The organism is Microbacterium limosum (assembly GCF_036324365.1).
GTDB classification, from domain to species: Bacteria; Actinomycetota; Actinomycetes; order Actinomycetales; family Microbacteriaceae; genus Microbacterium; species Microbacterium limosum.
Map to the genome: position 1 here is coordinate 1,242,367 of NZ_CP137080.1, position 230,686 is coordinate 1,473,052.

Annotated in this window: 214 protein-coding genes, 6 tRNA genes and 2 pseudogenes (2 of these 222 running past the window's edge); 135 read left to right on the forward strand and 87 right to left on the reverse strand. The window is 70.3% G+C overall.

The features are described from left to right. Positions 1–1,399, forward strand: a pseudogene (mobF, locus tag RYJ27_RS06025) (MobF family relaxase) (it extends 2,125 nt beyond the left edge of the window). Positions 1,400–1,549: 150 nt separating this feature from the next. Continuing rightward, positions 1,550–1,933 (forward strand): sulfate permease, encoded by a 384-nt coding sequence (locus tag RYJ27_RS06030; protein ID WP_330171813.1) that lies wholly within the window; start codon positions 1,550–1,552, stop codon positions 1,931–1,933. Between the two features lie 315 nt (positions 1,934–2,248). Here the strand turns inward: RYJ27_RS06030 and RYJ27_RS06035 are convergent, their stop codons facing one another. Further along, on the reverse strand, positions 2,249–2,713 hold the full coding sequence (locus RYJ27_RS06035; protein ID WP_330171814.1) for a MarR family winged helix-turn-helix transcriptional regulator: 465 nt from the start codon (positions 2,711–2,713) through the stop codon (positions 2,249–2,251). A gap of 134 nt (positions 2,714–2,847) precedes the next feature. Here RYJ27_RS06035 and RYJ27_RS06040 point away from each other — a divergent pair, with 134 nt between their 5' ends. Next, positions 2,848–6,018 (forward strand): efflux RND transporter permease subunit, encoded by a 3,171-nt coding sequence (locus RYJ27_RS06040; RefSeq protein WP_330171815.1) that lies wholly within the window; start codon positions 2,848–2,850, stop codon positions 6,016–6,018. A gap of 160 nt (positions 6,019–6,178) precedes the next feature. On the opposite strand, the gene RYJ27_RS06045 is transcribed toward RYJ27_RS06040, so the two are convergent. The 3 genes from RYJ27_RS06045 to RYJ27_RS06055 all read right to left on the reverse strand — a co-directional run bounded on the left by RYJ27_RS06045 (position 6,179) and on the right by RYJ27_RS06055 (position 8,173). Next, on the reverse strand, positions 6,179–6,790 hold the full coding sequence (locus RYJ27_RS06045; protein ID WP_330171816.1) for an NADPH-dependent FMN reductase: 612 nt from the start codon (positions 6,788–6,790) through the stop codon (positions 6,179–6,181). Then, a complete protein-coding gene (locus RYJ27_RS06050) occupies positions 6,787–7,158 on the reverse strand; it encodes a DoxX family protein (protein ID WP_330171817.1) in 372 nt (123 codons plus the stop codon). Before RYJ27_RS06050 ends, RYJ27_RS06045 begins: the two co-directional genes overlap by 4 nt. Before the next feature lie 82 nt (positions 7,159–7,240). Beyond that, complete coding sequence (locus RYJ27_RS06055; protein WP_330171818.1) at positions 7,241–8,173, reverse strand: NADP-dependent oxidoreductase; 933 nt, start codon at positions 8,171–8,173, stop codon at positions 7,241–7,243. Between the two features lie 105 nt (positions 8,174–8,278). Between RYJ27_RS06055 and RYJ27_RS06060 the strand changes: the two genes are divergently transcribed. From RYJ27_RS06060 to RYJ27_RS06070, 3 genes are all read left to right on the forward strand, one after another. Then, on the forward strand, positions 8,279–8,884 hold the full coding sequence (locus tag RYJ27_RS06060; protein ID WP_330171819.1) for a TetR/AcrR family transcriptional regulator: 606 nt from the start codon (positions 8,279–8,281) through the stop codon (positions 8,882–8,884). 102 nt (positions 8,885–8,986) lie between these two features. Next, positions 8,987–9,940 carry an LLM class flavin-dependent oxidoreductase gene (locus RYJ27_RS06065; protein ID WP_330172002.1) on the forward strand — a complete coding sequence of 318 codons (954 nt, stop codon included), beginning with the start codon at positions 8,987–8,989 and terminating at the stop codon, positions 9,938–9,940. A 40-nt stretch (positions 9,941–9,980) separates the two neighbouring features. Continuing rightward, the gene (locus RYJ27_RS06070; protein WP_330171820.1) at positions 9,981–10,301 is read left to right on the forward strand and encodes a hypothetical protein; all 321 of its coding nucleotides are present in this window, start codon (positions 9,981–9,983) and stop codon (positions 10,299–10,301) included. A 423-nt stretch (positions 10,302–10,724) separates the two neighbouring features. On the opposite strand, the gene glnA is transcribed toward RYJ27_RS06070, so the two are convergent. Beyond that, complete coding sequence (glnA, locus tag RYJ27_RS06075) at positions 10,725–12,149, reverse strand: type I glutamate--ammonia ligase (protein WP_330171821.1); 1,425 nt, start codon at positions 12,147–12,149, stop codon at positions 10,725–10,727. A 135-nt stretch (positions 12,150–12,284) separates the two neighbouring features. Here glnA and RYJ27_RS06080 point away from each other — a divergent pair, with 135 nt between their 5' ends. Continuing rightward, on the forward strand, positions 12,285–12,680 hold the full coding sequence (locus RYJ27_RS06080; protein WP_330171822.1) for an RDD family protein: 396 nt from the start codon (positions 12,285–12,287) through the stop codon (positions 12,678–12,680). A gap of 1 nt (position 12,681) precedes the next feature. On the opposite strand, the gene RYJ27_RS06085 is transcribed toward RYJ27_RS06080, so the two are convergent. Further along, a complete protein-coding gene (locus RYJ27_RS06085) occupies positions 12,682–13,392 on the reverse strand; it encodes a DUF4191 family protein (protein WP_330171823.1) in 711 nt (236 codons plus the stop codon). A gap of 133 nt (positions 13,393–13,525) precedes the next feature. Between RYJ27_RS06085 and RYJ27_RS06090 the strand changes: the two genes are divergently transcribed. Beyond that, positions 13,526–14,845, forward strand: a complete 1,320-nt coding sequence (locus RYJ27_RS06090; protein ID WP_330171824.1) for a hypothetical protein — start codon at positions 13,526–13,528, stop codon at positions 14,843–14,845. A 7-nt stretch (positions 14,846–14,852) separates the two neighbouring features. On the opposite strand, the gene sucB is transcribed toward RYJ27_RS06090, so the two are convergent. The 3 genes from sucB to RYJ27_RS06105 all read right to left on the reverse strand — a co-directional run bounded on the left by sucB (position 14,853) and on the right by RYJ27_RS06105 (position 19,486). Then, complete coding sequence (sucB, locus tag RYJ27_RS06095; RefSeq protein WP_330171825.1) at positions 14,853–16,595, reverse strand: 2-oxoglutarate dehydrogenase, E2 component, dihydrolipoamide succinyltransferase; 1,743 nt, start codon at positions 16,593–16,595, stop codon at positions 14,853–14,855. Between the two features lie 63 nt (positions 16,596–16,658). Further along, positions 16,659–18,032 (reverse strand): dihydrolipoyl dehydrogenase, encoded by a 1,374-nt coding sequence (gene lpdA / locus RYJ27_RS06100; RefSeq protein WP_330171826.1) that lies wholly within the window; start codon positions 18,030–18,032, stop codon positions 16,659–16,661. Continuing rightward, positions 18,029–19,486: a leucyl aminopeptidase gene (locus RYJ27_RS06105; protein ID WP_330171827.1), complete on the reverse strand. Its 1,458-nt coding sequence runs from the start codon at positions 19,484–19,486 to the stop codon at positions 18,029–18,031. Before RYJ27_RS06105 ends, lpdA begins: the two co-directional genes overlap by 4 nt. Positions 19,487–19,732: 246 nt before the next feature. Here RYJ27_RS06105 and RYJ27_RS06110 point away from each other — a divergent pair, with 246 nt between their 5' ends. The 5 genes from RYJ27_RS06110 to RYJ27_RS06130 all read left to right on the forward strand — a co-directional run bounded on the left by RYJ27_RS06110 (position 19,733) and on the right by RYJ27_RS06130 (position 25,529). After that, the gene (locus RYJ27_RS06110; protein WP_330171993.1) at positions 19,733–20,956 is read left to right on the forward strand and encodes an IS110 family RNA-guided transposase; all 1,224 of its coding nucleotides are present in this window, start codon (positions 19,733–19,735) and stop codon (positions 20,954–20,956) included. Positions 20,957–21,074: 118 nt separating this feature from the next. Then, on the forward strand, positions 21,075–22,007 hold the full coding sequence (locus tag RYJ27_RS06115) for a proteasome assembly chaperone family protein (protein ID WP_330171828.1): 933 nt from the start codon (positions 21,075–21,077) through the stop codon (positions 22,005–22,007). Between the two features lie 199 nt (positions 22,008–22,206). Beyond that, positions 22,207–23,508, forward strand: a complete 1,302-nt coding sequence (locus tag RYJ27_RS06120; RefSeq protein WP_330171829.1) for an RNA polymerase sigma factor — start codon at positions 22,207–22,209, stop codon at positions 23,506–23,508. Between the two features lie 3 nt (positions 23,509–23,511). After that, complete coding sequence (locus RYJ27_RS06125; RefSeq protein ID WP_330171830.1) at positions 23,512–24,786, forward strand: Mur ligase family protein; 1,275 nt, start codon at positions 23,512–23,514, stop codon at positions 24,784–24,786. Further along, the gene (locus RYJ27_RS06130) at positions 24,783–25,529 is read left to right on the forward strand and encodes a hypothetical protein (protein ID WP_330171831.1); all 747 of its coding nucleotides are present in this window, start codon (positions 24,783–24,785) and stop codon (positions 25,527–25,529) included. Before RYJ27_RS06125 ends, RYJ27_RS06130 begins: the two co-directional genes overlap by 4 nt. An 11-nt stretch (positions 25,530–25,540) precedes the next feature. Here the strand turns inward: RYJ27_RS06130 and RYJ27_RS06135 are convergent, their stop codons facing one another. Continuing rightward, positions 25,541–27,622, reverse strand: a complete 2,082-nt coding sequence (locus RYJ27_RS06135) for a DNA gyrase/topoisomerase IV subunit B (RefSeq protein ID WP_330172003.1) — start codon at positions 27,620–27,622, stop codon at positions 25,541–25,543. Positions 27,623–27,787: 165 nt separating this feature from the next. Between RYJ27_RS06135 and RYJ27_RS06140 the strand changes: the two genes are divergently transcribed. After that, entirely contained in the window at positions 27,788–28,006 is a 219-nt protein-coding gene (locus RYJ27_RS06140; RefSeq protein ID WP_330171832.1) for a DUF7455 domain-containing protein, read from the forward strand. A 77-nt stretch (positions 28,007–28,083) separates the two neighbouring features. Here RYJ27_RS06140 and RYJ27_RS06145 read toward each other — a convergent pair whose 3' ends face one another. Continuing rightward, on the reverse strand, positions 28,084–30,531 hold the full coding sequence (locus tag RYJ27_RS06145) for a DNA gyrase/topoisomerase IV subunit A (RefSeq protein ID WP_330171833.1): 2,448 nt from the start codon (positions 30,529–30,531) through the stop codon (positions 28,084–28,086). Between the two features lie 71 nt (positions 30,532–30,602). Between RYJ27_RS06145 and RYJ27_RS06150 the strand changes: the two genes are divergently transcribed. Further along, positions 30,603–31,733 carry an alkaline phosphatase family protein gene (locus tag RYJ27_RS06150; RefSeq protein ID WP_330171834.1) on the forward strand — a complete coding sequence of 377 codons (1,131 nt, stop codon included), beginning with the start codon at positions 30,603–30,605 and terminating at the stop codon, positions 31,731–31,733. Positions 31,734–31,768: 35 nt separating this feature from the next. Here the strand turns inward: RYJ27_RS06150 and sepH are convergent, their stop codons facing one another. Beyond that, a complete protein-coding gene (gene sepH / locus RYJ27_RS06155) occupies positions 31,769–32,785 on the reverse strand; it encodes a septation protein SepH (protein ID WP_330171835.1) in 1,017 nt (338 codons plus the stop codon). A gap of 211 nt (positions 32,786–32,996) precedes the next feature. Here sepH and RYJ27_RS06160 point away from each other — a divergent pair, with 211 nt between their 5' ends. Continuing rightward, positions 32,997–33,290, forward strand: coding sequence for a DUF4193 domain-containing protein (locus tag RYJ27_RS06160; protein WP_330171836.1), 294 nt, complete (start codon positions 32,997–32,999; stop codon positions 33,288–33,290). Here the strand turns inward: RYJ27_RS06160 and RYJ27_RS06165 are convergent. After that, positions 33,245–33,736 (reverse strand): DUF3093 domain-containing protein, encoded by a 492-nt coding sequence (locus RYJ27_RS06165; RefSeq protein WP_330171837.1) that lies wholly within the window; start codon positions 33,734–33,736, stop codon positions 33,245–33,247. The genes RYJ27_RS06160 and RYJ27_RS06165 overlap by 46 nt on opposite strands. Before the next feature lie 12 nt (positions 33,737–33,748). Here RYJ27_RS06165 and dut point away from each other — a divergent pair, with 12 nt between their 5' ends. The 5 genes from dut to dxs all read left to right on the forward strand — a co-directional run bounded on the left by dut (position 33,749) and on the right by dxs (position 40,645). Next, entirely contained in the window at positions 33,749–34,213 is a 465-nt protein-coding gene (gene dut, locus RYJ27_RS06170; protein WP_330171838.1) for a dUTP diphosphatase, read from the forward strand. After that, positions 34,210–34,821, forward strand: coding sequence for a DUF3710 domain-containing protein (locus tag RYJ27_RS06175; protein WP_330171839.1), 612 nt, complete (start codon positions 34,210–34,212; stop codon positions 34,819–34,821). Before dut ends, RYJ27_RS06175 begins: the two co-directional genes overlap by 4 nt. Beyond that, positions 34,818–35,543: a DUF3159 domain-containing protein gene (locus tag RYJ27_RS06180; RefSeq protein WP_330171840.1), complete on the forward strand. Its 726-nt coding sequence runs from the start codon at positions 34,818–34,820 to the stop codon at positions 35,541–35,543. Before RYJ27_RS06175 ends, RYJ27_RS06180 begins: the two co-directional genes overlap by 4 nt. A gap of 151 nt (positions 35,544–35,694) precedes the next feature. After that, positions 35,695–38,529 (forward strand): aconitate hydratase, encoded by a 2,835-nt coding sequence (locus RYJ27_RS06185; protein WP_330171841.1) that lies wholly within the window; start codon positions 35,695–35,697, stop codon positions 38,527–38,529. Positions 38,530–38,692: 163 nt separating this feature from the next. Next, on the forward strand, positions 38,693–40,645 hold the full coding sequence (gene dxs / locus RYJ27_RS06190; protein WP_330171842.1) for a 1-deoxy-D-xylulose-5-phosphate synthase: 1,953 nt from the start codon (positions 38,693–38,695) through the stop codon (positions 40,643–40,645). A gap of 18 nt (positions 40,646–40,663) precedes the next feature. Here the strand turns inward: dxs and RYJ27_RS06195 are convergent, their stop codons facing one another. The 4 genes from RYJ27_RS06195 to RYJ27_RS06210 all read right to left on the reverse strand — a co-directional run bounded on the left by RYJ27_RS06195 (position 40,664) and on the right by RYJ27_RS06210 (position 45,920). Continuing rightward, positions 40,664–42,823 carry a 3-hydroxyacyl-CoA dehydrogenase NAD-binding domain-containing protein gene (locus RYJ27_RS06195; RefSeq protein ID WP_422732869.1) on the reverse strand — a complete coding sequence of 720 codons (2,160 nt, stop codon included), beginning with the start codon at positions 42,821–42,823 and terminating at the stop codon, positions 40,664–40,666. A gap of 8 nt (positions 42,824–42,831) precedes the next feature. Then, the gene (locus RYJ27_RS06200) at positions 42,832–44,040 is read right to left on the reverse strand and encodes a thiolase family protein (RefSeq protein ID WP_330171843.1); all 1,209 of its coding nucleotides are present in this window, start codon (positions 44,038–44,040) and stop codon (positions 42,832–42,834) included. 73 nt (positions 44,041–44,113) lie between these two features. Then, positions 44,114–45,331 (reverse strand): ribonuclease D, encoded by a 1,218-nt coding sequence (locus tag RYJ27_RS06205; protein WP_422732870.1) that lies wholly within the window; start codon positions 45,329–45,331, stop codon positions 44,114–44,116. Then, the gene (locus RYJ27_RS06210) at positions 45,324–45,920 is read right to left on the reverse strand and encodes a DUF3000 domain-containing protein (RefSeq protein ID WP_330171844.1); all 597 of its coding nucleotides are present in this window, start codon (positions 45,918–45,920) and stop codon (positions 45,324–45,326) included. Before RYJ27_RS06210 ends, RYJ27_RS06205 begins: the two co-directional genes overlap by 8 nt. A 25-nt stretch (positions 45,921–45,945) precedes the next feature. On the opposite strand from RYJ27_RS06210, the gene RYJ27_RS06215 reads away from it, so the two are divergent. Beyond that, positions 45,946–47,160: an alpha/beta hydrolase family protein gene (locus RYJ27_RS06215; RefSeq protein ID WP_330171845.1), complete on the forward strand. Its 1,215-nt coding sequence runs from the start codon at positions 45,946–45,948 to the stop codon at positions 47,158–47,160. On the opposite strand, the gene RYJ27_RS06220 is transcribed toward RYJ27_RS06215, so the two are convergent. From RYJ27_RS06220 to RYJ27_RS06230, 3 genes are read right to left on the reverse strand one after another with little or no spacing between them, the layout of a single operon-like run. Then, positions 47,105–47,839, reverse strand: a complete 735-nt coding sequence (locus tag RYJ27_RS06220) for a dihydrofolate reductase family protein (protein WP_330171846.1) — start codon at positions 47,837–47,839, stop codon at positions 47,105–47,107. The two genes, RYJ27_RS06215 and RYJ27_RS06220, sit on opposite strands and share 56 nt — an antisense overlap. Before the next feature lie 3 nt (positions 47,840–47,842). Then, a complete protein-coding gene (locus RYJ27_RS06225) occupies positions 47,843–48,289 on the reverse strand; it encodes a SufE family protein (protein WP_330171847.1) in 447 nt (148 codons plus the stop codon). Positions 48,290–48,314: 25 nt separating this feature from the next. Continuing rightward, positions 48,315–49,217, reverse strand: coding sequence for a sulfurtransferase (locus tag RYJ27_RS06230; protein ID WP_330171848.1), 903 nt, complete (start codon positions 49,215–49,217; stop codon positions 48,315–48,317). 142 nt (positions 49,218–49,359) lie between these two features. Between RYJ27_RS06230 and zapE the strand changes: the two genes are divergently transcribed. The 3 genes from zapE to RYJ27_RS06245 all read left to right on the forward strand — a co-directional run bounded on the left by zapE (position 49,360) and on the right by RYJ27_RS06245 (position 52,440). Continuing rightward, positions 49,360–50,391 carry a cell division protein ZapE gene (gene zapE / locus RYJ27_RS06235; RefSeq protein WP_330171849.1) on the forward strand — a complete coding sequence of 344 codons (1,032 nt, stop codon included), beginning with the start codon at positions 49,360–49,362 and terminating at the stop codon, positions 50,389–50,391. Between the two features lie 204 nt (positions 50,392–50,595). Further along, on the forward strand, positions 50,596–51,822 hold the full coding sequence (locus RYJ27_RS06240; protein ID WP_330171850.1) for an ammonium transporter: 1,227 nt from the start codon (positions 50,596–50,598) through the stop codon (positions 51,820–51,822). A gap of 96 nt (positions 51,823–51,918) precedes the next feature. Next, positions 51,919–52,440, forward strand: a complete 522-nt coding sequence (locus RYJ27_RS06245) for a type II toxin-antitoxin system PemK/MazF family toxin (RefSeq protein WP_330171851.1) — start codon at positions 51,919–51,921, stop codon at positions 52,438–52,440. Here the strand turns inward: RYJ27_RS06245 and RYJ27_RS06250 are convergent. Both RYJ27_RS06250 and RYJ27_RS06255 read right to left on the reverse strand, forming a co-directional pair. Further along, positions 52,437–53,474 (reverse strand): methionine synthase, encoded by a 1,038-nt coding sequence (locus tag RYJ27_RS06250; RefSeq protein WP_330171852.1) that lies wholly within the window; start codon positions 53,472–53,474, stop codon positions 52,437–52,439. The two genes, RYJ27_RS06245 and RYJ27_RS06250, sit on opposite strands and share 4 nt — an antisense overlap. A gap of 20 nt (positions 53,475–53,494) precedes the next feature. Further along, positions 53,495–54,487 (reverse strand): DUF1852 domain-containing protein, encoded by a 993-nt coding sequence (locus RYJ27_RS06255; protein WP_330171853.1) that lies wholly within the window; start codon positions 54,485–54,487, stop codon positions 53,495–53,497. A 123-nt stretch (positions 54,488–54,610) separates the two neighbouring features. Here RYJ27_RS06255 and RYJ27_RS06260 point away from each other — a divergent pair, with 123 nt between their 5' ends. Then, entirely contained in the window at positions 54,611–55,558 is a 948-nt protein-coding gene (locus RYJ27_RS06260; RefSeq protein WP_330171854.1) for a LysR family transcriptional regulator, read from the forward strand. A gap of 50 nt (positions 55,559–55,608) precedes the next feature. Here RYJ27_RS06260 and RYJ27_RS06265 read toward each other — a convergent pair. Continuing rightward, positions 55,609–55,681 (reverse strand) — tRNA-Val (locus tag RYJ27_RS06265). A gap of 148 nt (positions 55,682–55,829) precedes the next feature. On the opposite strand from RYJ27_RS06265, the gene RYJ27_RS06270 reads away from it, so the two are divergent. From RYJ27_RS06270 to RYJ27_RS06295, 6 genes are all read left to right on the forward strand, one after another. Beyond that, a tRNA-Gly gene (locus RYJ27_RS06270) sits at positions 55,830–55,902 on the forward strand. Between the two features lie 55 nt (positions 55,903–55,957). After that, positions 55,958–56,031, forward strand: a tRNA-Cys gene (locus RYJ27_RS06275). Between the two features lie 23 nt (positions 56,032–56,054). Then, positions 56,055–56,126 (forward strand) — tRNA-Val (locus tag RYJ27_RS06280). A 472-nt stretch (positions 56,127–56,598) separates the two neighbouring features. Next, positions 56,599–57,216, forward strand: coding sequence for a hypothetical protein (locus RYJ27_RS06285; protein WP_330171855.1), 618 nt, complete (start codon positions 56,599–56,601; stop codon positions 57,214–57,216). Positions 57,217–57,682: 466 nt separating this feature from the next. Then, complete coding sequence (locus tag RYJ27_RS06290; protein WP_330171856.1) at positions 57,683–57,952, forward strand: hypothetical protein; 270 nt, start codon at positions 57,683–57,685, stop codon at positions 57,950–57,952. Positions 57,953–58,006: 54 nt separating this feature from the next. Beyond that, positions 58,007–58,525 (forward strand): cupin domain-containing protein, encoded by a 519-nt coding sequence (locus RYJ27_RS06295; RefSeq protein WP_330171857.1) that lies wholly within the window; start codon positions 58,007–58,009, stop codon positions 58,523–58,525. A gap of 69 nt (positions 58,526–58,594) precedes the next feature. Here the strand turns inward: RYJ27_RS06295 and RYJ27_RS06300 are convergent, their stop codons facing one another. After that, a complete protein-coding gene (locus RYJ27_RS06300) occupies positions 58,595–59,017 on the reverse strand; it encodes a hypothetical protein (RefSeq protein ID WP_330171858.1) in 423 nt (140 codons plus the stop codon). 53 nt (positions 59,018–59,070) lie between these two features. Here RYJ27_RS06300 and thrS point away from each other — a divergent pair, with 53 nt between their 5' ends. Then, a complete protein-coding gene (gene thrS / locus RYJ27_RS06305; protein ID WP_330171859.1) occupies positions 59,071–61,080 on the forward strand; it encodes a threonine--tRNA ligase in 2,010 nt (669 codons plus the stop codon). After that, positions 61,077–61,628 carry an HIT family protein gene (locus tag RYJ27_RS06310; RefSeq protein ID WP_330171860.1) on the forward strand — a complete coding sequence of 184 codons (552 nt, stop codon included), beginning with the start codon at positions 61,077–61,079 and terminating at the stop codon, positions 61,626–61,628. The genes thrS and RYJ27_RS06310 overlap by 4 nt, the downstream gene beginning before the upstream one ends. A 132-nt stretch (positions 61,629–61,760) precedes the next feature. On the opposite strand, the gene pdxY is transcribed toward RYJ27_RS06310, so the two are convergent. After that, on the reverse strand, positions 61,761–62,612 hold the full coding sequence (gene pdxY / locus RYJ27_RS06315; RefSeq protein WP_330171861.1) for a pyridoxal kinase PdxY: 852 nt from the start codon (positions 62,610–62,612) through the stop codon (positions 61,761–61,763). Between the two features lie 7 nt (positions 62,613–62,619). Beyond that, on the reverse strand, positions 62,620–63,963 hold the full coding sequence (locus tag RYJ27_RS06320; RefSeq protein WP_330171862.1) for an aminotransferase class I/II-fold pyridoxal phosphate-dependent enzyme: 1,344 nt from the start codon (positions 63,961–63,963) through the stop codon (positions 62,620–62,622). Between the two features lie 105 nt (positions 63,964–64,068). On the opposite strand from RYJ27_RS06320, the gene pdxS reads away from it, so the two are divergent. The 11 genes from pdxS to RYJ27_RS06375 all read left to right on the forward strand — a co-directional run bounded on the left by pdxS (position 64,069) and on the right by RYJ27_RS06375 (position 74,897). Further along, entirely contained in the window at positions 64,069–64,959 is an 891-nt protein-coding gene (pdxS, locus tag RYJ27_RS06325; RefSeq protein WP_330171863.1) for a pyridoxal 5'-phosphate synthase lyase subunit PdxS, read from the forward strand. Positions 64,960–64,962: 3 nt separating this feature from the next. Further along, on the forward strand, positions 64,963–65,559 hold the full coding sequence (gene pdxT / locus RYJ27_RS06330; RefSeq protein ID WP_330171864.1) for a pyridoxal 5'-phosphate synthase glutaminase subunit PdxT: 597 nt from the start codon (positions 64,963–64,965) through the stop codon (positions 65,557–65,559). A 16-nt stretch (positions 65,560–65,575) separates the two neighbouring features. Then, positions 65,576–66,100, forward strand: coding sequence for a DUF1697 domain-containing protein (locus tag RYJ27_RS06335; protein ID WP_330171865.1), 525 nt, complete (start codon positions 65,576–65,578; stop codon positions 66,098–66,100). Between the two features lie 140 nt (positions 66,101–66,240). Then, positions 66,241–67,008, forward strand: a complete 768-nt coding sequence (locus tag RYJ27_RS06340) for a YebC/PmpR family DNA-binding transcriptional regulator (protein ID WP_330171866.1) — start codon at positions 66,241–66,243, stop codon at positions 67,006–67,008. Positions 67,009–67,060: 52 nt separating this feature from the next. Continuing rightward, positions 67,061–67,633: a crossover junction endodeoxyribonuclease RuvC gene (gene ruvC, locus RYJ27_RS06345; protein WP_330171867.1), complete on the forward strand. Its 573-nt coding sequence runs from the start codon at positions 67,061–67,063 to the stop codon at positions 67,631–67,633. A gap of 46 nt (positions 67,634–67,679) precedes the next feature. Next, on the forward strand, positions 67,680–68,306 hold the full coding sequence (gene ruvA, locus RYJ27_RS06350; protein WP_330171868.1) for a Holliday junction branch migration protein RuvA: 627 nt from the start codon (positions 67,680–67,682) through the stop codon (positions 68,304–68,306). Beyond that, positions 68,299–69,330, forward strand: coding sequence for a Holliday junction branch migration DNA helicase RuvB (ruvB, locus tag RYJ27_RS06355; protein WP_330171869.1), 1,032 nt, complete (start codon positions 68,299–68,301; stop codon positions 69,328–69,330). Before ruvA ends, ruvB begins: the two co-directional genes overlap by 8 nt. A gap of 65 nt (positions 69,331–69,395) precedes the next feature. After that, positions 69,396–69,803 (forward strand): preprotein translocase subunit YajC, encoded by a 408-nt coding sequence (locus RYJ27_RS06360; protein WP_330171870.1) that lies wholly within the window; start codon positions 69,396–69,398, stop codon positions 69,801–69,803. 35 nt (positions 69,804–69,838) lie between these two features. Further along, positions 69,839–71,560: a protein translocase subunit SecD gene (gene secD / locus RYJ27_RS06365; RefSeq protein WP_330171871.1), complete on the forward strand. Its 1,722-nt coding sequence runs from the start codon at positions 69,839–69,841 to the stop codon at positions 71,558–71,560. Further along, a complete protein-coding gene (gene secF / locus RYJ27_RS06370) occupies positions 71,560–72,552 on the forward strand; it encodes a protein translocase subunit SecF (RefSeq protein WP_330171872.1) in 993 nt (330 codons plus the stop codon). Before secD ends, secF begins: the two co-directional genes overlap by 1 nt. Positions 72,553–72,644: 92 nt before the next feature. Then, on the forward strand, positions 72,645–74,897 hold the full coding sequence (locus RYJ27_RS06375; protein WP_330171873.1) for a RelA/SpoT family protein: 2,253 nt from the start codon (positions 72,645–72,647) through the stop codon (positions 74,895–74,897). Here the strand turns inward: RYJ27_RS06375 and RYJ27_RS06380 are convergent. The 3 genes from RYJ27_RS06380 to RYJ27_RS06390 all read right to left on the reverse strand — a co-directional run bounded on the left by RYJ27_RS06380 (position 74,876) and on the right by RYJ27_RS06390 (position 77,150). Then, positions 74,876–75,448, reverse strand: a complete 573-nt coding sequence (locus RYJ27_RS06380; RefSeq protein ID WP_330171874.1) for a hypothetical protein — start codon at positions 75,446–75,448, stop codon at positions 74,876–74,878. The genes RYJ27_RS06375 and RYJ27_RS06380 overlap by 22 nt on opposite strands. Positions 75,449–75,554: 106 nt before the next feature. Next, a complete protein-coding gene (locus RYJ27_RS06385; RefSeq protein ID WP_330171875.1) occupies positions 75,555–76,805 on the reverse strand; it encodes a DUF349 domain-containing protein in 1,251 nt (416 codons plus the stop codon). Between the two features lie 63 nt (positions 76,806–76,868). Then, complete coding sequence (locus RYJ27_RS06390) at positions 76,869–77,150, reverse strand: dioxygenase (protein WP_330171876.1); 282 nt, start codon at positions 77,148–77,150, stop codon at positions 76,869–76,871. 88 nt (positions 77,151–77,238) lie between these two features. Here RYJ27_RS06390 and RYJ27_RS06395 point away from each other — a divergent pair, with 88 nt between their 5' ends. The 34 genes from RYJ27_RS06395 (at position 77,239) to RYJ27_RS06560 (ending at position 116,834) form a co-directional block, all read left to right on the forward strand. Further along, positions 77,239–78,654 (forward strand): replication-associated recombination protein A, encoded by a 1,416-nt coding sequence (locus tag RYJ27_RS06395; RefSeq protein WP_330171877.1) that lies wholly within the window; start codon positions 77,239–77,241, stop codon positions 78,652–78,654. 180 nt (positions 78,655–78,834) lie between these two features. Beyond that, complete coding sequence (gene rpsD / locus RYJ27_RS06400) at positions 78,835–79,464, forward strand: 30S ribosomal protein S4 (RefSeq protein WP_330171878.1); 630 nt, start codon at positions 78,835–78,837, stop codon at positions 79,462–79,464. A gap of 127 nt (positions 79,465–79,591) precedes the next feature. After that, positions 79,592–79,840, forward strand: a complete 249-nt coding sequence (locus tag RYJ27_RS06405; protein WP_330171879.1) for an ATPase — start codon at positions 79,592–79,594, stop codon at positions 79,838–79,840. Between the two features lie 80 nt (positions 79,841–79,920). Continuing rightward, positions 79,921–82,587, forward strand: a complete 2,667-nt coding sequence (gene alaS / locus RYJ27_RS06410) for an alanine--tRNA ligase (RefSeq protein WP_330171880.1) — start codon at positions 79,921–79,923, stop codon at positions 82,585–82,587. Then, positions 82,584–83,060, forward strand: coding sequence for a Holliday junction resolvase RuvX (ruvX, locus tag RYJ27_RS06415; RefSeq protein ID WP_330171881.1), 477 nt, complete (start codon positions 82,584–82,586; stop codon positions 83,058–83,060). The genes alaS and ruvX overlap by 4 nt, the downstream gene beginning before the upstream one ends. Continuing rightward, positions 83,060–84,508 (forward strand): endolytic transglycosylase MltG, encoded by a 1,449-nt coding sequence (gene mltG, locus RYJ27_RS06420; protein ID WP_330171882.1) that lies wholly within the window; start codon positions 83,060–83,062, stop codon positions 84,506–84,508. The genes ruvX and mltG overlap by 1 nt, the downstream gene beginning before the upstream one ends. Position 84,509: 1 nt before the next feature. Then, entirely contained in the window at positions 84,510–85,355 is an 846-nt protein-coding gene (locus RYJ27_RS06425) for a shikimate dehydrogenase (protein ID WP_330171883.1), read from the forward strand. Between the two features lie 4 nt (positions 85,356–85,359). After that, entirely contained in the window at positions 85,360–86,586 is a 1,227-nt protein-coding gene (gene aroC, locus RYJ27_RS06430) for a chorismate synthase (RefSeq protein ID WP_330171884.1), read from the forward strand. Then, positions 86,573–87,130, forward strand: coding sequence for a shikimate kinase (locus RYJ27_RS06435; RefSeq protein WP_330171885.1), 558 nt, complete (start codon positions 86,573–86,575; stop codon positions 87,128–87,130). The genes aroC and RYJ27_RS06435 overlap by 14 nt, the downstream gene beginning before the upstream one ends. Then, positions 87,127–88,206 (forward strand): 3-dehydroquinate synthase, encoded by a 1,080-nt coding sequence (aroB, locus tag RYJ27_RS06440; RefSeq protein ID WP_330171886.1) that lies wholly within the window; start codon positions 87,127–87,129, stop codon positions 88,204–88,206. Before RYJ27_RS06435 ends, aroB begins: the two co-directional genes overlap by 4 nt. After that, the gene (gene aroQ, locus RYJ27_RS06445; RefSeq protein ID WP_330171887.1) at positions 88,203–88,658 is read left to right on the forward strand and encodes a type II 3-dehydroquinate dehydratase; all 456 of its coding nucleotides are present in this window, start codon (positions 88,203–88,205) and stop codon (positions 88,656–88,658) included. Before aroB ends, aroQ begins: the two co-directional genes overlap by 4 nt. Before the next feature lie 105 nt (positions 88,659–88,763). Further along, positions 88,764–89,324: an elongation factor P gene (gene efp / locus RYJ27_RS06450; protein WP_330171888.1), complete on the forward strand. Its 561-nt coding sequence runs from the start codon at positions 88,764–88,766 to the stop codon at positions 89,322–89,324. An 18-nt stretch (positions 89,325–89,342) separates the two neighbouring features. Next, complete coding sequence (nusB, locus tag RYJ27_RS06455; RefSeq protein ID WP_330171889.1) at positions 89,343–89,753, forward strand: transcription antitermination factor NusB; 411 nt, start codon at positions 89,343–89,345, stop codon at positions 89,751–89,753. 67 nt (positions 89,754–89,820) lie between these two features. Beyond that, complete coding sequence (locus RYJ27_RS06460) at positions 89,821–92,802, forward strand: DEAD/DEAH box helicase (RefSeq protein ID WP_330171890.1); 2,982 nt, start codon at positions 89,821–89,823, stop codon at positions 92,800–92,802. Between the two features lie 93 nt (positions 92,803–92,895). Next, on the forward strand, positions 92,896–94,467 hold the full coding sequence (locus RYJ27_RS06465; protein WP_330171891.1) for a Rieske 2Fe-2S domain-containing protein: 1,572 nt from the start codon (positions 92,896–92,898) through the stop codon (positions 94,465–94,467). A 91-nt stretch (positions 94,468–94,558) separates the two neighbouring features. After that, the gene (gene pyrR, locus RYJ27_RS06470; RefSeq protein ID WP_330171892.1) at positions 94,559–95,104 is read left to right on the forward strand and encodes a bifunctional pyr operon transcriptional regulator/uracil phosphoribosyltransferase PyrR; all 546 of its coding nucleotides are present in this window, start codon (positions 94,559–94,561) and stop codon (positions 95,102–95,104) included. Continuing rightward, entirely contained in the window at positions 95,101–96,087 is a 987-nt protein-coding gene (locus RYJ27_RS06475) for an aspartate carbamoyltransferase catalytic subunit (protein WP_330171893.1), read from the forward strand. Before pyrR ends, RYJ27_RS06475 begins: the two co-directional genes overlap by 4 nt. Next, a complete protein-coding gene (locus tag RYJ27_RS06480) occupies positions 96,084–97,400 on the forward strand; it encodes a dihydroorotase (protein ID WP_330171894.1) in 1,317 nt (438 codons plus the stop codon). Before RYJ27_RS06475 ends, RYJ27_RS06480 begins: the two co-directional genes overlap by 4 nt. Then, a complete protein-coding gene (locus tag RYJ27_RS06485) occupies positions 97,397–97,906 on the forward strand; it encodes a PH-like domain-containing protein (RefSeq protein WP_330171895.1) in 510 nt (169 codons plus the stop codon). The genes RYJ27_RS06480 and RYJ27_RS06485 overlap by 4 nt, the downstream gene beginning before the upstream one ends. Further along, entirely contained in the window at positions 97,903–99,060 is a 1,158-nt protein-coding gene (gene carA, locus RYJ27_RS06490) for a glutamine-hydrolyzing carbamoyl-phosphate synthase small subunit (protein WP_330171896.1), read from the forward strand. Before RYJ27_RS06485 ends, carA begins: the two co-directional genes overlap by 4 nt. Then, positions 99,060–102,347: a carbamoyl-phosphate synthase large subunit gene (carB, locus tag RYJ27_RS06495; protein WP_330171897.1), complete on the forward strand. Its 3,288-nt coding sequence runs from the start codon at positions 99,060–99,062 to the stop codon at positions 102,345–102,347. The genes carA and carB overlap by 1 nt, the downstream gene beginning before the upstream one ends. Next, a complete protein-coding gene (pyrF, locus tag RYJ27_RS06500; protein ID WP_330171898.1) occupies positions 102,344–103,204 on the forward strand; it encodes an orotidine-5'-phosphate decarboxylase in 861 nt (286 codons plus the stop codon). The genes carB and pyrF overlap by 4 nt, the downstream gene beginning before the upstream one ends. After that, entirely contained in the window at positions 103,197–104,129 is a 933-nt protein-coding gene (gene gmk / locus RYJ27_RS06505; protein WP_330171899.1) for a guanylate kinase, read from the forward strand. The genes pyrF and gmk overlap by 8 nt, the downstream gene beginning before the upstream one ends. A gap of 74 nt (positions 104,130–104,203) precedes the next feature. Beyond that, a complete protein-coding gene (locus RYJ27_RS06510; RefSeq protein WP_422732871.1) occupies positions 104,204–105,049 on the forward strand; it encodes an ABC transporter ATP-binding protein in 846 nt (281 codons plus the stop codon). Next, a complete protein-coding gene (locus RYJ27_RS06515; RefSeq protein ID WP_330171900.1) occupies positions 105,046–106,086 on the forward strand; it encodes an aliphatic sulfonate ABC transporter substrate-binding protein in 1,041 nt (346 codons plus the stop codon). The genes RYJ27_RS06510 and RYJ27_RS06515 overlap by 4 nt, the downstream gene beginning before the upstream one ends. Then, positions 106,083–106,913 (forward strand): ABC transporter permease, encoded by an 831-nt coding sequence (locus RYJ27_RS06520; protein WP_330171901.1) that lies wholly within the window; start codon positions 106,083–106,085, stop codon positions 106,911–106,913. The genes RYJ27_RS06515 and RYJ27_RS06520 overlap by 4 nt, the downstream gene beginning before the upstream one ends. Position 106,914: 1 nt before the next feature. Continuing rightward, positions 106,915–108,948 carry an acetate--CoA ligase gene (gene acs / locus RYJ27_RS06525; RefSeq protein ID WP_422732872.1) on the forward strand — a complete coding sequence of 678 codons (2,034 nt, stop codon included), beginning with the start codon at positions 106,915–106,917 and terminating at the stop codon, positions 108,946–108,948. 28 nt (positions 108,949–108,976) lie between these two features. Beyond that, positions 108,977–110,314 (forward strand): O-acetylhomoserine aminocarboxypropyltransferase/cysteine synthase family protein, encoded by a 1,338-nt coding sequence (locus tag RYJ27_RS06530; RefSeq protein WP_330171902.1) that lies wholly within the window; start codon positions 108,977–108,979, stop codon positions 110,312–110,314. After that, on the forward strand, positions 110,311–110,874 hold the full coding sequence (locus RYJ27_RS06535; RefSeq protein WP_330171903.1) for a CoA-binding protein: 564 nt from the start codon (positions 110,311–110,313) through the stop codon (positions 110,872–110,874). Before RYJ27_RS06530 ends, RYJ27_RS06535 begins: the two co-directional genes overlap by 4 nt. 134 nt (positions 110,875–111,008) lie before the next feature. Beyond that, a complete protein-coding gene (gene rpoZ / locus RYJ27_RS06540) occupies positions 111,009–111,278 on the forward strand; it encodes a DNA-directed RNA polymerase subunit omega (RefSeq protein ID WP_330171904.1) in 270 nt (89 codons plus the stop codon). A gap of 4 nt (positions 111,279–111,282) precedes the next feature. Next, the gene (metK, locus tag RYJ27_RS06545) at positions 111,283–112,476 is read left to right on the forward strand and encodes a methionine adenosyltransferase (protein ID WP_330171905.1); all 1,194 of its coding nucleotides are present in this window, start codon (positions 111,283–111,285) and stop codon (positions 112,474–112,476) included. Between the two features lie 2 nt (positions 112,477–112,478). Then, positions 112,479–114,536 (forward strand): primosomal protein N' family DNA-binding protein, encoded by a 2,058-nt coding sequence (locus RYJ27_RS06550; RefSeq protein ID WP_330171906.1) that lies wholly within the window; start codon positions 112,479–112,481, stop codon positions 114,534–114,536. Positions 114,537–114,546: 10 nt separating this feature from the next. Continuing rightward, positions 114,547–115,467 (forward strand): methionyl-tRNA formyltransferase, encoded by a 921-nt coding sequence (gene fmt, locus RYJ27_RS06555; protein ID WP_330171907.1) that lies wholly within the window; start codon positions 114,547–114,549, stop codon positions 115,465–115,467. Next, a complete protein-coding gene (locus tag RYJ27_RS06560; RefSeq protein ID WP_330171908.1) occupies positions 115,464–116,834 on the forward strand; it encodes an RsmB/NOP family class I SAM-dependent RNA methyltransferase in 1,371 nt (456 codons plus the stop codon). The genes fmt and RYJ27_RS06560 overlap by 4 nt, the downstream gene beginning before the upstream one ends. A 21-nt stretch (positions 116,835–116,855) precedes the next feature. Here RYJ27_RS06560 and glsA read toward each other — a convergent pair whose 3' ends face one another. After that, complete coding sequence (gene glsA / locus RYJ27_RS06565) at positions 116,856–118,022, reverse strand: glutaminase A (RefSeq protein ID WP_330171909.1); 1,167 nt, start codon at positions 118,020–118,022, stop codon at positions 116,856–116,858. Positions 118,023–118,056: 34 nt separating this feature from the next. Between glsA and rpe the strand changes: the two genes are divergently transcribed. The 15 genes from rpe (at position 118,057) to pyk (ending at position 134,049) form a co-directional block, all read left to right on the forward strand. Continuing rightward, complete coding sequence (rpe, locus tag RYJ27_RS06570; RefSeq protein WP_330171910.1) at positions 118,057–118,743, forward strand: ribulose-phosphate 3-epimerase; 687 nt, start codon at positions 118,057–118,059, stop codon at positions 118,741–118,743. A 16-nt stretch (positions 118,744–118,759) separates the two neighbouring features. After that, the gene (locus RYJ27_RS06575) at positions 118,760–119,311 is read left to right on the forward strand and encodes a hypothetical protein (RefSeq protein WP_330171911.1); all 552 of its coding nucleotides are present in this window, start codon (positions 118,760–118,762) and stop codon (positions 119,309–119,311) included. Between the two features lie 38 nt (positions 119,312–119,349). Then, positions 119,350–119,613, forward strand: a complete 264-nt coding sequence (locus tag RYJ27_RS06580; protein ID WP_330171912.1) for a phosphoribosyl-ATP diphosphatase — start codon at positions 119,350–119,352, stop codon at positions 119,611–119,613. A 45-nt stretch (positions 119,614–119,658) separates the two neighbouring features. Further along, positions 119,659–120,498 carry an ATP phosphoribosyltransferase gene (hisG, locus tag RYJ27_RS06585; RefSeq protein WP_330171913.1) on the forward strand — a complete coding sequence of 280 codons (840 nt, stop codon included), beginning with the start codon at positions 119,659–119,661 and terminating at the stop codon, positions 120,496–120,498. 7 nt (positions 120,499–120,505) lie between these two features. Beyond that, positions 120,506–121,270 (forward strand): imidazole glycerol phosphate synthase subunit HisF, encoded by a 765-nt coding sequence (hisF, locus tag RYJ27_RS06590; protein WP_330171914.1) that lies wholly within the window; start codon positions 120,506–120,508, stop codon positions 121,268–121,270. Continuing rightward, positions 121,267–121,641, forward strand: coding sequence for a phosphoribosyl-AMP cyclohydrolase (gene hisI, locus RYJ27_RS06595; protein ID WP_330171915.1), 375 nt, complete (start codon positions 121,267–121,269; stop codon positions 121,639–121,641). Before hisF ends, hisI begins: the two co-directional genes overlap by 4 nt. Then, complete coding sequence (locus RYJ27_RS06600; RefSeq protein ID WP_330171916.1) at positions 121,638–122,222, forward strand: Trp biosynthesis-associated membrane protein; 585 nt, start codon at positions 121,638–121,640, stop codon at positions 122,220–122,222. Before hisI ends, RYJ27_RS06600 begins: the two co-directional genes overlap by 4 nt. A gap of 63 nt (positions 122,223–122,285) precedes the next feature. Further along, positions 122,286–122,516 carry a DUF6704 family protein gene (locus tag RYJ27_RS06605; RefSeq protein ID WP_330171917.1) on the forward strand — a complete coding sequence of 77 codons (231 nt, stop codon included), beginning with the start codon at positions 122,286–122,288 and terminating at the stop codon, positions 122,514–122,516. Positions 122,517–122,518: 2 nt separating this feature from the next. Further along, the gene (trpC, locus tag RYJ27_RS06610; protein WP_330171918.1) at positions 122,519–123,295 is read left to right on the forward strand and encodes an indole-3-glycerol phosphate synthase TrpC; all 777 of its coding nucleotides are present in this window, start codon (positions 122,519–122,521) and stop codon (positions 123,293–123,295) included. Further along, the gene (gene trpB, locus RYJ27_RS06615; protein ID WP_330171919.1) at positions 123,292–124,596 is read left to right on the forward strand and encodes a tryptophan synthase subunit beta; all 1,305 of its coding nucleotides are present in this window, start codon (positions 123,292–123,294) and stop codon (positions 124,594–124,596) included. The genes trpC and trpB overlap by 4 nt, the downstream gene beginning before the upstream one ends. Next, on the forward strand, positions 124,593–125,393 hold the full coding sequence (trpA, locus tag RYJ27_RS06620; protein ID WP_330171920.1) for a tryptophan synthase subunit alpha: 801 nt from the start codon (positions 124,593–124,595) through the stop codon (positions 125,391–125,393). Before trpB ends, trpA begins: the two co-directional genes overlap by 4 nt. Positions 125,394–125,466: 73 nt before the next feature. Further along, the gene (lgt, locus tag RYJ27_RS06625; protein WP_330171921.1) at positions 125,467–126,444 is read left to right on the forward strand and encodes a prolipoprotein diacylglyceryl transferase; all 978 of its coding nucleotides are present in this window, start codon (positions 125,467–125,469) and stop codon (positions 126,442–126,444) included. Positions 126,445–126,495: 51 nt separating this feature from the next. Further along, a complete protein-coding gene (gene gltB / locus RYJ27_RS06630) occupies positions 126,496–131,070 on the forward strand; it encodes a glutamate synthase large subunit (protein WP_330171922.1) in 4,575 nt (1,524 codons plus the stop codon). Next, positions 131,063–132,529 (forward strand): glutamate synthase subunit beta, encoded by a 1,467-nt coding sequence (locus tag RYJ27_RS06635; RefSeq protein WP_330171923.1) that lies wholly within the window; start codon positions 131,063–131,065, stop codon positions 132,527–132,529. The genes gltB and RYJ27_RS06635 overlap by 8 nt, the downstream gene beginning before the upstream one ends. Positions 132,530–132,600: 71 nt before the next feature. Continuing rightward, the gene (pyk, locus tag RYJ27_RS06640) at positions 132,601–134,049 is read left to right on the forward strand and encodes a pyruvate kinase (protein ID WP_330171924.1); all 1,449 of its coding nucleotides are present in this window, start codon (positions 132,601–132,603) and stop codon (positions 134,047–134,049) included. Between the two features lie 101 nt (positions 134,050–134,150). Here the strand turns inward: pyk and RYJ27_RS06645 are convergent. Next, positions 134,151–134,233: transfer RNA gene (locus RYJ27_RS06645), tRNA-Leu, on the reverse strand. Positions 134,234–134,273: 40 nt separating this feature from the next. On the opposite strand from RYJ27_RS06645, the gene RYJ27_RS06650 reads away from it, so the two are divergent. Further along, complete coding sequence (locus RYJ27_RS06650; RefSeq protein ID WP_330171925.1) at positions 134,274–134,894, forward strand: ANTAR domain-containing response regulator; 621 nt, start codon at positions 134,274–134,276, stop codon at positions 134,892–134,894. 60 nt (positions 134,895–134,954) lie between these two features. Here the strand turns inward: RYJ27_RS06650 and RYJ27_RS06655 are convergent, their stop codons facing one another. After that, positions 134,955–135,383, reverse strand: coding sequence for a PaaI family thioesterase (locus tag RYJ27_RS06655; protein WP_330171926.1), 429 nt, complete (start codon positions 135,381–135,383; stop codon positions 134,955–134,957). Between the two features lie 78 nt (positions 135,384–135,461). On the opposite strand from RYJ27_RS06655, the gene polA reads away from it, so the two are divergent. The 4 genes from polA to RYJ27_RS06675 all read left to right on the forward strand — a co-directional run bounded on the left by polA (position 135,462) and on the right by RYJ27_RS06675 (position 141,891). Then, positions 135,462–138,110, forward strand: a complete 2,649-nt coding sequence (gene polA / locus RYJ27_RS06660) for a DNA polymerase I (RefSeq protein ID WP_330171927.1) — start codon at positions 135,462–135,464, stop codon at positions 138,108–138,110. Between the two features lie 55 nt (positions 138,111–138,165). Next, complete coding sequence (locus tag RYJ27_RS06665) at positions 138,166–139,842, forward strand: DUF885 domain-containing protein (protein ID WP_330171928.1); 1,677 nt, start codon at positions 138,166–138,168, stop codon at positions 139,840–139,842. A gap of 88 nt (positions 139,843–139,930) precedes the next feature. Further along, positions 139,931–140,983 (forward strand): LLM class flavin-dependent oxidoreductase, encoded by a 1,053-nt coding sequence (locus RYJ27_RS06670; protein ID WP_330171929.1) that lies wholly within the window; start codon positions 139,931–139,933, stop codon positions 140,981–140,983. Positions 140,984–141,120: 137 nt separating this feature from the next. Continuing rightward, positions 141,121–141,891, forward strand: coding sequence for an SGNH/GDSL hydrolase family protein (locus RYJ27_RS06675; protein WP_330171930.1), 771 nt, complete (start codon positions 141,121–141,123; stop codon positions 141,889–141,891). A 19-nt stretch (positions 141,892–141,910) separates the two neighbouring features. On the opposite strand, the gene RYJ27_RS06680 is transcribed toward RYJ27_RS06675, so the two are convergent. Both RYJ27_RS06680 and RYJ27_RS06685 read right to left on the reverse strand, forming a co-directional pair. Further along, complete coding sequence (locus RYJ27_RS06680) at positions 141,911–142,549, reverse strand: hypothetical protein (RefSeq protein WP_330171931.1); 639 nt, start codon at positions 142,547–142,549, stop codon at positions 141,911–141,913. Between the two features lie 131 nt (positions 142,550–142,680). Beyond that, positions 142,681–143,106: a hypothetical protein gene (locus RYJ27_RS06685; RefSeq protein ID WP_330171932.1), complete on the reverse strand. Its 426-nt coding sequence runs from the start codon at positions 143,104–143,106 to the stop codon at positions 142,681–142,683. Positions 143,107–143,283: 177 nt separating this feature from the next. On the opposite strand from RYJ27_RS06685, the gene RYJ27_RS06690 reads away from it, so the two are divergent. Continuing rightward, positions 143,284–143,877, forward strand: a complete 594-nt coding sequence (locus RYJ27_RS06690; RefSeq protein ID WP_330171933.1) for a dihydrofolate reductase family protein — start codon at positions 143,284–143,286, stop codon at positions 143,875–143,877. Between the two features lie 170 nt (positions 143,878–144,047). Here RYJ27_RS06690 and RYJ27_RS06695 read toward each other — a convergent pair whose 3' ends face one another. The 4 genes from RYJ27_RS06695 to RYJ27_RS06710 form a co-directional block, all read right to left on the reverse strand. After that, positions 144,048–144,287, reverse strand: a complete 240-nt coding sequence (locus RYJ27_RS06695) for a DUF6510 family protein (protein ID WP_330172008.1) — start codon at positions 144,285–144,287, stop codon at positions 144,048–144,050. Next, a complete protein-coding gene (locus RYJ27_RS06700; protein ID WP_330172009.1) occupies positions 144,287–144,997 on the reverse strand; it encodes an FAD-binding oxidoreductase in 711 nt (236 codons plus the stop codon). Before RYJ27_RS06700 ends, RYJ27_RS06695 begins: the two co-directional genes overlap by 1 nt. Before the next feature lie 4 nt (positions 144,998–145,001). Continuing rightward, positions 145,002–146,243 carry an IS3 family transposase gene (locus RYJ27_RS06705; protein WP_422732873.1) on the reverse strand — a complete coding sequence of 414 codons (1,242 nt, stop codon included), beginning with the start codon at positions 146,241–146,243 and terminating at the stop codon, positions 145,002–145,004. A 116-nt stretch (positions 146,244–146,359) separates the two neighbouring features. Beyond that, on the reverse strand, positions 146,360–146,638 hold the full coding sequence (locus RYJ27_RS06710; protein WP_479691274.1) for a molybdopterin-dependent oxidoreductase: 279 nt from the start codon (positions 146,636–146,638) through the stop codon (positions 146,360–146,362). A gap of 140 nt (positions 146,639–146,778) precedes the next feature. Between RYJ27_RS06710 and RYJ27_RS06715 the strand changes: the two genes are divergently transcribed. Beyond that, a complete protein-coding gene (locus RYJ27_RS06715; protein WP_330171934.1) occupies positions 146,779–147,699 on the forward strand; it encodes an AEC family transporter in 921 nt (306 codons plus the stop codon). Between the two features lie 96 nt (positions 147,700–147,795). After that, positions 147,796–148,350: an HdeD family acid-resistance protein gene (locus tag RYJ27_RS06720; protein WP_330171935.1), complete on the forward strand. Its 555-nt coding sequence runs from the start codon at positions 147,796–147,798 to the stop codon at positions 148,348–148,350. Between the two features lie 81 nt (positions 148,351–148,431). Here the strand turns inward: RYJ27_RS06720 and RYJ27_RS06725 are convergent, their stop codons facing one another. Continuing rightward, positions 148,432–149,205, reverse strand: a complete 774-nt coding sequence (locus tag RYJ27_RS06725; protein WP_330171936.1) for an SDR family oxidoreductase — start codon at positions 149,203–149,205, stop codon at positions 148,432–148,434. Positions 149,206–149,324: 119 nt separating this feature from the next. Between RYJ27_RS06725 and RYJ27_RS06730 the strand changes: the two genes are divergently transcribed. The 4 genes from RYJ27_RS06730 (at position 149,325) to RYJ27_RS06745 (ending at position 152,032) form a co-directional block, all read left to right on the forward strand. Continuing rightward, the gene (locus tag RYJ27_RS06730) at positions 149,325–149,798 is read left to right on the forward strand and encodes an NfeD family protein (RefSeq protein ID WP_330171937.1); all 474 of its coding nucleotides are present in this window, start codon (positions 149,325–149,327) and stop codon (positions 149,796–149,798) included. Next, positions 149,795–150,748 (forward strand): SPFH domain-containing protein, encoded by a 954-nt coding sequence (locus RYJ27_RS06735; protein ID WP_330171938.1) that lies wholly within the window; start codon positions 149,795–149,797, stop codon positions 150,746–150,748. Before RYJ27_RS06730 ends, RYJ27_RS06735 begins: the two co-directional genes overlap by 4 nt. After that, positions 150,745–151,530 carry a glycerophosphodiester phosphodiesterase family protein gene (locus RYJ27_RS06740; RefSeq protein WP_330171939.1) on the forward strand — a complete coding sequence of 262 codons (786 nt, stop codon included), beginning with the start codon at positions 150,745–150,747 and terminating at the stop codon, positions 151,528–151,530. The genes RYJ27_RS06735 and RYJ27_RS06740 overlap by 4 nt, the downstream gene beginning before the upstream one ends. Positions 151,531–151,648: 118 nt before the next feature. Then, positions 151,649–152,032: an RNA polymerase-binding protein RbpA gene (locus RYJ27_RS06745; RefSeq protein ID WP_330171940.1), complete on the forward strand. Its 384-nt coding sequence runs from the start codon at positions 151,649–151,651 to the stop codon at positions 152,030–152,032. A 61-nt stretch (positions 152,033–152,093) separates the two neighbouring features. Here RYJ27_RS06745 and lnt read toward each other — a convergent pair whose 3' ends face one another. The 9 genes from lnt to RYJ27_RS06790 form a co-directional block, all read right to left on the reverse strand. Next, the gene (lnt, locus tag RYJ27_RS06750) at positions 152,094–153,632 is read right to left on the reverse strand and encodes an apolipoprotein N-acyltransferase (protein ID WP_330171941.1); all 1,539 of its coding nucleotides are present in this window, start codon (positions 153,630–153,632) and stop codon (positions 152,094–152,096) included. Continuing rightward, the gene (locus RYJ27_RS06755) at positions 153,629–156,088 is read right to left on the reverse strand and encodes a DEAD/DEAH box helicase (protein ID WP_330171942.1); all 2,460 of its coding nucleotides are present in this window, start codon (positions 156,086–156,088) and stop codon (positions 153,629–153,631) included. Before RYJ27_RS06755 ends, lnt begins: the two co-directional genes overlap by 4 nt. After that, complete coding sequence (gene tatC / locus RYJ27_RS06760; protein WP_330172010.1) at positions 156,085–156,858, reverse strand: twin-arginine translocase subunit TatC; 774 nt, start codon at positions 156,856–156,858, stop codon at positions 156,085–156,087. The genes RYJ27_RS06755 and tatC overlap by 4 nt, the downstream gene beginning before the upstream one ends. A gap of 65 nt (positions 156,859–156,923) precedes the next feature. Then, a complete protein-coding gene (gene tatA, locus RYJ27_RS06765; RefSeq protein ID WP_330169609.1) occupies positions 156,924–157,184 on the reverse strand; it encodes a Sec-independent protein translocase subunit TatA in 261 nt (86 codons plus the stop codon). Between the two features lie 80 nt (positions 157,185–157,264). Then, on the reverse strand, positions 157,265–158,212 hold the full coding sequence (locus RYJ27_RS06770; protein WP_330169610.1) for a helix-turn-helix transcriptional regulator: 948 nt from the start codon (positions 158,210–158,212) through the stop codon (positions 157,265–157,267). Next, positions 158,209–159,192 (reverse strand): helix-turn-helix transcriptional regulator, encoded by a 984-nt coding sequence (locus tag RYJ27_RS06775; RefSeq protein ID WP_330169611.1) that lies wholly within the window; start codon positions 159,190–159,192, stop codon positions 158,209–158,211. The genes RYJ27_RS06770 and RYJ27_RS06775 overlap by 4 nt, the downstream gene beginning before the upstream one ends. A 25-nt stretch (positions 159,193–159,217) precedes the next feature. Then, positions 159,218–160,186, reverse strand: coding sequence for an FKBP-type peptidyl-prolyl cis-trans isomerase (locus tag RYJ27_RS06780; RefSeq protein WP_330169612.1), 969 nt, complete (start codon positions 160,184–160,186; stop codon positions 159,218–159,220). A gap of 5 nt (positions 160,187–160,191) precedes the next feature. Next, on the reverse strand, positions 160,192–161,235 hold the full coding sequence (locus tag RYJ27_RS06785) for a tRNA (adenine-N1)-methyltransferase (protein WP_330169613.1): 1,044 nt from the start codon (positions 161,233–161,235) through the stop codon (positions 160,192–160,194). Then, positions 161,232–161,891, reverse strand: a complete 660-nt coding sequence (locus RYJ27_RS06790; protein WP_422732887.1) for an HAD family hydrolase — start codon at positions 161,889–161,891, stop codon at positions 161,232–161,234. The genes RYJ27_RS06785 and RYJ27_RS06790 overlap by 4 nt, the downstream gene beginning before the upstream one ends. A 188-nt stretch (positions 161,892–162,079) precedes the next feature. Between RYJ27_RS06790 and RYJ27_RS06795 the strand changes: the two genes are divergently transcribed. Next, positions 162,080–162,946: a PAC2 family protein gene (locus tag RYJ27_RS06795; protein WP_330169615.1), complete on the forward strand. Its 867-nt coding sequence runs from the start codon at positions 162,080–162,082 to the stop codon at positions 162,944–162,946. A gap of 49 nt (positions 162,947–162,995) precedes the next feature. On the opposite strand, the gene RYJ27_RS06800 is transcribed toward RYJ27_RS06795, so the two are convergent. Both RYJ27_RS06800 and RYJ27_RS06805 read right to left on the reverse strand, forming a co-directional pair. Then, on the reverse strand, positions 162,996–163,826 hold the full coding sequence (locus RYJ27_RS06800; RefSeq protein WP_330169616.1) for an undecaprenyl-diphosphate phosphatase: 831 nt from the start codon (positions 163,824–163,826) through the stop codon (positions 162,996–162,998). 66 nt (positions 163,827–163,892) lie between these two features. Beyond that, positions 163,893–165,221 carry a M20/M25/M40 family metallo-hydrolase gene (locus RYJ27_RS06805; RefSeq protein ID WP_330169617.1) on the reverse strand — a complete coding sequence of 443 codons (1,329 nt, stop codon included), beginning with the start codon at positions 165,219–165,221 and terminating at the stop codon, positions 163,893–163,895. A gap of 80 nt (positions 165,222–165,301) precedes the next feature. Between RYJ27_RS06805 and RYJ27_RS06810 the strand changes: the two genes are divergently transcribed. Beyond that, positions 165,302–165,386 (forward strand) — tRNA-Leu (locus RYJ27_RS06810). Between the two features lie 47 nt (positions 165,387–165,433). Here RYJ27_RS06810 and RYJ27_RS06815 read toward each other — a convergent pair. Both RYJ27_RS06815 and RYJ27_RS06820 read right to left on the reverse strand, forming a co-directional pair. Continuing rightward, entirely contained in the window at positions 165,434–166,528 is a 1,095-nt protein-coding gene (locus RYJ27_RS06815) for a VIT1/CCC1 transporter family protein (RefSeq protein ID WP_330169618.1), read from the reverse strand. A 123-nt stretch (positions 166,529–166,651) separates the two neighbouring features. After that, positions 166,652–168,484, reverse strand: a complete 1,833-nt coding sequence (locus RYJ27_RS06820; protein ID WP_330169619.1) for a DEAD/DEAH box helicase — start codon at positions 168,482–168,484, stop codon at positions 166,652–166,654. A 184-nt stretch (positions 168,485–168,668) separates the two neighbouring features. Here RYJ27_RS06820 and RYJ27_RS06825 point away from each other — a divergent pair, with 184 nt between their 5' ends. Further along, positions 168,669–169,520 (forward strand): SGNH/GDSL hydrolase family protein, encoded by an 852-nt coding sequence (locus RYJ27_RS06825; RefSeq protein ID WP_330169620.1) that lies wholly within the window; start codon positions 168,669–168,671, stop codon positions 169,518–169,520. Positions 169,521–169,525: 5 nt separating this feature from the next. On the opposite strand, the gene RYJ27_RS06830 is transcribed toward RYJ27_RS06825, so the two are convergent. Further along, positions 169,526–170,356, reverse strand: coding sequence for a TrmH family RNA methyltransferase (locus RYJ27_RS06830; RefSeq protein WP_330169621.1), 831 nt, complete (start codon positions 170,354–170,356; stop codon positions 169,526–169,528). Positions 170,357–170,453: 97 nt separating this feature from the next. On the opposite strand from RYJ27_RS06830, the gene RYJ27_RS06835 reads away from it, so the two are divergent. The 4 genes from RYJ27_RS06835 to RYJ27_RS06850 all read left to right on the forward strand — a co-directional run bounded on the left by RYJ27_RS06835 (position 170,454) and on the right by RYJ27_RS06850 (position 174,443). Continuing rightward, entirely contained in the window at positions 170,454–171,305 is an 852-nt protein-coding gene (locus tag RYJ27_RS06835) for a Sir2 family NAD-dependent protein deacetylase (protein ID WP_330169622.1), read from the forward strand. Between the two features lie 30 nt (positions 171,306–171,335). Continuing rightward, the gene (locus RYJ27_RS06840; RefSeq protein WP_330169623.1) at positions 171,336–171,944 is read left to right on the forward strand and encodes a histidine phosphatase family protein; all 609 of its coding nucleotides are present in this window, start codon (positions 171,336–171,338) and stop codon (positions 171,942–171,944) included. Between the two features lie 64 nt (positions 171,945–172,008). After that, positions 172,009–173,847 carry an alkaline phosphatase family protein gene (locus tag RYJ27_RS06845; RefSeq protein WP_330169624.1) on the forward strand — a complete coding sequence of 613 codons (1,839 nt, stop codon included), beginning with the start codon at positions 172,009–172,011 and terminating at the stop codon, positions 173,845–173,847. 125 nt (positions 173,848–173,972) lie between these two features. Continuing rightward, on the forward strand, positions 173,973–174,443 hold the full coding sequence (locus RYJ27_RS06850; protein ID WP_330169625.1) for an Lrp/AsnC family transcriptional regulator: 471 nt from the start codon (positions 173,973–173,975) through the stop codon (positions 174,441–174,443). Here the strand turns inward: RYJ27_RS06850 and RYJ27_RS06855 are convergent. Continuing rightward, complete coding sequence (locus RYJ27_RS06855) at positions 174,418–175,395, reverse strand: DMT family transporter (protein ID WP_330169626.1); 978 nt, start codon at positions 175,393–175,395, stop codon at positions 174,418–174,420. The genes RYJ27_RS06850 and RYJ27_RS06855 overlap by 26 nt on opposite strands. Positions 175,396–175,410: 15 nt before the next feature. Between RYJ27_RS06855 and RYJ27_RS06860 the strand changes: the two are divergent. Next, positions 175,411–175,599, forward strand: a pseudogene (locus RYJ27_RS06860) (ABATE domain-containing protein); the annotation flags it as partial. A 33-nt stretch (positions 175,600–175,632) separates the two neighbouring features. Next, positions 175,633–175,824, forward strand: a complete 192-nt coding sequence (locus RYJ27_RS06865) for a CGNR zinc finger domain-containing protein (protein ID WP_330172011.1) — start codon at positions 175,633–175,635, stop codon at positions 175,822–175,824. Here the strand turns inward: RYJ27_RS06865 and RYJ27_RS06870 are convergent. Further along, positions 175,781–176,683 (reverse strand): alpha/beta fold hydrolase, encoded by a 903-nt coding sequence (locus tag RYJ27_RS06870; RefSeq protein WP_330169627.1) that lies wholly within the window; start codon positions 176,681–176,683, stop codon positions 175,781–175,783. The two genes, RYJ27_RS06865 and RYJ27_RS06870, sit on opposite strands and share 44 nt — an antisense overlap. 84 nt (positions 176,684–176,767) lie before the next feature. Between RYJ27_RS06870 and RYJ27_RS06875 the strand changes: the two genes are divergently transcribed. Then, complete coding sequence (locus RYJ27_RS06875) at positions 176,768–177,559, forward strand: exonuclease domain-containing protein (protein ID WP_330169628.1); 792 nt, start codon at positions 176,768–176,770, stop codon at positions 177,557–177,559. Positions 177,560–177,620: 61 nt separating this feature from the next. On the opposite strand, the gene RYJ27_RS06880 is transcribed toward RYJ27_RS06875, so the two are convergent. The 3 genes from RYJ27_RS06880 to glgA form a co-directional block, all read right to left on the reverse strand. Then, positions 177,621–177,869 (reverse strand): type B 50S ribosomal protein L31, encoded by a 249-nt coding sequence (locus RYJ27_RS06880; RefSeq protein ID WP_330169629.1) that lies wholly within the window; start codon positions 177,867–177,869, stop codon positions 177,621–177,623. A gap of 93 nt (positions 177,870–177,962) precedes the next feature. Next, entirely contained in the window at positions 177,963–178,745 is a 783-nt protein-coding gene (locus RYJ27_RS06885; RefSeq protein ID WP_330169630.1) for an ABC transporter ATP-binding protein, read from the reverse strand. A 29-nt stretch (positions 178,746–178,774) separates the two neighbouring features. Then, a complete protein-coding gene (gene glgA, locus RYJ27_RS06890; RefSeq protein ID WP_330169631.1) occupies positions 178,775–179,968 on the reverse strand; it encodes a glycogen synthase in 1,194 nt (397 codons plus the stop codon). Between the two features lie 47 nt (positions 179,969–180,015). On the opposite strand from glgA, the gene RYJ27_RS06895 reads away from it, so the two are divergent. From RYJ27_RS06895 to RYJ27_RS06925, 7 genes are all read left to right on the forward strand, one after another. Further along, positions 180,016–181,260, forward strand: coding sequence for a glucose-1-phosphate adenylyltransferase (locus RYJ27_RS06895; RefSeq protein ID WP_330169632.1), 1,245 nt, complete (start codon positions 180,016–180,018; stop codon positions 181,258–181,260). A 35-nt stretch (positions 181,261–181,295) separates the two neighbouring features. Next, complete coding sequence (serB, locus tag RYJ27_RS06900; protein WP_330169633.1) at positions 181,296–181,946, forward strand: phosphoserine phosphatase SerB; 651 nt, start codon at positions 181,296–181,298, stop codon at positions 181,944–181,946. 35 nt (positions 181,947–181,981) lie between these two features. Further along, positions 181,982–182,692 carry a beta-ketoacyl-ACP reductase gene (locus tag RYJ27_RS06905; RefSeq protein WP_330169634.1) on the forward strand — a complete coding sequence of 237 codons (711 nt, stop codon included), beginning with the start codon at positions 181,982–181,984 and terminating at the stop codon, positions 182,690–182,692. A 145-nt stretch (positions 182,693–182,837) separates the two neighbouring features. Beyond that, a complete protein-coding gene (locus tag RYJ27_RS06910; RefSeq protein WP_330169635.1) occupies positions 182,838–183,164 on the forward strand; it encodes a DUF4190 domain-containing protein in 327 nt (108 codons plus the stop codon). A 43-nt stretch (positions 183,165–183,207) separates the two neighbouring features. Next, positions 183,208–183,588: a DUF3099 domain-containing protein gene (locus RYJ27_RS06915; protein WP_330169636.1), complete on the forward strand. Its 381-nt coding sequence runs from the start codon at positions 183,208–183,210 to the stop codon at positions 183,586–183,588. Next, positions 183,585–183,791: a hypothetical protein gene (locus tag RYJ27_RS06920; RefSeq protein ID WP_330169637.1), complete on the forward strand. Its 207-nt coding sequence runs from the start codon at positions 183,585–183,587 to the stop codon at positions 183,789–183,791. Before RYJ27_RS06915 ends, RYJ27_RS06920 begins: the two co-directional genes overlap by 4 nt. Next, positions 183,788–184,639, forward strand: coding sequence for an SURF1 family cytochrome oxidase biogenesis protein (locus RYJ27_RS06925; RefSeq protein ID WP_330169638.1), 852 nt, complete (start codon positions 183,788–183,790; stop codon positions 184,637–184,639). Before RYJ27_RS06920 ends, RYJ27_RS06925 begins: the two co-directional genes overlap by 4 nt. Here RYJ27_RS06925 and RYJ27_RS06930 read toward each other — a convergent pair whose 3' ends face one another. Beyond that, complete coding sequence (locus RYJ27_RS06930) at positions 184,640–186,238, reverse strand: ABC-F family ATP-binding cassette domain-containing protein (protein ID WP_330169639.1); 1,599 nt, start codon at positions 186,236–186,238, stop codon at positions 184,640–184,642. A 124-nt stretch (positions 186,239–186,362) separates the two neighbouring features. Between RYJ27_RS06930 and RYJ27_RS06935 the strand changes: the two genes are divergently transcribed. Beyond that, a complete protein-coding gene (locus tag RYJ27_RS06935; protein WP_330169640.1) occupies positions 186,363–186,992 on the forward strand; it encodes a biotin transporter BioY in 630 nt (209 codons plus the stop codon). A gap of 7 nt (positions 186,993–186,999) precedes the next feature. Here the strand turns inward: RYJ27_RS06935 and RYJ27_RS06940 are convergent, their stop codons facing one another. Genes RYJ27_RS06940 through sufB form a run of 6 tightly spaced genes read right to left on the reverse strand, consistent with a single transcriptional unit; the run spans position 187,000 to position 192,284 of the window. Next, on the reverse strand, positions 187,000–188,160 hold the full coding sequence (locus RYJ27_RS06940; protein WP_330169641.1) for a MalY/PatB family protein: 1,161 nt from the start codon (positions 188,158–188,160) through the stop codon (positions 187,000–187,002). 45 nt (positions 188,161–188,205) lie between these two features. Then, positions 188,206–188,535, reverse strand: coding sequence for a metal-sulfur cluster assembly factor (locus tag RYJ27_RS06945; RefSeq protein WP_330169642.1), 330 nt, complete (start codon positions 188,533–188,535; stop codon positions 188,206–188,208). 10 nt (positions 188,536–188,545) lie between these two features. After that, entirely contained in the window at positions 188,546–189,316 is a 771-nt protein-coding gene (gene sufC, locus RYJ27_RS06950) for a Fe-S cluster assembly ATPase SufC (protein WP_330169643.1), read from the reverse strand. A 23-nt stretch (positions 189,317–189,339) separates the two neighbouring features. Then, positions 189,340–189,666 (reverse strand): non-heme iron oxygenase ferredoxin subunit, encoded by a 327-nt coding sequence (locus tag RYJ27_RS06955; protein WP_330169644.1) that lies wholly within the window; start codon positions 189,664–189,666, stop codon positions 189,340–189,342. Next, a complete protein-coding gene (gene sufD / locus RYJ27_RS06960) occupies positions 189,663–190,865 on the reverse strand; it encodes a Fe-S cluster assembly protein SufD (protein ID WP_330169645.1) in 1,203 nt (400 codons plus the stop codon). The genes RYJ27_RS06955 and sufD overlap by 4 nt, the downstream gene beginning before the upstream one ends. Continuing rightward, entirely contained in the window at positions 190,866–192,284 is a 1,419-nt protein-coding gene (gene sufB / locus RYJ27_RS06965; RefSeq protein WP_330169646.1) for a Fe-S cluster assembly protein SufB, read from the reverse strand. 250 nt (positions 192,285–192,534) lie between these two features. Here sufB and RYJ27_RS06970 point away from each other — a divergent pair, with 250 nt between their 5' ends. Continuing rightward, entirely contained in the window at positions 192,535–193,485 is a 951-nt protein-coding gene (locus RYJ27_RS06970; RefSeq protein ID WP_330169647.1) for a COX15/CtaA family protein, read from the forward strand. 79 nt (positions 193,486–193,564) lie between these two features. Beyond that, positions 193,565–193,954, forward strand: a complete 390-nt coding sequence (locus RYJ27_RS06975; protein WP_330169648.1) for a dinucleotide-utilizing enzyme — start codon at positions 193,565–193,567, stop codon at positions 193,952–193,954. Here RYJ27_RS06975 and RYJ27_RS06980 read toward each other — a convergent pair. Next, positions 193,951–194,877 (reverse strand): heme o synthase, encoded by a 927-nt coding sequence (locus RYJ27_RS06980; RefSeq protein ID WP_330172012.1) that lies wholly within the window; start codon positions 194,875–194,877, stop codon positions 193,951–193,953. The genes RYJ27_RS06975 and RYJ27_RS06980 overlap by 4 nt on opposite strands. Before the next feature lie 211 nt (positions 194,878–195,088). On the opposite strand from RYJ27_RS06980, the gene tkt reads away from it, so the two are divergent. From tkt to pgl, 6 genes are read left to right on the forward strand one after another with little or no spacing between them, the layout of a single operon-like run. After that, positions 195,089–197,185, forward strand: coding sequence for a transketolase (gene tkt, locus RYJ27_RS06985; protein WP_330169649.1), 2,097 nt, complete (start codon positions 195,089–195,091; stop codon positions 197,183–197,185). Then, a complete protein-coding gene (gene tal / locus RYJ27_RS06990) occupies positions 197,182–198,300 on the forward strand; it encodes a transaldolase (protein WP_330169650.1) in 1,119 nt (372 codons plus the stop codon). The genes tkt and tal overlap by 4 nt, the downstream gene beginning before the upstream one ends. Further along, a complete protein-coding gene (locus tag RYJ27_RS06995) occupies positions 198,297–199,928 on the forward strand; it encodes a glucose-6-phosphate isomerase (protein ID WP_330169651.1) in 1,632 nt (543 codons plus the stop codon). Before tal ends, RYJ27_RS06995 begins: the two co-directional genes overlap by 4 nt. A gap of 37 nt (positions 199,929–199,965) precedes the next feature. Next, positions 199,966–201,519, forward strand: coding sequence for a glucose-6-phosphate dehydrogenase (gene zwf, locus RYJ27_RS07000; RefSeq protein ID WP_330169652.1), 1,554 nt, complete (start codon positions 199,966–199,968; stop codon positions 201,517–201,519). Beyond that, positions 201,516–202,466 (forward strand): glucose-6-phosphate dehydrogenase assembly protein OpcA, encoded by a 951-nt coding sequence (locus tag RYJ27_RS07005; RefSeq protein WP_330169653.1) that lies wholly within the window; start codon positions 201,516–201,518, stop codon positions 202,464–202,466. Before zwf ends, RYJ27_RS07005 begins: the two co-directional genes overlap by 4 nt. Beyond that, a complete protein-coding gene (pgl, locus tag RYJ27_RS07010) occupies positions 202,456–203,241 on the forward strand; it encodes a 6-phosphogluconolactonase (RefSeq protein WP_330169654.1) in 786 nt (261 codons plus the stop codon). The genes RYJ27_RS07005 and pgl overlap by 11 nt, the downstream gene beginning before the upstream one ends. Before the next feature lie 57 nt (positions 203,242–203,298). On the opposite strand, the gene RYJ27_RS07015 is transcribed toward pgl, so the two are convergent. The 10 genes from RYJ27_RS07015 to uvrA all read right to left on the reverse strand — a co-directional run bounded on the left by RYJ27_RS07015 (position 203,299) and on the right by uvrA (position 214,661). After that, complete coding sequence (locus RYJ27_RS07015; RefSeq protein ID WP_330169655.1) at positions 203,299–203,652, reverse strand: RNA polymerase-binding protein RbpA; 354 nt, start codon at positions 203,650–203,652, stop codon at positions 203,299–203,301. Between the two features lie 2 nt (positions 203,653–203,654). Further along, the gene (gene secG / locus RYJ27_RS07020; protein ID WP_330169656.1) at positions 203,655–203,903 is read right to left on the reverse strand and encodes a preprotein translocase subunit SecG; all 249 of its coding nucleotides are present in this window, start codon (positions 203,901–203,903) and stop codon (positions 203,655–203,657) included. Between the two features lie 65 nt (positions 203,904–203,968). Next, positions 203,969–204,757, reverse strand: coding sequence for a triose-phosphate isomerase (tpiA, locus tag RYJ27_RS07025; RefSeq protein ID WP_330169657.1), 789 nt, complete (start codon positions 204,755–204,757; stop codon positions 203,969–203,971). After that, positions 204,748–205,962, reverse strand: a complete 1,215-nt coding sequence (locus tag RYJ27_RS07030; protein WP_330169658.1) for a phosphoglycerate kinase — start codon at positions 205,960–205,962, stop codon at positions 204,748–204,750. Before RYJ27_RS07030 ends, tpiA begins: the two co-directional genes overlap by 10 nt. Before the next feature lie 9 nt (positions 205,963–205,971). Further along, positions 205,972–206,982 (reverse strand): type I glyceraldehyde-3-phosphate dehydrogenase, encoded by a 1,011-nt coding sequence (gap, locus tag RYJ27_RS07035; protein ID WP_330169659.1) that lies wholly within the window; start codon positions 206,980–206,982, stop codon positions 205,972–205,974. 149 nt (positions 206,983–207,131) lie between these two features. Then, entirely contained in the window at positions 207,132–207,758 is a 627-nt protein-coding gene (locus RYJ27_RS07040; RefSeq protein ID WP_330169660.1) for a superoxide dismutase, read from the reverse strand. A gap of 110 nt (positions 207,759–207,868) precedes the next feature. Beyond that, a complete protein-coding gene (whiA, locus tag RYJ27_RS07045; protein ID WP_330169661.1) occupies positions 207,869–208,849 on the reverse strand; it encodes a DNA-binding protein WhiA in 981 nt (326 codons plus the stop codon). Between the two features lie 44 nt (positions 208,850–208,893). Beyond that, on the reverse strand, positions 208,894–209,772 hold the full coding sequence (gene rapZ, locus RYJ27_RS07050; RefSeq protein WP_330169662.1) for an RNase adapter RapZ: 879 nt from the start codon (positions 209,770–209,772) through the stop codon (positions 208,894–208,896). A gap of 27 nt (positions 209,773–209,799) precedes the next feature. Then, positions 209,800–211,758 (reverse strand): excinuclease ABC subunit UvrC, encoded by a 1,959-nt coding sequence (uvrC, locus tag RYJ27_RS07055; RefSeq protein ID WP_330169663.1) that lies wholly within the window; start codon positions 211,756–211,758, stop codon positions 209,800–209,802. A 2-nt stretch (positions 211,759–211,760) separates the two neighbouring features. Continuing rightward, a complete protein-coding gene (gene uvrA / locus RYJ27_RS07060) occupies positions 211,761–214,661 on the reverse strand; it encodes an excinuclease ABC subunit UvrA (RefSeq protein WP_330169664.1) in 2,901 nt (966 codons plus the stop codon). A gap of 119 nt (positions 214,662–214,780) precedes the next feature. Between uvrA and RYJ27_RS07065 the strand changes: the two genes are divergently transcribed. Further along, entirely contained in the window at positions 214,781–215,029 is a 249-nt protein-coding gene (locus RYJ27_RS07065; protein WP_330169665.1) for a hypothetical protein, read from the forward strand. 19 nt (positions 215,030–215,048) lie between these two features. On the opposite strand, the gene uvrB is transcribed toward RYJ27_RS07065, so the two are convergent. Then, positions 215,049–217,118 carry an excinuclease ABC subunit UvrB gene (gene uvrB / locus RYJ27_RS07070; RefSeq protein WP_330169666.1) on the reverse strand — a complete coding sequence of 690 codons (2,070 nt, stop codon included), beginning with the start codon at positions 217,116–217,118 and terminating at the stop codon, positions 215,049–215,051. Positions 217,119–217,178: 60 nt separating this feature from the next. Next, the gene (gene coaE, locus RYJ27_RS07075; protein WP_330169667.1) at positions 217,179–217,775 is read right to left on the reverse strand and encodes a dephospho-CoA kinase; all 597 of its coding nucleotides are present in this window, start codon (positions 217,773–217,775) and stop codon (positions 217,179–217,181) included. Between the two features lie 123 nt (positions 217,776–217,898). Here coaE and RYJ27_RS07080 point away from each other — a divergent pair, with 123 nt between their 5' ends. Further along, the gene (locus tag RYJ27_RS07080) at positions 217,899–218,288 is read left to right on the forward strand and encodes a response regulator transcription factor (RefSeq protein ID WP_330169668.1); all 390 of its coding nucleotides are present in this window, start codon (positions 217,899–217,901) and stop codon (positions 218,286–218,288) included. On the opposite strand, the gene RYJ27_RS07085 is transcribed toward RYJ27_RS07080, so the two are convergent. From RYJ27_RS07085 to RYJ27_RS07125, 9 genes are all read right to left on the reverse strand, one after another. Then, positions 218,289–219,464: a nucleotidyl cyclase domain-containing protein gene (locus RYJ27_RS07085; RefSeq protein ID WP_330169669.1), complete on the reverse strand. Its 1,176-nt coding sequence runs from the start codon at positions 219,462–219,464 to the stop codon at positions 218,289–218,291. Continuing rightward, on the reverse strand, positions 219,461–221,116 hold the full coding sequence (locus RYJ27_RS07090; protein WP_330169670.1) for a sensor histidine kinase: 1,656 nt from the start codon (positions 221,114–221,116) through the stop codon (positions 219,461–219,463). Before RYJ27_RS07090 ends, RYJ27_RS07085 begins: the two co-directional genes overlap by 4 nt. 117 nt (positions 221,117–221,233) lie before the next feature. After that, complete coding sequence (locus RYJ27_RS07095) at positions 221,234–222,820, reverse strand: MFS transporter (protein WP_330169671.1); 1,587 nt, start codon at positions 222,818–222,820, stop codon at positions 221,234–221,236. 27 nt (positions 222,821–222,847) lie between these two features. Next, on the reverse strand, positions 222,848–223,444 hold the full coding sequence (locus tag RYJ27_RS07100; protein ID WP_330169672.1) for an alkylhydroperoxidase domain protein: 597 nt from the start codon (positions 223,442–223,444) through the stop codon (positions 222,848–222,850). Beyond that, on the reverse strand, positions 223,441–224,067 hold the full coding sequence (locus RYJ27_RS07105; protein WP_330169673.1) for a CMD domain protein: 627 nt from the start codon (positions 224,065–224,067) through the stop codon (positions 223,441–223,443). Before RYJ27_RS07105 ends, RYJ27_RS07100 begins: the two co-directional genes overlap by 4 nt. Before the next feature lie 13 nt (positions 224,068–224,080). Then, positions 224,081–224,818 (reverse strand): ABC transporter ATP-binding protein, encoded by a 738-nt coding sequence (locus RYJ27_RS07110; protein WP_330169674.1) that lies wholly within the window; start codon positions 224,816–224,818, stop codon positions 224,081–224,083. Next, the gene (locus tag RYJ27_RS07115) at positions 224,815–225,738 is read right to left on the reverse strand and encodes an ABC transporter ATP-binding protein (RefSeq protein ID WP_330169675.1); all 924 of its coding nucleotides are present in this window, start codon (positions 225,736–225,738) and stop codon (positions 224,815–224,817) included. Before RYJ27_RS07115 ends, RYJ27_RS07110 begins: the two co-directional genes overlap by 4 nt. After that, positions 225,735–227,693, reverse strand: coding sequence for an ABC transporter permease (locus RYJ27_RS07120; RefSeq protein WP_330169676.1), 1,959 nt, complete (start codon positions 227,691–227,693; stop codon positions 225,735–225,737). The genes RYJ27_RS07115 and RYJ27_RS07120 overlap by 4 nt, the downstream gene beginning before the upstream one ends. A gap of 72 nt (positions 227,694–227,765) precedes the next feature. Further along, complete coding sequence (locus tag RYJ27_RS07125; RefSeq protein WP_330169677.1) at positions 227,766–228,926, reverse strand: ABC transporter substrate-binding protein; 1,161 nt, start codon at positions 228,924–228,926, stop codon at positions 227,766–227,768. A 184-nt stretch (positions 228,927–229,110) separates the two neighbouring features. Here RYJ27_RS07125 and RYJ27_RS07130 point away from each other — a divergent pair, with 184 nt between their 5' ends. Next, positions 229,111–230,686, forward strand: the 5' portion of a protein-coding gene (locus RYJ27_RS07130) for an FAD/NAD(P)-binding protein (RefSeq protein ID WP_330169678.1). Its footprint extends 422 nt past the window's final position; 1,576 of the gene's 1,998 nt are visible here — the first part of the coding sequence; the start codon lies at positions 229,111–229,113; its stop codon lies beyond the right edge, outside the window.

The window sequence follows — 230,686 nt, forward strand, 5'->3', positions numbered from 1 at the left end:
TGTGGGCGAAGCCGAGCGCATGGCTGATGCCGCCTACGCTGCGTGGCAGCGCGACCGCGCCGCAGGACTGGCGAGCATCCTCATCGCCGAGTCGAGCGCGATGGTCACTACCCTGAACCAGCGCGCCCGTGCCGACCTCATCCTCGCCGGGCAGGTCGACGCGCGCGCCGAGGTGCGGCTGCATGACGATACCGAGGCGGCACTGGGGGACGCGATCATCACCCGCCGCAACGACCGCGAGCTGCGCATCGGCCGCGGCTGGGTGCGCAACGGCAGTCGATGGACGATCACCGCCGTCGGCAGCGACGGGTCGCTGCGGGTGCGTCCCGCCGGACGGCGCTGGGGCGCGACCGTGCGGCTCCCCGCTGAGTACGTCGCCGAGCACGTCGAACTCGGCTACGCCGTGACCGCGTACCGGGCGCAGGGGGTCACTGTCGACACCGGGCACACGCTCGTCGAGCCCGGCGCGACGCGCGAGAACTTCTACGTCGCCATGACCCGCGGCAAGGAAGGTAACACCGCCTACGTCTCGATCAACCATCCCGACGAGGACCACATCCACCCGCCCACCCAGGACACCGCCGCAATCGCGGCGCGCAAGATGCTCGCCGGGGTGCTCCAGCACGTCGGCGCGGAACTCTCCGCCCGCCAGATGATCGCCGCCGAGCAGGACGCCTGGGGCTCAGTCGGCCAGCTCGCCGCCGAGTACGAGACCATCGCCGCGGCCGCACAGCAACCGAGGTGGGAAGCCCTCGTGCGCGCGACTCGGCTCACCGAGGCCGAAGCCGACGCCGCCATCGGATCGACGGCGTTCGGCGTGCTCGGTGCCGAACTGCGCCGCGCCGAGGCGGACGGGTACGACGCGGAGCGCCTGCTTCGCGCGATCGTCGCTTCGCGCCCGCTCGACAACGCGGGCGACGTGGCTGCGGTGCTCCACGAACGGGTGATCCGAGCCCTCGGCCGAGCGGACGGTGCCGGGCGCGTGCGCCAGGCCGCCATACCTATCGCCGGACTCATCACCCCGGCTCTCGGCACGATGGACGACGACATGCGCGCCGCGCTCCGCGAACGCGTCGTACTCATCGAGCAGCGCGCCGATGCACTCGTCGCCGAAGCGGTCGGGGCGTCCGAGGCATGGGCCGCGGAACTCGGCCCAGAGCCCGCCGATCCGCAGCTTGCCGCGATATGGCGACGCGAGGCGCGCACCGTCGCGGCCTACCGCGACACCTACGGCATCACCGAGACCAGCGCGCTCGGACTCATCGGCGACGACGCCCGGCAGCGTGCGGACGCGGCACGAGCACGCGCCGCGATCCTCCGCGCGAACCAGCTCGCGGCACGCGCAGCAGAACCGGAGTCCACGGTCAGTGCAGTCGGGGTATCCGCGCCGCGCCTGTAGCTGCCCTTCCGTGTGTCCGAGGTCAGGCGTACCCTGGGTGTCGAGGTAGTAGCCACGATTTCTAGGTCGCTTGCGACGGTCCCCTCGGGACGCTCACCACATGATCTACCTCCTCGGCGGAGCTACGCACCCTCTCAGGAGGCGGACATCATGTTCCGACTGCTCTGGAATCTCAGCATCCGGGTTCGGCTGTTCCTGCGGACGTACATGCCAACGAACATCCTGCTCGACGCGCTGCGGACGCGACGCGGCCTGAAGTGGGGCGTGCCCGCCATGCTCATCGCTGTGCCGTACCTGCTCGGCGCATGGCTTTTGACCGTCTGGATCGCCGACGGCGGGCCGGGCTGGCTGAACCTGCTGGTGCTGCTCTTCATCTGGAACGCGCTGAAGTTCCTCGTCAACGGGCCGATCACGATGATCGTCCTGATCCGGGCGCGCGTCGCCGAGCGGCGTGACCGTCGACTCGCCGAGCGTGAGTCGACGGGTTACGCAATCAGCGAGGACGCCCCGCTGCTCACCTCGTCGCGCGCCTGACGCGCTCGCGGTACCGGAACCAGCGCAGCATCTTTGCGTGCTGTCGGATCTCACGCCACTTGTCAGGTCGCGAGGATGCTGACCTGGGGTTTTCTCATCCGAGTTGCTGCATGGGCGGAGCGATCTGTCTCACGAGAGTTGTCATGAACGTAGCGAGCCCACCACCAGGGTTATCAGGGACACGATGCCCCGCGCGCGAGGGTTCACGCGCCGATCTGCCCGTGCGACTTCCGCGGCTCGCGACGTCATCGCGCTCTCGACCAGGTTCGAGTCAGCGCTCCTGGGGGATCGCCGAATCTCGGGCTCGCCGGGGACCTACCCGGCCGGATTTTCCTGCATCACTCGCAGCAGCGCGCGGATGCCTTGGGTGAGTGCGCGCAGATCCTCGATGGCGAGGCGGTTCAAAGGTGTACGGCTGAGCTCGGGTCGGACTGCCAGCAGCCGCTGCACGGTCTGACGGCCTGCGGGCGTGGCTCTCACTCGGCGGACGCGCTGATCCTTCGGGTCGGGGGTGCGCTCGATCATCCCGTGCGATTCGAGCCGATCGACGATTCCCGACATCGTCGCCAGCGCGACGCCGACGGTCTTCGCCAATGCCTGCACCGTGCTGCCGTCGGGCTCGGTCATGAGGATCGCGAGCACCTTGAACTGCTGCATCGTGAGGTTCAGGGAGAGCATTGGCTCGAGCATCTCGGGCACGAAGGAGTTCTCGAGTTCGTCCTGGACCCTGATCAGCTCGTCGAGCAGCGCTTCGCGCTCGGCCTGCTGATCGATGTCCACGTTCCGAGAGTAGTCTGCGCTTCTCAGTAAGAGCACAGAATCGAGTACGTAGCGTTGGGCTAAGCTTCGCGTGAGGCAAACCTTCTCGCGGTCTCCTGCTCCCTCTTCTTCCTTTGACTCATCGGTGGTGTCCTTTGTTCCGTCTTGCCCGATTCAGCCTGGCGAATCGCACTCTAGTCGCGCTCGTCACGCTTCTGATCGCCGCGTTCGGCGTCTTCTCGATGACCCAGCTCCGGCAGGAGCTGATTCCCTCGCTCGAGCTGCCGCAGACCACTGTCGTGACGGTCGTGCCCGGCGCGAGTCCCGAGGTGATGGATCAGCAGGTCAGTGTGCCCATTTCGGAGGCGATCGCCGACATGGACGATGTCGAGCAGGTCGTCGCCACGTCGTCGTCGAGCATGTCGATGGTCTCGATCGCGTACGCGTACGGGACGGGTGCCGACGAGTTCCGTGCCTCGGTGGAGCAGGCGCTGGCGTCGATCTCGGCGAATCTGCCGAGCGGCGCCGAGCCCAACCTCGTCTCGGGTAGCACTGCCGACATCCCTGTCATCTTCATGACGGCGTCCTCGTCGGACGAGGATCTCACTGAGCTGTCGGCGACGCTCTCGGACACCGTGGTGCCACGCCTGGAGGCCATCGAAGGTGTCCGCTCGGCTGCCGTGTCCGGCGGTGCCGTGGAGCGCGTGGTCATCACTCCCGACCAGGCCGCCCTCGCGGCGAACGGGCTGAGCGCGATGGCGATCTCGCAGACCCTCGAAGCAAACGGGATGACCCTCCCGCTCGGCTCGGTCACCGAGAACGGCGAACTGATGCCGGTGCAGGGCGGCACTCCCGTCGCGTCCACCGACGACATCAGCGCCCTGCCGATGGCGAGCCAGACCCAGCCGGGCACGGTCGTGACCATCGGCGATGTGGCCGATGTCGAGCTCGTCACCGAGGATCAGACCTCGATCACCCGCATGAACGGCGAAGAGGCGCTGTCGATCTCGATCACCGCGAACCAGGGTGGCGACGTCGTCGCGATCTCTCACGCCGTCGGCGACGCGATCACCGAGCTGACCGACGAGATCCCGGGGCTTGAGCTGACCATCGTGTTCGACCAGGCGCCGTTCATCGAGGAGTCGATCCAGCACCTGGCCATCGAGGGTCTTTTGGGCCTGCTGTTCGCGATCATCGTGATCCTCGTCTTCTTGCTCTCGGTGCGCGCGACCGTCGTCACCGCGATCTCGATCCCGCTCTCGGTGCTGGTCACCTTCATCGGGCTGAACCTGGGCGGCTACTCGCTGAACATGCTGACGTTGGGGGCGCTGACGATCGCGATCGGTCGCGTCGTGGACGACTCCATCGTCGTCATCGAGAACATCAAGAGACACCTCTCGTACGGCGAAGAGAAGGTGCCCGCGATCCTCGCCGGCGTGCGCGAGGTGGCCGGAGCGATCACATCGTCGACGCTCACCACGGTGGCCGTCTTCCTGCCGATCGCGCTGGTCGGTGGGATGGTCGGCGAGCTGTTCGCCCCGTTCGCCCTGACCGTCACGATCGCGATGCTCTCGTCGCTGCTCGTCGCGCTCACCATCATCCCGGTGCTGTCGTACTGGTTCCTGCGCCGCCCCAAGGGCATCGCAGACCCCGAGGCGGTGCGCGTCGCCGCCGAGGAGAAGGAGCACAAGAGCTGGCTGCAGCGCGGCTACAAGCCGATCCTGCGCGGCACGCAGAAGCATCCGATCATCACAATCGTCGCCTCGGCTCTCTTGCTGGTGATCACCGTGGGTCTCGTGCCCTTCATGAAGGTCGACTTCCTGGGCAGCACCGGCCAGAACATGATCATGGTCACCCAGACCTTCCCGGCCGGGTCCGACCTCGAGACCATCTCCGACGGCGCGCGCGACGTCGAGGACACCCTGCTCGAGATCGACGGCGTCGAGGACGTGATGCTCATGGCCGGCTCGAGCGGCGGCGGCGCAGGTGACTTCTCGGCGCTGCTAGGGGGCAGTGGCGGCACGGCTACCTTCATCGTCAACACCGACCCCGACGTGGACCAGTCCGCGCTGCAGGACGAGGTGCGCACCCAGCTCGCCGAGATCGATGGCCCGGGAGAGGTGAGTCTGTCGGATGCCGCAGCGATGAGCGGTGGCTTCGGCGGCTCGGTCGACGTCGTGGTCAGCGCCGAGAACGAGTCCGACTTGGCGGCGGCCGCCGATGAGGTGTATGCGGCACTGGAGGACACCCCGAACGCGACCGAGGTCTCGAGCGACCTCGCGCCGGCGCAGCCGATCGTGCAGATCACCGTCGACCGAACGGTCGCGCTGGAGAACGGGTTCACCGAGATCCAGTTGCTCGGCATGGTCGGCAGCGTCCTGTCGCCGCAGAGCGTGGGGAACGTGACGATCGACGATGAGGAATACAACATCTTCATCGACGCCGCCCCCGCCCCGCAGACCGTCGACGAACTGGCCGCGATGCCTATCCCGACCCCGGCCGGGCTCGTGCCGCTGAGCGATCTCGCCACCGTCGAGCAGGTCACGGTGCCTACCTCGCTCACCCGCCAGGACGGCGACCTCGTCGCCACCATCTCGGTGACCCCCGCCGAGGGCGAGCTGGGCGCGGTCACGACCGAGGTGCAGACCCGTATCGATGACCTCGACATGCCGTCCGGCACCACGGCAACGATCGGTGGTCTCGCCCAGACGCAGCAGGAGTCGTTCCAGCAGCTGGGACTCGCAATGCTCGTCGCGATCGCCATCGTGTTCCTCCTGCTGGTCGCGACGTTCCGCTCGCTCGCGCAGCCGCTGATCCTGCTGGTGTCGATCCCGTTCGCCGCCACCGGCGCGATCGCACTGCTGCTGATCACCGGACGCCCCCTCGGCATCTCGGCGCTCATCGGCATGCTCATGCTGATCGGCATCGTGGTCACGAACGCCATCGTGCTCATCGATCTGGTCAACCAGTATCGGAAGCAGGGTCAGAGCGTGTCCGACGCCGTGTTCAACGGTGCTCGCCAGCGACTGCGACCCATCTTGATGACGGCGCTGGCGACGATCTTCGCGCTCATCCCGATGGCGCTCGGCGTCACCGGCTCCAGCGGGTTCATCAGCCAGGACCTCGCGATCGTCGTGATCGGCGGGCTCATCTCCTCCACCGCACTCACGCTCGTCCTCGTGCCGGTGCTCTACCTTCTGTTCGAGGGCGGACGGGAACGCCGCGCGGCGAAGCGGGAGAGAGCGGCGTCCGGAACGCCGGCCGCGCTCACGGGAGGCGAGGCGGACGGTGGCTCGCCGTCGGATCCGCAGGTCGTCACGAGCTGATCCGAGTGTTGCCGTGTCAGGCGGGCCGGAGCCGTACGACGGCCCGGTCCGCCGACTGTGCGGCGGCGCTCACTGTTCGTGCCGGTGCAGGCGGCGGCGTGCCCGAGCTTGAAGACGGCCCCCGGACAGGGTCCTGAGGCTCGACGCGCCGTCGGACGTCTCAGCCGACCGGATTCGCGGGGTCGTCGCGAGCGGCCGCGAGCGCGCGTGCCCACCACAGCAGGTGATCGATCATCGCGGTCAGGCGCAGATGGAGGGTGTCGAAGACGGCTTGTGCGGTGGCGCCGCCCTCGCGGATGGCGGGGAATTGGATGCCGAGGATGTGCACGCTCTCGCGCACGGAGACCATGTTGAGTTCCGCGACGACCTGACGCAGCTGTTCGATGGCGCGGGAGCCGCCGACGTTGCCGTAGCCGATGAAGGCGACGGGCTTGTGCTCGAACTCGGCGAAGTAGTGATCGAGTACGTTCTTCAGGCCGGCGGAGTAGCCGTGGTTGTATTCGTTGGTGAGGATCACGAAGCCGTCGGCGGCGTCGAGTCGTTCCCCGAGTGCCCGCTCCGGTGCGCTCGTGTAGTGCCGTCTCGCCATGGCCGGTGCGGCGGGTAAGTCGTAGAACGGTAGGGCGGTGGTCTCCCGGATGTCGATGAGGTCGACCTCGAGATCCGGTCGCGCCTGGAGCTGGGCGTGCACCCACGGGGCGACGAGGTCGGCGAGACGGTTCGTGCGGGTGCTGGCGATGATGAGCGCGACGCGGGGTGCGGTGCGATTCATAGGGTCCCGGCCAGCTGCAGGAAGCGGGTGGCGGCGACGAAGAGCGCGAGCACGAGCAGGACGATGTTCGCGATCACCTGCTCGTGCCGTCGGATGTGGGTGCGGATCGCGAGGGCTTGCACGATGACGAGTCCGACGGCGGCGAGCGGGGTCAGGATCGGTGCGATGCCGGTGAGCCAGGGCACGATCAGTCCGATCGCACCAAGGAGCTCGGCAATGCCGATGAACCGGACGGTGCCGGCCGAGTAGTCCTCGGTCCACGGCAGGTTCTTCACAAGCTTCTCCTTCGCGATGAAGGTCTTCATCAGGCCGGCCGCGAGGTAGGCGACGGCGAGGAGTCCGGAGACGATCCAAACGGCGATGTCCATGTGCTTCCTTACTGTGATGCTGCGCTGAGTGAACGTGTGCGGGCTGGCCAGCGCCTCGTGTGAGCGCCGGTTCGCGCGTCGATCAGTCGATGGTGATGATGAGCTTGCCGAGGGTGCCTGCGGTGAAGTGGGCGAACGCTTCTGCGAGGTCCTCGAGGCGGTAGTTGTGCTGGATGGTGACGTGGATGCGCTGCTGCGCGTGATGGTCCGCGAGCCGCTGCAGGGTGTCTGTGGTCGGTGTGGCGAAGACACTGGTGAATGCGGCATGCGGGGAACCGGCCTGCTCCGCCGATTGCGCGATGGTGGACACGAATGCCCCGCCGGGCTTGACCGCAGCCGCCAGGGGCGCGGGGTCACCGGCGAAGTGCAGCACGACGTCAACACCGTCGGGGTGGACGGCATGCACCTGCTCGGGGATGTCGCCGGTGAAGTCGACGGTCCCCGTCGCGCCGATGCCGGTGACGTGCGCGCGTTCCTGGTCGGTGTGGGCGGTGGCGATCACCTGCGCGCCGGCGATCGTGGCCAGTTGCACGGCGAGCGTGCCGACGCCACCGGTCGCACCCGCGACGAGCACCACCATGCCCGGTTCGATCGCTGCGGCGTCGACCGAGTCGACGGCCGCTGCGCCGGCGAGTCCGAGCGCCGCGGCGTCCTCGAACGAGACGGACTCCGGGATGCGGGCAAGTCCCACTGTGGTCGGCACGGTCAGGTACTCGGCGAACGTGCCGTCGCCGAGATGGCTTCCGGTGATGACACCGAACACGCGGTCTCCGACCGCATACCCGTCGACGCCGTGGCCTACGGCGTCGACGACGCCGGCGAAGTCCCTGCCGAGCACGACCGGGAAGCGGTGCTCCATCGCCCCGTTGAGGTAGCCGTTCGCCACTGCGAGATCGAAACCGTTGACGGAGGCGGCGTGCACTCTCACCCGCACCTCGCCCTCGCCCGTTTCGGGGACCGGCAGCTCACGGATCTCGGGGGCCTGGTCGAAGGCGGGAAGCACGAAAGCGCGCACGGTCGGTCTCCATCGTCGCGGGTACGACGGGACGAATGCCCCGTCACGGATCACCTTACCAAGGATGTGGAGGTTAGCCTCCACTTGGTGCAGTAGCATGCGCATATGACCGGTACCGGAGTCGTCGAGGTAACGCCGGAGAGGACGCTGCGGGTGGATGCGGAGCGGCGGCGGCAGGCGCTGCTGTGCGCGGCGGCGTCGGTGTTTCTCGCCGAGGGGCTCGACGCGCCGCTGGAGAGCGTCGCGGCGGCGGCCGGTGTGGGCATCGCGACCCTGTACCGGCGGTTCCCGACCCGGGACGCGCTGGTGGAGGCCGTGTTCGAGGCGAAGATGGCCGCCCACGCCGACCGGATCGAAGCGGCGGCGCAGCGAGCGGCATCTCGGCCGTGGGCGGCGTTCTGCGAGTATGTCCGCGACCTCTGCGAGATGCAGGTGGCCGACCCGGCGTTCGGTCGGGTGCTGCTGCGCCCGATGCAGGGCTCGCCCCTCTTCGCCGACGCCCATGCCCGGGCAGTGCGGGCATCCCGGCGACTGGTCTCCCGCGCCCGCAAGGCGGGGGCGTTGCGGGCCGAGGTGCGCGAGCCGGACCTCTACCTGCTCACCGCGTCTATCGCGGCACTGATCGCCGACCCCGGTCCGATGTCGGCCGAGCGGGCCGCCTGCCGCCTGACCGAACTGTTCCTCGACGCCGTGAAAGGACCTGCCGCGTGAGCGAGAGCATGGAGTTCGGGATCTACAGCTTCGGGGACATGTACCTCGACCCCGCCACGGGCTTGGCGGTGAACGTCGGGAAGCGGCTGCGGGAGACGATCGATCAGATCGTGCTGGCCGACCAGGCGGGACTGCGGCCTCGGCGAGCGGCACGTCCCCGAATACGCGATCTCGTCACCCACCACGGTGCTGGCGGCCGCCGCGAGCCTGACCACGCAGATCCGGCTGTCCAGCGCGGTGACCGTGTTGAGCGCGGAAGACCCGGTGCGGGTCTACCAGCAGTTCGCGACCCTCGACCAGCTCAGCGGCGGCCGGGCCGAGATCATCGCCGGCCGCGGCTCCTTCACCGAGGCGTTCGCCCTGTTCGGTGCGCCACTGGGCGAGTACGACGACCTGTTCGATGAGAAGCTCGCCCTGCTGCTCGCAGTCGACACCAACGAGGTCGTGACATGGTCGGGCCGATACCACGCCCCGCTCGACGGGGTCCGGGTGCTTCCGCGTGCGCAGGGTACCGCCGGCCGGTCCGGGCGCCTGCCGACCTGGGTCGGCACCGGCGGCAACCCGGCCTCCTCGATCCGCACCGGCGCCCTGGGGTTGCCGATCGTCTACGGCATCATCGGCGGCGACACCGCCCGGTTCGCACCCCTGGTCCAGCTCTACCGGCAAGCCGCCGCGAGCCGCGGCCACGAAACCGCCGCCCTGCAGGTGGGGATCTCGGCGACCGGACTCATCCTCGACGACGGCGAGCGTGCCAAGCGCGAACTGTACCCGCACTTCATGTCCGTGATCGCCCAACGCTTCGGGGAACGCAGCCCGGCCGCGCAACGCGCGTTCTACGACGAAGCCGCCGCACCCGCCGGTGCCCTGTTCGTCGGCTCGCCGAACGAAGTCGTCGACAAGATCCTCCGCGTGCACGACACCTTCGCCAACACCCGGATCGGCATGCAACTCGACTTCGGCGGCATCGACCCCGCCCTGACCAACCGCTCGATCGAACTGCTCGCCACCGAGGTCGTGCCGCAGGTCAACGCCGCACTCACCCGACGCGCCAGCTGACCACGACTAATACCGGCAGCTCGCCGCCGAGAGGCGCCCGATGCTGCTGATCGGGATCGTGCAAGCCCGTTCCCCATCCGGGCGATTCGATGCGGTCGACGGTGCCCGTCATCGTTGCCAGCAGCGCCTCGCGTTCTATAACGAGGCATACGGCGTTAGCCTCAAGCTCTCCGACCTGTCCGGCAAGGACCGGATCGTCGCGCGGATCACGCGCAAGATCGGCAAGGAGTTCAACCACGGCCACGTCGCCGCGGTGTTCCTGCGCAACCTCGACCGGTCAATCCAGGGACTCTCCGTGGCGACGCTCGAACGATTCGAGCAGGTTATCGAGGCGCTCGTGAGGGCGCTGCCTGCCGAGTAGTCAGCTCAGCGCACACTTCCTTCAGTGATGTTCCACGCGGTGCCGTGCCTGCTCGGCGTGCGGCGAGCGAGCGCCTGGACAACCGAAGAGGAGAGACCGGGATGGCTGATGCTGCTCATGTTACTGCTCATCGAAGTGCGCTGAAGTCCTCGCGTCCGGGGCCGGGTGAGCTGCTCTGCTTGCCCGCGCGCGTCGTATGTGCCTTCGCGGCGTAGGCATCGAGTCACTCTATGGCGTCAATGTATAGCGAGGAACCAGTGTCGAAGCGGCCATCTGCGCTGTCCGAAAACCTGTCCGTTTACTGCCCGTAGCCGTCCGTAAACGTCCAGAGGTACACTGAGCCCCAGACGGCTACTGCCGCCTGGGGCTCAGTAAATTGCTGGGCTCAGAGACCGGAAGTGTGGCTCTGAGGGCCTCCCGGAATCAGACCCCGAAGTACAGCTCGTACTCGAAGGGGTGCGGGCGCTGCGCGATGGGCTGGATCTCGTTCTCGATCTTGTACTCGATCCAGGTCTCGATCAGCTCGGGCGTGAAGACGCCGCCCGCGAGCAGGAACTCGTGGTCGGCGCGGAGCGCCTCGAGCGAGTCGAGCAGCGAGTTCGGAACCTGCGGGATGTTCTTGGCCTCCTCGGGGGGAAGCTCGTACAGGTCCTTGTCGACCGGCTCGTGCGGCTCGATGCGGTTCTTGATGCCGTCGATGCCGGCCATCAGCTGAGCCGCGAACGCCAGGTACGGGTTGCCCGAGGCATCCGGCGCACGGAACTCGATGCGCTTCGCCTTGGGGTTGGTGCCCGTGATCGGGATGCGGATGGCCGCCGAGCGGTTGCCCGCCGAGTAGACCAGGTTGACCGGCGCCTCGAAGCCCTTGACCAGACGGTGGTAGCTGTTGAGCGTGGGGTTGGTGAACGCGAGCACCGCGGGAGCGTGGGCGAGGATGCCGCCGATGTACCAACGGGCGATGTCGGACAGTCCGCCGTAGCCCTTCTCGTCGTAGAACAGCGGCTTGCCGTCGTTCCAGAGCGACTGGTGGGTGTGCATGCCCGAGCCGTTGTCGCCGAAGAGCGGCTTGGGCATGAAGGTCGCGACCTTGCCCCATTCGAGCGCCGTGTTCTTGACGATGTACTTGAACTTCAGGATGGCGTCGGCCGCGTGGACCATCGTGTCGAAGCGGTAGTTGATCTCCGCCTGACCGCCGGTGCCCACCTCGTGGTGCGCGCGCTCGAGGACCAGGCCCGCCTCGATCAGCTTGGTGCTGATGTCGTCACGCAGGTCTGCCTGCTTGTCGACGGGGGAGACGGGGAAGTAACCGCCCTTGTAGGGGGTCTTGTTGGCGAGGTTCCCGCCCTCCTCGACGCGGCCGGTGTTCCAGGCGCCTTCCTCGGAGTCGACGGAGTAGAAGCTCGAGTTCTGCTTCACCTCGTAACGGACGTCGTCGAAGATGTAGAACTCGGCCTCGGGGGCGAAGAACGCGGTGTCGGCGATGCCGGTGGAGGCGAGGTACTTCTCGGCCTTCTTGGCGACCTGACGCGGGTCCTTGCCGTAGATCTCGCCGTTGCGCGGATTGTAGATGTCGAACACCATGATGAGCGTCTTGTGCTCACGGAAGGGGTCGAGGTACGCGGTCGAGACATCGGGGATCAGCTGCATGTCCGACTCGTGGATGTTCGCGAAGCCGCGGATCGAGGAGCCGTCGAACAGCTGACCGACCGTGAAGAACTCTTCATCGACGGTCGAGGCCGGGATGTTGAAGTGCTGCTGCACACCAGGGAGATCCGTGAAGCGGATGTCGAGGAACTTGACGTCCTCGTCCTTGATGAACTTCAGCACCTCGGAAGAATCGCGAAACATTCAGACTCCAGAGGTTGGGCTTCGGGTACTGCCGCCCTCGTGACAGAGGGTCCCTTGGAACCTACCGAGGGGGCGTTGCCCGAGGGTGACACGTATGTTTCCGGCATGTTACACGGGGCTGGATACGCTGAGCGAATGACGACCTCCGACGCCGACGACTATCCGGGCCGCCGCCTGGGTCTTCCCCGCGAGGGTGCGGGCTCCATCGCTCGCCTCGGCCGGCGGGTCGGCGCCCTCTTCATCGACTACGGCGCCTCGTACCTGATATCCGGATTCTTCGCGTACGACCCCCTGGCGATCTTCGCGATCTTCGCGATGACACAGATCCTCTTCATCCCGACGCTGCAGGGCAGCCCTGGTCACCGCATCTTCGGTCTCCGGGTGCAGCGCGTGGGCGGCGGATGGGCCGGTCTGTGGCGGCCGATCCTCCGCACCGCACTGCTCATCCTCGTCATCCCGGCCGTCGTGTGGGACTCCGACCAGCGCGGCCTGCACGACAAGGCCGCGGGAACCGTGCTTCTGCGCGGCTGATTCAGCGAGGGCGGGGCGCCCGCACCTTGGTGGGGTCGATCCCCTTGGGGATCGGAAGCGACGCGAGTCCCTGCGAGACCGAATCCAGGCGCTTCAGCACGGCACCGATGGTCGCCTTGTCGAGCTTCTTCGGCAGCGACTTGACGGTCTTCGCGAGGTCCTTGATCGGCACCTCGCCCTCTCCGTGGCCGACGTAGAAGACGTGGACGGGCACGCCGTGGGCGACGCGGGTGATCTTCGACTTCTCCTCGCCCACGAGCCGCGCGAGGCGTCCCCTCGCGCCCTCGCCGACGATCACGACGCCCCCGCGTCCGACAGCGCGGTACACGGCGTCCTGCGTCTTCGGGTTGATCCCGATGGGGGTGTCGGAAGCCGTCCAGCCACGTCCGAGGAACGTGGAGACCACGTGCCCGGTCGCCCCCGGCATCCCGTCGAGCTTCACATACATGGCCTTCGTGGACAGGCGGGTCATCGTCATCAACGACGCGAGGATCCCCGCCAGCAGGCCCGTGATGGCCCAGAGGAGGACGGTCCACCACTGCACGGGCTGGATGAGCAGGCCCAGCAGCACGCCCAGGCCGACGCCCACGACGAGGATTCCCACCAGGAGCCACGGAAGGAAGCGGAACTGCTGCTGGGTGAACGTGTAGAGACTGCGAATCTGCGAGAAGAACCCGGGACGCTTCTCGGGCGCGGTGCTGCGTGCTGCCATAGAGACAAGAATACGTGGCGGTGACTGCGGTGTCCGTCCCGCACCCTTCTGCGCAGCGCGGGCGTACGCCGGCTTTCCACCGGCCGGCCCGTCGGCCACCCGCGCCGCGGGTGCGATCGCGCACACTCGGCTCGTGGACTCCTCGCCGCCTGACACCGCCGATCTGCTGGACGCGGGGTGGCGCGCCGTGCGCCGGGTGGCTCCTCCCGAGGCGCCGTTCCCGGCGGTCCTCGCGCGGCTCGGCGACGAGTGCGCGCATCTGGTCGACGCGCGTGCGCTCGACGGTTGGCGCGGGTGGGACGCCCGGGGCGAGCACGTGCTCCGCCCGATCGACGTCGTGCGCCGACGCGACGGCCACGACGTCGTCCTCCCGTGGTGCGTGGAGACCGTCCACGGCTTCCTCGACCGACGGGAGCGGGCCGGCGTCCCGCTGACGGCCGGCGAGCAGGTCACGCTGGCAGTGGGCCTGCTCCGCGGTCATCGGGCGGCCGCCGCGCACGGCGGCCGCTGGTGGCTGACCATCGACGGCTGCCCGGTCGTCGTCCCAGTGCTGCCGTCGCAGGCGCCGGAAGAAGCCGAGACGCCCCGGCTGCTGGAGCGCATCGCCGACGGCGCCGGGACGGCGGCGGCGCTGTCGCTGCGAACCGTCGCGTCTGCGCTGGATTCGTCATCGCCGACCGAGCTGGAGGGGGTGCTGTTCGCCGTCGCCGACGGAGAGGCGCTGCGCCTGGATCCCGCCGTCCCCCGGCGGGTGCACGCGCTCGACGCCGTCATCGCCCGGCCGGAGCATCCCGCAGATGGGGCCGAGCCCTCGCCGGGGGTCGTGCGCGGCATCCTCCGTCGCTATGTGGACAGGGGCCTGGGCGATGCAGTGGGGTCGGCCTTCGACGACACGCGCACGGCGCTGACGCGCCTCGGACGGGCGCTGCGCCGCCCGTGGCTCGCGGCCGCGGCGGTGGCCGGTGTCATCGTCGTGGGAGGCCTCGCGTGGCCCGCCGCGGCCGGCCCCGAGCCGGGCACCGCGCATTCGGGGGACGACCCCACGGCCGCCGCCTCGGCGTCGGCGGCGCCGGATGTCGGGGCGGGCACAGGTGCCGACGCCGACGCGGATCGTGCGCCCGCGGATCCGGCGTCGCCCGGGGCGGGGGATGCCGGGGGCGAGGTCGTGCGGACGACATCCCACCTGCTCGATACGCGTCTGTCCTGCCTGCGGGGCGGCGCCTGTGCCGCCTACGCGGAGGCGCCCGCCCTGTTGCCGTCCGACGGGGGAGCCGCCGATCTCGCGGAGGACGACAGGGAGCTGACGCTGCTCGACGATCTGGGCGGCGTCGCCGTCCTGCGCGTCGATCCGTCGGACCGGGGGAGCGACCGTCCGGGCGCCCTGATCGTCGTCGTCAGAACAACTCAGGGGTGGCTCCTCCGCGACATCCGCGCGGTGGAGCCACCCCCGTGACGTGCCGTCAGGCGCCGAGCGACGCGGCGAAGTCCGCGGCCTCCAGACGGGCCTTGACGGCGCCGAGGAAGCGCGCGGCGTCCGCGCCGTCGATGATGCGGTGGTCGTACGACAGCGCGAGGTATACGTACGAGCGAACCGAGATCGCCTCGACGCCGTCGACCTTCACGATGCCCGGACGCTTCACGACGGTTCCGGTGCCGAGGATCGCCGACTGCGGCAGGAACACCACGGGGGTGTCGAAGAGCGCGCCGCGGGATCCGGTGTTGGTGAGGGTGAACGTGCCGCCCGCGAGCTCGTCGGGCTTCAGCTTGTTCTCGCGCGTGCGCGCGGCGAGGTCGGCGATCTCGTGCGCGATCTCGGCGAGGTTCTTGCTCGCGGCATCACGCAGCACCGGCGTCAGCAGGCCCCGCTCCGTGTCGACGGCGATCGAGAGGTTCTCGCTGGGCGGGTAGACGATCTTGTCGCCGTCGACCGTCGCGTTGATCACGGGGAAGGCCTGCAGGGCCTCCGCCGCGGCGAGCGCGAAGAACGGGAGGAACGAGAGCTTGTCGCCGGTCTTCTTCTGGAAGTCGGCCTTGACCTGGTCGCGGTAGGCCGCGAGCCGGGTGACGTCGACCTCGACCACGGTCGTGAGCTGGGCGGTCGCCTGCATCGAGGCCACGGCGCGCTCGGCCAGCACCTTGCGCAGACGCGACATCGGCTGCGTCGTGCCGCGAAGCGGAGAGACCTCGAGGGCGGGGGCGGAGGGCGCGGCCTGCTCGGGGGCGGATGCCGCGGGCGCGGACGCCGCGGCGGCAGCCTGCAGGACATCCTCCTTGCGGATGCGTCCTCCCACGCCGGTGCCCTTCACGGTGGCGAGGTCCACACCCTGCGACGCGGCCAGGCGGCGGACCAGCGGGGTCACGTACGTGGGGCCGTCCTCGTCGTTCGAGCTGTCGTTCGCGGGCGCGGCGGTGGCGGGGGTCTTTTCGGGCTCCGGCGCCTTCTCCTGCTCGGGGGCCCTCTGCGGGGCCTCGGACGCGGGAACGTCCTCGTCCACCGGCTTCTCGGTCGAGGGAGCCTCGGGCTCGGCCTCCGTCGGCGCCGATTCCTCGGGGGCGGCGGGGGCGGGGGAGCCGCTGCCGACGCGGGCGAGGACAGCGCCCACGGCGACCGTCTCGTCCTCCTGGGCGACGATCTCCTGGAGTGTGCCGGCAACGGGCGAGGGGATCTCGGTGTCGACCTTGTCGGTGGAGATCTCGAGGAGCGGTTCGTCCACCGCGACGTCATCGCCGACCTGCTTGAGCCAGCGCGTCACGGTTCCCTCGGTCACGCTCTCGCCGAGCTCGGGGAGCACGATGTCCTTGGCGTCCGAGGATGCGGCGGGAGATGACTGCGGGGCGGGTGCATCTTCCTCCGCCGGAGCCTCCGACTCGGCGGGGGCCTCCTGCGCCGGAGCCTCCTCCTGCGCCGGAGCCTCCTGGGCCGGGGCTTCCTCGGCGGGGGCGGGCGACTCGGACGGCGCGGAACTGCCGTCGCCGATCTTGGCGAGCAGTCCGCCGACCTCGACGGTCTCGTCCTCCTGAACGAGGATCTCCTCGAGGATGCCGCTGACCGGGGACGGGATCTCGGTGTCGACCTTGTCCGTGGAGATCTCGAGCAGGCCCTCATCGGCCGTCACCTCGTCACCGACCTGCTTGAGCCAGCGGGTGACCGTTCCCTCGGTGACGCTCTCTCCGAGCGCGGGGAGGACGACGGATGTGCTCATGACGATGTCTCCTTAGGCGATGCTGTCGTGTCTAGCTTAGTGACGGGTCTGGGGCGCGAGGGGTCAGAGCGCATGGAGGGGGCGGCCCGCCAGGGCGAGGAAGGCCTCCCCGAGCGCCTCGCTCTGGGTGGGGTGGGGGTGCAGGAACGGGGCGATGTCCTCGGGATGGGCCTCCCACCCGACCACGAGCTGCGCCTCCGCGATCAGCTCGCCGGCGCGGGAGCCGATCATGTGGACGCCGACGACGGGACCGTCGACGCGTCGCACGACCCGGACCGACCCGGACGTGCCGAGGATCTCGCTGCGCGCGTTGCCGGCGAGGTTGTAGTCGTAGGTCTGGACGGCGTCGGCGCCATAGGTCTCGGCGGCCTGCGCGGCGGACAGTCCGACGGACGCGATCTCCGGCTCGCTGTACGTGATGCGCGGGACCGTGCTGTCGGGCACGACCGGAGGGTGGTGGCCCGCGATGCGCTCCGCGACGGCGATGCCCTGGGCGAAGCCCCGGTGGGCGAGCTGAAGGCCGCGAACGATGTCACCGACGGCCCACACATGGGGTGCGCTCGTGCGCAGCGTGTCGTCGACCCGGACGAAGCCGTCCTCCAGCTCGACGCCGGCCTGCTCGAAACCCAGCCCGTCCGTGGCGGGCGCGCGCCCGACCGATACCAGGAGGTAGTCGGCGCTCAGGGACTCGCCGGTCGCCAGCGTGACGGTGACGGCGTCGGAGGACGCGGAGCACTCCGTCACCGCGGAACCGACCGACATCCGGATGCCGCGGCGGCGGAAGGCCCGCTCGAGCCCCTTGCTCATCGCCTCGTCCTCGCCGGCGACGAGGCGAGGCAGAGCCTCGACGATCGTGACGTCGGCACCGAGAGAGCGCCACAGCGACGCGAACTCGACGCCGATGACACCGCCGCCGAGGACGATGACGCTGCGCGGGATCTCGGGCAGCTCGAGCGCGTCCTCGCTCGCGAGGATCCGGCCGCCCCGCTCGATACCCGGCAGGGTGCGGCTGCGCGCGCCGGTCGCGAGCACCACGTCGCGGCCGCGGTAGACGTCGTCGCCGACGCGGACGGACCGGTCGCTCTCGAGAAATCCCTCGCCGGCGACGGTCGTGATGCCCCGGGCCGAGAGCAGACCCTGCAGGCCCTTGTACTTCTTCGCGACGATCCCCTCGCGGAAGGACCGCACGACCGCGGCGTCGATGTCCTCGAGGTGGGCGGTCACCCCGGTCTGCGAAGCGCTGCGGACCGTGTCGGCCACCTCCGCGACGTGGAGCAGAGCCTTCGTGGGCACGCAGCCCCGGTGCAGGCACGTGCCGCCGACGCGATCCTTCTCGACGATCGCGACGGACGCGCCCAGTTCCGCGGCGCGCAGCGCGGCGGCGTACCCGCCGCTGCCGCCCCCGAGGATCACGACGTCGAAGGAGTGCTCGCTCATGCCGGTGCCCCTTCGAGGAGGGCGATGAGCGAACGGACCGTCGCGCCCGTCGGTCCCTTGTCGGTGACGCCGTAGGGCGCGCCCTTGTTCATCCCGACGTTCGCGATGTCGAGGTGCACCCACGGGATGCGGGCCGCGTCGTCCTCGTCGGAGACGGTGCCGACGAAGTGCTGGAGGAAGAGCCCCGCGAACAGGGTGCCGCCGGCGGGGTCGCCGATCTTGGCGTTGGCCAGATCCGCGATCGGCGAGTCGAGGTCGTCGCGCATGTGCTCGGGAAGGGGAAGGGGCCACGCGAGCTCGCCGGCACGCGCGGCGGCGTCCAGATACTCGCGGACGCTGTCGTCGTCGCCCATGACCCCCGCGTGCCGCGTGCCCAGGGCGATCGTGATGGCGCCGGTGAGCGTGGCGACGTCGACGATCAGGTCCGGCCGATCGCGGGATGCCGCTACCAGGCCGTCGGCGAGCACGAGGCGACCCTCGGCATCCGTGTTCAGCACCTCAATCGTCGTGCCGTCCAGTGCGGTGAGCACGTCGCCCGGGCGGGTCGCGCGGCCGGAGGGCATGTTGTCGGCCACGCACAGGTAGGCGGTGACGCGGACCGGCAGGCGCCGCTGCGCCGCGGCCGCCAGCACGGCGAGCACGGTGGCCGCCCCGCACATGTCGTACTTCATGCCGACCATCGACGCGGCGGGCTTCAGCGACAGCCCGCCCGTGTCGAAGGTGATGCCCTTGCCGACGAGCGCCACGTGACGGGTCGCGCGCTCGGGCGCGTAATCGAGCGTGACGAAGCGCGGTGGCCGGTCGGAGCCGCGGCCCACCCCGAGGATGCCGCCGAAGCCGCGCTCGGCCATCTCGTTCTCATCGAGCACGGTGACCTCGACGGGCAGGTGCGCGACGGCCTCGCGAGCGCGCTCGGCGAGGTCGTGCGGGCCGAGCCGGTCGGCGGGGATGGAGACGAGATCGCGCACGAGGGCCACGGCCTCCACCGCGGCGCGGGCCGCGGTGACGTCGGATTCCGCGACCGTGTCGGGGGCTGCGATGCGGATCGATCGAGCGCGCCGCTTGGCGTCCTTCTTGTAGGTCTCGAACGTGTAGCCGCCGAGCCCGGCGCCTTCGGCGATCGGGCGCCACCGCGCCCCGTCGGCCCGTGGCGCGGCGAGCAGCACCTTCTCGACGGAGCCGAGGGCGCGGATGCCGGCGGCGGCGGCGTCCCGGAGCGCGCCGTCGCCGGGGTTCGCGCCCGTCCCGGCGCAGGCGATCGTGCCGGCCGACAGCGGCACGCGCACGAACGATCCGGGTGCACCGGAGAAGTCGAGCTGTCGAAGAGCCCCCGCCAGTCCCGGCCAGTCCGAGAAATCCTCTTCCGCCGACAGGGGCGGCAAGAGCAGGAGCAGGGTTTCCCCGGGTTCGGGGGAGACGGGCAGGCTCGCGGGCGAGAGGTCCGGCGTCGGCATCCCCCCAGCCTAATGGGGGTGCATCGCGTGGCCCGGGGGGCCAGTGTGGTGTCCGAGTCCACCAGCGAGTGAGCACTCCTCCAGCCTGACGCCGTCATGAGGTCTAGGCCTAGATCGTGCCCTCGCTGGTTGGTGAGGAGGCCGTGATGGCTGCTGGGATGACGTGCTTCGAGCACTGAACCATTAGGACGCTGCGAGCTTTCTCCGGGACGAGCAATGATCAGGTTCGCGAAGGGAGCGGGGACGATGTTGTTCCTCGGTGATGACTGGGCGGAAGCCCACCACGACATCGAACTGCAGGACGAGCAGGGCGCAGTGCTGGTTCGGCGTCGACTGCCGGAGGGGGTGACGGGGTTGGCGCGGTTGCACGCGCTGATCGCGGATCATCTCGACGACGCCGACGATCCGAGCGTGGTGTTCGTGGGGATCGAGACGGATCGGGGCGGGTGGGTGCAGGCTCTGATCGCGGCCGGGTACTCGGTGTATCCGATCAACCCGCAGCAGTCGGCCCGGTACCGTCAGCGGCACTCGACGTCGGGCGCGAAGAGCGACCCCGGGGATGCGCACGTGCTCGCGGAGATCGTCCGCACCGACCGTGATCATCACCGGCCCGCGACCGGCGACAGCGACCTCGCCGAGGCCGTGAAGGTGCTGGCGCGGACCCATCAGACGATGATCTGGTCGAAGCAGCGGCAGGCCAATCAGCTGCGGTCGATGCTGCGAGAGTTCTACCCTGCCGCGTTGACCGCGTTCAGCGACGACCTCGCCGGACGAGACGCCCTCGCCGTCCTCGCCGCCGCGCCGACCCCGGCCGCCGGACGGGCACTGACCCGGACCCGGCTGGTCTCAGTGCTGCGCCGGGCGGGACGGCGACGCAACCTCGAACACCGCGCGATCGAGATCCTCACCGCTCTCCGGTCCGAGCAGCTCGAACTGTCCGGACCAGTCGCGGCCGCCTACGGCGCCGGGGTCACCGCGATCGCGACAGTGCTGACCGCGATGACCGGTCAGATCGCTGCGCTGGAAGCCGAGGTCGAGTCGTGTTTTGGCCGGCACCCGGACGCTGAGATCATCACCAGCCAACCCGGCCTGGGGAAGGTCCTCGGCGCGAGGGTGCTCGCCGAGTTCGGAGACGACCCCGACCGCTTCGCCGACGCGAAAGCGCGCCGGAACTACGCCGGCACCAGCCCCATCACCCGCGCGTCCGGCACCCGACGGGTCGTGCTCGCCCGCTACGCCCGCAACAGACGCCTCGCAGACACCATGCACCAACAGGCGTTCTGCGCACTCAGCACGTCACCCGGCGCTCGAGCGTTCTACGACGCCCACCGCGCCGCGGGAAACACCCACCACGCTGCGCTACGAGCCCTCTCGAACCGGCTCGTCGGGATCCTCGACGGCTGCCTCCGCCACCACACCCGCTACGACGAAACCATCGCCTGGGCACACCGCCACACCCTCGCCGCTTGACAACCTACGACCCTGGGATATCTAGGCGCTGACCCGACGCCCCGACGCGGGGTGCCGGGCGTGTTCGCCTGGAGGGGAAGCCGCCTCGACGAGCGCCCCGCCCTCGTAGAGTGGACGCATGCCCTGGTCCGTAGATCTGCACGTCGACATCGGGGATCGACCCGAGATCCCCGCCGGTCTTCCGCTCGTCATCGCGCTGACCGGCTTCACCGATGCGGGTTCGGCGGTGTCGCAGGTCGTGGATGCGCTGCGCGAGAGCGTCGACACCCGTCCCGTCATCCGGTTCTCCAACGACGTCCTGCTCGACTACCGGGCCCGCCGGCCCGTCATCGCCTTCGATCAGGACCATCTCGAGGACTATCGGCCGCCGCGCCTGGAGCTGGCGCTGGCCCACGATCTCATCGGCCAGGAGTTCCTCACCCTCACCGGCTACGAGCCCGACTTCGCCTGGGATGCGTTCGTGGACGACGTTCTGGCTCTCGCGGCGGAGCTGCAGGTGGCCTCGGTCACCTGGGTGCACGCGATCGCGATGCCCGTGCCGCACACGCGTCCGATCGGAACGACCGTCAGCGGCAATCGCGCGGAGCTCATCGAGGCGCACTCGGTCTGGCGGCCGCGGACCGAGGTGCCGGCCACGGTCGGCCACCTGCTCGAGATGAGGTTCGTGGAGCGCGGGACGCCCACGGCCAGCTTCGTGCTGCTCGTGCCTCACTACCTCGCCGACGCCGAGTACCCCGCCGCGGCCATCCGAGCGCTTGAGAGCATCACCATCGCGAGCGGTATCGCGCTGCCGAGCGAGACCCTGCGGGAGCAGAACCTGGGGTTCCTCGCGAAGGTGGAGGAGCAGATCGCCGCGAACGACGAGCTCGGCACCATGCTCGAGAACCTGGAGACGCGCTACGACCAGTACGTGCAGGGCTCATCGCTGCGGGCGACCTCCGATGACATCGACGAGTTCGATCTGCCGAGCGCCGACGAACTCGCCGCGGAGCTGGAGCGCTACCTCGCCACGCGACCCGGAGACGACGACAAGCGGCCCGGTCGGGGCTGACGGGAATCCTCACGGGGCGCGCGACGTTGACAAGAGGGTGTGTCGGTCCCGCCGACGCAGTGTGTCATAATGGATGATCCGACCCGTTGTCAACCACGAATGCCTTGTGCAGGACTTGACAAGGGTCTTACCTGTGTCCGAAAACCAACCGATCGCGCCACCGGGGTGACCCCCGAAGCGCGACGGTGAAAGGCTAACCGTGACCCCTTCCCGGACGACCACCAAGGAAGCCGTCGAAGAGACCGACGAGGCGACCACGCCCGTGCCCGCCGTGACGAAGCGCAAGGCGGCCGCCAAGAAGCCCGCCGCCAAGAAGGCCGCTCCGGCCAAGAAGACGGCGCCGAAGGATTCCGAGGAGGACGTCGAGGACGACGTCGACGGCGAAGAGATCTCGGTCGAGGAGTCGGCGGACGACTCCGACGACTCCGACGACTCGCCGGCGACGCCCGCCGCCGACTCGGACGACGACGACGAAGAGGACGCCGCGCCCAAGAAGGAGGCGACCGAGTCGCTGCCGACGGGCGCCATCGTCATCTCCTCGAGCGACGAGGACGACGTCCCCGTGTACTCGACCACGATCACCGGCGCGACGGCCGACCCCGTCAAGGACTACCTGAAGCAGATCGGCAAGGTCCCGCTGCTGAACGCGGCGGAGGAGGTCGAGCTCGCGATGCGCATCGAGGCGGGCCTGTTCGCCGAGGAGAAGCTGTCTCAGCTGAGCGACGCCGAGAAGCGCACCCAGCTGGGCCGCGACCTCACCTGGGTCGCGAAGGACGGCCAGCGAGCCAAGTCGCACCTGCTGGGGGCGAACCTGCGCCTCGTCGTCTCCCTCGCCAAGCGCTACACCGGGCGCGGCATGCAGTTCCTGGATCTGATCCAGGAGGGCAACCTCGGTCTCATCCGAGCGGTCGAGAAGTTCGACTACACGAAGGGCTTCAAGTTCTCCACGTACGCCACGTGGTGGATCCGTCAGGCGATCACGCGCGCCATGGCCGACCAGGCCCGCACGATCCGCATCCCCGTCCACATGGTCGAGGTCATCAACAAGCTCGCTCGCGTGCAGCGTCAGATGCTGCAGGACCTGGGCCGCGAGCCCACGCCCGAAGAGCTCAGCCGCGAGCTGGACATGACGCCCGAGAAGGTCATCGAGGTGCAGAAGTACGGCCGCGAGCCGATCTCGCTGCACACCCCCCTCGGCGAAGACGGCGACAGCGAGTTCGGCGACCTCATCGAGGACACCGAGGCGGTCGTGCCGGCGGATGCCGTGGGCTTCACGATGCTGCAGCGCCAGCTCGAGTCGCTCCTGGACTCGCTCAGCGAGCGCGAGGCGGGCGTCATCCGCATGCGCTTCGGCCTCGGCGACGGTCAGCCGAAGACGCTCGACCAGATCGGTGACACGTTCGGCGTGACGCGCGAGCGCATCCGCCAGATCGAGTCAAAGACGATGGCCAAGCTGCGGCACCCGTCGCGCTCCCAGTCGCTGCGCGACTACCTGGAGTAAGCGGTGCTCGACGCCATCGGCGTGGCCGCGGGCCGCGCCGTGCAAGCGGTGCTGCGCGCGCGGGGCGGCAAGGGCAGCGGCGGGCCGGGGCTGGTGACGAACCGGATCGCCCCCGGCCTGCTGCCGCGCGTGCTGGCCTCGTTCCCGGGCGGCCTCGTCGTCGTCAGCGGGACGGCGGGAAAGTCGACCACGACCAAGATGGTCACGGCCGTCCTGCGCGCGCACGGGTTGCGTGTCTTCACGAACTCGTCCACCGCCAACCTCCCACAGGGCATCACGTCGGCCGTGCTCGACGAAGGCGACTGGCGCGGGCGCGTCGACGCCGACATCGCCGTGCTCGAGATGGACGAGGCGTTCGGAGCGAAGATCGCGGCCATGTACCGGGCCCGGGTCGTGACGCTCACGAACATCAATCTCGACGACATCGCGCGCTTCGAATCGTACGAGCGCGTCATCCGCCTGCTCACCACGATCGCGCAGCGGGCGGACGGGGCCGTCGTCCTCAACGCGGACGATGCGTCGCTGAGCAGGGTGGCCGCGAGCGTGCGCGATACGGGGCGGACGGTACGACGGTTCGGCGTGAGCACCCAGGTGATGTCGGACCAGCCGTACGGGCTCGGGTACGTTCGCACCGAGCCGGGGCGGATGGCCCCGGCTGACGGCACCGTCGTCGAGAGCATCGATGGCCGCTCGGCGGTCCTGGCGGATGCCGCGGGGTCGTTCCCGCTCACGCTTCCCGCGCGCGGAGCACACTTCGCCGTCGACGCCGCCGCGGCGGTCGAGACGGCACGAGAGGTGCTCGGCGCCCGGTTCGACCGCGATCTGGCCGCCCGCACGCTCAGTGAGCTGAAGCCGGTGTTCGGGCGCGGCGAGACGGTGGAGATCCAGGGCCAGCGGATCGAGTGCGTGCTCGTGCAGAACACGGCGAGCTTCCAGCTCAACATCGACGCGCTCGGCAGCGCGAGGGAGCGGCTCTTCGTCGGCATCGGCGATGAGGAGGAGGACACCTCCTGGCTCTGGACGGTGCACACCGGTTCGCTCGGCCGCGTAGACATCGTGGGCGGCCCGAAGGCGGATGCGATGGCCAACCGGCTGGCATACGACGGCGTCGTCTTCGACGCCGTCGACACCGACCTCATCCGCGCCTTCGAGGCGTTCCTCGCGCTTCCGGCCCCGGCGCACGGCGACAAGACGGTCGTCTTCACCTCGCGCAGCATGCGGAAGATCCGCGGACACTACGGACTGACGACGCAGGAAGTGAGGTCGGGGTCCCGATGAGCCCATTGACCGTCGTCTCGCTGTTCCCGGAGCGGCTGAACATCCACGGCGACGCCGAGAACGCTGCCGTCCTGGTGCGGCGCGCATCGTGGCGAGGCCTCGACGCATCGCTCAGGGTCATCGCCGACCCGGCGGACGCAGCGGATGTCGACGCCGACCTCGTGACGATCGGCGCGGGGTTCGATGCCGACGCGCCCGAGATCCTCGACGGGCTGCGCGGCATGGGTCCCGTGCTGCGACGGTGGCGCGATGCCGGAGTGCCGCTTCTCGCCGTCGGGCTCGGGTGGGACATGCTCTCCACCTCCGTGGAGCTGGAATCCGGCGCGGTACCCGGGATGGGACTCTTCCCGGGGCGGTCGGTCGCCTCGGCGCGACGGGTGGGAACCATCGCGGTCGACAGCGACCTCGGCCCCCTGACCGGCTACGAATACCACCTCCGCGACTACATCCTCGCGGGCGACGAGCGTCCGCTCGGAACCGTCCGCCGAGGCACGGGCAACCTCGCGGGCGCGGGTGAGAACGGTGCGGAGGGCAGCACGATCGGCTCGCTCGTGGGCACGGGTCTGCGCGGCCCCGTCCTCGCCCGCAATCCCGGGCTCGCGGACGACCTGCTCGACAAGGCCCTCGTCCGCCGAGGCGAGTCGGTGGCCGCGGCAGGCGCTGCCGTGGATGCCGCGCAGGCCCTGGCGGATCTCCACGCGCTCCGAGCGAACGAGATCGTCCGGCGCAACCTCGGCCTGTAGGGCCGACGCGGTCAGGCGTCGATCCGCTCGACCTCCAGCCGCGCGGACGAGTCCACGATGAACTCCCGCCGCGGGGCGACCTCGTTGCCCATGAGCAGCTCGAAGACGCGGCCTGCCGCCTCGGCGTCCTCCAACCGCACGCGGCGCAGCATGCGGCCGCTGCGGTCCATCGTCGTCGTCGCCAGCTGATCGGCATCCATCTCGCCCAGGCCCTTGTACCGCTGGATCGGCTCGTGCCAGCTGCGCCCGGCCTTCGTCAGCCGCGACAGTAGCCCCTGGAGCTCCTTCTCGCTGTACGTGTAGATCGCGTCGTTCGGCTTTGATCCCCGGTTGGGGGCGATGACCCGGTGCAGCGGGGGCACCGCGGCGAAGACGCGGCCGTCCTCGATGAGGGGACGCATGTAGCGGAAGAAGAGCGTCAGCAGGAGCGTGCGGATGTGCGCGCCGTCGACATCGGCGTCGCTCATCAGGATGACCTTGCCGTAGCGAGCCTGGGTCAGGTCGAAGCTACGGCCCGAGCCGGCGCCGATCACCTGGATGATCGACGCGCATTCGGCGTTGTTCAGCATGTCGCTGATGGATGCCTTCTGGACGTTGAGGATCTTCCCGCGGATCGGAAGCAGCGCCTGGTACTCGCTGTTGCGGGCGAGCTTCGCGGTCCCGAGGGCGGAATCTCCCTCGACGATGAAGAGCTCGGACTCCGCGACGTCGCTGGATCGGCAGTCCACCAGCTTGGCGGGCAGCGACGAGGACTCGAGGGCGTTCTTGCGGCGCTGGGTCTCCTTGTGCGCGCGCGCCGAGAGGCGCGCCTTCATCTCGGCGACGACTTTCTCGAGCAGCTGAGACGTCTGGTTCTTGTCGTCCCGCTTGGTGGAGGCGAAGCGCGCCGCGAGTTCCTTGCGCACGACCTGGGCCACGATCTGCCGCACGGCGGGCGTTCCCAGGACCTCCTTCGTCTGGCCCTCGAACTGCGGCTCCGGCACGCTGACGGTGAGGACGGCCGTGAGACCCGCCAGCACGTCGTCCTTCTCCAGCTTGTCGTTGCCGGCCTTCAGCCTCCGGGCGTTCTGCTCCACCTGGCCGCGCAGGAACCGCAGCAGCTCCTGCTCGAAGCCCTGCAGGTGGGTGCCGCCCTTGGGAGTGGCGATGATGTTGACGAACGACCGGGTGATCGTCTCGTAACCGGTTCCCCAGCGGACGGCGACATCCACCGTGCACTCGCGCTCCACCTCGGTCGCGGCCATCGACCCGTCGGGCTGGAGCACCGGCACGGTCTCGGTGAAGGTGCCCGCGCCCTGCAGGCGCCACGTGTCGGTGAGGGGGGCGTCCGCCGCGAGGTACTCGACGAACTCGGAGATGCCGCCGTCGTACCGGTAGGACGTCTCGACGGGTTCGTCCGCGCGCTCATCGCGCACGACGATCTCGAGCCCTGGGACGAGGAAAGCCGTCTGACGGGCGCGCGCCTCGAGCTCGGACAGTTGGAAGGCGGCATCCTTGGTGAAGATCTGCCGGTCGGCCCAATAGCGCACCCGCGAACCGGTGACACCGCGGGGCGCCTTGCCGACGACGCGCAGCTCGCTCTGCTCCTCGAACGGGCGGAAAGCGGCGGAGGGCGACGCCTCACCGCGATCGTCGAAGATGCCCGGCTCACCGCGGTGGAACGACATGGCCCACGTCTTGCCATCACGGTCGACCTCGACGTCGAGACGCTCGGAGAGCGCGTTCACGACGGACGCGCCGACGCCGTGAAGCCCGCCGGATGCCGCGTAGGAGCCGCCCCCGAACTTTCCGCCCGCGTGCAGCTTCGTGAAGACGACCTCGACGCCGGACAGTCCCGTGCGAGGCTCGACGTCGACGGGGATGCCGCGGCCCCGGTCGCGGACCTCCACGCTGCCATCGGCGTGCAGCACGACATCGATCCTCGAGCCGTTGCCCGCGAGGGCCTCGTCGACGGAGTTGTCGATGATCTCCCAGAGGCAGTGCATGAGGCCGGGGGAGCCGTTCGAGCCGATGTACATGCCCGGACGCTTGCGAACGGCCTCGAGGCCCTCGAGGACCTGCAGATGATGGGCGGAGTACTCGGAGGTCACAATCTCCCAGAGTACGCGCCGCCGGGGACACCGCCTGGGAGAAACGCACGGACCACCGCGAGAGCGTACGCGCTCAGCGAAATGTCAGGGGATCGCGGCATTCCTGGGCCATCCGCGTGGTTGTATGAGACGAATACCCCGCAGGAAACCACCCGAGGAGGCACTGAGATGACCACGCTTTCGACACCGACCGATGAAGCCGTCGTCTACCGCCTGACGGCGATGGACCGTTGCGATTCCTGCGGCGCGCAGGCCTATATCGCCGCCGAGATCAACGGCAGCGAGCTGCTGTTCTGCGCGCACCACGGCCGCAAGTACGAAGAGAAGCTCCGCTCGATCGCCACGTCGTGGCACGACGAGACGGCCCGTCTGATCGACGCGGTGTAACCCCGGACCACACACACGACGAAGCCGCCCCGGATCATCCGGGGCGGCTTCGTCGTGTGCAGGCGGTTCGTGGCTCATCAGCCGATGGGTGCCCCCAGCGCTCCCACCACGGCGTCGAGGGGTACGCCCGAGGCATCCCGCTTCGCACCCGGGTCGGGGAGCGGGCGCGCGGCGCCGTCGGGGCCGAGGGCCCGGGCGGGCCCCGCGCCCACCCACGCGAGCCTCAGCGAGTCCTCGCCGCGCAGCAGGCGCTGGGCGCGGACGCCGCCCGTCGCGCGTCCCTTGGCGGGGAACTCGGCGAGGGCGGTGACCTTCGCCGAACCCGTGTCGGCTCCCGCGATCGCCTCGCTGCTGCCCGCGATGGTGACGACGACCGCGTCGTCACCGGTGTCCGTGACGACGCCGAAGTGGATGACGGCGGCGCCGGGGGACAGGCGGATGCCGGCCATGCCGCCGGCCGCGCGGCCCTGCGGCCGCACCGCGATGGCGTCGAAACGCAGCAGCTGCGCGTCGGAGGTGACGAAGACGAGCTGCGCGTCGTCGGGAGCGGGGGCGGCGCCCACGACGGCGTCGCCGGGCTTGAGCGAGATGAGCTCGACGTCGTGCTTGTTGCCGAGCTCCGTCGTGCTGACCCGCTTCACGATGCCCGAGCGCGTCCCGAGCGCGAGCATCGGGGTCTCCACGAGCGGCGCGATCGCCACGACGTGCTCGTTCGCGGCCATCTGCAGGTACTGGTCCGCCCGGGTCCCCGCGCCCAGCTGAACGGAGTTCGCGGGAACGCTCGGTAGATCCACGGGGGAGAAGCGCACACCCCGGCCCGCCGAGGTGATCGCGACGAGATCGCCGCGCACCGTCGTGTCGACGACGGAGCGCACGGCGTCGTGCTTGGCGCGGCGAGTGGGGGCCACGACCCCGCCCGCGGGGTCGTTCTCGACCGTCTCGACCCGCACCATGCGGCCCGAGGCGCTGAGGATGACCCGGCACGCGGCGTCGGCGATCTCCAGCGCGGGAGCGTTGCGGGCGGTTCGGGCCGCGGACGGGGCGGCGTTGGTGAGCAGCGTGCGGCGGGGCGTGCCCAGCTCGTCCGCGACGGCCTCGAGCTCGGTCGCCACCTGCCGGCGCAGCAGCGCCGGCGATCCCAGCAGCTCCTCGAGCCGGGCGATCTCGGCGCGCAGCTCGTCCCGCTCCGCTTCGAGCTCGATGCGCGAGAACTTCGTCAGCCGGCGCAGGCGCAGCTCGAGGATGTAATCGGCCTGCACCTGGGTCAGCTCGAAGACGTCCATGAGGCGTGCGCGGGCCTGCTCGCCGTCGTCGGAGGAGCGGATGACCTGGATCACCTCGTCGATGTCGAGGATCGCGATGAGGAGGCCGTCGACGAGGTGCAGGCGTTCCTTCCGGCGGGCCAGCCGGTAGCGGCTGCGGCGCGTGACCACCTCGAGGCGGTGGTCGACGTAGACCCGCAGGAGGTCGCGCAGCCCGAGGGTGCGCGGCTGGCCGTCGACGAGCGTGACGTTGTTGATGCTGAACGAGTCTTCGAGCGGGGTCAGCCGGTACAGCTGCTCCAGCACCGCCTTCGGGTCGAAGCCGGTCTTCACGCCGATCACGAGGCGCGTGCCCTTCGTGCGGTCGGTCAGGTCGGCCACGTCGCTGATGCCCTGCAGCTTCTTCGACTGCACGGCATCCTTGATCTTCTCGATCACGCGCTCGGGCCCGACCAGATACGGCAGCTCGGTCACGACGATGCCCGTCTTGCGAGGGCCCAGGCTCTCGATGCCCGCCTTCGCGCGGGTCTTGAACGATCCGCGGCCGTTCGCGTACGCGTCGCGGACGCCGTCGAGCCCAACGATCACGCCGCCGGAGGGGAGGTCGGGGCCCGGTACGAACGCCATCAGGTCCTCGAGCGTCGCGTCCGGGTTCTCCAGGAGGTGGATGGCGGCCCCCACGACCTCGACGAGATTGTGGGGAGCCATGTTGGTGGCCATCCCGACGGCGATGCCGGAGGCGCCGTTGACGAGGAGGTTGGGGTAGGCAGCCGGGAGGACGGCGGGCTGCTGGAACTGATTGTCGTAGTTCGGGATGAAGTCGACGACGTCCTCGTCGAGGTCGGCCGCCATCGCCATCGCCGCGCGGGCGAGCCGCGCCTCGGTGTAGCGCGCCGCCGCAGGGCCGTCGTCGAGGGAGCCGAAGTTGCCGTGGCCGTCGACGAGGGGCACCCGCTGGGAGAACGGCTGAGCGAGCCGCACCAGCGCGTCGTAGATGGGGGCGTCGCCGTGCGGGTGCAGCTTCCCCATCACCTCCCCGACCACGCGGGCGCTCTTGACGTGGCCCCGGTCGGGACGCAGACCCATCTCGGCCATCTGATACACGATGCGCCGCTGCACCGGCTTGAGGCCGTCGCGGGCATCGGGGAGGGCACGAGAGTAGATCACCGAGTACGCGTACTCGAGGAACGAGCCTTGCATCTCGCTCGAGACGTCGACGTCTTCGATGCGCTCGGGAGGGGTCTCGGCGGGGGCGTGCGGCATGGGTTCCTTCGGGCGGAGCTGATCCGGATGCGAAACGGGGGCCGTCCGCACGCTGTGCGAGACTGACCCCGATGACCCTCATGCTACCGGCGGAGCCCGGCCACGCCCGGAGCCTCACCGCGCTGCTGCCGGGTCTCCGCGACGCCGTGACGCGCCCCGCGGGTCACGGCTGGCTCCCCGCCGCCCGCTCCGCCGTCATCGTGCTCGTCGACGGTCTCGGCAAGGCGACGCTCTCGTCGCGCGCGGGCCACGCGCGGTTCCTCACCTCGGCGATGTCCTCGAAGGACGTCGCGCGCTCGGTCTTCCCCACGACGACGGCGACGGCGCTGACGAGCCTCATGACCGGCGTGGATGCCGGCGTGCACGGCATCGTGGGATACCGCGTGCGGGTGCCGGGCACCTCTCACGCGGCCAACCAGCTCAGCGGATGGGAGAGGGACGGGCTCGATCCCGAGAGCTGGCAGCGCGCGCGCACCCTCTTCGAGGACGCCGTTGCGCCGGCATTCATCGTCAGCCGTGAGGAGTACCGGGGCAGCGGCTTCACCCGGGCGTCCTTCCGCGGGGCGACGTTCCTCTCGGCGGCGGATGTCGCCGAACGGCTTCTGCTCGCGGTCGACACCGCCGCACGGCACGACGGTGCGATCGTGTACGCCTATGCGCCCGAACTCGACGTGCTCGGGCATCGTCACGGCATCGAGTCGGGCGAGTGGACTGACGGCCTCGAGACGGTGGATGCCGCGGTGCGCGCGTTCGCCGCGGCGCTGCCGGAGGATGTCGGCGCGCTCGTCACGGCCGATCACGGCATGATCGACGTCCCGCGACGGGGTCACGTCCTGCTCGAGCAAGGGAACCCCCTGCTCGACGGCGTCGAGGTCGTCGCGGGCGAGCCGCGGATGCTCCACCTGCACGCGCACCCGGGGGATGCCGATCGTCTGCTGTCCGCGTGGCGGACCGCGGAGTCCGCCCGGGCGTGGGTGATGAGCCGGAGCGAGGCGATCGATGCGGGATTGTTCGGCGACGTGACCCCGGACGTCGCGCCCCGCATCGGCGATGTTCTCGTGGCCGCCCGCGCCCGCGTCGCGTACTACGACGACCGGACGCGCGACAACGCGGGGCAGTCCATGGTCGGGCAGCACGGCTCCCTGACCTCCGACGAGAGACTCGTCCCGCTCATCAGACTCGGAGCCTTCTCGCGGCGGTGACCACGTGTGACCGTGTCACCGGCCCGAGGAGTGCCTCAGTCCGCGTCACCCCGCGCGCCGAAGACGATCTCGTCCCACGACGGCAGCGAGGAGCGGGCGCCGCGCCGGCGGGTGGCCGGCTCCGCCGCGGTGTCGTCGCCGCTCGCTTCCTCCGGGGCCGAGCCGTAGCCGGGCTCGAGGGCGTCGAACAGCGCAACGGGGGCGTGCGCGACGGGGGGAGCGGTCGTCTCCGGCGGGCTCTCGGGGGCCGGCTCGCGCTGGCCGCGTCGCCGCCGGAGCGCCTCCAGGAGATCCGCGGTCTCCGCGCTCGTGGCGACCGGCTCGGTCGCGCGCTTGACGGCGGCATCCGACGCCCCGGCCGGACGGCCCGGATCGGTGGGGTCGATGTCTTTCCGCGGTCCGAAGGCGCCGCTGTCGAATCGCGTCTCGTCCTTGATGCCGGGGGCGGCGTCGAGGGCGCGAAGGCGGGGGATGAGGCCCTCGGGAAGCGAACCCTGACGGGAGAGCTGCGTGGCGTCGGAGTTCTGGGGCGACAGGGCTCCGCGGCGGTGGTCGAAGCTCCAGCGGGCGTCGTGATCGATGTCCGCGACGCGGAACTCGAGCTTGATGACCCAGCCGCCGGCTTCCTTCCAGCTGGTCCACCGCTCGCCGGTCGCCCCGACCTCCTCGAGCTTCGCGCGGATGGCGGCGCCGAAGGTGGGTTGCGCATCGGCGTCGTCGACGGCGCCGAGCAGGACCGGGACCGCCAGCGCCAGGCCGACGATGTGCTCCCGCTCGGCGAGGACGGGCGCCTCGTAGCGCTCGACATCCTCGAGGCTGGCCCCCAGGAGCTGGGCGACCTCGCGGGCCGAGAGACCCGAGCGGATGTGGGCCTGGACCTCCCGGGGGCTCGGCCGGGCCGCCCGCGGGTCGCCGCCCGCGTCGGCCGCGCTCCGCGCTCGACGAACCTCGGCGCGCAGCACCTCGTCGATCACGAGGGCGAACGTCTGTCCCGCCTCGGTCGCGACGATCAGCCGATCGTCCTCCGTGCGGATCACCTTGAGCTCTTGCATCGAACACGTCCTCTTCCACTGGTTCCGTGTGGAGTCATGGTGTCACGCTCGCCTCGCACCGCCGGGAATATCGCGGGCGCGCCGCCGGTTTGAGCCCATCGCGACACGGCGACAACGACGCATTTGCTTATTGACCGCCTCTCGTGCAAACTAGCGCCGCCCATTTCGGCGCGCACCACCTGCATCAGACGGAAGAAGTGACTCTCACCCCATGGCAACGGACTACGACGCCCCCCGCAAGACCGAGGACGACAGCGAGTCGATCGAGGCCCTGAAGGAGCGCGTGCCCGACAAGCTCTCGGGCTCTGTCGACGTCGAGGACTCCGACAACCCCACGAGCTTCGACCTGCCCGGTGCCGACCTCTCCGACCTCGAGCTCGACGTCGTCGTGCTGCCCCCGCAGGAGGACGAGTTCACCTGCGTCAGCTGCTTCCTCGTGAAGCACCGTTCGCAGGTCGATCACGAGGACTCGATCGGCTTCGTCTGCAAGGACTGCGCCGCGTAACGCGCGCGTTCGATCGCGGCGGCCAGCCGATCGGGGGTCCGGGACGAGACGACCCACGCGCTGACAGGGTCGTCGGGATCCTCGACCGGGACGATGACGAGCCCGTCGATCCCGCCGCGGATGAGGTTCCAGGCCCGGGCATCCTGGCCCGGTCCCCGCGCGTGGCGGGCATCGTCACCGGACAGGGGGCGGGGCGTCCCGAGCCAGCCGGCGTCGATGTGCGCTCGCCCGGCGCGCAGGGTCGTTCCGCGTACCTCGATGCGCGGGGAGAGCCAGATCGCCCCGCACACCGCCGCGACGCCGACGATGACACCGCCCGCCAGCGAGAGGGTGGGATCGAGCGGCACCAGGACGAGTGAGGCCATCGGCGCGAGCACCGCTGCGGAGACGAGCAACCACAGCGACGGGGCCAGGCGCTCGCGATAGGTCGGCTGTAGCTTCTGCATTACCCTCGATGAGTGACCGATTCCGTGGACGTATTCATTATCGCGCCCGAGACTCCGTCCTACGCCCACCCCGGTGACGCGGGCGCGGATCTGGTCGCGTCGGAAGCGGTGCGCCTCGAGCCCGGTCGCCGCGCGCTCGTCGGCACAGGCGTGCGGATCGCGCTCCCCGAGGGGTACGCCGCGTTCGTGGTCCCTCGCAGCGGCCTCGCCGCCAAGCACGGCATCACGGTCGTGAACTCCCCGGGCACCGTCGATGCGGGCTACCGCGGCGAGATCAAGGTCTCGCTCCTGAACACGGACGCCGAGCAGCCCTACGACATCGCCGTCGGGGACCGCATCGCGCAGCTGATCGTCATGCCCGTGGTGCGGGCGACCTTCGTCCCTGTCGAAGAGCTCCCCGAGAGCCTTCGCGGGGCAGGCGGATTCGGGTCGACGGGGTACCGTGCGGCCGATGAACGAGAGGACCTCCCGGCATGAGCGACGAGCAGACGACCGATCCTGGGAACGAGCAGGCCCCGAAGTCGGCGCCGGCCGACCGTGCGACCGCCGGGCCGTTCGACGAGGCCGAGGCCAATCCCGTGCGCCCCTACATCGACCTCGGCGGCATCAAGGTGCTTCCGCGGGAGGGGCTGAACCTCCGCCTCGAGATCGAGGAGCAGTCCAAGCGGATCGTCGCGGTCGGCCTCGACTACGCCGATTCCACGCTGCAGGTGCAGCCGTTCGCGGCTCCCCGCTCGGCGGGGCTCTGGCACGAGACACGCGCCCAGATCCGGGAGCAGGTGCGCACGCAGGGCGGCCGTGTGGAGGAGCGGGAAGGTCCGCTCGGTCCCGAGCTGCTGGCCGAGGTCCCCGTGATGGCGGGGGCCGAGGCGGCGTCGGGCAAGCGCCTCGCCCGCTTCGTGGGGGTGGACGGCCCTCGATGGTTCCTGCGCGGTGTCATCGGCGGTGCCGCCGCCTCAGACCTCGAGGCCGCCGCGAAGGTCGAGGACCTGTTCCGGTCGATCGTCGTCGTCCGCGGCGGATCGCCTATGCCGCCGCGCGAGTTCATCCCGCTGAAGATGCCCTCCACCCCCGGGGCGTCGTGAGCGCCGAGCCCGATCCTCCCCGCGATCCGCTGATCCCGCCCGAGCCGGCGCCGCATGACGTGATTGGCGGAGCCCTCGCCGGCGCGGCCCGTCGGGCAGGCCTCGATCCCGCGGATGCGACCACCACCAGGGACGTCGTCTGGCGCGGCATGGGCGGCTGGCGCGGCATCCTCGAGTCGGTCCTGCCGAGCCTCGTCTTCCTGCTCGTCTACACCGTGTGGCAGGACCTTCCGTGGGCCCTGGGTCTCTCGGTCGGTCTCGCCGTCGTGTTCACGGCGGCTCGTCTGATCGCACGCTCGCCGGTGCAGGCCGCGATCGGCGGGCTGGTCGCGACGGGTGCCGCGGCGGCGCTCGCGCTGTGGACGGGGCGCGCCGAGGACAACTTCGTCCCGGGCTTCATCACGAACGGGCTCTACGGATCGGCGCTGCTGATCTCCGCCCTCGTGGGCTGGTCTCTCATCGGGCTCGCCGCCGGCGCCCTCATGGGGGAGGGCACCGCGTGGCGCGCCGATCGCCGCAAGCGCCGGGTCTTCTTCTGGCTCACGATCGCGTGGGCCGCGTTGTTCGCCGCCCGGCTGGCCGTGCAGCTGCCCCTCTACTTCGCGGGTGACGTCACGGCGCTCGGCACGCTGAAGCTCATCATGGGCCTTCCGCTGTTCGCGCCCATGCTCGCGGTGACGTGGCTAGCCGTCCGCGCCCTCTACCCCGCACCGCGCACCTGATACATTTATCTCGACATCGAGATAAATCTGCGCTCGCTACCGCCCCGGGGCAGGCGCCCGACCGGTAAGGCTCGCCTTGCTAGCCGCGGCGCAGGGCCCCGACGAAGATGGTCAGCGGCGAGTGGTCGCAGCGACTGGAGGAGACGGCATCGTGGCATCGGTCAACAGCTTCGGAGCACAGGACACACTGAGGGTCGGGGACACCGACTACGAGATCTTCCGGGTGGACACCGTCCCGGGCTACGACAAGCTCCCGTTCAGCCTCAAGGTCCTCCTCGAGAACCTCCTCCGCACGGAGGACGGCGCCAACGTCACCAAGGCGCAGATCGAGGCACTCGGGTCGTGGGATCCGGACGCGGAGCCCGACACCGAGATCCAGTTCACGCCCGCGCGCGTCGTGATGCAGGACTTCACCGGCGTGCCCTGCATCGTCGACCTGGCCACGATGCGCGAGGCCGTCACGAAGCTCGGCGGCGACCCCGACAAGATCAACCCGCTCTCGCCCGCCGAGATGGTCATCGACCACTCCGTCATCGCCGACCTCTTCGGCACCGAGAACGCCCTCGAGCGCAACGTCGAGCTCGAATACGAGCGCAACGGCGAGCGCTATCAGTTCCTGCGCTGGGGCCAGACGGCGTTCGACGACTTCAAGGTCGTCCCCCCGGGCACCGGCATCGTGCACCAGGTCAACATCGAGCACCTCGCGAAGGTGATCTACGATCGCAACGTCGACGGCGTGCTCCGCGCCTACCCCGACACCTGCGTCGGCACCGACTCGCACACGACGATGGTGAACGGCCTCGGCGTGCTGGGCTGGGGCGTCGGCGGCATCGAGGCCGAGGCGGCCATGCTCGGCCAGCCCGTCTCCATGCTCATCCCGCGCGTCGTGGGCTTCAAGCTGACCGGGGAGATCCCGGCCGGCGTGACGGCGACGGATGTCGTGCTGACGATCACCGACATGCTCCGCAAGCACGGCGTGGTCGGGAAGTTCGTGGAGTTCTACGGCGAGGGCGTCGGCTCCGTGCCGCTGGCCAACCGCGCCACGATCGGCAACATGAGCCCGGAGTTCGGATCCACGGCGGCGATGTTCCCCATCGACGACGTCACCATCGACTACCTCCGGCTCACCGGGCGCGACGAGCAGACCGTCGCGCTCGTCGAGGCGTACGCCAAGGCTCAATCGCTCTGGCACGACGCGCGCCGTGAGCCCTCGTTCAGCGAGTACATGGAGCTCGACCTCAGCACGGTCGTCCCCTCGATCGCCGGTCCGAAGCGCCCGCAGGACCGCATCCTGCTGTCGGAGTCGAAGGCCCAGTTCGAGAAGGACATCCTGAACTACGCCTCGCCCACGACCTCCAAGTCGATCGTCGACCTCGAGTCGCAGGGCTCGTTCCCCGCGTCCGACCCGGGCGGGGCGCCCGGCGAGGAGGAGATCGAGACGCGCGAGGTGCACATCTCCAGCGGTGGTCCCGCCGCGGCGTCCAAGCCCGTCCGGATCACCCCGTCGGAGGGTGCGCCCTACACGATCGACAACGGCGCCGTCACCCTCGCCGCGATCACCTCGTGCACAAACACGTCCAACCCGTCGGTGATGATCGCCGCGGGGCTCCTGGCGAAGAAGGCCGTGGAGAAGGGTCTGCAGCGCAAGCCGTGGGTCAAGACGACGCTCGGCCCCGGGTCGAAGGTCGTCACCGACTACTACGAGAAATCGGGCCTGGACAAGTCGCTGGAGGCGATCGGCTTCTACACGGTCGGCTACGGCTGCACGATCTGCATCGGCAACTCGGGACCCCTGATCGAGGAGGTCTCGGCAGCGGTCAACGACCACGACCTCGCGGTGACCGCCGTGCTGTCGGGCAACCGCAACTTCGAGGGGCGCATCAGCCCCGACGTCAAGATGAACTACCTCGCCTCGCCGCCGCTGGTGGTGGCCTACGCACTCGCGGGGTCGATGCACTTCGACTTCGAGACCGACCCGCTGGGCAAGGACCCCGAAGGTCGCGACGTCTTCCTCAAGGACATCTGGCCCGCACCCGACGAGGTGCAGGAGGTCATCGACTCCTCGATCTCCCGCGAACAGTTCATCAAGCAGTACGCGACGGTCTTCGACGGGGACGAGCGCTGGAAGAACCTGCCGACGCCGACCGGCCCCGTGTTCGAGTGGAACCAGGACTCGACGTACGTGCGCAAGGCGCCCTACTTCGATGACATGACGATGGAGCTGACGCCCGTCACCGACATCCGTGGCGCCCGCGTCATGGCCACGCTCGGCGACTCGGTCACGACCGACCACATCAGCCCCGCCGGCAACATCAAGATCGGCACCCCGGCCGCGAAGTATCTCGAGGAGCACGGCGTCCGTCAGAAGGACTTCAACTCCTACGGCTCGCGCCGCGGCAACCACGAGGTCATGATCCGCGGCACGTTCGCGAACATCCGCCTGAAGAACGCGCTCGTGAGCGCGGTCAACGACGGCGCCGTGGTCGAGGGCGGGTACACGCGAGACTTCACGCAGCCCGGCGGCCCGCAGTCGTTCATCTACGACGCGAGCCAGAACTACCAGGAGCAGGGAATCCCGCTGGTCATCTTCGGGGGCAAGGAGTACGGGTCGGGCTCGTCTCGCGACTGGGCCGCGAAGGGCACGAGCCTGCTGGGGGTCAAGGCGGTCATCACCGAGAGCTTCGAGCGCATCCACCGCTCGAACCTCATCGGCATGGGCGTGGTGCCGCTGCAGTTCCCCGCCGGCAAGAGCTGGAAGTCCCTCGGGCTCGACGGCACCGAGGTCGTCTCGATCACGGGCCTGGAGAAGCTCAACGAGGGCGTCACGCCGAAGACGGTGACGGTGACGGCGGAGCCGAGCGAGTTCTCCCCCGAGGGCAAGGAGACCGTCACGTTCGAGGCGGTCGTGCGCATCGACACCCCCGGTGAGGCCGATTACTACCGCAACGGCGGCATCCTGCAGTACGTGCTGCGCAGCCTGGTCTGAGCGCAACGCGGGCCCCCGGCATCGCTTCGGCGATGGCGGGGGTTTCTGCGTTCCGGGGCGGGCGCTCCGGCTCGCCAGGGTGGCGCCCGGCGGCCCCGCTCGGGTCCCGCCCCGTAGACTGATCCGATCGCCGGCGTCATCGCCGGACGAAGGAGGGGCGCACATGGGCTTGCTGTCGTCGATCACCGGTCCTCGCGATCTGGACGCGCTGAGCGTCGACGAGCTGGGGGACCTGGCCACCGAGATCCGCTCGTTCCTCGTCGAGAACGTCGCGCGCACGGGGGGCCATCTGGGCCCGAATCTCGGGGTCGTCGAGCTGACGCTCGCGCTCCACCGGGTGTTCCAGTCGCCGGAGGATCCGATCATCTTCGACACGGGTCACCAGTCCTACGTCCACAAGCTGCTGACGGGGCGCCAGGACTTCAGCGCCCTCCGCTCGCGCGGTGGCCTCGCCGGCTACCCGCAGCGCAGCGAGAGCGAGCACGACATCGTCGAGTCGTCCCACGCATCGAGCTCGCTGAGCTGGGCCGACGGCGTCTCCCGCGCCCTCACGCGCACGGGGCGCCGCGACCGTCACGTCGTCGCCGTTGTCGGCGACGGCGCGCTGACGGGCGGGATGACGTGGGAGGCCCTCAACAACATCTCCGACGACAACGACCGCAACCTCGTGATCGTCGTCAACGACAACGGCCGCTCCTACGCGCCCACGATCGGCGGCATCGCCCGGCACCTCAACCGTGTGCGGACGACCGACACCTATCGCACGCTGCGCCGCAGCAGCGACTCGTTCTTCGAACGCTTCGGTCCGGTCGGACGCGCCGTCTACCGCGGGGTGCGCGGCGGTACTCACGGGTTCCTCTCCCGCTTCACGAACAACGCCGCGCTCTACTCCAACCTCGACATCAAGTATCTCGGGCCGATCGACGGCCACGACATGAAGACGCTGCTCGAGACGCTCACGCTCGCGAAGGACTACGGCGCTCCCGTCATCGTCCACACGATCACGGAGAAGGGGCGCGGCTATGAGCCCGCGCGCAACGACGAGGCGGACCAGTTCCACGCCGTGGGGCGCATCGACCCCACGACCGGTCGCACGCTCGGCTCCGGCGGTGCCGCCGCCTGGACGGACGTCTTCGCCGACGAGCTCGTCTCCATCGGCGAGGACCGCCCCGACGTCATCGCGATGACGGCCGCCATGCTGCGGCCGACCGGCCTGCTGCCCTTCGCGCAGCGCTTCCCCGACCGCGTGTACGACGTCGGCATCGCCGAGCAGCACGCCGCGGCATCAGCGGCGGGGCTCGCCTTCGGAGGACTGCATCCCGTCGTCGCCATCTACGCGACGTTCATGAACCGCGCATTCGACCAGGTGCTCATGGACGTGGGGCTGCACCGTGCCGGTGTGACCTTCGTGCTCGACCGCGCGGGGGTCACCGGGCCGGACGGCCCGAGCCACCACGGCATCTGGGATCTCGCGATGCTGCAGCTCGTGCCCGGAATCCGCATCGCGGCCCCCCGCGACGAGACCCGACTTCGCGAGAGCCTGCGGGAGGCCGTCGCGGTAGACGACGCGCCCACGGTCGTTCGGTACCCGAAGGGCTCCGTCGGAGCAGACATCCCCGCCCTCGAGCGGCTGGACGACGGCGTCGACGTCCTCGCGCGCCGCGACGCGGAGGACGTGCTCCTCGTCGCGATCGGTCCGTTCGCGGGCCTGGCGCTGGATGTCGCGGACCGGCTGTCCGCGCAGGGGATCGGGGCCACGGTCGTCGACCCCCGCTGGGTCGTGCCCGTCGCCGGGTCGATCGTCGACCTCGCCGCCCGCCACCGTCTCGTGATCACGATCGAGGACGGCATCCGAGTCGGGGGAGTGGGCACGCGCATCCGCCAGGTCCTCCGGGAGGCGGGGATCGACACCGCCGTGGACGAGCTCGGCCTGCCCGACGCCTTCATCGACCACGCGTCGCGGGAGCAGATCCTGGCGGACGCGGGTCTTTCCGCGGCCAACATCGCCCAGGACGTCGTGGCACAGGTGCTGGGCACCCGTGTGCCCGTCGCCCGTCAGAACGCGGGTGAGCCCGGGTGGCTCGCCGAGATCCACTCGGACGCCGCGGGATCGTAGGGCCCGCGGCGTCCGGGCTCAGCGCTCGACGCCGCGGATGGGCGGGTGGTGGAAGGTGTCGCCGAACGCGCGTTCCGAGGCGCCCTCGCGGTCGAGGTACGGCGATGCGCCCCCATCGATGAACGGCCACCCCGCGCCGAGGATGAGGCAGAGGTCGATGTCCTCGACCTCGGGCACGACGCCCTCGTCGAGCATGACGTGCATCTCTTCGGCGAGCCCGTCCTGCACGCGTGCGAGGATCGTGGCCGCCGACGCCGGGGAGCGACCGAGGTGCCCCTTCAGCGCCTTCTCCGCCGCCTTCGTGAAGCCCGTCACGCGGCCGCCCTTGTCCTTCTCGACGACCTCGGCGAGCTCGGCCAGCGCGTGGAAGTTCTCGTTGGCGTAGAAGCGCTCGGGGAAGGCGGATGCCATCGTGTCCTGAACGTGCGCGGCCACCTTCCAGCCGACGAGGTCGATGAGCTGGAACGGTCCCATCGGCAGGCCGAGCGGGGCGAAGGCCTTCTCGACCTCGCCGACCGGGGTGCCCTCGTAGACGGCGCGAGCGGCCTCACCCATCACCTTCGCGAGGAGCCTGTTGACGACGAAGCCCGGGGCGTCGGCGGTGAGGACGGCCTTCTTGCCCAGTGCTCGCGCGACGACGAACGCGGTCGACAGCGCGGCATCCGTCGTCTTCTCCGTGCGCACGACCTCGATGAGCGGCATGACGGCGACGGGGTTGAAGAAGTGGAAGCCGACGAGGCGCTCGGGATGGGCGAGTTTCGCGCCGATCTCGGCGACCGAGAGCGAGGAGGTATTGGTCGCGAGGATGGCGTCTTCGGAGACGACCGCCTCGATGCCGGCGAAAACCTGCTGCTTGACGCCGACCTCCTCGAAGACCGCCTCGATGACGAAGTCGCAGTCGGCGTACTCGGACGTGTCGGTCGTGCCCCGCACGAGCCCGCGGAGCCTGTTGGCGGTGTCGCCGTCCAGGCGGCCCTTGGCCTCGAGCGCGCCGATCTCGTCATGGATGTGCGCCACGCCCTTGTCGACGCGGGCCTGGTCGATGTCGGTGATGAGCACCGGCACCTGCAGCTTGCGCACGAAGAGGAGCGCGAACTGGCTGGCCATGAGTCCCGCACCGATGATGCCGACCTTGGTGACCTTCTTCGCCAGCGCCTTGTCGGGCGCGCCGACGGGTCGCTTCGCGCGCTTCTGGACCAGGTCGAACGCGTACATGGATGCCGCGAACTGGTCGCCCACGATGAGGTCTGCGAGGGCTTCGTCCTCGCGCGCGAATCCCTCGGCCTTCGTCCCCGACCGTGCCTGCTCGAGCAGGTCGAGGGCGACGTAGGGGGAGCGCGGCACGGATCCGATCCTGGACTCGAGCATCCCGCGTGCCACCTTGATCGCCACGGGCCACTTGACGGTGCGCTCGATCCGGCCGGGAGCGTTCCTGCGTTCGACCTTCTGTTCTCCGCCGAGCACGCGGTCGGCCCACCGCAGGGAGTCCTCGAGATAGGAAGCAGCGGGGAAGATCGCGTCCATGATGCCGAGATCGAAGGCCTGCTGCGGCTTCAGCATCCGGTTCTGCTTCAGGGGGTTCGAGATGACGACCTCGAGCGCGTTCTCGATCCCGATGAGGTTCGGCAGCAGGTACGCGCCGCCCCAACCGGGGATCAGACCGATGAAGACCTCCGGCAGCGCGATCGCGGCAGCGGACGCATCCACGGTTCGGTATGTCGAGTTCAGCGCGATCTCGAGCCCGCCGCCCAGCGCGAGCCCGTTGACGAACGCGAACGAGGGCACGCCCACCTCGCTCAGGGAGCCCAGGACCTTGTGGCCCAGCTGCGCGACCAGTCGTGCATCGTCCTTCGAACCGACCTTCGTGATGTCGGAGAGGTCGGCGCCCGCGGCGAGGATGTACTGCTTGCCGGTGATCCCGACCGCGTCGATCTCGCCCGCAGCGGCACGGGCAGCCAACCTCGAGAGCACCTCGCCGAGCTGCGTCAGCGTCGCAGGCCCGAGCGTGTTCGGTCGGGTGTGATCGCGGCCGTTGTCGAGAGTGATCAGGGCCAGCACGCGACCGGAGGAGAGCCTGACGTCCCGCACGCGCGAGTGCGTGACGACCTCGTCATCCGTCGCCTTCAGGATGGGCGAGAAGTCGATGTTCTCGTACTGTGCGATGGCGCTGTCGGTCATCGGCGTCCTCACTTCTTCCTCTTCTTGCCGTCGTAGTGCGGGTTCTCCCAGATGACGGAGCCGCCCTGCCCGAGGCCGACGCACATCGCGGTCAGCCCGTAGCGCACGTCGGGGCGTTCTGCGAACTGCGCGGCGAGCTGGATCATCAGGCGCACACCGGATGCCGCGAGCGGGTGTCCCATGGCGATGGCTCCGCCCCACTGGTTCACCCGGGGGTCGTCGTCGGCGATGCCGAAGTGGTCGAGCAGCGAGAGCACCTGGACGGCGAAGGCCTCGTTCAGCTCGAACAGACCGATGTCGTCGATCGTGAGCCCCGCCTTGCGCAGGGCCTTCTCCGTCGAGGGGACGGGCCCGATGCCCATGATCTCGGGCGCGACGCCCGCAAAGGCGTAGGAGACCAGGCGCATCTTCGGCGCGAGTCCCAGTTCCTTCGCCGCGGCTCCGCCGGCGAGCAGGCTCACGGTCGCGCCGTCCGTGAGAGGCGAGGAGGTCCCGGCCGTCACGCGCCCGTGGGGGCGGAAGGGAGTCTTGAGGGAGCGCAGGCCCTCCATCGTCGTCTCGGGGCGCCGGCCCTCGTCCTCGGTCGCGAGCCCCCAGGCGCCGTCGGCCGCCTTCACGGCGACCGGGACGAGGTCGGGCTGGATCTTGCCCGCGTCGTAGGCAGCCTGCGCCTTGTGCTGGCTCAGCATGCCGAACCGGTCGGCGCGCTCCTTGGTGAGGTGCGGGAAGCGGTCGTGGATGCGCTCGGCCGTGACACCCATGTTCAGCGCGTCGGCGCTGACCAGCTTCTCGGTGAGGAATCGGGGGTTGGGGTCGGCGTCGCCGCCCAGCGGGTGCCTGCCCATGTGCTCGACGCCGCCCGCGATGGCCAGGTCGTACATCCCGAGACCGATCGAGCCCGCCATGGTCGTCACGGACGTCATGGCGCCGGCGCACATGCGATCGATGGCGAAGCCGGGGACCGACTGGGGCAGTCCCGCCAGAATCGCGGCCGTGCGGCCGAGGGTGAGACCCTGGTCGCCTTGCTGCGTCGTCGCGGCGATGGCGACGTCGTCGATGCGGTCGGCCGGGACGCCGCCGTTGCGTTCCATCAGACCGATCATCGCCTTCACGACGAGGTCGTCGGCCCGGGTGTTCCAATACATGCCTTTTTCGCCGGCGCGCCCGAAGGGCGTGCGCACACCATCGACGAAGAAGACGTCCGAGATCTCGGCCACTCTGCCTCCAAACATAGGGGTGAAGTCAGCCTAGGAGCGGGGTCGGAGTCGCCCGGAATCGCTTGGGTCGAACCTACGAGGCCTCTTCGGGGGCGCTCGGAGGCTCTTGTGTGGAATCGACAAAGGCTTCGACGATCGTCTGTGCAGTCCGCTCAATCTGCCAGCGGCGCGCGCCGAGGGTCGCGAGTGCAGCCCCGACGGAGGCGGCGTCGAGCGGCTCGGGTGGGCTCCAGGAGAGGCGCCGGAGCGAGTCGGGAGTGAGCAGATTCTCCACCGGCATCCCGAGCTCGGCGGCCACGGCATCCACGGCCGGCTTGGCGGCCTTGAGCCTCGCGTCGGCGGCGGGATTGCGGTCGCGCCAGACCCGCGGCGGGGGCGGTCCGTCGCCGGAGACCCGCTCGATGGGAAGCTCCGAGCACGCGCGACCCCTCTCGATGGCCTGCCACCAGCGGTCGAGCTGGCTGCGGCTCGCCCTCCCCGTGAACTCCTTGACCGAGGCGAGCGCCTGCTTGGTGGCCGGATCTGCGAGCACCGCCGCGACGAGAGCGCGGTCGGGGACGAGACGGCCGGGGGACGTATCGACCTCGCGCGCATAGTCCTCGCGGGCCGTCCACAGCTCGCGGGCGACGGCGAGCGCTCGTCGTCCTCGCACCGTGTGGAGCCCGCTCAGCCGTCGCCACGGGTCCTCCCGGGGAGGCCGCGCGGGCCGTTCCAGCACGGCCCGGAACTCCTCCTCCGCGATCTCCGTCTTGCCCTGCTCTGCGAGCGCCGCGGCGAGCCGGTCGCGCACGTCGACCAGGTGGAGCACATCGAGCACGGCGTATTCGAGCCACGAGTCGGGCAGCGGGCGTGTGGACCAGTCGGCCGCCGAGTGCGCCTTGGCCAGGGCGATGCCGAGTTCCTCCTCGACGACCGCGCCCAGCCCGACGCGCTCCCGGCCGAGCAGCCGCGCCGCCAGCTCGGTGTCGAAGATGGCCGCCGGTTCCAGCCCCGCCTCGCGCAGCGAGGGCAGATCCTGGCTCGCTGCGTGCAGCACCCACTCCGCGTCGCCGATCGCCGCCTGCAGGGGGGCGAAGTCGCCGAGCGCCGGCGGGTCGAAGAGGAAGGCGCCCGCGCCCCGGCGGAAGACCTGGATGAGATAGGCCCGCTGCGAGTACCGGAAACCGGATGCTCGCTCGACGTCGACGGCGACGGGCCCGTGGCCGGCAGCCAGTGCGGTGCACGCGCGGGCGAATCCGGGGGCCTCGTCGATCACGGGATGCCGCGTCTCCACGGCGGGGGAATCAGTCACGTGGGCTCCTGAAAGGGGTGAGCAGAGTGATGCCCTCGGACCCCGGAGGGAGGCCGGCGAGCATGCAGAGCAGTTCGGACCAGGCCTCGACGTGAGTGTCGATCGGGCCCGGGCCGGGGGACCACGAGGCGCGCAGCTCTATCTGCGCTCCGTCTCCTTCCGCGGCGAGGCCGCCGAAGCCGGTGGAGATCGTCTTGGTCGCCGTGCCGGATGCCGAATGATACGACGCGCCGCGGGATTCCAGGGCGTCGATGAGCCAGGACCACGCCACATCGGCCAGGAGGGGGTCGGTGCCGATCTCCGGCTCCAAGGGGGCCTGCGCGAACGACACGATGCGCCACGGACCGTTCCAGGGCTCCGGCTGCGCGGGGTCGTGCAGGAGGACGATGCGCCCGGTGCCGTACGGGGAGTCCTCGTGGGCCTCGGGGGGACGGACGTCGCCGGCGAGCGCGAACGCCTCGGGCGCGAGCCCGGGGGGCGCCCCGATCTCCCGCACGACGAGATCGCCGCGGAAGGAGAGCTCGCGAACCGCGGACACCGCGAGCGCGAACTCCGCGGACGGGTGCGGGCCGGGGCGGTCTTCGGTCACGCCCACAGACTAAAGTGAGGCCACGATGATGGACCCCAGGCGCGCCGCGGGCAGCACTCCCGCCCTCGTCGGCGCACTCCGGCTGACGATCACCGCTCTCAGCGCCTCGCTCGCGATCCTCCTGACCGCGATGGCAGTCGTGGCGGGACGCCTCGCGCGCCGGGTGGTGACGCCCGCGGCGCGTGTGGCGGACACGACGGTGACGGCGCTCGACACGGCGGCGCAGACGATCACGCTGGTGCGCAGCGACGACACCCGCCTGCCCGGGCGGTACGGGCTATTCACGACGGGGACCGAGCCCTATCTCAAGCTCGGCACCGTGCTCTCCGAGGGCGAGCGCACGGTGACCCGCAAGCTGCTGACGCACATCCCGCACTCGGGTCGCGTCGGTGCGGACGCGGCCTTCAGCGGGTGGTACTACGACCGTCCGGAGCAGCTCCAGCTGCCCTTCACCCCGGAGCTCATCGGTGCTCCCCTCGGGCCGTCTCCGGCGTGGCTGTTCCCCGCGGCCGAGCCGAGCTCGCGGTGGGTCATCCAGATCCACGGGCGGGGGACGACGCGAGCGGAGGCGCTGCGGGCGGTGCCGGTCTTCCGCGACCTCGGCTACACGAGCCTCCTGGTGTCGTACCGCAACGACGGCGAGGCCCCCCGCAGCCGGCAGGGCACGTACACGCTCGGCGCGACCGAGTGGCGCGACATCGACGCGGCGATCTCCTTCGCCCGGCGACGCGGCGCGCGGCGCATCGTCCTGATGGGGTGGTCGATGGGCGGTGCGATCGCGCTCCAGGCCGCCCTCAGTTCCGCGCATCGCGAGCACATCGACGGCATCGTGCTGGATTCACCGGCCATCGACTGGGCCGACGTGCTCCGCCACCAGGCCGGCCTTCGGCGCCTTCCGCGCCCGCTCGTGGGACTCGCCCTCGGTGCGCTCGGCGCGTCCTGGGCCGGACCGATGCGCGGCGGCGGTGCGGCGATACCCTTCGATCGGCTCGACGTCGTGCGACGATCCGCCGAGCTGCGGCATCCGATGCTCATCCTGCACAGCGACGACGACGGATTCGTGCCCTCCGACGCGTCGCACGCGCTGGCCATGGCACGTCCCGACCTCGTCGAGCTCGAGGTCTTCACCGAGGCGAGACACACGAAACTGTGGAACTACGACCCCGAGCGGTGGACCCGGGCGATCAGGCGCTGGGTGACGGAGCGCGGCCTGGATTCCGACCCAGCCGAAGATAGCTGAAGCCCGCCTCGTCGACGAGCATCCCCGTCACGACCAACTCGGCGCGTTCGGAGAGGTCGACGAAGGGGCCGCTCGAGGGCGTCAGTGCGGGGGCGACGCTGACGCAGGCCTCATCGATCGCTCCCGCGCCGAGGAACGCCGAGGCGAGCGAGGTGCCGCCCTCGCACACGACCGAGCGCAGCCCGCGCTCCGCGAGGGCGCCGAGGATCTCGTCGGGCGTCAGGTGCGCGCCGGCGCTGTCGACGCCGACGACGGGGGCGCCGAGGGCGGCGGTGCGCCGCGCGACCTCGCTCTCGCGGCCCCGGGGGCACACGATGAGCGCGCGCCGCGAGGCATCCGGGCCCAGCCTGTGGCCGCTCAGGTCACCGGACGCCGTGACGATCGCGAGCGTCGCGGACCGCGGAAGGACGTAGCCCTCCGCCCGCACGGTCTGGGCGCCGACGACCACGGCATCCGCGGCGGATCGGATGGTCTTCAGGATGGCGCGGTCCGTGGGGCTGGTCAGGGTGTCGCTCGTGCCGTCCTCGCCCACGGCGGATCCCGTCAGGCCGGTCACCATGTTCATCCGGACGCGCACCCCGGCAGCGGGGCGGTAGATCTCGGCGATCGCCTCGAGCCCCTCGTCGGACTCGGGGTCCAGGGTGCGGAGGGTGCGGGGGAGCACCTCGGTGACGAGCATGTGTCAGGCCGCGGAGCGCTCGCGCACCTGGCGCTTGACCCGGCGCAGCATCCCCGACATGCCCGCGATGCGCAGGGGCGAGACGGCGCGGGTGAGGCCGATGCTCTGAGGGAAGTCGTCGGGGATCGCCAGCACCTCTGCGGCGCCGAGCCCGGAGATGCCCTGCACCAGGATGCTCGCGAAGCCGCGCGTGGTCGGTGCTTCGGCGGGCGCCGTCGCGTGCATGCGCACCACGCCCTCGGGAGTGACGTCGACGATGATGTACACCGGCGACTGACACTCGGCGACCCGCTCGCGCAGCTCGGGGCGATCGGCGTACTCGCCGGGCACCTCGGGCAGCTCGCCGGAGAACTCGAGCAGGAGCTGGAGCCGGTCGGGCTCGTCGATCTCGAGGAACTCGTCGCGGATCTGCGCCAGGGAGTCGGGAAGCGAGTCGGTCACCGTCCCCATCCTGCCACCGTGAGCGCGCCGCGGGTCAGCGCGATGCCGGGTCGCCCGGCTCCGTGCCCGTCGCGATCGGCACGCGCACCGCGCTGCCCCACTCGGTCCACGATCCGTCGTAGTTGCGGACGTCGTCGAAGCCGAGCAGGTGCGTCAGCACGAACCACGTGTGGCTCGAGCGCTCTCCGATCCGGCAGTACGCCACGACGGAGTCGCCGGGGGCGAGCCCCGCACCGTCGAGGTAAACGTCCTCGAGGGCCTCGCGGGAGGCGAACGTGCCGTCCTCCGCGACGGCCTTCGCCCACGGCACGCTCTGCGCGCCGGGGATGTGGCCGGCGCGCAGAGCGCCCTCCTCGGGGTACGCGGGCGCCGACGTGCGCTCGCCCGAGTACTCCTCGGGGGAACGGACGTCCACGAGGGGCTTGCCCAGGTGCGCGAGCACGTCGTCCTTGTAGGCGCGCAGCACCGAGTCGTCGCGTTCGACGACCGGGTAGTCGGTGGTCTCGACGGCGGAGCGCTCCGTCGTCATCGGGCGGCCCTCGGCGATCCAGAGGTCCCGTCCGCCGTCCAGCAGGCGCACGTCCTCGTGGCCGAAGAGCGAGAACACCCACAGCGCGTAGGCCGCCCACCAGTTGTTCTTGTCGCCGTAGATGACGATGGTGTCCTCGCGCGAGATGCCCTTGCGGGACATCAGCGCGGCGAAGCCCTCCCCGTCGACGTAGTCCCGGACGACGGGGTCGTTCAGCTCGGTGTGCCAGTCGACCTTGACGGCGCCGGGGATGTGTCCCGTCTCGTAGAGCAGCACGTCCTCGTCGGATTCGACCACCACGAGGCCCGGCGTGCCGAGGCGCTCCTGCAGCCACTCGCCCGTGACGAGGCGCTCCGGGTGGGCGTAGCCGGCGAACTTCGGGTCGGATGCGTCGGTGTCGACGGTCATGGATGCCTCCGAGGATCTCGCCCGATCGCCGTGCGCGGAGGGGCCTGAGTGGAACGGCGTAGGGTTGATGCCGTCGGAGAAACCCTAGATCGCGAGGCGGGCGCACGCACGTCCGCCATCGTCATGTGACGAGAAGGACGGCATGGCCCCCACCACATCCACCGGCACCGTCCACCTCGCCGATCTGCAGCCGCAGGTGACGGGGGCGGAGATGATCGCTCATCTTGTGCCGCCGCCGCAGTTCGCCGAGGCGACCTTCGACACGTATCGCGCCGACCCGGCCTATCCGTCCCAGCAGGAGGCGAAGGAGACGCTCCTGGCTTTCTCCGGCGCCGGCGCGCCCGCGAAGAAGGGCGGATTCTTCTCCCGCGCGAAGAAGGGTCCGGAGACCAAGCCGGGGATCTACCTCGACGGCGGCTTCGGCGTGGGCAAGACCCACCTGCTCGCCGCGATCTACCACGCGATGCCCGCGCGCAGGAAGTACTTCGGCTCGTTCATCGAATACACGGCGCTCGTCGGCGCGCTGGGGTACAAGAGCGCCGTCGAGCAGTTCCGCGGCGCCGACCTGCTCTGCATCGACGAGTTCGAGCTCGACGATCCCGGCGACACGATGGTGATGACGCGCCTGCTCGGCGAGCTGGTCGCGTCAGGAACGAAGCTCGCCGCCACGAGCAACACCCCGCCGAACGCGTTGGGGGAGGGGAGGTTCGCCGCGCAGGACTTCCTGCGCGAGATCCACGCCATGTCGGCCCACTTCCAGACCCTGCGGATCGACGGCGTGGACTACCGGCAGCGCTCCCTCGACGGACACGCCGAGGTGCTGGCCGACGACGCCTACGCGTCGGCGATCGAGGATGCCGCGGCATCCGGTGTCGCGTCCGACGACGCCTTCGACGATCTCATCGCCCACCTCGCCCGCGTGCACCCCTCGCGGTACGTCCGCATGATCGAGGGCGTGGACGTCGTGGGCCTGCGGGATGTCACCCAGCTCACCGATCAGTCGGCGGCCCTGCGATTCGTCGCATTCGTCGACCGCGTGTACGACGCGCAGGTGCCCATCCGCGCGACGGGGCTGTCGCTGGACCAGGTGTTCTCCGAGGAGATGCTCGCGGGGGGCTACCGGAAGAAGTATCTGCGCGCGACATCACGCCTGATCGCCTCCACCGCAGCCTGATTCGGCGATCGCAGGCGGATTTCCCGGCCCGTTCCGGGTGCGCCGAAACGCGATGTTTACCGCGCGGCACCTCGTGTAACACGAGCGAAACATGGCTCCCACACCGACCGTAACCAACCCTCGCCAGACTGGGACGCGTCGCGGGCCCTCACCTACCCGAATGCCCGCGCGTCTCGTAACACCAACACATGGATGAGGAACTTCATGGATAGCGGAAATCTCGCGTGGTCCGTCACGGCAACGGCGCTCGTGCTTCTCATGACGCCCGGCGTCGCTTTCTTCTACGGCGGTCTGGTGAAGGCCAAGAGCGTCGTCAGCATGATGATGATGAGCTTCGGCGCGCTCGGGCTCGTCAGCGTCCTGTGGATCCTCTACGGATTCAACATGAGCGCCGTCGAGAGCCCCTGGGCGTTCGCCGGCAACCCCTTCGTCGACTTCGGTCTTTCGTCGCTGGATGACAACGGCCTGATCGGCGCCGCGTTCGGCGCGACCTTCGCGATCATCACGGTCGCCCTGATCTCCGGCGCCATCGCCGACCGCGCCAAGTTCGGCGCGTGGATGATCTTCGCCGGCGTGTGGGTCACGCTCGTCTACTTCCCCGTCGCGGCGTGGGTCTGGGGCGGCGGCTGGGTCTACAGCCTCGGTGAGACCTTCGGCTTCGCCACCAACGTCATCGACTACGCCGGTGGCACCGCGGTGCACATCAACGCCGGTGCGGCGGCGCTCGCGCTCGCGCTCGTGCTCGGAAAGCGCGTCGGCTTCCAGAAGGGCATCCACAAGCCCCACAACGTGCCGCTCGTCCTTCTGGGCGCCGCGCTCCTGTGGTTCGGCTGGTTCGGCTTCAACGGCGGTGCGGAGGGCACCTTCGGCCTGCTGGGCACGGAGGACTCGCTGGTCGGCCTCATCACGATCAACACCCTCGGTTCGACCGCTGCGGCCGTCATCGGCTGGCTGATCGTCGAGAAGCTCAAGGACGGCAAGGCCACGTCTGTCGGCGCCGCGTCCGGTGCCGTCGCCGGTCTGGTCGCGATCACCCCCGCCTGTGCCAACCTCACGCCGGGCTGGGCCCTGCTGCTCGGTATCGTCACCGGTGCCGTCTGCGCCCTCGCGATCGAGCTGAAGTGGAAGCTCGGCTACGACGACTCGCTCGACGTCGTCGGCATCCACCTCGTCGGTGGTCTCATCGGAACGATCTACCTCGGCTTCTTCGCCACCGAGACCGGCCTCTTCCTGGGCGGCGGCGTGGAGCAGCTCGTGCTGCAGGTCATCGCCGCGGTCGGTGTCCTGGTCTACTCCTTCGTGCTGGCCTGGATCATCGGGTTCGCGATCGAGAAGACCATCGGCTTCCGGATCAAGAACGAGGACGAGCTAGCCGGCGTCGACACCGTCGTGCACGGCGAAGAGGGCTACGCCCTCGCCGAGCGCGAGTGATCTCGACTCACTGAACGCAAGGAGGGGCGTCGCGCATCGCGCGGCGCCCCTCCTTGCGTGTTCGGGGGCGAGACGGGGCACGGCTAGGGTGATCGCGTGAGAGGACCCCGCGGCATCCTGCGCTCGCTGCTCGGCGCGCTGACCCGTTCCGGTCGGATCGCCGACCCCGTCCGGCAACCCGATGCGGGTTCGCGCGCGGACGCGATGCAGACCCGCGAGATCGCGCCGCCGGCGGCGTCGGCGCTGAAGATCAGCTACGCGCCCGATCGCGATGGCGACCCCGACGGGGGAGAGATCGTCTGGACGTGGGTGCCCTACGTCGAGCAGGACGGCCGGGGGAAGGATCGCCCCGTGCTGGTGCTCGGTCCCGCCCCGGGCGGCCGTGTCTACGCGGTCAAGCTGACGAGCAAGCCGCGCGAGGGCGATGCCGACGCGGTCGCGCTCGGCGCCGGCCCCTGGGATGCGCGGGGACGGCCCTCGTGGGTCGATATCGATCAGGTCTACGTCGTGCACCCCGCGGGCATGCGTCGCGAGGCGGCGGCCCTGGACCGCGAGCGATTCGCGCGGGTGGCGGAGATCCTGCGTCGTCGTTACGGCTGGCGCAGCGACGTCTCCTAGGACGTCGCGCCCGCGAGCTCTTCCCGGACGATGGCCGCGCCCGCGCTGAGCGCACTCAGCTTGCCGAGGGCCACGTCCCGCGGCAGCGGGGCCATTCCGCAGTTCGTGCTCGGGACGAGCTTGTCCGCATCGACAAACCTCAGCGCGCTCCGGAGGGTGTCGGCGACGTCCTCCGGGCTCTCGATCGTCTCGCTCGCCACATCGATGGCCCCGAGCATGACCTTCTTGCCACGGACGAGTTCGACGAGCTCCATCGGGACGTGTGAGTGGTGGCACTCCAGGGAGACGATGTCGATCGTCGACCTCTGCAGGAGCGGGAACGTCTCCTCGTACTGCCGCCACTGCGCCCCGAGTGTCGCTTTCCAGTCGTTGTTCGCCTTGATCCCGTACCCGTAGCAGATGTGCACGGCGGTCTCCGCGCGCAATCCCTCGGTCGCCCTCTCCAGCGCAGCCACCCCCCAGTCCCGGACCTCGTCGAAGAACACGTTGAATGCGGGCTCGTCGAACTGGATGATGTCGACGCCGGCCGCCTCGAGTTCTCTCGCTTCCTGATTGAGGATCGTCGCGAACTCCCACGCCAGCTTCTCGCGGCTCTTGTAATGGCGGTCGTAGAGCGTGTCGATCATGGTCATCGGGCCCGGCAGCGCCCACTTGATCGGCTGGTCGGTCTGCTGACGGAGGAAGCGCGCATCGTCGACGAAGACGGGTCTCTCGCGGCTCACGGCGCCGACGACGGTCGGGACGCTCGCGTCGTATCGATTGCGGATTCGAACGGTCTCGCGCTGCTCGAAGTCGACCCCGGTGAGATGCTCGATGAACGTCGTGACGAAGTGCTGGCGGGTCTGCTCACCGTCGCTGACGATGTGGATGCCGCGCCGGCCCTGCTCTTGGACGGCGATTCGGAGAGCATCCTGCTTTCCCTCGGCCAGTTCGTCGCCGGCCAGCTTCCAGGGAGACCAGAGGGTTTCCGGCTGCGCGAGCCATGCCGGCTTCGGCAGGCTGCCGACGATCGAGGTGGGAAGAAGCGTGGTCATGGTCGATGATTCTCCGCTCGTCATCCGACCGGGGCGGGGTAGCCAGCGGCCCACTGCTGCAGCAGTTTCCTGTGGGGCTTCACGAAGTGCTCCTCCGTGTATTTGCCCTGCTTCGCCGCGAGCTGACTGCGCTCGACCCGGTCGTAGGCGATCTGCGTCCGGGAGTAGTCCTGCCGATCCAGGCTCGGCCGGTAGACGCCGGCAGCGGCCGAGTTCGCGTTGTAGATCTCGGGCCGATAGATCTTCTGGAACGTCTCCATCGTGCTGACCGTGCCGATCAGCTGCAGGCTGGAGTAGTGGTTGAGCAGGTCGTCGCGGGAGTAGAACGCGAGCGGCGCGACGCTCCCGGGCGGCATGAAGTACCGGACCGTGAGCCCCATCCTCGCGAAGTAGTCGTCGGTGAGGGACGGCTTGTCCTGCTCGTATTCGACTCCGAGGATCGGGTGGTGGTTCGCGGTCTGTCGATAGGTCCTGCTCGTCGAGACGCTGATGCAGATCACGGGCGGCGCCGGGAATCGTTCCCGGTATGCGGCGGAGGCGAGGAAGTGCTGGAAGAGCTTGCCGTGCAGATCGCCGAAGTCGTCGGGAACGGTGAACCCGGTCGCGCCCTCGTTGACCGCGGGCAGCAGCACGCTGAAGTCGAAATCGCGGACGTACGACGAGAAGTTGTTCCCCACGATCCCGGGGATGCGTTCGCCGGTCTTCAGGTCGACGATGCGGACGTCCAGCATCTCGAGCAGCGGGAAACTTCGGTCGTCGCCTTCTGGTGAGAGCTGCAGCTCGGCGGAGACGATCTCGAGTTCGACGGTGTAGCGGTCGCCGTCCGGGTTGTCCCAGTGCGCGAGGTCGTTGAATCGGCGGTCGATCATCGTCAGGGCGTTGCGGAGATTCTGCTGACGGTGCTCGCCTCGGGCGAGATTGGCGAAGTTCGTCGTGATCCGCGAGCCGCCCGACGGCGAGTAGTCCTCGTCGAAGCGGGTGGTGGTGATGCTGAAGGTGAAGTCGTTCGTCATGAGAGGCCAATCCGGTGGTGATCGGCCGGGCTCGGCCTTGCGGAAGTTGCTAGAGCCATGGTGCAGGCGCGGGGTATCCATCAACAAAGTTGAGGAAACTATGCACCCCTATAGGCTCTACCTATGGTTCGGGGATCGGGCTCCATCACGCTGCAGCAGCTCCATTACTTCATCGAGGTCGCCGCGGAGGGGTCGATCAGTGCCGCCGCCGACTTGCTCTACGTCTCCCAGCCGACGATGTCCGCGGCGATGAAGGACCTCGAGAGCCGCGTGGGCCGCTCCCTCCTCGTCCGCTCCGCCCGCGGCGTGACGCTCACCGCCGATGGTGCGGAGTTCCTGGGATACGCCAGGCAGGTCACCGAGCAGGTAGAGCTGCTCGAGCAGCGCTACCTGGGCCGGCCGCCGTCGCGTCGCCTGCTGGGGGTGTCGGCGCAGCACTATTCCTTCGTGGTCGACGCGTTCGTCCGGATGGTGAAGGGCAGCGACGCAGCCGAGTACGAGTTCTCGCTGCGGGAGACGCGCACGTGGGACATCATCGAGGACGTCCGGACGCTGCGCAGCGAGCTCGGCATCCTCTACCGCAACGACTTCAACCGGAACGTCATCGACAAGCTCCTCCGGGACTCCGGGCTCGCGTTCCACCCCCTCTTCTTCGCCGCGCCGCACATCTTCATCTCCCGCAAGAACCCCCTCGCCTCTCGGGATCGCGTGACCCTTGCCGATCTCGCCGACCTGCCGCGCCTCACCTTCGACCAGGGGGCGAACAACTCGTTCTACTTCGCCGAGGAGATCCTCTCCACCCTGTCGGGCAAGCAGGAGATCCGCGTCTCCGACCGCGCGACGATCTTCAACCTCATGATCGGTCTCGACGGCTACACGATCTCGACGGGCATCATCAGCGACGACCTCGACCCGGAGATCGCCGCCGTCCCGCTCGACGTCGACGAGCGCATCGAGATCGGCTGGATCGGCCACTCTGCGATCCCGCTCACAGAGCAGGCCCAGCGCTATCTCGGGGAGCTGCGGCTCGTCGCGGCCGAGTTCGGTGTGGCGCTGCTCGACGAGTCGTGAACCGCCGGCCCGGGAACGGAAAAACCCCCGGAATCCCGGGGGTTTCGCGGTGGGCGATACCAGACTCGAACTGATGACCTCTTCCGTGTGAAGGAAGCGCGCTACCAACTGCGCCAATCGCCCATGGCCCAAGGGCCGGATACAGATGTTACCGGATGCCGGAGCCCGCGATGAACCGCGAACGCTCGACACGCGCGGACCGATGCTGGTTTGGCGGGTGCCCCGGGATCGGCTAAAGTCTTCAAAGCGCCCCCGATGAAACGGGGAGCACGCGGATGTAGCGCAGTTGGTAGCGCATCACCTTGCCAAGGTGAGGGTCGCGAGTTCGAGTCTCGTCATCCGCTCGAGTGCGGGGATCCCTTCTTGGAGGGATCACGTCACGTGGGTCGAACCACACACGGTGGCGTGGCCGAGCGGCTAGGCACCGGCCTGCAAAGCCGTTTACACGGGTTCGAATCCCGTCGCCACCTCCACTTGTAACTGAACAGCCTTTTGGGCGCGATTGGCGCAGCGGTAGCGCGCTTCCCTGACACGGAAGAGGTCACTGGTTCGATCCCAGTATCGCGCACGAGAAAACCCCCGGTAAAGCGGGGGTTTTTGCGTTTCTGGCCGATCTCGTGCAACGTCCGGGCAATACGCGACTGCGTTACCGCCAGCGAACCGGGGGTTTGCGGCGGCGTGACCGCTTCGTCGGCGCGTAGAGGACCCTGGGGCTTCGAGGTGTGCGATCACCTCGGATGGGAAGAACCACCAGGTCCGGCCGATGCGAAACCCAGGCAGCTCTCTGTCCTTGGCCCGCCGTCGCACAGCCTCAGTCGAGATATTGCAGGGGGGCTGACCTGGGCGACGACGGATTGGATCTGCGTCGCGAGATGGTGCATGTCCGGGTTGGGTTTCGTGCGCGCCATGGTGCCAGCAGAGTAGCGGGGCCTTCCTGGGCGCATATAACGCGGCGCGGGTGGTCTTTGCGACGCCGGCTTCCTTCTAAACCTGGCGGCCCGCTAGTATGCGGACGCATTGAACTAGGGGGGAACCTTGTCATGAACACAGCGTCGCGCCTGACCACAGCTGGTCTCCTGATCGCAGCCGCGCTCAGCCTCTCCGCGTGTAGCGGATCTTCCGCGCCACTCGAAACACCGGAAGTAGAGGCGGCGGGGGCAACGTCCGAGCCCACGCCGGCGGAAACCCCCGAAGCCGCGGAAAGCGACTCTGAGGTGAGCCAGCGCGGCAACTTGATCAAGGGCGTTGGCGTCCCCTTCGGAGCCACCAACCTGGACAACGAAGACGTGGGAACGTTCGTCGTCACCGCCATCACGGTCGACCCAGAGTGCACGGGCGAATACGCAGAGCCGGCGGAGAACGGTCATCTCATCCGATTCGACGTTGAGGGTGAAACGACCGCTGTGTACGACGGTGAGATCATGCTCAACGAGGCGCTGTGGAAAGCGATCGCTGAGAACGGCACGACCTTCAACGGCAGCCTGTCTACGATGGCGGCGTACTCCTGCCTCCCTGACAACGAGATGTTGCCGGTGAACCTCGGCCCGGGCGAGCGCGTCAGGGGCAGCCTCATCTTCGACGTTCCCACCCCGACCGGTGTGCTCGTGCTCGACCCGTGGGGGAGTGGCGGTTGGGAGTGGACGTACCCCTCCTCCTGATCGAGGACGTGCTGGATGATCTCCACCCCGATCATGTGAAGGATCGTAGGGGTCTGCTCGAAGCTGGCCGATCCGATCGCTCCACCCTCCTGACGCACGGCGAGCCCCCCGCGGGCAACTGCCGGCGGGTGTAAAGGTCAGGTGTGATTGGTGAGCACGACCGCCAGGAGTTGACGACGACATACGGGCAGCCTTGCTGCGTTTCCGTTCGACATATGAGCGTTTCACACGGCTCACGGATCTGCCGGAACCGTTGCCTGGATCGGTGCTTCACGCGGAGCGGGTGCATACCCGCTATTCGCCGGCGGACGCCCTTGTCGGATCATTCCGGGCGCGTGCACCGACAACCTCGAGTTGCTGTTCTCGAGCGCGATCATTGAGACTGAGCGCGAAGTGAGCGTGGCTGCGCGGCCGTTTGCTCAGTGATTCGAGTCGGCGGCTGGGCGTGAAACGACATACTGAGGGAATGTCCTACACCGACCAACGCACCTCCAACCCGGCCGCCTGGGCCGCGTTCTGGATCGGCCTCGCCGGCCTCGTGCTCATGCCCATTCCGCTGTTCATCGGATTCTTCCTGGGGGGCGGTCTGTCGATCATCGCCGCCGTCTTCGCCGTCATCGGCCTTCTGAAGGGCCTCTCCCGCAGCGGGAAGGGCATAGGACCCGTCGTCTTCGCGGCGATCTTCATCGCGCTGACGTGGGGCGGGATATCGGTGGGCGGCGGAATCATCTGGTGACCCCGGGAGGCTGATCGTCCGTCAGCGGCGCGCCGCCGGCCCCTACGTTGGGTCATGACTTCACCGCACGTCGCCTCGCTCGCCGGGGCGGAACCCGTCTTCGCCAGCGAGCTCGGTCAGATCCGTGAGCTCACCGCTGCGTCGTTTACGATCCTGCGGCGCATGTCCATCCGGCAGACGGTGCTGGAGCCCGGCGCGATCCGCGAGCCGCAGTGGAACCTGAACGCGAACCAGCTGGCGTACGTCACCCGGGGCCGGGTGCTTGTGTCGCTGCTGGGCAACGCGGACGACTTCGCCAGCTCCGTCGTGGAGGCGGGGCAGATGTTCCATGTCGAGTCGGGCAGCGTCTTCCACATCGCGAACATCGCGGAGGAGGCCTCCGAGATCGTCGCCGCCCTGCGGTCGGGTGCGCCGGAGCACTTCTCCTTCGCCGCAGGCGTCAACGCCATGACGGATGCGGTACTGGGTACCGCGCGACGGCGTCGGCGTTCTCCCGCGAAGTGCTTGCCGTGGCGTTCTCGGTGCCCGAGCGCGAACTGCCTTTGCTGCCCTACACTCCGGTCGACCCCCTGATCGTGCAGCGCATCAACCCGCGCGACCCCCCGGTAGCCGGCAGCTAGAAGAGGGGCTTCGCGGCTCGGCTCAGCGCCACGCGAGGGGCACGACGGCGGCGGCGATCGTCAGCGGCGCCGCCACCGCGCCGAGCAGCGCGAACCGAGACCACGCGATGTGCACGCCGTCGGCCACCAACCGCTGATGCCAGAGCAGGGTCGCGAGCGACGCCCACGGCGTGATGAGCGGCCCCGCGTTCACCCCGAGCCCCCACAGGAGCCAGCCGTGGCCCCGCGAGAGGCGGGCGAGCCATGCGGCGCACACGCCGAAGAGCCCCGCCGCGGCCGCCAGCTCCGCCACGACCGTCATGGCGACGACGAACAGCAGGATCGGCCACGCCCGCTCCCCGATCGCGAGGGCGTCGCCGGGAGGGAGCACGCCGAACACGAGCGCCGCGGCGCCGGCGGCCCACAGCATCCCGCCGATGATCGCCAGACGCACGGCATCCATCATCGCCCCTCCGGGCCCGCGATAGCCTAGAACCCTGCCACCCCAGGAGAGTTCCCTTGACTGATCTGCGCCCCGCGGAGGACGTGTCGTTCCCCGCCGACGGTTTCGCCCTGTTCCCCGACCGCTCCGTCGTCGCCCTCCGCGTCAACGGCGAGCTGAAGGACCTGGCGACGACGGTGACCGCGGCCGACGAGGTGGAGGCCGTCACGATCGACAGCCCCGACGGCCTGTCGATCCTGCGCCACTCCACCGCCCACGTGCTCGCGCAGGCGGTGCAGCGCGTCAGCCCGCAGGCGAACCTCGGCATCGGCCCCCCGATCACCGATGGCTTCTACTACGACTTCGGCGTCGATGAGCCCTTCACCCCCGAGGATCTGAAGGCCATTAAGAAGGAGATGGAGCGCATCGTCCGCGAGGGGCAGCGCTTCGTCCGCCGCGTCGTCTCGGACGACGAGGCCCGCGCCGAACTCGCCGACGAGCCCTTCAAGCTCGAGCTCATCGGGCTCAAGGGCGGGTCGAAGGATGCCGCGGAGGGCGCCTCCGTCGAGGTCGGAGCCGGCGAGCTGACGATCTACGACAACGTCGATCGCGAGGGCACGACCGTCTGGAAGGACCTGTGCCGCGGTCCCCACGTTCCGAGCACGCGGATGGTCGGCAACGGCTGGGCGCTCACCCGCATCGCGGGTGCGTACTGGCGTGGCAGCGAGAAGAACCCGCAGCTGCAGCGCATCTACGGAACCGCGTGGCCCACGAAGGACGAGCTGCGCGCCTATCAGGAGCGCCTTGAGGAAGCTGCGAAGCGGGATCACCGCAAGCTCGGCAAGGAACTGGACCTCTTCTCTTTCCCCGACGAGATCGGCTCCGGGCTGTCGGTGTGGCACCCCAAGGGCGGGATCATCCGCGGCGAGATGGAGCAGCACGCGCGTCGCCGCCACGTCGAGGGCGGCTACACCTACGTGTACACGCCGCACATCTCAAAGGAGGACCTCTTCCTCCAGTCGAACCACCTCGTGACCTACCGCGAGGGCATGTTCCCGCCGATCCGGATGGACGAGGAGGTGGATGCCGAGGGCCGCGTCACCAAGAACGGCACGGACTACTACCTCAAGCCCATGAACTGCCCGATGCACATCCTGATCTACAAGGAGCGCGGTCGCAGCTATCGCGACCTGCCCATGCGGCTTGCGGAGAACGGCACCGTCTACCGCAACGAACTCTCGGGCGCGCTTCATGGGCTCACCCGCGTGCGCGGCTTCACGCAGGACGATTCGCACCTGTTCGTGACCCCTGAGCAGCTGGAGTCCGAGGCGACCCGCGTGCTGGAGTTCGTCATCTCGATGCTGCGCGACTTCGGCCTCGACGACTTCGAGCTCGAGCTGTCGATGCGCGACGACGAGAAGTCCAAGTGGATCGGCTCGGAGGAGTTCTGGGAGTACTCCACGAACGCGCTGCGCAACGTGGCGGTCGCGAGCGGACTCAAGCTCACCGAGGTGCCGGGCGAGGCGGCGTTCTACGGCCCCAAGATCGACCTGAAGACCAAGGACGCGATCGGGCGCACCTGGCAGCTGTCCACGGTGCAGGTCGACCCGAACCTCCCCGAGCGCTTCGGCCTCGAGTACACCGACCGCGATGGGCAGAAGAAGCGTCCCATCATGATCCACCGAGCCCTGTTCGGCTCCATCGAGCGGTTCTTCGCGATCCTGCTCGAGCACTACGCGGGGGCGTTCCCGCTGTGGCTGGCGCCCGTACAGGTGGTCGGCATCCCCGTGGCGGAGGAGTACGCCGACTACCTCGACGACGTGATCACGCGACTCCGTCAGGCGGGAGTGCGTGCCGAGCTCGACCGATCCGACGACCGGATGCAGAAGAAGATCCGCACCCACACGACGATGAAGGTCCCCGTGCAGCTCATCGCGGGGGAGGCCGACCGCTCGGCCGGCACCGTGTCGTTCCGCTTCCGCGACGGGTCGCAGACGAACGGCGTGCCGATCGACGAGGCGATCTCGACGATCGAGCGGGCGATCGCGTCCCACATCCAGGTGTCCACCGCCGAGGACCTCGTGTGATCGAGCCCGGCGACGGACTCGTGGATGCCGCGAACCTCGCGGGCGTGCCCGACGAGTTCCAGCGCCTGTGGACGCCCCACCGGATGGCCTACATCCAGGCCGGCCCCGATGCGTTGAACGACGACTGCCCCTTCTGCGCCGCGCCCGGCATGAGCGACGAGGACGCCCTCATCGTCGCCCGCGGGCGCACGGCGTACGTGCTGCTGAACCTCTTCCCGTACAACTCGGGGCACCTCCTGGTGTGCCCCTATCGCCACATCCCGATGTACGACGACGCGACGCCCGAAGAGGTCGCCGAGATCGGCGCCCTCACGCAGACCGGCATGCGTGTGCTGCGGGAGGTGTCGCGGTGCCACGGCTTCAACCTCGGCATGAATCAGGGCCAGGTGGCGGGCGCCGGCATCGCGGGCCACCTGCACCAGCACATCGTGCCCCGCTGGGCGACCGATGCGAACTTCTTCCCGATCATCGCGAAGACCAAGGCGCTGCCGCAGCTGCTCGGCGAGGTACGCAGCGCGGTCGCCGGGGCCTGGCCCGCGGCATCCTGACCCGCGGCGCGACGCCGGGGGCCGGCCGTCGCGGCGACGGCTCGCGCAGACGGGCGCAGGAGTTCGCCCCGGAACAGGAGAATGCGCGCAGGATCCTCCTGTCCTCGGGCGTTCGCCTGTTCCGGGGCGGGGTCAGCGCACCCGCGTGACGGCGAACTGCATCCGGGGGCTCGCGTACGACTCCTGCGACTCCACCAGCGCCAGCTCGCGGGCGCCGGAGTCGTGGGTGCGCTCGAGCAGGTCGAAGACGCTCGACGTCGTGCGGGCCAGCGCGTCCGCGGCATCCCCCGTGCGCGTCAGGTGAGCCGTGAACAGCGCCGCGGTGACATCGCCCGAGCCGTTCGCCTTCATGGGGATGCGCGGGGTCTGCGCGATCCACGCGCCGTCGTCGGTCACGGCGAGCATCTCGATCGTGCCCTCCGGGCGGTCGGGTCGTTCCACGCTGGTCACGAGCACCGTGCGGGGGCCCATGGCGCGCGCGGCGTCGACGGCCTCGAGGGTCGAGTCGAGGTCGGCGGGCTCCGTGCCCGTGAGGAACCCCAGCTCGAACTGGTTCGGCGTGATGATGTCGGCCGCCGGCACGACGCGATCGCGCAGGAGCACGGGGATGGCGGGGGCGACGAAGCAGCCGGAGACGGCGTTTCCCATGACGGGGTCGCACGCGTAGACGGCGTCGGGGTTGGCCTCCTTCACCCGCGCGACCGCGTCGAGGACGACATCCGCGATGCCCTCGCCGCCCTGGTATCCCGAGAGCACGACGTCGATCTGCGGCAGCACGCCGCGTTCCTCGATGCCCGTGATGACGTCGCGGACGTCGTCGGGGGAGATGAGCGGGCCGCGCCACTGGCCGTAGCCTGTGTGGTTGGAGAAGTTGACCGTGTACACCGGCAGCACCTCCACTCCGATGCGCTGGAGGGGGAACACGGCGGCGGAGTTGCCGACGTGGCCGTACGCCACGGCGGACTGGATAGAGAGCACCTTCACCGAACGATCATCCCACCCTCGTCGGGGCGCGCGCCGCGCCGAGGGCCTCGTCGCACGCGTCGGAGAGGTCGGCCGCGAGGCGGTCCGCGTCGGCGTCGGAGAGGCCGTGCACCGTCAGCCGGACATGGGATGCCGCGGCCCCGTCGGCGAGGACGAACTCGTCTCCCGTGCGCACGAGCCACCCGCGGCGGCGCAGGTGCGGCGACACCGCCGCGGCGTCGACGGGGAGGCGGACCCAGATGTTGAGGCCGTCGCCCAGGGTGGCGGTGATCCCGTGCCGCGCGAGCCGCCGCACGAACGATGCGTTGCGATCGGTGTAGTGCCGAGCGGCGGCGCGGATACGGGATCGAGCACCGTCGTCGGTGACGAGATGCCCGACGATCCGCTGCAGCAGGTGGCTCACCCACGTCGTTCCGGGGCTCAGGCGCAGCGCGAGCCTCTCCGCCGTGTGCGGGTCGGACGCGACGAGGGCCAGGCACATGTCGGGGCCGAGGAACTTCGACACCGAGCGCACCAGCGCCCACCGGCGGTGGTCGGGCCCGACGAGGGAGTGATAGGGCCGCTGCGAGAGGAGGGAGAAGTGATCGTCCTCGACCACGAGCACGTAGGGGTACTCGGCGAGCACGGCGCGCAGCTGCGCGGCCCGCTCGGCGGAGACGCTCGCTCCCGTCGGGTTCTGCGCCCGCGGGGTGCAGACGACGGCGCGCACGCCCTGGGCGAGAGCGGCGCGGAGTCCGTCGACCGTCATGCCCTCGGCATCCACCGGCACCGGCACGGCGCGGTACCCGCCGAGGCGCACGGTCTGAATGCTCGCGAGGAAGCACGGGTCCTCGAGGGCGACGGCGTCGTCGCGGGCCAGCGCCTGCGCGAGCAGACGTTCGACCGCGTCGACCGCGCCGCTGGTGACCGTCAGCCGTAGGGGGCGGTCGCCGACGTCCGCGCGCATCCAGTCGCCGGCCCAGCTCTCGAGGCCCTCGTCGATGACTGGCTCTCCGTAGAGCACGGGGCGCCCGGCCGCGGCGGCGAGCGCGATCGAGGGGTCGGGGATGAGCCGGGGATCCGGATTGCCGGTGCCGACGTCGTGCAGCGAGCTCGGTGCCGAGAAGCCCTCCTGGGCGACGGGGGAGCGGTCTGCGACCCGGGTGCCCGCACGGCCTCTCGTGACGATGAGTCCGGCGGCCGCGAGCTGTCGGTACGCGGCCACGACGGTGTTGCGGTTGACGCCCAGCTCGTCGGCGAGCGCGCGCACGGGCGGCAGGGGTTCGCCCGGGGCGAGTCGAGCGCGCTCCAGAAGGCCCCTCACGCTGTCGGCGATCTCGACCGCGGAGGTTCCGGTGATCCGTGACGTCATGTGCGCCCCCTCTCCCTCCGACGGTACCAAGCCCGTGCTACTTTTGGCCTATGCCAAACCGGGAAGCACCCCGAGCCCGGTGATTCAGCGAAAGGACCCCCGGCCATGACCTCCTCCACCACGGGCTCATCCCGCGTCAAGCGCGGCCTCGCCGAGATGCTCAAGGGCGGCGTCATCATGGACGTCGTCACGGCCGACCAGGCGAAGATCGCCGAGGATGCCGGGGCCGTCGCCGTCATGGCGCTGGAGCGCGTCCCCGCCGACATCCGCGCCCAGGGCGGCGTGTCGCGCATGAGCGATCCCGACATGATCGAGAGCATCATCGAGGCGGTGTCGATCCCCGTCATGGCGAAGGCGCGCATCGGCCACTTCGTCGAGGCGCAGGTGCTGCAGGAGCTGGGCGTGGACTACATCGACGAGTCCGAGGTGCTCTCGCCCGCCGACTACGTGAACCACATCGACAAGTGGGGCTTCACGGTCCCCTTCGTCTGCGGCGCCACGAATCTCGGGGAGGCGCTGCGGCGGATCACCGAGGGGGCCGCGATGATCCGCTCGAAGGGCGAGGCCGGCACGGGCGACGTCTCGGAGGCGACGAAGCACATCCGCACGATCACGGCGGAGATCAACCGCCTGCGATCCATGACCAAGGACGAGCTGTACGTCGCCGCGAAGGATCTGCAGGCGCCCTACGAGCTCGTCGCCGAGGTCGCCGAGACGGGCACGCTGCCCGTCGTGCTCTTCACCGCGGGCGGTGTCGCCACTCCCGCGGATGCCGCGATGATGATGCAGCTCGGCGCCGACGGTGTGTTCGTCGGCTCGGGGATCTTCAAGTCGGGCAACCCGGCGCAGCGCGCGGCCGCCGTCGTGAAGGCGACGACCTTCTTCGACGACCCGAAGGTCATCGCCGACGTCTCGCGCGGGCTCGGCGAGGCGATGGTCGGCATCAACGTGGCCGACCTGCCGGCGCCGCACCGGCTCGCCGAGCGCGGCTGGTAGGCCGTGGCGTCGTCCCCGCGCGTGGGGGTACTCGCCCTCCAGGGTGACGTGCGCGAGCACGCGCGTGTGCTCGCCGACCTCGGTGCGGACGTCGTGCTCGTGCGTCGGCCCGCGGAACTCGCGGGAGTGGACGGCCTCGTGCTCCCTGGCGGCGAGTCGAGCGTCATCGACAAACTGTCGCGGGCGTTCGGCATGCGGGATCCGATCCGCGACGCGATCGCCGGGGGGATGCCGGTGTTCGGCACCTGCGCGGGCCTGATCCTGCTCGCCGATCGCATTCTCGACGGCATCCCGGGCCAGGAGAGCTTCGGGGGACTCGACATCACCGTGCGGCGCAACGCCTTCGGCGGACAGGTGGAGTCGTTCGAGACCGACCTGGATGTCCCCGTGCTGGGGGCTCCCGCCGTGCGGGCCGCGTTCATCCGCGCCCCCGTCGTGGAGGAGAGCGGGCCGGATGTCGAGGTGCTCGCGGCCCTCGCCGACGACCGCATCGTCGCCGTGCGCCGCGGACCGGTCATGGGCACGAGCTTCCACCCCGAGACCGCCGGCGAGACCCGCTTCCACGCCCTGTTCCTGGAGTCGGTGCGCACGCGCGCGTGAGGGCTAGCCTGGCGGCATGACCGAGTGGGTGGTGCTGCTTCGCGGCGTGAACGTCGGCGGCGTCACGGTGCGCTCCGCCGAGCTGCGCGACCTGCTCGCCGGCCTCGGGTTCGCCGGGGCGAGAACGTACCTGGCCAGCGGCAACGCGAGGGTCGCGAGCGATCTCGACGCGGCCGCCCTCCGCAGCCTCCTCGAGTCGGCCCTCTCCGAGCGCTTCGGCTACGACGCGAAGGTGCTCGTCGCCCCGCTCGCGGACGTCGACCGCGTCGTGCGCGCGTTCCCGTTCGACGAGACCGACGGGACGCGTCAGCCCTGGGTGATCTTCTGCGCGGACGGAGAGACACGCGACGAGCTGACGGATGCCGCGGCATCCCTCGACCCGGATGTGGATCCCGTGCGTGCCGGGCCGGGCGTCGTGTACTGGCATCCCGAGAAGGGACGCTCCACCGACACGTCCTTCGCGAAGGTCGTCGCCCGCGCGACGTACCGCGCGCGCACGACGAACCGGAACCTCCGGACGCTCCGGCGCATCCTCGGCTGACCCGCCGCCCAGCGCGGTTCGGCGGGTGCGGCGCGGATGCCGCTCGCCGGGGGGAGAAGAAACGCCGCACGGTGCGGCGCGCGGCTGCGGGCCTAGAATCTACGGAGACTTTCCGGCCGAACGACACACACAGGAGTTACATGTCCGGGCATTCCAAGTGGGCGACGACGAAGCACAAGAAGGCCGTCATCGACGCGCGCCGCGCGAAGTCGTTCGCCAAGCTCATCAAGAACATCGAGGTCGCGGCCAAGCTGGGCGGCGCCGACCTGTCGGGCAACCCGACCCTGTACGACGCCGTGCAGAAGGCCAAGAAGACCTCGGTCCCCAACGACAACATCGATCGCGCCATCAAGCGCGGCGCGGGCATCTCCGGCGAGTCGGTCGAGTACCAGACGATCATGTACGAGGGCTACGGCCCGAACGGTGTCGCGCTGCTCATCGAGTGCCTCACCGACAACAAGAACCGCGCGGCGGCGGAGGTGCGCACGGCGCTCACGCGCAACGGCGGCACCCTCGCCGACCCCGGCTCGGTGTCCTACAACTTCTCTCGCAAGGGCGTCATCGTCGTCTCGGGCGAGGGCACCTCCGAGGACGACGTCATGCTCGCGGCGCTCGAGGCGGGAGCCGAGGAGGTCGAGCCCCACTCGCAGGGCTTCGAGGTCGTCACGGACGCGTCCCACCTCGTGGCGGTGCGCACCGCGCTGCAGGACGCGGGCCTCGACTACGAGTCCGCCGACGTCGAATTCGTGCCGAGCCTGAAGGTGGAGGTGGACGCCGACACCGCCCGCAAGGTGTTCCGCCTGATCGACGCGCTCGAGGACAGCGACGACGTGCAGAACGTGTTCAGCAACTTCGACCTCACCGCCGACGTGCAGGCGGAGCTCGAAAGCGACGGCGACGAGGACTGACCCCGGGCGCGCCGTTCGCGGACGCGGCCTCGGGGCGACGTAGCGTAGGGGAGTGGCCACCCCCCTGCGCGTCCTGGGCATCGACCCGGGCCTGACCCGGTGCGGCGTCGGCGTCGTGGATGTCGCGCCGAACCGCACGGCGACGCTCGTGCACGTCGGGGTGATCCGCTCGTCGCCGGATGCCCCGGCATCCGTTCGGCTCGCCGCGATCGCCGCGGGGCTGCGCGAAGTGCTCGACGAGCACCGGCCGCACGTCGTCGCGGTGGAGCGCGTGTTCGCGCAGCACAACACCCGCACGGTCATGGGCACGGCCCAGGTGAGCGGGGTGGCGCTGCTGCTGGCCGCAGAGCGCGGGCTGCCGGCCGAGACCCACACCCCGACCGAGGTGAAGGCGGCCATCACCGGCTACGGCGCGGCCGACAAGCGCCAGGTGCAGACGATGGTTGCGCGCGTCCTGCGGCTGGACGCGCTCCCGCGCCCCGCGGATGCCGCGGACGCCCTCGCGCTGGCGCTGTGCCACGCCTGGCGCGGCAGTGCCCCGTCGGCGGCGTCGCCGGCCGGTGCCGCGACGCCCGCGCAGAAGGCGTGGGCGGATGCCGAGCGCCTCGCCCGCAGCGGCCGCTGAGCGTGTCGCTCGAACATACCTACGATCGCTCCCGTAGGCTTCGGGGATGATCTCCTCCCTGCGCGGCACCGTGCTGCACGCCGCCGTCGATGCGGTCATCGTCGAGGTCGGCGGCGTCGGCTTCCACGTCGCCGTCCCCGTCGATCTCGCCCGCGGCGCCCGGTCCGGCGAGACCCTCGCGCTCCACACGCACCTCGTCGTGCGTGAAGACGCCCTCGCGTTGTTCGGCTTCGCCACGCGCGAGGAGCTCGAGGTGTTCGTGCAGCTGCTGCAGGTCACCGGCGTGGGTCCGAAGTCCGCGCTCGGGGTGCTGTCGCACCTGAGCGTCGACCAGATCGCGGCCGCCGTCGCCGACGACGACGACGCCCCCTTCCGCAAGGTGTCGGGGATCGGCCCCAAGACCGCCAAGCTCATCGTCGTGCAGCTCGCCGGAAAGCTCGCGCCGCCGGCCCGTGCCGCCGCGGCCGCCCCCACGAGGGATGCTGCCGCGGACGTCCTCGCTCAGGTCACGCAGGCCCTCGTCGGGCTCGGCTACCCGGAGAAGGTGGCGGCCGAGACCGTCACGATGACCGCAGAGTCCGCCGACGACGCGACACGCGCGCACACGCAGGCGCTCCTGCGGCTGACGCTCGCCGCGCTCGGCCCCGCGCGCCAAGGAGGCACTCGTGGCTGAGCACGACGACCGCCCCGAGGTCTCGCCCGACGCCCAGGAGTCCGAGCTCGCGATCGAGGGCGCGCTGCGACCGACATCGCTCGCGGACTTCGTCGGCCAGCCCAAGGTCCGCAGTCAGCTGCAGCTGTTGCTGGATGCCGCGGGGATGCAGCAGCGGCCCGCCGACCACATCCTGCTGTCGGGCCCGCCCGGGCTCGGCAAGACCACCCTGGCGATGATCGTGGCCCACGAGAGCGGGCGCCCCCTGCGCCTGTCGAGCGGCCCGGCCATCCAGCACGCGGGCGATCTCGCGGCGCTGCTGTCGAGCCTGACCCCGGGGGAGGTGCTCTTCATCGACGAGGTGCACCGGATGGCGCGCTCGGCGGAGGAGATGCTGTACCTCGCGATGGAGGACTTCCGCATCGACATCATGGTCGGCAAGGGTGCGGGGGCGACCAGCATCCCGCTCGACCTCGCTCCCTTCACCCTGGTGGGCGCGACGACCCGCGCGGGTCTGCTCCCGAACCCTCTTCGCGACCGATTCGGGTTCACGGGACACCTCGAGTACTACGATCCCGCCGACCTCGAGCGTGTCATCTCGCGCTCGGCCGATATGCTCGGCGTCGCCCTGCCGCCCGTGGCGCGGGGGGAGATCGCCCGTCGTTCGCGGGGGACCCCCCGCATCGCGAACCGGCTCCTGCGACGCGTGCGGGACTTCGTGCTCGTGCACGACCGCCCGGCCGACCTCGACGCCGTGAGCGCCGCTCTCGAGCTCTACGACGTGGACGAGATCGGCCTGGACCGCCTCGACCGTGCCGTGCTCGATGCTCTCGTCCGACGCTTCGGGGGAGGACCGGTCGGCCTGTCGACGCTCGCGGTGGCGGTCGGCGAGGAGGCGGAGACGGTGGAGAGCGTGGTCGAGCCCTACCTCGTGCGGATCGGCTTCCTCGGACGCACCCCCCGCGGCAGGATCGCCACGCCCGCTGCCTACGCGCACCTGGGAGCCCCCCATGCCGAGAATGCGCTCAGATTCGATGACCTATAATCGCTGAAGGCTTCTCGGCCCCGATCGCGCGCGTATCTCGCGTGCCTGGAAAGGCGTTCCCCCGCATGGACATCCTGCTCATCGTCGTCCTCGTCGCCCTCCTGGGCTTCATGTTCTGGAATTCGCGCAAGCGCATGCAGAAGATGAAGGCCGAGCAGGAGGCGAAGAACCGCCAGACCGTCCCCGGTGCTGAGGTGCTCCTGCAGGGCGGCCTCTACGGCACGATCCTCGAGTTCGACCCGGAGGATCTCGACAAGCCCGCTCTCATCGAGATCGCGCCCGGAACCGCCATCAGGGTGCACAGCCAGGCGATCATCCGGGTCGTGACCCCGATCGAGGGCGACGACGCCGACGCCGACGACGAGTTCGTCGACGCGGAGGAGCACGAGGACGCGGAGTTCGACCGCGCCGATGCCCCCGCGATCGAGTCCATCGATCCCGAGGTCGACGGCAAGCGCAAGCCCGAAGCCTGATCCGCCGCGCTCGTTTCATCGGAGAACACTGACCCGTGGCCACCTCCCCACCCGTCCGCCATGCCTGGCGTGCCCTGACGGGTCTTCTCGCCCTGATCGCCGTGCTGTTCGGCATCAACGCCCTCGGCGTGCATGTCTTCCAGCAGAGCACGTGGGCGCCCGAGCTCGCCCTGGATCTTCAGGGCGGCACGCAGATCATCCTCGAGGCGCAGAGCGAGGGCGGCGCCGCGCCGTCGACCGAACAGCTCGAGCAGGCGGTCTCGATCATCCGCCAGCGTGTCGACGCGTCGGGCGTCAGCGAGGCCGACGTCGCGACCGAGGGTGGACGCAACATCGTCGTCCAGATCCCGGGGCAGGCCGATGACGAGACGCGCCAGCGGATCCAGGCCAGTGCGCAGCTGCAGCTGCGTCCGGTGCTCTTCGTCGGCAGCCCCGCGACGGAGTTCGTGGGCGAGGACGGCAACTCCACGCCGTACCCGTCGCCCGACCCCTCGCTCGCCGCGACCCCCTCGGCGGAGCCCACGGGGCCCAGCGACCTGAACTGGATCACGCCGGCGCTCGAGGCGCAGTTCCTCGCATACGACTGCGCGGATCCCGCCAACGACGCCTCGCAGGCCCCGGCCGATCAGCCGGTCATCACGTGCGACGCCGACGGCACGACGAAGTTCATCCTCGGACCCGTCGAGATCGACGGGTCCGCGATCGACGACGCCACCTCGGGTCTGAACACGACGACGAATCAGTGGACGGTGAACATCACCTTCAACGGTGAGGGAACGGACATCTTCGGCGAGGTGTCGCAGCGCCTGTACGGCCAGACGGCGCCGCTGAACCAGTTCGCCTTCGTCCTCGACGGCGACGTGCTGTCGGCGCCGTCGATGAACGGTCTCATCCTCGACGGACGCCCGGAGATCTCGGGCTCCTTCACGCAGGAGAGCGCCCAGGTGCTCGCCGATCAGCTGAAGTACGGGGCGCTGCCGCTGAGTTTCGAGGTGGTCAGCTCCGACACGATCTCGGCGACACTCGGGTCGCAGCAGCTGCAGATCGGTCTCATCGCGGGCCTGATCGGGCTGGCGCTCGTGGCGATCTACTCGCTGGTCTCCTACCGCGCGCTCGGTTTCGTGATCATCGCCTCGCTGGCGGTGATGGCGGTCCTCACCTATATCGCCCTGTGCATCCTGTCGTGGCGGATGGGCTTCCGGCTCTCGCTCGCCGGCGTCGCGGGCCTCATCGTGACGATCGGGTTCACGGCCGACTCCTTCATCGTCTACTTCGAGCGGATCCGCGACGAGCTCCGAGACGGCAAGAGCATCACGGGCGCCGTCGAGGACGGCTGGGCGCGTGCGAAGCGCACGATCTACATCTCGAAGTCGATCAACATCCTCGCGGCGGTCGTGCTCTACATCCTCGCCGACGCGACCGTGAAGGGCTTCGCGTTCACGCTCGGCCTGACGACCGTCATCGACGTGCTGATCTTCATCATCTTCACCCACCCCGTCATGCAGCTGCTGGCCCGCACCCGGTTCTTCGGGCAGGGGCACCCGCTGTCCGGACTCGATCCGCACGCGCTGGGCGCGGTGTACCGCAGCCGGGCGGAGTTTCAGACGCCCGTGGCTGCGGCGTCGCGCGGACGCGCGGCCAGGACGGCCCGCTCCCGCGGTGAGGCGGAGCGCCGTCAGACGATCGCGGAGCGCAAGCAGGCCGAGTTGCAGGCGGCGTCGCGCGCCGGCGGTGCCGGAAAGGACGGCCAGGACTGATGCCCTCCATGAACCAGTTCGGCAACGATCTCTACACCGGGAAGGTGTCGGTGCCCTTCGTGCGCCGGCGTCGCGTGTGGTTCATCACCGCCATCGCGCTCGTCTTCGCGTCGGTGCTCATCCTCCTCGTGCGCCCCCCGCAGTTCTCCATCGAGTTCACGGGCGGGTCGCAGTTCACGGTCTCCGGGCTCGAGCAGCCCGACCAGCTCGTGGCCACGGACGCAGTGCGCGAGGTGGTCCCCGGGGCCACCACGAAGGTCACCACGGTCGGCGGCACCGCGATCCGCGTGCAGACCGATCAGATGTCGGAGGTGGAGACGCGAGAGGTCGCCTCATCGCTCGCCGACGCCTACGGAGTGGGCACCGAGGAGGTCACGACCTCGTTCATCGGGCCGACATGGGGCCAGGATGTCACGCGGCAATCCCTGTGGGGTTTGTCGATCTTCCTCGCGCTGACGTTCCTCATCATGGCGATCTACTTCCGTACGTGGAAGATGTCGGCTGCCGCCATCATCGGTCTCATCGACGTGCTGGTCGTCACGGTGGGCATCTACGCCCTCGCGGGGTTCGAGATCTCGCCGGCCGCGGTGATCGGCTTCCTCACGATCCTCGGGTACTCGCTTTACGACACCACGGTCGTGTTCGACAAGATCAGGGAGAACACCTCCGAGGACGGCCTGAGATCGGGGCGCACCTTCGGGGAGTCCGTCGAGCTCGCCGTGAACCAGACCCTCATCCGATCGATCAACACGTCGGTTGTGGCGGTCCTGCCGGTGGCGGCGATCCTGTTCATCGGCGCGTTCTGGCTGGGGGCGGAGACCCTCTCCGACATCTCCCTGTCGATCACCGTCGGCATCGTCGTCGCGGCGTACTCGACGCTGTTCGTCGCGGCCCCGCTGTACTCCCTGTTCCGCGAGGGCGAGACCGAGCTCAAGCGCCGGGACGACCGTCTCCGTGAGGCGCGCGCCCAGTCCGCCGACGTCTCGGTCTGACCGCGGCCGGTGGGTCCTCGTCGCGCGCGTAGGATGGGCACATCCGGCGGGATGACCAGGTTCCGCGTATCACCGGCGGAGGAGGAGAGCGGATGACGGAGACGGCTCCTCCCGCGGTACAGAGCTCGTCGCTGCGCCGGCTCGTGCCCCGCATCTTCTCCCGTGCCCCCCGTCGTGAGGGCCTCGAGGATCTCATCCGCACGGTCCGGACGAACCACCCGCGCGGGGACATCGCGGTCATCGAACGCGCGTACGCCGTCGCGGCACGGGCCCACGAGGGACAGAAGCGCCAGAGCGGCGAGCCGTACATCACCCACCCCGTCGCGGTCGCGCAGATCCTCGCCGACCTGGGGCTGGGGCCGAAGGCGATCGCCGCAGCCCTGCTGCACGACACCGTCGAGGACACCGCGTACAGCCTCGACCAGCTGTCGGCGGAGTTCGGCGACGAGGTCGCCATGCTCGTCGACGGCGTCACGAAGCTCGACAAGGTCAAGTACGGCGACGCCGCGCAGGCGGAGACCGTCCGCAAGATGATCGTCGCGATGTCCAAGGACATCCGGGTGCTCGTGATCAAGCTCGCGGACCGTCTTCACAACGCCCGCACATGGGGGTTCGTGCCGCCCGAGAAGGCGGCGAAGAAGGCGACCGAGACCCTCGAGATCTACGCGCCGCTGGCGCACCGTCTCGGCATCCAGACGATCAAGTCCGAACTCGAGGACCTCTCGTTCGCCGTCCTGCACCCCAAGCTCTACGCCGAGATCGACAGCCTCGTCAAGCAGCGCACGCCCCAGCGCGAACAGTACGTGCACAGCGTCATCTCCTCCGTCGAGGAGGATCTGCGCGAGCTGCGCATCCGGGGGCGCGTCATGGGCCGCCCCAAGCAGCTGTACTCCGTGTACCAGAAGATGGTGGTGCGCGGCCGCGAGTTCGACGACATCTACGACCTCATCGGCATCCGTGTGCTCGTCTCGAGCGTGCGTGACTGCTACGCCGTGCTGGGATCGATCCACGCCCGCTGGACGCCGTTGCCCGGTCGATTCAAGGACTACATCGCCACCCCCAAGTTCAACCTGTACCAGTCGCTGCACACGACCGTCATCGGTCCGGGAGGCCGCACGGTCGAGATCCAGATCCGCACCCACGAGATGCATCAGCAGGCGGAGTTCGGTGTCGCCGCGCACTGGAAGTACAAGGAGCGGGTCACGGGCGGCAAGACCGCGAAGGCCCTCGACACCGACATGGCGTGGCTCGCGCACATCTCGGACTGGCAGGCCGAGACGGCCGATCCCGGCGAGTTCCTCGACTCCCTCCGGTACGAGATCGGGGCGAAAGAGGTCTACGTCTTCACGCCCAAGGGGCGGGTCATCGGCCTGCCCGCCGGGGCGACCCCGGTCGATTTCGCCTATGCCGTGCACACCGAGGTCGGACACCGCACGATGGGCGCGAAGGTGGGCGGCCGGCTCGTGCCGCTCGACTCCCCGCTCGCCTCCGGCGATGTCGTCGAGGTCTTCACGTCGAAGAACCCGGATGCCGGACCCAGCCAGGACTGGCTCGGCTTCGTCAAGAGCACCCGCGCGCGCAACAAGATCCGCGCCTGGTTCACGAAGGAGCGGCGCGAGGAGGCGGTCGAGCAGGGCAAGGAGTCCATCGCCCGCGCCATGCGGCGCCAGAACCTGCCGCTGCAGCGACTGATGAGCCAGGACTCGTTCGCCGAGGTCGCCCATCAGCTGCGGTACGAGGACGTCACCGCCCTCTACGCCGCGGTCGGCGAGGGACACGTCTCGACGCAGTCGATCATCGAGAAGGTCACCGCGCTCGTCGGCACCGGCGAGGACACCTCCACCGGACCCATCGATCTGCCGAACGCCACGCGTGTGCGCGCGCCGCGCACGACCGATTCCGGCGTGCTCGTGCGCGGGGCCCCCGACATCCTCGTCAAGCTCGCCAAGTGCTGCACCCCGGTGCCCGGCGACGACATCGTGGGCTTCGTCACGCGCGGCAGCGGCGTATCGGTGCACCGCACCGACTGCCCGAACGTCGCCGCGCTCGAGAACGACCCCGAGCGGATGATCGACGTGTCGTGGGCGCCGACCCCGAAGGGCGTGTTCCTGGTGCAGATCCAGGTGGAGGCGCTGGATCGGTCGGGGCTGCTGTCGGACGTGACGCGCGTGCTGAGCGAGCACCACGTCAACATCCTGTCGGCGTCCGTGTCGACCACGGACGAGCGGCTCGCCCTCAGCAAGTTCGTCTTCGAGATGGGCGACACGGTGCACCTCGACCGCGTGCTGAACGCCGTGCGTCGCATCGACGCGGTGTACGACGTCTACCGTGTGACGTCGTCCTGACCGTACCGCTCGCCGATCCGCAGCAGCGCCGCGACGGCGTCGGCGCGACCCGGTAGGCGTTGCTGATCGCGCATCCACCGGATGCCCTCGGCGACGCCGAACGCCTCGGCCATCGCCTCGACCGCGGCGCGGGCGCGAACCGCGTCGACGGGATGCGCGAGCCGTCGTGCCAGGTCGGCCATCGTCTTGTCGCGCCGCACCACGAGCACCCCGCCGAGGCGGATCACCTGGTCGGCCCGCACCGGCCAGTCGTGGAAGATCGCGCGGCGCCCGATGACGTTGCCGACCCGGTGCTCGACGGCCCGTACGAGGCTGTGACGGGCGGGCGCGGTCGCGAGCGCGCCGTAGACCCAGGCCGCGCTCCACAGGCAGGCCGCGAACCGCCCGTCGCACAGCACGCTGAGGGACGCCGCCCGCATCTCCGCCGTCTCGACGGCGTCCGCCGGGATGTACCCCTCCCCGAGCTCCACGACGTGTCCGTCCAGACGCGCCGCAGAGAGCTCGGCGGGCGACAGGCGGTCGTGGGGGAAGTACAGGAACGGCCCGGTCATGGCGGCAGTCAACCCCACGACCCGGGCCGATCGGCGGTCCCGCGTCGATCCTGTGGAGAAGTCGGTGGGGGAGGGCGCCTTCGTGGCCCGCGGTGGGCGGAGGGTGTCAGCCGCCGACGACGTCGAGCCAGGCTCGGCGCGTGGACAGTTCGTCCTCGAGGCGCGTCGCGGCTTTGGCGTCGCCGCGCTGGTGCGCCTGCGCGATCTCCCGCTCCAGCTTCTCGATCGCGTCGGCCAGCTGCCGCGCCATGTCTCCCGCACGCGCCTTGGTCTCGGGGTTGTTGCGCTTCCAGTCCGCGTCCTCGCGCCCACGCAGCGCGGACTCCACCTTGCGGAGGGCGTCGTCGAGGGCGCGGTCACGCTCGCGAGGGGCGACGCGGCCGATCTCATCCCAGCGACGCTGGATGCCGGTGAGCAGCGAGCGCGCAGCGGAGAGATCCTTCTCGTCGGCCACGGCCTGCGCCTCGGCGATGAGGGCCTCCTTCGCCTCGATCTTCGGCCGTGACTCGGCGATCTCCGCGGCATCCCGTTCGGCGCGGGCGCCGTAGAGGGCGTCTCCGGCGGCCTTGAACCGGGCCCACAGCGCGTCGTCCGCCTTCTTGCCGGCGCGCCCGGAGGCCTTCCACTCGTCCAGCAGGGCTCGATAGGAGGGGATGCCGTCCTCGCCCTTGTCGCGCAGCGCCTCGGCGCGCTCCACGAGGCGGGTCTTGCGCTCGCGTGCGCCCTTGTGCGCCTCGTCGAGCTCGGCGAAGAACTCCCGGCGGTGCTTGTCGATGATCGCTCGCGCGTCGCGGAAGCGCTTCCACAGTTCCTGCGCGGTGCTCTTGGGCAGCCGCGGCCCCGTCTGCTGATGGGACTGCCAGGAAGCGAAGAGATCGCTCATCTCCTGCGTGGCCTGCTTCCATTGGACCGTCTTGGGGTCCCGGGCAGCGAGCGCCTCGGCGCGCTCGACGAGCGTCGTCCGCTCGACGACGGCCCGCGCGACGGCCTCCTTCGCGGCGGCGGTCTCCGCCGCCGACGCCTCGGAGAGCGCAGCGGAGAGCGCGTCGACGCGCGCGATCAGGCCGCCGAGGTCTCCGACGGCAGCGGCGCCCTCGATGTCGGCGCGCAGGTGGGCGGCCGCGGATGCGAGGTCGGCCGCCGAGGCGCCGCCTCCGCGGTGGCGCTGTTCCAGGAGCGTGACCTTGTCGGCCAGGTCGGTGAACTTGCGCTCGTAGTAGGCGAGGGCCTCGTCCGGCGTGCCGTCGGGGTACTGGCCGACTTCGCGCCAGTTGTCGCCCTCGCGGACGTAGACGGTGCCGTCGTCATCGACGCGGCCCCACGCCTGCTCGGGCGCGGAAGCAGTCTCGGAGGACACGGTTCTCCTTGTGCGGTGCCGGGGGAGTGGGTCCGGACCAGCCTAGTACGACCGGACCACGGCTCAAGGGGTCGTGCTCGGCTCGGGGGCCGGCGCACTGGACAGGGACGGGCTGGGGGAGCTGGTGTCATCCGGGGCGGGGGCGCCGGGTCCGATGGTGGCGAAGGCGACCTGCGAGGCGATCGCGGCGGCGATGACGAGACCGCCGGCGACCGCGGCCACGACGGTGTCGCGGCGACGGCGGGCCACGATGCCGTCGTGGAGGGTCCGTCGAGCCTCGTAGGCCCGTTCCCGGGCGCGCGCCTGTTCCTGGGCGCGCTGGCGTTCGCTCTTTCCTCGTGCCATGGCATTCTCCCTCGTGGCGGGCCGTGGACGGATCGGCCACGAGCCTAGCCGCGCCCGGGATGTCGGCCGCCCCGGTTAGCCTGAGGGGATGGCCGGCTCCAGTGCGCTCTTCGCGGGATCGACGCCGCTGGCCGTGCGCATGCGGCCCGCGGCTCTCGACGAGGTCGCGGGTCAGCAGCACTTGCTGCGACCGGGGTCGCCGCTGGTCGCCCTCGCCGATCCGGATCGCGCGTCGACGGGCGCTGTCTCCGTCATCCTGTGGGGGCCGCCCGGCACCGGGAAGACGACGCTGGCGCAGGCTATCGCCCGCTCCTCGGGGCGGCGCTTCGTCGAGCTCTCCGCCGTCACGGCGGGGGTCAAGGACGTGCGCGAGGTCATGCAGGACGCCCTCACGCAGCGCGACCTGTACGGCGCGCAGACGATCCTCTTCCTCGACGAGATCCACCGCTTCACGAAGGCGCAGCAGGATGCCCTGCTGCCCGGCGTCGAGAACGGGTGGGTGGTGCTCATCGCCGCGACGACCGAGAACCCCTCGTTCTCGGTGATCTCCCCGCTGCTCTCGCGTTCTCTGCTGCTGACCCTCAAACCGCTCTCCGACGCCGACCTCGCGCTGCTGATCGATCGCGCCGTGGACGACCCGCGGGGGCTCGCGGGGGCGGTCCGGCTGGATGACGAGGCGCGCTCGGCCCTCGTGCGGCTCGCGTCGGGCGATGCTCGCCGCGCGCTGACGGCTCTCGAGGCCGCCGCCGTCATGACCATCGGCGCCACGGAGGCCGACGGCGACCGCATCGACGCCGGGACGGACACCGACGACGAGACCGACACCGATGAGGATGCGGCGGCGGACGAGGATGCGTCGGCCGCGCCCGTCGTCGGTGCCGACGCCGTCGCGCGGGCGGTGGACCGGGCGCTGCTGCGGTACGACCGCCAGGGCGACGAGCACTACGACGTGATCAGCGCGTTCATCAAGTCCATCCGCGGCTCGGACGTCGATGCCTCGCTGCACTATCTCGCGCGGATGATCGAGGCGGGGGAGGACCCCCGCTTCATCGCGCGGCGACTGGTCATCTCCGCGTCCGAGGACATCGGGCTCGCCGACCCGCAGGCCCTGCAGATAGCGGTCGCCGCGGCGGACGCGGTCGCGTTCATCGGGATGCCGGAGGGGCGCATCCCGCTCGCGGAGGCCACGGCCTATCTGGCCACCGCCGCCAAGTCCAACGCGGCGTACGTCGCGATCGACCGGGCCCTCGCGGATGTGCGCGCGGGCAGGATCGGACAGGTCCCCGTGCACCTGCGCGACGCCCACTATGCGGGGGCGAAGCGTCTCGGGCACGGGAAGGGGTACGTGTATCCGCACGACAGCGAGGTCGGCGTCGCCGCGCAGAAGTATCTCCCCGAGCCGCTCGAGGGGACGCGCTACTACTCCCCGACATCGCACGGTGCCGAGCGCGACATCTCAGCGCGCCTGGAGAAGATCCGCCGCATCCTCGGCGACGCGCGATGACGGCTCCGTCGCGCGCCGGGCGGCTCTGGTAGTATAGGAGGGTTCGGAACCCACGTTTCCGGGCATCCCCCTCATCCTTTCACTCCACCGGCGCGCTGCGACGTGCGTGCCGGCCGGCGGATGGCGGGATACGTCCGTGAGCTGCGAAAGACGCGGCCACGTCACCGGAAGGACAGCTTCGTGACCACGAAGTCCCAGGACCGCCGCAAGGTGCGCCTCTCGCGCGCCCTCGGCGTCGCACTGACCCCCAAGGCCGCCCGCTACCTCGAGAAGCGTCCCTACGCTCCCGGCGAGCACGGCCGCACCAAGCGCAAGGCCGACAGCGACTACGCCGTCCGTCTGCGCGAGAAGCAGCGTCTGCGCGAGCAGTACGGCATCCGCGAGAAGCAGCTGCGTATCGCCTTCAATGAGGCTCGCCGCACCGAGGGCCTGACGGGTGAGAACCTCGTCGAGCTGCTCGAGATGCGTCTCGACGCGCTCGTCGTGCGCGCCGGCTTCGCCCGCACGACCGCGCAGGCCCGCCAGCTCGTCGTGCACCGTCACATCCTCGTCGACGGTCAGCTCGTGGATCGCCCCTCGTTCCGGGTCAAGCCGGGACAGCAGATCCACGTCAAGCCCAAGAGCGAGAGCCTCGAGCCGTTCCAGGTGGCGGCTGCCGGCGGTCACGCCGAAGTGCTGCCCCCGGTTCCCGGCTACCTCGAGGTCGACCTGTCGACCCTCCGGGCCACGCTCGTGCGTCGCCCGAAGCGCGCGGAGGTCCCCGTGACCTGTGACGTGCAGCTCGTCGTGGAGTACTACGCGGCGCGCTAAGCGACGTCCACCGCTGCGAAGCGCACGAAGGGCGCCGGGTCTCCACGGATCCGGCGCCCTTCGGCGTCGGTGGCTACGATGGGTCAGACGCCGCGTCCGCGACGTCTATCGGCGAGGAAGTGATGACATGAAGAACCTCCTGTGGTTCACGTTCGGCATCGTCGGCGGTTTCGTGATCGCGCACCTGGTGGACAAGAACCCGGCCGGTCACGACGCCCTCGCCGAGATCGACGCGCGGATCGGGGAGTTCACCGACCGCATCGGCGAGGCCTACCGGGACCAGGAATCGCGCCTGGGTCAGATCGTCGACGACGCCAAGGACGCGGTGGCACGCGCCGCCGACGCGGCGGCCGACTCGGCCCGCTCCGCCGAGTAGCAGCGCCCCGCTCGACACACCCACCTCTCTCACCGCCGCGGACCGGCGGTGATCACGCTGGCAAGGACACCCCACTCCGCATGAAGACCGCCGACATCGCGAAGCGCTACCTCGACTACTTCGAGAAGAACGACCACACCATCGTTCCGTCGGCGTCGCTCGTGACCGATGATCCCTCGCTGCTGTTCACGGTCGCCGGGATGGTCCCGTTCATCCCCTACCTCACGGGCGTCGTCCCCGCGCCCTTCTCGCGGGCGGCCGATGTGCAGAAGTGCATCCGCACGAACGACATCGAAGAGGTCGGTCACACGGCTCGCCACGGCACCTTCTTCCAGATGCTCGGGAACTGGTCGTTCGGCGACTACTTCAAGGAAGGCGCGATCGGCTACGCATGGGAGCTGCTGACGTCGTCGGAGTCCGACGGCGGGCTGGGGTTCGCAGAGCGCGACCTGTGGGTGACCGTCTACGAGGACGACGACGAGGCGGCGCTGCTGTGGCAGAAGGTCGCCGGTGTCCCCGCCGAGCGCATCCAGCGTCTGGGGAAGGACGACAACTACTGGTCCACGGGCCAGCCGGGCCCCGCGGGCCCCTGCTCGGAGATCTACTTCGACCGCGGTCCCGCCTACGGTCGCGATGGCGGACCCGCCGTCGACGACAACCGGTTCACCGAGATCTGGAACCTCGTGTTCATGCAGGATCTCATCACGAACGTGCGCAGCAAGGTCGACTTCGACATCGTCGGCGAGCTCCCGATGAAGAACATCGACACGGGCATGGGGCTCGAGCGCGTCGCCTTCATCAAGCAGGGCGTCGAGAACATGTACGAGATCGACCAGGTGCGTCCCGTGCTCGATCGCGCCGTCGAGCTCTCCGGCCGCCGCTACGGCGCGGAGCACGAGGACGACGTGCGCTTCCGCGTCATCGCCGACCACGTCCGTTCGTCGCTGATGCTGCTCTCCGACGGCGTCACCCCCTCCAACGAGGGTCGCGGTTACATCCTCCGCCGTCTGATGCGCCGGTCGGTGCGCGCCATGCGTCTGCTCGGGGTCGACGGCCCGACGTTCCCCGAACTGTTCTCCGCCTCGCGGGACGCGATGAAGTCCGCGTACCCCGAGCTCGAGACCGAGTACCCGCGCCTCTCCGCGTACGCGTACGCCGAGGAGGAGACGTTCCTGCGCACCCTCGCCTCGGGCTCGAGCATCCTCGATCTCGCGGTGACGCAGACGAAGGATGCCGGGGGCACACAGGTGTCGGGGACGGAGGCGTTCCTTCTCCACGACACGTACGGCTTCCCGATCGACCTCACGCTCGAGGTGGCCGCCGAGGCGGGCCTGAGCGTGGATCGTGCGGCGTTCGACGCGCTCATGCTGGAGCAGCGCACGCGCGCCAAGACCGACGCGAAGAGTCGTAAGCGCGCCCTCGCGGACCACAGCGTCTACCGCGACTTCCGCGCCCTGGGCGAGACCGTCTTCACGGGATACACCGACCTCGAGACCGAGTCCCGGGTGCTCGGCCTCCTCGTCGAGGGCGTCTCCGTTGACCGGGTGGGCGTCGGGCAGGTGGCCGAGGTCATCCTCGCGGAGACCGCGCTGTACGCCGAGTCCGGCGGGCAGGTCGCCGACAAGGGGATCATCGTGGGTCCGGGGTACGAGCTTGACGTGCTCGACGTCCAGAAGCCGGTGCCGGGCCTCGTCAGCCACACCGTCGAGGTCACCGCGGGCGAGGTGGCCGTGGGCGCCGCGGCGACATCGGTCGTCGACGCCGCGAACCGCCGTGCGGCGCGCCAGGCGCACTCCGCGACGCACCTCGTGCACGCCGCGCTGCGGGACACGCTCGGGTCGAGCGCGACGCAGGCCGGTTCGCTGAACCGGGCCGGCTATCTGCGGTTCGACTTCACGTGGGGCCAGGCGCTGTCGGCCCAGACGCGCTCCGAGATCGAGGAGATCGCGAACAACGCCATCCGCGACAACCTCGCGGTCGAGACGCGCGTGCTCTCGCTCGACGAGGCGAAGGCCGCCGGTGCCATGGCGCTGTTCGGCGAGAAGTACGGCGACGTCGTGCGGATGGTCGACATCGGCGGTCCGTGGTCGCGCGAGCTGTGCGCCGGCACCCACGTCGGATCCAGCGCCGAGATCGGGCTCATCTCGCTGGTCGGCGAGTCCTCGGTGGGCGCGTCGAACCGCCGCATCGAATCCCTCGTCGGTCTCGACGCGTTCCGTGAGCTCGCCGCCGAGCGCGCCATCGTGTCACAGCTGACGACATCGCTGAAGACGCCCCGCGACCAGCTCCCCGACAGGATCGCGGAGCTGTCGGCGAGCCTGAAGGCAGCCGAGAAGAAGATCGCGGCCTACGAATCGCGCGCCCTGCTGGAGCGGGTGCCCGCTCTCGCGGAGGCCGCCGAGAGCATCGGTGCGGTGCGGGTCGTCGCGGCGGACGTGTCGACCGTCGCATCGCAGGACGACCTGCGTCAGCTCGTCGTCGGCGTGCGCGACCGGCTGTCGGCGGCTACCGCCGTCGTGGCGCTGGGTGCCAGGGTCGGCGATCGTCCGGTCGTGATCGTCGCCACGAACGACGACGCGCGTGGGCGGGGCATCAAGGCCGGCGTCCTGGCGAAGGCCGCGGCCGCGGCTCTCGGCGGCGGCGGCGGCGGGCGGGACGACATCGCGCAGGGTGGCGGGGCGGATGCCGCGGCGCTCCCCGAGGCGCTCGAGGCGGTCCGCGCCGGCATCCGCGCCGCGATCGCGTGAGCGGATTCCGCCCCGGCGTGCGGCTCGGCGTCGACGTCGGGAGGGCGCGCGTGGGTGTGGCCCGCTGCGACCGCGACGGTCTGCTCGCGACTCCCGTGGAGACCGTGACGCGCACCGACCCCGGAGCCGTCGCGCGCATCGCCGCGCTGGCCGACGAGTACGGCGCCGTCGAGATCGTGGTCGGCCTGCCGGTGAGCCTGTCGGGAGGTGAGACGCCCTCGACGTCCGATGCGAGGGCGTTCGCGGCGGAGATCGTCGCGGCATCCGCCCTGCCCGTGCGCCTGGTCGACGAGCGGCTGAGCACCGTGACGGCGCACGACGCCCTCCGGCGCTCGGGCCGGTCCCAGCGCTCGTCGCGTAGCATTGTCGACCAGGTCGCCGCGGTCGTGCTCCTGCAGCACGCCCTCGATATCGAGAAGAGGACGGGACGCCCTGCCGGCGAGCCCGTCCATCCTGAGGAGCCCCCCTCCTGATGTCCCATAACACGCCCTCTGAAGGTCCTGACGAGGATCGGTTCGCCGAGCTCTTCGGGAAGCTCCCGGACCCGCGTCAGCGCGACGCCGGAGAGCGCCAACCCGAGCCCGAGCCGCCCCTGTCGCGTCGGGAGGCCAGGCAGCGCGCCGCCGCCTCGTCTCCGGGCCCGGGCGCGGGCGCAGACGAGGGCACTCCCGAGCCCGTCGCGGCCCCGCGCGCGGACGCTCCGCGCATCACGCGGGAGCCGGCACCCGCGCCGGCGGCGGCGGGGCATTCGGCGGCGGGCGGCGGCTCGACGATGACGCTCGACGCGCTGTTCGCCGACGAGACGCACGCGACGCCCACCCGCGCGGAGAAGAAGCGGAATCGCCGCGTGGGGGGCTGGATCGCTCTCGGCGTCGTGGTGCTGGTCGTCGGGGGGATCGTCGGTACGGGCGCATGGGCATGGGCCGCCTACGAGGACCAGATCCGCGCCGTCTTCGGATGGCAGGAGCCCATCGACTACGAGCCCGGGATGGCCACGGGCGAAGCGCTCGTGACCATCGTCGACGGCGACACGGGTGCGACGATCTCCGACACGCTCTACGAGGCCGGCGTGACGATGACGCCCGAGGCCTTCTACTCGCACATCCTCACGCTCGACGCGGTGCCCACCTTCTATCCGGGCGTGTTCCAGCTTCAGCAGCAGATGACCTCGGCCGCGGCGCTCGAGGCGCTGCAGAATCCGGACAACCGTATGGAGAACTCGGCGCAGCTGCGCGAGGGCCTCACGGTAGAGCAGACGCTTCCCCTCCTGGCCGACGGCATCGGCCTGCCGATCGAGGAGCTGCAGGCGGCCGTCTCCGACCCCGCGCTGTATGGCGTGCCCGCGGCCACCCTCGAGGGCTGGCTGTTCCCGGCGACGTATCAGTTCTCGCCGGGCGTGACCGCACCCGAGGTCATCCAGACGCTCGTGGACCGCACGATCCAGTCGCTCGACTCGGCGGGCGTGCCGGTGGAGGAGCGCGAGCGCATCCTCACGATCGCGTCGATCATCGAGCGCGAGGCGCGCTTCGAGGACGACTTCTATCGCGTCTCGCGCGTCATCTACAACAGGCTCTCGCCCGACAACCAGGAGACCAACGGGCTGCTGCAGATGGACTCGACGGCGCAGTACGGCTACGGCGAGATGCACGACGGCACCGTCTCCTCGACCGCCGAGGCGCTCGAGGACGACAACCCCTGGAACACGTACGTGAACACCGGGCTCCCGATCGGTCCCATCGCCAATCCCGGCGACACCGCGATCGATGCCGCGATGAATCCCGCCGACGGCCCGTGGCTGTATTTCGTCACGGTCAATCTCGACACCGGCGAGACGGTCTTCACCGAGACGAACGCGCAGCATCAGCAGGCCGTCACGCAGTGGCAGCAGTGGTGCCGCGACAATCCCGACTCCGGGTGCTGACGTGACGGTCACCGGACCCCGCACCCGCCTCGCGGTGTGGGGGAGCCCGATCGCGCACAGCAGGTCCCCGCAGCTGCACCTCGCAGCCTACGCCGCGCTCGGACTGGACTGGCGCTACGAGCGGCGTGAGGTCGGCGCGGAGCGCTTCGACGAGTCCGTCGCCTCGCTGGATGACACGTGGCGGGGCCTGTCGCTGACGATGCCGCTGAAGGAGGGCGCGTTCCGCATCGCGGTAGAGCGGGATCGCCGTGCCGAGCTCACCGGGGCCGTCAACACGCTCCTGCTCGGACCCGGGGGCCCGCGGGGCGTCAACACGGACGTGGGCGGTCTCGTGCGAGCTCTCGGCGACGCCGGGGTGCGGGCGGTGGAGACGGCGCGCGTCATCGGGGCCGGGGCCACGGCATCCTCCGCTCTGGTCGCGCTCAGCGAGCTGGGCGCGTCGCGCGTGGATGTGCTCGCCCGGCGTCCGGACGCGGCCCGGGGACTGGTCGTCCTCGGCTCCCGCCTCGGGATGGATGTGCGTGCGCGCCCGCTCGGCGAGGATCCGGCGACGCTTGCGGACGTGGTCATCGGCACGCTGCCGGGCGGCGCGGCGCTGGCGGAGAAGGACGCGGACGCCGCGCTGACGGATGCCCCGGTGCTGCTGGATGTCGCCTACAGCCCCTGGCCGTCCGCCCTCGCGGAGCGCCAGCGGCTCCGCGGCGGCGCGGCTGTCTCGGGCCTCGGGATGCTGCTGCACCAGGCCCTCTTGCAGGTGCGATTCTTCGCGAACGGCGACGTGGACGAGCCGCTCGCCGCGGAGGACGACGTCCTCGCCGCGATGCGTGCGGCGCTCATGGGAGACTAGACATATGCTTCGCGTGCTCACGGCCGGTGAATCCCACGGCCCCGAACTCGTCGCCGTCATGGAGGGACTGCCCGCGGGCGTCCCCGTGTCGCTCGACGCCATCCGCGCCGACCTCGCCCGCCGGAAGCTCGGCTACGGCCGCGGCTCCCGCATGAAGTTCGAGGAGGACGAGCTCACCATCTCCGGCGGCGTGCGTCACGGGCTGTCGCTCGGCAGCCCCATCGCGCTGCGCATCGGCAACACCGAGTGGCCGAAGTGGGTCGAGGTGATGAGCCCCGAGCCCGTCGAGCTGACCGAGCGCTCGCGCGGCCGCGGTGCCGCCCTCACCCGTCCGCGCCCGGGGCACGCCGATCTCGTCGGCATGCAGAAATACGGCTTCGACGAGGCACGCCCGATCCTCGAGCGCGCGAGCGCCCGCGAGACCGCCGCGCGCGTCGCCCTCGGCGCGCTGGCCCGGGGCTTCCTCGCGGAGCTCGGTATCCGGCTCGTGAGCCACACCCTGTCGATCGGTCCGGTTCGCGTCCCGGATGACGCGCGCCTGCCGACCCCGGACGACGTCGACGCCCTCGACGCCGACCCGCTGCGATGCTTCGACCCCGAGACGTCCTCGCGGATGGTCGCCGAGGTCGACGAGGCCCGCAAGGACGGCGACACCCTCGGCGGGATCGTCGAGGTGCTCGCCTACGGACTGCCGCCCGGGCTCGGCTCCCACGTGCACTGGGATCGTCGCCTCGACGGCAAGCTGGCGCAGGCGCTCATGAGCATCCAGGCGATCAAGGGCGTCGAGGTCGGCGACGGCTTCGAGACCACCCGCCGCCGCGGGTCGGTCGCCCACGACGAGCTCTTCGCGGCCGACGCCGGCATCACGCGCGGCTCCGACCGCGCCGGCGGCACCGAAGGCGGCATGTCCACGGGCACGGTGCTGCGCGTTCGCGCGGGCATGAAGCCGATCGCCACGGTCCCGCACGCACTGCGCACCGTCGACGTGGCATCCGGGGAGACGGCCTCCGCGCACCACCAGCGCTCCGATGTCTGCGCCGTGCCAGCGGCGGGCGTCGTGGCCGAGGCCATGGTGGCGATCGTGCTCGCCGACGCGGTGCTGGAGAAGTTCGGCGGCGACAGTGTCCGCGAGACCCGTCGCAACCTCGAGTCCTACCTCGCCGAGATGCCGGCGACGCTGCGGTCGGCGCCGGCATCAGAGGCCGACCTGCTCGCGCATGAGCTCTCCTGACGGCGGCGCCCTCGTCCTGGTCGGCCCGATGGGCTCGGGCAAGACGAGCGTCGGCAAGCGCGTCGCTCGGGCGCTGGGCTGGTCCTTCACCGACACCGACGCCCTGGTGGTGCGCGAGAACGGACCCCTGCCGCAGCTGTTCGCCACCCACGGGGAGGCACACTTCCGGGCGCTGGAGCGCGACGCGGTGAGCCGTGCGCTGGCGGGCGGCGGCGTCGTGTCCCTCGGCGGCGGCGCGGTGCTCGATGCGCGCACCCGGTCGGACCTCGCCGCGCACCGGGTGGCGCTGCTCACCGTCGACCCTCACGTCGTCGCATCGCGCCTCGGGGGAGCGGGCCGGCCGCTCCTGGACGGAGAGGACCCCCTGGCGCGATGGCAGCGCATCCTCGCCGAGCGGCGACCCCTGTACGAGGAGGTCGCGGACGCGACCTTCGACACGTCCTCCGGCCCGCTCTCGCGGGTCGTGGAGGCGATCGTGACCTGGGCCCAGGCGCCCCTTCCGCCCTCGTCCCCGGCCCAGTCCGGCATCCAGGAGACCCTGTGAGCATCACGACCATCACCGTGGCCGGCGACGACGGCTACGACATCCTCATCGGCCGCGGCACGCTCGCGCGGGTCGGCGATCTGCTTGCGGCGTCGACGCGGAAGGTCCTCATCGTCCACCCGCCGACCCTCGGCCGCAAGGCGTCCGCCCTGCGCGAGCAGCTCATGGCGGACGCGGGACGCGAGGTTCTGCTCGCCGAGGTGCCCGACGCGGAGGCGGGCAAGCGCGTCGAGGTCGCCGCGTTCTGCTGGCAGGTCATGGGTCAGGCGGACTTCACCCGCACCGACGCCGTCATCGGGTTCGGCGGGGGAGCCGTGACCGACCTGGCCGGATTCGTCGCGGCGACGTGGCTGCGCGGCGTGCAGATCGTGCAGGTCCCCACCACCGTGCTCGGGATGGTCGACGCGGCCGTCGGCGGCAAGACCGGCATCAACACCGCAGAGGGCAAGAACCTCGTCGGCGCCTTCTGGCCGCCGCGCGCCGTCGTCTGCGACCTCGACCTCCTCGAGACCCTTCCGCATAACGAGATCGTCGCCGGCTTCGCCGAGGTGATCAAGGCGGGCTTCATCGCGGAGCCCGAGATCCTCGAGATCGTCGAGTCGGATGCCGCGGCGGCGGTCGACCCGACGACGCCCGCCTTCCGGCGGTGCATCGAACTCGCGATCGGGATGAAGGCGCGGGTCGTGGCCGAGGACCTGCGCGAGGCGGGGCTGCGCGAGACGCTCAACTACGGGCACACGCTCGGGCATGCGATCGAGCACGCGGAACGCTATCGGTGGCGTCACGGCGCGGCCGTCTCCATCGGGATGGTCTACGCGGCCGAGCTGTCGCGCCTGGCCGGGCGGCTCTCGGATGCCGGCGCCGCGCGCCACCGCGACATCCTGGAGAGCCTGGGCCTTCCCACCGACTATCGCGCGGGGGCGTGGCCGCAGCTGCTGGCAACGATGCAGCGCGACAAGAAGAGCCGCGGCGGGATGCTGCGCTTCATCGTCCTCGACGACATCGGCCGCCCCACGGTCCTGCAGGCCCCCGACGAGTCGCTGCTGTTCGCCGCATACCAGGAGGTCGCGTCATGACCGACCGCCGGCTGCTGCTGGTCAACGGACCGAACCTGAACCTGCTCGGGACCCGGGAGCCGGCCGTCTACGGCTCCGACACGCTTGAGGACGCCGAGGAGCTCGCGATGCACGCGGCGCGCGCGCGGGGCTTCGACATCCGCGCCGTGCAGAGCAACCACGAGGGTGTGCTGATCGACGCGATCCACGCCGCGCGGCACGACTGCGCAGGCATCGTGATCAACCCTGGGGGGCTCACCCACACCTCGGTGGTGCTCCGCGACGCCCTCGCGGGCGTCGCTCTCCCGGTGGCCGAGGTCCACGTCTCGGATGTGAAGGCGCGCGAGAGCTTCCGGCATCATTCGTATGTCGAGGACATCGCGGTCGTCCACGTCATCGGTCTGGGGGTGGCCGGGTACGGCGTCGCGATCGAGCGCCTCATCGACGTCATCGAGTCCGACGGCGGGCACTGATACGCACCCGTCGGACGGTCATCACGTAGAATCGACCGTCGGGCCCGGCTGGGCCGCACTCCTCCCGGGCGCAGGCCCCGCCATCTCGAAGGACCTCACACACCCATGGCTTCCACCGCAGACATCAAGAACGGCGTCGTCCTCAACATCGACGGGCAGCTCTGGAGCGTCGTGGAGTTCCAGCACGTCAAGCCCGGCAAGGGCGGCGCCTTCGTGCGCACCAAGCTGAAGAACGTCATGACGGGCAAGGTCGTCGACAAGACCTTCAATGCCGGCTCCAAGGTGGAGATCGAGAACGTCGACCGCCGCGACTTCACGTACCTCTACAGCGACGGCGACGGCTTCGTCTTCATGGACACGGCCGACTTCGACCAGCTGACCGTCGCCGCGGCGACGGTGGGCGACGCGAAGAACTTCCTGCTGGAGAACCAGCAGGTCACGATCGCGCTCAACAACGGCAACCCGCTCTACATCGACCTGCCCGCCTCCGTCGTGCTGGAGGTGACGTACACCGAGCCGGGCCTGCAGGGCGACCGCTCCTCGGCCGGCACCAAGCCCGCGACGGTGGAGACGGGCTACGAGATCCAGGTCCCGCTCTTCCTCGAGACCGGCACGAAGATCAAGGTCGACACGCGCACCGGGGATTACCTCGGTCGTGTCAGCTGAGCCGGGGGCTTCCACGTCATGAGCGCTCGCACGAAGGCGCGCAAGCGCGCCCTCGACATCCTCTTCCAGGCCGATGTGCGCGGAGAGCAGGTCTCGATCATCCTCGCGGCCGAGGCCAAGCGCGCGGCCGGCGAGCCGGCGCGCGAGGCGTCGTGGCTGTACGCGCGTGAGATCGTCGACGGCGTCATCGATCACCGCGACGACATCGACGAGGTCATCGCCACCCACAGCCGGGACTGGAAGATCGAGCGGATGCCGGCGGTCGACCGGGCGGTGCTGCGGATAGGCGTCTGGGAGCTGCTCCACAACGACGACATCCCCGCAGCGGTGGCGATCGACGAGGCGGTCGAGCTCGCCAAGGAGTTCTCCACCGACGATTCGGGCTCGTTCGTGCACGGCGTGCTGGCCCGCGTCGCCCGGGCGGGATGAGCGCGCAGCCGACGCGAGCGCCGCACGGGCCCGTCGCGTGTCCGAGGCGTCTGAGAGCATGACCGGGATGGGTCACACTGCACGTTCGCCCTCGACGCCGCCGACGTGGCGCGATCTCATGACCCGTGCGCCGGCATCGCGCGGCGAGGTGCCCCTGGCGCTGGGCGTGGATCTGCGGCGGGCGATCCCGGGATCGTCGCCGTGGCTGCCCCGGCAGTCCGAGGCCGCCACGGCGCGCACACTGCGGCTCGCTCACGACGACCTGCGCCTGCGCGTGCACCCGATGCGGCGCAGCCCGCACACGGGAACATGGATCAAGGGCGAGGCGACGTGGGAGGCGGTGCGGCGCCCCGGCGGAGTGTTCGCCCCTGCGCAGGCCCGCTGGTTCGCGGAGCTGTACAGCATCGCCCGCGATGTCTTCGCGATCGGGGCGTTCGCCGCCGTGTCCGAGGGAATCGTGCTCGACGGCGTGGGATCGGGACTGCTGTGGCAGCACCTCCGGGCCGCATCGGCGCTCGAGATCCCCCTCGTCGGCCTGCACCGGAGCATCTCGGTCGCGCTGGCGGAGAGCGCGTCGTCGAGCATCGGGATCTCCCCGCGCAGCGACGGCGCGCTGGATGTGTCCGCGAGGGTCGTGATCGACGGGGCGGAGGTCGAGGCGCGGGGAGTGCGCCCGATCGGCGCGACGGGGGTCTACGCCGTCGCGACGAACGGAGCCCGCATCCACGTCGCCATCGCGGAGCTCCCCCTCGATGATCCGCTGCAGACGCTCCTGTCCGCGCACGGCGCCATCCGGGTGCCGGCGGCCGAGCGGGAGGACTTCCTCGCGCAGGCGGGTCCGCGGCTGGGTCGCCGCGGTGACGTCGAGTTCTCGGGCGGGATCACGCCGGTGCGGATGCCGGAGCCCGCCCCGGTTCTGGAGGTGGCGCACCGGCCGGAGGACCGCGTCGACGTGGCGCTGCTCTGGGACTACCCCGGGGCGGGTCGCGTGTCCGATGCGGAGGGCTCCGCCCGTCGGGACGCACCCGTCGAGCGCGACCGTGAGACGGAGACCCGTTGGGTGCGGCGGATCTCCGAGGAATGGCACCGCGCGCTCGGCGACGCCTTCGCCCCGACGCGCACCGCGCAGGGGGTGCGGGCCGCGGAGATGGTCACGCGCGCCATCCCGGCGCTCGAGAGGATCGGCGTCCGCATCGAGACCGCGGGGAGGCACCGCACCTACCGCGAGCTGGCGGGCGACCCTCACATCTCCGTCTCCACGGTCGAGAGCGCCGACCCCGACTGGTTCGACCTCGGCGTGATCGTCTCGATCGACGGTCGGCGCATCCCCTTCGCTCCGCTGTTCACCGCCCTCACACAGGGGCGCAGGAAGATGCTCCTCGCGGACGGCGGCTACTTCTCCCTCGCGCATCCGGCGCTCCAGCGCCTGAAGGACCTCATCGGCGAGGCCGCGGACGTGGCCGAGTGGGAGACGGGCCCACGTCTGCATCGCCACCAGAGCGCTCTCTGGGCGGAGTTCGAGGATCTCGCCGATGAGTCCGCGGCCGCGCTGACGTGGCGATCGGCCGTGGCGGGACTGCGCGACGTGAGCCGAATCCCGTCGACGCCGATTCCCCGCGCGCTGAATGCGACGCTCCGGCCGTATCAGCGATCGGGCTTCGACTGGCTCGCGTTCCTCTGGCGGCACCGCCTGGGAGGGATACTCGCTGACGACATGGGGCTTGGAAAGACCCTCCAGACGCTGGCTCTCGTCGCGCACGCGGTGGAGTCGGGGGAGCGGCGACCCTTCCTCGTGATCGCCCCCACGTCGGTCACCTCGGTGTGGCGCGACGAGGCGGCGAGGTTCGTCCCCGGTCTTCGGGTGCAGACGATCACCGAGACGCGCGGACGTCGCCCGCACACGGTCGAGCAGCTCGCCGGCGACGCCGATATCGTCGTGACCTCCTATGCGGTTCTCCGTCTCTCCGCCTCCGAATTCGCCCCGATCGGCTGGGCGGGCGTCATCGTCGACGAGGCGCAGTTCGTCAAGAACGCCCAGACGAAGGCGCACCGCACGGTGGGGGAGCTGCGGGCGGATGCCGTGTACGCCCTCACCGGCACGCCGCTCGAGAACTCGCTCGCCGATCTGTGGGCGCTGCTGTCGTTGACGGCCCCGGGCCTGTTCGCCTCGGCGCGCCGCTTCCGGGAGGACTACATCGGTCCCATCGAGCAGCGGAGGGTGCCGGAGAACTCCGAGGGCGGGGCGTTCCGCGCCGAGCGGCTGGCGCGGCTGCGCCGACGCATCCGCCCCCTCGTCATGAGGCGCACCAAAGAGCTCGTGGCGCCCGAGCTGCCTCCGTTGCAGGAGCAGGTCCAGCACGTCGAGCTCAGCGCCGAGCACCGCGAGATCTACGACGCCGTGCTGCAGCGCGAGAGGAAGAAGGTGCTCGGACTGCTCGATGACCTCGACCGCAACAGGTTCATCGTCTTCCGCTCGCTGACGCTGCTGCGAATGCTGAGCGTCGATGCGGGCCTCGTCGACGACGCCTACGCGAAGATCGGTTCCGCCAAGCTCAACGCGCTCGTCGAGCAGCTTGCGGAGATCGCGTCCGAGGGCCACCGCGCGCTCGTGTTCAGCCAGTTCACGAGCTTCCTCGCGCGCGTCTCCCGGCGCCTCGACGCGGCGGGCGTGGCGCACACCCAGCTCGACGGGTCCACGAGAGACCGCGACGAGGTCGTGCAGCGGTTCCGATCCGGCGCCGCGCCGGTCTTCCTCATCAGCCTCAAGGCGGGAGGCTTCGGTCTCACCCTGACCGAGGCCGAGTACGTGTTCGTCGCCGACCCGTGGTGGAACCCCGCGGCCGAGTCGCAGGCGATCGACCGGGCCCACCGGATCGGGCAGGATCGCTCCGTGATCGTGTACCGCATGATCGCCTCCGACACGATCGAGGAGAAGGTCGCGGCGCTGCAGGCGCGCAAGGCGCGCCTGTTCACCGCCGTCATGGACGACGAGGAACTCTTCGCCCGCGCGTTCTCGGCCGACGACATCCGCGCGCTGCTGGAATCGTGACGTCCGGGTGTTTTGCCCGGTCCGTCGCTCAGGGCGCTGCCGGGGGCCGCCCGTACAATCGAGGGGTTCACGAGACGACCCGACGGGAGCAGCATGAAGATCACGGGACTCGGACATGCCGGAATGTTCATCGAGACGGCGGGAGGATCAATCCTCTGCGACCCGGTGATCGGCCCCAGCTTCTTCGGCTCGTGGTTCCCCTTCCCCGACAACCGCGGACTCGACTGGGAGCGCTTCGGCGCGGCCGACTTCCTGTACATCTCGCACCGCCACCGTGATCATTTCGATCCCGCGCTGCTGCGGCGTTACGTCTCGACCGACATCCGCGTGTTGCTCCCGGACTACCCCACGGACGACCTCGAGACCGATCTGCGGCGCCTGGGGTACGACAACATCGTCTACACGCAGGCCGGGGTGCCCCTGACCTTCGGCGAGATGACCCTGATGGTGACGCCCCTGCGCGCGCCGAGCGACGGCCCGATCGGCGATTCCTCGCTGAGCGTCGACGACGGGACGGCGAGCATTCTGAACCAGAACGATTCGCATCCGCTCGATCTCGACAAGCTGCTGTCGTTCAGCAAGCCCGACGCGTACTTCACGCAGGTCTCTGGAGCCATCTGGTGGCCGATGGTCTACGACCTGCCGCAGGACGCGAAGCAGAACTTCGCGCGTCTCAAGCGCGACGCCCAGAACAAGCGGGCGATGTACTACATCGACAAGGTCGACGCACCTCATGTGTTCCCGATGGCGGGCCCGCCGATGTTCCTCCGCGAGGAGCTGTTCCGCTACAACGGGCTCGGCGAGCAGAACGACTCGATCTTCACCGACCAGCGCGAGTTTCTCGAGCACATGGCGATCGAGCGCCCCGAGCAGAAGGGGCATCTCTTCGTTCCGGGGACGGAGGTCGAGGTGATGAGCGGCGATGTCCGCGTCTCGCAGACCCTCTTCACCGACGAGGAGATCGCCCGCATCTTCGGCGACAAGTGGGCGTATCTCGCCGAGCAGGCCCGCTCGCGTCAGGACGAGATCCGTGCCGAGGAGGCATCGCGCGCCACGGTGATGCCGCCCGAGCAGATGCTCGCCGAGATCAAGGAGTGGTGGGAGCCGCTGCTTCGCAGGGCGCGGACCATCCGGAACGGGGTGGGCGGCAACGTCCGCTTCCGCATCGGCGACCTCGACATGGTCGTGGACTTCCCGAAGGCGAAGGTCCGGCACTACGCCGGCGAGGAGTGCGTGTACTGGTACACCATCCCGGCCGACCTCGTCTCGACGAACATCCGCGACCGAGAGATCGACTGGTCCAACTCGATCTTCCTGTCGATGCAGTTCGAGGTCGGGCGCAGCGGCAAGTTCAACGAGTTCCTCACGACGTTCCTGAAGTGCCTCTCGCGCGACCGCATCGAGTACGTCGAGAACTGGTACGCCGAGCAGTCCGACCAGACGGAGGACGCGAGGCTCGACGAGTGGGTCGTCCAGCGGCGGTGCCCGCACCTGCGCGCCGACCTGACCAAGACGGGCAAGATCGAGGACGGCGTGCTCACCTGCAGCCTGCACGACTGGAAGTGGGACCTCGCCAGCGGGCGCTGCCTCACGACGCAGGGACACCCGATCCGGGCTCGCGCCGTGGCCGACGCCGACCGTGCCGACACGGCCGCCGCGGTCTGATCGGGAGGGGCGTGCCCCGCGGATCCGCTAGAGTGAACCCGCACCTCAGCAACCTTTAACCCCGTCCCGTGAGGCGGAGAAGGGAGCGTCGATGAGCACGAGAACCGTGCTGCACGAGGCCGACATCACCCGGGCCCTGACTCGGATCTCCCACGAGATCCTCGAGTCCAATCGCGGCCCCGACGATCTGATCCTCCTGGGGATCCCCACCCGCGGCGTGACGCTCGCCCACCGCATCGGCGCCCTCGTGTCGCAGTTCTCGGGGGTGGATGTCCCCGTCGGGTCCCTCGACGTGACGATGTACCGCGACGACCTGTCTCAGCACCCCACGCGCGCGCCGCACCCCACCCAGATTCCCGAGGGCGGCGTGGACGGCAAGGTCGTGGTCCTCGTGGACGACGTGCTCTACTCGGGCCGCAGCATCCGGGCCGCCCTCGATGCGCTTCAGGACATCGGGCGTCCGGCGGTCGTGCGTCTGGCGACCCTCGTCGACCGCGGGCATCGAGAGCTGCCCATCCGCCCCGACTTCGTGGGCAAGAACCTGCCGAGCGCCCGCGACGAGCGCGTCAACGTGCGCCTGACCGAGGTCGACGGGGCGGAATCCGTGACGATCGAGGACGGAGGCGCCGTCGAATGAGGCACCTGCTCGACACGGCATCGCTGTCCCGCGAGGACGCCCTCGCGATCCTCGACGTCGCCGAGGACATGTCGGCCACCCAGAGCCGGCAGGTCAAGAAGCTCCCCACGCTTCGCGGCAAGACCGTCGTCAACCTCTTCTTCGAGGACTCCACCCGCACGCGCATCTCGTTCGAGGCGGCGGCCAAGCGGCTGAGCGCCGACGTGATCAACTTCGCCGCCAAGGGATCCAGCGTCTCGAAAGGCGAGAGCCTGCAGGACACGGCCCAGACCCTCCAGGCGATGGGGGCGGATGCCGTCGTCATCCGTCACGGCGCATCCGGCGCCCCGCGCACGCTCGCCACGAGCGGGTGGATCACCGCGGGTGTCGTCAACGCCGGGGACGGCACGCACGAGCACCCCACGCAGGCGCTCCTCGATGCGTTCACGATGCGACGTCGTCGCTACGGCGGCGAGAGCCGCGGCCGGGACCTGTCGGGATACCGCGTCGCGATCGTCGGCGACATCCTGCACTCCCGGGTGGCCCGCTCCAACGTCTGGCTCCTGCACACGCTGGGCGCGGACGTCACGCTCGTGGCCCCGCCCACCCTGGTGCCGCAGGATGTGTCGGGGTGGCCCGTGCGCGTCGTGTACGACCTCGACGAGGCGATCGCGAACCGACCCGACGCCGTCATGATGCTGCGCATCCAGCTCGAGCGCATGCGCGCGGCGTACTTCCCGACCGAGCGCGAGTACGCCCGCCGCTGGGGGCTCGGCAGCGACCGCCTGCGGGCGCTTCCCGCCGATAGCATTGTCATGCACCCCGGGCCCATGAACCGGGGTCTGGAGATCTCCGCCGATGCCGCCGATTCACCCCGTTCGACGGTGCTCGAGCAGGTGTCGAACGGCGTCTCGGTGCGGATGGCCGCGCTCTACCTGCTGCTGGCGGGCGAGCGGGAAGACGATATGCCGGGGCATCCCGCGCGAGCGGAGGAGGAGCGATGAGCCATACGAACACGGGACCCCTCCTGGTCGCGGGGGCTCGGCTGCCCGACGGATCCCGCGCGGACATCCTGATCGAGGACGGGCGCGTGAGCGAGGTGGGCACCGGGCTCAGCCGTGCGGGCTCCCGGCGCATCGACGCCGACGGGCTCGTCGCGCTCCCCGGGCTGGTGGACCTGCACACGCACCTGCGCGAGCCCGGCTACGAGGCCGGCGAGACGATCCTCACGGGGACCCGAGCCGCGGCCGCCGGAGGGTTCACGGCCGTCTTCGCGATGCCGAACACCTCGCCGGTCGCCGACACGGCGGGCGTCGTCGAGCAGGAGCTCGCGCTCGGCGAGGCCGCGGGCTACGCGACCGTTCAGCCGATCGGCGCCGTGACCGTCGGACAGAAGGGCGAGCGGCTCGCCGAGCTGGGCGCCATGGCGGATTCCCGCGCGCGGGTGCGGGTCTTCAGCGACGACGGCTTCTGCGTGCACGATCCGCTCATCATGCGGCGCGCCCTGGAGTATGTGAAGGCCTTCGACGGCGTCATCGCGCAGCACGCGCAGGATCCCCGCCTCACCGAGGGGGCGCAGATGAACGAGGGCGCGGTCTCGGCGGAGCTGGGGCTGGCCGGGTGGCCGGCGGTCGCCGAGGAGTCGATCATTGCGCGCGACGTCCTGCTGGCCGAGCACGTCGGCTCCCGCCTGCACGTGTGCCACCTCTCCACCGCGGGCTCCGTGGACATCATCCGGTGGGCCAAGAAGCGGGGCATCGCGGTCACCGCCGAGGTGACGCCGCATCATCTCCTGCTCACCGACGAACGGGTGCGCGGCTACGACGCTCGGTACAAGGTGAACCCGCCGCTGCGCCGCGCCGAGGACGTGCAGGCGGTGCGCGAGGGGCTCGCGGACGGCACGATCGACATCGTCGCCACCGACCACGCCCCGCACCCCGCCGAGCACAAGAGCTGCGAGTGGCAGGCCGCTGCGAACGGCATGGTGGGTCTGGAGAGCGCCCTGCGCGTCGTGCACTCGGCCATGGTCGAGACCGGCCTGCTCTCGTGGAGCGATGTCGCTCGCGTGATGTCGGAGACCCCCGCCCGCATCGGTCGCCTCGCCGGCCACGGGATGCCGATCGCTGCGGGTCAGCCGGCGGAGATCACCCTCTACGATCCGTCGGTGAGGGGAACCTTCACCGAGGGAGATCTGCGCGGTCGCAGCGAGAACTCGCCCTATCTGGGGACGGAGCTGCCCGGGCGCGTCCGGTGGAGCATCCACCGGGGCCGGCCGACACTGGCCGACGGCGTCATCGTGCCGGAGCCGGCCTCGTGACGCGCGAGGCCGCGGTCGCGATCCTCGTCGCGGTCGCCGTGCTGCTCCTGGGCCTCATGGCGTGGGGATGGTGGCGACGATCCCGGCGCGACCGAGCGCTCTCCGCTCCTACCGACGTTCCCGTCGATGCGGCGGCGACGGCATCCTTCTCGGGGCTGTACGTCGCGACCACGCGGCACGACGCGCCGCTGGACCGCCTCGCCATCCGTCACCTGGCCTACCGTGGTCGCGTACGGGTGGACGTGACCGCCACCGGCGTGATCCTGCGGATCGCGGGCGAGCCCGACGTCTTCCTCGGGGCGCCGCTGCTCCTCGAGGTGGGCCGCGCCACCTGGACCATCGACCGCGTCGTCGAGCGCGACGGCCTGGTCTACCTGGCCTGGCGCGTCGACGACACGACCGTCGCCGACAGCTACCTGCGCCTGCAGGGAACCGATTCCGATGCCCTCGTCGCCGCCGTGCAGGAGATCCTGCCGGCGCCCACAACGACTGGACCCGACGCATGACCCGTTTCACCACAGACCCCGCCGTCCTCGTCCTCGAGGACGGCACCCGCTACGCCGGACACGCCTACGGCGCCCGCGGCACGACCCTCGGCGAGGTCGTCTTCGCCACCGGCATGACCGGATACCAGGAGACCCTGACCGATCCCTCGTACGCGGGGCAGATCGTGCTGCAGACCGCGCCGCACATCGGCAACACCGGCATGAACGCCGAGGACCGGGAGTCCCGCCGGATCTGGGTCGCTGGCTACATCGTGCGCGACCCCTCGCGCGTGGTGTCCAACTGGCGCGCCGAGGAATCGCTCGACGATGCGCTCGAGACCGACGGCATCGTCGGCATCAGCGGCATCGACACGCGCGCCGTGACGCGTCACATCCGCTCGGCGGGCAGCATGCGCGGCGCGATCTTCTCCGGAGATGCCGCGGGCATCGACCCGGACGAGCAGGTGCGCCTCGTCCGCGAGGCGCCCGCGATGGCGGGTCGCAGCCTGTCGGCCGAGGTGTCGGTCGCCGCCGCCGAGGTGACCCCCGCGCGGGGCGAGCGGATCGGCGCCCTCGCCGTCCTCGACCTCGGCGTCAAGCAGGCGACGGTCGACAACCTCGCGAACCGCGGCTTCGAGGTGCACGTCCTGCCTCAGGACGTCACGATCGAGCAGCTGCGCGCGATCGACCCCGTGGCGGTGTTCTACTCCAACGGCCCGGGCGACCCCGCCGCCTCCGCCGACCACGTCGACCTGCTGCGCGCGGTGCTCGATGACCGGCTGCCGTTCTTCGGCATCTGCTTCGGCAACCAGCTGCTCGGCCGCGCCCTCGGCCTCGGCACGTACAAGCTGCCCTTCGGTCACCGCGGGATCAACCAGCCGGTGCTCGATCGGCAGACCGGACGCGTGGAGATCACGGCGCACAATCACGGTTTCGCCGTCGAGGCCCCCCTCGAAGGCCCCTTCGACAGCCCCCACGGCTACGGACGCGTCGAGGTGAGCCACGTCGGACTCAACGACCAGACCGTCGAGGGCCTCCGCGCCCTGGACCTGCCGGCGTTCAGCGTGCAGTACCACCCCGAGGCGGCCGCCGGCCCGCACGATGCGAACTACCTCTTCGACCGGTTCCGCGACATGGTCGTGGCCCACCTCGACAGCAAGAAGGACTCCCAGTAATGCCCAAGCGCGACGACATCAAGAGCGTCCTCGTCATCGGCTCCGGCCCGATCGTCATCGGCCAGGCCTGCGAATTCGACTACTCGGGGACCCAGGCCTGCCGCGTTCTGCGTGAGGAAGGCGTCCGCGTCATCCTCGTCAACTCGAACCCGGCGACGATCATGACCGACCCGGACTTCGCGGATGCGACGTACATCGAGCCGATCACCCCCGCCGTCATCGAGACGATCATCGCCAAGGAGCGACCCGACGCGATCCTGCCGACGCTTGGCGGGCAGACGGCCCTCAACGCCGCGATGGCGCTCGACGCGGCCGGGATCCTGGAGAAGTACGACGTCGAGCTGATCGGCGCGAAGGTCGAAGCCATCAACAAGGGCGAGGATCGGCAGATCTTCAAGCAGCTCGTCATCGACGCGGGTGCGGATGTCGCGGCGAGCCGCATCTGCCGCTCGATGGACGAGGTGCTGGCCGGCGCGGACGAGCTCGGATACCCCCTCGTGGTGCGCCCGAGCTTCACGATGGGCGGTCTCGGCTCGGGCTTCGCGTACGACGAGAAGGACCTGCGCCGCATCGCGGGCGCGGGACTGCACGACTCGCCCACCCACGAGGTGCTGCTCGAGGAGTCGATCCTGGGATGGAAGGAGTACGAGCTCGAGCTCATGCGCGACATGGCCGACAACACGGTCGTCGTCTGCTCGATCGAGAACGTCGATCCCGTCGGCGTGCACACGGGCGACTCGATCACGGTCGCCCCGGCCCTCACGCTCACCGACCGTGAGTACCAGAAGCTCCGCGATATCGGCATCGACATCATCCGCGCCGTCGGTGTGGACACCGGCGGCTGCAACATCCAGTTCGCGGTGGACCCGGCCTCGGGACGCATCATCGTGATCGAGATGAACCCCCGCGTCTCGCGCTCGTCGGCCCTGGCGTCGAAGGCCACGGGGTTCCCGATCGCCAAGATCGCCGCCAAGCTCGCGATCGGGTACCGCCTCGACGAGATCCCGAACGACATCACCAAGGTGACGCCGGCCAGCTTCGAGCCCACGCTCGACTACGTCGTGGTCAAGGTTCCCCGCTTCGCGTTCGAGAAGTTCCCGGCCGCCGACACGACGCTGACGACCACCATGAAGTCGGTCGGCGAGGCCATGGCGATCGGCCGCAACTACGCCACGGCTCTTCAGAAGGCGCTGCGTTCGCTCGAGAAGCGCGGGTCGAGCTTCCACTGGGGCGAGGAGCCCCGCTCGGTGGAGGAGCTGCTCGAGGTCTCCAAGACGCCCACGGATGGGCGGATCGTCGTGCTGCAGCAGGCGATGCGCAAGGGCGCGAGCATCGAGCAGGCGTTCGAGGCGACGGCGATCGACCCGTGGTTCCTCGACCAGATCGCGCTCATCAACGAGGTCGCCGAGCACGTGCGCACCGCCCCGGAGCTCGACGCCGCGACGCTTCGGCTGGCGAAGGAGCACGGCTTCTCGGACGCCCAGCTCGCGCAGCTGCGGGGGATGAGCGAGGAGCGGGTGCGCGAGCGGCGCTATGCCGCCGGCATCCGCCCCGTCTACAAGACGGTCGACACCTGCGCGGGGGAGTTCCCGGCGCTCACGCCCTACCACTACTCCAGCTACGACAGCGAGACCGAGGTCACCCCGTCGGAGCGCACGAAGGTCGTCATCATCGGGTCCGGGCCGAACCGCATCGGGCAGGGCGTCGAGTTCGACTACTCGTGCGTCCACGCGTCGTTCGCCCTCGCCGACGCGGGATACGAGACCGTCATGGTCAACTGCAACCCGGAGACCGTCTCGACGGACTACGACACCTCCGACCGCCTGTACTTCGAGCCGCTCACGCTCGAGGACGTGCTCGAGGTGCTGCACGCCGAGGCGGCGTCGGGCGAGATCCTCGGGGTCGTCTGCCAGCTGGGCGGCCAGACGCCGCTGGGCCTTGCCAAGGGCATCCAGGATGCCGGATACCGCATCCTCGGCACGAGCCCCGAGGCGATCGACCTGGCCGAGGAGCGCGAGCTGTTCTCGCGCCTGCTCGACCGCGCGGGTCTCGTCGCGCCCCGCAACGGAACGGCCACCGACGTCGAGGGCGCCGTTCGCATCGCCGAGGACATCGGCTACCCCGTCCTCGTCCGCCCCAGCTTCGTGCTGGGCGGCCGCGGGATGGAGATCGTCTACGACACCCCCAGCATCCGGGACTACTTCGTGCGGATCGCCGATCAGGCGATTATCGGGCCCGGACAGCCGTTGCTGGTGGACCGTTTCCTGGACGACGCGATCGAGATCGACGTCGATGCCCTCTACGACGGCTCCGAGCTGTACATCGGGGGCGTCATGGAGCACATCGAGGAGGCGGGCATCCACTCGGGTGACTCGAGCTGCACGCTTCCGCCCATCTCGCTCGGCCGCACCGAGATCGACCGCGTCCGCGAGGCGACGCTGGCGATCGCCGAGGGAGTCGGCGTGCGGGGCCTTCTGAACGTGCAGTTCGCCATCAGCGCGGGCGTGCTGTACGTCATCGAGGCCAACCCCCGCGCCAGCCGCACGGTGCCGTTCGTCTCGAAGGCGCTCGGCATCCCGCTCGCCAAGGCCGCGTCGCGCATCATGGCCGGCACGCGCATCGCCGAGTTGAAGGACGAGGGGCTGCTGCCCGCCGTCGACGGCTCGCGCGTGCCGCTGGACTCCCCGGTGTCGGTGAAGGAGGCCGTCCTGCCCTTCAAGCGCTTCCGCACGAAGGAGGGCCACATCGTCGACTCCGTGCTGGGCCCCGAGATGCGCTCGACGGGCGAGGTCATGGGGATAGACCGCGACTTCCCGACGGCGTTCGCCAAGAGCCAGGAGGCGGCGTACGGCGGCATGCCGACGTCGGGGACCGTGTTCATCTCGGTGGCCGACAGCGACAAGCGCGCCGTCATCCTGCCCGCCCACCGCCTGCGGCAGCTGGGCTTCGATCTGGTGGCGACGGAGGGCACGGCGGAGATCCTCGCCCGCAACGGCATCGACGTGCGCATCGTGGCCAAGTACAGCGAGACGGCCGGCTCGTCCGAGCCGAACATCGTCGACCTGATCAACGCGGGCGAGATCGACATCGTCGTGAACACCCCCTCGGGGCGGTCGGCGCGTGCCGACGGCTACGAGATCCGCGCCGCCGCGGTCGCCGCCGACAAGGCACTCTTCACCACGATCGCGGTGCTCGGCGCCGCCGTCAGCGCGATGGACGCGATCGGCGACGGGTTCAACGTGAGGAGCCTGCAGGAGTACGCCGCGGACCGGGCCGCACGAGCGTGAGCGCACCCACCTTCGGGGACCGGGTGCGCGGGGCGATCGCGGCGCACGGGCACCTGTGCGTCGGGATCGACCCGCACCTGCACCTGCTCGAGGCATGGGGCCTGCCCGTGAGCGCCGACGGCGTGCGGCGGTTCGGCGAGCGCGTCGTGGATGCCGCGGCCGGGCGGGCGGGGATCGTCAAGCCCCAGGTGTCCTTCTTCGAACGATTCGGGTCCGCCGGCTTCGCCGCCCTGGAGGCGGTGCTGTCGGCGGCACGGGAGCGGGGGCTGATCACGATCGCGGACGCCAAGCGCGGCGACATCGGCACGACGATGGACGCGTATGCGGCCGCGTGGCTGCTCCCGGGATCGCCGCTCGAGGCGGATGCGCTCACCGTCTCCCCGTACCTGGGGGCGGGAGCGCTCGAGGGCACCCTGGCGCTGGCCGCGGCCCACGGCAAGGGTGTCTTCGTGCTGGCCGCGACGAGCAATCCGGAGGGCGCCGCGGTGCAGGGCGCGGCGGTCTCCGGCCGTGATGGCGTGCGCGACACCGTCGCCGGCAGGATCGTGCGGGAGGTCACGGCGTTCAACGCGGCGCACACCCCGGCCGGGTCCTGGGCCGGAGCGGGATTCGTCGTCGGTGCAACCGTGGACAGGCGCGCCGCCGGGCTTCCCGATACGATCGACCCCGTCGCCCCGATCCTCGCACCCGGGTTCGGCCACCAGGGCGCCCGTCCGGAAGACCTCGAAGAGATCTTCGGGCCGTTGTCCCCGGCCGTCCTCGCGAGCGAGAGCAGAAGCATCCTCTCGGCCGGTCCGAAGGCACTGGAGGCAGCCATCGAGGCGACACGAGCACGCACGGGAGGCGCACGTGGCTGAGACGGTTGAGCCGAAGACGGGTTCGTCGCGCCCGCCCGAGGTCGATCGGGCCGCCGCCTCGCGCAAGGCGGTCGCCGCTCGCCGGGAGCGCGCCGCGCTCAAGCGGGACGTGGCGACCCGCGTCATCAGCCCCCAGGAGATGCTGCGGCGCGCGTGGCGCGACGCGGATTCGGCCGCGGCCGCGATGCGCGTGCCCGACTTCCTCACGTGCATCCCGGCGATCGGCGAGGGCAAGCGCGACCGGATCCTCGCCGACCTGCGCATCTCGCCGGTCAAACGGCTCGGAGGGCTGGGAGCGCGCCAGCGGGTGGACCTGCAGACGTTCCTCGACGACCGATTCCCCGAGCCCGCGGCGCGGCCCGGGCGCAGTCGCCTCGTCGTCCTCGCGGGGCCGACCGCCGTGGGCAAGGGCACGGTCGCCGCGCACATCCAGCAGCACCATCCCGAGATGCTCCTCTCCGTCTCCGCCACGACCCGGCCGCCGCGGCCGGGCGAGGAGCACGGCGTGCACTACTTCTTCGTCGACGACGCCGAGTTCGATCGGATGATCGCCGCCGGCGAGCTGCTCGAGCACGCGACGGTGCACAACCGTTTCCGCTACGGAACGCCCCGGGAGCCGATCGCGCGCGCGCTCGAGGAGGGCCGGAGCGTGCTGCTGGAGATCGACCTGCAGGGAGCGCGCCAGGTGCGGGCGGCCGATCCGTCGGCCATGCTCGTGTTCCTCCTCCCGCCCAGCTGGGACGAGCTGGTCACGCGGCTCATCGGCCGAGGCACGGAGGGGCCCGAGGAGCGAGCCCGCCGCCTGCGGACCGCGAAGCGCGAGCTCGCGGCGCAGAGCGAGTTCGACCACCGGGTCGTGAACGCGGATGTCGCGACGGCCGCTCGCGAGGTCGTCGCCCTCGTGCAGGCTCCCTCCACACCCTGACTAGGGGCCGCGCCTGGGTTTCGTAAAGTTACACACGAATTCGGGTTCGCGGCGCCGTCCGGAACGATGAGTCTGTGTCCGCAACCGTCATCGACAGCCGCCCGTCGCTCCGCGCTGCTCCCGCGCGACGTGACGGAGTGCTGCTGGATGCCGTCTCCCGCACGTTCGGCACGGCACAGGGCGCACGCGATGTGCTCCGCGGTGTCGACCTCGAGGTGCCCGCGGGCGAGATCCTCGCCGTCGTCGGGCCCTCGGGCTGCGGCAAGTCCACGCTGCTGCGACTGCTCGGCGGTCTCGACGTCCCCACGACCGGGACGATCCGCGTCTCCGGCGAGCCGGTGGCGGACACCGACGCCCGTACCGCCGTCGCCTTCCAGGAGCCGCGCCTCCTGCCGTGGCGCACGCTCGCGCAGAACATCGAGCTCGGCCTGCCGCGCGGTGCCCGGTCCGGCCGTTCCCGCGTCGCGGAGCTTCTCGACCTGGTCGGTCTGTCCCACGCCGCCGATCAGAAGCCGCGTGAGGTCTCCGGCGGCATGGCGCAGCGCGCCTCGCTCGCCCGAGCCCTCGCGCGCAATCCGGAGGTGCTGCTGCTCGACGAGCCGTTCGGCGCCCTGGACGCCCTGACGCGGCTGCGCATGCAGGATCTGCTGCTGGATGTCCACTCCGCGCAGCCGACGACCGTCATCCTCGTCACGCATGACGTCGAGGAGGCCCTCTTCCTGGCCGATCGGGTGCTCCTGCTGCGCTCGATCGGGGACGACACGGCGGAGGGCTCGATCGCGCGCACGATCGCCGTCCCCGGGCACCGCCCGCGCGACCGCGCCGACCGTGCCTTCACAGAGTTGCGCGCCGAGCTCCTGCAAGGGCTCGGCGTCGACACCCATCACCACACCCACGACAGCTCCGAGGAGACCCGATGAGCGCCATCATCCGCCGCACCGTACCTACGATCGCGATCGCGGGTGCGATGATGCTGATGGCGACGGGCTGCGTCGCGGGGGAGAACGCCACGGCATCCGACTCCGGTGCCGCCGACGGGGCCCAGGAGTGGTCCACCGACACCCTGTCGATCGACTTCGCCACGTACAACCCGCTGAGCCTCATCATCAAGGAGCAGGGCCTTCTGGAGGAGGCACTCGGCGAGGGCGTCACCGTCGAGTGGGTGCAGTCGGCCGGATCCAACAAGGCCAACGAGTTCCTCCGCGCCGGATCGATCGACGTCGGCTCCACCGCCGGCTCGGCGGCGCTGCTCGCTCGCGCGAACGGTTCGCCCATCCAGGTCATCGACATCTACTCGCAGCCGGAGTGGGCGGCGATCGTCGTTCCGGAGGGCAGCGACATCACATCGGTCGCCGACCTGGCCGGCAAGTCCGTCGCCGCCACCGCGGGCACCGACCCTTACTTCTTCCTGCTGCAGGCGCTCGAGACCGAGGGTCTGTCGGTCGATGACATCCAGGTGCAGAATCTGCAGCACGCCGACGGCCGGGCGGCCCTCGACGCCGGTTCGGTGGATGCGTGGTCGGGCCTCGACCCGATCATGGCGGCCGCCGAGGTCGAGTCGGGCGCGCAGCTGATCTACCGGAACGTCGACTTCAACTCCTACGGGTTCCTCAACGCGACCGAGGAGTTCATCACCGAGCACGCCGATGTCGCGCAGGTCGTCGTCGACGCCTACGAGGACGCCCGTGCCTGGGCGCTGGAGAACCCGGAGGAGACCGCGGCCCTGCTCGCCGAGGTCGCGGGCATCGACATCGAGGTGGCGAACACCGTCATCCAGGAGCGTTCCAACCTCGACGTGAGCGGCGTCCCCGGTGAGGCGCAGCTGGATGTGCTCCGCGTCATCGCGCCGGTGCTCGTCGCCTCCGACGCCGTCCAGGGCGGTCAGGCGGAGATCGATCGTGCGCTCGACACCATCGTGAACGCGACGTTCGCCGAGAAGGCGACAGAGGGCCGATGACCTCCGCCCCCACCCGCACGAGCACGAGCCCGGACGCCCCCGCGCGTCCGGGCTCGGCGCCGCGTCCGTTCTGGGAACGACGCGCCGTCAGGGTCGTCGGCGGACTCGTCCTGCCCCTGGCGATCCTCGGCGTCTGGCAGGTCGTCACGACGTCCGGACTCGTGCCGCCCTACCGACTGCCCCCGCCTGCCACCGTCCTCCAGGCGGCCGTCCAGCTCGCGGACAGCGGCGACCTCTGGATCCACATCGCGATCTCGGTGCAGCGCGTGCTGCTCGGCTTCGCGATCGGCTCGGTCGTCGGGCTCGCGGGTGCGGCCATCGTCGGGCTGACGAAGTCGGGCGACATCCTCCTCAGCCCGATCCTCGCGGCGTTCCGTGCGATCCCGTCGCTCGCGCTCGTGCCGCTGCTGCTGCTCTGGATGGGGATCGGCGAGGACTCGAAGGTCGCCCTCATCGCGATCGGGGCTTTCTTCCCCGTCTTCACGACTGTGAGCCTGGCGCTGCGCCAGGTCGATCCCCACTCGGTGGAGATGGCCCGCTCGTTCAGCCTGCGCGGGTTCTCCCTGTTCCGCACGGTGCAGCTGCCCTCCGTCGTGCCCGCCATCATGTCGGGGCTGCGGCTCGCGCTGGCGCAGTCCTGGCTCTTCCTCGTCGCCGCCGAGCTGATCGCGGCCTCCATGGGACTCGGCTGGCTCCTGACGGACTCGCAGTCCACGGGACGGGTGGACCGCATCCTTCTCGCGATCGTGCTGCTGGCGCTTCTCGGGACGCTGACCAACGGCATCCTGAGCGTCGTCCAGAAGTACCTGCTGCGCCGGTGGATCTGACGTGAGCGATGCCGTCACGGGGAGCGCGGCTCCCACGGAGGAAGCACGCCTGGTCGAGACGCGTGCCTACCCGCCTTCCGAGGGCTTCGCGGCGCAGGCGAACGTGGGCGCCGACGCGTACGCCGACGCCGCGGCCGACCCGATCGCCTTCTGGGAGGACGCTGCCCGCCGGCTCGACTGGGCGACGCCGTGGGATGCCCCGCACGAGTGGGAGCCGCCCGTGCGCGGCGACGACGGCGAGCTGTCCGTGCCCGCCGCACGCTGGTTCGTCGGCGGGCGCCTGAACGTCGCCTACAACTGCGTCGACCGGCACGTGGAGGCGGGGCGAGGGCAGAAGGTGGCGCTCCATTTCGAGGGCGAGCCGGGCGACCGGACGAGCGTGACCTACGCGGACCTGCAGCGCCGCGTCGCGCGGGCCGCGAACGGGTTGATCGCCCTCGGCATCCAGCCCGGCGACCGCGTCGTGGTCTACCTGCCGGTGCTCGTCGAGACCGTCGTCATCGCGCTGGCCTGCGCGCGCATCGGCGCCGTGCACTCGCTCGTCTTCGGGGGATTCTCCGCCGAGGCGCTGCGGTTCCGCGTCGAGGACACCGGCGCGAAGCTGCTGGTGACCACCGACGGCCAGTACCGCCGCGGTGCCGCCGTGGAGGTCAAGTCCGCCGCCGACGAGGCGGTCGAGGGGCTCGCTCACGTCGAGCACGTCCTCGTGGTGCGCCGCACCGGCCAGGACGTGCCCTGGCGGGGCGGGCGCGACGTGTGGTGGCACGACGTCGTAGACACGGCATCCGACGTGCACGAGCCGCAGGCCTTCGACGCCGAGCATCCCCTGTTCATCATCTACACCTCGGGCACGACCGGCAGGCCGAAGGGGCTCGTCCACACCGGTGGCGGGTACCTCGCCCATGCGAGCTGGGCCCACTGGGCGCACTTCGACGCCAAGCCGGACGACGTCCACTGGTGCACCGCCGACCTGGCGTGGGTCACGGCGCACACCTACGAGATCTACGGCCCGCTCTCCAACGGCCTGACGCAGGTCATCTACGAGGGCACCCCCGACACCCCGCACCGGGAGCGGCACCTCGAGATCATCGAGCGCTACGGCGTGACCGTGTACTACACGGCGCCGACCCTCATCCGCACCTTCATGACGTGGTTCGGCGACACCCTGCCGGCCGGCCACGACCTCTCGTCGCTGCGCCTTCTCGGCACGGTCGGCGAGGCGATCAACCCCGCCGCGTGGGTCTGGTTCCGGGATGCGTTCGGGCGTGGCGAGCTGCCCGTCGTGGACACCTGGTGGCAGTCCGAGACCGGTGCGGCGATGATCGCGCCGCTGCCCGGCGCGACGACCCTGAAGCCGGGCTCCGCCTCCGTGCCGCTCCCCGGCATCGACGCGGCCGTCGTCGACGAAGAGGGGCGGGAGGTCGCGCCGGGACGCTCGGGGACCCTCGTCGTGCGGCGGCCCTGGCCCGGGATGGCGCGCACCGTGTGGGGCGACCCGCGGCGGTATCGCGACTCGTACTGGGCCCAGTACGCCGGGCGCGGCGAGCACGGCGGCTTCTACGTCGCCGGCGATGGCGCGACGGTGGATGCCGACGGCTACGTCTGGATCCTCGGCCGACTCGACGACGTGCTGAACGTGTCGGGACACCGGATGTCGACGATCGAGATCGAATCCGCCCTCGTGGCGCATCCGTCGGTGGGGGAGGCCGGGGTGGCGGCGGTCGACGACCCCGTCACGGGTCACGCCGTGGCCGCCTTCGTGGTGGCCTCCGGCGCGGGCGACGTCGCTCCCGACGCGCTGCGCGCGCACGTCGCGCACGAGATCGGACCGATCGCGAAGCCCCGGCACCTCGTCGTCGTGCCCGAGCTGCCGAAGACCCGTTCGGGAAAGATCCTGCGCCGACTCCTCGCACAATTGTGGGAGGCTGAACGGGATCGCCGCGCCGGTCGCGACCCGCACCCTCTGGGCGACACCACCTCCCTCCAGAACCCCTGGGCGGTCGAGCAGATCGCCGCCGTCCTCGCCGACGCCTGAGCGACGCGCACCCCATCAGAGAGAAGACATGAGCGAAGACCACCGGTTCGGGTTCCGCACCCGCGCCCTGCACGCGGGCGGCACGCCCGACGCCGCCACGGGTGCCCGCGCGGTGCCGATCTATCAGACCTCGTCGTTCGTCTTCGACGACGCCGCGGATGCCGCGAACCTCTTCGCGCTGCAGAAGTACGGCAACATCTACTCGCGCATCGGCAATCCCACCGTCGCCGCGCTCGAGGAGCGTCTGGCCTCGCTCGAGGGCGGCATCGGAGCCGTCGCGACGGCATCCGGGATGAGCGCGGAGTTCATCACGTTCGCGGCCCTCACGGGCGCGGGCGACCACGTCGTGGCCTCGGCGCAGCTCTACGGCGGCACGGTGACGCAGCTGGACGTGACGCTGCGGCGCTTCGGCGTCGACACGACGTTCGTCGCATCGAGCGACCCGGCCGACTACGCCGCCGCGATCCGGCCGGAGACGAAGGTGCTCTACGTCGAGACGATCGGCAACCCCTCCGGCGAGATCGCCGATATCGAGGGGCTCGCCGAGGTGGCACACGCCGCCGGCATCCCGCTCGTGGTGGACTCGACGCTCGCGACGCCCTACCTGGCGCGTCCGCTCGAGCACGGCGCCGACATCGTCATCCACTCGGTGACGAAGTTCCTCGGCGGTCACGGGACGACCCTCGGCGGCGTCGTGGTGGAGAAGGGCACGTTCGACTGGGGCAACGGCAGGTTCCCCCAGATGACCGAGCCCGTCGCGTCGTACGGCGGCATCAGCTGGTGGGACAACTTCGGCGAGTACGGGTTCCTCACCAAGCTGCGCTCCGAGCAGCTGCGCGACATCGGGCCCGCCCTGGCCCCCCACTCCGCCTTCCTGCTGCTGCAGGGCGTGGAGACCCTTCCGCAGCGGATCGACGCGCACCTCGCGAACGCCCGCATCGTCGCCGAATGGCTGGACTCGGACCCCCGCGTCTCGTTCGTCACGTGGGCGGGCCTGCCCGCACACCCGCACCGCGCCCGCGCCGAGAAGTACCTGCCGCTCGGTCCCGGCTCCGTCTTCGCGTTCGGGGTGCGCCCGACGGGCGACTTCGACGCCGAGGAGCAGAGGCTCGCGGCCGCCCGGCGCACCGGCGAGGCGCTCATCGACTCGCTCCGCCTCGCCTCGCACCTCGCGAACATCGGGGACGCCCGCACCCTCGTCATCCACCCGGCCTCGACGACGCACCAGCAGCTGAGTGCGGCGCAGCTCGTGACCGCGGGGGTGCCGGCGGATCTCATCCGCATCTCGGTGGGCCTCGAGGACGCCGAGGACATCCTGTGGGACCTCGACCAGGCTCTCACCGCAGCGACAGGAGTGACGCGTTGAGCGCATCGTGCGAACTTCCCCCGCAGCCCGTCGTCGCGTGCGCCCTTCCGGGCGCGGCGGCCCCGGCTTCGTCGGAGCGGACCTGGCGGGCGCCCGGCGCCCAGGAGCGGTACGAGATCCTCCGGCGCGCGAAGTCCGTCGCGATCGTCGGCGCCTCCGAGAACGCCGCGCGCGCGAGCTTCTTCGTCGCGACGTACCTGCTCGGCTCGTCGCCGTACGACGTCTACTTCGTCAATCCGCGGGCGAAGAGCATCCTCGGCCGGCCCGTCTACGCGTCGCTCGCGGACCTCCCCGTCGTGCCCGACATCGTCGACGTCTTCCGTCGGCACGACGACCTGCCCGGGGTCGCCCGCGAGGCCGTCGATGCGGGCGCGAGCGCCCTCTGGCTGCAGCTCGGCTCCTGGAACGAGGATGCCGCGGCCGTCGCCGAAGAGGCGGGGCTCGCGGTCGTCATGGACCGGTGCATCAAGATCGAGCACGCGCGCTTCCACGGGGGTCTGCACCTCGCGGGGTTCGACACCGGCGTCATCAGCTCCCGGCGCCAGTTGCTGTCGCGCTGAGGAGCGTCGAGCGGCGGGTCCCGTGCCGCGTCGCGTAGACTGGTCGGATGCCGTGAGGGGCGCGCTTCGCGCCGCCGGGCACCCGAGATTTCCGGAGCACTCGCGTCCGGACCCCCGATCGAGAGGATTCCGCCATGGCCGGAACGAACCAGGGCATCATCGAGCCCCCCATCGAGTCCCTTCTCAACAAGGTCGACGCGAACGGCGAGCCGATCTCGAAGTATCAGCTGGTGATCTTCGCGGCGCGCCGCGCCCGGCAGATCAACGACTACTACTCCGACCTGCACGAGGGGAACCTCTTCGACAACGTCGGCCCGCTGGTCGACTCCTCCGTCGAGGACAAGCCCCTCACGATCGCGCTGCACGAGATCGCCGAGGACAAGCTGCGCCTGCGCTCCGCCTGATCCGGTGAGTGCTCTGCGGCTGTTCACGTCGGAGTCTGTCACCGAGGGGCATCCCGACAAGATCTGCGACCAGATCTCCGACAGCATCCTGGACGCGATCCTGACCGAGGATCCGCACGGTCGAGTGGCCGTCGAGACCCTCGTCACGACGGGTCTGGTGCACGTCGCGGGAGAGGTGTCGACCTCCGCCTATGTGGAGATCCCCGCGATCGTGCGCGATGTCGTGAACCGCATCGGTTACACCTCGAGCGAGACGGGCTTCGACGGCGACTCGTGCGGTGTCAGCGTCTCCATCGGCGCGCAGTCGTCCGACATCGCGGCGGGCGTCAACAAGGCGTTCGAGCAGCGCGAGCAGCGCTCGGTCGATCCGCACGACGAGCAGGGCGCGGGCGACCAGGGCATCATGTTCGGCTTCGCCACCGCCGAGACGCCCCAGTACATGCCGATGGCGAGCTGGATCGCGCACCGCATGGCGGAGCGGCTGGCCGACACGCGGCGCGACGGCAGGCTCCCCTTCCTCCGCCCCGACGGCAAGACCCAGGTGACGCTGGGCTTCGACGGCCACACTCCCAAGACCGTGGAGTCCGTCGTGCTCTCGACGCAGCACCACCCCGACATCAGCCAGGAAGACCTCCGCCGCGCCGTGCGCCGGGAGGTCATCGATCCGGTGCTCGCGGAAAGCGGGCTCGACCTGCCCGATGTCAGCTACTACATCAACCCCGCCGGCCCGTTCCTCGTCGGCGGTCCCAAGGGGGATGCGGGCCTGACCGGCCGCAAGATCATCATCGACACCTACGGGGGAGCGGCCCGCCACGGCGGCGGGGCCTTCAGCGGCAAGGACCCGTCGAAGGTCGACCGCTCCGCGGCCTACGCGATGCGGTGGGTCGCGAAGAACGCCGTAGCCGCGGGGCTCGCCGAGCGCCTCGAGGTGCAGGTGGCCTACGCGATCGGCAAGGCGCGCCCGGTCGGGATCTACGTGGAGACCTTCGGCACGGGCACGGTGTCGGACGAGGCCATCACCGCGGCCATCCGCGAGGTGTTCGACCTGCGCCCCGCCGCGATCATCGAGGACCTCGATCTGCTGCGGCCCATCTACGCGCGTACGGCCTCCTACGGTCACTTCGGCCGCGAGCTGGACGAGTTCACCTGGGAGCGGCTCGACCGCGTCGACGACCTGCGCGCCGCCGCCGGGATCTGAGCGTGGGCGGCCGCGCCGTCGCTCGCGTGCTGCTGGACTCGCCGCTGCCGCAGCTGGATCGCCTCTTCGATTACGCGATCCCCGATGCGATGGACGAGGAGATCGTCCCCGGCATCCGGGTCAGGGTTCCGCTGCGCACCGCCGGACGCATCGTCGATGCGTACGTCGTGGAGCGGGGCGAGGCGGTCGACCCCGACCGGCCGCTGTCGGAGATCGATACCGTCGTGTCCTCGGTCCGAGTCCTTCCCCCGTCGCTGTACGCGCTCGCCCGCCGGGTCGCCGACCGTGCCGCCGGATCAGCCTCCGACATCCTTCGACTGGTGATCCCGAAGCGCCAGGTGCGCGTCGAGAAGGCGTGGGTCGCCCGCCGGGATGCCGAGGCGCAGGCGGTGTCCGGCCCGCCCGCGGATGCCGAGGCCGCGGGCGACGCCGCACCCGTCACCGGATCGGCGTCCTCCGCGCCGGGCACCGAATGGGCCCGGGCCGTGCTCGAGACGTATCCCGCGCTGACCGCGGCGCTGGACGCCGACAAACGCGTCGCGCTCGACGCCCCCGCCAGGCCGGCGCGCACCCACGCCCAATCGGGGAGTGGCGCGTGGGCCGTGCTGCTCGCGGCCGCCGCGGCGCACACCCTCGCGGGGGGACGCAGCGCCGTCGTCGTCGTGCCCGACCACCGGGACCTCGACCAGATCGAGCGGGCGCTGGAGGGACTCGTTCCGCCGCAGGACCTGGTGCGGGACGACGCGGCCCGACCGGCCGCGGATCGCTACCGCGGGTATCTGAGGATCCTCGAGCGCCGGCCCGTCGTCGTGATCGGGAACCGCTCGAGCGTCTATTCGCCCGTGCACCGCCCGGGCCTCGTCGCGGTGTGGGACGACGGCGACCCCCTGCTCGACGAACCGCTCGCCCCCTACGTGCACGCCCGCGACGCGGCGCTCGTGCGCCAGGGCCTCGACGGGGGCGCGTTGCTGCTGGCGGGCCACACGCGCACGAGCGACGTCGAACGGCTCGTGCGGATCGGCTGGGTGGAGGAGGCCGCGCCGAAGCGCAAGTACGCCCCCCGCGTCATCCTGAGCGCGACGCGCGAGGGGGAGCGTCCCGGCGCCCGCATTCCCTCGGCGGCGTTCGCCGCGGCCCGAGAGGCCCTCGAGAGCGGGCCCGTGCTGGTGCAGGTGGCGAGGCCGGGCTACGCGCCGTCGCTGGTCTGCGGCGACTGCCGGCGACCCGCCCGGTGCGTCCACTGCGCCGGCCCGCTCCACGCGCCGCGCAAGGACGCCCCACCCGTCTGCCGGTGGTGCGGGCGCACCGCGATGGCCTGGCGATGCGCATCCTGCGACGGCACGACACTGCGGCTCGCCTCCTCCGGCAGCACCCGCACGGCCGACGAGCTCGGTCGCGCATTCCCCGGTACCCGCGTCATCGTCGCGGACGGGACCCACCCCATCCGCTCCGTCGCGGCGGCGCCCGCGCTCGTCATCGCGACGCGCGGCGCGGAACCCGAGGCGGAGGGCGGGTATCGAGCCGTGCTCCTGCTGGACGGCGAGCGGATGCTGATGGCCGAGTCGCTGCGCATCGCCGAGGACTGTCTGCGCTGGTGGTCGAACGCCGCGGCCCTCGCAGCCCCCGGCGCGCCCGTTCACCTGGTCGGCGTCGCGGGGCGGATCGCCCGGGCGCTCGCGACGTGGACGCAGCCCGCCTTCGCCGCCGCGGAGCTCGAGGAGCGAGCGCCCCTGCGGATGCCGCCGACGGCGCGTGTCGCAGCGGTCGAGGGAGAGCCCACGGCTGTGGAGAAGGCCCTGTCGGACCTGCGTGCTCACGTCCCGCTCGCCGCCGACGCCATCCTCGGCCCCGTCGACGTGCCGCCGGGGGAGCGTGAGCGGGGAGCCCCGCCGAGGGCCCGTGCGATCGTGCGGTTCGACTACGCGCACGGCGCGGACGTCGCCCGCGCGCTGCGCGCGTCCGTCGTCGCCGCCTCCGTCCGGGGTCGACGTTCGCCGCGAGGCGCGGCACCCCGCAATACACTCAGAGTGCGGGTCGACGTGCCCGATCCCGAACTGTAGGAAAGGAACGATGCGCATCGTCTTCGCGGGCACCCCCGCACCCGCCGTTCCCTCGCTGCGCGTCCTCGCGGCATCCGATCATGAGATCGCCGCCGTGGTGACGCGCCCCGACGCCCCTCTCGGCCGCAGGCGCACGCTCACCCCCTCGCCGATCGCCGTCGCAGCGGAGGAGCTGGGGCTGCCCGTCGTGCGGGCCGCCTCGCTCGATGCGGACGCGGGCCGGCGCATCACGGCGCTGCGGCCCGAGCTCGGCGTCATCGTCGCCTACGGCGGCCTCGTGCGCGAACCGCTGCTGAGCGCTCCCGAACACGGCTGGATCAACCTGCACTTCTCGCTCCTGCCGCGGTGGCGGGGGGCGGCTCCCGTGCAGCACTCCCTGATCGCCGGCGACTCCCTGACGGGCGTCAGCGTCTTCCGGCTCGTCGCCGAGCTCGACGCCGGCGAGGTGCTCGGCATGCGCGAGTACGCGGTGGGTCCCCGGGCCGTCGCGGGAGACGTCCTGGAGGACCTGTCGGGCCTCGGGGCGGAGCTGTTGCGGGATGTCGTCGCCGACATCGCCGACGGACGCGCGCAGGCCGTGCCGCAGGAGGGCACCCCCACCTACGCGCCGAAGCTGACGCTCGACGACGCGCGCGTGCGATGGGGCGAGGATGCCGCGGCCGTGCTGTCCCGCGTGCGGGGCACGACGCCCGAGCCGGGCGCGTTCACCACCGTCAACGGGCAGCGCCTGAAGATCCTGGGCGTGCGGGAGCACACTGCCGATGTGTCTCTGCCGCCGGGGGAGTTCGCCGCGGTCGGGCGCGAGGTGCTGGTGGGCACGGGCACGCACGCGATCGTGGTCGAGCAGGTCCAGCCCGCGGGCAAGGGCGCGATGTCGGCCGGCGACTGGTGGCGGGGCCTGCGGTTGCCCGTCCTGCGGGCCGACTCGTGAAGGTCCAGCCCTCCCGCCGGGTCGCCTTCGACGTCATCCGTGCCGTGTCGGAGTCCGACGCGTACGCCAACCTCCTGCTGCCGGCGGCGATCTCCCGCGCCGCGCTGAACACCGCCGATGCGGCCCTCGCGACGGAGCTGACCTACGGGACCCTGCGTCGATGCGGGTACTACGACGCGGTCATCGAGGTGGCGGCCTCCCGTTCCGTGGAGCGCATCGACCCGCCCGTGCTCGACGCGTTGCGGCTGAGCGCGCACCAGATCCTCTCGACGAGGGTCGCGTCGCACGCCGCCGTGAACGAGGGCGTCGAGCTCGTCCGCGCGCACGCCGGTCGTGCCGCGACGGGGTTCGCCAACGGCGTGCTGCGGGCGATCTCCCGGGAGGACCCCGGCACATGGCGGGCCCGGGTGCTGGAGAGGGCCCGCAACAACGCCGAACGACTCGGGCTCGACCACGCGCATCCCGCGTGGATCGTGCGGGCCCTCCACCGGGCGCTTGCCGCGGAGGGGCGTGAAGGCGAGCTGGAAGCGCTCCTCGCCGCCGACAACGTCTCGCCGACGGTGACGATGGCGGCTCTGCCGGGGCTTGCGGAACCGCCCGAGCGGGCTCGGCGCACCGCGGCCTCTCCCGTCGGTTTCCGCGTCGGCGGCGGCGACCCCGAGCCGCTGATGACCGCGTCGAACGGCCTCCTCCGCGTGCAGGACGAGGGCTCGCAGCTGGCCGCCCTGGCGCTCTCGCGTGCGATGCCCGTGCGCGCGGGCGAGCGGTGGCTGGATCTGTGCGCGGGACCGGGCGGCAAGACGGCGCTGCTCGGCGCCGAGGCGCTGGCCGGCGGGGCGAGCCTCGAGGCGAACGAACCGGTCCCCGCCCGGGCGGGCCTCGTGCGCCGCGCGGTGGCGGGGCTGCCGACCGAGGTGCCGGTGTCGGAGGAGGACGGACGGGACCGCGCCGCCGCGGCGGCGGGGCTGTACGACCGCGTGCTCGTGGACGCCCCCTGCACGGGGCTCGGGGCGCTGCGCCGGCGTCCCGAGGCGCGCTGGCGCAAACAGCCCGCCGATGTCGCGGAGCTCTCCGCGCTGCAGGAGGAGCTCTTCGACGCGGGCGTGCGGGCGCTGGCGCCCGGCGGCATCCTCGCCTACGTCACGTGCTCTCCGCACCTCGCCGAGACGACCGCGATCGTCACGGAGGGGGCGCGCAGGGCGAGCGGCGCCATCGAGGCGCTCGACACCCGAGGCATCCTCGGCGGCATCTCGCGCGTGCCCCTCGACCTGGGGGACGCCCCCGCGGGTCCCGGTCCGGCGCAGCTGTGGCCGCACCGTCACGGGACCGACGCGATGTTCATCGCCCTCTTCCGGCGCGTGGCATAGTCCTCGAACCGGGAACCGGGGTCAGTCGATCAGCCGCAGCCGGTCGCCGTCCTGCGCCAGCTGCACGCGCAGCACCTCGAGTGCGGCGGGATGCGCTCGCCCCAGGGCCCGTGCGTCGATGCGGAGATGCTCCGCCGATCCCTCCGTGAGATCGCGCAGCACGGCGAGCACGCGCTCGGAACCGCTGAAGGCCAGCTCGCCGCCGAGGTGCACCAGGATGCCCTCGTGGTCGCGTTCGACACGGATGCCGGGGTCGGCGATGCTCTCATGGGGTTCGAACACGTGCATGCCGAACTCGTGCGAGAGGCGCTCGAGGATGCGGATGCCGCGCACGCTGTTCCCATGGGGATCCAGGCGCGGACTGAAGCTCGCGACGCCGAACTGCGAGGGCGCGACGGCGAGAAGGTCTCCGCTGACCCCGCTCTTGGCCGGCATCCCCACCCGGAGGAGCCACTCGCCCGAGAAGTCGTACATCCCGCAGCTGGCCATGACGGACACGACATCCCGCGCGACCGCCTCGCGCACGACCCGTTCCCCGGTGACGGGGTTGACGCCGCCGAACGCGAGGGTTCCCGCCATGACGGCGAGGTCGTGCACGGTGACGCGCACCGAGCACTGGCGGAAATAGGCCTCCACGACGGTGTCCACGTCGCCGTCGATCACATTGTGCGAGCGCAGCAGATGGGCCAGCGCCCGATTGCGATGCCCGGTGTTGGATTCGCCGCGGTACACCTCCTCGTCGATGTCCAGCGGGCGCCCCGCGAAGCGGGAGAGCACCTCGAGCACCTGCGCGGACCGGGCTGCGGCGTCGCCCTCGGCCACGAGCGACGAGGTGGCGATCGCACCCGCGTTGACCATGGGGTTCGCGGGGCGACCCGTGCCCCGCTCGAGGCTGATCGCGTTGAAGGGCTCGCCGCTGGGCTCGACGCCGACGTGGCGCAGCACCTCGTCGCGCCCGAGACGCTCGAGCGCCACCGCAAGCACGAAGGGCTTCGAGACGGATTGGATCGTGAAGAGATGCTCGGAGTCGCCGACGGCCGTGACACGGCCGCGCGGTCCGACGACGGCGAACGCGAGCCGATCGGGCTCTGCGGCAGCCAGCGCGGGGATGTAGTCGGCGACGGCGCCGTCATCGTCAGGGCGCACCTCGGCGAGGACGGACTCGAGCATGGAGCGGATGGGATCCACGGAGCCGACCCTATCGGCTCGCGATAATGGGGGAGTGCGCCCTCTCCACGATCTTCCCGCCGCCCCCCGAGTCAACCCCAGCATCCTCGCCGCTGACTTCGTCAACATGCAGGCCGAGCTCGCGCGCATCGCGGGGGCCGACTTCGTCCACGTCGACGTCATGGACAATCACTTCGTCCCGAACCTCACGTTCGGGCCGCAGATGGTCGGCCGCATCCAGGAGACCAGCCCGGTGCCCCTCGACGTCCACCTCATGATCGACGCACCCGAGCGGTGGGCGCCGGAGTACGCCGAGCTCGGCGCCGCGTCGGTGACCTTCCACCTCGAGGCCGCGGCGGATCCGGTGGCACTGGCGCGCCGCCTGCGGGAGATCGGGGCGCGCGCCGGCGTCGCGGTCAAACCCGCGACGCCGCTCGAGAACCTCTACGACGTGCTCGACGAGTTCGATCAGATCCTCGTCATGACGGTCGAACCCGGGTTCGGGGGGCAGTCGTTCATGCCCGAGACGATGCCCAAGCTCGCCCGGCTCGCCGACGAGGCCCGCCGGCGCGGTTCGTCGGTGTGGCTCCAGGTCGACGGCGGGATCTCGGCCTCGACGATCGAGATCGCGGCCGAAGCGGGGGCCGACACGTTCGTCGCCGGATCCGCCGTCTTCGGCGCCGCCGACCCGGACCGCGCGATCAGCGAGCTGCGCCGCTCGGCCGCACGGCACGCGCACTGATCGCTACCCTCGAGCCATGACCGAGAGCCCTGATCCCGCGCCCCCCGCCCGCGCCGCGCGGATCGCCGCCGCCGCGAAGCGCCCCGCCCGCGGGCTCGTCGACGCCTACAGCGGCGAGCACGGCGTGTACGGAGTCGTGCTCGTGACGGCGCTCATCGCCGTCGCCGCCGACGAGGAGACCGACCTCGATGTCATCGCCTTCGTCGTCGGCACCACGGTCGTGTTCTGGCTGGCGCATCTCTACGCCGCCGCGGTGGCGAGCCGTTCGCCCCGGCACGGTCGGGGGGAGAGCCTCGGAGCAGCTCTCCGGCACGGGGCGAAGCACTCCTCCGGGATGCTCCTGGCGATGCTCATCCCCTCGCTGCTGCTCGGTCTCGGGGCGGCGGGGATCCTCGACGAGGACACCGCATACCTGATCGCTCTCGCCAGCGGGGTCGTGCTGCTGGCGCTGATCGGCTACGCCAATGCAGCCCGGAACGGATCGCGGTGGCCGTGGCGGCTGCTCGGCATCCTCGCCACGACGAGCCTGGGGCTGGTGGTCATCGCGCTGAGCGTGCTCGCGCACTAGGGCGCGGATGCGCCGCTGCGAGCCGGTACCCTGGCTGGGTGAAGACTTTCGACGAGCTGTTCGCCGAACTCGCGGACAAGGCCTCCGAGCGGCCCGCGGGATCGGGAACGGTCGCGGCGCTCGACGCCGGCGTGCACGCGATCGGCAAGAAGATCGTCGAGGAAGCCGCCGAGGTGTGGATGGCCGCGGAGTACGAGTCGCAGGAGGAGGCGGCGGAGGAGATCTCCCAGCTGCTCTACCACCTGCAGGTTCTCATGCTCGCCAAGGGGCTGACCCCGGCCGACGTCTACCGACATCTCTGACCGATCCCCGGTCCGACAGCCCCGATCCGAAAGCCCCGCACCCCCATGCTGCGTATTGCCGTGCCCAACAAGGGCTCGCTCGCCGACACCGCCGCCGACATGCTGCGCGAGGCCGGTTACACCGGTCGCCGTGACAGCAAGGACCTGCACGTCATCGACCCCCAGAACGACGTCGAGTTCTTCTATCTGCGCCCGCGCGACATCGCCACGTACGTCGGCTCCGGAGCCCTCGACGTCGGCATCACGGGACGCGACCTGCTGCGCGACGTGCGCGGGCGCGCCCGCGAGATCGAGGCGCTCGGATTCGGCGACTCCACTTTCCGCTTCGCCGGGCCTCCCGGACGCTTCACCCAGCTGTCCGATCTCGAGGGCCTGCGGGTCGCCTCGGCGTACCCGGGCCTCGTGGACGGGTTCCTCGACGACCACGGCGTGGCCGTGGACCTCGTCCCGCTCGACGGCGCGGTGGAGTCCGCGGTGCGCCTCGGCGTCGCGGATGCCGTGGCCGATGTCGTCTCGACCGGCACGACGCTGCGGCAGGCGGGCCTGGAGATCTTCGGTCCCGTCATCCTCGAGTCCGAGGCCGTCGTCATCCAGGGACCGCACGAGGCCGCGGGGACAGAGACGCTGCTGCGCCGCCTTCGCGGCGTGATGGTCGCACGCCGGTACGTGCTCGTCGACTACGACCTGCCCGCGGCGCTCGTCGACCGTGCGGTCGCGGTGGCCCCGGGCATCGAGTCGCCGACGATCTCCCCGCTGCGCGACCCGGAGTGGGTGGCGGTGCGGGTGATGGTCCCGCGCAAGGGCGTGAACGGCGTGATGGACGAGCTCTACGCGATCGGCGCGCGCGCGATTCTGGTCACCGCGATCCACGCTGCGAGGCTGTGAGCCCGCGATGAGCCTGGTGTGCCGCGTCATCCCGTGTCTCGACGTCAATGCCGGGCGCGTGGTCAAGGGCGTGAACTTCGAGAACCTCCGCGACATGGGCGATCCGGTCGAGCTCGCGAAGCTGTACTACGAGCAGGGCGCCGACGAGATCACGTTCCTGGACGTCACGGCGACGGTCGATGCGCGCGCCACGACGTACGAGGTGGTGACCCGCACCGCCGAGCAGGTCTTCATCCCGCTCACCGTCGGGGGAGGGGTGCGCAGCACGGCGGACGTCTCCCGCCTGCTGGCGTGCGGAGCCGACAAGATCGGGGTGAACTCCGCCGCCATCGCCCGGCCCGCGCTGCTCGACGAGATCGCCGACCGGTTCGGCGCGCAGGTGCTCGTGCTCTCGCTCGATGTGAAGAGGTCGGCGCTGACGGACTCGGGCTTCGTCGTGACCACCCACGGCGGCCGCACCGAGACGACCCTCGACGCCCTCGAGTGGGCGCGGGAGGCGACCGAGCGCGGCGCGGGCGAGCTGCTGGTCAACTCGATCGACGCCGACGGCACGAAGGAGGGCTTCGACCTCGAGCTCGTCCGTCTCATGCGCGAGGTCTCGAGCGTGCCCGTCATCGCGTCGGGGGGCGCCGGCGCCGCGTCGCACTTCGCGCCCGCCATCCGAGCGGGAGCGGACGCCGTGCTCGCGGCGAGCGTGTTCCACTCCGGTCAGCTGACCGTGGGCGACGTGAAGAACGCCATGACCGCCGAGGGGATCGAGGTGCGCGCATGAGCGCTGCGGAGTCCACGAGCGAGATCGAGGAGAAGATCGGCCGCGTCGTCTTCACCGCCGACGGTCTCGCCCCCGCCATCATCCAGCAGCACGACACCGGCGAGGTGCTCATGCTGGCGTGGATGGATGCCGAGGCCCTGCGCCGTACGCTGACGACCGGCCGGGTCACCTACTGGTCCCGCTCGCGACAGGAGTACTGGCGCAAGGGCGACACCTCGGGCAACATCCAGCTCGTGCGAGGCGCGCGGCTCGACTGCGACGGCGACGCCCTCCTGATCAGCGTCGAGCAGATCGGGCCCGCCTGCCACACGGGAACCCGCACGTGCTTCGACGCCGACGACCTCGACCCCGTGCAGGCGGCGCCCGCGTGAGGCGCGCGCGCCTGCTCGCCGTCCTCGTCACGCTCGGGGCGGGTGCCCTGCTGCTGGTCTCGTCAACGCAGACGTGGTTCGCCGTGGTGCTCCGGGACTCGCCCGATCAGGCGCTCGAGGTGGCCGGCTCGTCCGCCGTCCCCGTGCTCGCCCCGCTGGCGCTGGCCACCCTCGCGGTTGGGGCGGCGGCGTCGCTGGCCGGCCGCGTGCTGGGCACGATCTTCGGCGCGATCGACATCGCCATCGCCGCGGCCGTCACCGCGCTGGTGCTGCCCCCCGTGCTCGGCTCGTGGCAGGCGGCGATCTCGGCGACGGTGACGGAGGCGACCGGCATCGCCGGGGCGGAGGGGATCGCGGGGCTCGTCTCGTCGGTGACCCCCACGGCGTGGCCGTGGCTCTCCCTCGTCTTCGCGGCGGTGCTCGCGGGGGCGGGTGTTCTCGCGCTCGTGTCGGCACGGGCGTGGACCTCGTCCGGGCGGCGCTATCGCACGGATGCCGCCGCCGCCCCGCACTCGGCGGGGCCGCTGGATGCGGTCGACTCGTGGGACGAGCTCAGCCACGGCGAGGATCCCACCCGCTGACCGTTTCCGCCTGCCCCGGGGGCGCCCGGTAGACTGGTCGCCGCACCCGATCGAAGGAGTCCCATGAGCCACGACATCGCCGAGCCCGGTCACGGACACTCGCCCGCCGCCTGGACCGCCGTCGTCATCATGCTCCTGGCCGTCGCGATCGGCACGACGGCGTACTACTTCGACCTGCCGTGGCTCGTGTGGGCCTCGGCGGGCCTGCTCGTCGTCGGCGCGATCGTCGGCTGGATCATGGCGAGGATCGGCTACGGCGTGGGCGGCGCGAAGTACACCTCGAAGGGACACTGACCGTGCTCGCCGACCTGACGGCCGGCGCAGTCGAGGACTCCCGGACGCGCGAGGCCGGGCGGCCCCTCGTCGAGGTGGAGCGCGCGGCACTGGCAGCCGCACCGCCGCTGGATGCCCTCGCCGCGCTGGCACCGGCGGACGTCGTGCGCATCATCGCCGAGGTCAAGCGCGCGAGCCCCTCGCGCGGAGACCTCGCCGACATCCCCGATCCCGCCGCACAGGCGCGTCTGTACGAGACCGGCGGCGCATCGGCGATCAGCGTGCTGACCGAAGGACGCCGCTTCAAGGGAAGCCTCGCCGACCTCGAGGCCGTGAAGGGCGCCGTGTCGCTCCCGGTGCTCCGCAAGGACTTCATCGCCACGACGTACCAGGTCTTCGAGGCGCGCGCCGCGGGCGCCGACCTCGTGCTGCTGATCGTCGCGGCGCTCGACCAGCGCACGCTCGAGACGCTCCACGCCCTCATCCTCGAGCTCGGAATGACTCCCCTCGTCGAGGCGCACTCCGCCGAGGAGCTCGACCGGGCGGCCGCGGTCGGGGCGCGCCTGATCGGGATCAACGCCCGTGACCTGCGCACGTTCGAGCTCGACCGAGACCTCTTCGGGCGACTGTCGGAGCGATTCCCCTCCGACGCCATCAAGGTCGCGGAATCCGCCGTCCTCTCCCCGGAGGACGTGCGCCACTATCGCAACGCCGGCGCGGACGCCGTGCTCGTGGGGGAGGCGCTCGTCACGAGCGACCCCGTCGCGACGCTGCGCCGATTCCTGGAGGTCGCCGCATGACCGGCACAACGCACGTCACCACCCCCGCGCACAGCCTTCGCGACGCACCCGGTCCGTTCTTCGGCGACTTCGGCGGCCGGTACATGCCCGAGTCGCTCATCGCCGCGATCGACGAGCTCACCGCGGTGTACGAGGACGCGATGGCCGACCCCGCCTTCATCGACGAGTTCCACGCTCTCCTGCGCTCCTACGCGGGCCGGCCCTCGCCGCTCACGGAGGTGCGGCGGTTCGCCGAGCACGCCGGGGGTGCGCGCGTCTTCCTCAAGCGCGAGGACCTCAACCACACCGGCTCACACAAGATCAACAACGTCATCGGCCAGGCCCTCCTCACCAAGCGGCTCGGCAAGACGCGCGTGATCGCGGAGACCGGCGCGGGCCAGCACGGTGTCGCGACGGCCACCGCCGCGGCGCTGTTCGGCTTCGACTGCACCATCTACATGGGCGAGGTCGACACGCAGCGACAGGCTCTCAACGTCGCGCGCATGCGACTCCTCGGCGCCGAGGTGATCCCGGTGACCACGGGCTCGCGAACCCTCAAGGACGCGATCAACGAGGCGTACCGCGACTGGGTCGCGAGCGTCGAGACCACCAACTACATCTTCGGCACCGCCGCCGGCCCGCACCCCTTCCCCGCCATGGTGCGCGACTTCCAGAAGGTCATCGGCGAGGAGGCGCGCGCGCAGCTGCTCGAGGAGGCCGGGCGGCTCCCCGACGCCGTGCTGGCCTGCGTGGGCGGGGGATCGAACGCGATCGGCATGTTCGACGCGTTCCTCGACGACGAGGGCGTGCGGCTGTACGGCGTGGAGGCCGCCGGCGACGGCGTGGACACCCCGAAGCACGCGGCATCCATCGAGCGCGGACGCCCCGGCATCCTGCACGGCGCGAAGACCTACGTTTTGCAGGACGAGGACGGACAGACGGTGGAGTCGCACTCGATTTCGGCGGGTCTGGACTACCCGGGCGTGGGCCCGCAGCACGCGTGGCTCTCGGCGATCGGTCGCGCGGAGTACATTCCCGCGACCGACGACGAGGCGATGCAGGCGCTGCGGCTTCTCAGCCGGACCGAGGGCATCATCCCCGCCATCGAGTCGGCGCACGCCCTCGCGGGCGCGCTGCGCATCGGGAAGGAGCTGGGTCCCGACGCGATCATCGCGATCAACCTCTCCGGCCGCGGCGACAAGGACATGGACACAGCCGCGCGCTACTTCGAGCTCTACGACGCCGAAGCGCCGACGCCCGTCATCCCGGACGAAACGATCGAGGGTTCCGAGGCCGCTTCCGGCGAAGGGATCGAGCTGTGAGCTCGCGCGTAGAGGAGGCGATCACGCGCGCACACGCGGAGGGCCGCGGCGCACTGATCGGATACCTGCCGGTCGGCTTCCCGGACCTGCCGACGAGCATCGAGGCCGCCGTCGAGCTGGCCGCGAGCGGCGTAGACATCCTCGAGCTCGGCCCGCCCTACAGCGACCCCGTGATGGACGGCGTGGTCATCCAGGAGGCGACGCAGGCGGCGCTGGCGGCCGGGTTCCGCCTTCGCGACCTGTTCCCGGCGATCCGGGAGGTCACCTCCCGCGTCGACATCCCCGTGCTGGTGATGTCCTACTGGAACCCGATCTGGCAGTACGGCGTCGACCGCTACGCCGACGATCTTCTGGACGCGGGCGGCGCGGGCATCATCACGCCCGACATCACCCCCGATGCCGCGGCGGAGTGGATCGACGCCAGCACGCGCACGGGCCTGGACCGCATCTTCCTGGCGGCGCCGTCGTCGACCGACGAGCGCCTGGACCTCGTGGTGAAGAACTCCACGGGGTTCGTCTACACCGTCTCGACGATGGGCATCACGGGGGAGCGGGCAGAACTGGATGCCGCCGCGCGCACGCTCGTCGCGCGGCTGCGCGCACGCGGAGCGGCGCACTCGTGCGTCGGCATCGGCATCTCGACGCCCGACCAGGTGGCCGGGGTGCTCGAGTACGCCGACGGCGCCATCGTGGGAACCGCTCTCGTCCGCGCGCTCCGCGACGGCGGGATCGAGGGCCTCGGCGAGGTCGCCCGCGCCCTGTCCGCGGGCACGACGAAGGCTACCTCCGCGCGCTAGCGTTCACCTGTCCTCGTTCGGCTCGGGCACGAGCGTCGAGACGCCGGAAGGCACTGCCGATAGAATCTCCGTCATGCTGTCTTCCGCGCTCGACATCTTCGCGAGCATCCCGAGCCCCTCGATCAGCTATGTCGATCTGGGGCCGTTGCGCATCCATTTCTACGCGCTCTGCATCATCACGGGAATCATCGTCGCGACGCTGCTGACCAACCATCGCCTCACCAGGCGCGGTGCGGAGCCGTGGGTGGTCCTGGACATCGGCCTGCCCGCCGTCGTCCTCGCGATCATCGGCGCGCGCATCTACCACGTGGTCACGCACCCCGGCTTCTACTTCGGCGAGGGCACCAACATCTGGGCGGTGTTCTTCATCTGGGAGGGCGGCATCGCGATCTACGGCGCCCTCATGGGCGGCGCGGTCGGAGCGTGGCTGGGGTGCCGCTGGACGGGCATCCGGTTCTGGACCTTCGCCGACGCCCTGGCTCCCGGAATCCTGCTCGCCCAGGCGATCGGCCGCTTCGGCAACTGGTTCAACCAGGAGCTCTTCGGCCTGCCCACCGACCTTCCCTGGGGTCTCGAGATCGATCCCGGCAACGCCGCGATCCCGGCGGGCCTGCCCGAGGGCACCCTCTTCCACCCCACGTTCCTCTACGAGGTGATCTGGAACGTCGCCGGCGTCTGCGTGCTGCTGTGGGTCGGCGCGCGCCTGGGCCTGCAGTGGGGCCGCCTGTTCGGCCTCTACCTCGTCTGGTACAGCGCAGGTCGCATCGTGTGGGAGTCGATCCGCATCGACCCGAGCGAGATCTTCTTCGGCATCCGCACGAACGTGTGGGCCGCGGTCGCGGGGGTCCTGCTCGGGCTCGCCATCATGATCGTCCAGAAGCGCCGTCACCCGGGCCTCGAGCCGAGCCCCTACGTTCCCGGCCGCGAGCGCCCCGGAACGGGGGCTGCGGTACAATCGGAGGACACCACGGAGTTCGTGGACGTGAGCGAACCGCCCGCGAATGAACTCGACAGCGGAGCAGAAGCCACAAGCTCAGCCGCCACCAAATGAGCATCCGGGCCGACGGCGTCCCATCTAGCACCACCAGTGAGGACGGTTGATATGGCCGCGAGCCCTCTCTTCGGCGAGCGCAGCACAATCCCCTCGAAGCAGGGGATGTACAACCCCGATTTCGAAAAGGACGCCTGTGGTCTGGCGATGGTCGCGACCCTGCGCGGCACGCCGGGCCACGACATCATCGACCAGGCGCTGACCGCGCTCCGCAATCTCGAGCACCGCGGCGCGATCGGCTCCGATGCCGGCACGGGCGACGGCGCCGGCATCCTGACGCAGATTCCCGACGATTTCCTGCGCGCCGTCGTGGACTTCGACCTGCCCGCCAAGGGCGAGTACGCGGTCGGGATGGCGTTCCTGCCGCGGGACGACGAGGCGCGCGCGAGCCTGAAGGCCGGCGTGGAGAAGATCGCCCAGAGCGAGAACCTCGTCATCCTCGGATGGCGCGAAGTGCCCGTCGACGAGCGGCACCTCGGAAAGCTCGCCTTCGAGGCGCGCCCCGCGTTCGAGCAGCTCTTCGTCTCGCGCCCCGCGGTGGGCGACCAGCCCGCCCTGTCGGGGATCGACCTCGACCGTCGCGTCTACCGACTGCGCAAGCGCGCGCGCCACGAGCTCGACGCCTACTTCGTCTCGCTCTCCGCGCGCACGCTCGGCTACAAGGGCATGGTGACGACCCTGCAGCTCGAGCCGTTCTACCCCGACCTGCAGGACGAGCGCTTCGCGTCCGAGCTCGCGGTCGTCCACTCGCGGTACTCCACCAACACCTTCCCGTCGTGGCCGCTCGCGCAGCCGCTGCGCATGCTGGCGCACAACGGCGAGATCAACACCGTCAAGGGAAACCGCAATTGGATGCGGGCTCGCCAGTCCCAGCTCGAATCCGAGCTGCTCGGCGACGTCAAGCCCCTGCTGCCGATCTGCACGCCCGGAGCGAGCGACTCGGCATCCTTCGACGAGGTGCTCGAGCTGCTGACCCTGACGGGCCGCAGCCTTCCCCACGCGATCATGATGATGGTGCCCGAGGCCTACGAGAAGCAGGCCGACATGGACCCCGACCTGCGGGCGTTCTACGACTACCACTCCATGCAGATGGAGCCGTGGGACGGGCCTGCGGCCCTCATCTTCACCGACGGCACCCTCGTGGGCGCGACGTTGGACCGCAACGGCCTGCGTCCCGGCCGCTGGACCGAGACCACCGACGGCCTCATCGTCATCGGCAGCGAGACGGGCGTGCTCGACATCGAGCCCGAGCGGATCAAGCGGCGCGGGCGCCTTCGCCCCGGCCGGATGTTCCTCGTCGACACGGCCGCCGGCCGCATCGTCGAGGAAGACGAGATCAAGAAGCAGCTCGCGACGCTGCACCCCTGGCAGCAGTGGCTCGACAAGGGCACCGTGCGCCTGGCGGATCTCCCCGAGCGCGAGCACATCGTGCACCCCATCGCCTCCATCACCCGGCGTCAGCGCACGTTCGGGTACACCGAGGAGGAGGTGCGCATCCTCCTGACCCCGATGGGACAGACGGGCGCGGAGTCTCTGGGAGCCATGGGGTCGGACACGCCCATCGCCGTTCTCGCCGAGCGCCCCCGCCTGCTCTTCGACTACTTCGTGCAGCAGTTCGCGCAGGTCACCAATCCGCCGCTGGACTCGATCCGCGAAGAGGTCGTCACGAGCCTTCGGATGGGGCTCGGGCCCGAGCCGAACCTGCTGTCGTGGGGCGCGGACCACGCCCGCAACGTCACGCTCGACTTCCCGGTGATCGACAACGACGAGCTCGCCAAGATCCAGCACATCGACACGGCGTTGCCCGGTCGCACCTCCGTCACGATCCGCGGTCTCTACCGCGTCGAGGCGGGCAAGAAGGGGCTGGAGAAGCGCATCGCGCAGATCTGCAGCGAGGTCGACCAGGCGATCGAGGACGGCGCGGAGTTCATCGTGCTCTCCGACCGCGACTCGAACAAGGACCTCGCGCCGATCCCGTCGCTGCTGCTCGTGGCCGCCGTGCACCACCACCTGATCCGGCGCGAGACGCGGATGAAGGTGGGCCTCGTCGTCGAGGCCGGCGACGTGCGCGAGGTGCACCACGTCGCGACGCTCATCGGCTACGGCGCATCCGCCGTGAACCCCTATCTGGCCATGGAGACCGTCGAGTACCTCGTGCGCGCCGGCTTCATCAGCGGCGTCACTCCGGAGAAGGCCGTCAAGAACCTGATCTACGCCCTCGGCAAGGGCGTGCTGAAGATCATGTCGAAGATGGGCATCTCGACGGTGTCCTCGTACGCCGGCGCCCAGGTGTTCGAGGCCGTCGGCCTCTCGCAGGAGTTCGTCGACACCTACTTCACCGGCACGGAGTCGAAGCTCGGCGGCGTCGGCATCGATGTCGTCGCCGCCGAGAACGCCGCGCGCCACGCGTACGCGTATCCGGAGGATGCCGCGGTGCGCGCGCACGAACGGCTCTGGACCGGCGGGGAGTACCAGTGGCGCCGCGACGGCCCCCCCCACCTGTTCAACCCGGACACGGTGTTCCGCCTGCAGCACGCGACCCGGACGCGGCGGTACGACATCTTCCGCGAATACACCAAGCTCGTCGACGACCAGGCGAACGAGCTCAACACGCTGCGCGGGATGTTCCGCCTGCGCACGGGTGAGCGCCCGCCCGTGCCGCTGGACGAGGTGGAGTCGGTCGCGTCGATCGTGAAGCGGTTCCAGACCGGGGCGATGAGCTACGGCTCCATCTCCAAGGAGGCCCACGAGACGCTGGCCATCGCCATGAACCGCTTGGGCGGCAAGTCGAACACCGGCGAGGGCGGAGAGGACGTCGACAGGCTCCTCGACCCCGAGCGCCGCAGCGCGATCAAGCAGGTCGCCTCGGGTCGCTTCGGTGTGACGAGCATGTACCTCACCCACGCCGAGGACATCCAGATCAAGCTCGCGCAGGGCGCCAAGCCCGGCGAGGGCGGACAGCTGCCCCCGACGAAGGTGTACCCCTGGGTCGCGCGCACCCGTCACGCCACCGCCGGCGTGGGGCTCATCTCCCCGCCGCCGCACCACGACATCTACTCGATCGAAGACCTCAAGCAGCTGATCTTCGACCTCAAGCGGTCGAACCCGAGCGCCCGCATCCACACGAAGCTCGTGAGCCAGTCGGGCATCGGAGCGGTGGCTGCGGGTGTCGCCAAGGCGCTCTCCGACGTCATCCTCGTCTCGGGGCACGACGGCGGCACCGGCGCGAGCCCCATGAACTCGCTCAAGCACGCCGGCACGCCGTGGGAGCTGGGACTCGCCGAGACCCAGCAGACGCTGATGATCAACGGCATGCGCGACCGCGTGGTGGTGCAGGTTGACGGTCAGCTGAAGACCGGCCGAGACGTCGTGATCGCGGCGCTTCTGGGCGCCGAGGAGTTCGGATTCGCCACGACGGCGCTCGTCGTCGAGGGCTGCATCATGATGCGCGTCTGCCACCTGGACACGTGCCCCGTGGGCGTCGCGACCCAGAACCCCGAACTGCGAAAGCGCTTCACCGGCAAGCCGGAGTTCGTCGTGAACTTCATGGAGTTCATCGCGGAAGAGGTGCGGGAGTACCTGGCGGAGCTCGGCTTCCGCTCGATCGACGAGGCCGTCGGGCATCACGAGATGCTGGATGTCGAGGGCGCGATCGCGCACTGGAAGGCGAGCGGCCTCGACCTCTCGCCGATCCTGCGCGGAATCGCCTTCGCCGAGGACGAACCGCGCCGGCACGCCCGGGCGCAGGCGCACGAGCTCGACGAGCACTTCGACGTGCAGCTCATCGAGCGCGCGCAGGACGTGATCGCGCACGGCGGCGAGGTGAGCATCGACCTCCCGATCCGCAACACCGAACGCGCGGTGGGAACGATGCTCGGCCACCGGGTGACGCTCGCGCACGGCGAGAACGGCCTGCCTGCCGGATCGATCACGGTCAACCTCCGGGGTTCCGCCGGCCAGTCGTTGGGCGCCTTCATGCCCGCGGGCATCACGCTGCGCCTCGAGGGCGACTCCAACGACTACGTCGGCAAGGGGCTCTCGGGCGGCCAGATCGTCATCCGGCCACCCCGGGGCGCGACCTTCGACGCGTCGCAGAACGTCATCGCCGGCAACGTGATCGGCTATGGCGCCACGCAGGGGACGATGTTCCTGCGCGGTGTGGTGGGGGAGCGCTTCTTCGTGCGGAACTCCGGCGCCACGGCCGTCGTGGAAGGCGTGGGCGACCACGCGCTCGAGTACATGACCGGCGGTCTCGCCGTCATCCTCGGTGCAACCGGCCGCAACCTCGGTGCGGGCATGTCCGGCGGCACGGCCTACGTGTACAAGCTCGACGAGGCGCTGGTGAACCGCGAGGCCCTCGCCTCCGGCGAGCTGGAGTTGAAGGAGCTCGGCTCCGGCGACGTCGAGATCCTCCGCGATCTGCTCGAGCAGCACATGTCGGAGACCGGCTCGACGCTCGCCGCGGACCTCCTCGCGGACTTCGACGCCGAAGCGTCGAAGTTCGTCCGCGTTCTGCCGCGCGACTACGCGGCCGTCCTGCAAACCCGTCAGAAGGCGGTCGCCGAGGGGCTGGACCCCGACAGCGACGTCGTCTGGACCCGAATCCTGGAGGTGACCGGTGGCTGACCCCAAGGGCTTCCTCAAGGTCACGGAGCGTGAACTGCCGGCTCGCCGGCCCGTGCCCGTGCGCATCATGGACTGGAAAGAGGTCTACGAGCCCGGCGACTCCGCCGTGCTGCGTCGGCAGGCCGGCCGTTGCATGGACTGCGGCATCCCGTTCTGCCACAAGGGGTGCCCGCTCGGCAACCTCATCCCCGAGTGGAACGACCTGACGTGGCGCGGCCAGGGCCGCTCGGCGATCGAGCGGCTGCACGCGACGAACAACTTCCCGGAGTTCACTGGCACGCTCTGCCCCGCTCCGTGCGAGAGCTCGTGCGTGCTCGGGATCAACCAGCCCGCCGTCACGATCAAGCAGATCGAGGTTTCGATCATCGACGAGGCGTTCGCGAACGGATGGGTCGAGCCCGTGCCGCCCGGACGTCTGACGGGGAAGACCGTCGCCGTCGTGGGATCGGGGCCCGCGGGACTAGCCGCCGCCCAGCAGCTCACTCGTGCCGGCCACACGGTCGCGGTGTACGAGCGCGACGACCGCATCGGCGGCCTGCTGCGCTACGGCATCCCCGACTTCAAGATGGAGAAGCGGCGGCTCGAGCCGCGCCTGCGCCAGATGCAGGACGAGGGAACCCGCTTCCGCGCGGGCGTGGAGATCGGCAAGGACATCTCCTGGGATGACCTGCGCTCGCGCTACGACGCCGTCGTGGTGGCCACGGGCTCGACCGTTCCCCGCGACCTCCCGATCCCCGGTCGAGACCTGGCAGGCGTCCATTTCGCGATGGAGTACCTGGTGGAGTCGAACCGCGCGGTCGCCGGCGACACCGTGCCGAATCAGATCACGGCGGAGGGCAAGCACGTCGTCGTGATCGGCGGCGGCGACACCGGGGCCGACTGCATCGGAACCGCGCACCGCCACGGCGCGCTGAGCGTGACGAACCTCGCGATCGGCGTCCAGCCCCCGCAATCCCGCACCGATGCGCAACCCTGGCCCATGACGCCGACGATCTTCGAGGTGTCCTCGGCGCACGAGGAGGGCGGCGAGCGGATGTATCTCGCCTCCACGGTCGAGTTCCTCGGAAACGCCGCGGGCGAGGTCCGCGCGCTGCGCGTCGCGGAGACGGAGTTCGTCGACGGCCGGCGGGTGCCCAAGAGCGGCACCGAGCGCGAGATCCCCGCCGACCTCGTGCTCATCGCGATGGGCTTCACGGGGCCGGAGGGCGACACGCTCGCCTCCCAGCTGAGCGCCCCCTTCACCACGAGGGGCAACGTCGAGCGCGACGGCCACTACCAGACGTCCATCCCGGGCGTCTTCGTCGCCGGCGACGCCGGCCGCGGACAGTCGCTGATCGTCTGGGCGATCGCGGAGGGCCGCGCGGCCGCCGCGAGCGTCGACGCCTACCTCATGGGCCACACCGAACTGCCCTCGCCCGTCCGCCCCACGGACGTCGCGATCGGCCTGCAGCCCGCGTAGGCTGACCCGGGCGCTTTCGCGTCCACACCACCCCCCCCCCCGAAATAACGATCCCCTGGAGCTCCAACACGATGAGACGCGCCAAGATCGTCGCCACCCTCGGACCGGCCACGTCGACCTATGAGTCGGTACGGGCGATCATCGAGGCCGGCGTCGACGTCGCACGGTTCAACCTCAGCCACGGCGACTACACCGTGCATGAGAACAACTTCGCCAACGTGCGCAAGGCTGCGGATGACGCGGGCCGGCCGGTGGCCGTTCTCGTCGACCTGCAGGGACCGAAGATCCGCCTCGGACGCTTCGCCGACGGACCGCACGAGCTGGCGGTCGGCGACATCTTCAAGATCACCGTCGACGACATCCCCGGCACCAAGGAGATCTGCTCCACGACCTTCAAGGGCCTGCCCCAGGACGTGCGACCCGGCGACTTCCTCCTCATCGACGACGGCAAGGTGCGCGTGAAGGTCCTCGAGACCGACGGCACCGTCGTGACCACCGAGGTCGTCGTCGCCGGAACGGTGTCCAACAACAAAGGCATCAACCTGCCCGGCGTCGCGGTCAACGTCCCCGCCCTGAGCGAGAAGGACGAGGCCGACCTGCGCTGGGGCCTGCGCATCGGCGCCGACATCATCGCGCTCTCGTTCGTGCGCAGCGCGAAGGACGTGCAGCGCGCGCACGTGATCATGGCGGAGGAGGGACGCCACGTCCCGATCATCGCCAAGATCGAGAAGCCGCAGGCGGTCGACAACCTCGAGGAGATCGTCGACGCGTTCGACGGCATCATGGTCGCTCGTGGGGATCTCGGTGTCGAGCTTCCCCTCGAGGCCGTGCCGATCGTGCAGAAGCGCGCCGTCGAGCTCTCGCGGCGGATGGCCAAGCCGGTCATCGTCGCGACGCAGATGCTCGAGTCGATGATCAACAGCCCCGTCCCCACGCGCGCCGAGACCTCCGACGTCGCCAACGCCGTGCTCGACGGGGCGGACGCCGTCATGCTCTCGGGCGAGACGAGCGTGGGGGAGTACCCCGTCGTGGTCGTCGAGACGATGGCCCGCATCGTGGCCTCGACCGAGGAGCACGGCCTGGACCGCATCGCGAAGCTCACCAACAAGCCCCGCACGCAGGGCGGCGCGATCACGCTCGCGGCGATCGAGGTGGCCGACTTCGTGGAGGCCAAGTTCCTCTGCATCTTCACCGAGTCGGGCGACTCGGCTCGCCGCATGTCGCGGCTGCGTCCGAACATCCCGATGCTCGCGTTCACGCCCGAGCCGGCGATCCGCCGGCGCATGGCGCTGACCTGGGGCATCCAGTCCACGCTCGTCGAGCACGTGGCGCACACCGACCGGATGTTCATCCAGGTGGACGACTACCTGCTCTCGAACGACCTCGCGAAGGTCGGTGACAAGGTCGTCGTGATCTCCGGTTCTCCTCCCGGGATCGTCGGGTCGACCAACGACATCCGCGTCCACAAGGTCGGCGACGCCGTGCACGGCGCGGCCCCGATCTACCAGACGCGCGAGTAGCTCTCCCTGCTCCGCATGGCGATGGCGGCGGCATCCATTCGGATGCCGCCGCCATCGTCGTGCGGAGCGAGTGCGAGGCGCATGATCTCGCCTCGGCAGGGTGCCGGTGGTGGGAGTCGAACCCACACGCCCTTTCGGGCAACCGAGTTTGAGTCGGTCGCGTCTGCCATTCCGCCACACCGGCCCGGGCACACTCGAGATCGACCATATCGTAGGATTGGCGGGTGACTGACCCAGACCAGACCGCGGCTCCCGCGGCATCCGCTCCGCGACGCGTCGTCGTCGCCGAGGACGAATCGCTCATCCGTCTCGACATCGTCGAGATCCTGCGCGACAACGGCTTCGAGGTCGTCGGCGAGGCGGGAGACGGCGAGACCGCCGTCCAGCTCGCCACCGAGCTGCGTCCCGATCTCGTGATCATGGACGTCAAGATGCCCGTGCTCGACGGCATCAGCGCGGCGGAGAAGCTCAACAAGAACCACATCGCCCCCGTCGTGCTGCTGACGGCCTTCAGCCAGAAGGAGCTCGTCGAGCGCGCGAGCGAGGCGGGTGCGCTCGCCTATGTCGTGAAGCCGTTCACGCCGAACGACCTGCTGCCGGCGATCGAGATCGCGCTGAGTCGCTACCAGCAGATCATCACGCTCGAGGCCGAGGTCGCCGACATGGTCGAGCGCTTCGAGACCCGCAAGCTCGTCGACCGTGCGAAGGGCCTCCTCAACGAGAAGATGGGCCTGTCGGAGCCCGAGGCGTTCCGCTGGATCCAGAAGGCGTCGATGGATCGACGCCTCACGATGCAGGATGTCGCCAAGGCGATCATCGAACAGCTCGCCCCCAAGAAGGTCTGACGCTCCCGCGGAAGCATGCCTTCGCGACGACGGCCGCGGTGTCCTCGGATGCCGCGGCCGTCAGCGTGCGGGGGCGTCCTTGATCATGTTGGTGATGCGCACGGTCGACAGGCGCCGTCCGGCATCATCGGACACGACGATCTCGTGCACCGTCATGCTGCGCCCGAGGTGCAGGGGCGTGCAGACGCCCGTGACGCGTCCCGAGGTCGCCGAGCGCGTGTGCGTGGCGTTGATGTCGACGCCGACGGCGAGACGACCAGCGCCGGCATGAAGGTTGGCGTGCATCGACCCGAGCGACTCGCCGAGCACGACGTACGCGCCGCCGTGCATGAGCCCGACCGGCTGCGTGTTGCCCTCTACGGGCATGGTCGCGACCGCGCGTTCGGGGGTGAATTCCACCCACTCGAACCCCATCTTCTGGGCCAGCGATCCGATGCCGCGCGACCGGGCCCATTCGAGGGCGGAGGGATGAGCGGCGGCGTCGTACATGGGGCTCCTTCGGGCCGGGGTGACACGGCGGGACGAACCCGCATCGGCACTGTCGGACGCGCTGACTAAGCTGTCGGGGTGCCGGACTCCGCAAAGCCTACCCTCATGGTCGTCGACGGCCACTCGCTCGCCTACCGGGCCTTCTTCGCCCTTCCCGTCGAGAATTTCACGACGAAGGACCACCAGCACACGAACGCCATCTACGGCTTCCTGGCGATGCTCATCAACCTCATCAAGGCCGAGCGCCCGAGCCACCTGGCGGTCGCCTTCGACACCTCCCGCACGTCGTTCCGCACGCGGGAGTACGCCGAATACAAGGCGAACCGCAGCGAGACGCCCGCGGAGTTCAAGGGTCAGATCCCTCTCCTGCAGGAGTGCCTCGCGGCCATGAACATCCCCGTCCTCCAGCAGGAGGACATCGAGGCCGACGACATCCTCGCGACGCTCGCCACGCAGGGCGCGGCCGACGGCTTCGACGTGCTCGTCGTCTCCGGCGACCGCGACACGATCCAGCTCGTCACCGACGACGTCACCCTGCTGTACCCGAACGTGCAGGGGGTCTCGCAGCTGAAGCGCTACGACCCGGCAGCGGTGATCGAGAAGTACGGGCTCCCGCCCGAGCAGTACCCCGACATCGCCGCGCTCGTGGGCGAGACGAGTGACAACCTGCCCGGCGTGCCGAAGGTCGGCGAGAAGACGGCGGTGAAGTGGCTCACCCAGTTCGGTTCGCTCGATGAGCTCCTGACCCGGGCGGACGAGATCAAGGGCGTCGTCGGCGGCAATCTGCGCGAACACCTGGACGCCGTCCGCCGCAACCGCGCCCTGAACCGCCTGCTCACCGACGTCGAGCTGCCGGTGACCCCCGCCGACCTCGAGGCGCGGGCGATCGACGCGCAGGCCGTGCGCGACATCTTCGCTCGGCTCGAGTTCCGCACGCTCCTCAGCCGCGTGTTCGAAGCGGTCGGGGCCGAACAGCCCGGCGGATCGGAGCCTTCGGCCGACGCGCCGACCGCGCCCGCCCCTCGAGAGATCACGGACGCCGAGTTCGCCGACTGGATCGACGCCGCGACCGCGAACCACCCCGATGGGATCGCGCTCACCTTCTCCGCGGCCCTCGACCGCGCGGGACTCGCGACGGCGACGGAAGCCGTGGAGATTGCCTGGGCGGGCGGGGCCGGCGCGTCGCCGGCGCTCGAGGGCTGGCTCGCCTCGGCATCCCCGAAGGTCATGCACGACGCGAAGGCGCAGGTGAAGGCGATCCGTCGGTCCGGGGCGCGTGTCGACGGCGTCGTCTACGACACCCTCCTCGCGGGCTGGCTGCTGCGTCCGAGTTTCCCCGACAAGTCCCTCGCCGATCTCGTCGAGCGATACCTCGGCGAGAGCCTTCCCGTCGCCGATCCGAACCAGCTCGTCCCGGAGACCGACGGAGCCACACCGGGACAGCAGGCGTGGTACATCCTCCGCGTCGCGGACGCGCTGCGCGAGGAGTCCCCGGAGCCGGTGCGCCGCGTGCTCGCCGACATCGAGATGCCGACGCTGTCTGCGCTGGCCGACATGGAGCTCGCGGGCGTCAGCGTGTCGCACGACAGGCTGTCCGGCTTCTCCGCCGAACTCGGTGCCCGGGCCGAGGCGCTCGCCGCCGAGGCGTACGGCATCATCGGCCGCGAGTTCAACCTGGGTTCGCCGAAGCAGCTGCAGGAGGTGCTTTTCGACGAGCTCGCGCTTCCGAAGACCCGCAAGACCAAGACCGGATACTCGACGGATGCCGCGGTCCTGGCGGATCTGCAGGAGAGCAACCCCCACCCGTTCCTCGACCTGCTGCTGCAGCACCGCGAGGCGACGAAGATGCGGCAGATCATCGAGTCGCTCGACGTCGCGATCGCCGCGGACGGTCGCATCCACACGACCTACGTGCAGACGGGGAGCCAGACCGGCCGGCTCTCGAGCACGGAGCCGAACCTGCAGAACATCCCGGTGCGCACCGACGAATCCCGTCGCATCCGCGAAGCCTTCCAGGTGGGAGACGGATACGAGGCGCTCCTCACGGCCGACTACTCGCAGATCGAGATGCGCATCATGGCGCACCTCTCCGAGGATCCCGGGCTCATCGAGGCGTTCAACTCCGGCGAGGACCTCCATCGCTTCGTCGGAGCGCGCGTGTTCGGCGTGTCGCCCGACGATGTCACCCCCGCCATGCGCACCAAGGTCAAGGCGATGTCCTACGGGCTCGTGTACGGCCTCTCGGCCTTCGGCCTGTCGAAGCAGCTGCGCATCGAGCAGTCCGAGGCGAAGGAGCTCATGACCGAGTACTTCGCGCGCTTCGGGGCGGTACGCGACTACCTGCGCGGCTCCGTCGCTCAGGCTCGGATCGACGGGTACACCGAGACGATCTTCGGCCGGCGTCGTCCGTTCCCCGATCTCGGCAGCCCGAACCGGGTGCTACGCGAGAACGCCGAGCGTGCCGCCCTTAACGCCCCGATCCAGGGCAGCGCCGCCGACATCATGAAGATCGCGCTGTTCCACATCCACGACGCGCTGCGAGAAGAGGGTCTGCGCTCGCGCATCCTGATGCAGATCCACGACGAGCTCGTCGTCGAGGTCGCGCCGGGGGAGTGGGACGCCGCGGCGCGCATCGTGCGCGAGAGGATGGGCGACGCGGCGCACCTGTCGGTGCCGCTGGACGTACAGATCGGCCGCGGAGCGAACTGGAACGAGGCGGCTCACTGAGCCCATCGACTCCCACTCGGGCGGGCGGGCGGGCGGGCCTGGCTAGGCTCGTCGCATGACCGCATCTGAACGGACCTCCACGCCGATCGACACGATCGCGGAGGCGTGGGTCGACACGCTCGCCGACCTCTCGCCGATCCTCGCGACCTACATCGGACGATTCGAGCACAACGGGCGATTCGACGACTTCTCGCCCGAGGGTGCGGAGAAATACGCCGCGGCGGCGCGCGCCACGCTCACGGCGCTCGAGGCGGCCGACGCCGTCGACGAGATCGACCGGGTCACGAAGGACGACCTCGGCGGGGAGCTGCGTCTGTCCCTCGAGCTCCACGAGCACCGCGCACACCTGCGGGACCTCAACGTCATCGCCTCTCCCGCGCAGGAGATCCGCTCCGCGTTCGACCTGATGCCCACCGACACGGTCGAGGACTGGGAGGTGATCTCCACGCGGCTGGCGGCCCTCCCCGACGCGATCAGCGGCTACATCGCCTCACTCCGTGAGGGTGCCCGGAATGGCGTCGTGCCCGCGCGGCGTCAGGTCACGGAGGTCGCGGCTCAGATCGCGCGATACACGGCCGACACCGGGTTCTTCGCGGAGTTCGTCGGGAGCGCATCGCCCGCCGAGGGGCAGCTGCCGGCATCGCTCGCCCGCGCGCTGGCCGATCGCAGCGGCGCGGCGCGGGTCGCCTACGACGGGCTGGCCCACTTCCTCCACACCGAGCTGGCGGCGGATGCCGGGGAGCAGGACGCCGTCGGGCGCGACCTGTACGCGCTCCACTCCCGCCGCTTCCTCGGCGCGAGCATCGACCTGGACGAGACCTACGAGTGGGGGATCGAGGAGCTCGCCCGCATGGTCGCCGAGCAGGAGGAGGTCGCCCAGGAGATCCTTCCGGGCGCGTCCGTCGAGGAGGTGGTCGCCTTCCTGGAGGCGGACCCGTCCCGGAAGCTGCACGGCACCGACGCGCTGCAGCGGTGGATGCAGGAGACGAGCGACAGGGCCGTCGCGGAGCTCGGCGCGACGCATTTCGACATCCCCGAGCCGATCCGCCGGCTCGAGTGCATGATCGCCCCCACGAAGGAGGGCGGGATCTACTACACGGGACCGACAGACGACTTCTCCCGCCCCGGACGCATGTGGTGGTCGGTGCCGGAGGGCGTGGAGAGCTTCGACACATGGCGCGAGCTGACCACGGTCTATCACGAGGGCGTTCCCGGCCACCACCTGCAGATCGCGCAGGCGGTCTACAACCGCGCAGAGCTGAACTCGTGGCGCCGCCTGCTCGCGGGGACGTCGGGCCACGCGGAGGGATGGGCGCTGTACGCGGAGCGCCTCATGCAGGAGCTCGGCTACCTGGACGATCCGGCCGACCGCTTGGGAATGCTCGACGGTCAGCGGATGCGCGCCGCCCGCGTCGTGCTCGACATCGGGGTGCACCTCGGCAAGACGCGCCCCGACGGCGAAGGGGTGTGGGATGCCGACTACGCCCTGGCGTTCATGCGACGCAACGTCAACATGCCCGACGAGTTCGTGCGGTTCGAGGTGAACCGCTATCTCGGCTGGCCCGGTCAGGCGCCCTCCTACAAGGTGGGGCAGCGCATCTGGGAGCAGGTGCGCGAGCAGTATCGCGCGGACCGCGGCGACGCCTTCGACATCAAGGAGTTCCACAAGCGGGCGCTGGACGTCGGCGGGGTCGGGCTCGACACGCTGGCGACCGCCCTGCGGCGCGGCTAGGCCGGCACGGCCACGGCCACGCTGATGCCGTCGCGGGAATGATCTCGCCGCGGCATCCGTTCTATGCTTGTGAATGGAAAGGCGGATCATGAACGCACCCGTACAGCTGGGCCTGGACACTTTCGGAGACGTGACGCGCGGCGAGGACGGCGAGCTGCTCTCGCACGCGCAGACGATTCGAAACGTCGTCGAGCAGGCGGAGCTCGCAGATCAGGTCGGCCTGTCGTTCTTCGGGGTGGGGGAGCATCATCGCCCGGACTTCGCGGTGTCCAGCCCGGAGATCGTGCTCGCGGCCGCCGCCGCACGCACGAGCCGGATCCACCTCGGCACGGCCGTGACGGTGCTCTCCAGCGACGACCCGGTGCGGCTCTTCGAGCGGTTCGCGACGCTGGATGCGATCTCGAACGGGCGCGCGGAGGTCATCCTCGGTCGGGGATCGTTCATCGAGTCCTTCCCGCTGTTCGGTTACGAGCTCTCCGACTACGAGACGCTCTTCGAGGAGAAGCTCGACCTCTTCACGAAGCTCATGGCCGAGAAGCCGGTCAGCTGGCAGGGGCGTACCCGCGCGGCGCTCGTCGACGCCGACGTGTACCCCAAGACGGAGAACGGGCTCAAGGCGTGGATCGGCGTCGGCGGTAGTCCGGAGTCCGTCGTGCGCGCCGCCCGCCACGGCCTCGGGCTCATGCTCGCGATCATCGGAGGGCCCGCGGCGCGCTTCCGTCCGTTCGTCGACCTGTACCACCGGTCGCTCGACGCGATGGGCCTGCCCGCCCTGCCCGTGGGGGTGCACTCGCCGGGCCACATCGCCGACACCGACCAGCAGGCGTGGGAGGAGGCCTTCCCGGGCTTCGAGTCGATGCACAACACGATCGGGCGCGAGCGGGGATGGCCCCCCTACAACCGCATGCGCTTCCAGCAGGACGTCGGTCCGGAGGGCGCCGTGTACGCCGGCTCGCCCGAGACCGTCGCCCGGAAGATCGCGACGACCGTGAGTCAGCTGGGGCTGACCCGCTTCGACATGAAGTTCTCTACGGGCACGCTCTCCCACGCCAAGATGATGCGCAGTATCGAGCTCTACGGCACGCAGGTCGCCCCGCGCGTGCACGAGCTCCTCGCCGAGGCGCCGGCGGCGCGGGCGTAGGCACGATCCGCCCGCCCTTCGCCGCCTGTGGGGCAGGTTGCGTGCAGTGGGGCAGGTCGTAACCTGCCCCACTGCACGTGTCCTGCCCCAGTTCGCCGCGCCGGGGGTGACGACCGGGGCACGCATAGGCTGGGGGAGTGGCACACGTGCGGTACGTCGCGATCGGCGATTCATTCAGCGAGGGCGTGGGCGACGACCTTCCCGACGGCAGGCAGCGCGGTTGGGCCGACCTGGTGGCGCAGGGCTGGGCCAACGCGACGGGTTCGCGCGTCGAATACGCCAACCTCGCCATCCGGGGCAAGCTGATCTGGCCGATCGTGGCGGAGCAGCTCGAGCCCGCGCTCGCCCTGCGCCCGACGCACCTGTCGTTCAACGGCGGGGGCAACGACATGCTCCGGCCCCGTGCCGACATCGAGCACATCGCCGATGCGTTCACCCGGGTGCTGCAGCGGTGCGACGAGGAGGGCGTCACGCTCATCCTCCTCTCCGGCGCGAACCCGTCGCCGCACCTCCCGCTCGGCGGACTCATCCAGAGGCGTGGCGACGCCCTCTCGCGGGCGGTGCTGCGCCGAGCCGAGGGCCGGGACGACGTCGTCCGCGCCCTGAACTGGCCGGACGGCGAGCTGTCGACCGCGCCCTTCTGGTCTCACGACCGGCTCCACATGAACGCGCGCGGTCACCACCGCGTCGCCGCCCGGGTGCTCGACGCCCTCGGACTCGCGGCACCCGAGGACTGGTGGCAGCTGCGCTGGGATGCCGCCTCCGGCCCCCGCGGCTGGCGCTACTACCGTGAGCACGTCGGTCCGTGGCTGCGCCGGCGCCTGACGGGGACGTCTTCGGGAGACGGCCGCGAGGCCAAGTACGCCGCATGGACGCCGGTCGACCCCTCCGGCCCCGCCGCAGGGTGAGGCCGGGCGCCGCACCGGCTCAGCAGGCGGGACCGGCTGGATCCTCGAGGCACGTCCGCGCGACGAGCGCGCTGCGGACCTCCACGACCCTCACGTCGTAGGCCGTTGCGGACGAGGTCACGCTGCCCTCGACGGGCCGCCACGCGCCGGACCCGAAATCCACGTGCGCCTCGTAGACGACGGTCGCCGTCGCGCGGTAGATGCCGGGTGCGGCATACGTGTGACTCGTCGCCGTCGCGGCGTAGTCGGCAAGCCCGAGAGAGGCCCACGTCGCGCCGCCGGCCCGGTGCGACGCCCCCGATCCGTCGCCGTGCTCGAACCGGTACCCCACCGGGCGGAAGCGCACGGTCACGTCGTAACCCAGCAGCGGACCCGACTGCAGCTGAGTGGATGCCGCGGCGACGAGGTTCGTCGGCATGCCGGCGACGCCGAGCCCCAGGGGCTCCCCGGTCAGCGTCGGTGCCGCCGGAACGAAGGAGGCCAGGTCGGCCGCCGTGACATCGGGGAGCCCGATGACGCCGTACCCGGGACGGCAGAGCGCGCTGGCGCACGGGGGCGCGGCCGGGGCTTGACCGACCGAACCCGGCCCGCCGGGGCCGGGTTCCCGCCCGCCCGACGACCCGCCCGGCGTACCGGGGCGGGTCGCGCTCGCTCCCACCTCGACGCTTGAGCCGTCGGTTATGGCGGAACAGGTGGCAGTCCAACCGCCGCCCAGGCAGCCCGAGGAAGAAGTGGGATGCCAGATGCCCGCTACTCCGATCATGAATGCAGCCAACGCGAGAAGCGACACTAAACGCACCCGGGCCCGTCTAGACGACCATCGATCGCCCCGATTCGATAGCCAGTCGGCGATCCCGGATCTTCGGTTGCTGCAACCCGCATCCTCTGCAGGTCGACCCGATCGGGCGCAACGACAGATGCTCCTGACTCGTCAACTAGATCGACCGGGCCGACATCGAGGCAGACATCCATAAGCACCTCCGTGCCACTTCTGGCCTGAGGAACTACCAAGGTGGCTGTCGAGTGTCCGGAAACCGTCAGACGCTTTGAGTGCATTTCGGTGAACAATCGGCGTTCTCCTGCGTTCGCCTCACCCGTAGTCCAGGCGTAGACCGCCTCGAAGGTGTTCGGATCGCTGAGGTCCACCTGGTTGAGCGCATCGACGTAGGAGCGGTAGGTCGCTTCCGCAGCCGCGAAGGCCTCGTCATCCGTCATGAACACTACGCTGGGCTCGGGGGAGGGGCCGGGCGGCGTGGGCGCGCATCCCGCCAGCAACAGGATGCCCCCCATGACCCACACCGCCCGTCGACTCCCCATGGCGACACGCTAGCGTCGCAGAGAGCATCGACACCGGTTATCCACAGCGTCCGAGGATGGTCGTAACCTCGCGGCATGACGCGATTCCACTACGACACCGCCACGTCGATCGACGGCTTCATCGCCGACCGGGACGGCTCCCTCGCGTGGCTCTTCGCGGTAGCCGGCGGCGAGGAGCCGGATGCCGATCTCCTGCCGTCCGGGCACACCGTCATGGTCGAGGGATCGACGACCTACGAGTGGGTGCTGGCCAAGACCGACCTGCTCGAGCATCCCGAGAAGTGGCGCGAGTTCCACGGCGACGTCCCGGTCTTCGTGTTCACCTCCCGCGATCTCCCCGTGCCGGCCGGCGCGGACGTGCGATTCGTCCGGGGCGCTGTCGTCGAGGCGCTTCCGGCCATCCGCCGGGCGGCCGCCGGCGGTGATGTCTGGATCGTGGGCGGGGGAGACCTGGCGGGACAGTTCCTGGATGCCGGCGCCCTCGACCGCATCGCGATCTCGATCGCACCGGTGGCGCTCGGTGCGGGCGCCCCGCTGTTCCCCCGGCGACTGGAATCCGACCGTCTGAGGCTCGCCTCCGCGAGGTCCGTGGGCCAGTTCGCACGCCTGGAGTTCGATGTCGAACCACTGAACGGGGTAGTCACCGGGATCGACGTGACAGGCTCGTAGCGGCACACGGCCGCGGTGCGCCTTCGCCGCTATGGGCCGGACTCACCGACGGCGGGCATCATCTCGTCCGATCAGCGCGATGAATCGTCGCAGCGGCGCTCTCCCGGCCGAACTGACATAATGTACATTATCGGACTAGCGTCGAGAGTGGTCCCGAGGGCGCAGTTCGGTCAGCGATCCGACGCGCAGAATCGGCAACGCGTCCGTCGGATCACCGTGAACAGAGTGTGGGTGCAGTGCCGGCAGCGCACGAGCGCGGCCTGAGCGTCCGCGCCGCATTCCCCGCAGGTCGCCACGAGCGCCGTCGCGTCGCCGGCCAGCAGGTCCGCGAGGATGCCGGCCACAGCATTCCCGTCGACCAGCGCGGCGTGCGCCGCCTGACGATCCGTGCACGGGTGTCCTGCATCCATCACGCCCCTCCGAATCTCTCGGTACGCACTCGCTCCGGATCATGGCCGAGTTCCACGAGCGCTCGCGCTGTCACCTCGACGAATCCCGTCGGGCCGCAGACGTAGAACGTCGCCCCCTGATCCGGAGGCCATACGTGCTCGGCGACGGCTGCCCGGTCGAGGCGGCCGAGAGGGCCGCGCCATCCGATCGGTCCCTGGCGCGTGTACACCCAGGTCACGGAGATGCCTCGCTCCCCCATGTCTTCGAGATCCTCACGATATATCGCGTCTGTCGGACTCCGCGCGGAGTACAGCAGACGGAACGGCTGACCCGATTCCGCGTGCACGCGGGCGCGGGCGATCGCCCGCAGCGGGACGATCCCCGATCCCCCCGCGATGAGCTGCACCGGGCCTGGCGTCGACGGGCGCCATACGAAGTAGCCGCCGAGCGGACCGAGCACCTCGAGCTCGTCACCCGGCTGCACGTCGCGTACCAGGTAGGGCGACACCTCTGCGTCGTCCACCTCGTCCACCGCGAGCTCGATGCGCTCGCCGTCACCGGCAGCGGCGAGCCAATAGGACCGCACCGCCTGATACCCGTCCTCGGCGGTGAGCCGCACGTCCACATGCTGACCGGGCGCACTCCCCTGCCACCCCTCGACGTGCACTTCGAGCACACGTGCGGTGGGGGTGACGGCGCGCCGGAAAGTGTCAAGGCGGGTGAGACAGATTCCGTCAGGCGGTCTGTATGAGGGCCTCCTGTGAGGGCTGGTTGATCCAGGCGGCCTCGGGCAGCTTGGGCGCCTGGGGTCGGCGGTGGCCGAAGCGCTCGGGACGGGCGGCGTAGGCCGCGTCCAGGGTGGCCTGGCGCTGGGCGCGGACCTGCCCGGCGGTGCCGAAGTGGACGCTGGCGGGGGTGTGCAGCCCGATCCCGCAGTGGCGGTGCTCGTGGTTGTAGTAGGCGAAGAACTGCTCGGCGAACGCGCCGGCGTCGGCCAGGGACCCGAAGCGCTCGGGGAAGACCGGGGCGTACTTCAGCGTCTTGAACGCCGCCTCGCTGTAAGGGTTGTCGTTCGACACGTGCGGGCGGGAGTGCGACCTGGCCACCCCGAGGTCGACGAGCAGCTGAGCGACCGGTTTGGAGGTCATCGAGGTCCCGCGGTCGGCGTGGATCGCCTCCGGCACGCCATGGATGCCCATGGCGTGCTCGAGCAGGTTCTTGGCGATCTCGGCGTCCTCGCGGGCCGCGATGGTCCAGCCCACGACGAACCTGGAGAAGATGTCGAGCACGACGTACAGGTCGTAGTACACGCCCCGCTCCGGCCCCTTGAGCTTTGTGATGTCCCAACTCCACACCTGCCCCGGCGCCGTCGCGACGAGCTCGGGCCGGGTCCGGGGCGGGTGGCTCGCCTGCCGGCGCCGTTCCCCGGCCATGTCGTGCTCGCGCAGGATCCGGTGCATCGTGGACATCGAGCACAGGTAGGTGCCCTCGTCCAGCAGCGTGGCCCAGACCTGGGCGACCGACTTGTCCGCGAACCGCTGGCTGGTCAACACGGCCAGCACGTGGGCCCGCTCGGCGGCGGACAGCTTGTTCGCCGGTGCCGGCCGCGGTGTCCGTGGACGTGGCGGTGGCGGGTTCTTGGCCCGGTAGTGACTGGCGCGGGAGCGACCCAGCAGCGCGCACGCAGCCGCGGTGCCGACGTGCTCGGCCAGCCCGTCGACGGCCGGGTTGATCACCGCGGCGACCGCGGCGGCTTGTCCGCGCTCTCGGAGAGCGTCTCCAAGAGCGCGTGTGCTTTTCCCATCAGGTCCAGCGCCGCCCTGGTCTTGGCCAGCTCGGCCTCGGCCTTCTCCGGCGTCGTACTCGGCCAGGATCGCCGCTTTGAACTCGGCGGTGAACGTCCGCCTCTTGGGCCGGTCAGCACGAGGAGCCATAGCCCCATCATCGGTGCCGACGTCAGCAACCGTCATCGTCATCTCAGTATTGGTCCGTTCTCGCCCCGTGCAGTGCGAAGGTCAGCAGTGCTGGTGTCTCACCCCATCCTGACGCACAGGGCGCGCGCTGACGATCCGGGCTCTTCGCCAGCCGCCGCTCACCAGTAGCGTTCCTCCCGCCAGGGATCTCCGCGTAGGTGGTAGCCGTTCTGCTCCCAGAAGCCGGGGTCGTCACGTTCGCGCAGCTCGATACCGTGCACCCACTTCGCACTCTTCCAGAAGTACAGGTGAGGCACGAGGAGGCGGGCGGGCCCGCCGTGCTCCGCGGCGAGCGGCCTTCCGTCGAACTCGTACGCGATCCACGCCTCCTTGTCCGTGCGGAGGAGGAAGGACCACTCCTCCACGTCGGGCCTCGGGGTCGGCCCCGCGGAGAGCACCGGGAAGTCCGTCGTGAGGTATTGCCCCGGTCACCCGCTGACGCACCTACAGTATCCGCGCCGCAGACCGCGGAACAGACTCCTTCCCTCCCTCACTACTCTGGGGGGATGCCGCGCACGAGCCACACCCCGCCGAGCGCATGATCGATGCGCTCACCGGGTTCGCGGTCATCGGCTTCGCGATCTTCGTCGGGTGGGTCATCGGCCGGATCGACCTGCTCGGCGAGCACGCACGACCCGTGCTGGCGAAGCTCATCTTCTACGTCCTCTCGCCGTTCCTGCTCTTCGTCGTGCTGGCGCAGGCCGACGTCCGGATGCTCTTCTCCGCGCTGCTGCCCGTCTCGGCGATCGCCGCGATCGCCGTCATGGTCGTCTATGCGCTCATCGCCCGGGCCCTCTGGCGCCGCTCGGTCTCGGAGACGCTCATCGGCGCCCTCTCCTCGGGCCAGGTGAACTCCAACAACATCGGCATCCCTCTCTCGCTGTACCTGCTGGGAAGCGCGGCATTCCCCGCACCGGTCATCCTGATGCAGCTGCTGGCCTTCACACCCGTCTCGATGGCGATCCTGGAGGCGGCGACGAGCGGCGTGCGCCGAGTGCGTCCGCTTCTGCTGCGCACGGTGGGCAACCCCATCGTGATCGGCTCGGTCCTCGGCACCCTCGTCTCGGTGAGCGGAGTGCGCCTTCCCCCTCTCGTGCTCGAGCCCGCCCAGTTGATCGCCGACGCGTGCGTTCCGGTGCTGCTGATCAGCTATGGCATCTCGCTTCACGGTCAGCGGGTGCTGGCACCGTCGGGGCGGCGCCGCGACATCCTGCTGGCGGCTTCGCTCAAGCTCGTCGTGATGCCGGGGGTCGCGTGGGCCGTCGCCGCGCTCGCCTTCCGTCTCTCCCCCGCCGTCGTGCTCGTCGTCGTCGTCCTCGCGGCGCTGCCCACCGCGCAGAACGTCTTCAACTACTCCCAGCGCTACGGTGTCGGCGAGACGATCGCCCGCGACACGGTCTTCCTCACCACCGTCGGCTGCGTGCCCGTGCTGCTGCTCGCCCTGTACCTGCTCGGCTGACGTCGCCTCCGACACGGGCGGGGGCCGACCAACATTGGGCGCCCGCGAGCGATAGCCTGGGGCCACTCCCAGCACATTCCCAGAAAGGCCCCTCGCATGAGCACCGACATCCCCGTCGAAAAGGCTGCCGTCAACGGCATCCGCACCGCCTTCGGCCTGGGCGGCGTCATCGCCCTCATCGTCGGCATCCTGATCCTCGTCTGGCCGGGTCGCACGGCAATGGTGGTTGCGGCCATCATCGCCGTGTACGCGATCGTCGGCGGCCTCGTCTACGCCGGACTCGGCATCTTCTCGAAGGCCATGGGCGGGTGGTCGCGCATCGGTCACATCGTGCTCGGCATCCTTTTCGTGGTCGCGGGCATCATCGCCCTCTCGAACCTCGGCGCCACCACCGCGTGGCTCGCGGTGTTCCTCGGCGTGCTCGTCGGCATCATGTGGATCGTCGAGGGCGTCGTCGCGCTCACGACCCTGAGCGGCGCGGCGTCGAAGGGCCTCACGATCTTCTTCGCCGTCCTGAGCATCATCGCGGGCATCATCCTGATCTTCGCCCCGCTGTGGGGCGCGGTCGTGCTGTGGTGGATCCTCGGCATCTCGCTCGTGGCGCTCGGCATCGTGCAGATCGTGCGCGCCTTCACCTTCAAGTCGCTCTGATCCGCTGCGGGCAGGTTCCGCCGCGAAGACGACGAACGGCCCGGGATCACACCCGGGCCGTTCGTCGTGGTGGCGTCGGGACTACTCCGCGGCGAACCCGCTGACGTCGCCGACGAGGCGGGTGTTGTCGGCGGGGATCGGATCCACGGCCGCGCGGACGATCTCCGCGGCGAACTCCGAGACGTTGTAGAGCCTGCCGGCGGATTCGCGGCGCGTCGCGATCGCGCCGGGGTTGGCGCGCTCGAGCAGCGTCGCCGTGATCGTGCCCTCGATCATGTCCCCCGAGACGACGACGAAACCGATGCCGCGCTCCTCGAGCTCGGGGATCAGCTCGCGCAGCGCGTCCTCGCCCGCCCGCTTGGACAGGGCGACGGGTTCGTACTCGGGCATCGTCGGGGTCGTGCGGATGAAGTGGGCCTGGTGGCTCGTGACGAACACGATGCGCGACCCCTCCCCCAGCAGCGGCAGCGCCGCCCGGAGCGCGCCGACCTGCGCGTCGCGGTTCAGCAGGAGTGCGTAGTCCTCGCCCATACCGGCCTCCATGCCGCCGGAGGCGTTGAGCACCAGGATGTCGAGGCCGCCGTACTCGCGCTCGACCTCGGCGAACATCGCACCGACCGAATCGGCGTCGGTCAGGTCGGCGCCGACGACGAGGGCGCGGCTGCCCGCCTGCGCCACCTCGGCGGCGAGCTTCTGCGCGCGCGGGGCCTTGTTGCGGTAGTTGATGACGACGTCGGCGCCGGCCTGGGCGAGATAGCGCACGGTGTCGGCGCCGATGCCGCGGGAGGAACCCGTCACGAGGGCGCGCTTGCCGTCGAGGGCTCCGGGGGCGAGGGGCGAGGGGGTCTCGGTCACGTGTGGGAACTCCAGGATCGAAGGGCCGCGGACCGTCGCCGCGGGCAGATCGACCCTACCAATCGACGGCCCGGGGGCCGTGGTCGCGTGCTAGGTTCGCCTCAAAGGGGAGGCGCGCCGTGGACCTATTCCAGACCGTCGAGCAGTTCGCCTGGATCGGCTGGATCGTTCTGATCCTCGTGTTCTTCACGATCGAGACCCTGACCCTCGAGCTCACATTCGCGATGCTGGGACTCGGCGGGGTGGCCGGCCTCGTCGCCGAGCTGGCGGGTGCGCCGTTATGGCTGCAGGTGGTCGTGGGGGCCGCGGTCGCGGCGCTGCTCCTGCTCCTTCTGCGCCCGCCGCTCCTGCGCCGCCTCCGCCGCGGCGAGGACCCCACCCCCAGCAACGTCGACGCGCTGCTCGGGATGTCGGGCGTCGTGATCGCCACCGTGGGCCTGACCGGTGGCCAGGTGCGCCTCGCGAACGGCGACACGTGGACGGCGCGCACGTCCGACATCCGCGAGATCACCCCCGGCGTCGCCGTGACCGTCACCCGCATCGACGGCGCGACCGCGCTCGTCCGTCCCACCGAGGAGACCGCGCAGTCATGACCGACATCGAGCAACTGATCCCCACCGTGATCGGATGGCTGCTGGCCCTCGCGGTCCTCATCTTCGTACTCGTCGTCCTCGCGCGCTCGATCCGCATCATCCCGCAGGCCAGCGCCGGCATCGTCGAGCGGCTCGGCCGCTACCACAAGACGCTGACACCGGGGCTGAACCTCCTGGTGCCGTTCATCGACCGGCTCCGACCGCTCATCGACATGCGCGAGCAGGTCGTCTCGTTCCCCCCGCAGCCCGTGATCACCGAGGACAACCTCGTCGTCTCGATCGACACCGTCGTGTATTTCCAGGTCACCGACGCGCGCGCCGCGACGTACGAGATCGCGAACTACCTCGGAGCCGTCGAGCAGCTGACGACGACCACGCTTCGCAACGTCGTGGGCGGCCTCAACCTCGAGGAGGCGCTGACCAGCCGCGACGAGATCAACGGGCAGCTGCGCGTCGTCCTCGACGAGGCGACGGGCAAGTGGGGCATCCGCGTCGGTCGCGTCGAGCTCAAGGCCATCGATCCGCCGGTCTCCATCCAGGACTCGATGGAGAAGCAGATGCGCGCCGAGCGCGACCGCCGTGCGGCGATCCTCACGGCCGAGGGCTCGAAGCAATCGCAGATCCTCGAGGCGGAGGGGCGCCGACAGGCCGAGATCCTCCGCGCCGAGGGAGACAAGCAGGCCGCCGTGCTCCGGGCACAGGGCGAGGCGGAGGCCATCCACTCGGTCTTCGAAGCCATCCACGCCGGCAACCCCGATGACAAGCTCCTCGCCTACCAGTACCTGCAGACCCTGCCGAAGATCAGCCAAGGCGCCGCCAACAAGCTGTGGATCATCCCGAGCGAGTTCACGGAAGCGCTGAAGGGCGTCTCCGGCGCCTTTGCGGGCAGGGTTGCGGATGCCGCCGCATCCGCCCCCGACGACGACGCACCCCCACCGCGTCTCCCGTGAGGCACCCGTGGTTCGCACGCGCCGACACTCCGCGCGTGCTCGCTCACCGCGGACTCGTCACGTCGGCATCCGCAGCGCACGGCGTGGCCGAGAACTCCTTCGCCGCCTTCGCGGAAGCGCACGGTCACGGCGTCGACTACATCGAGTCCGATGCGCACATCACCGCCGACGGCGTGGTCGTGCTCTTCCACGACGACGATCTGAGCCGGGTGACGGGCGATCCCCGTCCCCTCGCCGCCGTCCCGCTTCGGGAGCTCGAGGACCTCATGGCCCCGCTGGGAGGCCTCGTCACGCTCGCGCAGGCGCTCGAGGCCTTCCCCGACACCCGTTTCAACATCGACATCAAGGCGGATGCCGCCGCCGAGCCCGCCGGCCGCATCGTAGCCGCAGCGCCCGAGCGGGTGCTGGTCACGAGCTTCTCCGACTCGCGCCGGAGGCGCGCCCTTGCCGCGGCGCGCGCTGCGGGCGGCCCGGGGCCCGGACCGGCCACCTCGGCCGGCACAGCGACGATCGCACGCCTGCTCGCGGCCCTCGCCACGCGCTCGCGCGGGCTCGCGGCACGGGCGATCCGCGGCATCGACGCCCTGCAGATCCCCGAGCGTCGGGGGCGCGTGCGCATCCTCACCCCCCGGCTGATCGAGGCCGCCCACCGCTCGGGCGTCGAGGTCCACGTGTGGACGGTCAACGATCCGGCGGACATGCGACGCCTCGCCGGCCTCGGCGTCGACGGCGTCGTGACCGACCGGGCCGACGTCGCGCTGCGCGTGCTTCACCCCGCATGACTGAGGGTTGTCTGGGAAAGCGCGTCCCGAACGCGCCGTTCGGATGATCCACACAGGTCGCTGCGTTATACCGGGTGATTGACCTCATCAGTCCCACAGATGCCGAGGAGACCACACAATGGCAGATCGCAGCCTGCGCGGCATGCGTCTCGGCGCCCAGAGCCTACAGAGCGAAGAGGGCGTCGTGTTCATGGAGCGCACCGAGTACACCTACACCTGCAGCACCTGCGGGCACGACACCAAGCTCATGTTCGCTGCGGATGCCGAGGCGCCCGAGGCGTGGGAGTGCCGCGCGTGCGGCGCCGAAGCCGCGCTCGTCGTCGGCGACAAGACCGTGACGATCGATCACAGCGACGACAAGACGCCGCGCACGCACTGGGACATGCTGCTCGAGCGCCGCACCCGCGCCGAGCTCGAGGAGATCCTCGAGGAGCGCCTCGCCTACCTTCGCGCGCGTCGCGGCGCGGGCGAGAACCCCGACAGCATGCTGCTGGGGGCCTGACCCCACCGATCAGAAGGGCGTCGGATGCCGAGGCATCCGGCGCCCTTGTGCGTGCCGGGCCTCACGCGCTCCGCGTCCCGCGTCGCGCCACGAGGCCCGTCGCGACGAGCCCCGCGATCGCCGCCCAGAACAGCGCGGTCTGCACCGCTCCCCCGATGACGACGCCCGCCGTCAGCCCCGTGCGCAGCTCGACGTCCGTGAGCATGGCACCGGCGACATCGGCCGGCAGTTCGTCGACCGTCGCGCCGTCGGGCCCGATCACCTGGCTCGTGCCCACCGTCGAGATGTTCACGACGCTGCGGCCGGTCTCGATCGCGCGCATCCGCGCGAAGGCCAGTTGCTGGAGGTTCTCGTCGGTGCCGCGGAAGTCCGCGTTGTTGGTCTGGAACATATAGACCTGGGCCCCGTCGCGGGCGCCCTCCCGGATCACGTCGTCGTAGATCACGTCGAAGCAGATCGCCAGCCCGACGCCCACGCCGCCGATGTCGAAGAGGGGGGCATTGGTGCCGGGTGTGTATTCGCGCTGAATGAGACCGATCAGGTCGGGGGCCAGCATCTCGAAGAACCACCGGTCCGGCACGTACTCGCCGAACGGCACGGGCTTGCGCTTGTCGTGGAACTGGACGGGGTTCTCCTCCCCCGCCTCCCAGAGCATCGAGGTGTTGAACACCCCGTCGTCCCGCGACGTCGCCGCGTTGATGACGAGGGGCGCGTCGACTCGCCGCGACAGGGCGTCGAGGATGCCGGCCACCTGCGCGTTCGCGGTGGGGTCGGCGTCCACGCCGCCCTCGGGCCACAGCAGCACGTCCATCCGCTCGTCCAGCAGCGGCTCCGTCGCCTCCAGCTGCGCCCGCAGGATGTCGCCTCGCGCCCGCTCGTCGAAGTACCCGGACGGGCCGTTGCCCTGAACACTCCCCACGGTCATGACGCCGGCGGGGGCCGTCTGCCACTGGGGGGTGAGCAAGAGGACCGCGATCAGCGCAGCCGACGGGATGGCCGTCCTCAGGTCTCGCCATCGGGCGACCCGTGCCCACTCGATGAGCGCCGCGACCGCCGCGACCATGAGGAACGTGAGTCCGGAGACCCCGACCCACGAGGCAAGGTGCGCGAGGGGGCTCTCGGACTGGCTCATGCCCATCCGCGCCCAGGGAAAGCCCGTATAGGGCCACGACCCCATGAACACCTCGCGCGCCGTCCAGAGCGCCGCAACGAGCGCCGGCAGGGCAGCCAACCGCACCCAGAGGGCGTTCGACGCTCGCGGCATCCACCGGTACGCCCACACGATCGGCACCGATCCCAGGGCCCAGAACACGGTCTCGAGCCCGGCCAGCCCGAACCAGGGCAGCGGGCCGAGATAGCGGGTGATCCAGACGATGTGCGTGAAGTAGAAGGCGGCGCCGAAGACTGCCCCCACGAGCAGTCCCGACCACGCCGTGCGGCCGACCAGTGCGACCAGCGCGAGCCCGATCCCTACGAAGGCGAGAGGCCACGCGCCCACCGACGGGAAGGCGAGATCGAGCACCGGTCCGCCCGCCACGGCGGCGACCAGCGCAGCCCACAGGGGAAGGAGCGGGCGCTGCGCCCGCGGGATGCCGGTCACAGCCCCGAGTACGCGACGACGCCGCGCCGTACCCCGTCGAGCGCGGCACGGGCCGTGCGCGCGACATCCGGTTCCGCCACCAGGGAGAGCTGATCCAGCAGGTCGATGCTCTGCCGGCACCAGCGCACGAAATCGCCCGCGGCCATGTCGGCGTCGTCCAGGACGCGATCCAGCGGCACGCCGCGCACCCATCCGCGCATCGCCCGGGCGAGCCCCGGCGCCAGAGGCTCGGAGCCGGGCAGGCGGTGATCCCGCTCGAGGTCGTCCAGCTGGGCCCAGAGCTCCTGCGTCGCCGTCAGGGCCGTGCGGAATGCGCCGCCGGGCAGCCCGCGCTCACCGGGTCCGGCGTCGTCGCGGCGCGGCTCGTAGACGATGCAGCTGGCGAGGGCGGCGAGGGACGCCGCATCCAGCTCGCGCCACAGGCCGCGCCGGAGCGACTCGGCCACGAGGAGGTCGCGTTCGCCGTAGATCCGCCGCATCGTGCGACCCGCGTCGGTCAGATGCACCTGACCGTCCTCGATGCGCAGGTAGTCGAGTGCTTCGAGAACGTCGGTCACGCGGTCGAATTGACGTGCCACCGTCCCCGTGCGGGCCGAGATCTGGGTCCGTGTGCGATCGATGGCTCGCTTGAGCTTCCAGTAGCGCTCGGCCCAGCGGGCGTGGTTCTCCCGGTCGGGGCAGCCGTGGCAGGGATGCCGCTGCATGCGCTTGCGCAGCGACGCGATCTGCGCCTGGCGTCGCTCGCGATCGCCCCGGGACGCCCCGGCATCCTGCCGATTCTTCTTCTCGAGGTCGCTCAGCTCGCGCCGGATGCCGGAGTACTCGGTGAAATCGCCGCGGTCGCAGGCCATGGCGGCCGCGTACCCCGCGAGCGACTCCTCCTGCTCCCGCACCTGACGCGCCAGACCGACGACGGCGCGGTCGGCCTGGAACTGGGCGAACGAGGATTCCAGGAGCTCGTGAGCGCGCGACCGGCCGAACCGGTCGATGAGGTTGACCGCCATGTTGTACGTCGGCCGGAAGCTGGAGTGCAGGGGGTAGGTGCGGCGGGAGGCGAGGGCCGCCACCTGCTGCGGGTCCAGACCCTCGGTCCACTGGATGACCGCGTGCCCCTCGACGTCGATCCCGCGGCGCCCCGCTCGCCCGGTCAGCTGGGTGTACTCCCCCGACGTGATCGCGACGCGCGCCTCGCCGTTGAACTTCTCGAGCTTCTCCAGCACGACCGTGCGGGCCGGCATGTTGATGCCCAGCGCGAGGGTCTCCGTCGCGAACACCGCCTTGACGAGCTTGCGCTGGAAGAGCTCCTCGACGACCTCCTTGAACGCCGGCAGGAGGCCCGCGTGGTGCGCCGCGACGCCCCGTTCGAGATTCTCGCGCCACTCCCAGAACCCCAGCACGGCCAGGTCCTCCTCCGGCAGCGTGCGTGTGCGTTCCTCGACCACCTCGCGGATCTCACGACGCTCGTCGGCGTCGGTCAGGCGCAGGCCGGAACGCCGCACCTGCTGCACCGCCTGGTCGCACCCGGCACGGCTGAAGATGAAGAAGATCGCCGGCAGGAGGTTGCTCCGCCCGAGCAGATGCACGACCTCCGGCCGGTCGAGCCGCTCGACGCGCTGAGGCTGCCCCGCGCGCACCGGTCGTCTGCCGCCCCGCGACGGGCGATGCCCGCCGCGGCCCCTTGAGGAGCGGTACGCATCGGCCTGCCGTCCCCCCTGAGCAGCGCCCCCGCGGATGCGCATGAGCTCCTGATTCACCTGCGCCGTCGCCACGCCCGCGCGGTCGTCGAAGAGAGGCAGCAGGTCGCCGCGCACCAGGACGTGCTGTTCGAGCGGCACGGGGCGCGTCTCGGACACGATGACCTCGGTGTCGCCGCGCACCGTGCCGAGCCAGTCGCCGAACTCCTCGGCGTTGGAGACGGTGGCCGACAGCGAGACGAGGCGCACATCCTGCGCGAGGTGGATGATGACCTCCTCCCATACGGCGCCCCGGAAGCGGTCGGCCAGGTAGTGGACCTCGTCCATGACGACGTACTGGAGGTCCCGCAGCGCCGGCGAGTCGGCGTAGAGCATGTTCCGCAGCACCTCGGTGGTCATGACCACGACGCGCGCGGAGGAGTTGATGTTCACGTCGCCCGTGAGCAGACCCACGGCATCCGCGCCATAGACATGCTGGAGCTCCCGGAACTTCTGGTTGGACAGCGCCTTCATGGGGGTGGTGTAGAAGGCCTTGCCGCGCTCCGAGCGCATCGCGAGATGGATCGCGAACTCCCCCACGATCGTCTTCCCCGCGCCGGTCGGGGCGGCGACGAGCACGCTGCGACCCTCCTCGAGCGCCTGACAGCCCGCGATCTGGAAGTCGTCGAGATCGAACCGCTGCTGCTCGGCGAAGGACGCCGAGACGGGATGCCGTCGCGCGTCGCGCGCCGCCGCATAGCGTTCGGCGGGGGTCGCTGTCACGCCGACTGTCCCGATGCGAACAGCGCCTCTTCGCGCTTGGTCCGGCGTCGGTCGAAGAGCATCGACAACGCCGCGGCGGCGATGTACAGGACGATCATGATGCCCATCAGCAGCAGCATCGAGGTCACGTCGGCCGCGGGGGTCGCAAGGGCCGAGAACACCGCGGCCACGAGAACCGCCACGCGCCACCCCTTCAGGATCGCGCGCCCGCTCATGATGCCCGCGAGGTTCATCGCCACGAGGAAGACCGGCAGGACGAAGGCGCATCCGAGCACGATGAAGAACTTGAACACGAAGTCGTAGTAGGTGTCGTAGGCGAACAGCAGGGCGGCGCCGCCAGGCACGAACGTGGCCATGAGCTCGATGACGTGCGGGATGATGAAGAAGCCCACGGCGCACCCCGCGAAGAAGAGCGGGATCGCGGCTCCCATGAAGGCCCACGTGTAGCGGATCTCCTTTCGGGTCAGCCCTGGCATCACGAAAGCCCAGAGCTGCCACAGCCACACCGGCGCGGAGATCAGGAGGCCGATCGCGAAGGCGATCCGCATGCGCAGATCGAAGCCGCTCGTGACCGTCGTGAAGTTCAGCGCGGTCAGCGTCTCACCCGTGATCTCCTGGCCACGGCGCGCCGCCACCTCGAGGATGGGTTCGTTCAGGAGCGAGATGATGCCGTCGGTGATGAAGAAGGCGACGATCATGCCGACCACCAGCCCGACCACGGCGATCATCAGCCGCCTGCGCAACTCGACGAGGTGCTCCCCGAGCGACATCCTCTTGTCGCGGCGCGGCTGTTCGGGCGAGACCGTCACTCCCGCATCGGTCGTGGCCACGGCGCCTACGGCTTGGGTTCGCTGCCCGGCGCCGTTCGAGGCGGAGCCGGCTGCGACAGCGACGGGTCTGCGACCGGGGCGGTCCCCTCTTGCGTGGCGCGCCCATCAGCGACGTCGTCGTCCTTCATGGCCTTCATCTCGCCCCGGAAGACGCGGGCGGACTGGCCGACGCTCTTTGCCAGGGCCGGCAGCTTGGCCGCACCGAAGAGCAGAAGGATCACGGCCAGGAGAATCAGCAGGTGCCAGCCGGTGAGGTTGCCCAACATGGTGCTCTCCGTCGTTCGGCGAAAGGGTGATCCCCGTCAGTCTAACCCCGGCGTCCTCGTGCGGATCCGTCGCACACGCGTCAGCCGTACTGCGCGAGCGCGGCGCGCGCCCACTCGACCGTCGCCTGCCGAGCCTCGGCGGGGGCCACAACCTCCACCGACCCGCCCCGCCGCGTGGCCAGCCGCTTCAGCTGAGCGGGATCGGCGACCCGGAGCAGGGCGGTCGACAGGGGATCCCCCGCGGTGATCTCGGCATAGTCGAGGTACTGGCCGAGGAGCGGCGCGACGTGCGGGACGAAGCGGATGGTCGCCTCGAGTGCGCCGTCCTCGCGGGCGAAGATCGTCGTCTCGGGATCGTCGCGGGCGGCGGCGGGGATGTCCGTCACGACGGCGTCCGTGACGCGATCGAGGTGGAAGGTCCGCATGTCGCGGCGGAGGTGGCACCAGCCGCGCAGGTACCACTGGTCGTCCTTGACGAGGATGCGGACGGGGTCGACGGTACGTGTCGTCGGCTCGGCATCCGGCTTGTGGTGGGTGAACGACAGCGCGACACCTTTGTCGAGGGCGTCGCGCACCGCCGCCCGGACCTCGTCCACCGGATCCGCCGCGACCACGAGCTGGCTGGGAGCGGCGCTCGCGCCGCGGGACAGCTTGGCGATCAGAGCGGGCACCGTCTCCCCCGTCGCCACGCCCGGCGCCGACTGCGCGAGCTGCAGGCCCGCCAGGAGCGCGGCCGCCTCCCGCGCGGTCAGCCGGGGAGCGCGTTCGAACGCCACGGTGTTGAGCAGCTGCAGCTCGTCGCGCTCGTCGAGCAGATCCCAGTCGATGTCGAAGAGCTCGTGGTGCATGCCCTCCGGCAGGCCGATCACCACGAGGCCTTCAGCCAGGCGGCGGAGCACATCGGGCTCGACGTCGAACTCCCGGGCCGCGTCGACCACCGGCACCGGCCCCTTCTCGACCAGGTACGGCACGAGGTTCATCACGAGCGCGACGCGGTCGATCGCCAGCAGGGGCGGCCGGGCGCTCACGCGGTCACCCCGTGGGCCGCAAGCGTGCGCTGCAGCCGCTCGACCACCTGGGCCCGGAGGTCGTCCGGCGAGACGACCGTCACCTCGGGACCGTACGATGCCAGCTCGTCCGCGAGCACGTGGACGTCGACGAAGGGGATGCGCACGAGGTCGTCCTCCCGGCTGCCTCGTCGGCGCAGGCGCAGCGCGGCCTCGGAATCCTCCTGCACGCGCACGAGGGCGCTGTTGCGTCGTGCGACCTCGTCGAGGCCTCGACGCGCGCGTTCGCCTGCTCCCGCCGCCGCTGCGGGATCGAACCGATCACGCAGCTGCTCGACATCGCCCACGACGCGCGACAGGAGGAACGTCCGCTCCTGTGCGAGGTCGCGATCGAACCCGTAGAGATGCCAGCGCCCGTCGTAGTCGATCAGGGCGTGCGGCTCCACGGTGCGCACCCTCGGGACGTCGTCGCCGGGCTTGACGTAGGTGAAGCGCACGACGCGGTGGGCGTCGTGCGCGGCCCGCAGGGCAGGGAAGGCGTGGTCCTTCGCGGAGAGGCGCGGCGCGAATCCGATGATCGGCTCGTCGACGTCGATGCCGAGGGCCCGGATCTTGCGGAGGGCGGACTGGGCCTCACCCGACATCGAGCTCTCCCCCCACACGGCCGCCGCGATCCCGAGGATCGCGACCTCGGCGGGCGTGAAGACGATGTCCTCGGGCAGGACGTACTCGGCCTTCGGGATGACGTAGCGTGCCTCGCGCAGGTCGTCCGGGTCGGCGGCATCGCCGAGCGTGTGCACCGGCATCCCGAGCTCGCGGAGTGCGTCCTTGTCGCGCTCGAACATCTTCTCGAGGGCGTCTGCGCTGCGCCCCTCCGCGCGCGCCTCGCGGTACCCGGACACGCTCGAGAGGATCTGCTCCTTGGTGAGCCCGTATCGGTTCGCCATAAGGGCGACCGTCAGGCTGAGCAGGCGCTCCTCCGGCGTGATCTTCTGGGGCACGCCTCAATCCTAGGCGCGGCCCCGCTCACTCGGCGGGAGCGTCGATCCCGAGGATGTCGACGACGAAGACCAGGGTCGAGCCCGCCGGGACGCTGCCGCTGCCCTGGTCGCCGTAGCCGAGGTCGGGCGGGATGACGGCGAGGATCTGGGAGCCGACGGTCTGACCCTCGAGCGCCGCGCCGAACCCCTCCACGACGGCGTCGAGCTCGAACGCGACGGGTGCGCCGTTCTCCCAGGAGGAGTCGAAGACGGTCCCCTCGTCCCACAGCACGCCGGTGTAGTGCACACGGACGGGCGCATCGCCTGTGACGACCTCGCCGTCGCCCTTCTTCAGCACCTGCACCTGCAGGTTGGCGGGCGGCTGGGCCTCGGGGACGATGATGCCGGGGCGCCCGTCGGGAGCGCGCACGACGGTGGGAAGGTTGTGCCCGGCGACGAACTGGTCGCCGCCGTCGGCTTTGTCGAGATAGACCTTGCGCAGATCGACCACGGCGATGGCGCTGCCGCCCTCCCCGATGCCGAACCCGTCGGCGGCCTCGGCATTCAGCCCGTCGCCGGTGAGGACGGTGGCGACCCGCCCGCCCTCACGGGCGCACGCGAGAGCGTCCTCGAAGCCGGGAAACGACTGCGTCCACTGCGAGAGGGTGAGCACGCTCGTGAGCGATCCGTCGTACGGGGTCGTGGCGATCTGCTCGCCCGTCGCGCCGTTGTACAGCGCGACGTCGATCACCATCGCCTGGTCGAGGCCGCGGACCGCGGTCCCGTCGCCCTCGACGATGTCGGTCCACTCCGACTCGCTTGCCATGATGGGGGTGTACGCCTCGACGTCCGGGACGTCGTCGGTGTCGCCCTCCACGGTGACGAGGTCGATCGCCTCCTGCGACGCGCTGAGCGTCCGCTCGCAGCCGTCGTCGTTCACCGCGGGCGAGGAGCATCCGACCAGCGCGAGACCGAGGATGCCGGCGACGGTCACAGGGGCGAGGAATTTACGCACGCGCTTCAGTCTATGCGAGCCGGGCTCGCCGAACCGGCGCCCTCGTCGTCCTCGTCGCCGGCGGCGCCGCCCAGACGTGCGGAAGCCGCCCGCTGCGCCTCCCGCACCCGCTTGCGCAGGTTCTTGTCGGTGATCTCACGATCCCCGACGGCGCCGGGCGTCCACAGCTCCACGTCCTCGTCGCCGTAGCTGCTCTTGGACGCGCGGCGCTTCTGCTCGGGAGCGACCGCGCCCGGGGCGAGGCGGCGTGCCGAGATGAGAAAGCCCGTGTGAGCCACCATGCGGTGGTCCGGACGGACGGCCAGGCCCTCGACGTGCCAGCCGCGCACCATGGTCTCGGACGCGTCGGGTTCGGTGAACAGGCCGGTCCCCCGCAGATACTCGGCGACGCGCGACAGCTGCGTCGCGGTGGCGACGTAGCAGAGCACGACCCCCCCGGGCGTGAGGGCCTCGGCGACGACGTCGATGCACTCCCAGGGCGCCAGCATGTCGAGGACGACTCGGTCCACGGAGCCCGCCGGTGTCGCACGGGGCAGCTCCTCGGCCAGGTCCCCGACCCGCACCTCCCACTGCGGCGGATGGGCGCCGAAGAACGTCGCGACGTTCGCCTCGGCGACCTCCGCGAACTCCGGCCGGCGCTCGAACGACAGCAGTCGCCCCCCTGCGCCGATCGCGCGCAGGAGCCAGAGCGAGAGCGCACCCGACCCGACGCCGGCCTCGACGACGGTCGCGCCCGGGAAAACGTCCGCCTCGGCGAGGATCTGTGCGGCATCCTTCGGATAGACGATCGCCGCGCCGCGGGGCATCGACATGACGAAGTCGCGCAGCAGCGGACGCAGCGCCAGGTACTCATGGCCGCCGCTGTTGACCACGACCGACCCGTCGGGGATGCCGACGAGCTGGGCGTGCCGGAGCACACCGTGATGCGTGTGGAGCTCGCCTCCCTCACGCAGCGTGATCGTGTGGAGGCGGCCCTTCGGCCCCGTCAGCTGCACCCGGTCACCGAGAGCGAAGGGCCCGCTCGATCGGGGCGTCGTCGCGGCGCTCACCGGAGGGCCTCGGCGCGGCGGGCGCCTGCGGAGCGCTCCGAATGAAGACGCGAGATCTCCGCGACGCCCATGCGCTCGAGCGAGGCGGCGATGGCGAACGCCCCCGACCCTTCGAGCGAGACGATGTTCGGCACGCCGAGCACGGTGCATCCCGCGGCGACACCGGAGCGGACCCCGTTCGGCGAATCCTCGATGGCGACCGTGTCCGCGACATCGACGCCGAGCAGCTCGGCGGCGCGCAGGTAGGGGTCGGGGAAGGGCTTGGGGCGCTCGACGTCGTCGCCGGCGACGATGACATCGAACGCGTCGAAGTCGATGAGGTCGACGATCGATGTCGCCATGCGGCGCATCGACATCGTCACCAATGCCGTGGGGATGCCTGCGGTCTTCAGCTCGGCGAGCAGCTCGCGCGCACCCGGACGGAAGGGCACCCCCTCGCGGGCGAGCGACTCGAGCACGCGATCGGTGAGCGTGTCGATGATCTCGGGCACCGACATCCGCACCCCCGCGGCCTGGAAGATGCGCGCGGCGTCCTCGAGGCCGAGCCCAACGAGCTGAAGCGCCTGCTCGTGGCTCCACGTTCCCCCGAAGCTCTCGACGAGCGGTGTCTCCGCGGCGATCCAGTGCGGTTCGGTGTCGACGAGGGTTCCGTCCATGTCCCACAGAACGGCGCGAGGAAGAGGGTGATTCACCCGGCCATGCTACCCGCGGGCCGGGTCGCCACCCGCGGCAGGGGTCGCACCGCTGCCGCGCACCCCCGCCTCTAGGGACCGCGTGCACCTATCCTTGAGGGAACCGGATCGGCCCGCACCCCCGAGCGTCGATCGGCGAGACGGGAGGCACGGTGGACGGACTCGGACGCAGAGTGCTCGTGGCGGCCTTCGACGGCTGGAACGACGCGGGCGAGGCGGCCTCCGCTGCCATCGAGGCGCTGCGATCGCGTCGTGAGACGGAGACCGTGCACTCCGTGGACCCCGAGCTGTACTTCGACTACCAGTACACGCGGCCCCACATCACGATGGATGCCGAGGGCCGGCGCATCCTCAAGTGGCCCGAGACGCTCGTCACCCGCCCCGCGCGGCGCACGCGCGGCACGCAGCTGTGGCTCCTCTCCGGCGTCGAGCCCGCGCGCGCCTGGCAGGCCTTCGCCGCCGAGCTCGTCGACGTCGCGCTGCGCGAGGACATCACGGGGTTCGTCGCGCTCGGGTCGATGATGTCCGATGTGCCGCACACGCGCCCCATCTCGGTGTTCGGTGGCAGCGACAACGAGAGGATGCGCACCGAGCTCGGTCTCGAACGCAGCACCTACGAGGGGCCCATCGGCATCCTCTCGGTCATCGCCCAGGCAGCCGAGGCCGCCGGCATCCCCACGGTCTCGCTGTGGGCGAGCGTGCCCCACTACGTGGCCGGTCACACCCCCTCTCCCAAGGCGACGCTCGCCCTGCTCGACCGTCTCGAGGACGTCACGGGCACGAAGATCGACCGGGGCGACCTTCCCACCCAGGCCGCCGCATGGGAGGCGTCGATCGATGCGGCCGCCGCGGACGACGAGGAGATGACGGAGTACATCCGCCAGCTCGAGCAGACGCGCGACACGTGGGATTCCCCCGAGGCATCGGGCGATGCCATCGCGCAGGAGTTCGAGCGCTATCTCCGGCGCCGGGGCGACGGTCCCGGCAAGCCCGGGCGCGGCGACGAACCCCGCCGCTGACGCCCGCGCGGCGCACCCGATCGTGCGTCCCGCGCGGGGCGTCGCTGGCTCAGTAGGGCTGCAGAACCCCCACCGAGAGCAGCACGATCAGCACGACGCCGAGGGCGACGCGGTAGATCACGAAGGGCAGGAAGCTGCCGCGCTTGAGGTAGCGCATCAGGAACGCGATGACCGCGAGACCGACCCCGAAGGCGACCACCGTGGCGCCGAACGTGTCGAGAAGCGTGTAGGGACCACCCGGCTCCTGGAAGGCCTGCAGCAGCTCGTACAGGCCCGAGCCGAACACGGCGGGAACGGCCAGCAGGAAGGCGTATTCGGCCGCCGCGGGCCGCGTATAGCCGAGGGCGAGCCCGAGTGTCGTCGTCGCCCCGGAGCGGGAGACGCCGGGGATCAGGGCGAGAGCCTGTGCGAAGCCCAGCGCGAGCCCGTGCGGGTAGGTCAGATCCTTCAGTTCGCGCTGTCGGCGTCCCCACCGGTCGGCTGCGCCGAGGAGGAGCCCGAACCCTATGAGCACGATCGCCACGAGCCAGAGGTTGCGGAAGGTCCCGCGGATGACGTCCTGGAAGAGGAACCCCAGCGCGCCAATGGGGATCGTTCCGAGGATGATGAGCCAACCCATCCGCGCATCCGGGTCGTTGCGCGGGACGCGGCCCGTCAGCGACTGCGCCCATCGCGAGATGATGCGCACGATCGTGCCCCAGAAGTAGACCAGGACGGCGGCCTCCGTGCCGATCTGCGTGATCGCGGTGAAGGTCGCGCCCGGGTCCTCGGCCGAAGGGAGGAACTCGCCGACGATGCGCAGGTGGGCGCTCGAGGAGATCGGCAGGAACTCCGTCAGCCCCTGGATGATGCCGAGGACGAGGGCTTCGATGAACTGCATGGGCGCCTTCCGGTGAGGTCGCGTCGGTGCGGGATGAGAGGGGTGCCGCGACGCGGCATCCGAGGATCAGCAGACCCTGAGCAGGTCGGTCAGCACGCGCTGTCCGAACTCGAGGGCATCGACGGGGACGCGCTCGTCCACCCCGTGGAACATACCGGTGAAGTCGAGGTCGGGGGGAAGGCGCAGCGGCGCGAAGCCGTATCCGGAGATGCCGAGGGTGGCGAGGGCCTTGTTGTCGGTGCCGCCGCCCATCAGGTACGGCAGGACCGGGACCCCGGGATCGTGGCGCTCCAGCATCCCGACCATCGTGTCGACGAGGTCGCCCTCGAACGGGACCTCGAGCCCGATGTCGCTGTGCACGGTCTCGATCTCGATGTCGTCGCCGACGATCCGCTGGATCTCGGCGAGGGCCGCCGCCTCGGTGCCCGGAAGCACGCGCACGTCGATGAGTGCCTCGGCTCGATCGGGGATGACGTTGTGCTTGTAGCCCGCCGCGAGGCCGGTGGGGTTCGTGGTGGTGCGCAGCGTCGAGCGCAGAAAGCCCGATGCGCGCCCCGTCCTCGCCGCAAGGGCGTCGGGCCCGAGGGCGGCATCTCCGACGATTCCGCCCAGTCCCGCCAGGAGCGCCGTCGTGGTGGCGGTCAGACGCACCGGCCACTCCGTGCGCCCGACGGCGGCGACGGCCTCGGCGAGGCGGATGACGGCGTTGTCCTCGTGCACGGCCGACCCGTGTGCGGCGCGGCCCCGCGCGACGAGCCGTATCCACACGAGGGCCTTCTCCCCCACCTGCAGCAGATACGCCCGGCGACCCGCCACATCGATCGAGTACCCGCCGACCTCGCTGATCGCCTCCGTCGCGCCGGCGAACCAGTCGGGTCGCTCCTTCACGACCAGGTGAGAGCCCTCGATGCCGCCGTTCTCCTCGTCGGCGAAGAAGGTCACGATGACATCCCGCGCCGGCTGTTCGCCGGAGCGCACCAGATCGGCGACGGAGGTGAGGATCATGGCATCCATGTCCTTCATGTCCACGGCACCGCGGCCCCACAGCATCCCGTCGCGGACGACACCCGCGAACGGATCGACGCTCCAGCCCTCCGGCGGCGCGGGGACCACGTCGAGGTGCCCGTGGAGCACGAGGGCGGGCCTGCGGCGATCGCGGCCGGGCAGCACGGCGCGCACGTTCGTGCGGCGCGGCACCGGTTCGAAGTAGTCCACCTCGAGGCCGAGCGCTTCGAGGTACGCGCCGGCGTACTCGGCCGCCTCGCGCTCTCCGCGCGCCGTGCCCCCGCCCCAGTTCTGCGTGTCGAATCGGATCAGGTCGCGGGCGATGCTCGCCACTTCCGGCAGAGGCGCGTCGCCCGCCGCGGAGACGAGGGCAGCAGGGTTCCGCGACATGCCGACCAGGCTACCCGCGTCGGGATCGCGGCCGGAAACGTGATAGTGTCGACCCTCGGTTGCGAAAGCAACTCACCCACGCGCGGGTGGCGGAATAGGTAGACGCGCTAGCTTGAGGTGCTAGTGCCCGTATAGGGCGTGGGGGTTCAAGTCCCCCCTCGCGCACAGAGAGAGAAACCCCGGTTCAGCCGGGGTTTTTCTCGTTCTGGGGATCAGGCCGCGGATACGCCGAAGAGCAGCCCGAGCGCATACGTCACGGCGGCCGCCCCGAAGCCGATCGCCAGCTGACGAAGCGCGCGTCGAAGCGGCGGCGCCCCCGAGAGCAGGCCCACGAGCGCGCCCGTCGCCAGCAGCGCGGCCCCCACCAGCACGAGCGCGAGCAGGACTGCTGCGAGCCCGGACAGCCCGAACAGCCAAGGCACCACGGGAATGATCGCGCCGGAGGCGAAGAACAGGAAGCTGGATGCCGCGGCCCCCCACGCACCCCCGACGATCTCGTGCTGTTCGGCGCTGCCGAGGCCTGCGCGATCCCGGTCTCCGGGTGCCGCCGCGCGAGCGGCCTCCAGGACGGTGCGCGCGCGTTCGATCGCCGCCGCGCTCGTCAGTCCGCGGGTGCGGTACACGAGCGCGAGCTCGTTCGCGTCCAGGTCCAGATCGGGCAGCACGTCGTCGGCGTACGCGCTGGGCTCGGTGGACGTCAGCAGCTCGCGCTGCGACTTGACCGAGACGAATTCGCCCGCCCCCATCGAGAGTGCGCCCGCCAGCAGCCCCGCGACACCGCTGAAGAGCACGAACTGCGGTGCGACGCCCGTAGCCCCGATGCCCATCACGAGGGCGAGGTTCGAGACGAGACCGTCGTTCGCACCGAAGACCGCCGCGCGGAACGTGCCCGACAGACGCCGCCGGCCCCGCGCCGCGAGACCGCGCACGACCTCATGGTGGATCTTCTCGTCCGCGCGCATGGCGGGGGTGGCGAACCGCTCCGCGTCGTACGGCGACCGCCCCTCCGCGTTCTGCGCGAGGGCGAGCACGAAGATCGTGCCGAAGCGACGCGCCATCCAGGCCAGCGCCCGCGTCCGCATGCCGGGGCCGGGCAGCTTGGCGGGTTCGCCGCCGAGCAGCGAGAGCCAGTGCGCCTCGTGACGGCGCTCCGCCTCGACGAGGGCCAGGAGGATCTCACGCTCCTCCCCGCTCTTGCGGGTCGCGAGCTCGCGGTATACGCGCGCCTCGGCGCGTTCATCGACGAGGTAGCGCGCCCATCGGCGGCGGTCGGCGGCGGTGGGCGTCTCGCTGACGGGCGCGATCATGCTGCCTCCAGATCGGCGGCGGGTGGTGGGGGACCACTCCACCGTAGGGTCGCGCCCGCCCGCGCGCCCGGCAGAGTCACGGATTGACAGCATTTCGGGGATCCGAACGGCGCCGTACCCGGCTCAGGAGCGGACGCGTTTGCGCAGCACCTCGATGCGCGCCTGCAGCTGCGCCACGGTCGCGTGCGACACCGCCGGACCCCCGCACATCCGGCGCAGCTCGGCATGCACCATGCCGTGCGGCTCGCCGCTCTGGCGCGCGTAGAGACCCACGAGGCTGTTCAGCAGTTGCCGCTGCTCCTTCAGGCTGCGGTGAAGCGCCTGCGGCGGCAGGTGATCGGCCGGTTCCGCCTCTCCCCCGGGCCCAGTCGCCTCACGCTTCTTGCGGTGCCGTGACTGACGCGATTGCCGCTGCAGCAGCAGCTCGTGGACGTGCTCGGGCTCGAGCAGCCCCGGAATCCCGAGGAACTCCTCCTCCTCCGGCGTGCCGGGAACAGCCAGCTGGCCGAATTCCTTGCCGTCGTAGAGCACGCGGTCGAAGTGCGCGAGCGATCCGAGCGCCTGGTAGGTGAACTCCTGCGTGAGGGCGTCGGAGGCCTTCTCCTCCCGCTCCGCGGCATCCATGAGGTCGTCGTCGAGCGCCCACTCGTCCTCGCCGTCCGCGTCGCGGTCGAGAGCATGATCCCGCTCGCGTTCCAGTTCGTTCGCGAGGGCGAGAAGGGGAGGCACGTTGGGGAGGAAGATACTGGCCGTCTCGCCGCGCCGCCGGGCCCGTACGAAGCGCCCGATGGCCTGCGCGAAGAAGAGGGGCGTCGAGGCGCTCGTCGCGTAGACGCCGACGGCCAGGCGAGGAACATCGACGCCCTCAGAGACCATGCGCACGGCCACGAGCCACCTCGAGGTCGAGGCCGAGAACGTCTCGATGCGCAGCGACGCCTCCGCCTCGTCCGAGAGCACCACCGTGGGCGGCTCGCCCGAGATGTCGGCGAGGATCGCGGCGTACGCGCGGGCGGCGGTCTGGTCGGTGGCGATGACGAGGCCGCCCGCGTCCGGGATCTGCTCCCGCACTTCGGTGAGCCTGCGGTCCGCGGAGCGCAGGACGGCGGGGATCCAGTCGCCCTGCGGATCCAGCGCCGTGCGCCACGCCTGCGCGTTGACGTCCTTCGTGTTGTCCTGACCGAGATGCGCCTCCATCTCGTCGCCGGTGCGCGTTCGCCACCGCATCTTCCCGGCGTAGACGAGGAACATGACCGGGCGGACGACGCCGTCCTCGAGCGCGCGGCGATACCCGTAGGCGTAGTCGGTGCGGGAGATGCGGATACCTTTGTCGTCCGGGTGGTACTCGACGAAGGGGATCGGGGCCGTGTCGCTGCGGAAGGGCGTTCCCGACAGCAGCAGCCGGCGGGTCGCGCGCCCGTAGGCCTCCCGGAGGGCATCGCCCCAGCTGAGCGCATCCCCGCCGTGATGCACTTCGTCCAGGATGACGAGCGTGCGCGCGTCCTCGGTGAGGCGCTGGTGCACGGATGCCTTGACCGCCACCTGCGCGTACGTGACCGCGACGCCGTGGTAGTGCCGGGCGGGGACGCTGTGGCGATTGCTGAAGGCGGGATCGAGGCGCAGCGAGACGCGGGCCGCGGCATCCGCCCACTGGGTCTTGAGGTGCTCGGTCGGGGCCACCACGACGATGCGCGTCACGACCCGTCGTCGCAGCAGCTCCGTCGCCAGGCGGAGGGCGAAGGTCGTCTTCCCGGCGCCCGGGGTCGCCGCTGCGAGGAAGTCGCGCGGACCCTTGCCGGGGCCGTCCGGCCCGTCGAGGGCGAAGTACTCGTCGAGGGCCTCGGCCTGCCACGCGCGCAGGCGCTGCGCCGTCCCCCACGGGGCTCGCTGCGGGTAGGCGGGCGACAGGTGCTCCGCGGCGAAGCTGCCGACATGGGCCGCGGTCGCCTGCTCCGTCATCCGTCTCCAGCCTCCTCGGACGCCGCGTGAGCGGGCGCTCCGTCGCCGTGCCGCCGGGCGCCGGCACGGATGACCACGATAGACGACCCCGCGGACGTCGGGCCGCCCGTGGCACCCCGTCCCACCTGGTCGGAACCGGAGTGCCGGGGTAGTGTCGAAGGGTCCGCGAACCGAGGAGAGGCCCATGTCGTCGGAGGAGACGGATCTTCCTCACCGCACGCCCTACATCGCCAACACCGGAGCCCACCCCTGGCGCCGGTTCGTCGCGATCGGCGACTCCTTCACCGAGGGGATCGGCGATCCCGAGCCGAGCCTGGAGGGCGGGCACCGCGGCTGGGCCGATCGCGTCGCGGAGGTGCTCGCCATGCAGGTCGACGACTTCGCATACGCCAATCTCGCGGTCCGGGGGCGCCTGATCGGCCGCATCGTCGAGGAGCAGGTGGAGCCGGCCCTCGCGCTGACCCCCGACCTCGTGACGTTCTGCGCCGGCGGCAATGACATCATCCGCCCCGGCGCCGACCCCGACGCGGTGGCCGCCACCTTCGAGGACGGCGTCGCGCGGCTGTCCTCCCGGGGCGCGACGGTGGTCGTGTTCACCGGCATCGACGTCGCGTGGCAGCCGGTGTTCCGCTCGATGCGGGGCAAGATCGCCATCTACAACGAGAACCTGCGCGCCATCGCCGACAGGTACGACTGCATCGTCGCCGATCAGTGGGCGCTGAAGGAGATCCAGGATCCGCGCTTCTTCGACGCCGACCGTCTGCACCTGAACTCGCTCGGCCACCACGAGGTCGCGCGCATGGTGCTGCGCGCGCTGAACGTCCCGAACGACCTCGTGCCCATGCAGCCGGATCCCCTGCCGGTCACGACGTGGCGCACGGCGCGGGTCGGCGACCTGGTGTGGGCGCGCACCCACCTCGTGCCCTGGGTGCTGCGTCGCCTGCGGCACCAGTCCTCCGGCGACGAGGTCACGGCGAAGCGACCGGACGCACTGCCGTACAACCGCCTGACCGCACGCGCCTCGGCGGAGCGGTAGCGGCGTCAGCCCGCGGGCGGCACGCGAAGCGCCCAGAGCGCGACGGCGCTGGCGGCCGCGACATTGAGCGAGTCCACCCCTCCGGCCATCGGGATGGTCACGATCGTGTCCGCGGCCGCGAGGGCGGACCGGCTGAGGCCGTCGCCCTCCGCCCCGAGCACGAGAGCCACGCGGTCCGGCGGGGCGGCGGCGAACTGCTCGAGCCCGACGGCCCCGTCCGACAACGCGAGGGCGGCGATGTGCCACCCCGCGCCCTGGAGGATGCCGCGGGCGTCGTCCCACTCGGGAAGGCGCGTCCAGGGCACCTGGAAGACCGTGCCCATGCTCACCCGGACGCTCCGCCGATAGAGCGGATCGGCACAGCGCGGGGTGACCAGCACGGCGTCGGCACCGAGGCCGGCGGCGCCGCGAAAGGCCGCCCCGACGTTCGTGTGGTCGACGATGTCCTCGAGGATCAGTACGCGACGAGCGCCCGACAGCACGTCGGCGACGGGCCGGTCCGGAGGCCGGTGCATGGATGCGAGAAGACCCCGGTGCACCGCGTATCCCGTCAGCGACTCGGCGACCGCGGCATCCGTGAGGTAGATCGGCGCTTCGACGCCGGCGAGCAGCGCGCGCGCCTCCGGCAGCCACTTCTCCTGCACGAGCACGGCGCGTGGCCGGTGACCCGCCGCCAGCGCGCGAGCGAGCACCTTGCCCGATTCGGCGATGTAGAGTCCGCCGGCGGGCTCGCTGATGCGCCGCAGCGCGACATCGGTCAGGTCGCGGAAGTCCGCCAGGCGGGGGTCCGCGGGGTCGTCCACGCGCTCGACCCACGGTCCTCCGGCTTCCCGCACCCGTCCACGCTAGCCGACGCCCGACACCGGCCGCCCGCGTAACATCCCGGTAAAGGAGGCCGCGTACACTTGCCGCACGCGAGGAGGACGCACCCCAATGGTCTTGGTCACGCACGAGGGTTCCCTGGCTACCGCCCAGGTCGGTCGAGCGATCGACGCCCTCGCGGGCCGCAGCCTCGCGATCCTCACGGGGGCGGGCGTCTCCACCGACTCCGGCATTCCGGACTACCGGGGACAGGGCGCTCCCACCCGGACTCCCATGACGGCCCAGCAGTTCCTGACCGATGCCGCCGCGCGGCGCCGGTACTGGGTCGGCAGCCATCTCGGATGGAAGGCCTTCTCGAGCGCGCAACCCAACCTGGGCCACACGGCGATCGCCCGGCTGGAGGCTTCGGGACTGTCCACCGGCGTCGTCACGCAGAACGTGGACGGTCTTCACGTGCGTGCCGGCAGCAGCCGGGTCGTCGAGCTCCACGGCACGATGCGCCGCGTCCTGTGCACGCACTGCGGGCAGGTGTTCGACCGCCGCGACATCGCCGAGCGGGTGGAGATCGACAATCCGTGGGTCGCCGTCCCGGAGAACGTCCCGCTCGGCCCCGATGGAGACGTGCTCCCGGCGAGCACGGACGATTTCGTCATCCCCGATTGCACGGTGTGCGGCGGAATGCTCAAGCCCGACGTCGTGTTCTTCGGGGAGTTCATCCCCGCCGAGAAGTTCCGCGAGGCGGAGCAGCTCGTGCACCGCAGCGAGGCCCTCGTCGTCGCCGGGTCCTCGCTCGTGGTCAACTCCGGCATCCGCCTGGTGGAACGCGCCCGCCGACGACGCCTGCCCGTCATCATCGTGAACCGGGGATCGACGCGTGCGGATGCCAAGGCGACCGTGAAGGTGGATGCCGGGGCCAGCGAGGTGCTCGACGCGTTCGCGTCCGCGCTTCCCGCCGCGCGCTGAGCCGCCGGCGGTGCCCGTAGGATCGAGGGGATGACGACCCTCACGATCGTGCGCCACGGACAGACGGACTGGAACCTCGCACACCGCATCCAGGGGGCCACGGACATCCCCCTCAACGACACGGGTCGGGACCAGGCGCGGGCCATCGGCGATGTCCTCGCCGAGACGCTGACGAGCGTCGGGGCGCGGATCGTCTCCAGCGATCTCGAGCGAGCGCGCGAGACCGCGGCGATCATCGGCGGGCGCATGGGCCTCGAACCCGCGCCGGAGCGTGTGTACCCCGAGCTACGAGAGCGCTCGTACGGCGAGGCGGAAGGAATGCTCGTGGCGGACTTCATCGAGCGCTTCGGTGCCGGCCCCCGCGACGACGTGCCAGGCGCGGAATCCCGCCCGGACCTCCGCTCCCGCGCGCTGCGGGCCGTGCGCCGGGTCGTGCGCGATGTGCGTGCGGAGACCGCGCCCGCCCCCGCGTCGGTCGTCGTCGTCTCGCACGGGGCGCTCATCCGCGAGCTCATCGGTCACGCCTCCAGCGACGTCGCTCCCCTCCCCGGCGAACGCCTGGAGAACGGCTCCGCCCACACATTCCTCGTCGAGCGCAACGGGATGAGGCTGCTTTCCTACACGGCGGTGGCGGCGTAGCCACCGCTCCTGATGCCCGGCCCCCGCAGACGTCGTTACGATCGGCGATGACGGAGGGATCGAAATGGACGACGGCAGGGAGGACTCGCCCGGCGGGAAGCCCGTCCGTGATGTGACCGAGGCGCGTGAGAGCCGCCCGCGCGAGCGGAGCCGCCGCGACTTCCTGCGCGCCGGGGGTCTCACCGCGGCCGGCTTCATCGCGGGGGCGGCGGCGGGTGGCGCTGTCGGCGCCGCGATCGGGGGCTCGGTAGCCGAGGGCTCACCCGGCGCCGCCCCGGACGTGCGCGACGAACCCGGATTCGCGCACGTCGTCGTGCTCATGGGTGAGAACCGTTCGTTCGACAACATGCTCGGCTGGCTCTACACGCCCGATACCCTCCCCGCCGGCCAGAGCTTCGAGGGGCTCGCATTCGGCGACTACTCCAACCCCGCTCCGGACGGCACGCCGGTGCCCGCGCACGTCTACAGCGGCGCGACCGACACGATCATGGGTCTTCCGAACCCCGACCCCGGCGAGGAGTACCCGCACGTCAACACGCAGCTCTTCGGGATCGTCGATCCCGCGGAGAACTCGCGGCTCTGGGTCGAGGAGATGAGTCATCCCTACAACTCCCCCTCGGTGGGAGCGACACCGACGATGGACGGCTTCCTGCGCGACTACCGGATCAACTACGAGCGGCTCAACCGCGGCACCGCACCGACGGACGATCAGGCCAACCAGATCATGGGCGGTTTCTCCCCCGACATGCTCCCCGTGCTCTCCACGCTCGCTCGCGAGTTCGCGGTGTTCGATCACTGGTTCGCGGCCGTGCCGAGTCAGACCTACTGCAACCGTTCGTTCTTCCACGCGTCGACTTCGCACGGCTTCGTCACGAACAAGCACGGCGGCGGGTACGGAAAGTGGCTGGACGCCGACCCGGCGCCGACCATCTTCAACCGGCTCGAGGAGGCCGGGCAGTCGTGGCGGATCTACTTCGACGAACTCCAGCTGGTCTCCCTCACGGGCGTCATGCACGCTCCAGTGCTGGAGGAGTACTGGAAAACCGGCCGCTTCGCCTACATGACGCAGTTCTTCGAGGATGCCGCGTCCGGCGCCCTTCCCGCCTACGCGTTCATCGAGCCGCGGATGGTCTACAACCACAACGACTTCCACCCGCCGTTCGGGACGCTCCGGGAGAGCGACGTCGACGGGGAGTACCTCGCCGACTCCGCCGTCTCCGATGTGCGGGCCGGCGAGGCCCTCGTCGCGAGCGTCTACGACGCCATCCGCACGAGCTCCGCGCCGAACGGCTCGAATGCGCTGAACACGCTGCTGCTCATCACCTTCGACGAGCACGGCGGGACGTACGATCACGTCCCGCCGCCGACGGCGACACCCCCGCACGCGGATGCGCCCGCGGGCGAGATGGGTTTCACGTTCGACCGGCTCGGTGCACGGGTCCCCGCCATCGCGGTATCGGCGTACACGCGGGCGGGCACGATCATCCAGGACGAGATGCATCATGCCGCCGTCATCCGCACCCTCTGTCGCCTGCACGGGCTGCAGCCCCTGACGCGCCGCGATGCGGCCGCGAACGATCTCTTCTCCGTCGTGAACCTGGACGCGCCCCGCGACCCCGCCACGTGGCCCCTCGTGCACCCCATGTGGGTGCAACCGAACGCGGAGGAGGACTCCCTCGCCGACCTCGCACACGGCAAGCACCGCCTCAAGCCGCTGAGCCAACCCGGCAAGGGACTGCTCGGGCTCCTCCTCGCCCGCTACGGGCCACCGGACACCCCGGAGCCGCAGACGTATGCGGATGCCTACGAGGTGCTCCGCACCCACGGCCTCGGTCTCTTCTTCCCCAAGACCGACGCGACCCCGGCGGCCACTCCCTCCCCGAGCACCGCTTCTCCGGCCTAGTGGCAGGTCCGGGCGGGCGGGCGTGCGCGCATGCGTCGATGATTCGCACCTCGCTCAACGTACTGCGCACATACTGAGCATCCTGCGTCGGATGCACGGACCGCCGCGTGATAAAGTTCAGCATCATGAGCAAGCTCGACCATGTGGACCTCGCCCTCCTGAGCGCCCTCTCCGACGACCCGCGCGCCACGGTCGTGGGGCTCTCCGAACGCCTGGGGCTGTCGCGGAACACCGTCCAGGCCCGCATGGCCAAGCTCGAGCGCAGCGGGGTCTTCCTCTCCTTCGAGCGAACGATCGCCCCGCACACGCTCGGCTTCCCGCTTCAGGCCGCGATCTCGGTGCTCGTCCGCCAGACCGAGCTGCCCGGCATCGCGGCGGCGCTCGCCGAGATCCCCGAGATCATCCAGGCGTACGGTCTCAGCGGTCAGGTCGATCTGCTCGTGCACGTGGCCTGTCGCGATGCCCGGCACCTGTTCGACGTCGACGCCCGCATCCTCGCGGTCCCGGGCGTGGAGCGCACCGAGACGTCGCTCGTGATGGGCGAGGTCATCCCGTACCGCGTCTCACCGCTCATGGCGACGGCGAAGACGGCATAGCCAGCGCATCCGGTGAGGGCGTTCCCGCGCGGACCAGCACGACACCGGCGACGATGAGCACGCCGCCCGCCGCCTGCACGAGGGTCGGCGCCTCGGCCAACAGGATCCACGCGAACAGGACGGCGAAGAGGACTTCCGCGAGCCCCACGAAAGCCGCGAGTCGGGCTCCGATCCGCAGCACCGCGAGCACGCTCAATGAGTACGCCACCGCCGTCGCGACCACGGCGACCCACCCGAGCGGGACGAACCACGGGACGACCATTCCGCCGAGGGGCACCGACACCGGCGGCGCCGCATACGGCAGCAGGCCGGCCAGGCACAGCAGCCCGGTGATCACGGCGCCCGCCGCCATTCCCGCGGCGACCAGCGTCAGTGGTGCGATCCCCTCCCCCGCGTGCTCCGAGAGCTGATAGTAAACCGCCATCGACACGGCCGCCCCGAGCGCCAAGCCGACGCCGATCGGGTCGAACGAGGCCCCTGAGAGATCGATGACGAGGATCAGACCGCACACGCTCGCGGCCGTGCCGGCCAGCACCGAGCGGCGGGGCGCGCGCCGCGTCCGCGCCCAGATCCAGGCGACGATGAGCACCGGGGCGAGGTACTGCACGAGGAGGGCCACCGCCACGGGCATCCGTTCGATCGCGGAGAGGTGAAGCACCTGGCAGCCGACCACACCCGTCGCGGCGAAGCCGAGGATGAGCGCACCGTGTCTCCGGAGAAGTCCGGGGTCCCGACGCAGGGCGATGACGAGCACCGGAAGCAGGACGAGTGCGGCCCCTGCCATGCGCCACAGCGCCGCGGCGCCGGGCGTCCATCCCGCCTCGAGGAGCGGTTTGAGGAAGGAGCCGCTCGAAGCGAAGGTCACGGCCGAGGCGAGACCGAGGAGGATGCCTCGGCGCACCGAAGAGACGCCCCCGGCGCCGCCGACCTCGATGCCTTCCTCCAGACCCACCGGTACTCGGGCACCCTCCGCCGCGACGCCGCCGAGCTGGAGGAGCTGCGGGCGATCCGACCGCGGCTGAGGGCGCTGTGGCTCACCGATCGCACGGGGGCGGTCCCGCTCGTCAACGGCATGCTGCGGGACGGGGCTGCCCTGCCGAGACTCGTCATCCATGACGACTACGACTGGCACATCCACGCCACCACCGACGACGCACCGCTGGCCACCCGCATCCTGGTGGAGGCCGCCATGGCGTTCGTGGACATCATCCGCGCGGATGCGTACGAGCGGGTTCGCCTCTGCGACGCGGGCGACTGCGACAGCGTCTACATCGACTTCTCCCGCAACGGCTCCAAGCGCTACTGCGACTCCGGCAACTGCGGCAACCGGATGAACGTCAACGCGTACCGGAGACGGCGGGCTCGTCGAGGAACCGACTGATCGCCCGCGCGGCGGGGACGGGCGTCTCGTAGTGGATGAGGTGACCCACGCCGTCGATCTCCACCAGCTGCGCGCGCGGGAACACCTCGGCCAGGCGCCGCACCGCCGAGATCGGGGTGATGTCGTCCTGCACGGCCGCCACGAGCAGGGTCGGACGATCGATCCGGGCCGCCGGCTGGCTCACATCGTGGGACACCGACGTGACGAACGCCTCGTGCAGCACGTCCCGATCGGCGAACCGGGAGAAGTACCGGCGGTGCTGGTCGTGCACGAAGGCCCTCAGCCCGCGGTCGCGGGTCTTGGCCATCGCCTCGCTCATGATCCGCACGACGAGCCCGTTGCGCAGGAGCGCCTCGCCGAGGCGCCGGGGAAGCCGCGCGCCCGCCGCGTAGTACCCGATGGCCAGACGCGTCAGGATGCCGCGCGGTCCCTCGAGCGCGGGAGCGCCGATCGGATTGATCAGGACGAGGCCCGGCGTCTCGAGCCCGTCCGCGACGGCGGCCGCGGCGACGATCGACCCGAACGAATGACCCAGGACGACGGCGCCGGGGGCGACGAGATCGCTGAACGCGTGCAACCACGCGACGTAGGTGTCGAGGTCGTGTCGGCGCCCGGGGATCGGATCCGTCTCGCCGAAGCCCGGGAGGTCGGGCATGATCGTCCTCACCTGCGGAAGATGCGCGACGACGGGCTCGAGACCATGATGCTCGCCGCGGAAGCCGTGGATCGCGAGGACGGTGTGCGGCGCGTCATCCTCGCCGTACACCCAGAACGCCGTGCGCCCGCCGAGCACCTCCACCTCGTCCCGGCGCACGGGCACGGCGGACAGGGCGTCCCGGTACGGGTGGATCGACTGCACTCGTCGAGTCTACGAACACCTCGGAGTGCCGGTGCACGGAGCGCCTGCGCACCGGTGTCGGACGGCGCCCATAACGTGGACCGTATGCAGCCCGTCGCGCCCGAGCCGCTCTTCGACGACGACTTCCTCGACGCCCCCCGCGCCGTCGCGTACGCCTCCTCCCCCGCGCCGCCGGTCGTCGCGAGTGCGACGTGGTGCGACCGCATCGGCGTGTTCGACCTGGAGACGACGGGTGTCGACGTGGCGGAGGACCGCATCGTGACGGCGCACGTGGGGGTGCTGGATGCCGAGGGCGGTCTCGTCCGTCAGTACACGTGGCTCGCCGATCCGGGGGTCGACATCCCCGAAGGCGCCACCGCCGTGCACGGCATCACGACGGCGCACGCACGGGCGCACGGGCGTCCTTCCCGCGAGGTGGTCGGGGAGATCGTCGCCGCACTGCGCGCCATCTTCGCCGAGGGACTGCCGGTGGTCGCCTACAACGCCCCTTTCGACTTCTCGATGCTCAAGTACGAGGCGCTGCGCAACGGGCTCCCGCCGATACTCAACCCGTCGCCGGTCATCGATCCGCTCGTGCTGGACAAGTGCGTCGACCGGTACCGCAAGGGCAAGCGCACGCTCGATGCCGTCTGCGCGCACTACGAGGTCGTTCTCGAGGCGGCGCACACGGCAGCGGCCGACGCCGTGGCCGCCGGCCGTGTCGCGCAGGTGCTCGCACAGCGCTTCGCGGATCGTCTGCCCGCCGACGGCGCGAGCCTTCACACGAGCCAGATCGCCTGGGCGCGGGCGCAGGCGGAAAGCCTGACCGAGTACTTCGTCCGCATCGGCCGGATCGACAAGGACGACCGGCTGGACGGCTCCTGGCCGATCCGCTGACGCGCTCGCCGTGAACGAGAAGGGGCCCCGCGGCGCATGCCGGGGGCCCCTTCTCTGCGGCTTACTTGCCGAAGTTCTTGAAGCGCTGGTTGAACTTCTCGACGCGACCGGCCGAATCCATGATGCGCTGCTTGCCCGTGTAGAAGGGGTGCGACGCGGAGGAGATCTCGACGTCGATCACCGGGTACTCCGTGCCGTCGAGCTCGATGGTCTTGTCGCTCGACACCGTGGAGCGGGTGAGGAACGTCTCGCCCGACGCGAGGTCGCGGAAAACGACGGCCTGGTAGTCGGGGTGGATGTCAGTCTGCATGGCGGTTCCTTGAGCGTGGACGGATGACGGGAAGTCTGCGGTGCGCACGGCACCAAGGATCTACTTTACCAGATGACCCGCGTCGAGAGTGGATCAGGCGGCGCGGGCGGTGAAGCGCCCGTCGCTCCCGCTGAGCGTGATCGGGACGCCGAAGGTGTCGCTCAGATTCTCGGCCGTCAGAGTGTCCGCGATCGGCCCCGCCGCGACCGCCGCGCCGTCACGGAGCAGCATGACGTGCGTGAACCCGACGGGAATCTCCTCCACGTGGTGCGTCACCATGATCATCGCCGGCGTGGTCGGCGCCTGCGCATACCCTCCCAGCAGGGACAAGAGCTCTTCACGGGCCCCGAGATCGAGGCTCGCCGTCGGTTCGTCGAGGAGGAGGAGCTCGGGATCGGTCATCACCGCGCGAGCGATCTGAACGCGCTTCTGCTCCCCGTCCGACAGCGTTCCGAACGTGCGGTCGGCGAGGTGGTCGAGGTGCCACTCGGCGAGGACGCGCAGCGCGCGGCGCTCGTCGATGTCCTCGTACTCCTCGGTCCATCGACCGGTCACCGAGAACGCCGCGGTCAGCACGGAGTCCAGCACGCTCTCCTCGCGAGGGATGCGGCGGGCCATCGCCGACGACGCGAATCCGATGCGCGGGCGGAGCTCGAACACGTCGGTGCGCCCGAGGCGCTCCCCCAGCACGTCCACCTCGCCCGAGGACGGGTGCAGCAGGGTGTCCGCGAGTTGCAGCAGGGTCGTCTTGCCCGCCCCGTTGGGCCCGAGGATCACCCAGCGTTCGTCGTGCGCCACGTCCCAGTCCAGGTGATCGACGATGTTTCGGCCGTCTCGGCGCACGACGACGTCTCGGAACTGCAGGACTGGGGCCATGCGGCCCAGCCTAACGGCTCGCGCCGCGCTCATCGGGAAGCGGCGACGACCGTTGCGTACAGCTCCGCGGTCTGCGCCGCGATCTGCGTCCAGCTGAACCGCTCGGCCGCACGCCGGCGCCCCGCCTCGCCGAATTCGCGTGCGCGGAGGCGGTCGGCGGTGACCTCCGTGAGCGCGGACGCCAGGTCGGCCACGAAGCGGTCTGGATTGATCGGCGTGCCCGTGCCGTCCTGCATCTGCTCGATCGGGACCAGCCGGCCCGTCACGCCGTCTTCGACGACCTCCGGGATGCCGCCGGTCGCCGTGCCAACGACGGCCGCGCCGCACGCCATCGCTTCGAGGTTGACGATCCCGAGCGGTTCGTAGACGGAGGGGCACACGAACGTCGTCGCTGCCGTCAGCAGCACCCGCAGTTCTCGCCGGGAGAGCACCCGATCGTGCCAGATCACCCCGTCCCGGCTCTCCTGCAACCGCCGCACGGCGTCCTCGACCTCCGCCAGGATCTCCGGCGTGTCCGGGGCGCCGGCGCAGAGCACCAGCTGCACGTCCGGCGGGAGGTGCGCCGCCGCCCGGAGGAGGTACGGAAGGCCCTTCTGGCGGGTGATGCGGCCGACGAAGACGATCGAGGGCCGGTCGGCATCGACACCGAGCGCGCTCAGGGTCTCCGGATCCTCCAGCGGCGCCCACTCCTCGGTGTCGATCCCGTTGTAGATGACGTGCACCTTGGCCGGGTCGATCTCCGGGTAGCAGCGCAGGATGTCGGAGCGCATGCCGCCCGAAACGGCGACGACGGCCGCGGCGGACGTGTACGCGGTGCGCTCGACCCAGCTCGAGACGGCGTATCCGCCGCCGAGCTGCTCCGCCTTCCACGGCCGCAGCGGCTCCAGGCTGTGCGCCGACACGATGTGCGGGATGCCGTGCAGGAGCGACGCCGTGTGGCCTGCGAAGTTGGCGTACCACGTGTGCGAATGCACGAGATCCGCGCCGGCGATGTCCCCGACCATGGCGAGATCGACCCCGAGCGTCTGGATGGCGGTATTGGCCTGGGACAGTTCGGCCGGCACTGCGTAGGCTGTTGTTCCGGCCTCCTCGCGCGGTGCGCCGAACGCGCGCACACGCACGTCGATCCGCTCTCGGAGAGCGCGCACCAGTTCGGCGACATGCACTCCCGCACCCCCGTAGACCTCGGGCGGATACTCCTTCGAGACGATGTCGACGCGCATGAAAGCAACGCTAGTACGCGCGCGTTCGGGGGGCCTAGTGTGGTGGCATGCCTACGACGCCGAAGGTCTTCGGAATCATCCTCGCCGGAGGCGAGGGCAAGCGCCTCATGCCGCTGACGGCCGACCGGGCCAAGCCTGCGGTGCCCTTCGGCGGCCAGTACCGCCTCATCGACTTCGCGATATCCAACCTCGTCAACGCTGGCCTGCGACAGCTCGTCGTCCTGACGCAGTACAAGTCGCACAGCCTCGACCGGCACATCTCGCAGACGTGGCGTCTCTCGCCGATGCTCGGTGCCTACGTGGCCTCCGTGCCGGCGCAGCAGCGGCTCGGCAAGCGGTGGTTCTCCGGATCGGCGGACGCGATCCTGCAGAGCCTGAACCTCATCAACGACGAGAAGCCCGACATCGTCGTGGTCATCGGTGCCGACCACGTGTACCGCATGGACTTCAATCAGATGCTCGACGCGCACATCGAATCCGGGGCGCGGGCGACCGTCGCCGGCATCCGCCAGCCGATCTCGCTGGCGGACCAGTTCGGCGTCATCGCGGTCGATCCGGCCGACCCCACTCGCATCTCCGAGTTCCTCGAGAAGCCGCAGAACCCCACGGGACTGGCGGATGCGCCGCACGAGGTCCTCGCATCGATGGGCAACTACATCTTCGACGCCGATGCGCTCATCGAGGCCGTCGAGGCCGACGGCGAGGTCGCCACGTCCAACCACGACATGGGAGGCGACATCGTGCCGTACTTCGTCTCGCGCGGCGAGGCGGGCGTGTACGACATGAAGCGCAACGACGTTCCGGGTTCCACCGACCGCGATCGCGCCTACTGGCGGGACGTGGGGACGATCGATTCGTTCTTCGACGCCCACATGGACCTGATCTCGACGCTGCCGATCTTCAACCTGTACAACACCGACTGGCCGATCCACTCGCAGGCCGTCAACTCGCCGCCGGCGAAGTTCGTGCGCGACTCGGTGGGTCGCATCGGCAACGCGATCGACTCCATCGTCTCGCTCGGGTCCGTGCTCTCCGGCACCCACCTCGAGCGCAGCGTCGTGGGGCCGTGGACCCTCGCCGGCGGCGGATCGACGATCACCGATTCGGTGCTCTTCGATCACGTGCAGGTCGGACCCGGCGCGCGCATCCACCGGGCCATCCTCGACAAGGGCGTCGTGCTCGCGCCCGGCGCGACCGTCGGCGTCGATCGCGAACGCGATCTCGCCCGGGGATTCACCGTGACGGATTCGGGCATCACGGTCGTCGGCAAGAACGTGCGCGTCGAGCACTGACGCCCTCCCCCGCCCGCGGGCGCTAGCCTCGGGGGGTGAATTCCGCCCGGCTGCTCGTCGTCCTCGACGCCGATTCCACGCTCATCCGCAACGAGGTCATCGAGTTGCTCGCCGACGAGGCGGGCCGCGGTGCCGAGGTCGCCGCGGCCACCGAGGCCGCGATGCGCGGCGAGGTCGACTTCGCGGAGAGCCTGCGCGCACGGGTCGCGGCCCTGCGGGGGGTGCCCGTCGAGGCGTTCGCCCGCGTGCTCGCCCGGATCGAGCCGACCCCGGGCATCGGCGACCTGGCCGCCGCGGTGAAGGCGCGCGGCGGCATCCTGGCGGTCGTCTCCGGCGGATTCCACGAGATCCTCGACGAGATCGCCCCCTCCCTCGGCGTCGACGTGTGGCGCGCGAACCGACTGCAGATCAGCGGCGGCGCCCTCACGGGCCGTGTCGAGGGAGACATCGTGGATGCCGCGGCCAAAGCCGCGTCCCTGCGCGAATGGTCCGCGCTCTACGGGGTGCCCGCCGGCGCGACCGTCGCCGTCGGCGACGGCGCGAACGACCTGCTGATGATGGAGACTGCTGCGCTCGGGCTCGCGTTCAACGCCAAGCCCGCGGTGCGTGCCCGCGCCGACCTCGTCGTCGGGCCCCTCGACCTGTCGCAGATCGTGCCGCTGCTGCCCGCGGGAGCGCGCCAGTAGGCTGGTCCGGTCCCACCCCCGATCCCAGGAGCAGCATGTCGACTGATCGCGTCGTCCTCGTCACCGGTGGAAACCGCGGCATCGGTCGTGCCATCGCCGCCCGATTCGTCGCGGAGGGCTACGCCGTGGCCGTCACGGCGCGCTCCGGCGAGGGTCCCGAGGGCGCGCTGACCGTCCGAGCCGACGTCACCGACGCGGAGAGCCTCGATCGCGCCTATGCCGAGGTCGAGGAGAAGCTCGGTCCTGTCGGCATCGTCGTCGCCAACGCCGGCATCACGAAGGACACGCTGCTGCTGCGCATGACGGAGGACGACTTCGACCAGGTCGTGTCCACGAACCTCGGTGGCGCCTTCCGCGTCGTCAAGCGGGCCGCGAAGGGCATGCTGAAGGCGCGGTGGGGCCGCGTCATCCTCATCTCGAGCGTCGTGGGCCTCTACGGCTCGGCCGGCCAGATCAACTACTCGTCGTCCAAGAGCGGGCTGGTGGGCTTCGCACGCTCGCTCACCCGGGAGCTCGGTGGACGGGGGATCACCGCAAACGTCGTCGCGCCCGGATTCATCGAGACGGACATGACCGCGGCGCTGCCGGAGGACACCCAGGCCGACTACAAGCGGAGCATCCCCGCCGGGAGATTCGCCACCGCCGATGAGGTCGCCGGCGTCGTCACGTGGCTCGCATCGGATGACGCGGCGTACATCTCCGGTGCGGTGATCCCCGTCGACGGCGGTCTCGGGATGGGCCACTAGTCGCCACCGCCGTACCGGCGCCCTCACCGTCGGGAGACCGCCGGTACGAGTACGACGTCCGTCCCTCGGCGCTGGCCCTCGGCGCTGGCCCTTTGACACGCGCGAGGACATCCTGCCACCCTGAGAGCGATCAGAGAGGACACCCGTGAGCACAACTCCCCCCTACCCCGACACCCCCGGATACGGCGGCAGCCCCGCTGCGCAGACCAACACGCTCGCCGTCGTCTCGCTCGTCAGCGCGATCGTCGGCATGCTGCTCGTGCCGCTCATCGGGTCGATCGTCGCCGTGATCACGGGCCACATGTCCCTCGGTCAGCTCAAGACCAGTGGCGAGCAGGGGCACGGTCTTGCCCTCGCGGGGACGATCATCGGGTGGGTCGGGATCGGCGCCGCCGTCCTCGGCATCATCCTGCTCGCGATCTTCCTGCCGCTGTTCTTCACCGCCGTCGCCACCACGACCCCCGTCTCCTGAGCGGCTCCCGACGGCCCGGGGGCGGCGTACCCTGGAAGCTATCGTGAGAGCGCCCGCCAGCCACTTGACCAGCACCTCGCTGCCGCAGTCACCGAGGGACGAGGCCGCCGCGCGCCTTCGTCGCTACGCCGTCACGATGGGCATACGCATCGCGTGCTTCCTGCTCATGGCGTTCGTCACCCCCTACGGCTGGTGGACCTGGGTATTCGCCGCGGGCGCCATCCTGCTGCCGTACGTCGCCGTGGTGCTCGCGAACGTGGGCATGGACGCCCGGGAGCCACGGGCGGAGTCGCCCGAACGAGCCCTGCCCGGCGCGCCGGAATCCGCACCGCGCACGGCCGCGCCAGCCGCGTCGCCGTCCGTGATCCGCATTCAGGAGTCGCCCGAGGCGAGACCTGTGCAAGACCAGAATGCGGGAGCATGAGCGTGACGAACCCGTGCTCGCGGGCCGGCTGCCGCGCAGACGCCTCGTGGCAGGTCCGGTGGCGCAACCCGCGCATCCACGCGGCGGATCGCCGCAAGATCTGGCTGGCGTGCCCCGATCATGTCGACTACCTGCGCGACTACCTCGCGGCGCGCGACTTCCCGGTCGAGGTCGCGCCCTTCGTGCCGGGGACGAGCTCATGACCTCGCGCGGCGTCAGCATGCAGCGGCTTCCGACGGCCGGCCGATGGAGCATCTACATCGCTCTCGCCGTCGCCTTCGCGATCGCGTGCGCCTTCCTCGCCGTGTGGCAGTTCGACCGCAACGAGGAGCGCGCCGGCGAGCTGGCCCTCGTCGCCGCCAACTACGACGCCGAGGTCGTTCCGGTGGGCGAGCTGCTGACCGGGACCGACGACTTCGCGCCGGGCGACGAGTGGCGACCGGTGCTCCTCCGCGGCGAGTACATGGCCGACGATCAGGTCTACGTGCGCAACCGGCCCCACGGCGGGACGAGCGCCTTCGAGGTGCTGACGCCGTTCCTCGCCGACGACGGCAGGATCTTCGTGATCGACCGGGGGTGGGTGCGTCCCGCCGAAGAGGGCTCCGGCCCGTCGGCCGCACCTCCACCGCCCGAGGGGACGGTGGAGGTCATCGTGCGGCTGCGGCCCGGCGAGGCCCTGCCCGCGTCCGGGCGCGGCGCGCCGGAGGGACAGGTCCCGACCATCAACCTGCCGCTCATCGCGGAACGGACGGGCGACGCGACGGTGGTCTCCTCCTACGGGATGCTGGTGTCGGAGGAGCCCGCGACAGCGGCTCGGCCGACCGCGATCGCGGCGCCCACGGAGGACCCCGGGCCCCACCTGTCGTACGCGATCCAGTGGATCCTCTTCGCGGTAATGGGATTCGTCTTCATCGCCTACGTCATCCGCACCGAAATCGCCCACCGCCGCGAAAGCGCGTCCGATTCGCGCGAGCTGCCCGCTCCCTCCCGTCGCGACCGTGACATGGAGGACGAAGACGCACTGCTGGATGCCGCATCCTCCGCGCGCTGATCAGGCCAGCGTGATCAGGTCCGCGTACTCGCGGTTCCAGATGTCCTCGACGCCGTCGGGCAGGATCAGGACACGCTCCGGATTGAGCGCCTCCACGGCGCCCTCGTCGTGCGAGACGAGGACCACAGCCCCCTCGTAGTGGGAGAGCGCCCCGAGGATCTCCTCGCGGGAGGCGGGGTCGAGGTTGTTCGTCGGCTCGTCGAGCAGCAGCATGTTCGCCGAGGAGACCACGAGCGTGGCGAGCGAGAGCCGCGTCTTCTCTCCCCCCGAGAGCACGCCCGCAGGCTTGAGGACGTCGTCGCCGGTGAAGAGGAACGAGCCGAGGACCTTGCGCGCCTCGGTTGCGGTGATGTCCGGCGCGGCCGACATCATGTTCTCGAGGACGCTGCGGTCCACGTCGAGGTTCTCGTGCTCCTGCGCGTAGTAGCCGACCTTGAGCCCGTGACCGGGTTCGAGCCGGCCGGTGTCGGGCTGATCGACCCCCGCGAGGATCCGCAGCAGCGTCGTCTTGCCCGCGCCGTTGAGGCCGAGCACGACGACCTTGGAGCCGCGATCGATCGCGAGATCGACATCCGTGAAGATCTCGAGCGAGCCGTACGACTTCGACAGCCCGGACGCCATGAGCGGAGTCTTCCCGCACGGCGCCGGCTTGGGGAACCGCAGCTTGGCTACCCTGTCGTCCTGACGGACGTCGTCGAGGCCGGACAGCATCTTCTCGGCGCGCGCGACCATCTGGTGGGCCGCCGCGGCCTTCGACGCCTTCGCACCGAAGCGCGCCGCCTGCTGCTGCAGCGCCGTCGCCTTCTTCTCGACGTTCGCCCGCTCCTTCTTGCGCCGCTCCTCGTCGGCGACGCGCTGACGCAGGTAGTTCTTCCAGTTCATGTTGTAGACGTCGATGACCTGGCGGTTCGCGTCGAGGTAGAACACCCGGTTGACGGTCTCGCCGACGAGCTCGACGTCGTGGCTGATCACGATGAGGCCCCCGCGATAGCCGCGAAGGAACTCCCGCAGCCACACCACGCTGTCGGCGTCGAGGTGGTTGGTGGGCTCGTCCAGGATCATCGTCTGCGCGTCGGAGAACAGGATGCGCGCGAGCTCGATGCGGCGTCGCTGACCGCCCGACAGAGTGCTCAGCGGCTGATCGAGGATACGGTCCGGCAGCGAGAGGTTGTGAGCGATCGAGGCGGCCTCCGCCTCCGCGGCGTAGCCGCCCAGCGCCTCGAATCGCTCGGTGAGCTGACCGTAGCGACGCATCGCCTTCTCGGCGACCTCCGGATCGGCGTCCCCCATCGAGAGCGACGCCTCGTGCATCCCGACGCTGAGGCGGCCGAGACCTCGCGCATCCAGGATCCGCGTGCGCGCCAGGTCCTCCGGGTCGCCCGAACGGGGGTCCTGGGGCAGGTAGCCGAGCTCTCCTGCGCGATCCACGCGGCCCCCGGAGGGCAGCGCGTCTCCGGCGAGAACCTTCGTCAGGGTCGTCTTGCCCGCGCCGTTGCGGCCCACGAGACCGATCTTGTCGCCCGGTCCGACCCGGAAGCTCACGTCGGACATCAGCAGGCGGGCACCCACGCGGATCTCGAGGTCGTGCACGGCGAGCACAGCAGATGTCCGTTTCGTCGGTGGGTGGAGTACAAAGGGTGGCAGATAGCCAGCCCCCTAGTATAAAACGCGAGTCGCCCCCGCGACGCCGCCCCACCCCGTCTCGCCCCGTCGAAGGAGCTCCATGTCGTCGCTCGCCGCACAGCCCTCCCGCCGCGTCCTCGCCGATCTGATCACGCGCCCTGCCACTCGCAGCCGCGCCGTCGCCGTGGATGTGGGGCTCGTCGTCGCCGGCGCCGCGCTCGTGGCGCTCCTGGCGAAGGTCGCCGTGCCGATGTGGCCGGTCCCCATCACGGGGCAGACCCTCGGCGTCATCCTCGTCGGCGCGGCGCTCGGCTCCCGCCGCGGCGCCGCCGCGCTCACGACCTACATGCTTGCGGGGCTCGCCGGGGCGCCCGTGTTCGCCACCGCCCTCGCCGGCCCCGCCTACGTCCTCTCGCCGTCCTTCGGGTTCATCGTCGGCTTCATCCCCGCCGCGTTCGTCGCGGGCTGGGTCGCCGAGCGGGCCTGGGATCGCCGCCCCGCCCTCGCGTTCCTCGGGTTCCTGGGGGCCAGCGTCATCCCCTTCCTCGTCGGCGTCCCCTACATGGCGCTCATCCTTGCCACCGTCGTCGGTGCGGAAGTCACGCTCGGATCGGTCCTCGCCGCGGGAGTCACGCCGTTCATCGTGGGCGGCATCGTGAAGGCCGCCGCCGCCGCCCTGCTCATCCCGCTCGCATGGCGCGGAGTCGGCGCCCTCGACGCCCGCAAGTGACGCGCGGTTAGGCGTCGACGAGAGCGCCGATACGCTCGACCGCCTCGGTGAGCACCTCGGGTGAGCACCCGATGTTGAAGCGCACGTGTCCGCGGCCCTCGTCGCCGAAGGCCGGTCCGTAGTGGAGCGCTACCCGCGCCTCGCGCAGGATCCGGGTGGACGGGTTGTCCCCCCAGCCCAGTCCGCCCAGATCGACCCAGGCCAGGAATCCCGCATCGGGCATCCGGTACCGGGCGCCCGGTACGTGCCGCGAGAGCAGATCTGCGAGCAGGCGCCGGTTCTCGTCGATGGCGGCCAGAGCGGAGTCCAGCCACGCGTCGCTCTCAGGGGCGAAGGACGCGACGGCGGCCATGGCACCGAAGAGGCCGGTGCGCCACTCCACCTCTGCGGGGAGCGATCGAAGGACACGCGCGTGCTGGTCGTCCCCCGCGATCATGAGGGCGCACTTGAGCCCCGCCAGATTGAACGCCTTGCTGGCGCTGGTCACGGCGAATCCCACCCGCGCGGCCGTCGGGGAGGCGGCGAGGAAGGGCGTGAAACCCGTTCCGGGGTAGGCCAGCGGCGCGTGGATCTCGTCGCTGATGACGGTGGCGCCGAAGCGATCCGCTGCCTCGGCGATCTTTGCCAGAGCCTCGCGGCCGTGCACCGTGCCGGTCGGATTGTGCGGGTTGCACAGCAGAATCGCTCGCGCGCCACCAGCGAGGGCGGCCTCGATGCCTGCCACGTCAAGCTCGTGACCGGACGGACCGGCGCTCAGGGGCACGCGCTCGACGACTCCGCCCGCCTCGGGAACGGCGTCGTAGAAGGGCGGATACACGGGTGGGGTCACGACCACGCGGTCGCCGGGCTCGATGACCCGCCGCAGCAGTTCCACGACGCCCATGATCACGTCGCCGGTCGTGCGGATCCGGTCGGGGCGCGGCGCCCATCCGAAGCGGCGCCCGGCGAACGCGACATACGCGTCGCGCACACCGGGGTCGGGCGGCGTGTATCCGGTGTCCCCCAGCGTCACCGCGCGCGCGAGCCGGTCGGTGATGGCCGGCGCGAGCGGGAAGTCCGTCTCCGCGACGAAGAGCGGCAGCACGTCTGCGGGATACGTCCGCCACTTCGTGCTCGAGCGTTCGCGGAGCTGTTCGAGGGGAAGGGCCTTCAGCGGGGTGACACGCACGCCATCGAGCCTACCGACCGGCTCTCGCGCGATGCGCGACGAGCGTCAGATCGCGAAACCGAGCGCCCTCATCATGTCGCGCCCGTCGTCGGTGATCCGCTCGGGGCCCCACGGCGGCATCCACACCCAGTTGATGCGGAACCGGTCCACGACGTCGTCGAGCGCCTGCGCGGTCTGCTCCTCGAGCACGTCGGTGAGCGGGCACCCCGCGCTGGTCAGGGTCATGTGGATGACGAGGGCGTCGTTCTCGTCATCCCAGGCGAGGTCGTAGATCAGACCGAGGTCGACGACATTGATCCCGAGTTCCGGGTCCATGACGTCCTTGAGGGCCTCGGTGACCTCGTCGAACTTCTCCGGAGTGAGCGTCGCGGTCATAGAAGAGACCTTACGCCTCGGCGCCGGAGGCCGGCTCGAGGAATCGGTCGTAGCCTTCGTCCTCGAGGCGCTCGGCGAGCTCGGGGCCGCCTTCCTCGACGATGCGGCCCGCGACCATGACGTGCACGAAGTCCGGGTGGATGTAGCGCAGGATGCGGGTGTAGTGCGTGATCAGCAGCACCCCGAGTCCGGTGTGCTCCTTCGCGCGGTTCACGCCCTCCGAGACGATCTTGAGCGCGTCGACGTCGAGGCCGGAGTCGGTCTCGTCGAGCACGGCGATCTGCGGCTTGAGGAGCTCTAGCTGGAGGATCTCGTGCCGCTTCTTCTCTCCGCCGGAGAAGCCTTCGTTGACGTTGCGCTCCGCGAACTTCGGGTCCATGCGCAGGTTCTTCATGGAGCCCTTGACGTCCTTGATCCAGGTGCGGATGCCGGGCGCCTCGCCGTCGATGGCCGTTTTCGCCGTGCGGAGGAAGTTGCTCACCGTGACCCCGGGAATCTCCACGGGGTACTGCATGGCCAGGAAGAGGCCCGCGCGGGCCCGCTCGTCCACGCTCATCGCGAGCACGTCCTCGCCGTCGAGGGTGATCGAGCCCTGCGTGACGGTGTACTTCGGGTGTCCCGCGATCGTGTAAGCGAGAGTCGACTTTCCGGAGCCGTTGGGCCCCATGATGGCGTGGGTCTCACCCTTGCGCAGGGTGAGGGTGACGCCGTTCAGGATGGGCGTCTCGCCCGCCTCCGTCTCGACGGTGACGTGCAGGTCGCGGATTTCAAGGACAGACATGGGGGTTCCTTCGATGGGGCCGGTCAGACGGCCACGGTTGCGTCGGGGTCGATGAGCACGTCGTCGCCGGAGATCTCGACGACGTAGACGGGGACGGGCTCATAGGCGGGAAGGTTCAGGGGCTTGCCCGTGCGGAGGGAGAACGCGGATCCGTGCGCCCAGCATTCGAGGGTCTCCCCCTCGACGAAGCCGTCGGAGAGCGAGATGTCGCCGTGGGTGCAGGTGTCGCCGATGGCGTGGACGACGCCCTCGGCATCCAGCACGACCGCGATCGGCTTGCCGCCGACCTCGACGCGCTTCGCCGTGTCCTGCTCCAGTTCGCTCAGCGCGCACGCGCGCTCGAGGCTCACTCGGCGGCTCCCTGAGCCAGCTCCGCCTCGATGAGCGAGCTGAGCTCCTCCTGCAGCGAGCCGATGCCGATCTTCTGAACGATCTCCGTCAGGAAGCCGAGCACGACGAGGCGCCGCGCCTCGTCCTCGCGGATGCCGCGGGCCTGCAGATAGAACAGCTGCTCGTCGTCGAAGCGACCGGTGGCGGACGCGTGGCCGGCCCCTTCGATCGCGCCGGTCTCGATCTCGAGGTTCGGAATGGAGTCCGCCCGGGCGCCCTCGGTGAGCACGAGGTTGCGGTTGGCCTCGTAGGAGTCGGTCCCCTCGGCGTCCGGGCCGATGAGAACGTCGCCGATCCACACCGTCCGCGCCCCCGATCCCTGCAGGGCCGCCTTGTAGAGGACGTCTCCCCGCGTGTGCGGACCCTTGTGATGCAGGTACACCTGGCTCTCGAGGTGCTGCGGCGCGTCGGCGAAGGCGAGGCCGTACAGCTCGCCCTGTGATCCCGCGCCGGCGAGCTCGATGGACGGGTTCACGCGCACGAGCCCGCCGCCGAAGCTGACCACCGTGTGACGCAGCGTGCCGTCGCGCTCGACGCGCGCCTGGTGGGCGGCGGCGTGGACCGCGTCGTCGTCCCACTGCTGCACCGAGACGACCTCGAGCGAGGCCCCCGGACGCACGATGATCTCAACGTTCTGGGCGAACCGAGCGGCACCGGTGTGGCGCAGCACGACAGTGGCCCGCGAGTGCGGCCGGGCCTCGATGACGACGTGCGCGTGGGCGAGCAGCTCCGCGCCCGCGCCCGGGAAGGTGACGACGACGGGTTCGTCGAGCTCGGCCTCGTCGGGGACGGCGAGGTACAGAGCCTCGGCGCTGCGCTTCCAGGCGATGGCCGCGGGAAGATCCTCGGGCTCGAAGACCTCGCCGCGCGGTGCCTCGCCGATCTCGAGCGACGCCGCAGCCAGCGGTCCGCTCACCTCGATCGAGACGGCACCGGCGTCGCCGGGCACGTCCTGCAGCAGCGGAGCGATGCGCGCGAGCGGCGTGTGCTTCCAGTCGACCTCTCGGCCGGTGGGCTCGCCGAAGGCCGCCGGGTCGTAGGAGCGCATTCGGGCGGAGCGGGTCTGAACGGGAACGACGGACGTAGACGTCTGGCCCCATCCTCCGTCGGTGTGCGCCTGGCTTCCCGGCGCGGGGCGGGGGGTGGTTGTGGTCGTCATCTAGCCGACGGATCCTTCCATGCCCATCTCGATGAGCTTGTTCAGCTCGAGGGCGTATTCCATGGGCAACTCGCGCGCGATCGGCTCGATGAAGCCGCGCACGATCATCGCCATTGCTTCGTCTTCGGGGAGTCCGCGGCTCATGAGGTAGAACAGCTGCTCCTCGCTGACCTTCGAGACGGTCGCCTCGTGGCCCAGCTGCACGTCATCCACGCGGATGTCGATCGCGGGATAGGTGTCGCTGCGGGAGATCGTGTCGACGAGCAGGGCGTCGCACCGCACCGTGTTGGCCGAGTGATGCGCCTGCGGCTCGACGCGGACCTCGCCGCGGTAGCCCGCGCGTCCGCCGCCGCGGGCGATCGACTTGGAGACGATCGACGACTGCGTATAGGGCGCCATGTGGATCATCTTCGCGCCGGCATCCTGGTGCTGGCCCGGACCCGCGAACGCCACCGAGAGCGTCTCGCCCTTGGCGTGCTCGCCGACGAGGAAGATCGACGGGTACTTCATCGTCACCTTGGAGCCGATGTTGCCGTCGACCCACTCCATCGTCGCGCCCTCATGGGCGACCGCGCGCTTCGTGACGAGGTTGTACACGTTGTTCGACCAGTTCTGGATCGTCGTGTACCGGACGCGGGCGTTCTTCTTGACGATGATCTCCACGACGGCGGAGTGCAGCGAGTCGCTCTTGTAGATGGGAGCGGTGCAACCCTCGATGTAGTGGACGTAGCTGTCCTCGTCGGCGATGATCAGGGTCCGCTCGAACTGACCCATGTTCTCGGTGTTGATCCGGAAGTACGCCTGGAGCGGGATCTCGACGTGCACGCCCTTCGGCACGTAGACGAAGGAGCCGCCCGACCACACGGCGGTGTTCAGCGCCGCGAACTTGTTGTCCCCGGAGGGGATGACGGTGCCGAAGTACTCCTCGAAGAATTCCGGGTGCTCCCGCAGCGCCGTGTCGGTGTCCATGAAGATGACGCCCTGCGCCTCGAGATCCTCGCGGATCTGGTGGTAGACCACCTCGGACTCGTACTGCGCCGCCACACCGGCGACGAGTCGCTGGCGCTCGGCCTCCGGGATGCCCAGGCGCTCGTACGTGTTGCGGATGTCCTCGGGAAGGTCTTCCCAGGTCTGCGCCTGCTTCTCGGTGGAGCGGACGAAGTATTTGATGTTCTCGAAGTCGATCGCGGAGAGATCGGCTCCCCACGTCGGCATCGGCTTGCGGCCGAACAGCTGCAGCGCCTTGAGGCGGCGCTGGAGCATCCACTCGGGTTCGGCCTTCAGCGCCGAGATGTCGCGGACGACGGCCTCGCTGAGGCCCCGTCGCGCGCTCGCCCCGGCGGCGTCGGCGTCGTGCCAGCCGAACTCGTAGACTCCGAGTCCCTCGAGCTCTGGCCGGTCGATCAGCACTTCAGACATGGTCACTCTCCTCTAGGCCGCAACGGTGTCATCCGCCCCGGCATTCCTTACCGTGCGGTGCACGGGAGGCAATGCCGCTGGTGGGCCCTCTCAGATGCGCAGGTCTTCGCGCCTACACTGTCTACACGTGCGCCTGCGCGTGTGCGCGCGCATGTCGACTCCAACGATTCTACAGGTACGACCCCTCGTCCCGGGCCGGTCCCGCCCCGGCCCGCCCGGTTGGCGCGAAGGTCGTCCAGGAGGCCCATCCATGCCCGACCCGATCACCACCGCTCCCCCGCGCCCCACCTCCGCGGACGACCGCGGATGGCTGCCGCGCACCGTCGACGCCCGCGTCCGCGCATTCGCGTGGATGTCGTTCGTCGCCGAGGTCCTGATCATCGCGACCGGCGGCGCGGTCCGGCTCACCGGCTCCGGGCTGGGCTGTCCCACGTGGCCCACCTGCACGCCCGAATCGCTCGTGAACACCCCCGAGATGGGCATCCACGGGGTCATCGAATTCGGCAACCGCACGCTGACGGGCCTCGTCGGCATCCTCGCGCTCGCGGTCGTCGTCCTGGTGTGGCGCATGCGCCGCACGCGCCGCGACCTCTTCCTCCTCGCGCTCGTCGTGCTCGGCGGCGTCGTGACGCAGGCGATCGTGGGCGGCATCACGGTCCTCACAGGCCTGAACCCGTTCATCGTGGGTTTCCACTACGTCGCGTCGCTCGTGCTCGTCTGCGTGTGCGCGGCCTTCCTGTATCTCATGGTCCGACCGCGCGGTGTGCGCTCCCTGCGCGTGCCCCCCGCGTTCGCGATCACGACCCACGTGACGACGTTCGTCCTGGCGGCCACGATCTTCTTCGGCGTCCTCACGACGGGCGCGGGTCCCCACTCCGGCGACGCGGCGGCGGGACGCAACGGCTTCGACGCCGAAGTGCTCGAACACGTCCACGCCTGGCCCGGCTACGCGCTGCTGGCGCTGACCCTCGCCCTGACGGTCATCGCCTGGGTCCGCTCCCTCGCGCCGCGAAGGTGGTTCGCCCTTCTGCTCGCACTTCAGGTCGTGCAGATCGCCGTCGGGCTGTATCAGGCCAGGAACGGCCTCCCGGAGCTGGCCGTCGGTGCACACATGGTGCTGGCCGCCCTCACCGCTGCGGCGATGACCGTCGTGGTGCTCTCCCTCTCGTCCCGCGCGCACCGGCCCACAGTCGATTCATAGGCGCCGGATAGGGTCCACCCGTGTGCGGCGGGGAGTGTCGGAGAGGTCAGCAACCCCGCCCGCACACAGAGGAGCACCGATGACCATCCGTCCCCGCATCACCCGCAGCATCCCCTTCTGGATCCTGGTCGCCGGCTCGCTCGCCGCGGCGATCGCGGGAGTGGTGATGACCCTCACGACCCTCGGCGCCATGTCGACGACCCTGCTGGATGGCAGCGCCACCGGTGTCGACGTCTACGTGGGGCAGGTCTGGGCGATCTTCGGAGCCGTGCTCCTCGGCGCGGGCATCGTCGGGGTCGCGATGGCGCTGACCCTCGCGACCGGCGCCTGGCTTCTACGCCCCGACATGGAGTTCCCCGAGCCCTCTCGCGATGAGGACGACGCGCCCGCTCACGAGCGTGACGCACTGGACGCCGCCGACGAGCCCGACGAGGCGCACGACGCGGAGGAGCCCTCGCGGCGCGGCTAGAACGGCAGGAGCGGGTCGACGGCGATCGCGACGAAGATGAGCGTCAGATATGTGATGGATGCATGGAAGACGCGCATCGGTGCCGGCTCGGTCCCTCGCACCGCTCGCGTGTACAGCCGGTGCGACTCGTAGATGAACCAACCGCCGAAGACGAGCGCGGACGCCGTGTATACCAGTCCCATGCCCGCGACCGGGATGAGCAGCAGGGAGCACGCGACGGTCGCCCACGCGTAGAGGATGACCTGCAGACCGACCTGCGTGCCCGAGCGCGTCGCACCCAGCATGGGGACGTCGACGTTGTCGTACTGCGCCTTGTACTTCATCGACAGCGGCCAGTAGTGCGGCGGCGTCCAGAGGAAGACGAGGGTGAACAGGACCAGCGGCGCCCAGGAGAGCGACCCCGTGACAGCCGACCATCCGATCAGCACGGGGAAGCATCCGGCGATCCCGCCCCACACGATGTTCTGTTCCGTGCGCCGCTTGAGGATCATCGTGTAGACGACCACATAGAAGAAGATCGCCGCGGCCGAGAGCACGGCCGCGAGCCAGTTGGTCGTGGCCCACAGCCAGAGCGTGGAGAACACCGCGAGCGTCCAGGCGAAGACGAGCGCGTTCCGGGGCGACACCTCGCCGGTCACGAGAGGACGGTTCACCGTCCTCTGCATGTGAGCGTCGATGTCGCGATCGAGGTACATGTTGAATGCCGCCGCGGAACCTGCGCTCAGCGAACCGCCGATGACGGTGGCGAGGATGAGCAGCGGATGCGGCATCCCGCCGTGGGCCAGGATCATCACAGGGACGGTCGTGACGAGCAGGAGCTCGAGCACGCGCGGCTTCGTCAGAGCGACGTAGGCGCCGATCTTTCGCCCGAGGGACGTCTTCGCGGCGGGTGCCTCCGTGGGAGGCCTCGTCGTGATGTCCATCGCCCCCCGCTCGGTCCGCACGTGATGATCCACCGTGCAGTCTATGTCATCCCGCGTCGTCGCCCGCCCGGCCCGCGCGCACCAACCCCGCTTCGCTATGCTGAACGGACACACGCGCTTTCGCGCCGATCCCCTGAGCACGAACCCGCCGCTGCGGGCCATGTCACAGGGCCATGCGCGGGCGCTCCCCCACCAAACGAAGGGCGGTCCGGTGTCGGAGCTGCGTTGGGATGAGATCGATGAGCGCGCCGTGGACACGGTTCGCGTTCTTGCTGCGGATGCGGTGGAGAAGGTGGGCAACGGCCACCCCGGAACCGCGATGAGCCTGGCTCCGGCCGCTTACCTGCTGTATCAGAAGGTGATGCGTCACGATCCGACGGACACGGGCTGGCTCGGGCGCGATCGGTTCATCCTCTCGGCCGGCCACTCCTCGCTGACGCAGTACGTGCAGCTGTACCTCGGCGGATTCGGTCTCGAGCTCGACGACCTCAAGGCGCTGCGCACGTGGGGCTCACTCACTCCGGGACACCCCGAGTACCGCCACACGAACGGCGTCGAGATCACGACCGGCCCGCTCGGGCAGGGTCTCGCGTCCTCCGTCGGTTTCGCCTACGCGGCGCGCTACGAGCGCGGGCTGTTCGACCCGGAGGCGGCCCCCGGCACGTCTCCCTTCGACCACTTCATCTACGTCATCGCCTCGGACGGCGACCTGCAGGAGGGCGTCACCGCTGAGGCCTCGTCGCTGGCGGGTCACCAGAAGCTCGGCAACCTCGTCGTCATCTACGACGCCAACCAGATCTCGATCGAGGACGACACCAACGTCGCGTTCACCGAGGATGTCGCGAAGCGGTACGAGGCGTACGGCTGGCAGGTTCAGACCGTCGACTGGAAGAAGACCGGCGAGTACGTCGAGGACGTCGCCGAGCTCTACAGCGCGATCGAGGCGGCGAAGGCCGAGACCGACAAGCCGTCGATCATCATCCTCAAGACCGTCATCGGCTGGCCCTCCCCGGGCAAGCAGAACACCGGCAAGATCCACGGATCCGCGCTCGGCGCCGACGAGCTCGCCGCGACGAAGAAGGTCCTCGGTTTCGACCCCGAGAAGAGCTTCGTCGTCGCCGACGACGTCCTCGCCCGCACTCGCGCCCTCGCCGAGCGAGGCGAGGCGGACAAGTCGGCCTGGCAGCAGGACTTCGACGCCTGGGCCGCCGCAAACCCCGAGCGCAAGGCGCTGCTCGACCGCGTGCTCGCCGGAGAGCTGCCCGACGGCATCCAGGAAGCTCTCCCCGTCTTCGAGCCGGGCAAGGACGTCTCCACCCGGGCGGCGTCGGGCAAGGTGCTCAATGCTCTCGCGGCGCACATGCCCGAGCTCTGGGGCGGATCGGCGGACCTCGCCGAGTCCAACCTCACCACCATCAACGGCGCCGCCTCGTTCATCCCGGAGGAATGGTCGACGCACGAATGGAGCGGCAACCCCTACGGGCGAGTCCTTCACTTCGGCATCCGCGAGCACGCGATGGGCTCGATCCTCAACGGCATCGTGCTGCACGGACCGACCCGCGCGTTCGGCGGGACGTTCCTCATCTTCAGCGACTACATGCGCCCGGCCGTGCGTCTGGCTGCGCTCATGGACATCCGCAGCATCTTCGTCTGGACGCACGACTCGATCGCCCTCGGCGAGGACGGCCCGACGCACCAGCCGATCGAGCAGCTCGCGACGCTCCGCGCGATCCCGAACTTCACGGTCGTTCGCCCCGCCGACGCCAACGAGACCGCCGCGGCATGGCTCGAGATCCTGCGCCGGCAGGGGGGCCCGGCCGGAATTGCGCTGACGCGCCAGAACATCCCCGTCTTCGACCGGGGCGAGGGCGACGCCGAGGGTGACACCTTCGCCTCGACGGCGGGCGTCGCCAAGGGCGCGTACGTGCTGGCGGAGGCCGCGAACGGAACCCCCGACGTGATCCTCATCGCCACGGGCTCAGAGGTGCAGATCGCCGTCGCCGCACGCGCGGCACTCGCCGAGCAGGGCGTCCACGCACGCGTCGTGTCGGCGCCGTCGCTCGAGTGGTTCGCCGAGCAGGACGCGAGCTACCGCGACGCCGTTCTGCCGCCGCACATCGGTGCTCGCGTATCGGTCGAGGCCGGCCTCGCGCTCGGCTGGCGGGAGCTCGTCGGCGACAAGGGCCGCTCGGTCTCGATCGAGCACTTCGGCGCCTCCGCCGACTACAAGACCCTCTACACCGAGTTCGGACTCACGCACGACGCCGTCGTACAGGCGGCTCTGGAGAGCATCAAGGAGAACGCATGAGCACCCCCACCGCACAGTTGACCGCCGCCGGTGTCAGCATCTGGCTCGACGACCTCTCCCGCGATCGGATCCGCACGGGCAACCTCGCCGAACTGATCGAGAGCCGCAACGTCAGCGGGGTCACGACGAACCCGACGATCTTCGCGGCCGCGCTCTCCAAGGGCGAGGCGTACGAGGAGCAGGTCGCGGCCCTCTCCGCGCGCGGCGCGAGCACCGATGAGGCCATCTTCGAGCTCACGACGGACGACGTCCGGGCCGCCTCCGACATCTTCCGCGGCGTCTACGACGCCACCGACGGCGTCGACGGCCGGGTCTCGATCGAGGTCTCCCCCGACCTCGCGCACGACACCGCGGCCACCGTTGCGGAGGCGCGCAAGCTCGCGGCGGCCGTCGACCGCCCGAACGCGCTGATCAAGATCCCCGCCACCAAGGCCGGACTCCCCGCCATCACCGAGGTGATCGGCGCGGGCATCAGCGTCAACGTGACGCTGATCTTCAGCCTGGAGCGGTACGCCGCGGTCATCGATGCCTACCTGTCGGGGCTCGAGAAGGCGCAGGCTGCCGGAATCGACCTCGCCGGCATCCAGTCCGTCGCGTCATTCTTCGTCTCGCGGGTGGACACCGAGGTCGACAAGCGCCTCGCGGAGATCGGCACGGAGGAGGCCGCCGCGCTGAAGGGCAAGGCGGGCATCGCCAATGCCCGTCTGGCGTTCGAGCTCTACCAGCGGGAGTTCGCGACGGACCGCGCCCAGGCCCTCCTCGCCGCGGGTGCGAACGTGCAGCGTCCCCTGTGGGCCTCGACCGGGGTCAAGGACCCCGCACTGCCCGACACCCTCTACGTCACCGAGCTCGTCACGGCCGGCACCGTAAACACGATGCCCGAGAAGACCCTCGAGGCCACCTTCGACCACGGTGTCATCAGGGGCGACACCATCACCGGCGCCTACGCCGAGGCGCACCAGGTCTTCGACGACCTCGCCGCCGCTGGGGTCGACATCGACGACGTGACGCAGGTGCTGGAGGACGAGGGCGTCGAGAAGTTCGTCGTCTCGTGGCGCGAGCTGCAGGACACGGTCAAGACTGCCCTGGCGGGTGCCGCGGAGACGACCCGATGAGCTTCGAGATCCACGTGTCGGGGGCCCCGAAGGCGGCCGTCGAGGCCACGGTACCGGCGCTCATCGCCGACCTCGTGGCCTCGCGGATCACCGCGGGCGATCCGACGCTGTGGGGTCCGGCAGCCGAGGAAGAGGCGTCGAAGCGGCTCGGCTGGGTCGATGCGGTCTCGATCTCGCGACCGCTCGTCGCCCCCATCGAGCGCCTCCGTGCCGAGTTCACGGCGCGCGGCGTCGATCGTTTCGTCCTCGCCGGGATGGGCGGATCATCCCTCGCGCCCGAGGTCATCACCCGCACCGCAGGCGTCCCGCTCGTGATCCTCGACTCGACGGCACCCGGGCAGGTCCTGGCGGCGCTCGACGGCGACAGCGAGTCCGGCGGACTCGAGCGCACGGCGCTCATCGTGTCGTCGAAGTCCGGCTCGACGGTGGAGACCGACTCGGCGCGGCGGACCTTCGAGGCCGCATTCCGCGACCTCGGCATCGACCCGGCCGAGCGCATCGTCGTCGTCACCGATCCCGGGTCCCCTCTGGACGCGTCCGCTCGCGAGGCCGGCTACCACGTCTTCAACGCCGACCCCAATGTCGGCGGGCGCTACTCGGCGCTCACCGCGTTCGGACTGGTGCCGTCGGGGCTTGCCGGCGCAGACATCGGCGAACTGCTCGACGAGGCCGACGCCACGCTGCTCGAGGTGGCCGTCGACAGCCCCGAGAACCCCGCACTCGCGCTGGGTGCCGCCATCGCGGCGACGCAGAACGCGGCCGGTGCGCGCAAGGACAAGCTCGGGCTCGTCTCCGACGGCACCCACATCGAGGGCCTGCCCGACTGGATCGAGCAGCTCATCGCGGAGTCGACGGGCAAGGACGGCACCGGCATCCTGCCCGTGGTCCTCCTCCCCGTCTCCCCCGAGCTCGAGGTCGAACTCCACGACCTGCTCGTCGCGCGACTCGTCGACGACGCCGCTCACTTCCGCATCCTGGAGCGCCACCCCGGCGAGGTGCTCGTGAGCGGCTCCCTGGGCGCGCAGCTCGTGGTCTGGGAGTACGCCACCGCGATCGCCGGCCGCCTCCTCGGCATCAACCCGTTCGACCAGCCCGATGTGGAATCGGCCAAGGTCGCCACCCGCGGTCTGCTCGAGCAGCGTCCCGAGCCGTCCGCGCCCGCCTTCGTCGTCGACGGCGTCGAGGTTCGCGTGAGCGAGCCGGAGCTCGCCGCGTCGGGAACGATCGCGGGCGTCCTCGACTCCCTCTGGTCCCGGCTCGGACCCGACGGGTACGTCTCGGTGCAGGCGTACGTCAACCGGCTGGAGATCCCCCAGCTCGCAGGACTGCGCGAACTCGTCGCGGCCGACTCCGGCCGGCCGACGACGTTCGGCTGGGGGCCTCGCTTCCTCCACTCCACGGGCCAGTATCACAAGGGCGGCCCCGCCACGGGCGTCTTCCTGCAGATCACCGAACGCACCGACGTCGACCTGGAGATCCCCGGCCTGCCCTTCACCTTCGGTCAGCTGATCGAAGCTCAGGCCGCGGGGGATGCCTCGGTCCTCGCCGCCCACGGACGCCCCGTCGTCACGCTCACGCTGACCGATCCCGCTGTCGACGTGCTCTCGCTCTTCGAAGCCGCGCAGTAGCTCGGGCCGACACCACGCAAGGACGGACCATCTCGCCATGCCACCCATCGAGATCTCGCGCGGACACAACCCCCTGCGCGACCCCGACGACCGCCGCCTGAACCGCATCGCAGGGCCCAGCGCGCTCGTGATCTTCGGCGTGACAGGAGACCTGTCGCGCAAGAAGCTCATGCCTGCGGTGTACGACCTCGCCAACCGCGGACTGCTTCCCCCGGGGTTCGCCCTGGTGGGTTTTGCACGCCGCGACTGGGAGGACCAGGACTTCGCCGCCGTCGTCTACGACGCCGTCAAGCAGCACGCGCGCACGCCCTTCCGTGAGGACACGTGGAATCAGCTGCTTCAGGGAATCCGGTTCGTCTCGGGCGAGTTCGACGACCCGGACGCCTTCGCCCGGCTTCGCCAGACCGTGGAGAAGCTCGACGTCGAGCGGGGCACGATGGGAAACCACGCCTACTACCTGTCGATCCCGCCCAAGGACTTCCCGCTCGTCGCACGTCAGCTCCGCGACTCGGGCCTCGTCGGGGAGGACGCCGCGGGAGACGATTCGTGGCGCCGGGTCGTGATCGAGAAGCCGTTCGGTCATGATCTCGCCTCCGCTCGAGCCCTCAACGAGGCGCTCGAGGTCGCGTTCCCCGCGGATTCGATCTTCCGCATCGACCACTATCTCGGCAAGGAGACGGTCCAGAACATCCTGGCGTTGCGCTTCGCCAACGAGCTGTACGAGCCGATCTGGAACCGCAACTACGTCGACCACGTGCAGATCACGATGGCCGAGGACATCGGCGTCGGCGGCCGGGCCGGATACTACGACGGCATCGGCGCCGCGCGGGATGTGATCCAGAACCACCTGCTGCAGCTGCTCGCCCTCACTGCGATGGAGGAGCCGATCAGCCTGGACGCCAGCCACCTCCGCGCCGAGAAGGAGAAGGTGCTGGCCGCTGTGGAGCTACCCGAGAATCTCGCCGAGGCCACGGCTCGCGGCCAGTACGCGGGCGGATGGCAGGGCGGCGAGAAGGTGCGCGGCTTCCTCGAGGAGGACGGCATGGACCCGTCCTCCACCACCGAGACCTTCGCCGCCATCAAGCTCGAGATCGCGACGCGCCGGTGGGCGGGAGTGCCCTTCTACCTCCGCACCGGCAAGCGCCTGGGCCGCCGCGTCACCGAGGTGGCCGTCGTGTTCAAGAGGGCTCCGCAGCACCTCTTCGCACGGAGCCAGACGCTCGAGCTCGGCCAGAACGCGCTCGTGATCCGCATCCAGCCCGACGAGGGCGTGACGATCCGTTTCGGGTCCAAGGTTCCCGGCGCCGGCACCCAGGTGCGCGACGTGACGATGGACTTTGGCTACGGGCACGCCTTCACGGAGGCGAGTCCCGAGGCGTACGAGAGGCTCATCCTCGACGTGCTCCTCGGCGAGCCACCCCTGTTCCCGCGTCACGAAGAGGTCGAACTCTCCTGGCGCATCCTGGACCCCGTCGAGGAGTTCTGGGCACAGGAGGGCGGCCCCGTCGAGCAATACAGCCCGGGCTCGTGGGGGCCGGCGTCCGCCGATGCCCTGCTCGCCCGTGACGGCCGCGTTTGGAGGCGCCCGTGATCATCGACCTGCCCGACACGACTGTCAGCAAGATCGCGCGTTCGCTCGTGTCGACGCGCGAGGAGGGCGGAGCCGTCGCGCTCGGCCGCGTGCTGACACTCGTCATCGCGACGCGACAGGGAGTCGCGGAGGATGCGATCGAGGCCGCCAACGACGCGTCCCGCGAGCATCCGATGCGGGTCATCGTGCTGATGACCGACGACGCCGGCGACGCCCGCCTCGACGCGCAGATCCGCGTCGGTGGCGACGCGGGTGCCAGCGAGGTCGTCGTGCTGCGTGCGCACGGCGACGCGGCATCCAACGAGGAGGCCCTCGTCACGGGGCTGCTGCTTCCGGACGCACCCGTGGTCGTCTGGTGGCCGGACACTCCCCCGGCGGTGCCCTCCTCCTCGCCGCTCGGCCGTATCGCCCAGCGCCGTATCACCGACGCATCCACCGGGCCCTTCGAACCGCGGCGTCTCCAGGAGCTCGGCGAGGTCTATGCTCCCGGCGACACCGACCTCGCCTGGACGCGGCTGACGCACTGGCGCGAGCAGCTCGCCGCCGTGCTCGACCAGCCGCCGTTCGACCCCGTCACGGGGGTTGAAGTGCGGGGAGCGAGCTCGTCTCCATCGACCGCGCTTCTCGCCGCGTGGCTGCGACTGAAGCTCGACGTGCCCGTCTCCTGGGAGTACATGCCCTCCGGCGAGTGGTCGGAGGGCATCAAGTCGGTGCGTCTCGTCCGCGACTCCGGCGACATCCTGCTCGAGCGTCCGAACCCGGGAGTGGCCTGCCTCACGCAACCGGGACAGCCGCGCCACGATCTCGTGCTCCCCCGGCGCACCCTTCGCGAATGCCTCGCGGAGGAACTGCGTCGCCTCGACCCCGACCTGCTGTATGGTCGGGTGATCAGCGAGGGGTGGTCGCTGCTGGCCCCCCCGACGAGCCGGGGGTCTGATGTCGTCTGAGCTTTCCGCCGAGAGGCGTGTCGTCGTCAGTGCCGACCGTGCCACCGTCGTAGACGTCGTCTCGCGGCGGCTCCTCGACAAACTCACGAGGCTCACGAACGAGAAGGAGCGAGTCCATCTCGCCCTCACGGGCGGGGGCGCGGGTATCGGGGTGCTCGCCGGCGTCGCCGACCACCCCGCGCGCGACCAGGTCGACTGGAGCCGCGTGCATTTCTGGTGGAGCGATGAGCGCTTCGTCCCCCAGCAGGATGCCGAGCGCAACGATCTCCAAGCACGCGCCGCTCTCCTCGACGTGCTGGACGTTCCCGAGGAGAACATCCATTCGATCGCGTCGACCGACTCGGGTCTCAGCGCAGAAGAGGCGGCAGAGCGCTATTCCGAGGAGCTCGCCCGGTTCGCCGACGACACCTCCGGCCTTCGGTGGCCGTCGTTCGACGTGTGCCTGCTGGGCGTCGGTCCCGACGCCCACATCGCCTCCCTCTTCCCGGATCGAGACGAGATCCGCGTGAGCGACAGCGGGGCGGTCGCCGTCCACGACTCCCCCAAGCCTCCGCCGACCCGTGTGACGCTGACCAGGCCGGTCATCAACGCGTCCCAGCGTGTCTGGCTCGTGCTCACGGGCGCCGAGAAGGCCTCCGCACTCGGTCTCGCGCTGGCGGGGGCCAGCTACCTGAGCGTTCCCGCCGCAGGCGCCAAGGGACGACGCAGCACGCTGTTCTTCGTCGATGTGGATGCCGCGGCCGAGGTTCCGGAAGAACTCATCGATCCCGACTGAGGATCCCGAAGTGCTCCCAGCCGCACTCCGGTCGTGGTCGACGGACGCGAGCGGGGACTACTGACCGCGGCGCTCCCGGAGCTGCTTCAGGGCGTCGTCGAGAAGCTGTGACGCCTCCTCGTCGGTGCGCCGCTCCTTCACATAGGCGAGGTGCGTCTTGTACGGCTCGGTCTTCGCGAGAGCGGGCGGGTTGGCCTTGTCGCGTCCCGCAGGCAGACCCGAGTGGGGGCTGTCGATGATGTCGGGGATCTCTTCGTCGGCGACTCCCGCTGCGAAGTAACGCACGGTCTCGTTGCCCAGGGAATCCCAGTACGACACGGCCACGCGCTCGGCGTGGAAACCGTGATCCTGCTCGCCCATCGGGCCGGCACCCACCCGAGTGCCGCGAATCGCGTTGCCGCCTGTCGCCATGTTTACAGTCCCTGAAACTTCGTGATGAGCCCGAGAGCAACGATCGTGACGAACCACACGAGGGCCAGCACGATCGTGAATCGGTTGAGGTTGCGCTCGGCGAGGCCCGACGAACCGAGCGCGGAGGTCATTCCGCCGCCGAACATGTCGGAAAGGCCGCCACCGCGGCCCTTGTGCAGGAGGATCAGCAGCGTCAGCAGCAGGCTCGTGAGGCCGAGCACCACCTGGAGGACGAATTCGAGAATCTGCACGAAGAGTAGGCCTTTCACACGGCCCCCCGGATGCGGGCGGGCCGTCGACAAGTATACGGGGACGCTCAGACGCCCACGTGCTTCTGGTAGCGGATGATCGCCGCGAACTCGTCGACCTTCAGGCTCGCGCCGCCGACGAGGGCGCCGTCCACATCGGGCTCTCGCATGAAGCCCGCGATGTTCGCCGCGGCCACAGATCCGCCGTACAGGATGCGGGTGCGCGCCGCCGCGTCCTCGCCCAGAGTGCCGGCGATGACGCCGCGAAGTGCGCGGCACACCTCCTGCGCCTGCTCGGGCGTCGCGGCCTGGCCGGACCCGATCGCCCAGACCGGCTCGTATGCGACCACGATCTCGGCGTCGGCCGAGACACCCGCGAGCGCCGTCCTGAGCTGTGCCGCGGGCACGGCACTGGCGCCGTGCTTCTCGAGGTCCTCCGCGGTCTCCCCCACGCAGATCACGGGCGCGAGACCGTGCCGGAGAGCGGCAGAGACCTTCGCACCGACGATCTCGTCGGTCTCGGCGTGGTGCTGCCGGCGCTCGGAGTGACCGATGATCACGTATGCGCAGTCGAGCTTTTTGAGGAACGCCCCCGACACCTCGCCGGTGTAGGGGCCCGAGTCGTGGGCCGAGACATCCTGTGCGCCGTGCGCGAACGCGATCTTGTCGGCGGAGATCAGCGTCTGCACGCTGCGGAGGCCGGTGAACGGCGGGAAGAGCGCCACCTCGACGCTCCCCGCCTCGTGGCCCGCGTCCTTCAACGCCCAGTCGAGCTTCTGAACGAAAGCGATCGCCTGCTGGTGATCGAGGTTCATCTTCCAGTTTCCCGCGATGAGCGGGGTGCGCGTCACTGCCATCCGAGGACCTCCAGTCCGGGGAGCTTCTTGCCCTCGAGGAACTCGAGGCTCGCGCCCCCGCCCGTCGAGATGTGTCCGAAATCGCTGTCGGCGAACCCGAGCTGGCGGACGGCGGCGGCCGAATCGCCGCCGCCCACGACCGACAGCCCGTCGACCTGAGTCAGGGCCTTCGCGATCGTCTTGGTGCCCGCGGCGAATGCGGGCATCTCGAACACGCCCATGGGGCCGTTCCAGAAGACCGTGCGGCTTGCGCGGATCGCCTCGGCGAAGGTGTGCGCCGTCGCCGGACCGATATCCAGGCCGATGCCGGTGGAGCCGAACCGGGTGCCCTCGAGCGCGTCCGCGGGGGCGACCACGTGGTCGGCGTCGGCTGCGAACCCCGAAGCCACGACAGCGTCGGCGGGAAGGATCAGCTCGACGCCGCGCTCACGTGCCGCGTCGATGTACCCGCGCACCGTGTCGAGCTGGTCGGCCTCGAGCAGGCTCGCGCCCACCTTGTGACCCTGAGCCGCGAGGAAGGTGAACATCATCCCGCCACCGACGAGGAGCTTGTCCACACGCGGAAGCAGGTGCGAGATCACACCGAGCTTGTCGCTCACCTTGGAACCGCCGAGCACGACGGTGTAGGGGCGCTCCGGGTTCTCGGTGAGGCGATCGAGCACGTCGAGCTCGGCGGCGATCAGCTGGCCTGCGGCCGAAGGCAGGATCTGTGCGAGGTCGTAGACGCTCGCCTGCTTGCGGTGCACGACGCCGAACCCGTCGGAGACGAGGGCGTCTCCGAGTTCGGCGAGCTGCCGCGCGAAGGCGCCGCGCTCCTCGTCGCTCTTGGAGGTCTCCCCCGGGTTGAATCGGAGGTTCTCGATCACCGCGACATCGCCGTCCTCGAGCGAGGACACCGCGTCATGCGCGGACTCGCCGACCGTGTCCCGCGCGAAGGCGACGGGCTTGCCCAGCAGCTCGGAGAGACGCTGGGCGACGGGCGCGAGGCTGTACTTCGCGTCGGGCGCGCCGTCGGGGCGACCGAGATGCGAGCAGACGACGAGGCGTGCCCCCTGACCGATGAGAGCGTTGAGGGTGGGCAGCGACGCCCGCACGCGGCCATCGTCCGTGATCTTCCCGTCCTTCAGGGGGACGTTCAGATCGCAGCGGACGATGACGCGCGTGCCGGCGAGCGACCCCAGCGATTCGAGGGTGCGCAGCGACATCGAAGGGCCTTACAGGCGCTCGCCGACGTACTCGGTGAGGTCGACGAGGCGGTTGGAGTAACCCCACTCGTTGTCGTACCAGCTCGACACCTTGACCAGGTTGCCGCTGACATTGGTGAGCTCGGCGTCGAAGATCGACGAGTGGGGGTTGAGCTGGATGTCGCTCGAGACGATGGGGTCCTCGGTGTACTCGAGGATGCCCTTGAGGCGTCCCTCCGCCGCGGCCTGCTTGTAGACGGCGTTGATCTGCTCGACGGTGAGGCCCTCGGTGGGCGTCACGATCGTGAGGTCGACGATCGATCCGGTGGGAACGGGAACGCGGTACGACGAGCCGCTCAGCTTGCCGTTGAGCTCGGGCAGCACCCGGCCGATGGCCTTGGCCGCGCCGGTCGAGGCCGGGACGATGTTGATGGCGGCACCGCGGGCACGACGGAGGTCGCTGTGGGGGCCGTCCTGCAGGTTCTGGTCGGCCGTGTACGCGTGGGCGGTCATCATGAAGCCGCGCTCGATGCCGAAGGCGTCGTTGAACACCTTGGCGAGCGGGGCGAGGCAGTTCGTGGTGCACGAGGCGTTCGAGATGATGACGTCGCTCGCGGCGTCGTAGGTCTCCTCGTTCACGCCCATCACGATGGTCGCGTCGTCGCCCGTCGCGGGGGCGGAGACGAGAACCTTCTTCGCCCCACCCGCGATGTGCTTCCTGGCGTCCTCGGCCTTGGTGAACCGACCGGTGGACTCGATGACGATGTCGACGCCGAGCTCGCCCCAGGGGAGGTTCGCGGGGTCGCGCTCCTCGAAGACACGGATGCGGTGGCCGCCGACCGTGATGGAGTCGCCGTCGTAGGTCACGTCCTGAGCGAGAGGGCCGCCGACCGAGTCGTACTTGAGCAGGTGAGCGAGCGACTTGTTGTCGGTCAGGTCGTTCACCGCCACGATCTCGAGGTCCGCGCCCTGCGCGAGGGCCGCGCGGAGGTAGTTGCGTCCGATGCGGCCGAAGCCGTTGATGCCGATCTTGACAGACACGGTTGTCTCCCGATTCTCGTCGCGCCGACGGCGCATTGTCGTCGCGCCCGCGGGCGCATTGCTACCGCGCCGGGGCGCGGTGTTGTGGGGGGTGGGAAGAGGATGCCGGGGCCCCCGGCAGGCGAGGGCCCCGCGGCATCCTCACCTCGTCACGACCCTACCAGCAGACCCGTCGTCTTCTCGCGGGCCACCTGAAAGCGCGTCTGGACGTCGGCCCAGTTCGCGATGTTCCAGAACGCCTTGACGTAGTCCGCGCGGACGTTCTTGTAGTCGAGGTAGTACGCGTGCTCCCAGACATCCAGCAGCAGCAGCGGAACCGAGCCCGCCGCGAACTGCGACTGCTGGTCGAAGAACTGCTGGATGATCAGGTTCTGACCGATCGAGTCCCAGAACAGACCCGCCCAGCCCGAGCCCTGGACGCCCATGGCCGCGGCGGTGAAGTGCGCCTGGAACTTGTCGAAGGAGCCGAAGTGATCGGAGATGGCCGACTCGAGGTCGCCGGTGGGCTTGTCTCCCCCGTTCGGCGAGAGGTTGGTCCAGAAGATGGAGTGGTTCGTGTGTCCGCCGAGATTGAACGCGAGGTCCTTCTCGAGCTTGTTGACGTTCGCGAAGTCGCCCTTGTCGCGGGCCTCCGCCAGCTGCTCGAGCGCCGTGTTGGCACCCGTCACGTAAGCCTGGTGGTGCTTGTCGTGGTGCAGCTGCATGATCGTCGCGCTGATGTGCGGCTCGAGCGCCGCGTAGTCGTAGGGCAGATCGGGCAGGGTGTACGTCGCCATATTCGCTTTCTCTCCTGTCGTGGCCACGCTCGCGCGCGGCGCGGATGACCTTCTCATCCTAGTGAGAGCCAACACGACCGACAGGGGGTTGCTTCCCGCTCCGGGGGAGATTACGACACGTCGGCGTCGGCGGGGATGCCGACGTCCGTGCCGGGGATGCCCTCGTCCTCCGCACGCTTGTCGGCCATCGCCAGCAGACGGCGGATGCGTCCGGCGACGGCGTCCTTCGTCAACGGCGGGTCGGCGTGGTGCCCGAGCTCGTCGAGGCTCGCCTCGCGGTGTGCGAGGCGGAGACGCCCCGCCTCGCGCAGGTGGTCGGGGATGTCCTCGCCGAGGATCTCCATGGCCCGCTCGACACGCGCGCACGCGGCGACCGCCGCCTGCGCGGAGCGCCGGAGGTTCGCGTCGTCGAAGTTGACCAGACGGTTCACCCCCGCGCGGACCTCCCGGCGCTGGCGCAGCTGTTCCCACTCCGCGGCCGCCCGCTGTGCGCCCATCGCGTGCAGGATGGCCCGGATGGCATCCCCGTCGCGCACGACGACGCGATGCACGGCCCGCACCTCCCGCGCCTTCGCCGCGACATCGAGGCGGTGAGCCGCCCCGACGAGCGCCATCGCGACCTCGGACGACGGGCACGTCACCTCGAGCGCCGCGGACCGCCCCGGATCGGTGAGGGTCCCCGCGGCGAGGAACGCGCCCCGCCACAGCGCCGAGAGGTCGTCGCGAGAGCCCGTCGTCAGCTTGTTGGGCAGGCCCCGCACGGGGCGCCGGCGCTGGTCGAGAAGGCCCGTCTGGCGCGCCAGCGTCTCGCCGCCCTCGCGCACGCGGACGATGAAGTGGCCCTCCTGGCGAGACGAAGACGCCTGGACGCGGCCCAGTTCCGGCCGGACGCCGTACAGCTCGATGATGTCCCTCGCCGCCCGCCGGGCGAGCGCCTCGGAGTCCAGTTCGGCCTCGATGGCCATCTTGCCGGCGATGGAGTGCAGGCCGCCGGAGAACCGCAGCAGGGCCGTCACCTCCGCGACGCGCGCCTGCGGACGCGGGTCGCGGACCGTCATCAACTCGGCCTTGACATCGGCGGTTAGGGGCACGGCTCTCCTCATTGCTGGCCGGTCGGTCGGGGAACCTGCCTAGCTTACTCGCGCCCCAGATCGCGATGCTTCACGCGCACGGCGACACCCGGCAGGGAACGCAGTCTCTGCGCGAGCTCAATCGCCATCGCCACCGACCGGTGCTTGCCGCCCGTGCATCCCACGGCGACGGTCGAGTGCCGCTTATTCTCCCGCTGGTATCCGGCGATGACGGGCGCGAGGGCGTCGGCGTAGGAGTCGAGGAACTGCGCGGCCCCCTCCTGGGCGAGGACGAAGTCGCGAACCGATTCGTCCTGCCCCGTCAGGGCGCGAAGGTCGGAGTTCCAGAACGGATTGGGGAGGAACCGCATGTCGGCGACGAGATCGGCATCGGGAGGCAGCCCGTACTTGAACCCGAAGCTCTGGATCGTCAGCGTGTGCTTGGCCGATCCGGCCTCCGAGAACAGCTCCCCGACCGTCGTCGCCAGCTGGTGGATGTTGAACGTGCTCGTGTCGACGATGAGATCCGCACTCTCGCGCATAGGCGCCATCCGCCGCCGCTCGACGGCGATCCCGTCGAGGATCGTCCCCTCGCCCTGGAGAGGGTGCGGGCGGCGCACGGCCTCGAAACGACGGACGAGCACATCGTGCGCCGCGTCGAGGAAGACCACTCGCACGCGGCGCCCCTCGCGCAGGCGCTCCATGACCTCCGGAAGGCGTTCGAAGAGCTCGCGCCCGCGAACGTCGACGACGGCGGCGACCCGCGGCAGCGCGCCGCCGACCATTCCCGAGAGATCGAGCAGCGGTCGCAGCATCTGCGGGGGCAGGTTGTCGACGACGTACCAGTCGAGATCCTCCAGGGCGTTCGCGACGGTCGAGCGCCCGGCGCCCGACATCCCCGTCACGATGAGCACTTCGCCCGCGTCGCCGTCCGCCTCAGTCATCGCTCCCACCCGGTTCGTCGCCGGCTCTCACCCTACTGACTTCGGCGCGGACGCCGCCAACGCTTCTGAGGCGTGCGTAGATGAATCGTCGGCCGCCGGCGACTCCTGCAGGCGCGAGTGGATGGTGGCCGCGAGCTTGGGGCCGATCCCCTTGACCTCGGTGATCGCCGCCGTGTCGGCACGGCGAAGGGCCGCTACCGACCCGAAGTGCCGCAGCAGCACGCGGATCCGCTCCGCGCCGAGGCCCGGGATCTCCTCCAGGACGCTGTGGATGTCGCGGCGACGCGAACCCCTCTGGTGACGGATCGCGAAGCGGTGAGCCTCGTCGCGCAGCCGCTGCAGGAGGTAGAGGGCCTCGCTCGTGCGGGGCAGGATCACGGGATACTCCTCCCCCGGCAACCAGACCTCCTCCAGGCGCTTGGCGAGGCCGCACAGCGCGATCTCCTCGTGGCCGGAGTCGGCGAGGGCTCGCGCCGCGGCGGCGACCTGCGGTTTTCCGCCGTCGACGACGAGAAGCTGCGGGGGGTAGGCGAATCGCGTGCGCCGCCGCGTGACGGGAGCGTCGTCGGTGCCCGCCTCCTCGGCCTCCGCCTCGTCCCGGTCGAGATGCGCTATCCGGCGCGTCAGGACCTGGTAGATCGAGTCGGTGTCGTCCGTCGTGTCGGTCACGGAGAAGGAGCGGTACTGATCCTTGCGCGGGAGCCCGTCTTCGAACACGACCATCGATGCGACGACGTTGGTCCCCGACAGGTGCGAGACGTCGAAGCACTCGATCCGCAGTGGCGCCTCGGACATCCCGAGCGCCTCCTGGAGATCCGTGAGCGCCTGCGACCTGGCGACGTAGTCCGACGTGCGCCTGGTCTTGTGGAGCATGAGGGCCTGTTGGGCGTTGAGGCTCGCCGTCTTCATGAGATCGGCTTTGCGTCCGCGCTGCGCGACCTGCACGTTCACGGGACGGCCGCCGCGCCGCTCCCGCAGCCATTCCTGCAGCTCTGCCGCGTCGGGCGGCAGAGCTGGCACCAGGATGCGGCGCGGGATGTCCGTGGGAGCCACCTCGCCGTAGGCGCGCTGCAGCACCTGGTCGATGAGCTCGCCGCCCTCGATGTCGATCTCCTTCTCGATCGTCGAGGCCCGTACCCCGCGCACGCGCCCGCCGCGCACGACGAAGTGCTGCACGGCGGCCGCGAGCTCGTCCTCCGCGATGCCGAAGAGATCCAGGTCGACGTCCTCGCCGAGCACCAGGGCGGACCGGGACAGGACCGCGTCGATCGCCGCCAGCCGGTCGCGGAAGACCGCGGCCGCCTCGTAGTCCATCGCCGCGGCGGCCTCGCGCATCCTCGCCGTGAGGTCGACCCTGAATCTCTGGTCACCCCCGGCCATGAACGCGACGAAGTCGTCCACGATCGCCCGGTGCTCCTCCACCGTGACCCGCATCGAGCACGGGCCGCCGCAGCGCCCGATCTGTCCCGGGAAACAGGGCCGACCGGTCTGCATCGCCTTCTTGTAGCTCGAATCACTGCAGGTGCGGATCGGGAAGACCTTGATGAGCTGGTCGATCGTGTCGTGCACCGCCCAGACCTTCGGGTAGGGACCGAAATACCGCGCACCCCGGATGCGGCGGTTCCGGGTGACCAGCACCCGCGGCGCCTCATCGGCGAGGGTGATCGCCATGAAGGGGTAGGACTTGTCGTCGCGGTAGCGGACGTTGAAGGGCGGATCGAACTCCTTGATCCACATGTACTCCAGCTGGAGGGAGTCCACGTCCGTCGCGACGACCGTCCACTCGACCGAGGCCGCCGTCGTGACCATCCGACGCGTGCGCTCGTGCAGGGTGTGCAGCGGAGCGAAGTAGTTGCTCAGCCGCGCGCGCAGGTTCTTCGCCTTGCCGACGTACAACACGCGGCCGTCGGCGTCACGGAATCGATAGACCCCCGGGTTGGTGGGGATCTCCCCCTGCTTCGGCCGGTAGGACAGCGGCGACGCCACGCTCAGCCCGCCTTCCGGCGTTCGCCACCGCGCCGGTCCTCCTGACCGAGGAGCTCGGCGAGGAACATCCCCGTATGGCTGTCCTCCACGCGCGCGACCTGTTCGGGAGTGCCGGTCGCGACGACCTCTCCTCCCCCCGCGCCGCCCTCGGGCCCCATATCGATGATCCAGTCGGCGGACTTGATCACGTCGAGGTTGTGCTCGATGACGATGACGGTGTTCCCCTTGTCGACGAGGCCGCCGAGCACCTCGAGCAGGCGCTGGACGTCCTCGAAGTGCAGGCCCGTGGTGGGCTCGTCAAGCACGTAGACGCTGCGGCCGTTGCTGCGCCGCTGCAGCTCCGTGGCGAGCTTGACGCGCTGCGCCTCCCCGCCCGACAGGGTCGTCGCGGACTGCCCGAGGCGGACGTATCCGAGCCCGACCTCGACGAGCGTGCGCAGGTAACGATGGATCGCCTGGATGGGCTCGAAGAACTCCGCGGCCTCGGAGATCGGCATCTCGAGCACCTCGGCGATGTTCTTGCCTTTGTAGTGCACGGCGAGCGTGTCGCGGTTGTACCGCTTGCCGTGGCACACCTCGCAGTCGACGTAGACGTCGGGGAGGAAGTTCATCTCGATCTTGATCGTGCCATCGCCCGAGCAGGCCTCGCAGCGACCGCCCTTCACATTGAAGCTGAATCGCCCGGGCTGGTAGCCGCGCACCTTCGCCTCGGGGGTCTCGCTGAACAGCGTGCGGATGCGGTCGAAGACGCCGGTGTAGGTGGCCGGATTCGAGCGCGGCGTCCGGCCGATCGGGTTCTGGTCGACGTGCACGACCTTGTCGAGGTCGTCGAGCCCCGTCACCCGGGTGTGCTTGCCCGGAACGCGGCGGGCTCCGTTGAGCCGTGTCGCCAGCACCTCGTACAGGATGCCGTTGACGAGCGAGGACTTGCCCGATCCGCTCACGCCGGTGACGGCCGTGAGCACGCCGATCGGGAAGTCGACGGTGACGTTGCGAAGGTTGTTCTCGCGCGCTCCGACGACCGTGATCTTGCGCGACCGATCGATCTTGCGCCGCTTCGCGGGTGTGGTGATTTCCCGGCGTCCCGACAGGTAGTCGCCCGTCAGCGAGGCGGGCTCGTTCAGCAGGGCGTCGTAGGGTCCGGAGTGAACGACCGTGCCGCCGTTGACCCCCGCCCCCGGACCGATATCGACGATCCAGTCGGCGGCCTCGATGGTCTCCTCGTCGTGCTCGACGACGATGAGCGTGTTGCCCAGATCGCGAAGCGTCACGAGCGTCTTGATGAGGCGTCGGTTGTCGCGCTGGTGCAATCCGATCGACGGCTCGTCGAGCACGTACAGGACGCCGGTGAGCCCCGACCCGATCTGCGTCGCGAGACGGATGCGCTGCGCCTCGCCGCCGGAGAGCGACGCCGCGGCGCGGCTGAGGCTGAGGTAGTTGAGCCCCACCTGAATGAGGAAGTCGAGACGAACGCGGATCTCGCGCAGCACCTGGGCGGCGATCGCGGCCTCGCGGTCGGTGAGCGTGAGCTGCGCGAAATAGTCGCGCGCATCGGCCAGGCTCAGGTGAGACGCCTCGGCGATCGAGTGACCATGGACGAGGACCGAGAGCACCTCCGGCTTGAGCCGGTCGCCGTTGCAGACCGGACACGGCACCTCGCGCAGGAACTCCGACCAGCGGGTGCGCTGCGTGTCGGACTCCGCCTGCAGCCATTGCCGCTCGATGTAGGGCACGACGCCCTCGAAGCCCGACGCGTATCGCATCTCGCGGCCGAAGCGGTTCTTCCACTTGACGGTGACCTTGTAGTTGTCGCCGCGCAGCACAGCCTCTCGGATGTCGGACGGCAGCTTCTTCCACGGCGTGTCGAGCGAGAAGTCCAGGTCGGCGGCGAGCCCCTCCAGGAGGCGCTCGTAGTACTGGAACAGCCCCTTGCCCTGCGTCGTCCAGGGGACGATGACACCCTCGCGGATCGAGAGCTCGTCATCCCCCAGCAGCAGATCGACATCGACCGACATGCGGGTGCCGAGTCCCGAGCAGGCCGGACATGCACCGAACGGCGCGTTGAACGAGAAGGTGCGCGGCTCGATCTCCGTGAGCTGCAGGGGGTGCCCGTTCGGGCACGCGAGCTTCTCGGAGAAGTTCTGCCAGGCGTCGTCGCCCTCTTCGTCCACGAAGTTGACCTGCATCACGCCGCCCGCGAGACCGAGCGCGGTCTCCACGGAGTCGGTGACGCGACCGAGGATGTCGGGCGAAGCGACGAGCCGATCGACGACGACCGCGATGTCGTGCTTGTAGCTCTTCTTCAGCGTGGGAGGCTCGGCCAGCTGGATGAGGTCGCCGTCGACGATCGCACGCGCGTAGCCCTTGGCTCCGAGCTCGCGGAAGAGGTCGACGAACTCTCCCTTCTTCTGCGTGACGACCGGCGCCACGATCTGGTAGCGCGTGCCCTCGGGCAGCTCCATGAGCTGGTCGGCGATCTGCTGCACGGTCTGACGCTGAATGCGTTCGCCGCACTCGGGGCAGTGAGGCACGCCGATGCGCGCCCAGAGCAGACGCATGTAGTCGTAGACCTCGGTGATGGTGCCGACGGTGGAGCGCGGGTTGCGGTTGGTCGACTTCTGGTCGATCGAGACCGCCGGGGACAGACCCTCGATGAAGTCGACGTCGGGGCGGTCGACCTGCCCGAGGAACTGCCGTGCGTAGGCGCTCAGCGATTCGACGTAGCGACGCTGCCCCTCGGCGAAGATCGTGTCGAAGGCGAGGCTCGATTTCCCGGAGCCGGAAAGACCTGTGAAGACGACGAGGGAGTCGCGCGGGATGTCGAGATCAACGTCGTGGAGATTGTGAACGCGGGCACCGCGGACGCTGAGCTTCGAGGAGGTGGCAACGGGGACGATGGGCACCCGTCAAGTGTAGGTTCGCCCTCCGACATCGGTTCCGGGTTCGCCCTCGGCGGACTCGCCGGCACCGCATCGCACGCCGCCAGGGCCCGCGACCCCGCTCCAGAGGGCACACTGGTGTCATGACACGCGCATCACGCTCCGCCCGCCCGCGACTCCGGGACAGGGTCCGCGAGGCCGGCGGGTGGTACGCGTGGATCAACGCGAACCTCATCAAGGCCGCCGGACCCGCCGCCGTGGGCCCCTATGAGAGCACGCCGCCCCCCTCCGCGACGGAGCGCGCGGAGCGCGCGTGCCCCCTGTGCGGGCATCCGATGAACACCCACACCATCGACCGCCGCGGAGACAAGCCCCTGCTGCGTTGCCCCTGAGGAGCGCGCGCCGGGCCTCTCAGGCGTGGCCGGCCCGCTCCATCGCACGCAGTTCCTTCTTCAGCTCCTGGACCTCGTCGCGCAGCCGCGCGGCGAGCTCGAACTTCAGCTCCGCCGCCGCGGCGAGCATCTGGTCGTTGAGGTCGGCGATCGTCGACTCCAGCTGGGTCGCTCCCTCAGCGGCGATGCCCTCACGACGCAGCCGCGGCGTGGGCGCCTTGCCCTTTCCGGACCCGCCCTTCTTCGCCAGCATCGCCGCCGTATCGGCGCCCTCCCGCGCGAGGATCTCGGTGATGTCCGCGATGCGCTTGCGCAGCGGCTGCGGGTCGATGCCGTTCTCGAGGTTGTAGGCGATCTGCCGATCGCGGCGCCTGTTCGTCTCGTCGATCGCGTTGCGCATCGAGTCCGTCATGGTCTCGGCGTACATGTGCACCTCGCCGGAGACGTTGCGGGCCGCGCGACCGATCGTCTGGATGAGGGAGGTTCCGCTGCGCAGGAATCCTTCTTTGTCGGCGTCGAGGATCGCCACGAGCGAGACCTCGGGCAGGTCGAGCCCCTCTCGCAGGAGGTTGATGCCGACCAGCACGTCGTACACGCCGGCCCTCAGTTCCGTGAGCAGCTCCACGCGTCGCAGCGTGTCGACGTCGGAGTGGAGATAGCGCACCTTGACGCCGTGCTCGCCGAGGAAGTCGGTCAGCTCCTCCGCCATCTTCTTCGTGAGGGTCGTCACGAGGACGCGCTCGTCGCGCTCGACGCGCAGGCGGATCTGCTCGAGCAGGTCGTCGATCTGCCCCTTGGCGGGCTTGACGACGATCTGCGGATCGATGAGCCCCGTGGGGCGGATGATCTGTTCGACGACGCCGTCGGCGACACCCATCTCGTACCGGCCGGGAGTCGCGGAGAGGTAGACCGTCTGACCCACCCGGTTCTTGAACTCGTCCCAGCGCAGGGGGCGGTTGTCCATCGCACTGGGCAGCCGGAACCCGTGATCCACGAGGGTGCGCTTGCGGGAGGCATCCCCCTCGTACATCGCACCGATCTGCGGGACGGTCACGTGCGATTCGTCGATCACGATGAGGAAGTCGTCGGGGAAGAAGTCGAGCAGGCAGTGGGGCGCCTCCCCGGGGGCGCGCCCGTCGATGTGCCGCGAGTAGTTCTCGATGCCGGAGCAGAAGCCGAGCTGCTGCATCATCTCGAGGTCGAAGGTGGTGCGCATGCGCAGCCGCTGCGCCTCCAGCAGCTTGCCCTGCCCCTCCAGTTCCTTCAGCCGCTCCTCGAGCTCGGCCTCGATCGTGCCGATCGCGCGCTGCATGACATCGGTGCCGGCGACGTAGTGGGATGCCGGGAAGATCGGCACGGAGTCGAGCCGTTCGAGAACGTCGCCGGTGAGCGGGTGGAGCTTGTACAGCGCCTCGATCTCGTCGCCGAAGAGCTCGATGCGGATCGCGTACTCCTCGTAGACCGGGATGATCTCGATCGTGTCGCCCCGCACGCGGAAGTTGCCGCGGGAGAAATCGACGTCGTTGCGGTTGTACTGCATCGAGATGAACTTGCGGATGAGGGCGTCCCGGTCGTAGCGCTCGCCCACCTGCAGCGCGACCATCGCGCGCAGGTACTCCTCGGGGGCGCCGAGGCCGTAGATGCACGAGACCGTCGAGACGACCACGACGTCGCGCCGCGACAGCAGCGAGTTGGTGGTGGAGTGGCGCAGGCGCTCCACCTCCGCGTTGATAGAGCTGTCCTTCTCGATAAAGGTGTCCGTCTGCGGCACATACGCCTCGGGCTGGTAGTAGTCGTAGTACGACACGAAGTACTCGACGGCGTTGTGGGGCATGAGTTCCCGGAACTCGTTCGCCAGCTGAGCCGCCAGCGTCTTGTTGTGCGCGAGCACCAGCGTGGGGCGCTGCACCTGCTCGACCAGCCACGCCGTGGTCGCGGACTTGCCCGTGCCGGTCGCGCCGAGCAGCACGACATCGGTCTCGCCCGCGTTGATCCGCGCCGCCAATTCGGCGATGGCCTGCGGCTGGTCGCCCGATGGGGAGTACTCGCTGACGACCTCGAACGGCCGCACGCTGCGCGTGGTCTGCATGTGAAGAAGCCTAGGCGTGGCCGCCGACACGGGCGTCGGCGTTCGCCCAGCGCGGATGCGTCAGGACCGGACCCGCCGCCACAGCTCGTCGACCTGCTCGATCGTGTGGCTGAGGGACCCGGCCGTGTCGACGACGACGTCGGCGACGGCGAGTCGCGCTGCATCCGGGGCCTGGGCCGCGATCCGACGCGCGGCATCCTCCGCCGTCATGCCGCGCTCGGAGACGAGCCTGTCGCGGCGCACGGCCGCGGGTGCGTGGGCGACGACCACGAGATCCCACGGACCGTCCACGCGCGCCTCCACGAAGAGCGGGACGTCGTAGACGACGACGGCACGCGGGTCCCGGGCGAACGCCTCGGCGAAGCGTCGTGCCGACAACTCCCGCACGGCGGGGTGGACGATCTCGTTGAGGCGCGCAAGGGCATCCGGGTCGCCGAAGACGGCACGCCCGAGAGCCTCGCGATCGAGGGCGCCGTCGGGGCCGACGATCCCGGCGCCGAACTCGGCCGCGATGAGGTCCAGGACGTGCGACGGCGGAGTCTGCACCTCGCGCACGAGCGCATCGGCGTCGACGACGACCGCTCCGTGCTCCGTCAGCCGCCGCGCGATCGTCGACTTCCCCGACGCGATGCCGCCGGTGAGTGCGATGAGAGGCATCGCTCCAGCATGTCGCATGGGCCCCGGTGCGCGCACGCTCGGTCGCCTCGGAGATGGTCTGGGATATCATCGGGCGGCGCCCGTGTCCCGCGGCCCGCTCCCACATCCCTCGGAGGAACAGCGATGGATCACCCTCGCGTCGCTGTGGTCGTCGAAGACGACGCCGACATCCGCTTCCTCATCTCCGCCGTCCTCGAGCAGTCCGGCTTCCAGGTCGTGTCCGCATCGTCGGGCCCCGAGGGCGTCGACGCCGTCCGCACCCACGCGCCGGTCATCACGACCCTGGATGTGAGCATGCCCGGCTTCGACGGCCACGAGGCCGCCCGTCGCATCCGCGCGTTCAGCGACACCTACATCGTCATGATCACGGCTCGTGCGGAGCAGATCGACTCGTTGCAGGGCATCCAGGCGGGAGCGGACGAGTACATCACGAAGCCGTTCCGGCCGCGGGATCTGCGTGCGCGCATCGCAGCCCTCCTCGAAAAGCCCCGGGCCTCGCGCTCGTCCGACTGATCACGCCATGTCGACGACGATGACGGAGGCGTCGGGACTCGATGCGGAGCGCAGTGCGGCCCTGTCGGCGACCTGAAGAAGGCGCTCCGCGTCGTAGCCGATTCCGTCGGTCAGCGCGACGCCCACGCCCAGGACGGGGATCACGGGACTGCCGAGCGACACGAAATCGTCCAGCAGGTGCCGATGGAGTCGAGCCGCGACGCGACGGGCCTCCCCCGCGGAGACCGGGACCATCCCCAGCACGATCTCCGTCTCGCTCGCCTGGCCGACGACCGCCTGCGTCGGGGCGTGACGGACCACGCTGCTGCGCCATTCGTGTACGAGCGCCTGTGCCTCCCCCGGTCCGAAGGCGGTGGCGATGTTCGGGATGTCGTCGATCCGCATCGCGATGAGCGCGTACCGGTCGCCGTTGTGACGTGCGCGATCGAGGATTCCCGTCAGCACGACCCGGAAGGAGCCGGAATCGAGCACGCCGTCGCTCTTGAGCGCGAGCGTCCGCGATCGGGGCGTGCCCGTGGGCGACGGGCATGCGGCGCGCATCACGGATGTCGCAACGACCGCGACCACGATGAGCACGACCGTCACGAACGCCATCGCGATGGACCCGAACCAGTCGGTGAAGAAGGGATCTTCGGGACCCACGGCGACGAAGGCGATCGAGCGGGCGAGGAAGAACAGCGACTCGATCGCCAGCACGACGGTGAGCGGCCACGAGACCGACAGCGTGGCCATCGTCCCACGCCGCGACTCGACGGCGCCCAGGAGGGTGAAGGCGGCGATGGGGATGTACACCGCGAGGGCGCCGGCCCAGTCGCCGCCCTCCGCTCCGGCGACGGCGACCAGCGCGAATGCCAGCAGCGACGCCGCGGCGACCAGCGCGGCCGGCACCATCACCGTCCGCCCGTTGAACCGACGGCACCCGAGCCACATGATCCCCGCGGACGCCACGAACGACGCGTTGCCGATGCCGGTCGCGAGCCACGCCGACTCGTCGGGAGACGCCGCCCACGCCAGATAGTTGACGGTGGTCAGGATGCCGGCGATGTACGCCAGCGCCCAGATCCGCCCGGCCCCGTCATCCCTGCGAAGGAGGGTCTCGACGAGGTACACGGCCCCCGCGGAGAGCACGACGACGGCCGTCATGACGGAGATGCTGAAGAGGTCCAGACCGCTCATACGTCTCTCCTCGGATCGGAGGCGGGCAGGCGGACGATGAAGGTGGTCCCCTCGCCCTGCATCGTCTGCACGGTGATCTCGCCGCCGTGGGCGCGCACGATGTCCCGGCTGATGGCCAGTCCGAGACCGCTGCCGTGCGTCGTCGAACCCCGCACGGAGTCGGAGCGGAAGAAGCGCTCGAACAGCCGGGGCAGCTCGTGCTCGGAGATCCCGGGGCCGTCGTCGCTCACCGTCAGCCACGCGTGCAGGCCGTCGGACATCGCGGACACCTGGACGTGGCCGCCGTCGCTGTTGTACTTGACGGCGTTGGACACCAGATTGTCGACCACCTGGCGGATGCGGTGCGCGTCGGCGTAGGCGACGGCATCCTCCACGCCCGAGCCGTCAATCGTGATGCCGCGCTCGGTCGCGCGGGGGGTGGCGGCCTCGATCGCGGCCGTCATGACCTCCGCAAGATCCGTCGGACGGGGCGATATGGAGACGGCGGCTCCCTGGCGCGCGTTGGCCGACATCGTCAGGATGTCGGCCACGAGCTCGAGCAGCCGGCCCGCATTGCGCTCAGCCACCTCGAGGCTGCGCCGCGCCATGGGAGAGATGGTCTCGTCGTCGAGCGCGAGGTCGAGGTATCCCATGATCGAGGTCAGCGGTGTCCGCAGCTCGTGCGAGACGGACGCCACGAGGTCCTCCCGGGCGCGGATCGCCAGCTCCTCCGACGTGACGTCGCGCGAGACGACCACCATCCCGGCCGCCGATCCGTCGGGGTCGGTCAGCTCTCGCGCGGATGCCGCGATCGCGCGTCTGTCCGCGTCGTCCGGCTCGCCGTACCAGACGATGAGGTTGTCGAACGTCTCCCCTCTGCGCGCTCGCGAGAGAGGGAGCGCGTCCGCCTGTATCGACGTGACACCGTCGGCCGCGTAGGCCGACATGCGTCCGTCACGACCCCGCGCCCGCTGCAGTCTCCCGTGCGCCTCGTTGGCGAGCAGCTGCGTGCCGTCGGCCGCGATCCGCACGACCCCGAAGTCCAGGGCGTCGAGCACGTCGATCACGACGTCCTCCTGTCGCCGCGCACGATCGACCGCCTGCTGAAGATAGCGCGACTGCTTCTCCAGCAGCATCCGCTGGGCAGAGGCGCGTCGCGCCGCGAGAGAGGCGATGAAGCCGAGAGCCGTGATCGTCACGGGGAGGAGGATCGTCGCCGGGACGAAGTCCGTCTCGGGAGTGATCGCGGTCTGCACCCAGAAGAGGGCGGTCGTGCCGAGCGATCCGCCGATGAGCCCCGCCCACCCGTAGGACCAGGCGATCCAGATGAGCGGGAACGCCCAGAGGATGCCGAGGGCGGCACCGGGCGTCGCCTCGCGGAGCAGGGCGATCGCGATCACGTCGCACACGGGGACGATGAGGCCCGCGGCGTGCGGGAGCCGGTTCCACGGCACGACGAACGCGGCGCCGGTCGTTCCGAGCGTCACCGTGAGGCCGAGGATGAACGTCGGGAGGTCGTCGACCCAGCCGAGCGCGATCGCCAGCACGGCGGCGAGCAGCGCGACGCCGGCGAAGAGAACCTGATTGAGGACGACGATGCGGTCGCGCGCGCCCGCATCGACACGCATCCAGCCGGCTTGCGGTGGCGCCGCCGGCGAACGCGACTCAGTCATGGTCTCGACGCTACTGCCCTCGATCGCTCCGATGGCGCAGGCGGCCCGGGAACCACGACGGAAATTGTGCCGATCCGCCGGAGGACGCGTCTCGCGACGACGACGCGCGGGGGCCTCTCACGCGCGCACGACCTCCGTCGGCGCATCCTGAGCCTCGTACGACGCGACGAGCTCCCGCTCGCGTTCGTGGGAGGGAAGACCGATCGCGACGACGGCTGCGCCGAGGACGATCGCGACCGCGCCCACCAGGTAGGCGCCGAGCGCCCCCTCCACGAGGCTCAGGCTCGCGGCCGAGAGGATCTCGTCCCGGTACTGCGGATATTGGTCGGCGACGTGCAGCGCGGAGGCGAAGGATGCCTGCAGCGCCTCCGTCACGCTCGCGCTGATGGACGCGGATTGGCCGCTCGCCTCGATCTGCCGCGCGAATGCGGCGGCGAAGCCCGATGCGAGGATGGCGCCGAGGATCGCCTGCATGATCGAGCCGCCGAGGTCGCGCTGCAGGTCGGACGTGGCAGAGGCCATCCCCACCCGCGCCACCGGCGTTGACTCGGTGAGCGCACGCGACGCGGGCGTCATGGCGAAGGCGGCGCCCGCGCCGATCACGAGGAACCCCGTGCCGATCAGCCAGTACGGCGTGTGCTCGCGCCAGAAGAGCATCGTGACGAAGCCGAGCAGCACGAGCGCGTATCCCGCCAGCATCGTCACTCGCGAGCCGCGCGCCAGCACCAGCCGCGCGGACAGCGGAGCCACCAAGAGCAGGCCGACGGCCGCCGGCACCACCGACAGGCCCGCCTCGAGCGTGTCGTACCCGAGGATGTTCTGGAGGAACTGCTGGCCGACGAACATTGCCCCCATGAGCGATCCGAAGACGATCATCCCGCCGGCGGCGGGCACCCAGAACATGCGGCGCCGCGCCACGGCCAGGTCGTAGAGCGGATGACGCGTGCGGTGCTGTCGGATGCCGAACACCAGCATCAGCAGGACCGCCGCCCCGAGAAGGCCCAGGCCCAGCCCCGCTCGTCCCGGCGCGAACACCTCGCTGATCCCGAGGACGAACGCCGAGATCGCCAGCACCGAGAGCACGCCGCCGGGGTGGTCCACGGGAGCGGTGGACTCGTGCACGTGGGACGGCACGAGGATCCAGACGAGCACGAAGGCCGCCGCGGCGATCGGAGCCGCGACGAGGAACGCCGAGCCCCACCACAGGACGACCAGGAGCAGGCCCGCCAGCACCGAGCCGATCACGGTCGCCATGGCGCTCACGCTCGACCACAGCGCGATGGCACCCGTGCGCCCCGGCCCGCGGGACCACAGCGCCGTGATGAGCGAGAGCGTCGTCGGGTACGCCATGCCGGCCGCGATGCCGGTGAAGATGCGCGCGGCGATCAGGAGCTCGATCGATCCCGCGAACGCGGACAGGAAGCTCGCGACGACGGTGAGGGCGAGGCCAACGAGGAGCAGTTGCTTGCGCCCGTAGCGGTCGGCGACCGCCCCGAGATAGAGCACCGACATCGCGAGCCCGAGCGAGCAGCCGAGCGCCACGAGGTTCAGCTGGGTCTGGTCCGCCCCGAACGCGTCGCCGATGTCGGGCAGCGCGATGTTGGCGGCGGCGAGGTTGATGTTGCACACGAGGGCCGCGAGGATCAGAGAGGTCAGCACGAGCGGGGCACGGGCGGGGGCGCCCTCGCGCGGGGCGTCGGTCATGGCATCACACTAGCGACGCCGCGCCGCTCAGAGCGTGGGCTCGCCCAGCGACAGCATGAGGCGATTCGCCCAGTTGAAGAACGCCGCCGACATGATCGTGTCGAGCACCTCGAGGTCGTCGAGCCCCGCGGCATCCAGCGCCCGAAGCTCGTCGGATCCGAGCGCGGGCGGCGACTGGGAGAGCGCGACGGACGCGTCGACGACGGCGTCCCACCGGGGATCGATGCGCGCGCCCGTTCCCTCGTCGAGCAGGCGTTGCACGTCGTCTCGCCGCCCGGAGTGGTGGGTGGCGAAGCCGGCGTGGACCGACGCGCAGTAGACGCATCCGTTGCTGCGCGATGCCGCCGTGGCGGCGATCTCCCGATCCGCGCGCGGCAGACCCTCGGCGACGTTGAAGAAGATGTCGAAGTCCGCGAGCGTGCGCTCCCGCAGGACCGCGGGATCACGCGCCAGCAGCCGGAAGTACGCGTTCTTCGCGCGCGAGCGCTGCACGAGGGCTTCAAAGTGCCGTTCCCCGAGGTCCGTCTCTCGAAGCGGCTCCAGCCACGGGACCCAGCCGAGGACGTCCTGAGTGAAGCGCTGCGGGACGGGCAGATCCGTCTCGGGCGCGAGAGACTCCGTCATCGGCGGTCCCCTTCGGTGGAGGCGGAACCCGCGGCTCTCATGGCACGCAGGCCCGCGGCGACGCGCAGCTGGAAGGCGAGGAACGACACCAGCTGCGAAAGCGTCACGACGCCTGTCGTGCTCCAGCCGGCGTCCAGCAGCTGCTGCAGGTGAGCGCGCGAGGCGTCGCGCGGGTGCAGCACGAGCATGTGCGCATGCTCGAGCGCGGCGCCGAGGCGATCCCCCAGCGCGTAGGCGGCCTCGACGGACCCGACGGAGTACGTCGGTCCGGGCACGCTCTCGGGCGCGTTGTCGTGGAGGAAGGCGCCGTAGGGACCCGGATGGGAGGCTTGACGTGCCTCGGTACGGACGATGCCGGCGAGGCGGGCGCCCTCCGGGGTCGCGTCCAGCCCACCGCCGTAGAACCGCACGGCCTCGTCGTCCCCGTGCAGTTGCGCGACGAAGACGGCGACGGCGAACCGCTCGGCCGGGGACATCTCCGCGGCATCCACCGAGACGAACAGAGCCTCGTACGCCCCCTGGGCGTGCGAGCGGGACTCAGGGCGGCGGCGCCGCAGCGCGTCCCAGCGGTCGCCCGGGGAGATCCCGGCCAGGGTGTCGATGACGTCCACGGTCTCGCTCATCGCGTCCTCCAGCTCACGTGGCGCTCTGACCCAGGTAGGCCTCGCGGATCTCGGGGTCGGCGAGCAGCTCCGCCGCCGTGCCCTGCAGGCGCACCTCGCCGTTGACCAGCACATAGCCGCGGTGCGCGATCGACAGGGCGAGCTCGGCCGACTGCTCGACGATGAAGACCGCGACCCCGCGTTCGGCATTGATCCGCTGGATCGTCTCCAGCACCTGGTCGACGACGATCGGCGCGAGCCCCATCGTCGGCTCGTCCATGCAGATCAGGCGGGGTCTCGACATGAGCGCACGCGCGAACGCGAGCATCTGCTGCTCGCCGCCCGACAGGGTCCCGGCCTGCTGCCGGCGGCGCTCGGCGAGCCGCGGGAACAGGTCGTACTGATCGGCGAGGTCGGAGCGGAGCTCACCGCCGCGGGCGCGACGCGTGTACGCACCGACGAGAAGGTTCTCCTCGATCGTCATCTCCGGGAAGACCCGGCGAGCCTCGGGCACGCTGGCGATCCCGGCGCGGATGACGTCGGCAGTGGAATCGCGGAGGATGCTGCGTCCGTCGAAGACGATCTCGCCGCGGCGAGGCGTCACGAGGCGCAGAATCGTCTTCATCGTCGTGGACTTGCCGCTGGCGTTGCCGCCCAGGAGCGAAACGATCTCGCCGCGGCCGATGGAATAGCTCACGCCGTGGAGCGCGCGGAACTGGCCGTAGTAGACATCGACGTCCCGCACGTCGAGCAGCGGGTCGGTCGCGTTCATCGGGTCTCCTCGCCGTCCGTCGTCTCGGGCGGGATCGCCGCGTCGTCAAGGACCGCGGCGACGACATCGTGGGATCGGGCCGCCGCTCCGCCCCGCCGCTTGCCGAGGTAGGCCTCGATGACGCGATCGTCGTTCTGCACCGCCGCGGGAGGACCGTCGGCGATCACCCGCCCGCCGTCCATCACGATCACGCGGTCGGAGACGCTCATCACGAGCTCGAGCTTGTGCTCCACGATGACCATCGTCTGCCCCTCTGCCTTCAGGTCCAGCAGCTGGCGCACGACCTCCTTCGTCTCGGCGGTGTTCATGCCCGCCGTCGGCTCGTCCAGCAGCAGGAGACCGGGCGCCGACGCGAGGGCTCGGGCGATCTCGGTGCGCCGGCGGTTGGCGTAGGAGAGCGTCCACGCGGGGTGCTCGCGACGCGGCAGAAGGCGCGTGGAGAAGCGCTGCAGCTGGGCCGTCACGCGCTCGTCCGCCTCCCTCTTCTCCCGCCGGAGCCCCGGTGTGCCGACGGTCGCGAGCGCCGCCTCGGCGATGAGCGCGACCCACCTGAGCACCGGGATGCCGCGGAGCGCCGGCAGCGGCGTGGCCGCGCGCGCGAGCGGAACCTGTCCCAGGAGCACATTCTCCGCAACGGTGGCGTTGCCGAAGACGCGTCCGTTCTGGAACGTCCGCCGGACGCCGCGCCGGGCCATCGCGTCGGGGCTGCGGCCCGCCACGTCCTCTCCGCGGAACCGGATCGATCCGGAGTCGGGTGCGAGCTCCCCGCTCAGGAGGTTGATCGTGGTCGTCTTGCCCGAGCCGTTCGGCCCGATGATGCTGACCACCTCGCCCTCGTCGACGTGGAAGGTGTTGTCGTCCACGGCCTTCAGCGCGCCGAACGACCGGGACAGGCCGCGGACCTCGAGCAGCCGGGTCATCGGCCCTCCTCCCCCCGCGTCGTCGCCGGGCGCGCCGCGAGCGTCCCCGCGAGAGGCGGGTCACCCGCGATGGGGCCGGATGGGTCCTGCCGGCTACTATCGCCTCTGCCCGTGACCCTCGCCAGCAGGCGGGCGAACGGGGGCGGCAGCGTCCACAGGCCCTCGGGCCGGAAGCGCACCAGCAGGAGCAGCACGAGCCCGTAGATGAGGAGGCGGGTGTCCGCCGCGACCCGGAACAGCTCCAGCCCGCCCACGAGGATGATGGCGCCGAGGATCGCGCCGAAGGGCCGCAGCATGCTGCCGAGGACCGCGATCGTGACGATCTGGAACGAAAGATTGGGGCTGAAGATCTTCGGGTCGAGGAACCCGTATTGCGCAGCCCAGAACGCGCCCGCGACGCCGGCGATGAGGCCGCCGACGGCGAACGCCAGGGACTTGTACTGCGGCGCGGCGATCCCCGAGGCGCGCGCGGCGATCTCGTCGTCGCGCACCGCACGCCAGTACAGCCCGAGGTGCGACCGGCTCATGCGGTGCACGAGCAGGATGAGCGCCAGAAGCAGCCCGAGCCCCAGGGCGTAGAGCTGCGTCGGTGAGCTCAGCACGATGCCGAACACGTCCGGGAGCGGGATGAGGGACAGGCCGCTGCCGCCGCCGGTGATCGGCACCGCGACCAGGATGACGGCGGAGATCGCCGCACCCGTGGCGAGCGTCGCGATCGCCGGATAGTGCCCGGAGAGGCGCCAGGAGGGGGCGTTCAGGATCGCGATGAGGACGGCCGAGACCAGTCCGGCCAGGAGAGCCGCCGGCAGGAAGGGCATCCCGGCGTTCTTCATCAGCAGGGCCGCGGCGTACGCGCCGATCGCGACGGGGCCCGCCTGGCCGAGCGAGAGCTGGCCCGCCTGGCCGCCGATGACCGTCATGGACAGCGCGATCATCGCGAACGCGATGATCTGGATCCCGACCTGGACCACGTACCCGTTGAAGAGCCCGGGAACGGCGGGCACGAGCGCGAGCGCGACGAGCACGGCGACCTGCCAGCGCCTCATCACGAGCGGTCGGGCCTGCGAGAAGAACGTGCCGGTGAGCGGCTCCCGGCGGACGGACTTCTTGCCGAGCAGCCCCTCGGGGCGGATCCACAGGACCGCGAGGAGGACGCCGAACGTGATCAGCTGGCGGACCGAGTCGCCCCACAGGCTCACCCCGACCGCCTCGAGCACGCCGAGCACGAGGCCGCCGATGACGGCCCCCAGAAGCGACCCCAGCCCGCCGAGCGTCGCCGCGGCGATCCCGGCCAGCCCGATCTGGAAGCCCTGCGTGGGGGCGATCGTGGTGAAGTAGGCCGCCACGAGGACGCCTGCGAGACCGCCCAGGCCCGAGGCGACCATGAAGGCGATCGACTGGACGCGTGCGACGGGCACGCCCATCTGGGCCGCGGCATCCCGATCCTGCGAGGTGGCGCGGATGGCGCGGCCGATCTTGGTGAACCGCAGCGCCAGCGCGAGCGCCGTCATGAGGGTGACGCCCGTGACGAGGATGATGACGTCGATGAGGCCGAAGGTGAGCCCGCCCACCTGCAAGGTGACGGGCGGGAGACCCGAGTCGAACCGGCGCACCTCGGGCCCGAAGATCATCTGCGTGAGGTTGTCCAGGATGATCATGACGGCGATCGTCGACAGCACCGCGGCGATCGGCGCGCGCCCCGCGAAGGGCCGCACCGCGACGAGGTTTATGAGATAGCCGAGGGCCGCCGTCACGGCGACGGCGGCGAGGGCGCCGAGCCACAGCGGCATCCCGAATTGCGTCGTGACGACCCAGCCCACCATGGCGCCCACGGCGAACAGGGATCCGTGGGCGAAGTTGACGACGTTCGCGACGCCGATGACGAGGGACAGGCCGAGCGCGACCAGAGCGTACGCGTTGCCGTTGATCAGTCCGGCGACGAGGATGTCGAACACGTGGTGGTCTCTTTCCGAGGGTGCGGACGCGAACGCGGGGGCGACCGGCGCACCGGTGCCCCCGCGTCGGCGTCAGCCGAGGTCGTCGGTCTCGACGAAGGCGCCGTCCTGCACCTGCAGCCATACGAAGGGCGGGCTGTCGATTCGGCGCTCGTCGTTGTAGGCGGCTTCGCCGTAGATGATCGAGGGGATGCCCTCGCCGTCGCGCAGAGCGTTACGGATTCCCTCGCGGTCGAGGGTCTCCGCGTTCTCGGCGGCCCAGGCGAGCTGCTTCAGGCCGTCGTAGGCGTACGCGGCGAAGAGGTTGGGCGTGTACCCGAACTTCTCGGTGTACGCGTCGACGAAGCCCGTGACGGCCGGGTCATCCGACTCCGGGTAGAAGGACGTGTCGACGTAGATGCCCTCCGCCGCCTCCTGTGCGAGGTCGAGCAGCTGCTGCGAGTAGTTGGAGCCGACGGCCACGAACGGCACGTCGAAACCGGCCTGCTCGGCCTGCTGCGCGAGCAGCGCGGTGGTGGCGTAGTACGTGTAGATGATCGCTACGTCGGCGCCGGCGTCCCGCGCCTGCACGAGCTGCGGCCGGAAGTCGGTGGACGCCTCTTCGACGGGGGTCGAGTAGGCGATCTCGTCGCCGTTGGCGGCGATCTGGTCCTCCAGCACGTCGAAGGCCGTGTTGCCCCAGTCGGTGTTGAGATAGAAGACGGCGATGTCGTCGCCCAGCTCGCCCGCGGCGTCGGCGACGACCCGCGCCTCGACCTCCTGCGTGATGCTGGGGCTGAAGATGTAGTCGCCCGTCGTCGTGAAGTCGGGGTGGGAATTGGTGATGCCCAGCTGGAGCAGGCCGCCCCGCTGGTAGAGGGGGCTCGCCACCATGGACGTCGCGGATGAGAAGTCCCCCAGCACCGCGAGGACGTTCTCGTCGCTCACGAAGCGCTGCGCGATCGTCGTCGCCTGCGCGGCCTCGCCCTGGCTGTCCTGGAAGTCCAGCTGGACCTCGCGGCCGTCGATGCCGCCCTCCGCGTTGATCTCGTCGAGGGCGATCTCGAAGCCCTCCTGCCAGTTCTTGCCGTACTCGGCCTGGTTCCCGGTCAGCGGTCCGGACACGCCGAAGACGACGGGCTCCCCCGAGGGTGCGTCTTCCTCCGTGCCGCTCTCCCCCGCGCATCCGGCCAGCGCCAGGGTGGTCACGGCTGCGGCGGCGCTCCAGGCGAGGAGACGGGGGGACATTCTCATGGGATGACCTCACGGTGCGAAGGACTCGGGCAGCGCGTCATGCGGCACCCGGCGCGGGAGCGGTAGCCACGCGCCCTCCTATGCTCGCTCGTGCCGCAGCCACCGACGAATCGAGCCGTAACACAAGCACATGCAAGCGCCGGTCGACTTCGTCCCGCGGCCGACGAGCGCGTATACAGGAGGGATGACACCCGGCAACCGCCCCGAGATCGCGCTTATCGGCGCGGGTCCTCGCGGGGTGTCCCTGCTCGAGCGGATCGTCGCGCATGCCGAATCGGGCGAGGCGCCCCGCGCCGGCCTGACCGTCCACCTCATCGACGACACGCAGATCGGCGCCGGCCGCATCTGGCGCACGGACCAGCCGCGCGAGCTGTGCACGAACACGCTGGCCCACGCGGTGACGCTGTTCACCGACGACTCGGTCACGATGACGGGCCCGGTACGGACGGGACCCACCCTGTGGGAGTGGGGCATGCTCGTGGCCCATCGCTCGAATCCGACCGCACGGTCGAGGCGCGCGCTCGAGACGATCCGCGCCGATCACATCGCCGTCTTCGACGCGGTCCCGTTCCCGCGGCGCGTCGCGGACCGGTACCGCGACGAGCTGCGCGAATGGCTGCCCGAGTCGCACCCGAGTCGCGCGCTCTACGGCGAGTACATCGCGTGGTTCCTCTCCGGCGTGCTCAGCCGGCTGCCCGACGGCGTCGACGTGCGCACTCACCTCGGACGCGTCGTCTCGGTCGACGAGGTCGACGGTCGACAGCTGCTGACGTTCGCCTCCGGAGAGAAGCTGAGCGCCGACGCGGTGGTCGCCGCGACGGGGTGGATGCCGCGGGCCCCCACGCCCGCGGAGCGCGAGATCCTCGAGGCCCTCGCCGCCGACGAGGGCCTCGTGTGGGTGAGGCCGGACAGCCCCGCCGACCAGGACCTCACGGGTGTCCCGGACGGCGCCGACGTCATCGTCCGGGGGCTCGGGATGGGCTTCTTCGACACGATGGCGCTCCTGACCATCGGCAGGGGCGGGGCGTTCGCCCCCGATCCGGACGCACCGGGCGGTCTGCGCTACCGCCCCTCGGGGCGTGAGCCGGTGCTACACGTGACGTCGCACCGCGGCATCCCCTACCGCGCCAAGAGCCTCTACCGCGGCCTGCCCCCTCGCGCCGAGCAGCGCCATCTGCGCTCGTTCGACACCTCCGCGGCGCGCCCCATCGATTTCGACGCCCGGCTGTGGCCGCTGATCCTCAAGGACGCGTTCTCCGACTACTACGTCACACTGGCGCGCGTGGCGCCCGACGCCCTCCTCGCGCCGATCGAGGACGTGCTCGCGGCGATCGAGCGCGCGCCCGGCGAGCTCGACGCCCTCACGGCAGCGGTCGCGCCTTTCGTACCGGATCCCGCGGATCGGCTGGATCTCGCCACGGCTCTGCACCCCGCCCCGTCGGGGTTCGGCTCGCCGGAGGAGTTCGACGGGTGGGTGGAGGCGTTCGTCGCGGCCGACCTTGCCGAGGCCGAGAGGGGCGTCGACTCACCGTTGAAGGCGGCCCTCTGGTCGATCGCGTCGGCCCGGGGACCCGCGAGCAGGATCGGCGCCTTCGGCGGCTTCGACGCCGAGTCCCGCGAGGGCGGCTTCCGGCTCCTTCACTCGGTCGGCGCGACGTTCGGCTCCGGCCCGCCGGCGTTCCGGTCCCGTCAGCTGCTGGCCCTCGTCCGTGCGGGCGTCGTCCGATTCATCGGTCCGGCCGCATCGGTGCGGGTCGTCG

Coding starts and splice junctions, on each gene's coding strand:
- RYJ27_RS06030 (WP_330171813.1), top strand. CDS start 1,550: ATGTTCCGACTGCTCTGGAATCTCAGCATCCGGGTTCGGCTGTTCCTG.
- RYJ27_RS06045 (WP_330171816.1), bottom strand. CDS start 6,790: ATGAATCGCACCGCACCCCGCGTCGCGCTCATCATCGCCAGCACCCGC.
- RYJ27_RS06050 (WP_330171817.1), bottom strand. CDS start 7,158: ATGGACATCGCCGTTTGGATCGTCTCCGGACTCCTCGCCGTCGCCTAC.
- RYJ27_RS06060 (WP_330171819.1), top strand. CDS start 8,279: ATGACCGGTACCGGAGTCGTCGAGGTAACGCCGGAGAGGACGCTGCGG.
- RYJ27_RS06070 (WP_330171820.1), top strand. CDS start 9,981: ATGCTGCTGATCGGGATCGTGCAAGCCCGTTCCCCATCCGGGCGATTC.
- glnA (WP_330171821.1), bottom strand. CDS start 12,149: ATGTTTCGCGATTCTTCCGAGGTGCTGAAGTTCATCAAGGACGAGGAC.
- RYJ27_RS06080 (WP_330171822.1), top strand. CDS start 12,285: ATGACGACCTCCGACGCCGACGACTATCCGGGCCGCCGCCTGGGTCTT.
- RYJ27_RS06085 (WP_330171823.1), bottom strand. CDS start 13,392: ATGGCAGCACGCAGCACCGCGCCCGAGAAGCGTCCCGGGTTCTTCTCG.
- sucB (WP_330171825.1), bottom strand. CDS start 16,595: ATGAGCACATCCGTCGTCCTCCCCGCGCTCGGAGAGAGCGTCACCGAG.
- lpdA (WP_330171826.1), bottom strand. CDS start 18,032: ATGAGCGAGCACTCCTTCGACGTCGTGATCCTCGGGGGCGGCAGCGGC.
- RYJ27_RS06105 (WP_330171827.1), bottom strand. CDS start 19,486: ATGCCGACGCCGGACCTCTCGCCCGCGAGCCTGCCCGTCTCCCCCGAA.
- RYJ27_RS06110 (WP_330171993.1), top strand. CDS start 19,733: ATGTTGTTCCTCGGTGATGACTGGGCGGAAGCCCACCACGACATCGAA.
- RYJ27_RS06115 (WP_330171828.1), top strand. CDS start 21,075: ATGCCCTGGTCCGTAGATCTGCACGTCGACATCGGGGATCGACCCGAG.
- RYJ27_RS06130 (WP_330171831.1), top strand. CDS start 24,783: ATGAGCCCATTGACCGTCGTCTCGCTGTTCCCGGAGCGGCTGAACATC.
- RYJ27_RS06140 (WP_330171832.1), top strand. CDS start 27,788: ATGACCACGCTTTCGACACCGACCGATGAAGCCGTCGTCTACCGCCTG.
- RYJ27_RS06145 (WP_330171833.1), bottom strand. CDS start 30,531: ATGCCGCACGCCCCCGCCGAGACCCCTCCCGAGCGCATCGAAGACGTC.
- RYJ27_RS06150 (WP_330171834.1), top strand. CDS start 30,603: ATGACCCTCATGCTACCGGCGGAGCCCGGCCACGCCCGGAGCCTCACC.
- sepH (WP_330171835.1), bottom strand. CDS start 32,785: ATGCAAGAGCTCAAGGTGATCCGCACGGAGGACGATCGGCTGATCGTC.
- RYJ27_RS06160 (WP_330171836.1), top strand. CDS start 32,997: ATGGCAACGGACTACGACGCCCCCCGCAAGACCGAGGACGACAGCGAG.
- RYJ27_RS06165 (WP_330171837.1), bottom strand. CDS start 33,736: ATGCAGAAGCTACAGCCGACCTATCGCGAGCGCCTGGCCCCGTCGCTG.
- RYJ27_RS06175 (WP_330171839.1), top strand. CDS start 34,210: ATGAGCGACGAGCAGACGACCGATCCTGGGAACGAGCAGGCCCCGAAG.
- dxs (WP_330171842.1), top strand. CDS start 38,693: ATGGGCTTGCTGTCGTCGATCACCGGTCCTCGCGATCTGGACGCGCTG.
- RYJ27_RS06195 (WP_422732869.1), bottom strand. CDS start 42,823: ATGACCGACAGCGCCATCGCACAGTACGAGAACATCGACTTCTCGCCC.
- RYJ27_RS06215 (WP_330171845.1), top strand. CDS start 45,946: ATGATGGACCCCAGGCGCGCCGCGGGCAGCACTCCCGCCCTCGTCGGC.
- RYJ27_RS06220 (WP_330171846.1), bottom strand. CDS start 47,839: ATGCTCGTCACCGAGGTGCTCCCCCGCACCCTCCGCACCCTGGACCCC.
- RYJ27_RS06225 (WP_330171847.1), bottom strand. CDS start 48,289: ATGGGGACGGTGACCGACTCGCTTCCCGACTCCCTGGCGCAGATCCGC.
- RYJ27_RS06230 (WP_330171848.1), bottom strand. CDS start 49,217: ATGACCGTCGACACCGACGCATCCGACCCGAAGTTCGCCGGCTACGCC.
- zapE (WP_330171849.1), top strand. CDS start 49,360: ATGGCCCCCACCACATCCACCGGCACCGTCCACCTCGCCGATCTGCAG.
- RYJ27_RS06240 (WP_330171850.1), top strand. CDS start 50,596: ATGGATAGCGGAAATCTCGCGTGGTCCGTCACGGCAACGGCGCTCGTG.
- RYJ27_RS06250 (WP_330171852.1), bottom strand. CDS start 53,474: ATGACCACGCTTCTTCCCACCTCGATCGTCGGCAGCCTGCCGAAGCCG.
- RYJ27_RS06255 (WP_330171853.1), bottom strand. CDS start 54,487: ATGACGAACGACTTCACCTTCAGCATCACCACCACCCGCTTCGACGAG.
- RYJ27_RS06260 (WP_330171854.1), top strand. CDS start 54,611: ATGGTTCGGGGATCGGGCTCCATCACGCTGCAGCAGCTCCATTACTTC.
- RYJ27_RS06285 (WP_330171855.1), top strand. CDS start 56,599: ATGAACACAGCGTCGCGCCTGACCACAGCTGGTCTCCTGATCGCAGCC.
- RYJ27_RS06290 (WP_330171856.1), top strand. CDS start 57,683: ATGTCCTACACCGACCAACGCACCTCCAACCCGGCCGCCTGGGCCGCG.
- RYJ27_RS06295 (WP_330171857.1), top strand. CDS start 58,007: ATGACTTCACCGCACGTCGCCTCGCTCGCCGGGGCGGAACCCGTCTTC.
- RYJ27_RS06300 (WP_330171858.1), bottom strand. CDS start 59,017: ATGATGGATGCCGTGCGTCTGGCGATCATCGGCGGGATGCTGTGGGCC.
- RYJ27_RS06320 (WP_330171862.1), bottom strand. CDS start 63,963: ATGACGTCACGGATCACCGGAACCTCCGCGGTCGAGATCGCCGACAGC.
- pdxS (WP_330171863.1), top strand. CDS start 64,069: ATGACCTCCTCCACCACGGGCTCATCCCGCGTCAAGCGCGGCCTCGCC.
- RYJ27_RS06335 (WP_330171865.1), top strand. CDS start 65,576: ATGACCGAGTGGGTGGTGCTGCTTCGCGGCGTGAACGTCGGCGGCGTC.
- RYJ27_RS06340 (WP_330171866.1), top strand. CDS start 66,241: ATGTCCGGGCATTCCAAGTGGGCGACGACGAAGCACAAGAAGGCCGTC.
- ruvA (WP_330171868.1), top strand. CDS start 67,680: ATGATCTCCTCCCTGCGCGGCACCGTGCTGCACGCCGCCGTCGATGCG.
- RYJ27_RS06360 (WP_330171870.1), top strand. CDS start 69,396: ATGGACATCCTGCTCATCGTCGTCCTCGTCGCCCTCCTGGGCTTCATG.
- secF (WP_330171872.1), top strand. CDS start 71,560: ATGCCCTCCATGAACCAGTTCGGCAACGATCTCTACACCGGGAAGGTG.
- RYJ27_RS06375 (WP_330171873.1), top strand. CDS start 72,645: ATGACGGAGACGGCTCCTCCCGCGGTACAGAGCTCGTCGCTGCGCCGG.
- RYJ27_RS06380 (WP_330171874.1), bottom strand. CDS start 75,448: ATGACCGGGCCGTTCCTGTACTTCCCCCACGACCGCCTGTCGCCCGCC.
- RYJ27_RS06390 (WP_330171876.1), bottom strand. CDS start 77,150: ATGGCACGAGGAAAGAGCGAACGCCAGCGCGCCCAGGAACAGGCGCGC.
- RYJ27_RS06395 (WP_330171877.1), top strand. CDS start 77,239: ATGGCCGGCTCCAGTGCGCTCTTCGCGGGATCGACGCCGCTGGCCGTG.
- RYJ27_RS06405 (WP_330171879.1), top strand. CDS start 79,592: ATGAAGAACCTCCTGTGGTTCACGTTCGGCATCGTCGGCGGTTTCGTG.
- alaS (WP_330171880.1), top strand. CDS start 79,921: ATGAAGACCGCCGACATCGCGAAGCGCTACCTCGACTACTTCGAGAAG.
- mltG (WP_330171882.1), top strand. CDS start 83,060: ATGTCCCATAACACGCCCTCTGAAGGTCCTGACGAGGATCGGTTCGCC.
- aroC (WP_330171884.1), top strand. CDS start 85,360: ATGCTTCGCGTGCTCACGGCCGGTGAATCCCACGGCCCCGAACTCGTC.
- RYJ27_RS06435 (WP_330171885.1), top strand. CDS start 86,573: ATGAGCTCTCCTGACGGCGGCGCCCTCGTCCTGGTCGGCCCGATGGGC.
- aroQ (WP_330171887.1), top strand. CDS start 88,203: ATGACCGACCGCCGGCTGCTGCTGGTCAACGGACCGAACCTGAACCTG.
- efp (WP_330171888.1), top strand. CDS start 88,764: ATGGCTTCCACCGCAGACATCAAGAACGGCGTCGTCCTCAACATCGAC.
- nusB (WP_330171889.1), top strand. CDS start 89,343: ATGAGCGCTCGCACGAAGGCGCGCAAGCGCGCCCTCGACATCCTCTTC.
- RYJ27_RS06460 (WP_330171890.1), top strand. CDS start 89,821: ATGGGTCACACTGCACGTTCGCCCTCGACGCCGCCGACGTGGCGCGAT.
- RYJ27_RS06465 (WP_330171891.1), top strand. CDS start 92,896: ATGAAGATCACGGGACTCGGACATGCCGGAATGTTCATCGAGACGGCG.
- pyrR (WP_330171892.1), top strand. CDS start 94,559: ATGAGCACGAGAACCGTGCTGCACGAGGCCGACATCACCCGGGCCCTG.
- RYJ27_RS06475 (WP_330171893.1), top strand. CDS start 95,101: ATGAGGCACCTGCTCGACACGGCATCGCTGTCCCGCGAGGACGCCCTC.
- RYJ27_RS06480 (WP_330171894.1), top strand. CDS start 96,084: ATGAGCCATACGAACACGGGACCCCTCCTGGTCGCGGGGGCTCGGCTG.
- carA (WP_330171896.1), top strand. CDS start 97,903: ATGACCCGTTTCACCACAGACCCCGCCGTCCTCGTCCTCGAGGACGGC.
- carB (WP_330171897.1), top strand. CDS start 99,060: ATGCCCAAGCGCGACGACATCAAGAGCGTCCTCGTCATCGGCTCCGGC.
- RYJ27_RS06515 (WP_330171900.1), top strand. CDS start 105,046: ATGAGCGCCATCATCCGCCGCACCGTACCTACGATCGCGATCGCGGGT.
- RYJ27_RS06520 (WP_330171901.1), top strand. CDS start 106,083: ATGACCTCCGCCCCCACCCGCACGAGCACGAGCCCGGACGCCCCCGCG.
- RYJ27_RS06530 (WP_330171902.1), top strand. CDS start 108,977: ATGAGCGAAGACCACCGGTTCGGGTTCCGCACCCGCGCCCTGCACGCG.
- rpoZ (WP_330171904.1), top strand. CDS start 111,009: ATGGCCGGAACGAACCAGGGCATCATCGAGCCCCCCATCGAGTCCCTT.
- fmt (WP_330171907.1), top strand. CDS start 114,547: ATGCGCATCGTCTTCGCGGGCACCCCCGCACCCGCCGTTCCCTCGCTG.
- RYJ27_RS06575 (WP_330171911.1), top strand. CDS start 118,760: ATGACCGAGAGCCCTGATCCCGCGCCCCCCGCCCGCGCCGCGCGGATC.
- hisG (WP_330171913.1), top strand. CDS start 119,659: ATGCTGCGTATTGCCGTGCCCAACAAGGGCTCGCTCGCCGACACCGCC.
- hisF (WP_330171914.1), top strand. CDS start 120,506: ATGAGCCTGGTGTGCCGCGTCATCCCGTGTCTCGACGTCAATGCCGGG.
- hisI (WP_330171915.1), top strand. CDS start 121,267: ATGAGCGCTGCGGAGTCCACGAGCGAGATCGAGGAGAAGATCGGCCGC.
- RYJ27_RS06605 (WP_330171917.1), top strand. CDS start 122,286: ATGAGCCACGACATCGCCGAGCCCGGTCACGGACACTCGCCCGCCGCC.
- trpB (WP_330171919.1), top strand. CDS start 123,292: ATGACCGGCACAACGCACGTCACCACCCCCGCGCACAGCCTTCGCGAC.
- lgt (WP_330171921.1), top strand. CDS start 125,467: ATGCTGTCTTCCGCGCTCGACATCTTCGCGAGCATCCCGAGCCCCTCG.
- gltB (WP_330171922.1), top strand. CDS start 126,496: ATGGCCGCGAGCCCTCTCTTCGGCGAGCGCAGCACAATCCCCTCGAAG.
- pyk (WP_330171924.1), top strand. CDS start 132,601: ATGAGACGCGCCAAGATCGTCGCCACCCTCGGACCGGCCACGTCGACC.
- RYJ27_RS06655 (WP_330171926.1), bottom strand. CDS start 135,383: ATGTACGACGCCGCCGCTCATCCCTCCGCCCTCGAATGGGCCCGGTCG.
- RYJ27_RS06665 (WP_330171928.1), top strand. CDS start 138,166: ATGACCGCATCTGAACGGACCTCCACGCCGATCGACACGATCGCGGAG.
- RYJ27_RS06670 (WP_330171929.1), top strand. CDS start 139,931: ATGAACGCACCCGTACAGCTGGGCCTGGACACTTTCGGAGACGTGACG.
- RYJ27_RS06685 (WP_330171932.1), bottom strand. CDS start 143,106: ATGACGGATGACGAGGCCTTCGCGGCTGCGGAAGCGACCTACCGCTCC.
- RYJ27_RS06690 (WP_330171933.1), top strand. CDS start 143,284: ATGACGCGATTCCACTACGACACCGCCACGTCGATCGACGGCTTCATC.
- RYJ27_RS06695 (WP_330172008.1), bottom strand. CDS start 144,287: ATGGATGCAGGACACCCGTGCACGGATCGTCAGGCGGCGCACGCCGCG.
- RYJ27_RS06705 (WP_422732873.1), bottom strand. CDS start 146,243: ATGACGATGACGGTTGCTGACGTCGGCACCGATGATGGGGCTATGGCT.
- RYJ27_RS06715 (WP_330171934.1), top strand. CDS start 146,779: ATGATCGATGCGCTCACCGGGTTCGCGGTCATCGGCTTCGCGATCTTC.
- RYJ27_RS06720 (WP_330171935.1), top strand. CDS start 147,796: ATGAGCACCGACATCCCCGTCGAAAAGGCTGCCGTCAACGGCATCCGC.
- RYJ27_RS06735 (WP_330171938.1), top strand. CDS start 149,795: ATGACCGACATCGAGCAACTGATCCCCACCGTGATCGGATGGCTGCTG.
- RYJ27_RS06745 (WP_330171940.1), top strand. CDS start 151,649: ATGGCAGATCGCAGCCTGCGCGGCATGCGTCTCGGCGCCCAGAGCCTA.
- tatC (WP_330172010.1), bottom strand. CDS start 156,858: ATGTCGCTCGGGGAGCACCTCGTCGAGTTGCGCAGGCGGCTGATGATC.
- tatA (WP_330169609.1), bottom strand. CDS start 157,184: ATGTTGGGCAACCTCACCGGCTGGCACCTGCTGATTCTCCTGGCCGTG.
- RYJ27_RS06790 (WP_422732887.1), bottom strand. CDS start 161,891: ATGGACGGAACCCTCGTCGACACCGAACCGCACTGGATCGCCGCGGAG.
- RYJ27_RS06800 (WP_330169616.1), bottom strand. CDS start 163,826: ATGCAGTTCATCGAAGCCCTCGTCCTCGGCATCATCCAGGGGCTGACG.
- RYJ27_RS06805 (WP_330169617.1), bottom strand. CDS start 165,221: ATGTCGCGGAACCCTGCTGCCCTCGTCTCCGCGGCGGGCGACGCGCCT.
- RYJ27_RS06815 (WP_330169618.1), bottom strand. CDS start 166,528: ATGATCGCGCCCGTCAGCGAGACGCCCACCGCCGCCGACCGCCGCCGA.
- RYJ27_RS06820 (WP_330169619.1), bottom strand. CDS start 168,484: ATGACGGAGCAGGCGACCGCGGCCCATGTCGGCAGCTTCGCCGCGGAG.
- RYJ27_RS06825 (WP_330169620.1), top strand. CDS start 168,669: ATGTCGTCGGAGGAGACGGATCTTCCTCACCGCACGCCCTACATCGCC.
- RYJ27_RS06835 (WP_330169622.1), top strand. CDS start 170,454: ATGGTCTTGGTCACGCACGAGGGTTCCCTGGCTACCGCCCAGGTCGGT.
- RYJ27_RS06840 (WP_330169623.1), top strand. CDS start 171,336: ATGACGACCCTCACGATCGTGCGCCACGGACAGACGGACTGGAACCTC.
- RYJ27_RS06845 (WP_330169624.1), top strand. CDS start 172,009: ATGGACGACGGCAGGGAGGACTCGCCCGGCGGGAAGCCCGTCCGTGAT.
- RYJ27_RS06850 (WP_330169625.1), top strand. CDS start 173,973: ATGAGCAAGCTCGACCATGTGGACCTCGCCCTCCTGAGCGCCCTCTCC.
- RYJ27_RS06865 (WP_330172011.1), top strand. CDS start 175,633: ATGGCGTTCGTGGACATCATCCGCGCGGATGCGTACGAGCGGGTTCGC.
- RYJ27_RS06875 (WP_330169628.1), top strand. CDS start 176,768: ATGCAGCCCGTCGCGCCCGAGCCGCTCTTCGACGACGACTTCCTCGAC.
- RYJ27_RS06880 (WP_330169629.1), bottom strand. CDS start 177,869: ATGCAGACTGACATCCACCCCGACTACCAGGCCGTCGTTTTCCGCGAC.
- RYJ27_RS06885 (WP_330169630.1), bottom strand. CDS start 178,745: ATGGCCCCAGTCCTGCAGTTCCGAGACGTCGTCGTGCGCCGAGACGGC.
- glgA (WP_330169631.1), bottom strand. CDS start 179,968: ATGCGCGTCGACATCGTCTCGAAGGAGTATCCGCCCGAGGTCTACGGG.
- RYJ27_RS06895 (WP_330169632.1), top strand. CDS start 180,016: ATGCCTACGACGCCGAAGGTCTTCGGAATCATCCTCGCCGGAGGCGAG.
- RYJ27_RS06905 (WP_330169634.1), top strand. CDS start 181,982: ATGTCGACTGATCGCGTCGTCCTCGTCACCGGTGGAAACCGCGGCATC.
- RYJ27_RS06920 (WP_330169637.1), top strand. CDS start 183,585: ATGAGCGTGACGAACCCGTGCTCGCGGGCCGGCTGCCGCGCAGACGCC.
- RYJ27_RS06925 (WP_330169638.1), top strand. CDS start 183,788: ATGACCTCGCGCGGCGTCAGCATGCAGCGGCTTCCGACGGCCGGCCGA.
- RYJ27_RS06935 (WP_330169640.1), top strand. CDS start 186,363: ATGTCGTCGCTCGCCGCACAGCCCTCCCGCCGCGTCCTCGCCGATCTG.
- RYJ27_RS06945 (WP_330169642.1), bottom strand. CDS start 188,535: ATGACCGCGACGCTCACTCCGGAGAAGTTCGACGAGGTCACCGAGGCC.
- sufC (WP_330169643.1), bottom strand. CDS start 189,316: ATGTCTGTCCTTGAAATCCGCGACCTGCACGTCACCGTCGAGACGGAG.
- sufD (WP_330169645.1), bottom strand. CDS start 190,865: ATGACGACCACAACCACCCCCCGCCCCGCGCCGGGAAGCCAGGCGCAC.
- sufB (WP_330169646.1), bottom strand. CDS start 192,284: ATGTCTGAAGTGCTGATCGACCGGCCAGAGCTCGAGGGACTCGGAGTC.
- RYJ27_RS06970 (WP_330169647.1), top strand. CDS start 192,535: ATGCCCGACCCGATCACCACCGCTCCCCCGCGCCCCACCTCCGCGGAC.
- RYJ27_RS06975 (WP_330169648.1), top strand. CDS start 193,565: ATGACCATCCGTCCCCGCATCACCCGCAGCATCCCCTTCTGGATCCTG.
- RYJ27_RS06980 (WP_330172012.1), bottom strand. CDS start 194,877: ATGGACATCACGACGAGGCCTCCCACGGAGGCACCCGCCGCGAAGACG.
- tal (WP_330169650.1), top strand. CDS start 197,182: ATGAGCACCCCCACCGCACAGTTGACCGCCGCCGGTGTCAGCATCTGG.
- RYJ27_RS06995 (WP_330169651.1), top strand. CDS start 198,297: ATGAGCTTCGAGATCCACGTGTCGGGGGCCCCGAAGGCGGCCGTCGAG.
- zwf (WP_330169652.1), top strand. CDS start 199,966: ATGCCACCCATCGAGATCTCGCGCGGACACAACCCCCTGCGCGACCCC.
- pgl (WP_330169654.1), top strand. CDS start 202,456: ATGTCGTCTGAGCTTTCCGCCGAGAGGCGTGTCGTCGTCAGTGCCGAC.
- RYJ27_RS07015 (WP_330169655.1), bottom strand. CDS start 203,652: ATGGCGACAGGCGGCAACGCGATTCGCGGCACTCGGGTGGGTGCCGGC.
- tpiA (WP_330169657.1), bottom strand. CDS start 204,757: ATGGCAGTGACGCGCACCCCGCTCATCGCGGGAAACTGGAAGATGAAC.
- RYJ27_RS07030 (WP_330169658.1), bottom strand. CDS start 205,962: ATGTCGCTGCGCACCCTCGAATCGCTGGGGTCGCTCGCCGGCACGCGC.
- RYJ27_RS07040 (WP_330169660.1), bottom strand. CDS start 207,758: ATGGCGACGTACACCCTGCCCGATCTGCCCTACGACTACGCGGCGCTC.
- rapZ (WP_330169662.1), bottom strand. CDS start 209,772: ATGACTGAGGCGGACGGCGACGCGGGCGAAGTGCTCATCGTGACGGGG.
- RYJ27_RS07065 (WP_330169665.1), top strand. CDS start 214,781: ATGACACGCGCATCACGCTCCGCCCGCCCGCGACTCCGGGACAGGGTC.
- uvrB (WP_330169666.1), bottom strand. CDS start 217,118: ATGCAGACCACGCGCAGCGTGCGGCCGTTCGAGGTCGTCAGCGAGTAC.
- coaE (WP_330169667.1), bottom strand. CDS start 217,775: ATGCCTCTCATCGCACTCACCGGCGGCATCGCGTCGGGGAAGTCGACG.
- RYJ27_RS07080 (WP_330169668.1), top strand. CDS start 217,899: ATGGATCACCCTCGCGTCGCTGTGGTCGTCGAAGACGACGCCGACATC.
- RYJ27_RS07085 (WP_330169669.1), bottom strand. CDS start 219,464: ATGAGCGGTCTGGACCTCTTCAGCATCTCCGTCATGACGGCCGTCGTC.
- RYJ27_RS07090 (WP_330169670.1), bottom strand. CDS start 221,116: ATGACTGAGTCGCGTTCGCCGGCGGCGCCACCGCAAGCCGGCTGGATG.
- RYJ27_RS07095 (WP_330169671.1), bottom strand. CDS start 222,820: ATGACCGACGCCCCGCGCGAGGGCGCCCCCGCCCGTGCCCCGCTCGTG.
- RYJ27_RS07100 (WP_330169672.1), bottom strand. CDS start 223,444: ATGACGGAGTCTCTCGCGCCCGAGACGGATCTGCCCGTCCCGCAGCGC.
- RYJ27_RS07105 (WP_330169673.1), bottom strand. CDS start 224,067: ATGAGCGAGACCGTGGACGTCATCGACACCCTGGCCGGGATCTCCCCG.
- RYJ27_RS07110 (WP_330169674.1), bottom strand. CDS start 224,818: ATGAACGCGACCGACCCGCTGCTCGACGTGCGGGACGTCGATGTCTAC.
- RYJ27_RS07115 (WP_330169675.1), bottom strand. CDS start 225,738: ATGACCCGGCTGCTCGAGGTCCGCGGCCTGTCCCGGTCGTTCGGCGCG.
- RYJ27_RS07125 (WP_330169677.1), bottom strand. CDS start 228,926: ATGAGAATGTCCCCCCGTCTCCTCGCCTGGAGCGCCGCCGCAGCCGTG.